This window comes from Coprococcus sp. RTP31081st1_H1_RTP31081_211007 (genome assembly GCF_040227275.1).
Lineage (GTDB): Bacteria > Bacillota > Clostridia > Lachnospirales > Lachnospiraceae > Coprococcus > Coprococcus aceti.
In genome coordinates this window covers 115,343-346,028 of record NZ_JBEHVP010000002.1, presented here as the reverse complement: position 1 = coordinate 346,028, position 230,686 = coordinate 115,343, and the positions used below count along the sequence as shown (strand labels likewise).

Here is a 230,686-nt window from a genome sequence, read left to right as displayed (position 1 = left end):
GGTTGAAAAAGTACGTAATTATAGTGAAAAAGATGAGTGCTATGCTTTATCAGGAAATGGTGCGATGCATTTACAGAGAGAATTAACTGTTCCGGATAGTGACGGTTTTATTGCATTTAATTCAGAACGGCAGTTTGTATACAAAATACCTGATAAAGATGGAGTTTTAAAAACGAAATTTTACATGCCAGGAGTTGCATATAATATGATTTTTTATTTTGAGGAGGTTAATGATGGTGAATATAGAGATTAGAATAGACGTGCCTGATAATGTGAGTATTGTTGCAGGTCCTGGTCCAGGGAGAGACGCATACAAAAGGAATAAACATGTAATAGACATTGACTGTATGAATATTATAAGCTTCCCTGCACATGTAAACAGGATAATAGGTTCTTTTTTTACTGGATTCTTTGAAGAATTGAGAAAAAATATGACGCCAGGAGAAATAAAAGAACATTTTGCGTTTGAGGAATCAATGCAGTGTTACGAAAGTGCAATGCAAGCCTTTAATAAATATATAGCTGATAACGAGTAAGGAGACTTGAATGGGCGATTTCCTTAAGGGTTTTTTAGAACTACTTGAATATGCGGATGAACATGATGGCATTTTGGCAATGTTAGGAATTGCGGTAACAATTATTATTTTTCGTAGAGAAGTTGCTAACAATTTTTACACTTTAGAAAAGGAAAATTTTAATAAAGTGTTTGAGCCGGCTTATAAGATTATACCTCAAAAAATAAAGCAACTTGAGAATGCGGGAATTGAGCAGTGGAATCAATGCTTTGAAGAATTGTTAGGTGAATTTTCAAAAATGTTAGATGGAGCAAATTATTTTCGATATACGATGCCATATTTGTATAAACTTATAGAGATGTATGTTGATGAAATTGAGGATCTTTCAAGGCATGATAATTGGAGATTATATAGATGTTCTGAAAGACAACTACAATTAGTTACAAAAAAATCGCGTAGGATAATAAGATCGATTGACAATGCATCTAAAGGTAAAGTATTTATAATAAAATTAAGTGGATTAAAGTGGATTCGAAAAATAAAAGATGTAGTCATGAGATTAATTGTGGATCAACCGTACGACAGAATTGCGAGTCAGGTAAAAAAGTTGTCTTGTTATGAAGCTGTTACATTCAATGACACAAGAGGAGAAATATATTCAGAAGAGGAACTTGATAGACTTAAGTGGGGGCATATACAGATTTGTTCTAAAACAGGTTACAATGTGGTTAAGGTAGTTCCAATTCAAAAAACAGGAATAGTTCGTTTTGGATATTCATTTAATTTTCGAATTGGGAGAAGAATCGGAAGAATTACAATAAAAACCCCAAAAGATAGGAGTGTGAAAATTCGCCGATTACATCATATTGTAAAATTAGATCTAGTAGATACATGGGCTCATAAATTGGTGATAATATGGAAAAAGGAAGATGATAATTGTTTGTATTATGATGTGGTAAAAATTAGACGTTACATAGCTTAATATCAAAAATAGTGATTGCCAGCCGAAATGGCTGGCAATTGGTGTATACATGCAAATTTGGTTAGTGGTCAGGGGCTTATTCTGTAAAAAACGCCATGGCCTCTGTGCATATAATCATTCATATCAAAAATTTTTTACATCTAAGACAAGTGTTATGAGTAGTTAAAATAAAACAAATATTGTATGTTGTCAAAATGTGTAATGGATTTTATTGGAGATAAAAGATGTTTAATTACAAAAACCTGTGTGACTACGAATTTGAAATTTTATGCAAAGATATAATGCAGAAGAAGCTGGGTGTTCCCCTTCAGATATTTGCGAGGGGACGAGATGGCGGCATAGATATAACTGATGATACTGTGAGCAAAAATGTTGTTATACAGGTCAAGCATTATATCAATAGCAAATACAGTGATCTTATATCAAGCCTGAAGAAGGAGGTTTCGAAGGTTGCTGAGCTGAAACCGGAGAAATATTATGTGTGCAGCGCATTGGAGCTTACCCCTGCAAATAAGACGGAGATTTTCAATTTGTTTGCGGGATACATGGAAGGTTCATGTAATATATTGTCGTTGAATGATATAGATGAGTATCTGCAGGATCCGGCAAATATGGATATAGTGCGCAAGCATTACAAATTGTGGCTTGAATCCGCAAATATATTGGAAGAGATTGATAGCAGAGATATTTTTATAGATTGCGAAACGCTTCTCTACAACATAAAAGAGGAACAGAGAGAATTTGTTGAAACATTGAGCTACAGACAGTGTATAGATGTCCTTGAGCGTAATCGTTTGTTGATGATTCTTGGAATGCCGGGAACTGGAAAGACCATGACGACCAAGATGCTTGCTTTGTATTACGCAGCACTGGGTTACCGGATTATTTATACGACAAATGGGGATCTGCAGAGCATAAAGAAAGCTTTGTCAGTTGATAAGGAATCTAAAGAGATTATTCTGTTGGATGACTGCCTTGGACAGTATTACTTCAGAATGAAGGACACCCAGGAAAATGAACTGATGTCTTTGATCAAATATGTGTTGATGCATAAGAACAAGAAACTCATCATGAACTCCAGGGTGACGATATTTCAGCATGCGAAGGAAGCTTACATAGAGCTGAACAGTTTTATAGATACGGAGAAGGTGCGGCTCCAGTATATTGATATGGATTCTATGACCATTGAAGACAAGGGAAGGATATTCAAGAATCATTTGTATTTCAGAAATATACCATCGGATCATTATGTTCAGATCCTGAAAAATAATAATTATCGTTGGATAGTCAAACACAGGAATTATACACCGCGTATCATAGAGTATGTTACGCGGCAAAATGTATCCAACAAGATTGCTGCTGGCGAATATTGTGAATTTATAAGGAGATGCCTGGATAATCCTACTGAAATCTGGAGAGATGAGTTTAACAACAGGCTCAAGGCAGAAGACAGGATTTTCCTTACCTCACTGTTTTCGTTGACGGAAGTTGGTGTGGAGGACAAGGTACTGCGCAGAGTATTCAATGCTCGTATTACGAAAAGAACTGATATAGACACAACCCGAAATGTGTGGGAAACAGTATTGAAGCGGATGGAGGGAACATTTGTCAAGATCATAGAGAACAAAGGCGTGCGGCAAATTGGAGCTATCAACCCATCTGTAAATGATTTTTTGAAGAATTATCTGGACGAGAATGAACCTGAGGTTGAAGAAATCGGGAGAAACGCCACGGAATATATTCAGATTGTCAGAGGATTCGGCCCGGACATAGTGGATATTGTTAGATCTGGAGATGCAAGTAAATACAATTTCAAAAGCGATGTTGAAAGGCAGCTTGTCATATTGTCGAATATATGTGAGCTGGGTATATGCATGGAGCAATACAGAGATATTGTCAGGACATTTGTGGAGTCTTTGCCATATGCGTTTTATAACAAAGCAAGTACATTTACTGTAGTGCCTTCTTTGCTTTCAGAGCCGCTGGCATCATATTATGGTACACGTGAACATTTGTCGTCAGAGGCGTTGGATGACCTGCTGGATTCGATGGATTTTGACGATTTTTGTGTATTTGAAGAAAATCTGAAGAATAATGGACTGGAACTGTGCGGATTAGTGTCAAGGGATGTTATCGTGGAAAAGTTGGACAAGGCTGTGCAGGATTACATAGATGGATATGACAGATCGGAAAGTTATACAAATCAGGATATGTATGAACTTTTCAATGAGAACATGGTATACAACGGAATGTATCATGAAGTTGATGTAGATAAGGTTGTCAATATTTTGGCGGATTGTGTGCGGAATGATATATATGACGATGTGACAGATAAATTGGCGGTATTCCCTCGTGCGATAACAGATGACATTGATTTATCCAGATATGATATCTGGGCAGATACTGGTGAGATCGAGAGTTATGTGTGCGATGTGCTTGCTGATCCTGGTGACAGAGATTATAGCGACATTTATGATGGTGATAGTTCTTATTCGGGGCATTTGGATGGGATGGATGAGCTGGATTTTATATTTGCGGAGTGATACAGCAGCTGCATAAAAACTCATTTCAACAAATTGGTAATGGTGTAGAAAAATAAAATATTAAATAAGAAAGTTAAAAAGGAACTCAAATTTTGAGTTCCTTTTTTTAGTTGGTGAATGATTTTTAGTTGATTTCAATAAACTAAAAATAAAGGATAAAATAATTAACTATTTAAGGAAAACAATAACTAAAAATATTCACTTGATAATATATATAATATATAATAAAACTATTGACAATGACAAATAGTATGCTGATATGTTAAATATATAATAACTAACAAATTGGGATAAGGTGTTACAGTTTGAATTAGGATTATATATTCCAATATGTTTGATATAATAATTTTTAGAAAATAATTTCTGCTAAAAACGCATGTAGTGTAAACCTTATTACATATGAACGGAGAGAAAATGATAAAATTTGATGATGTATGGGGAGATGGTATTGTATCTTTTGATACATGTAGCTTAGGAAGAATGTATGAGTGGGAATCGAAATATGCTGTAAATATTAAGGATGCGCTATCTTACCTTTTGAGAGTCGGGAAACTATGGGAATCAGAAATAAATATACAGGAATTTTCTAAACAAAGAACTGCAATAAAAGAAAGCATATATGAACAGAAGTACAAAAAAGGAATTTTTAATAATTTGAAAAAAAGACCTATTCCGTGGGACAAAATTAAAGGCACATTGAATAGATGGGAGAAAAAAGGATTTTCAGAAGAATTCAGGCAACTGATAGATGAAATCTATGGTAACAAAGGGATTACGGAAGCACAGTATAATAATATTGTGGAAAAATCTAAATCAAACACATATGATTTAGATTTTGAAGATTTGTTTGATGAGATTCTTGTTCCAGATGAAGTAGTTTTGACTACGGATGAAAAGAGTGAGTTAATACATAGATACGATTCAGGAGTAATGTGCCCTGGGGCAGAAGATTCTAAAAAAAGAATGGTAATAAATATAATGACTTATATATATGGAAATTGTTACAGAAGAAATCTGAACAAGAACAGAAGGATATGATTTTTGTTACTGCAGATACAGCTAAGGGCGATTGGTTTTTGGAAGGAAAGCCTCATTTAAAATATTTGCAGGAATTTAAAGAGAATACAGAACATGAGATAATAATTTTATCGCTTACTGATTTTTGGAAAGAATGTAAGAGGTATTTAGACATGTCAGTTGAACAATTTATTGAGATATCGTCAATAAAAGATCAGCTTGAAGAAAAATATGATGTATTCAATCAGGAAGAACTATTTAAAGCAGTAGGAACATTTTTATATGAGTCTGACGAAATAAAAACAAAGTTGGAGGATATAGTAGATTGTTGTGTAGATGAGCCTGAGTTGAATGAATTGATAGGCGCTACTATTACTGATATAGACATGGAGTACTATGATGAAGAAAACGTATACTTGACAGTATATTTACAAATAGAGACGAGCTTTGAAGCGTGTAATCATACTGCTGGAGAAGAGTGGTCAGCTGGTAGTGCGACTATGATATTACTAGTTAGTGTATTAGCGGATGTACCAGTAATATGGGAATCGGATGATACTGAAAGATTGGTACTTAAAGATGAAATTTATGTTAATGAGATTGCAGATATCAAAGTACTTAGAATTGATGAGGGTGTATATGAATACGACGATGAATGTGACGAAGAGTGTGAATTTGAGGAAGATGAAGGAGATTATGAGTCTGACGATGAGTATTTTTGAAAGAATTTGATAGTAGGTGTATTTTACAGTTGATGTAATATGAAAGAGTTAAGCCACAACGAATTTTGTGTATGCAAGTCCATTACTAAAAACTATGTACCAAATCACAATAAACATATAGAGCATGTTTATCATTTTTGTAAACGGGTCAGGGGGATAAAATGGAGATACTTTATGTATGGTTTAATAAGGCAGCATCTGGAGTGTTGGATAAAACAGGCGTGAACCTATCACCAAAATATAGTTTTGATGTCAAATATGATGGTTTGTATTCTGTATTGTACCTGAGAGACTGGAAAGGTGTAGAGAATATATTCAGAAATGATGTAATAGAGAATGTAACAGCCATAGTTGGGAAAAATGGAACGGGAAAGACTTCGATATTAAAAGCGCTACAGTTGCTAACTTGTGGGACTGTAGGGGAAATTACATCGGCTAAATATAAACATTATTATGAGGAAAGATTGCAACAATCATATCGTATTATTGTGTTACGGGATGATACAGGAATTATAAAAATATATCATAACCTTAGGTTGTTCAGAAATGATACTGGGTTTGAGGTTGTTGATATGACAAATGATGGTTTATATGGGAGTATCCTGAGAAATTGTACGGATTTTCAGATATTACAAAAGTATATATTACAAATAGTTCATTTGGTTCTGCTGGAGGGATGGGATATGCATTTTCAAAGGCTGAAGATATTACACTAACTCCATCCACAATTGATAACATTGCAGCTATTTATTACGATCAGTTGTATTCGCAGGGTACTTATATTTATAGAATAAATAAGGAATATATAGATTCTGTGATGGAGAGAAATGCAAATGGAAAAAAAGATTTTTATAGTTTATGCGATATACTTTATATTAAGCGTTTATTTGATATAGGAAAAGCTTCAGAGTATATTGGAAACTTCAGAAATGATATATTGATAGCATCTTGTTTTAAAAATCCTTATCCGGAAATTTATTCTGATGATTTCAATAATGATACAGATCACTTAGAATTAGATATAGTCATATATAAAATAGAGAAATCGTTGCCTGAGTGGCCTGGCGGCACGTTGATAAAATATATGTATGCACATTTATTGTTAGAAATAACGATGTACTATGGTTTGGATTATATAGATGATATGGATTTCATTCCATACAGTTATGCAATACAACTGATAAATTATTTTTGTGAGGGTGATTCTTATATAGAACAGGCACTGAAAGAGATTAAGGGCTTAGAAACGATAGTAAAACAGTATACAACAATAACGGATGATGGATATAAAACGTTATTTTGCTATAGGGATAATCCGGTTGGATATAGGCGATTTGTAGACTATATATTTGAGTGTTTTTATCAGGGGACAGGCTTTGTTCTTACATATCTAAATATTGAGATAGGTGGAATGTCTTCAGGTGAACGGGCGTTTCAAAATATATTTACATGGTTAAATCTGATACCGCTGTTTTCAAAAATATATAAAAATTTTAATGTCAGTTTGAGAGGAACGGTACTTTTATTAATTGATGAACTGGATTTATATCTGCATCCGGATTGGCAGACTATATTTATGAAGAAGTTGTTGGAAGAAATTCGGAGTCAATTCTCAAAGTATAAGGTTCAGATCGTATTTGCTACACATTCTCCTCTCTGTATTTCGGATATTCCCCGGGAGAATATAGTATATTTGCAGGATGTGAAAGATGGTAGGATATCGATAGATAAAAGAGAGGATCACCAGCAATCCTTTGGACGAGATGTATTTACAATTTTAAATGATACGTTTTATTTGAACAAGCACACTATGGGAGTGTTTGCTGAGCAGTACATAAACGATATTATAAAAGAAATTGATAATTGTCATGGGGATATGTATTTAGATAGAAGAAATCGCATATATGAATCTATAAATATGATTGGAGATCCATTATTGAAGGCGGCGGTTCTTAATAAATATTTTGATTGTTTTGGCGGCAGTGAATTAAATAATCTTAGAATTAGAAAGAGACAGATAGAGGAACGGATAGCGGTGCTAGAGAGAAGACATAATGATTAATTTGGAATTCTGTAATAAATATGGCGAGGAGGAACGTCGGGAAATTGTCCATGAGTTTGCTGATTTGAATCTAAGAAATAGAAAAAAGGTAGATGATTTGGATGCATGGTGTGAGGATTATCTCGGCAAGATTGATAGCAAATTTAAAAGCTATAGGGCTGTCGTAGAGGCAACGCCGGATGAATTGGAACGTATAAAGGATAGTCTGGATAAAAAAACATATATTCAGCTTATAACAGATAAATTATATGATGATGTGATAGATGATGATGGAAACAGGATAATGGAATCGCCCGGTTCTCTATACAAAAAGAGAGGGAATTCGTATGTAATTGATACTCTATATAAGAATATGAGGCCGGAGGCAAAGAAGCTGCTGTTAAAAATGTTGGACACAAGAGTATGTCCATATTGCAATCGAAATTATGTTTTTTCGAGAGAAAATGTTACTACGTGTCAGTTGGATCATTTCTATTCCAAGAGTAGATACACCATACTTGCAGCGTCGTTTTACAATTTGATTCCATGTTGTTCAACTTGCAATATGAAAAAGAAAGATGCGATATTTAAGATAAATCCTCATGATACATCAAATAAAACTGACGATATACTAAGGTTTTCATATGATATATCAAATGCGGACTATTTGGTAAATTCAGACTCAATAGACGTGAAGGCGGAGAGTTTGGATTCCCGATATGCGGATCAGTTAAGTGTATTGGAATTGAATGATATTTATAAGATGCATAATATTGATGTTCACGATGTCCTTGTAAAAAGAAAGATTTTTTCAGAACAGTATATAGATATGTTGAGACATGCATTTCCTGGAGTTTTTCAAACAACAACATCCGTTGAAGAGTTATTATATGGTATAACATTAATTGATAACGAGATGGGCAAGCGCCCCTTAACAAAACTGATAAGGGACGTTATGAAGCAGATATAATTAGAAGAGAAAACTCTATGTACAAAGGAATAAGATTCAAAGGCTACAAAGCCTTCACCGCCGACACATACACAGAACTTGACAACCTCCCAAGGGTGTCAGTGATAATCGGCAAGAACAACAGCGGAAAATCAAGTGTCATCGACGTGGTGGGGATGATGTATGACAGGATGTATGCATTCAGAGAGCAGATCGCATCCTGTGCGGACGAGATCATCGCGGAGATACCGGTCACCCGGGAGATGTGTGACAGCTTGCTTCGTGGGTATTCATCAATTCAAGGTTATACAAGCGGAACCATGTGGAACCTGTCAAATGGACGTTCGATAGGATACAGGGTGGAGCCTGAGGACAGTGGTGGTTACATAGTGGAGTGGAATGACAGACTGCCTCTATGGAATACTTCATATGCAAATGGAGTGGGAGTTGATATAGGTAATGAGAGGGACAGATATGTATTCAGACACGTTGCTGCGGAGCGCAATATTGTTCCCGAGGAGGAAGAGAAGCTTGGTGAGACTCTGGAGGATCTGTCCAGCACTGGCAGTGGTGCAAGCAACATTATTAGGGCATTTCTGAACAATAGCAGTTACGATGAGACGATAATTGAGGACACTCTTCTAAAAGCGGTAAATGAGATCATGAGTCCGGAGGCTGTATTTGAGAGCATAAGGGTGCAGCAGGTACAGGATGGATATGGGAATATCCGGTGGGAGGTGTTTCTCAAGGAAAAGGGCATGAGCAGGTGCCCTTTGTCACGCATGGGAAGCGGTCTTAAGACGATCATTCTGGTGCTGCTAAATCTGCTGGTTATACCGGAGCTGGAGGGGTATAAGGATAAGAAGATGATCTATGGTTTTGAGGAGCTTGAGAATAATCTTCACCCTGCCATGCAGAGGAAACTGTTTGAGTATATATATGAATTTGCTGAAAAGAATGATGTTCAGGTGTTCATCACGACCCATTCCCATGTGGCGATAAATGCATTCTACGACAAGGACGATGCTGTGATATTCCATGTGTACAAGCAGGACGGCAGAGCATTTGTCAAAAGGATAGAATCGTATCTGGACAAGACCCGGATACTGGATGATCTGGACGTGAAGGCAAGCGATCTTCTTCAGTCAAATGGGATTATATGGGTGGAAGGACCATCAGACAGAGTGTATATAAAACACTGGCTAGACATGTATTTCCCGGATCGGTTCGTGGAGGGAGTGCATTATCAGTTCCTGTATTATGGCGGAAGGTTATTGTCACAGTATTCGGTTGAGGAAGTGACGGAACTCATAAGTGTGATCAAGACAAATAGAAATGCAGTCATTGTAATGGACAGTGATAAGAGAGGCAGAAATGCACGGCTGAATGATACCAAGAAGAGAATAATTCAGGAATTTGATGATCTTGGGATGATGTCATGGGTTACTAAGGGCAAGGAGATAGAAAATTACATCCCAAAGGAAGTCATAGAGGAAGTTCTGGGAATCAGTTTGAAGAAGCCGTGTGGACAGTATGAGCTGTTTCCTGGTTACATAGAGCCGTATTACAGAGGCTTTGCAGGCAAAAAGGTCAAGTTTGCAAGGAGTGTTGCGGAGCATATGACCTTGGAGAACATGGCTGGTATGCTGGATGTGAAGAAACAAGTTACGGAACTCGGCAAGCGGATCTCTGATTGGAATGGCGGGCCCTCTCACTGATAAAAATGCTCCTTGAAATACCCCACCCGCTTCTATATAATTAAGATATATTTGTTACGGAAAATGAACTATTCAGCCCAGTTTTACAGGGCTGAAGTTCAATACCAGGGAGGATTTACTATGAGGTTGGTTACAAGATCGGATTTTGATGGACTTGCGTGTGGCGCACTGCTGAAGGAAGCGGGAATTATTGATCATTGGAAGTTTGCGCATCCGAAGGATCTTCAGGACGGATTGATTGAGGTTACGGAGGATGACTGCCTTGCAAATGTGCCATTTGTTGAGGGCTGCGGACTTTGGTTCGATCATCATTCAAGTGAGCATGAGAGATTGGCGCTTGAGGGTAAATACAAGGGGGAGAGTCGTATAACTCCATCGTGCGCTAGAATAATCTATGAGTATTATGGAGGCAGAGAGAGATTTCCGCAGTTTGACGATATGATGGAGGCTGTTGATAAGGTTGATTCAGGTAATCTTACCATTGATGAGGTACAGAATCCAAAGGGATGGATACTTATTGGATTCCTGATGGATCCTAGAACCGGACTTGGAAGATTCAGAAATTTCACCATATCAAACTATCAGCTCATGGAGAAGCTTATAGATGCATGTCGTACCATGACCACTGATGAGATACTTGCCCTGCCGGACATACAGGAGAGAATAGTTCTGTATAATGAGCAGACAGAGAAGTTCAAGGAGATGGTCAAGGCACATACCATAGTGGACGGTAATCTTATCATAAGCGATCTTCGCGGAGTGGATCCGATATACACCGGCAATCGTTTCATGATATACAGTATGTATCCTGAACAGAATGTGTCAGCGTGGATAGTAAGCGGACGTGGTGGACAGGGATGTTCGGCAGCAGTTGGATACAGTATCCTGAACCGCACAGCGACCATGGATGTTGGAAGCCTTATGCTCAAGTATGGTGGCGGTGGACACAGGAAGGTTGGTACATGTCAGTTCAAGGATGACGAGATGGATACAAGACTTCCTCAGATGCTTGAGGAGCTCAAGGCTCAGGCTAATTCATAAGAAATATTGACAAAAAATAACCGGATGATACAAGTTTTAATTCGTATCATTCGGTTATTTTTTATGTTATAAAAATGTTCTTAAAGGTCTTCTTGAAGATTAGTCTCTCTGGAACAGATCTCTTGTGTATACCTTGTCTTTGATGTCGTCGAGGCATGAATTGTACCTGTTGGCGATGACAGCGTCGGACATGGATTTGAATTTGTCTAGGTCATTTACAACTTTGCTTCCGAAGAATGTGGTTCCGTCTTCAAGGGTTGGCTCATATACAACGACGGTTGCGCCCTTGGCTTTGATACGCTTCATGACACCCTGTATACTGCTCTGGCGGAAGTTGTCGGAGTTGCTCTTCATCGTCAGTCTGTATACACCTATGACACATTCCTTCTCCTGGGCTGCTGAGTAATCACCGTTATTGTTGTAGTCGTAGTAGCCTGCGATGGAGAGAACGCGGTCTGCGATGAAGTCCTTTCTCGTTCTGTTGCTCTCAACGATGGCGCTCATCATATTCTGAGGCACGTCGTTGTAGTTGGCAAGGAGCTGCTTTGTATCCTTTGGCAGACAGTATCCGCCGTATCCAAATGATGGGTTGTTGTAGTGTGTTCCGATTCTTGGGTCGAGACATACGCCGTTTATGATGTCCTGTGTGTTAAGTCCCTTCATCTCTGCGTATGTGTCAAGCTCGTTGAAGTAGGACACGCGGAGTGCAAGATAGGTATTTGCAAATAACTTTACAGCCTCAGCTTCGGTGAAGCCCATGAACAGAGTGTCTATATCTTCCTTGAGGGCACCCTCCTGAAGCAGTGCGGCAAATGTATGGGATGCCTTAACTATCTTCTCGTCATTCTTGTCTGTGCTGACAATTATCCTTGATGGATAGAGGTTGTCGTACAGTGCCTTTGATTCACGAAGAAACTCTGGGCTGAAAATGATATTTGACGTGTTGTATTTCTTCCTTACGGACTCGGTATATCCAACTGGTATAGTTGATTTGATGACCATGATGGCATCAGGGTTGACCTTGAGGACGAGCTCGATAACGGCCTCAACGGCTGATGTGTCGAAATAGTTCTTGTTGCTGTCGTAGTTTGTCGGAGCAGCTATGATTACGAAATCTGCATCCTTGTATGCTGATTTGCCATCGAGAGTTGCTGTGAGATCAAGCTCCTTCTCGGCGAGATATTTCTCAATATAGTCGTCCTGTATAGGGGATTTCTTGTTGTTGATGAGATCAACCTTTTCAGGGATGATGTCAACTGCCGTTACATGGTTGTGCTGTGCCAGCAGGGTCGCAATGGACAGACCAACGTAACCGGTTCCTGCCACTGCAATGTTCAGTGGGGATGGAGACTCGAGCTTGTGTGCGCCAGTATTGATGAACATTTCTGTGAGGTCGAAGTTCAAAACCTCTGACAAACTTTCGAGCTGCTCTATAGAAGGAACAAAATCCTTCTGCTCTATTCTGGAAATGAGTGCTCTGTTGATACCGGTTGCATCGGCGAGCTGAGCCTGGGTCATACCTTTTTCTTTTCTTCCGTTCATGACAGTGTCGGCGAGACGTGACTGTGATAATTTCTTCATGATCAAAATTCCTTTCTCTGATGAGTATTCTCTATTATTCTTAGAAGTATTATTCAAAACTAGCAATAAATGTTAATATTTATAACATTTACAATGCCATAATACATGTAAAAACGGCATAAATCAAGAGAAAAATGTATTTTAAACATAAAATTATGCATAATTAATGTTAATTAAAATAACATGCATAAAACAACTGAAAATATAGTTTATTTCAACGCAACATCGAGTTTTATCGGATTGTGATCGCTGTTTTTAAAATCCAGATCTATGGTCTCTGTGGAGTTGATCTGCAAATTGCTCGATACTATGAATCCGTCGATGACATAATATTGGAAACTCTCGTGGTCATGTCCTTCGTATGGTTTGTCCAGGGATCGGCATGTCGGAGCTGAGGAATCGGTGGTGCAGGTGAAGGAATCTCCAAATTCAGATACATCTATGCTTCCTGGTGCCCACAGGTCAGCGGACTGCTGAGGGTATACGGACAGATCCACATTTGAAAAAGTCTGGTTGAAGTCGCCTCCTGCGATAACGTAGTTCCCTGCTGCAGCCTCATTTTGGAGAATGTCGGCGAGCATCCTGGTCTGGGCGGCTTTGCCCTCGCCTGAGTCATAAGCCTCCAGGTGGAGATTTATTATGACGAGTTCGTGTTCACTTCCGGCAATCGGTATTCTGGACACGATCAGGCATCTTTTCAGGTTGCACAGTCTGATCGGGTAGGGAAATGGACATGGAAGCTGTATTCTTTCTGCATCCGATACTTCAAATGAGCTGAGAGTCATTATTCCTGATGTCACTCTGCCGATCGGTGGAAGTGGATATGGAACCATGAGTGTTTTGTAGTTGTAGGCGTATGAGCTTGTGTATGACGGCAGCTTTTCCTTCAAAATATCGGCTTCGTTTATCTTGTGGCTTCTGGATGATCGTTCATCAACCTCCTGGAGAAGAAAGATGTCAGCGGCAAGTGAATTCAGCTCTGATGTGATGGCCTCCATATTGTCGTTTACCTGCTTGGCTGTGGAAGTGTACACACTGTCTCCTCCGTCCATGAAAAAGTCAGCATTTGCACCGAGGGATCCGTAGCCGAGATTCCATGTCACGATGGATATGGAGTCGCCGACAGATGGTGAAAGCTTGGCTGAGCCGGTTGCATTTTTGCCAAATGTGCTTCCGGATGTGACCTCAAGGGATTCGGAATCGTCTGGCTTGTATTCTGTTATAGTGAGAACTCCCACAAATATTATGGTGGCCACAAGGATCACGCCGAGGACAATACAAGTTATTTTTAGAATTTTTTTTGCTATTATCATGTTGGATATTTCCTGTTCTATATTTGTTCAGCCCGTCCAAATGGTTAGTTGGACTGACATGTAAAGTATATCAGACGCGGTGTATGTAAACAATGTGTAAAATGACACATGTTGGGAATCGTGGTATAATGTAGCACGCTGATGCGTGCGCAGGTCATCGCGCTTGCGCACGATGATATATGATATAATGAGCAGCAAGACATAGTATAGTAGAAATTATTGAGGGGAATGTATGTTTGAACTTATTATAAAAGATATAATGGAGGTCGCGGGCTACCTTCCGATAGGCATTTTGTGCGGATGCATAGCAGTCGTGGCCTATCTCGTGTATACAGTGAGCCATGCGGGGAAAAAGGTTAGTGCCGGAGGACGTGTGAAGAAGTCAATAGTGTGGTTCCTGCTGGTGGTGTATCTGGCGGTGATGGCAGTTACTGTGTTCCTGTCCAGAGAGCCGGGCTCAAGGCAAGGCATTGACATGACGCTGTTTCAGACGTGGGGAGTGACGCCCCAGGAGCACGCATTTGTCATAGAAAATATATTGCTCTTTGTGCCGTTCGGCGTGCTTTTCCCGCTGGCGGTGGCTGGAAGTAAGAATGGCGATGGCAGGGCGGTAGACAGGTTGTCCAAATGTACTGTACTGTTTGGATTTCTGTGCAGTGTCTGCATAGAGACGGTTCAGCTTATAACGGAGCGCGGTTACTGCCAGCTCGATGATGTAGTTATGAATATCCTCGGAAGCCTTGCGGGATATATTATATTTTTAATTATAAAAAAGATGAAAAATATTAAAAAAATGGAGGAATAGATCATGCCATGTACAACAATATTGGTAGGAAAAAATGCGTCTTATGACGGTTCAACAATAATAGCGAGAAATGACGATTCGGGTGCCGGTTCGTACACGCCGAAGAAATATGTGGTTGTGAAGCCGGAGGAGCAGCCAAGAATATACAAGTCGGAGATATCCCATGTGGAGATTGAACTTCCGGATGATCCGATGCGTTACACCTGTGTTCCAAATGCGCTGGCGGGCGAAGGAATCTGGGCGGCAAGCGGAGTGAATTCTGCAAATGTGGCTATGACGGCGACGGAGACCATAACCTCAAATCCAAGAGTGCTCGGCGCGGATCCACTGGTGTGCTATGAGCCTGCGGAGGGAGATAAGTCTGAGAAGACTGGAGGTATCGGCGAGGAGGATATAGTCAGCATTACACTTCCATATATAAAGAGCGCAAGAGAGGGCGTGAAGAGACTTGGCAGCCTGCTTGAACGATATGGAACCTATGAGATGAACGGAATTGCATTTCAGGATGTAGACGAGATCTGGTGGCTTGAGACCATCGGAGGACATCATTGGATCGCGAGAAAAGTTCCTGATGATGTGTATGTTGTCATGCCAAACCAGTTTGGTATGGACGAATTTGATATGGCAGACGCAATGGGAGCGCAGAGCGAGTTCATGTGCTCGGCAGATCTTCCAGCATTTATAGAGAAGTATCATCTGAACGTGGAGAATATGGAGGACACGATCTGTCCACGGGATATATTCGGCAGCCACGACGATGCGGATCACGTGTACAACACCCCGAGGGCATGGTTCATGGAGCGGACGCTCAACCCGAATTCGGCAGTCTGGGACGGACCGGATGCGGACTTTACGCCGGTTTCGGATGACATTCCATGGTGCATGATACCAGAGAAGAAGATAACCATGGAGGATGTGAAGTATGTGCTTTCTTCGCATTATCAGGGAACTCCGTATGATCCGTACGGCAATTACGGCGACAATAAGATGCGCGGGGCATATAGATCGATAGGTGTGAACAGGACGGATTTCATGTCGGCGATCCAGATGAGACCATATGTTGGAGAGGATATCTGCGCTGTACAGTGGATAGCATTTGCATCGAATGCATTCAATGTCATGGTTCCTTTCTATGCAAATGTAGACACGACTCCTGAGTATCTGGCAAATACAGGGGCGGATGTTTCCACGGACAACTTCTACTGGACCAGCCGTATGATCGCGGCGATGGCGGATGCATCTTATGCGAAGTCGGTGTTCCATATCGAAAGGTACGAGGAGAAAGTCATGTCCAAGGCACATGAGATAATATACAGATATGATGATATTATGAATGAACAGCCATTGGGCGAGAAACTCCGCCAGCAGGCCAACCAGGAGACCACAGACATGGTGAGACGTGAGGCAAATGCAACCCTTGGCAGGGTTCTCTATGAACTCAGCAATCAGATGAAGAACTCGTATTCAAGATCTGATGCGTAGTAGGCAATGAGAGGCCGCTTACAGGTTATGATTATCCCTGTATTTACCCGGAGTCATGCCGTATTTCTTCTTAAACATCCTGTTGAAGTAGGACAGGTTGAAGAAGCCGCAGTTCTCCGCGACGGAGAGTATGCTCTCGTCATTGGAGGAGAGAAGTCTTGCGGCAACATTCAGCCTGAAGTCGTTCAGATATGATACAAATGACACCCCCATGGTGTTCTTGAAAAATCGCATAAAATGGGATTCAGAGAATCCACAGTAGGAGGCTATATCCGTTATGGATATGGCCTCTTTGTAATTTTCGTCTATGTAGGAGAGGATGAGTTTTGTTCTCTCCAGATCCCTGGCTCGGTTCTTCCTGTCTGCCTCATCCCTTGCGGTGGAGTTGGCATAGAGAATGTAGAAGAATTCAAAATAGCATCCCTTAAGTGCAAGGTGGTATCCCTTTGGCGTCTCTGAGCAGAGCTTGTCTACCCTGTTAAGACACGCGGAAAGAGACGGATATAATGGATCGTCCCTGTCATAAATACTCTTGATATCCACGTCGCCCGCCAGCAGAGGCAGGAAAAACTCGCTGTCCAGTGAGTCGTGATTTCTGGATCTGAACATGTCGACGGAGAAAAGAATATTCTCATATTCCATTGAATAGCCTTCGTGCTGGGAGATTCCGTGAATGTGTCCTGGCAGGATAATGACTATGTCACCCTCCTCAACATAGTGAGTTGTGAAGTCCACAGTCACATTTCCCTTGCCTTTTTTGATATAGATAATCTCCATAAATTCATGCCAGTGCAGAGACACAGAATTGAAGTCAAGTGGTATGGAGCACAGGTAAGTATTGTACGGAAACATCGGGTCCGCATGGGTCTTATTCTCCAGAAGATTTTCGTATTCAAGACTGTTCATATAACCATGTGCCTCCTTTTTGTTAATTCGACGATTTTTTACAGCTTTTACATATTGTACATCATCAATATGATAGAATTGTACAATTAATTGCTTATATAATGCAAGCATAAAAGGGGAAATGCTAATAAAATACAAGCCATAACAGGAACTGTTCAGGAGGTATCATATATGAGTAAAGCGTTGGAGCGTGGCGCAGGAATACTCCTGCCGATAAGCAGCCTCCCATCACCATATGGAATTGGAACCATGGGAAGAGATGCTTATGATTTTGTTGATATGTTGAAAAGAGCAGGGCAGAAGTACTGGCAGGTGCTTCCGATAGGACCAACAAGCTTCGGTGACAGTCCTTATCAGTCGTTTTCAGCATTTGCGGGCAATCCGTATTTTATCGATCTGGATACATTGATAGCTGAAGGGCTTATCAAGAAAGAGGAGGTAGAATCCTACAAATGGGCTGACAGTGATGACGAGATCGACTACGCCAGAATATACAGACAGAGATTTGAAGTTCTCAGAAAAGCATTTGGCAGATCAGAGCACAAAGACAGCAGGGATTACGTAGATTTCATAGAGGAAAATGAACAGTGGATAGATGACTATGCGCTGTATATGGCGATCAAGGCTGATCATAACAATAGAGAATGGCTTGCGTGGGAACCGGCGATCAAGAAGAGAAAGCCGGAGGCTATGGCAGCTTACAGAGAAAAGCTTGGTGAAGACGTGGAATTCTACAAATTCCTTCAGTTCAAGTTCTACGAGCAGTGGATGCCATTAAAAGAGTACGCCAACAGAAATGGAATAAGCATCATCGGTGACATTCCGATCTATGTTGCACTGGACAGTGCGGATGTGTGGGCGAACACGGATCAGTTCCAGCTTTCTGGAAGTCTGGCACCGTCAGTTGTGGCAGGGTGCCCGCCGGACATGTTCTCAAGCTACGGACAGAAGTGGGGTAACCCGATTTATGACTGGGATGTCATGGAGAAGGATGATTTCGCGTGGTGGAAGAAGAGAATTGCTGCATCTGCAAAGCTCTACGACGTGATCCGGATAGATCACTTTATCGGGATAGTCAGATACTACAGCATTCCGGCAAATGGAGAGCCGAAGGACGGCTACTACAGACAGGGACCGGGAAAGAAGCTCATCGATGCTATAGACAGCGCCATAGGTTCATCCAAGGTTATAGCTGAGGATCTCGGCGTGGTCGTGCCAGAGGTTCAGAAGCTGGTGAAGGAATCCGGTTATCCGGGCATGAAGGTGTTGGAATTTGCATTTGACGGTAATACGGCAAATGAATATCTGCCGCACAATCACGCAAAGAATTACGTAGCGTATATCGGAACCCACGATAATGATATGCTGAAAAGCTATATCAGCGGACAGAGTGAGGAGCTTCAGGAATATATGATGAAGTACCTCATGGCGAACAGCCTGGATGATGTGGCAGAGAAGATGATACATGCACTTTACATGAGCTCAGCGGACACTGTCATACTTCAGATGCAGGATATTCTGGGCAAGGACAACAGCGCCAGAATGAACTATCCATCAACGCTTGGCGGCAACTGGAAGTGGCGGCTTACCAAGGGAGCAACATGGGAATTTACACAGGAACATATAGATAAATTAAGGGATCTCACCAGACTGTATGGAAGAAACAGGGTGAAGACGTATATTTGTAAGGAGGATATTATGTTAAAGGATATTTGCATGAAGAAATACAACAAGGAGATCAAGGATTGTACAAATGAGGAGATATACTTCGCACTCCTTGATATGACAAAGAAGCTCGCAGACGGAAAGGTTTCAGAGGAGGGACAGAAGAAGGTTTATTACATCTCAGCAGAGTTCCTCATTGGAAAGCTTCTCTCGAACAATCTCATCAACCTTGGTGTATTTGACGAGGTTAAACAGGTGCTTGCTGAGAATGGCAAGAGCATCTATGACATAGAGGAGGTTGAGCCGGAACCATCACTTGGAAATGGCGGTCTTGGAAGACTTGCAGCATGTTTCCTCGACTCCATGGCAACCCTCGGACTTCACGGAGATGGAATTGGACTTAATTACCACATGGGTCTGTTCAAGCAGGTATTTGAGAACAATTACCAGAAGGAGACTGCAAATCCTTGGATTGAGGCAGACAGCTGGCTCGAGAAGACAGACGTTACCAACACGATCACATTTGGCAATCTGAAAGTCCAGTCAAGAATGTACGATATAGATGTAACCGGATACGAGAACAGAACAAATAAGCTCCACCTCTTCGATATCGAGAGCGTTGACGAGTCCATCATGGAGCCGGGCGGAATTAACTTCGACAAGACAGACATTGCAAAGAACCTGACACTCTGCCTGTACCCGGACGACAGCGATGAGGCTGGAAATCTTCTCCGTATCTACCAGCAGTATTTCATGGTGGCAAATGGTGCAAAGCTCATTCTTGATGAGGCTAAGGCAAAGGGTTCAAATCTTCACGACCTGGCTGATTATGCAGCAGTTCAGATCAATGATACACACCCTTCAATGGTGATCCCTGAGTTCATCAGACTTCTTACCGCTGAGGGAATATCATTTGACGAGGCTACAGAGATCGTGACAGAGGTGTGCGCATACACCAACCACACTATCCTTGCAGAGGCTCTTGAGAAGTGGCCGCTTGCTTACCTTGAGAAGGTTGTTCCACAGCTTGTTCCTATCATCAAGAAACTGGATGAGAAGGTTCGTAACAGATATAAGGATGAGAGCGTATATATCATCGACAAGGATCAGAGAGTGCACATGGCACACATTGATATACACTATAGCCACAGCGTAAACGGTGTTGCATACCTTCACACAGAGATCCTCAAGGATTCTGAGCTGAACAACTTCTACAAGATCTATCCTGAGAAGTTCAACAATAAGACAAATGGTATCACATTCAGAAGATGGCTTCTCCACTGCAACGAGCAGCTTGCAGCATATATCACAGAGCTCATCGGTGACGGCTACAAGAAGGATGCAGAGAAACTGAATGACCTCGCTAAGTTCTATGATGATGATGCAGTCCTTGGCAAGATCATGGATATCAAGAAGCAGAACAAGGTCGTTCTCAAGGATTACCTTAAGGAGACACAGAACATTGACATAGATGAGAATTCTATCTTTGATATACAGGTTAAGAGACTTCATGAGTACAAGCGTCAGCAGATGAACGCACTCTGGGTTATCCACAAGTACTTCGATATCAAGGCAGGAAATCTTCCAAAGACTCCTGTGACTGTAATATTTGGCGCAAAGGCAGCTCCTGCATACACCATCGCAAAGGATATCATTCATCTCATCCTCTGCCTGCAGCAGCTCATCGATAATGACCCAGAGGTAAGTCCATACCTCAAGGTTGTCATGATCGAGAACTACAATGTATCAAAGGCAGCAAAGATCATACCTGCATGTGACATTTCAGAGCAGATCTCACTTGCATCAAAGGAGGCATCAGGTACTGGAAACATGAAGTTCATGCTGAACGGCGCGCTTACACTCGGAACAAGAGATGGTGCAAATGTTGAGATTGGAGAGCTTGTCGGCGAGGATAACATTTACTTCTTCGGCGAGTCAAGCGAGGCAGTCATCGACCACTATGCAAAGGCTGATTATGTGTCAAAGGATTACTACGAGCAGCCTGAGATCAAGAAGCTTGTTGATTTCATCGTGAGCGATGAGCTCCTTGAGATCGGACAGAAGGAAAGCCTTGAGAGACTTCACAACGAACTTATCGTAAAGGATTGGTTCATGACACTCCTCGATGTTGAAGATTATATCAAGACCAAGGAAGGCGTACTTGTAGACTACGAGGATCGTAAGACTTGGGCAAAGAAGGCACTTGTCAACATCAGCAAGGCTGGATTCTTCTCATCAGACAGAACCATCGCTGAGTACAACAAGGACATTTGGAGATTATAATATAAAACTTAGTTTATTTCACAGCAGGGGACGGAGGGGTCAGGCACCTCCGTCCCCTTTTGATGACCCCATTTGATTTAAATAAAGAATTCTTGCGATGGTTTTAGGTGGCATATGAGAAGTAAGTTGGTTATAATTAAATATACTAAAGTTGGAATGTGATACGAAATCAGTTCACATCAAGAAAAAGGAAGGCAGTGGAGAGATGTATAGAATACTGATCGTTGATGACGAGAGAATAGAGAGAAACGGGATAAGATTCCTCCTGAAAAAGCTGAATATGGAATTTGATATCGACGAGGCGGTAAACGGTCTTGATGCATTGGAGAAGATGCGTCAGGAGAATTATGATATCCTCCTCACCGATGTGAAGATGCCTTTCATGGACGGCATAGAACTCATTGACAATGTGGTAAATGAGAAGAAGAAAATGAGATGTGTGATATTCAGCGGCTGCAATGAATTTGACTATGCAAAGAGAGCAATAAGGCTGGGAGTTGTGGATTATATATTGAAACCGGTCGACCCGAAGGAGTTTAAGGAGACGTTGGAGAAGGTTGTGGATGAGCTAGAGGCGGCTAAAGCCTCGGATGAGCTCAAGAGCAAGAGCATGGAATTCCTTTATGAGCATGCGCTATATATGCTTGTAAATGGCGAAGATATAGAGAGTATACGCAGAGAGTACAACGGTCTGAACCTGAATTTCGCCAGATTTAAGAGAATTCTGCTGGTTGAATTTAATCACGATTTCTTTGGAAGACGAGATGTAGATTTCAAGAAAAATGAGAAGATAATGGCACTTGGAATACAGAGATACCTCAATCTGAATCAACAGCAGGAACTTATTTTTCTGGGCGATGAAACAGATGCGGTTTACACGGCCCAGGAGCTTGCCAGGATAATTAAAAGTGATTACGATGAGGAATGTTTTATAGCAGTTTCATCGGATATAGAGAACCCTGAGGACATGAAACAGAAGGTCGATGAGCTTGATGAGCTTATGGACAATAAGTTTTATCATCCGGAGATAAAGGTGTTCTACCCAAATATGGAGAGCGATTCGTCAGGAATGATCCAGTTTGATGATGACACTCTCATGAAACAGATGAAACAGGACATCAAGATGAAGGATGTGGAGGCACTCAGGGAACATTTTGACAAATTCTGTGAAAAGTACAGGCACAAGAATGAGTGCTCACAGATATATATAAAGTTTCTCTACTCAAATCTTTTGAAGGACATATACGGCAGTATAGATGGGACCGGTGAGGCGGATCTTAACAAGGATGTTGAAAAGATGTATATGACGACAGATTTTCAGAGCCTTACAGGTCTTGTCGAGGTTGCGATAGACAGACTCGCGGCCTGCTTTGAGGACAAGAGTCAGACCGGACATAAGGAAGTGGAGATAGTAAAGCAGTATATTTACAGGAATTACGGGAGCGAGCTAGGCATAGATATGCTTGCGGATATGGTATATCTTGCCCCAAGTTATCTCAGCACAGTGTTTAAGAAAGAGACGGGACAGAACCTGAGCAAATTTATCAAGTCATACAGAATGGAGCGGGCAAGGGATATGCTTGAGAATAGTATGGCGAAGATTGTAGATATAGGTGCGATGTGTGGTTATCAGAATGTATCCTATTTTTGCTCGAGTTTCAGGGAGTTTTATGGAGTGAGCCCTCAGAAATTCAGGGAGAGCGGTGTTGCAGGCGGTGAGTAGACATACAGCAGACTTGGAAAAGGACGATTGCAGAACTCGTTAAGCAGGGGGATCGTAGATGAACAAAGGTGGAGTCAAGAAGAGATTTCGTGATATGAAGCTGACTGGCAAAATGGTTGTTATTTATCTGCTGGCCGGACTTGTGCCTGTTATGATAATACTGGGTATAACATATATGGAGATGAAAAAGATCCTGTGGGCCCGGGAGACAACAATCTTGGAATCTTATGTCAGCCAGACCACGGATTCCATGGACAATGAATTGGAGATATATAACAACCTCTCTAAATATATATCGTATAACCAGTCGATTGCAAAGATACTGAGTGCGGATCAATCGGCATATCAGAATTATGAGCAGTTCAGTACGGTGATCGATCCCCTGCTGGCATCGATCATGTATTTCCATGAGGATGTAAATCAGGTCACGATATATACTGACGCCAGTGATGTGAAACATGGGTCAACAGTTGCACCGTTAAAAGATCTGGCGGATGGAACGCATGCATATGATGATCTGGATAACAATATACACTGGCATATTGATCTGGAAAGCCGAACTGCATTTTCAGTCAGTCGGATGGCTATGCTGGAGCAGAAAGGTGCCAAGGGTGTTTTGTATGTAGGCGTGGATTATGACAGTGTATTTCAACCGTTTTATACAGAGACAATGTTTGATAATTATGGGCTTATCATAGAGGATGAGTATGGACATATGATATTCAACAAGAATACATTTGCCGATGAGCAGTCAGCATATGAATTGGATGTGGATAAATTCGATGCCCTGAGAGAGATGGAAAATTCAGGGTATCAGTTCATAGATAAGACGTCCAAGGCGACCGGTTGGAACATATGTGTATACAAACCGAACAAACTTATAATCTCATCGGTTCGTCCGATACTTATAATAGCGGTGGCGGCACTTCTGGTAAGTATGCTCGCAGGTATATTATGTATAAATATGGTATCAGAATTTATAACGAAGCGAATCAAAAATCTTCAGAAGACTATGAAGGCCACCGAGACAGGAAATCTGGGCATGGTTATAGAAAATGACAGTACAGATGAGATTGGTGATCTTATAAATGGCTACAACAGCATGAGTAAGCGCCTTGATGAGACTGTCAATGAGGTATATCAGAGCAAGATCAAGGAAAAAGAATACGAGATGAGGGCACTTCAGGCCCAGATCAACCCGCATTTCCTGTACAATTCTCTGTCTATGATCAATTGGAAAGCCCTTGAGGCGGAGCAGGAAGACATAAGCCGGATCACCTTGTCTCTGTCCACATTCTACAGGACAGCCCTGAACAAAGGAAAAAACATCCTGCTTGTCAAAGATGAGATAGCAAATATCAAGTCGTATCTTGATATCCAGCTTGCCATGCATGACAACAGCTTTGATGTGGTGTACGACATAGATGACAGTATCTTAAAATACGAAACATTGAATCTGATACTCCAGCCGCTGCTTGAAAACGCGATAGGGCATGGAATTGACGTCAAGACTGACGGCAGAGGAGAGATACGCATAGAGGGAAAGGAGAATGGAGATTTCATTGACTTTACCGTATCTGACAACGGTGTCGGTATGACAAAGACCCAGGCCGCCCTGATCCTGTCCAAGTCGTCCAATGGCTACGGTGTGTCAAATGTAAACGAGAGGCTTAAACTCTACTACGGTGAACAGTATGCAATAAAAATAGACAGCACCCCGGGAGCCGGCACGAAAGTAATGCTCCACTTCCCAAAGAGAGTAGAAAACTAGAAAAATTATAAAAAATACGAAGAGTGGATGTACCTTTTGAAGCTTATTAAAGCTCAAAAGGTACATTTTTTTATACTTTTGTGGACATAATAACAATGCATAACGGCGGATATCCGCGGCACACTCCGGAGTGGCGCCCGCCCATCAAAAAAACAACATATCTAAAAAATCCAACATGATTCTAAAATCATTGATATATACGGATTGGAAACGTTTTCTTATAATAATGACATAAGGTAAAGGTACTGCAAAGGTGTTAAAAACATTCAATCAAAACTATATTTTTAAGGAGGAACGGTTATGAGAGTTAAGAGATTTGCAGCAGTTGCACTTGCGGGTGTAATGGGAATGTCAATGCTGGCAGGATGTGGAGATTCAGGAAAGGACGAGTCAACAACAGCAGCAGCAAAGAGTGATGCATCAGAGGCTACAGATGCAACAGAGGCAGCTTCAGAGGAAGAGGCGATCAAGACAACACTTACAGTTTGGGGACCAGCTGAGGATCAGTCACCTGATTACGGCGAGTGGTTACAGACAACATGTGAGGCATTCAAGAAAGAGCATCCAAACTGGGATATCACATTTGAGTATGGTACATGTAGTGAGGGTGATGCTGGAAAGACTGTAACACAGGATGTTTCAGCGTCAGCAGATGTATACATGTTCGCAAATGACCAGTTACAGACTCTGATCGATGCAGGTGCTATCTCAGAGCTCGGCGGAAGCACAGCAGATTATGTTAAGTCAACAAATTCACAGGCGATTGTAGATTCTATCACAGTTGATGGAGGTATCTATGGTGTGCCATTTACAACAAATACATGGTTTATGTACTACAACAAGAAGACATTTACAGAGGATGATGTAAAGAGCCTTGACACAATGCTTGAGAAGGGTAAGGTTTCATTCCCACTCTCAAACTCATGGTACATCGCAGCATTCTACCTTGCAAATGGCGGAACATTATTCGGTGATGGTACAGACAATGATGCAGGAATCAACTTCGGTGGTGACAACGGCAAGGCTGTTACAGACTACCTGGTAGATCTTGTAAACAACAAGAATTTTGTAAACGATGAGTCAGGTGTTGGTATCTCAGGTATGACAGATGGTTCAATATCAGCAATGTTCTCAGGCTCATGGGACTACGCAGCATTACACGATGCACTTGGAGATGATCTCGGAATCGCAGTTATGCCAACAGCCAAGATCGGCGGTGCGGACAAGCAGCTCCTCTCATTTGCAGGATCAAAGGCAATCGCTGTAAATCCTAACTGTGAGTATCCACAGGTTGCAGTTGCACTTGCACTCTACCTTGGAAATGAGGCATCACAGGAGTCACACTACACAGCAAGAAACATCGTTCCATGTAACACAAGCCTTCTTGAGAGCGATGCAGTTAAGGGCGATGCACTTGTAACAGCTCAGAATGCAACATTCGATACAACAGCATTCATCCAGCCATTTGTTCCTAAGATGAGCAACTACTGGACACCAGCAGAAAACTTTGGTAAGTCTCTCGTAAATGGTGAGGTTACACACGACAACGCAGCAGATATGACAGAGTCATTCAACACATCACTTAACACTGATGTAGCACAGTAAAAATACTAGTTATATATTTCAAAAACAGGTGCTCCATTCATCTACAGGTGATGGGGCACTTGTAATAAGAAGAGATAATAATTTACTTTGAGACGGAGGTGTTAGGATGGCTCAGGCTATAACAAATAAAAAAAGCAAAATAAAGAAAATACGAAGATCTGATTACCCATATACCGTTGCACAGGCAGCGGCAAATGGAGACATAGCAACCAGAATTTCATTTCTGATCTTGGGGTTTGGAAGCATAGTCAGAAAACAGTTTGTAAAGGGATTTTCGTACCTGGTACTTGAGGTACTGTTTATATGGTTTATGATAAAGCATGGAGCATCACTACTGGTGGATATCTTCCATCTGGGTGGTCAGGAACAGCAGAAGGTCTGGAATGATGCAAAGGGTGTATTTGAATATACCCAGGGTGACAACTCTCTGCTCATGCTCCTGTACGGTGTGGCAACACTGTTTATAATTTTCGCATTCATCTGCCTTTGGGTAGTAAGTATAGAGAGCGCATACAAAGCGTATTGCCTGTGGGATAAAGGCAAAAAGGTTCCAAAGTTCAAGGACGATGTGAAGAGTCTGTTTGACAGCAATCTTCATGCATTCCTTCTTCCACTTCCTGTACTTGGAGTCGTTGTATTTACGATATTGCCATTGGTTTTCATGATATTTATGGCATTTACAAATTACAGCAAGCTTGATTCACATACAGTTATATTCAACTGGGTTGGACTGAAGAATTTTGCAAAGATATTGAACTTTAGTGATGCAATAGGAAGTACATTCTGGTCAGTGCTTGGCTGGACACTTGTTTGGGCTGTGGCAGCCACATTCAGTAACTACTTCCTTGGAATGATACTCGCAATGGTGATCAACAGAAAGGGAACCAGGGCAAAAGGTATGTGGAGAGCAATCTTCATGCTCTCAGCAGCGGTTCCACAGTTCGTATCACTTCTTCTGATGAGAACGATCTTCAGTCAGAATGGTATCGTCAATACATTACTTATAAATAACGGAATAATCGACAATGCTATTCCATTCTGGAGCAATGCAACACTTGCCAGAGTCATGGTAATTGTCATCAATATCTGGATAGGAATTCCATTTACCGTCATGCAGGTCACAGGAATTCTCCAGAGCATACCGGAGGAGATATACGAGGCTGCGAGAGTTGACGGAGCAGGCCCGGTAAAGATCTTCTTCAAGATCACTCTTCCTTATATGTTGTTTGTCACAGCACCATATCTGATAACAACATTTGCAGGAAATATAAACAACTTTAACGTTATCTACCTTCTGTCAAATGGAGCGCCTACCCCGGTTGGAAAGACTGCCGGAAAGACAGATCTTCTTGTCACATGGCTCTATAAGCTGACGGTTGATAATCAGTACTACAACTTAGGTGCTGTTATAGGTATAATGACATTCATAGTTCTCGCTGTTGTGTCACTGGTAACTTACCACAACACCGCATCATATAAAGATGAGGAGGGATTTCAGTAATGGCTAAATCAAATAATAATGAGATTAAAGCAAGAAGCAAATGGACACTGGGAGACATCGTGGTTCATATCATACTGGTAATCCTTTCGGTTATCTGGGTATTGCCGATCGCATGGATAATCATGATAAGCTTCAGAGGAGAGAAAGGACAGTATGTTTCAACTCTGCTGCCAAAGTCTCTGACTCTGGCAAACTATACAAAGCTTTTTACAGACACAGGTATTCTGAATTTCATGCAGATGTTCAAGAATACTTTGATAATAGCAATTTTCTCATGTATAATATCAACAGCGTTCGTGCTTGCAGTTTCATACTGTATGTCAAGAATGCGTTTCAGACTGAGAAAGCCATTTATGAATGTGGCACTTATCCTTGGAATGTTCCCGGGATTCATGGCTATGATAGCTGTGTATTACATCCTTAAGGTTCTGGGACTTTCAGAAGGCTCACTCATCAGGGTTGCTCTGGTACTCGTATATTCAGGCGGTTCAGGACTTGGATTCTATATCGCCAAAGGATTCTTTGATACTATACCAAAGTCGCTGGAAGAAGCAGCATACCTTGATGGTGCTACAAGATGGCAGTCATTTACAAGGATCATCATACCACTCAGCCGACCGATCATAGTTTATACGGTTCTGAATTCGTTCCTTGCACCATGGATTGATTTCGTGTTTGCCAAGGTTATATGCAGAGCCAACAAGGACTATTACACAGTATCCATCGGACTTTGGAACATGCTCGAGAAAGAGTATGTGTACAACTGGTTCAACTCATTTGCGGCTGGCGCAGTGCTGATATCCGTACCGATTATCATTCTCTTTATGATAATGCAGAAGTGCTACAAGGATAGCATGTCTGGAGGCGTAAAGGGTTAAGGATAATATATGAAATTATTTGCAAAACCTAAGTGGAATGAGGAAAGCATATGCCAGCAATGAAGTATCTGAAAAAAATAATAACATGTGTGCTAACAATTACCCTTATAATAATATGTGGCTGCCAGGACAATAACACCCCCTCCAACCCGTCTAAGGCGACCACAGATGCAGAATATGAGTCTGCCATGCATATTGCGGAGACAACGCCGCTTGGAAGGTATCCGGAACAGCTCACCTATACCCTGGGAAAGCTGTCCGGTGCAAATAATTCAAATCTCCCACAGGGAGAAACGTATGAAAATAACGCATACACACAGATATTAAATGAAATCTTAAATGTGCAGAACCAGGATATATTTGAGGCTGCTGATAATCAGTATGATGATAATGTATCCATGGTGATAGCACAGAAGGATCTTCCGGATGTGATGATCGTCCAGGACATGGATGAGCTGCAGTATCTGGTGGAAAATGACATGATCGAGGATCTCACAGACAGTTATAACAACTGTATGAGTGAAACGATAAAGAACATATATAAGAGTTATGGCAGCAGTATTATGGATGTGGTCACATTTGATGACCGTATCATGGCCATACCTGAGACAAATATATCAGATGGACCAAATCTGATATGGCTTAGAAAAGACTGGATGGATAAGCTGGGACTTGAGGCTCCGAGAACACTTTCGGATGCGGAGGAGATCATCAGGCAGTTTATTGAGAAAGATCCGGGAAATAATGGTGTAGGAAGTACCGTAGGGCTGGTGGCAGACACAAGTCTCTGCGGCGGTTGTGGTTATAGCAGCGAGTACACACTCGACATTGTATTTGCCGCATATGGGGCATTTCCGAAACAGTGGATAAAGGATGAGGACGGAAAGGTTGTGTATGGTTCTGTACAGCCGGAGGCAAAGAAGGCTCTGGAGCATATACATGAGATGTACGAGGAAAGGATTCTGGATCGGAATTTCCTCATGCGGACAAGCAGCAACATAATAGAACTCATAGTGAATGGACAGTGTGGTTCATTCTTTGGACCATGGTGGGCGCCAAATAATCCTCTTATGGACGCTGTAGCGGCCGATCCAACAGCAAAGTGGGAACCATATCTGCTTGCCACAGAGGAAAACGGCTCAACGAGTTATCACACTCAGGTTCCATATGGCAACTTCGTGGTAGTCAGAAAGGGATATGAGCACCCGGAGATAGTGTGCAAGATAATAAGTGTGCTGTTCGACTATGTAAGATATGAGGACAAAGACAATCAGGCTATAAAGGATTACTACAAACTCAATGTGGATCCTACCGCAAGACCACTTGCAATGAACGTGGACTACAACAATGCACTTCAGATATGCTATGGCGAGCTGAACCACGTGTTCTCTGGCATAAGGCAGCCGGATGATCTGAATCTGCTGGAACAATCTTATTATGAGGCGTGTGAGTCATATCTCAAGAATGAAGATAATGCGTCATCGGAGGACTGGGCGGCATATACATCCCGTATAACTGCATGCAAGATCCTCAATGATGCGCGTACAAATAAAGTCGAATCTCTGTACTTCGGTGAGACTGAGACCATGGTGTCAGACTGGTGGCACCTTGAGAATCTGGAGAGCAATACTTACCTGAAGATAGTTACAGGTGAAGCAGATCTGGATGAATTTGACAGTTTTGTGGACAACTGGTATAAGTCCGGTGGAACAACGATCACCGATGAAGTTCGAAGGGAGTGCCGGTAGATATGATAAGAGCAATAGTATTTGATTTAGATGATACATTATACGACTGCCTTCACGAGAATGATAAGGCAGTGGAAGACACTGTGAGATATGTGGCAAATGAACTTCTTCATATAGATGAAGTGACAGTGATGAAAGCCTTTGAAGAAGGCAGAGACATGGTAAAGGATCAGCTCTCTGCCTGGGATATGGCGGCGCAGCACAATAGGGTGCTGTACTTCCAGAAGATGCTGGAGATTCTGGGGGTATCACCATTTAAGTATGACCTGCAGGTGTACAACTATTTCTGGAACAATTTCCTGAACAAGATATCCATATTCCCCGGGGCATTGGAGTTTATAGATGATATGAAAGCCAGAGGAATAAAGATTGGTATCTGTACAGATATGACTGCGCATATCCAGTTCAGGAAGATAGACAGACTTGGACTTACGGGCAGACTTGACGCAATGATAACAAGCGAGGAGGCTGGTATAGAAAAGCCGAACCGCAGGATGTTCGATATGATAGCTACAAAGCTGGGCGTAAAGAACGATGAGGTCATCTATGTGGGCGATAGCTACAAGAAGGATGTCATGGGAGCGAAAAATGCTGGAATGACACCGGTGTGGTATTTGTCGCTGCAGAACAAGACGGACGAGGATGTACTGGCTGTGTCCAGCTATCCGGAACTTAAGAACATAGTGAATAGGGCGATGTAAAAATGCCGGAGTGCGTGATAATTAAAAATCACATACTCCGGCTTATTTTGTTTAATATCCGTATTTCTTTTTATTTTTTATAAGGAAGGTGATAGTTATGACAAGGGTCACAGCCTCCGCTACGGCCACAGCACACCAGATTCCATTGATGCCAAACACCATAGGCAGCATCAACACCGCTGCAAGCTGTATCACCAGTGTTCTGAGGAAAGATATGGTTGCGGATACAAGCCCGTTGCCTAGACCTGTGAAGAAACCTGAGCCAAATACGTTGAATCCGCAGAACAGGAATGATATGGAAAAAAGCATCATACCGGTCTGGGTCATACGGCATAGTGTATCATCATAGCCAACAAATATTCTTGCGATAGGGAGTGCCAGAACCTCGGACAAAACCGTCATTGTTATGGCTGTGACGGCGGTGATCACAAGGCTTTTTTTAAGCAGGCTGTGCAGCTGTTTTTTGTTACCGGCACCATAGTTATAACCGATGATAGGCGTGACTCCGATGGCATAACCGAAGAATATTGCCATGAATATGAATGACACATACATTATCACACCATATGCTGCTATACCATTTTCATTCGCAAGTTTCATAAGCTGCAGGTTATAGACCACAGACACAAGGGATGTGGACAGGTTGGTAAGCATCTCAGAAGAGCCGTTTCCACAGGCTTTCCAGATACACTTCCAGTCAAACTTTGCTTTCGTCAGTTTTAACGATCCTGTTGTGTTGGTCGCAAAATATATGAGCGGTACTACACTTCCTATAATCTGTCCGCACACTGTGGCAGCCGCAGCTCCGGCTATGCCGAGGCGGAACACAAACATGAGAAGAAAATCAAGTACCATGTTGGTGATACCCGCAAGTACTGAAACCAGCAGACCAAGGTTTTGTTTCTCTGCCGTTGTAAGAAAACTCTGAAAACTGTTCTGAAGCATAAAAAACGGCTCTGACAGAATGAGTATTCTTCCGTATAATATGGCGTCTGAGCGTATAGTATCGCTGGCTCCGAGGAGCTCGACTATCTGGGGCATGAAGACAAATCCTATGACTGCCACAATGCAGGACGAGATGATGATAAGCCACACCAGCATCGAGAATACTTCATTTGCCTTTTTCTTTTCCCCGAGCCCCATATAATATGAAGTCAGTGCGCTGCCTCCCGTACCGATCATGAATCCTATGGCGGATATCGCCATCAGCACAGGCATGACCAGATTGACCGCTGCAAATGGATTCTTGCCTATGATGTTGGAGACAAAGTAGCCGTCCACAATGCTGTAGATGGATGTCATGATCATCATGGCAATGCACGGCAGCACATATCTTATAAGCTTTTTATATGTAAATGAATCAGAAAGTCTTATTTCCATAATCCTTCAGTTCCTTTCTTAAGGTAATCGAGCTGACGCTGCATGAGTGAGAGCAGAAGTTCTCTTTCCTCATCCGTAAAACTCGAAAATGATGAAATATCAGCATTTGTCAGTGGCGTAATATATTTGTTGGCGAATGAGACTCCATTTTCCGTGATTGATAAATATTTGATGTTCCCTGCACCTTTGTGTGTTGTCAGAGAAATGAGTCCCTTGCCTTCCAGTTTTTTGACAGCAGAGTTGCATGTCTGTCTGGGTATGAACCATGTGTCGCATAGCTCTGCCTGAGTAAGTTCAGCTTTATTCTCAATGGTCAATATATAAATTATCCAGAAAGCAGTTTCAGGCAGCCCGGAGTTTCTTGCCGCCTCCTGCCAGATATCGTCCTGAGCTTTCCAGAGGGTGTTAAATATGCGTAGCTGTTCTTGTAAATGACTGTCTTTATATGCGATCATAAAATATGAAAAAACTCCTTTAGTTATTATTGGGGTGCAAATTTAAACCCATAGCAATGAGAAAGTATTTTCTTAAAATATATGATATTTGATCGGGAAAGCACCACTATCCAATATAAATCCGAAATCGGATTTAGTCAAGCAAGTTTATATAAATTTTAATAAGAGGACAGGATAGTGGGTTAAGTAAAGATATGCATAAATATTTTCATTTAAAGGTATGTGAAGGTGTTGTTTTGGGTAGGTAGTGTGGCTATAATAATAGACATGGGCTATGAAATTATAGATATATGTTATGGTTGACAGAAATCTATGCGGTGTGAAGAAAGTAGTCATGGCTAGGGAAGGAGTGTACACATATGGGTTTTTTAACAGGTAAGACAGCGATAATAACAGGAGGCGGACGTGCAGTTCTCAGCGATGGAAGCTGTGGATCCATCGGATACGGAATAGCGACAGCATATGCCAAGGAAGGTGCCAATCTGGTGCTTACAGGACGTAATGTCAAGAAACTTGAGGATGCAAAGGCAGAGCTTGAGAGCAAATATGGGATCAAGGTTCTTGCAGTCCAGGCTGATGTAAACGCAGGTGCGGACAACGAGAGCGTCGTCAAGAACGTTGTGGAGCAGACAGTTAAGGAATTTGGAAGAATAGATGTGCTCATCAACAATGCGCAGGCATCTGCATCAGGCGTTACCATCGCAGATCACACAACAGCACAGTTTGACCTTGCCATATATTCAGGTCTTTACGCTGCATTTTACTATATGCAGGCATGCTATCCATATCTGAAGGAGACAAAGGGTTCAGTCATCAACTTTGCATCAGGTGCAGGCCTCTTTGGAAATTACGGACAGTGCGCATATGCGGCAGCGAAGGAAGGCATCAGGGGCCTTACAAGAGTTGCAGCTACAGAGTGGGCAGCTGACGGAATAAATGTCAATATAGTATGTCCTCTCGCATGGACATCACAGCTTGAGAATTTTGAGAAGGCATATCCGGATGCGTTCAAGGCAAATGTTAAGATGCCGCCAATGGGACACTTCGGAGACGTAGAGAAGGAGATTGGACGTGCGTGCGTGGCACTCGCATCACCGGATTTCAAGTACATGAGTGGTGAGACGATCACACTTGAGGGCGCAATGGGACAGAGACCATAGTGCAGTCAATATATCAAATATGGCTTATGCTATGATAATAGAATATGATGTAGATGCGGATCCTGGTTCGCGGCTTGCATAAAAAATGAGCGTAACACAATAATACCCAGATGGGAAATGTGTTATGCTCATTTTGTTTAGCCGACTCAGTCATCAACTATATCTCAAACCAGATGGTTGTCCGCTTGTCGTTAATAAGACACAAGGTTTCTTAAAAAAATATGAAATATCTGCCATCATCCTTGAATAACCTTACTTGGAGTACTTATAATAGAACTTTGTTAAAGAAATCATGAGATGTCATGGACAGTCGATGCAAAATGCTGCTCGATGCATAACATTTGCCGACCATATACACAGGAAGAGGTGTTTTATTTGGATACAAACTCAGAAAACAATCTGGATACACGGGGAGTCCCGATCATGGGTCTTACCTCGGAGGAAGTAAGGGAACGGATCGACAATGGACTTACCAATCACACGGATATAAGTACGCAGAAGACAGTGGGGCAGATCGTCAAGTCCAATCTGCTTACATACTTCAATCTTATATTCCTCATACTTACGGTGCTGCTATGTATCGTTGGTTCATTCAGGAATCTGACGTTCCTGCCGGTCATCATAGGCAATACGGTTATAGGAATATTTCAGGAGTTGCGTGCAAAAAAGACTCTTGACAAGATGAGCATGTTAAATGCGCCGCATTCGATAGTTGTGAGAGACGGAGAACAACAGCAGATACAATCAGAGGAACTGGTTAAGGACGATATCATCATTCTGTCGGCTGGCAATCAGATATGTGCTGACGCTACGGTGCTCAGCGGCAGTATATCGGTAAATGAAGCCCTGCTCACCGGTGAGTCGGATGAGATCAAGAAGAAATCAGGTGATCGACTCATGTCCGGAAGCTTTGTGGTGTCCGGGCAGTGCTATGCCAAGCTTGACAAGGTGGGCAATGAGTCATACATATCACAGCTCACAGCCCAGGCGAAGGCCATGGGTGATGGCGAACAGTCAGAGATGATCAGGTACATCAACAAGCTTGTAAAATGGGTTGGAATCATCATCATACCAGTGGGAATCATATTGTTCTGCCAGGCGTATATCATGAATGGAGAGACATTCAAGAAGAGTGTTGTATCGATGGTTGCGGCGGTTCTCGGAATGATCCCTGAAGGACTTTATCTGCTCACAACTGTTGCGCTTGCGCTCAGCACAATAAGACTTGCGAAGAAACAAGTGTTACTGCATGACATGAAGAGTATAGAGACACTCGCGAGAGTCGATGTACTCTGTGTTGATAAGACCGGAACCATCACTGAGCCGGGTATGCAGGTTACAGAGCTGGTGATAAGCGGCAGATGCGGCGATGCCGAGATGGACAAGAGAGCATTTGCACATCTGCTGGCGGATTACTCGGCGGTCATTGAGGACAACAATGCCACAATGGAGGCGATCAGAGCCTATGTGGCTAAGAATGAGATAGAGAAGGGCAGCAGGACACTGCTCAAGACACAGCCTTTCACATCAGCGAACAAATACAGCAAGGTGTCATTTGTCGAGGGAGACTATATGCTTGGTGCTCCGGAGTTTATAATGAAGGATAGGTATGAGGATATATCCGAAGAGATAGAGGAGTACCAGAGCAAGGGATACAGAGTCCTTCTTATGGCGGAGTCAGGAGAGGATTCTATTGGTTCGGTAAGACCATTAGGAGGCATATCTCCTATTGGTTATATAGTGCTTTCAAATCCAATAAGGGAAAATGCGGAGAGCACATTTACATATTTCAAAGAGCAGGGCGTTGCCATAAAAGTCATATCCGGAGATAACCCTGCCACAGTATCAGAGGTGGCAAAGCGGGCAGGCATAGATGGAGCGGAGAACTATGTGGATGCGTCCACTTTGGCGTCTGAGAAGGATATAACTGAGGCTGTGGATAAATATACAGTATTTGGAAGAGTTACGCCTAAACAGAAGCAGCTCATAGTCAGGGCGCTCCAGAAACAGAAACACACGGTTGCCATGACTGGTGATGGTGTAAATGATATACTCGCAATGAAGGATGCCGATTGCAGTATTGCAATGGCATCCGGAAGTGAAGCGGCTGCGCAGGCGGCACAGACGGTGCTTCTGGATTCGGATTTCGGACGTATGCCATATGTGGTGTTTGAGGGAAGACAGGTGGTCAACAATATACAGAGATCAGCAAGCCTCTTCCTTGTTAAGAATATATTCTCACTGCTGATGGCCATATTCTCAGCGATATTTGCGATCACATATCCGCTGGAGCCTTCACAGATATCGCTCATAAGCATGTTCACCATAGGATTGCCGGGATTCCTGCTGGCACTTGAGCCGAACAGGGATCGTATAGAGGGAAACTTTATGGTAAATGTCATGTTAAAAGCATTGCCTGCAGGACTCACGGATGTGTTGTCGGTCGGAGCACTTGTAATCTGCGGACAGGTCTTCAATCTCCCGAGTGAGGACATAGCCACAGCCGGCACAATGCTTCTTGCGGTTGTCGGATTCATGATAATAATCAAGATCAGCCATCCGTTCAACAAGATGAAGTATGGTGTACTTCTTATCAACATAATCGGACTGCTGTTCTGTGGCCTTTTCCTCGGCAGGCTGTTTGCCATAGAGTCGATATCCAACATATGTTTCCTGCTCATGGTTGTATTTGCATTTGCTGCGGAATCTATGTTCAGATATTTGACACTGTTTGTTGAAAAGCTCAGCAGCTTCTTTGGAGACGAGAAGAACAGACGTAAGATCAGAAGAAAGATAAGGAAATATAACATTTTTAAGTAGAGAATTGTCGAAAAAAGAATATAATAAACATAAAGATATACTCATAAGAAGCAACATTGTTTTTTATGAGTATGTTTGTTTATAAGGATGATATGAACAGCTTAGATAACAGGAGGTATGCATGGCAAATTCAACTAAAAAAGCACTTGAGGCATCTCTGAAAAAGCTTCTCAAGGAGAAGCCATTTGACAAGATAACGATAGCGGATCTCACTGGAGACTGCGGGATAAGTAGAATGACATTCTATTATCATTTTCAGGACATATATGAGCTTGCCGAGTGGGTGTGTATAGAGGATGGGAAGCAGGCACTGAAGGATAAGAAGACCTACGATACCTGGCAGGAGGGCATGATACAGGTGTTTGAGGCTGTGCTGGAGAACAAGCCATTTATCGCAAATATATACAGGTCGGTGGATAAGGCTAAGATAGAAAACTATCTGTATAAGCTGTCGTATCAGCTCATAGCGGATGTAGTCGATGAGAAATGTGCAGGGGATAATCTTTCGGAGGCTGATAAGCAGTTCATCGCAGACTTTTACAAGTATGGATTTGTTGGGATTATGCTTGACTGGGTAGACAAGGGGATGAAAGACGATTATCATAAAATAGTGGAGCAGCTTAGCACCACGCTTCGTGGAAATATAGCAAATTCTATTCATAATTTTGAAATCGAGATGTAAAAGCAGAAGGCTGATCAGGATAAAGAGACCTGTTACTACGGGGATATACGGGAGAGCACTTATGAGTCGAACATCAGATATGAAAAAGAGATTGCCGGGGATAATACTGATAACAGGGGGGATCGTGCTGGTTGCTATGGTCATCCAGGCGGTCATACTGAGCTTTATCAATAACAGGAGTTTTGACAGAACCTCGCAGGTGCTGCTGGATCAGGTCAGCAATGTAATTGAGAAGAATAAGGCAAGCGAGGAAGATCTGATAGACTCCCTCAAGGAAGATTATATGGTCAGGGCTAAGGCTGTGGCGTATATAGTTGATGCAAAGCCTGAGGTGGCAAATGATGTGGATGAGCTCCGCAAGATTGCTGCACTTATATCTGTTGATGAGGTGCATTTGTTTAATACGGATGGCGTGATATATGCTGGTACCAATCCCGAATATTTTGGATATAGCTTTGATTCCGGGGAGCAGATGGCGTATTTCAAGCCGATGCTTGATGACAAGAATCTCACCATGTGTCAGGATGTCACTCCGAACACATCAAATGGTAAGAAGATGATGTATGCAATAACATGGAACGACGATGGAACCAAGATGATACAGGTTGGAATCGAGCCGAGAAGACTTCTGAATGAAGTAAAACAGAATGAGATATCCACGGTGGTTGCCAATATGCCTATGTATGATGGACTGAGTGTTGTAGTGGCAGATGGCGAATCGGGAGAAATATATGGATGTTCATATGAACCGGTAGTAGGGCTTACTCTTGATGAGATCGGCATTTCGGTGACTGATGATATGCTGCCGGACGATGAAGACAGTTTTACAGGCATAAGAAGGATTAATGGATTTAGAAACAGATGTGTATTCCGAAGATCCGGAGAGTATGTGATCGGGGTCATATATAGAATGGATGTGAATAGCCGGAGTAATATGGCAATCATGGTTATCATGGCACTGTATCTGTGTTTTGCCGCCGGCCTGGTGGTAAACATGGTGATGAAGGTGATCCGTGCGAACCGGGAGAGAAATGAACAGCTGTCAATATTGACATCCATGTCGGGGATGTATTACAGCATGCATATGCTTGATCTTCAACATGATACATTTGCACTCTATACCGCAGGAGACCTGATATTGAGGGCAGGTGAGCGGGCAGCAGGGGCGAAGGAACTTATGAGGAAGATCGTTCATAAGGTGGTTGTGGATGAACATCAGGCAAGTGCCCAGAAATTCATGGATCTTGATAGTCTTGGGGACAGGCTGATCAAGAAAAAGATTGTATCAGGTGAGTTCATGGTGAAGGATCTTGGATGGTTCAGACTGTCATTTATATCGATAGATGTTGACGAGGACGGACGTCCTTTAAAAGTCATATTTACCACCAGAAACATAGATGAAGATAAGAAACGGGAGCAGAAGCTGATAAGACGGTCTTATACAGATGAGCTTACAAAATGTTATAACAGGAGCGCATATATAGATGATGTCAGGGAACTGCCGGGAGATTCTGTATATGTGTATGTGTCCATGGATGTAAATGGGCTTAAGCCAGTGAATGATACCCTGGGACATGCGGCTGGAGATGAACTGCTTCAGGGGGCTGCCGAGTGTATGGAGCAGTGTTTTGGAAACTATGGTAAGGTGTACAGGATGGGCGGTGATGAATTTGCAGCCATCATCTTTGTAAATACCAGAAGGCTGAAGAGAGTGCAGCAGGAGTTTGATGACGTTGTGCGTGGATGGTCTGGACAGCTGGTGAAATCCGTATCGATATCATGTGGCTATGTGTCAAGTGATGAGAAGGACTGGGAGTCATTTGACGAGATAGTAAAGGCTGCAGATGAGAGAATGTACGAGAACAAGGCGGCATATTACAGGCAGAAGGGCGGCGATAGAAGGTATCGCTAGAGTACATATGCAATATAGAGTTATACAAAACGGGTGGAATGATAAAAATTTTATCATTCCACTTTTTTTGTAAATATGAAATAAAAATTGGGCAAGCTATTATAGGGGCATGAGATGGATATAGACGGCAAACTGAAAGGAGAATTGCTTATGTCAAAGAAGAAATTGGGAATCGGGATAGCAGCGGTGGCAGCAGCCGGCGCAGGAGCAGCAGCTCTCACAGTTAAAAATCATAATAAGGCAAAAGTTCAGAAGGATAAGGCTGCGGCTGAACATGCTGAGTACCGCAATACGGAGCGCGGAAAGCATGAGAAGAACAGTAAGGGAATCTATTATACAAATGGTAACTACGAGGCATTTGCCAGACCGAGAAAGCCAGAGGGTGTGGATGACAAGAACGCATATATAGTGGGAAGTGGTCTTGCATCACTGGCAGCAGCTTGCTTCCTTGTACGTGACGGACAGATGCCGGGCTCACATATCCATATTCTTGAGGCCATGGATATAGCGGGCGGTGCGTGCGATGGAATATTTGATCCTGCCAGAGGCTACGTCATGAGAGGTGGACGTGAGATGGAGAACCATTTCGAGTGCCTGTGGGATCTGTTCAGAAGTATACCTTCCATAGAGACACCAGGGGCATCGGTTCTTGACGAGTATTACTGGCTGAACAAGGAGGATCCAAATTACTCACTGTGCAGAGCAACAGTGAACAGAGGCAAGGATGCCCACACAGATGGCAAATTCAATCTGAGCCAGAAGGGCTGTATGGAAATCATGAAGCTCTTCATGACAAAGGATGAGGATCTGTATGACAAGACGATAGAGGATGTATTTGACGATGAGGTATTTGATTCAACATTCTGGCTGTACTGGAGGACGATGTTCGCATTTGAGAACTGGCACAGTGCGCTGGAGATGAAACTTTACTTCCAGAGATTCATACATCACATCTCAGGACTTCCGGATTTCTCGGCCCTCAAGTTCACGAAGTACAACCAGTATGAGTCGCTGATCCTTCCGATGGTGAAGTATCTTGAGGCGGCGGGCGTGACATTCCAGTACAACACGGAGGTCACAAATGTCATATTTGACATGAGAGACGGCAAGAAGATAGCAAAGACCATCGAGTGCAGGGTAAACGGAACTGAGAAGGGGATCCCGCTCACTGAGAACGATCTTGTATTTGTCACAAATGGAAGCTGCACGGAGGGAACTATCTACGGTGATCAGAATCATGCGCCAAATGGTGACGCAGAGGTGAGAACAAGCGGCTGCTGGAGCCTGTGGAAGAACATAGCTGCACAGGATCCTTCATTTGGCCATCCTGAGAAGTTCTGTTCTGATATATCTAAGACAAACTGGGAGTCGGCCACAGTAACAACGCTTGACGACAAGATCATCCCATACATCGTGGATATCTGCAAGCGTGATCCGAGAACAGGAAAGGTTGTCACGGGTGGTATCGTGAGCTGTCAGGATTCAAGCTGGCTGATGAGTTGGACCATCAACAGACAGGGACAGTTCAAGACCCAGGACAAGGATAAGGTGTGTGTATGGGTATATGGCCTGTTCACAGATGTTCCGGGCGATTATATCAAGAAGCCTATGAAGGATTGTACCGGTAAGGAGATCACGGAGGAGTGGCTCTATCATCTGGGAGTGCCAGAAGATGAGATCGAGGAACTGGCCACAAACAGCGCAGTCTGTGTGCCAACTATGATGCCATATATCACCGCATTCTTCATGCCAAGGGCAAAGGGCGACAGACCAGACGTAATTCCGGACGGATGCACCAACTTTGCATTCCTCGGACAGTTCGCCGACACTCCTCGTGACACAGTGTTCACCACAGAGTATTCGGTGAGAACTGCCATGGAGGCTGTGTATGGACTCCTCGGTGTGGACAGAGGTGTTCCAGAGGTGTGGGGAAGTGTGTACGATATCCGTGAACTGCTGGACAGCAGCGTGAAGCTCATGGATGGCAAATCTCCGCTTGAGATAAATCTTGGACCTCTGAACAAGCTCAAGAGACCTATACTTAAGAAGATCCAGGGCACGGTGATTGAAAAGGTACTGAGAGACCACGATATTATAAAAGAGGGTATGCTGTAGGTTGAAGTTAATATAGAGTAATAAGAAAGTTCCATGTGTCTGCACGGTGCAGATGCATGGAACTTTTTATATGTTTGAATTAGTTTGGAGACGGTTGTTAATTGCTGTTTCTTTTAGAATATACAAAGCTGGCAACTAGCCAGATGAGGCAGGCGGTGTTTCCTGATGCCTGACTGAATACATAATCCAGTGTGGATATGTCGGCGCCCATGGCCTGTCTGATGTCAGGAATGAGCACAAATATAAGCTGCCATGTGATGATGTGAAATACGATCATGCTCCTCTTCATGACAGTTCTGCCTGCCAGCAGCGATATAAGACTTGTGAGCATGAGCAGTGCCGTAGGTATGTACACTATGCTGACGGCTGGAAAGAGCAGATTGTAGTAGTCGTCAACATATGCGATGGCCTGTTCTCTTCCAATGTGTTCAGACAGATAGGTTACCCAGTAAGCGAGTGTTCCCACGAGAAAATGCAGTGTCGCGGCGGACGCGACATACATGAGCCCTGCGTATTTGACGAGTGCCCTCGTCTTGCGGTACTTGGGAAGTATCTGCTCCGATATGGCGTCTATGCCAAATGCATAGAAGAACATACCGACAAGACCTGTCACAAGCAGCAGAGCCACTCTCCACAGCTGGAAATCCCCGTTCAGATATGCCCCCCTCACATAAAGTCCTTTGTCCGCGGGTGATGCGGGTACTATGCTGATACACAGATCCCCCACGATCAGGAGCGCTGCGCCGAGCGCGCCCAGCAGGCAGTTCCTTTGGTATTTAATTTTTTCTTTCTGTTCCATGTAATCCCCCTTGTAAATAATCTATATGGTTAGCATAAACTAACTAGAGCATATCATATACGAGGAGATAATTGAAGAAATATTTGCCAAAAACAAGTCGCGCCAATGGGGAAAGAAAATTGACTTTTTTCGTGTATAAAAATATACTTTCCATATATATACAATAAAAGATGCTTAAGAATGGAGGTACATTATGAGGGGAAGATGGAAAAAGGAGATTTTGTTATTTGTGATAGGTGCAGTATGGGGATTCATATATTGGGGCAATACGGTGTGGAATCCTGATGTGCAGTACCTCTTGCAAGATATAAAACATATAAAATTGCCGCTTAACTGGCATTGGATATTTGACTCAGGTGTGCATCTTGGCATAGCGGCTCTTGTGTTGGCGGTTGGCACACTGTTGATTCTATGGATACTGCGCTTTTTATCAGATTCACGTAACACACATGGGCTGATCATAGCCGGCCAGTGGTTCACAGATCTGATCTTATGTTCATTTCTGACTGGCGTGATCCTGTTCTATTTTAATAAATGGTTCCTATACAAGATTATTGGCGATAAAGGTGATGTCGTATTTTCCATAGCATATTTGTTTGTATACATATTGATATATATGATACTGTGTTCATGGTTTGATATATCCATTGAGAGGGTACAGAGAAAACCAAAGAAGAATTGCAGTCTGCTTATATGTCAGGTTCAGAATCGTGAGACATTTATGGATGTCAAGGAACTAGTAAAGAATTGCAAGTACACAGAGTGCTATACGTTGATGAAAAATAATCAGGAGAGATTGTCTCCAAAACAGTTCTGGGTCATAAGGGAGACGAACTTTACAGGGAAAAAGATGACAGCCGAGTGGAGATATTATGCAAATGGTGACTATGTAGAACTGGATGATGAAGAGCTTGCGACCAGGTTGCTGCTTGCTGAGAATGCAAAGAATATAGACTGGCAGTTATAATCGTATATAATGTTGTTAGTCTATGATATAAAAGACACGAGAGAGAAGTAAATATGAAAAAGATAGAGATAAACGACAAATGGATGCAGAAGACCAGTGTTGTGTGGTTCGGTGCCGTGCTGTGCTGCCTGTTGTGGGGAAGTGCGTTTCCTTGTATAAAGATAGGTTATGGACTGTGGAATATAGAGCGTGCGGATACGTCGGCACAGATACTGTTCGCTGGTATGCGATTCGTGCTGGCGGGAATCCTTGCCGTGATATTTGGAAGTCTGCTGGAAGGAAAGTTCATAAAGCCGGAGAAGGGCTGCGCCGGCAAAATAGTGTGGCTTGCTATGCTGCAGACAGTCATACAATACCTGTTCTTTTATATAGGTCTCGCACATACAAGCGGAGTCAAGGCGTCCATCATAGAGGCAGTAAATGTATTCGTTGCCATCATAGTGTCAGGATTCATATTCCATCAGGAAAATGTCACTGCAAAGAAGATGCTTGGCTGTCTGGTTGGATTTGCGGGAGTTGTACTTATAAACATGAATGGAATGAATTTCCATATGAGCTTGTCAGGTGAGGGTGCGATATTTCTGTCGACAGTGGCTTATGCATTTTCATCGGTGTTCCTGAAGCGATATTCGGTAAAACACAATCCGGTTATGCTCAGTGGCTACCAGTTTATAGTTGGCGGAATTATTCTGTCGGCTGCCGGTTTTGCCATGGGAGGCAGACTCAGCACCGTATCAACAGGTGGAGTTTTGATGCTCATATATCTGGCTCTTGTATCGGCGGTGGCATATTCTCTGTGGGGAATGCTGCTCAAGTATAATCCTATATCAAGGGTTGCAGTATTTGGATTTATGAATCCGGTATTCGGCGTGATACTGTCGGCATGGCTGCTCCGCGAGGGTGCGCAGGCACTTGGCCCGGTAAGCCTGGTGTCGCTGGTGCTGGTGTGCACAGGAATATACATAGTGAACAGCAGAGAACGGAGCGAGAAAGATTAATTGTATTTGCGACATGAAACGTGCAAAAGAGGGTAAGGAGACAGTAGTAATTATGAAGATGACAACACTTTGTTACATAGAGAAAGATGGAAGATACCTGATGCTCCACAGGACAAAGAAGGAGAAGGACATTAATAAAGGCAAATGGATCGGTGTAGGTGGACATGCCGAGGAGGGTGAGAGTCCTGAAGACTGCCTTCTCAGGGAGATAAAGGAGGAGACGGGACTTACGCTTACATCATATCGATTCAGAGGTCTGGTGACATTTATAAGCAATGAGTGCGAGAATGAGCTTATGTGCCTGTTCACCGCAGATGGATTTGAGGGGGATGTCCAGATATGCGATGAGGGTGATCTTCAATGGATAGATAAAGAGATTGTGCCAACACTTCCGACGTGGAGCGGGGATGCGATATTCCTGAAAATGCTACTTGAAGGGGAGAAGAGATTTTTCTCACTCAAGCTCGTATATGAGGGAAGTGAGCTGGTGGAGCACAGGCTGGAATTCTATTGAGAAGGAACGTCCCCACATGAGGAGGAGTGACAATATATGAAGTATTTGTATTTGCATGGACTAGGACAAAAACCAGACAGTTGGAATAGAGTAATAAAAGAAACGAAGGTATCGGAAAGTAGTGTCAAATTAAGTTTGGCAGAGATGTTAGAAGGAAAATCTGCTACATATAAGGAATTATATTCGGCATTCTCATCAGAATGTGACAAGGTGAACGATGAAATTGTCTTATGTGGGCTTTCTCTAGGCGCTGTTTTGGCACTTAATTATGCTATAGACCACCCAGATAAAGTAAAAGCGCTCGTATTAATTGCAGCACAGTATAAAATGCCTCAAAAATTATTGAAAGTTCAGAATATGTTGTTTCATCTTATGCCGAATTCGGCATTCAGTAAAATGGGTTTCAAAAAAGCGGATGTTATCAGCCTGTGCGGGACGATGGCTGAATTGGATTTCAGTGACTCCCTGCATAAGGTGTCTTGTCCGGTATTGCTCATTTGTGGGGAAAATGACACTGCAAACAAAAAAACTTCAAAAGAACTTTGCCAATATTTGAACAACGCCTGTTTCCATGAACTTGCGGAAACAGGTCATGAAGCAAACATAGAAGCTCCGGAAGAGTTGGCGATCGTGTTGCAGAGATTTTATGATAATATCAGATAAAATTCAGTGGTGCGTCCAGACAAGGGCATGTGGTGATGTGAATTTATGGAGAAAGTTATGGACTGGTTAAATATATTCGGACTGATAATGATTGCAGTTATTATGATACCCAATATTATTTTTGCAGTTAGATGCAAAGAGGGATTTCAAAACAAATGGAGCAATAAATATGTTGAGGTTGTAGAACAGATAGGAAGGTTTGGCTGCTTTGGTTTTATGATAATTAACATTCCTGGAACATGGTTCGGGTGGTGGTCTGACGAAGCATTTGCCATATACCTTATTGTGGACGCGATATTAGTAGTGTTGTATTGTGCAATTTGGATAATTTGCTTTAAGAAGAGCAGCATATTCAGAGCACTGGCGCTATCTGTTATTCCCTCAGTTTTGTTCTTGTTTAGTGGAATTATGAGCAGATCAATTCTGTTGCTTATCGCAGCAATATTGTTTGCGCCAAGCCATATTTTGCTTTCGTATAAGAACGCAAAATGATATTGGTCAACAGTCCTTTATCTTCGTTGACGCCTAATGAGCGAAAAGAAAATGCTGCATGGAAGAAAAATACGAAATATAGAAGCCGAGTAGCTTTTTGGAAAAATAATCATTATGTTCGTGTTAAAATCACTGAAGATAATCAGTATATAATACATTCGATGAAAAAATCACATAAAAGACAATATGCATATGATGAAATCATCAAAGAATTTATACTATTTGCTGATGCAGATGCTGAGGAAATAGGCAAGGCGGTTATTTAGTCTTTTATGGAATCAGAACGATATTACAACATGGGTTAGAGTTTGGTTGTAATAATATATCACACATGATATTGGGAGCTTATGCTGAGCCTATAAGTACAAATTACAGGAGGGTTCAAATGGGATTATTTGATAGATTTAAGAAGATATCAAAGGAAAGTTTATTAGGATATTTGCAAAATAGCATTTCAGATAATTCTAGCCTGGAACACATAGTAAGCGTGTTCGAAGAGATGTGTAATATGCCACTTAAAGAAGATATGATTTTATTTGAAACAGGAACCTATTCTTTTACAGGAAAACCTATGTTTAACTTTTCTTTGGTTAGACAATTTTCTAATGATGAGGAAGAGTATTATCAAATTCATGTGGATGTGTTATATATTCCAACGGAAGAAAATAAAGATTTTCAACGAACTATATGGAATGAGGATATTGAAGAAGATATATTCAGCTATATCAAAAAGACTCCTGAGTTTGATTTCTGTAAAGATAAGGTATTCAGCAAAATAGAAATATATTTGGATGAAACCTAACGTGAAAATCGGAATTTATAGGAGGATATAAGTGTTTGTGGTTAGAAAAGCTAAGGCAAGTGATAGTGCTGCAATATGCAAGATTTGTGGCGAGGATTTAGGCTATACCTGCGGAATAGAATTAGTGCAGTCAAAAATGAAGAAATTGGATGATTCAAGAGAAATTGTATTCATTGCGGAAATAAATAATATGGTAGTTGGCTTTGTTCATGCAGAAAAGTATGATGTATTGTATTATGATACAATGGTAAATATTCTGGGCTTGGCAGTGGCTGAGGAATATCGTCATAAAGGGATTGGTAGTCTGTTATTGAAAGCTGTTGAACAATGGAGCGAAGAAAAAAATATTCACTTTGTTCGTTTGAATTCTGGAACCACTCGAGTTGAAGCGCATAAGTTCTATAGGACTAATGGATATAGAGATGACAAAGAACAAAAGAGATTTATTAAGAGGATATAAATAACAAATTCCAGTTTTGATTTGACTTAATTCATAACATTTATTAACTGTTATATCTTATCCTCATGAAGTCCGCAACCCCTTGAAAATGCTAAATTTGTAGCGAGTGAGTTTGCCCTTACGCTTTCCCTTGTGTTATATCCTTTTCCCTCATGTTACGAATGCTCACAAGGGCAAAATTAAGGGAAAGAAAATCCAGTAACAAATTATAACATGAAATGAAAATGGCAGGAAGAACGGATTGAAATGCTTTCAAAACTTTTAGAAAATTAAGGAAAGGACAGATAAGATATGAGATTGATTTATGCAAGATATAATCCGCAATGTAATAGCATAGATGTAACCACGTTTGAAAATGTAGTGCTTAGAATTGATTGCAATAAGGCAGAGGAAGGATTGAGAACTACTCCCGGCTCCCAGTGTTCGTTGAATGCTTTGGCTATTGATAATCCATTAGAATATGCAAGATTATACTTGGATGGAGAAATGCAAGTATGGGTTGATGCAGAGGATCGTTTAGATACGTGGTGATTTTGCTAATATAATATCATGATAGAGGTCTAGTACTAAAAATTCCAGAAAAATATATAGAACGTACGGTTATTCCATAATAAGAGGCAGGAATCTTAAGTTTCTAGATGTTTGAATTTTGCCTTAAGGTAAATAGAGAGGACACATTGATTTTTCAGTGTGTCCTCTCTATTTAAAAATATTTTTAAATAGTCCTTGTAAAAAGACAAAACGTATGCTAAAATCTATTTAAAGAGATTTTTAAATAGGTAAAAGATATGAGAGAAACTAACATTTTTAAAGTGTTGGCAGATAGCCAGAGAAGAGCCATTCTTATGATGTTGAGAAATGAGCGATTAAATGCTGGAGAGATTGCTGAAAAATTACAGATCACACCGGCTGCTCTTTCTTATCATTTAAAATTATTAAAAAACGCAGATTTGATATCTGAATATAAAGAGAAAAACTTTGTTTATTATGAAATCAACACTACGGTTTTCGATGAATTAATTATATGGGTTAACCAGTTTGGAGGGAAAAAAGAATGAAAAAAGTAATGTGGATAGTAGCAATGATACCAGTTGTAGTTACAAGTGTTGTACTACAGTTTATGCCTGATATTATACCTATGCATCATGACTTGGAGGGAAACACTGACAGATGGGGAAGTAAAACAGAAAGCTTTATTTTTCCGGTAATTATTTTGTTTATTACACTGTTTTGGCACTTGCTAATCTATGTGTTTGAGAAAAAATCAAAAAATGCAAATACAGAAAAGGAACAGATGGAGGCAAAATCTTCTGCAAAGGTATTATGTGTTGTAGGAATTTCGCAAGCAATCATGTTCGGGATTATGCATTATTTTATTCTTTATTCTTCTTGGATACAGGCAAATGCAGGTGGTGAACATGCGGTTATTGACATTGCAAAAGTTTCATGTATTTTGTGTGGTATTATATTTATTGTATTAGGAAATTTTATGACAAAGGCAAAACGAAATGCAGTAGTGGGAGTTCGAACCGTTTGGAGTATGCACAATGATAATACATGGAGAAAGAGTAACCGCTTTGGTGCAATATGTATTATTATTACGGGGTTATTGACTATCATTACAACCGTATTTACAAGTGGGATGACTGGCACAATCTTTATGTTGATTTATTTATTATTAGCAACAATTGTAACTGTGGTATACTCAAAAAAGATATATGATAAGGAAATAGAAAAATAATTTGTATCTTTATGCGAGAGGGTGAAATTCCAGTCTTTACGGAGAGATAACAAACGAAGGGGAGGCAATTGCCTCCTTTCGTTTGTTATCTACTCCTTCCACGGTTTGGTGGAGAATATGGTCTTGTTAACTCTCGCTCCCTAATGTCCTGTTTCTTAGATTTAAGCCTATCGTGTAGAGACTGCGGCTTTTCTCCATACCGTTGTTTCCAATTCTTAAGGCTGTCCTGATAATCCCCATAAGCTGTCTCTGCCTTATGAAATGCCTTGTAGAAGGCTTCCACATTCGGATACCCGTATTCCTTTACGATATGAGATAAGCGGACTTTCATTCTTGCAATCCGTTCCTCCAATCCGGCTATCTCCGTTGAAAGCTCGGAACGCCTTTTTGCTTTGAAGATACCTTTGCTGTCGGACAGTTCAATTTCAAGGTCACTTCGCTGTTTCTCGAGTGCAAAAATTGCTTTATTCTGTTCCTGCAGCTTTTGATAAATCTCGCATAAGTGCTTGTAAGAAACTGCTTCCGTTGATGGCTGCGGTCTTGGCGGTATGGCAGGCTTTGGTGTATCTGTCTGCTTTCTGCTTTCTTCTGGTACAGCTTTCTGCTCTTTGAAATCTGTGTTCTCCGGTCTTGCTTCAAGCTCTTTGGAAATTACTTTATCTGCAAGCTCCAGAGTTTTGAGAAATACTTTGGAGATTAACAGTTCTAATACTGCAATGGCAGTACCGATAATGGAAGATAACAGATTCGGTCTGTTTCCGTAAAGCCATACGGATTCCACAATCTTGTCCGTTATCCGTTCCTTTTTTATCTGCATGATTTCTGACTTGGAAACACCCGTTACAATCGCTCTGTCAACAGTCTGATTCCACAAGGTGCGTTTACTGTTGTCTGCCTCAATCTCGGTGGCTTTCGGATTGTTCTTACCAATCTTTTTGGTGGCAAGATACATACCGCCACGCTCAAAAACTTCTAACCGCTGGCTTTTATCCCACACATACTGATTGATAAGATTGGTATAATCCTGCTTGACGGTATCAAGGAAATTTTCAGCCTTGAAGTGTTTATCCTTAATGGAGAAAATCTGTCTTTCGTATACCTCACCTTTGTGAATCACCTTACACCTTTTACGGATATTTCCTTCTTCATCAAGTATCTCTTTCTTGGTGCGTACATGATTTCCCTTTTCGTCATAGAACATATTGCGGGTGGCAACCTTTTCTATGGGCTGTTCCAAGAGTGTACGCTCCGAAAAAATGAGATGGATGTGATAGTTGGTTTTCCGCTTATTGTGATGCAGGGCTGCGATACAGTCCGTTCCGTAAGTCTGTCTGAAATGGTCTGTAAATATCTGCAACAGTCTGTCTGGAGGATACTCCGTAAAAGATTCCGGCAGGGCTATGATCAATTCCCTTGCCTCAATACATTTCCCCTCCGTACCGTTTTTTTTAAATTCTGCCTGATTATATTTTGCAAGGTCAGTCCAAAAATTACGGTCTGTGGTTTCATATACCGCATACAGATTTTCCTGCTTCTTTGGGCTTGAAATATAATAAATTCTTCCCCGGACATTGTGGAGCTTCGTCATCTGAATAAATGAATTTCTTGGCATGTGCTTCCTCCTTTCCGTATCTGCCAAGTACGAAGCTGCAAGAAATGAGGATGGGAAACTTTCTAATGTGAAAGTGAGTAGGCTACATAGGTAGCCTGTCTACGAACATATCCGCCTGTCGGCGAAAAGCTCCCAGCAGGGCGAAATACACAGAGTACAAATCGTAAGATTTGTGCGAGGGGTGTATTTCGCTCTCAAACGCCGAGGGCTTGTATAAAAAAGTTTCTTCCCCACTTCTTAAATTTCCGGTTGTATCTTAGAGGAAGCACATGGTATAATCTATTTGCGTGTAGGTATATCATGGCTTCGGTCAGATACATACCTTAGGGATGGTCTTAGGACTGTCCCTATTTAATTTGTCACATTTCTTGTGACAGCTCTGACATTTCCTTTGTCCCTTAAGTCCCTGCCTTCATTGGCGGTCATGAACTTTTCAAGCATATCCGTTTTGATAAGGACTTTCCGTCCTACCTTCAATACCGGAAGCTTTTTCCATTCTACCAGTTTCCGCAGGGTATTTCTGCCGATACCCGTATAGTCGGCAGCTTCCTCAATGGACAGTGCAATCTTCACTTCTGTCATTAAAACACCTCCTCTTGAATTGCATAATGCAATTTTGTAACTATGCCTACTATATAACTTTTATATCTTCTTGTCAAGCGTTACGAAATTTTAAAAGTAATTATTGACTTGCATATTGCAATGCTACTTTTACTGTGTTATACTTTAGCCATACCGAAAAAGGAGGCGTATCAGAATGAAAGATAAAGAATTACGCAAGTTAATCGGTAGCAGGGCAAAACAACGCAGACTGGAATTAGGTGTCAACCAGCCTTATATAGCAGAAAAGATGGGAGTTACCGCTTCCACCATACAGCGGTATGAGGCAGGAACGATTGACAACACCAAGAAGCTTGTTCTGGATGGTCTGTCGGAAGCACTTCATGTATCAGTGGAGTGGCTGAAGGGCGAGACGGAAGAAATGACAAGTGATGTTACGGATAAAAGGGAATTACAGATTCGTGATACCATGACTTCCATTCTCTCCAAACTGCCTTATGATATGAAGGCAGACGAAGCGGATTTTTCCAAAGATTTACTGCTGCTGATGTTGAAGGAATACGAATTATTCGTTGATTCCTTTCAATATGCCTGTAAGAATTTTAAAGGGAATACGGAAGATGCCACAATTGCAAAAGTAATGGGGTTTGAATCCAATCAGGAATATAATGAGATTATGTTCCTTAGGGAAATCACCCATACGGTAAACGCACTGAACGACATGGGCGACATTGTAAGGCTCTATTCCAAGAATCCCGAAACGGCAGCCGTAAGGCTTGCAAATCTTCTTTCAGAGAAAGACTCCGAACCGGTATAGATTAGACAACCGGAGTTATGATATACTTACACGCAGAAAGCATTTCATCAGTTCCGATTGTCGATATCGAAAGGAGTAACGATTATGGCAAAAGGTTCTGTAAGAAAGAAAGGCAAGAAATGGTACTACCGCTTCTATGTGGAAGATGCAAGCGGTAATCTGGTGCAGAAGGAATTTGCAGGTACGGAAAACAAAAGCGAAACGGAAAAGCTGTTGAGGCAGGCAATGGAGGATTATGAAGCCAAGCGGTTTGTTGCAAAGGCTGAAAACATCACACTCGGAGAGTTGCTTGACCTGTGGGCTGAGGAAGAATTAAAGACAGGCACATTGAGTAATGGAACGGTTGGCAATTATCTTCAGACAATTGGGAGAATCAAACAACACCCTATCAGCAAAAGGAAACTGAAAACGGTGACTTCGGTACACCTGCAGGAGTTTATGGATTTGCTCTCATTTGGAGGCACTGTGGGAGATTTTATATCAAAAGGATATTCCATTGATTATGTAAGGTCATTTTCAGTAGTATTGCAACAGTCATTCCGGTTTGCGGTATTTCCGAAACAGTTTATTACCTTCAATCCAATGCAGTATGTGGTGATGAGGCATAAAAAGGAAGAAACAGATTTGTTTGCGGATGAAACAGCCACAGACAGAGACAAGGTTAAACCGCTTTCCTTTGAAATGTACCGGAAACTGATTGAACAGCTTGGAAAACGAAGTGGGGATGCGATTTTTCCGGTTCAGATAGCATACTTTACAGGTCTCAGACTTGGAGAGGTAGCAGGTCTGACATGGCAGGATATCAACCTTGAAGAACAGTATCTCACTGTACGCAGGAGCATCCGCTACAATGGTGCTACCCATAAGCACGAAATCGGTCCGACAAAGTGGAAAAAGATCAGGGTTGTTGACTTTGGCGATACCCTCGCAGACATTCTGAGAAAGGCAAAAAAGGAACAACACAAAAACCGTTTTCAGTATGGAGAACTTTATCAGCGGAATTTTTACAGAGAGGTAATGGAAAAGAATCGAGTGCATTACGAGTATTACAATTTGGGAATGACAGAAAATGTGCCAGAGGATTACACCGAAATCTTCTTTGTATGCTTAAGGGAGGATGGCTGTCTGGAACTTCCGGCAACCATAGAAACAGCCTGCCGGACAGCAGGAAGAAAAGTACCGGAGCTTGAAGGTTTCCATTTCCACACATTAAGGCATACCTACACGACAAACCTCTTATCCAACGGGGCTCAGCCTAAGGATGTGCAGGAACTGTTAGGACACTCAGACGTGAGTACCACCATGAATGTCTATGCCCATGCTACAAGGGAAGCAAAGCGGACTTCCGCAAGAATTCTTGATAAAGTAGCAGGCAATGATTAAACAACTGAATAATGAATTTTCCCTTGTAATTATCCCATAAGGGCAAAAACAAGGGAAAAGGATACATATATAGAATTTTCAATGGCGGGAAGCCTTGAAAATAGGGGAAAGTTAAGAGAGTTAATAGATAAATTCCAGTTTGCTGGACTGGTGATACACGGAAAATAGTATTATAGCAGGTAACAGGCAGATGGTCATATAACCGACGGTCTGCCGTTTTTTGTGTTTATATTATATATGAATGTGGAAAGATTCTAGAAGATATTTTGGTATATATTAACCGAAATATCTTTTGGGAGAAAATGTCATGGTACGCACCTTTTTGTAACTGTGCACTCAAAAATGAATGTGTTACAATAGACTCGGAGGTGAGAATTATGCGAGCAAAAGAAGAATTACCGGAATGCCCAGTTGCAACAGCAGTATCTCTCATCGGAGGAAAATGGAAATTGCTGATTTTGCGTAACTTGAAAGAGCGTCCATGGAGATTCAATGAGCTACTACGAAGTATAGATGGTATTTCACAAAAGGTTTTGACAGATAGTTTAAGACAAATGATGAGTGATGGACTGGCATATCGCCACGATTACCATGAGCAGCCACCGAGAGTTGAATACGGCTTAACGGAACTTGGAACAAAAATGCTTCCAATTGTTAATTCACTTGCTGACTTTGGTAACTACTATAAATCAATTATTGAACAAAATTAAGGACGTTAGTATTTGAAAAACTCGAACAATTCCAGTTTTTGAAACTGAGAAATCGGAATTTAGGGAGGTACAAGAATGATAAATTTAGTGGCACTTCCGTGCCTCTGTGTAGATGTTTTTGATGGAACAGATGAATTGCGTGCAGGTGGTGAAGCCCTTAATTTTGCAGTTCATGCATCAAAATTTGAGGAGTTTAATGTTTCAATATTGGGTGCGGTTGGACAGGATTCCTACGCAAAATTTATTATGGATTCTGTTTCTGATAAGAGAATAGATGTAAGCCATGTAAGAGTTGAAGAGGATAAAGTAACTGCAAATAATCGTACATATCTTACGGCTGACGGTGACAGATATTACAAAGATGATTCATGGACGGGTGATATTGTTGATAAAATGATATTGAATCAAGACGAATTGGACTTTATAAAAAAATCAGAGGTTGTATTTATACATTTCTGGGCAGGCTGTTTTGAACAAATTATAGATTTAAAAAAGAATAATAACTTCAGATTGGCTGTGGATTTTGTAGAATATCGTAATTTTAAGGAGATGGAAAAATATGCACCATATATAGATTATTTCCTGATTAGTGGAGAGGAATCAATTCTTCCGATATTTGAAGCATTTTCCAAGAAGTATAAAGGACTATTTAATGCATCTTTAGCTGATAAAGGAAGTGTTACATATTATAATGGTGAAAAGTATTTTGTCCCGGCTGATGAAGCTTTAGAAATAGTTGATACTACTGGTTGCGGAGATAGCTACCATGCAGGCTTTGTGTGTTCTCATATGTTAATTGGTGATATTTACGAGGCTATGAGAGTTGGTACAGAATTTGCAACAGAGACATTGTCTCATTATGGTGGCTTTTAATTCGATTTGTAAGGAGAAACAATATGACAGGGTTTATTATATGGTCACTTTTCGGAGTGTTTATAATTGGATTATGAATAAAAGATATGTTTTCTAAGAATCCGGTTGTGAAGAAAAGTAAATAAACTTCAGTTTTTGAAACTGAGAAATCGGGATTTATAAAGGAGAATATTGATGAAACTATTTTTATGTTCGCACTTTTCAAGTGTAGGAAGTCTGATAAAGGAAGAAATTGAAAATAAGAAAGTCGCATTTATTCCAACAGCTTCGTTGCGTGAAGGCTACACCGGTTATGTCGGCTCGGCTCGAAAATTATTCAAAAAGTTGGGAGCAATCGTAACTGAAATTGATATTTCAACGGAGGCTTATTCAACGATACAGTCTGTTTTTGAAGATGCAGATGTAATATATTTTACCGGCGGAAATTCTTTCTTTCTTATGGACCAACTCCGTAAAACAAGAACTGATGGGTTGCTAAAAAAGGAATTGGCAAATGGAAAATTGATGATCGGCGAGTCGGCAGGCGCAATTATATGCGCTCCAAGCATCCAATATATCGAGCAAATGGATGAAAAGCCGGAGGACTACTCACAAGAAGATGATGCAGGGCTTGATTTGATTGATTTCTATGTTCTTCCGCATTATCTTACAGCACCATTTAAGAAAGTTACCGAGAAAATAATGACTGAGTTTTCGGATTTGAATCTATGCCCTATTAACAACCATCAGGGAATTGTAATTGATGGTGAAGGTTCAAAGGTTATTTGCAAAGACTAATTTGAAAAATCCTTTTTGGAAACTGGAAAATCGGAATTTTCTTGATGGTGGAGGATGCGTATGGAACATAAGGGCACAATTAGAATAGAAACAGATAGATTAGTTCTTAAACGACATGTATTAGATGATGCAGAAATCATGTTTAAAAACTGGGTAACAGAAAAAGATGTAACAAAGTTTTTAAGTTGGCAACCGCATAAAAATGTCGACGAGACAAAGCAATTACTAATTGATTGGATAGAATCGTATGATAAGCAGGATTTCTATTTTTGGACAATTGAGTTAAAAGATTCGCATGAACTGGTTGGAGATATATCAGTAGTAAGTCTCGATGAGGCAACAGAAAGTGTGGAGCTCGGGTATGGTATTGGAAGCAGATGGTGGGGAAAAGGTATAACTGCAGAAGCAGGAAGGGCATTGGTAAAATTCTTTTTTGAAGAAGTAAAAGTCAAACGTGTATATGCAAAGCATGCTGCAGGTAATCCAAACTCAGGAAGTGTAATGCAGAAAATGGGAATGAAAAAAGAAGGAATAATTAGGCAGTCGGGAACCTGTAATCAAGGTATTGTGGATGAAGTTTATTATTCCATACTTAGAAATGAGTATTTTAGTAATGATAATTGATGAAAAAATCTAATTTAGCGACACACTCGAAAATTTCAGTTTGTAGGGAACAAATCAGACAATTTTATAATAAAACAGCGTTAGAGCATTTATGTGTGAGAGAAAAATCAAGTGTAGGAGAATACATGACATGAAATATACGAATAAGCATATAAAAGAAGAATACAAATTCAATCAAATGTGGCGGACGATCGGAATGATTCTCTTATTGATAGGAATATTTTTGGTGGCATTTGGATTGATTCAGACAAAGAGAAAGATGGATTGTGTTCGACCATTTGAACAGGTATTACAGGAAGAAGCCAATCCTGCGAATCAGACAGCATATATTGATATTATCCAGGTACCGGAGAAACTGGCAGAAAATAAATATGAAGGATATTACCTTGTAACAACGGCAGAGGAAAGCTATATTGTAGGGATGCAACCGGAACAGTTTGCAGATTTGAAGCAGAGAGTTGAAGAGAATGGTACGGCAAGAGTGGAAGGCATGACGAAAGTTGTGACTGACGAGAACGTAAAAAAAATAATAAGTGAGTATATCAATTACAAATTTATTTATATATGTATGACGAAGCTTACCTATGGAAAAATACTCAAGGAAGGATATTTTGTGAATCTGGATATCGGAGGCATCTTAATATTGATTGGAATTTCGATGGTATTAACCCAGGTGCGTGCGATTAAAAAATACAGACATCCATTGGCAGAGCAGATTGACGAAGAATGTAATCAGCCGGAAGCTCTCTGGTTTAATGATTTTAGGATATATTTGACAAAGAACTTTCTTGTATCTGTATATGGTGGAAAGCTGACTGCACTGGATCTGGCAAAGGTACGATTGACAAGACTGTTTGAAACAGTGAAGGGAAGCATGAACGTTATCACTTTGGAGGTAACGACAACAGAACAGGAGAAAATAACTGTCAGCGAGAATGAATGGTCATTTTTTACAATGAATGAAGAAGAGATTACTTATCTGACAGATGTATTCGGTAAAAGAAATATTGAATTTGTTTGTGAGATTCAACCAGATGAAGAAATCGATGAAGACGAAGAGTTTTGAAACGGAAATATTCAAAGGATGGAATTGGGATATTGCATACAATATAATAAAAAAGGTACAGATTTGAGTGAAGAAGATGTGGCTTTACATTTAAATGGGATGATTATAAAGAATTTAAGAAACTTTTAGATAAAGAATATAAAGATTATTTAAGTGTATAACCAGTATTATGAGCAAATTATATGAAGGGACAGATTTGATATATGGGTTTATTTAATAAAATGAAAAATTTTTTTTCGGGCTTTAAGTATAAGCTGGACAGAGAGATTTTAAGGGAATATCTCCAGCATACAATTGATTTTGCTGTCGAGAATAAGTTGCCATTTTGTGATGAATTTTATATTGCCGACAGTCTTGATGCAAAGGATAGATTACATGTCACTATCCTAAATTATGATGTACCGGGAGATGCTGTTTATGAGATTGAGAAGAGTTTTGAGGGAATAGTTATTTTTGCAAATCATGAGAAATGTTATGATCCGGAAAATGATCATAAGTATATTGATGCGGAAGATTTTATAAGCCAAGAGCTTTGCACGTTGCCAGAAGAGTTTTTTGTAGCCATGGATATCGCACCGACTATGCTTGAACAGTATATGATAAAATGAGCATTAGAAGACCGATGGTGTGGAGATTGTTTTGTTCACATAAAATGGAAAAGGTAGGATGGATTGTCGTGATTGTTATCGTGACTATCTTATATTAATTGGAGTAAAAAAGAAATTGAGGGGATATAAGTATCATACGGAAAAATAACTATATTATTTTGAAGAAAAGTACATAGTTTATCCCATTTCTAATATGATTTAATTATGTTACACGTTGATAAATCGGAATTTTAAGAATTGTCTAGGAGATATGATTTATGAAAAAAACACATTTAATAATTGTAAATATAATTCTTTTACTGTGGTATTTTCTTTCAATGATAGGATTGAAGATTGGAGACAAATACTTGGTAACAGGTGCATTTGAGGAAGAATGGCTATTTATGCTTATTCCGACAATTACATTCGTTTTAATGTTAGTTACAAAAAATGTTGGAAGGAATATACATTTGATATGGTTGGCAGGGTGGTTTGTCACTCAGTTCTTAAGTCATGAATGGTATACTTTATTTGGAAGAGGATTTATGGGAGAAATGGACAAGAAGATTGCCTATTTTTCAGAATGCATTCAATTAATAAATGTGGATGGAAGATATGTTCCTGATGTATATCATATTGTATTACATATTTTGATAATTATTGCATTTGTTGTGACCTTGCTTTATAGAGAAGAAAAAACATTAGTTGACGAAGTGTGAAAATTCCAGTTTTTGAAACTGAGAAATCGGAATTTGTGAGGGAAAGAAATGAAGAAAAATACTCCAAGCGATGATGAAATAAAGAATTATAGCCATAAGAAGATGACATTACCATTGATGGAACATGCTTCTGAAGAAATGAAGGAACCTGTATGGAAGCTTGTTAAAAAGTTAGCGTCTTATGCTCGTGTACCGGGCGCTATGTCAGATTTTAAGAAAATGGCGGTGTTCGCTGAGGATGATGCAATTGTCGATGTAGTTCTGGATACATTACAGGATATGAAATATCCTTTTAAAAACACAGATTTTATACCGGATATCATGGGCTATTATTACTCGATTGCATTGATTTCGCAAAGCATGCATAGAAGGGAAGAAACGATTAAGCTGTTCAATGAGCTTGTTGATTATGCAATCAGTATTAAATCTAACAGCGCATTGCCACTTGCGAGAAATATGGATGTTTTGTCAAAGGAATATCCCGATCTGTCAGATTTATTTGAAAAAGCAAAGACTATCTATAGATTTGATGCAATAGATAGTATAAAAGAAAGGGTGCCTATACAGGTCAATAAGCTTTATCACGATTATACAAATGCAGATAAAATAGAAGCAGAATACATTAATGTTGAAAATCCTGAGGATGGTAAGGTTTTTGTCGAAGTGGATGAAAATGGATATGTCGTAAGAATAGTAGAAAAGGGGAAAAACATTTATACAAAGATATTTAAACATTATAGCTATGACATGATTAATTATGCGATAGTCAGAGATGTTTTGCTGAGAAAACACATGGAAGAAATGCGAATCAATGATATTGCGGATGCAAGAGTTGTCGAAGCTACGAGAACGGATCTTAAGAAACTGTATAGTGATATTGAGATATCTGTAAATAATAAGGAGTTTGCATATATATTAGATGGGCATGAAAAATTTAATAATACCTGAATCCGTGAACCTTGTTTCAAAATGAAAAGGCACACAGGAAATGTTTGCCATATTTGTTATTGTATACTAAATTTTGAAAATGCTGCATAATTTTGCGTTCAAAAAAAGACTGCACCATTTGTGTGCAGCTGCCATTGCCATATTCAGCTACCTGTTGTCAGGTGATGAATGCAAAGCTGTCATAAAGACGCTTGAAAGTAAATCTCCAGCGATTACTCCTTCCAATGGACAGCACCAGACGGCCGGCATGTTCTGTCAGATGTCCCGCAAACTGCATAAGATTACTGATCACCGTACGTATTCTTCGGCGATGTATTTTCTTCCGGCCGGGAGCATCCTTCTTTTTCAGCGATTTCTGCCCTATGATTCGAAGGATATTATATGCGATCATTGTCAGCTCCAGCACCAGTTTGTTGCTCTCAAACTTTCCCGACGGGAGTCTTCCAACATCCATGTCCGTCTTGATTTCACTGTGATACTGCTCACTTTCTCCGTGGGCATGGTAAAGATCAATGACTGTATCGTCTGGCAGGGAAGAGTTTGTCCAGTATGTGCCCAGTTCTATATCGGGTACGATAAAATACTGCCCATATCGGTCAATGGTTCTTTCCGTGATCTCATAAATTGTGCGTATTCCGACAGTTTTCTCCTCGTTATCAGAAAGGGAATATGTCACATTCCGGAAGGTCTGTCCGATATAAACAGTTTTCCCATCACGTGGATGCTGGATATTCTGGCAGCATTCCCTGACGGATTCCAGCCGGATGAGCAGTGGTTTTTCCGTCAGCTGTCTGCACAGTTCAATGGTCTCTCTCAGGAAATCAGGAGTTTCTTTCTGGCAGTGCTGTTTCCCAATCCGCAGTTCAAGATTGACGAGGTATCCTTCTGTGCCGATATATGCCATAATTGGTGCATATCCGTCAAAACCCTTGTAGGTACGGGATACGCCTTCCTTATTGGATTTCGAATTGTCAAAGGGGGTTACATCAATATCGACAGGAACAAAGCCGTTATCCAGGGCTGTCGGCTCTATGTGCATTTCACGCAGCATGTCGACATTTGCCTGCTGGATGTCTTTGCGCAGGGAATCCCCGATCATGTCAAAACGCTGACGGAGTGTTTCGGCGGAAGGAATCGCATAGGAGATGCCTAATGCGTATTTGTAGTAGTCAGGGTCATCCATCATTTCACGGACAGCCTCATACTGGGGTTTTCCCTGACAGAGCATACCAATATAGGTGAGGAGCACGTCTCCATTTTTTATCTGTTTCTGCAGATAATCTTTTGAAATTGGAGCACGGTTGATTTTTTTAACAAAACTGCTTTTTCCAAGTATTTGCCCTACGAATACCAGACCACTGGGAGTAATGAGCCGCTCATCGCTGAATTCAATGTGTATTTTCTTCATTGCACTGCCTCCGCCTATCTTTTGATACTTTCATTATACAGGATAATGCATGATGATACAGTAAAAAAACAAAATTTTGTTTAACCTAGTGGGTGAAATAAAATGTATTGCGAAAATCAGTTTCCAGCAGGTATTATTGCTGAAAAAAAGGAATGTAACACTATGGTAAGTTTCACGGAATAAGGTGGATTTTCATTGACACATATAACACCTTACAATACAATAAAAGCAAATATATAGCTTATAAAGGAGGTTCCTTAATGACGAAAAAAATAACCGCAATATTCTTGGCATTGTGCATGGCAATCTCCGTTTGGCCGATGACCATTCAGGCGGCATCAAAGCCCGATATTAAAGTTGGCGACTATGTTAAAATGGGCGCGTATAACAATGCCTCAATTCTTTGGCGATGTGTAAGCATTGACAATAACGGACCGCTTATGCTTGCAGACAAAATTGTTGACACCCTTGCATATGATGCCAAAACAAATGACAACAGCAATTCAAAATCACACAGCAGAAGCTATAAGCGTGATGATTACGGTTCTAACTATTGGAAAGACAGCAATATGCGTTCTTGGTTAAATTCGACCGCAGCTGAAGGCAAAGTCGATTGGCTTTGCGGCAACCCTCCGAAAGACGGATATGTAAGCGGTGTGGGAGCGTACAACGAAAAAGCGGGTTTTCTCAACGCTTTTTCAAAATCTGAAATTGCGGCAATGAAAACCGTTACCCAGCGTTCTCTCGTTTCTCATCCCGAATACAACAAGGGCATAGTTGATGGAGACGCAAATTCGGATTTGTTATACTACACCGATATTTCGGAAGCGGTGGCAAACTACGACAGTTCATATTTTGAAACTACAACCGAAAAGGTTTTTCTTCTTGATGTAAAGCAGGCTAATGCCGTGTGGAAAAATCTCAAAGGTTATTATGTTGCGTATAATAATGACGGTATGGCTTGGCCTTATTGGCTTCGCACTCCTGTTACCGATTGCAATCACGATATGCGTTATATCAGTTCATCGGGTCAGGTCGGTCGTTATGCTCCGTGGTATTCCGATTTGGGCGTAAGACCTGCATTTTATCTCGATTCCGAATATTTTGTTACAACTTCCGGCAGCGGCTCACAAAGCAGTCCTTATATCGGCTCTGCTCCAAATAAGCAAGAGGATGATTATACAATTTCGGAACCTGCCGAGGACGCAAATCCCGATTGGAATGTCAGTACCGAGCAAAGCATTCAGCTCACCCTCGGCCCGTGGTATTCAAATGACGGAAAATATTCTAATCCTACCATCCCTGTTTATACCATCCAAAAAACACGCAGCGACACGGAAAATATGGTTGTTGTCGTTTGCGGCGAGGGATACACAAAAAGTCAGCAGGGCAAATTCATCAATGATGTCAAACGACTTTGGCAGGACGCTATGAAATATGAACCGTATCGCAGTTATGCCGACAGATTCAATGTTTACGCTCTTTGCACAGCTTCCGAATCGACTTTTGACAATGGTGGAAGCACCTTCTTTGATGTTATAGTCGACAAATATAATTCGCCTGTTATTTCTAATAATCTCCACGGAAGTCAGTGGAAAAATCATATTTTTGAGAGATGTATCGGTCCTGAATTTATCGAGAAAATTCACGATGCTCATATCAAAAAAAAGTGTGATCCAAACACAATTCCGTCCGGTTCGGAATATGAGCCTTATTATTATGTTCACGATTATATTGCTCAGTTCGCTATGGTTGTAAACACAAAATCAGATTTCGGCGGTGCTTATAATAACCGTGAATACGGCTTCCATTATTTCATTTCGCCATCAGACAGTTATCGTGCGTCAAAAACTTTTGCACACGAGTTTGGACACGGTTTGCTCGGTCTCGGTGATGAATACAGTAACGGATATTTGCTTGACGATAAGGAACTTAAATCACTCAATCTTTCCTCGGTTGAAGACCCGGAAAAGATAAAATGGCGACAGCTTTTAGGTTTTAGAAACACATATACCTGCCGCAATGCTTACGGCTCAAAAATGCTTGTTTCAAGTTATGAGTGCATAATGAGAGACACAAACTATCAATTCTGTGAGGTTTGCCGTTTGCAGGGCTTCAAGCGAATGTCTCAGCTTGTTAAGGATGTAGACCTTTATGTTGCAACTCCCGAGGTTAAGGAATATACGGGCGCTTATTCAAAGCCGTCTGATTTTACCGACCTTGAAACAAGTTCATATTATAATTACACATATAATCGCAATGACCGACTTTTGAGCGGCAACAGCAAAAGCAGATTTAATACTAATATGAACGGTAAAAAAATCGAGCTTAGAACTGTTATTCAAAACATTTCAGATAAAAATGCACGACAATTAAAATTCAAAATGTGGATTAAGCACTCCGACGGAAGCGTTGCGACCGATTCATCGGGGAATCCGCTTCAAACAGTACAAACCTTTGACATTCCTGTTTGGAATGATAAGGCAAATTTCTGGCCGCTCGGTGCTTTGGATCACATCAAAAGCGACTTTAATTCAGGCTTAAAGAGTTGCTCGCTTATTTATCAAATTCCGTCTGATGCACAGCTTAAGAGCGGCGATACCGTGGCATTTCAGGTGCTCGATGAAAACGGAAATGTGCTTGCAGACGACAATACGGAAACACAGCGCTACACAACCGTTTCAATTCAGTATAAATTTGAGGACGGCTCTGAAATTCCAAACACTGCCGGCGGAACATTTACCGTGCCATACGGCACAAAGCTTGATTTAACACCGGCAAAAACACTTTATGATTATGAATTTATAAAGGTTGACGGCTTGAATAAGCCTATTGTTTCGGACGGAACGGTTGTTACATATTATTACAAAAATAAAAACGAAGAACACACTCACAATCTGACTTTGGTTGCTGCGAAAGCTGCCACCTGCACAGATGGCGGTAAGGAAGCATACTACAAGTGCGAAGGTTGTGGCAAGTTCTATGAAGATGTACTCGGTACAAAGGAAATAACCGACCTTGCATCTTGGGGCAATATTGCTAAGATTGCCCACACCACAAAGCAAACCGTAACAAAGGCAACCCCAACAGCAAACGGCAAGATAGTAAATTACTGTTCGGTATGTAAGAAAACTCTTTCAACGACAGTAATTCCAAAGGCATCAAGCATAAAGCTTAAAGCAACATCATTAACATATAACGGAAAGGTTATAACACCTAAGGTTATTGTTAAGGACAGAACAGGAAAGACACTTGTTAAGAATACTGACTATACTGTGTCTTATGCAAAAGGCAGAAAGTATGTTGGCAAGTACGCAGTAAAGATTACCTTTAAGGGTAAATACAGCGGAACAAAGACGCTTTATTTCACAATCAAGCCAAAGGCAACAAGTATTTCCTCACTTAAAGCAGGTTCAAAGAAGTTTACAGTAAAGTGGAAGAAGCAGGCTACACAGACAACAGGCTATCAGGTACAGTACAGTGCCTCAAGTAAATTCAGCAAGGCTAAGACCGTAACAGTAGGCAAGAATACAACAGTATCAAAGAAAATTTCAAAGCTTTCGGGCAAGAAAAAGTATTATGTAAGAGTTCGCACCTATAAGACAGTTAAGATTAACGGCAAATCCATAAGGATTTATTCAGGCTGGTCAAAAGCTAAGACTGTTACAACAAAGAAATAAAAACTATACCGTAACCTTTGATTCTGCCGGTGGCTCTGCAGTAACGACTCAGACTATCGAAGAAGGTCAGAAGGCAACCAAACCTGCCGCTCCTACCAAGTCTGACGATACCACCAAGCCTTCGGATGATGTTCAGAATCCGCAGACCGGCGACAACAGTATGAGTGGCTGTGGATCGCTCTGCTGTTCGTCAGCGGCTTCGGAGTTGTGACAACTACTGTTTATACTAAATTAGACGAAGCAATTTCTGATGCTGTTAAAACTGGGAAAATCACTCAAGAAGAAGCGAACGCAGCTTACAAATAAATATACGAGGCTTGTCTTAAAAAAGACGAGCTCAAAATGACAATGAAACTGTCACTCTCTGGAGACACTAGGAGTGACAGTATAATCATCATAAATAAAATGAATCTTCGGCATCAACCCACATCTGCATAGTTCCATCAAGGTATAGTCTTGCATATTCAAGTGGTTCATCAATAGCAAGTGCATTTAATGCACAATCTAATCTGGGTGTTGTTTTTAAATTCTTTTCTGCTTCCCAGCAGTCAATGCGGAGCATATAGCCAGCAGAAGTATAAACATCAATGCTGTTGCGTTGTGGATTGTATTCTGCAAATATTGTTCTCATCGTATCAAATCTCCTTATCATTCAATCAATCATTTGTTACAAAAATCAGAAGCATTTCAATCAGTTCACCATGTCGTTTTTATTTTGTGTTATACTGTTTTAGAGGATTTTCTTTTCCTTGTATTTTCCCTTATCAGGGTTCATAAATCCATATGGGAAGATATAACATAAGGGAAAGTCTAAGGGAAAGATCACCTGCGACAAACTTAGTGTTTTCAAGGGATTCAGAGATATTTGATAATAAAATATAACAATTATTAAATCCCTTGGAATACATGAAATCTCAATTTAAGTTTGATGGACTATACTCGGCGTAGATATCAGAATGAGAGCGAGGGAAAATGCATGGATATGTTACAGTTGATGAAGGAGAGGCACAGTGTGCGGCAATATAAGGATAAGCCAATCGAGCAGGAGAAACGTGCGGAGATAGACAGGCTTATCTCTGAGATAAATTCTGAGAGCGGACTGAGTATGCAGGCGGTCTACGATGAGCCGAACTGTTTTGATTCGTTTATGGCGCATTACGGCAAATTCACAAATGTTTCTAATTATATAGCGATAGTTGGCGCGAAGAACGACCAGGAAAAGGCCGGCTACTACGGTGAAAAGCTGGTGCTTGGATGTCAGGAACTTGGACTTAACACATGCTGGGTTGCAATGTCACATGGTAAGACCAGGGCAGTCATAGGCAAAGGACAGAAACTGCTGATAGTGATTGCCCTTGGGTATGGTGAGAATCAGGGTGTTGCACACAAGAGCAAAGATATATCAGAAATCAGCAGTGCAGATGTGGAGACAGACTGGTTCACGAAGGGGATGGAGGCGGTGTGTCTGGCACCGACAGCGGTGAACCAGCAGAAGTTCATGTTTGAGCTGAAAGATGAGATGGTGACAGCGAAAGCTCCGAGAGGAATCTGCACGAAGATAGATCTTGGAATTGCCAAATACCACTTTGAGGCTGGGAGTGGACACAAAATCTTCACAAAATAATTAGCACTCACCTCTTGTAAGAACTATTCAGATTTTGTCTGGTTTTGTCTGATGTGTAAAAGTGCTAAAAAGCTAGTAAAATCAAGGGTGACGGCAGAAATATTATGGATAGTATATTTTGTCTGATGTTGTCTAATGCATAAAAAAATATGTAAAAAATATGTATTCAAAAGAGATAGTAAAAGGATGTTGTAAAAAAGTTATATGTGTTGTTGACAATTTAATAATAATATGTATAATACTAATAAATTATAAAGTTTGTACAATGAAAAGCACGCAGGCAACCTAGAAAGTGAAGTTGAGGCACTTAAAACAACGGGTATGCATAGAAGATTTAATGCATATCATCTGACATAAACCTCTAGGGAAAAAATTTGAGACACAATATAAAGTGAGCTGAGCGAGTATAACATAATGGATTTTGATGGAAAATTTTTGGATGTAACCAAAGTTATTCTATCAGTCTATTATGTTATACTCGCTTTTTTTGTACAAATTTTAGAAAGGAGGGAGCCTTATGGATGAATATATAACTGTTAAACAAGCTCAAGAATTGTTAGGGTGTTGTTCAGCAACAATTTATAACTATTTGCACAGTGATGATTTTCCAACCTTAAAAAAGAAAGGGTTGAAAAGTTATGTAATGTCAAAGGCAGATTTTCTAAAATGGTGTGAAAGAAAAGGATATTCAATACAGGGGTGATGTGATGAGGTCAACAAAACAAGATCAGTTTATAGAATGTAAGGATAGACTTGCAATAACGACTGAACGCTTACAAGGTGTTTTGGATTGTGGTCGACCTACAGCAATAGAAATTGGCGTGAGTGCAAAAGCACGAATAGAAGTAGGACGGCGTGTTTTGTGGAATGTTTCAAAGATTCAAAGGTACCTTGATGGCATTTCAACGGAGTAGAAAGGAAGTGTAAAAATTGAAAAAGATCTTCATAGCAACTGTTGATTGTAGCATTAGCCAGGCAATCAAGTATGCGCTTGCCGGGCATGCAATTATAGTTCCAGAGGAAAAAGATGGAAAGCCAAGCTTTGAACTAATCAATTTTACAAGAAAAGAGGCTAGAGAGTTTTTTAATGAAATATCGGATGCGACTAATGGGAAAGCAGAACTTGTAATAAGGTGAGTAAATGAAAATCAATTGGAAAGATGTGGACAAATATGAAAACACTTATAAATTGGTTGAGAATTACAATGTATATGGCTTTGTATTTGATTGCATGGACGATATGGAACAGGCAAGTAAGCAATTTAGAAATTTATATGCTCGTATGATTTATAGTGTTCAGAAAAATGAGAAATACAAAGGGGTTGCATTTGTGCTGGGATTAAGTTGTCACGATGGAAAGAATTGTTGCAAGGTTCAGCAAAAAAACGGCTCAAGGGGTCGACCAAGACAACGAGTAATTGGAAAAAGTACAAAAAAACATATTCATGGATATATTTCATTGAATGTGGAAGCGCAAGGACTATATAGTCTTGTAAAAAAAATAGTTGATAAGGAAAATATACGTCAGCAAAAAAAGGGACTAAAGCAAGGGAGATATTGGAGAAATAGTAATAAGGAAAATCATAATTTTTGTTGTATGCCTGTTGCGTATGTCAGAAGCCAAAGCGAACCAAATTTTTATTATGAATATGGTGATATAAGTCCCTTTGAAAATGATTGAATTTTACTTAGAAAAGTTATAACAAAAAAATACAAAAAGTCTAGTAAATTCAATGGTTTGATGATGATAAAAAGTGTTCAGAGACTATATGTAATAATTATATAACTAATATCTAGTGATTATATAGCACAGATAAGGAGTTGATTAAATTGAAGAATTACCATAACCGATTAAGGTATCTTCAAAATGAGGTGTCAAAAAGAGTTCCACAACTTCAAATTTTAGATTTTAGAAATGGGAAGTATTACAAATCAAACACAGATATTGAGGTTGATATTGAAAATATTCAGAGTGGAATTTTAATAATTGATGATATTCCTTGTGATGAAGATTTAGCAGTTTCATCTGCCCCGCCTGAATCATTGAAAGGAAGTGATATAGATTGAGAGTAACGGATAATCAACTAATTTCAGCGCTTTTATTTTCTGCAACAATCAAGCAGGCAAGTGCTGAAGTTGGATTGAGTGAACAATCGGTTTATAGCAGACTGCGAAAGCCAGATTTTAGAGAAAAGTTACAAGTTGCAAGAGATAACCAGTTTCAAGTTATTTCAAATAAACTAGAGGACGCTAATTTTAAGGCACTTGATACACTTATCAATATTCTTGATGATAAAGAAGTTAGTGCAGGAATTAGGGTTCGAGCAAGTCAAACCCTGCTTGATTTATCACTGAAAAATCGAGAGCAGGCGGACATTATAAGCCGAATACAGAACCTTGAAGAAATGCTGAAAAGTCAAGAATAGTAAAGTAAACTTTATGCTTTTATTTTAATTTTGAAGAAAGGAGTATGCACATGGAAAGATCAGCCGTAGACGTTTTGCGCCAAGCAAAAAGAAGTTGTAGAGTTTGGCGAGTTGCAACGATCATTACTTTAACAATTTCAGTTTTAGAACTTGTAGTTATTTTATTTTAATCAAAGAAAGGATGAAAATTATGGAAAATCAGAAGAACATATCAAACAGTATCAATGGAATTATAAAGAGACACAAAGATATTCAGAAACTACACCAACAGATAGAGGACAAGAAAAAGGAAGTCAATTCCGATTATAGCGTGAGAACCTATACTCGTGAAGCACGACAGGAAGAACTTGATAATCTAGTTGCAGAGTGTGAAGCAAAAGAAGCAACTCTCCGCAGAGAGATGGCAGATTCTATCCGAGATATAGCTGGTACTGTATGCAGTGCTTTTGAACCAAGTTCAGAGCTTGCACAGCAGATTGATTTTTTATCAACTATGGCAAGAGGTGGAATGCTGAGCAATAACATGATTTCCAACGTTGCTGAAAAATACAGGGGTTCAGAAACCAGCCTGTTATATCTTAGACAGAAGTTAAACGAAGCTGGAGTAAAGTCCACACCGATTGATTCAATGCTTTTTAGTGGAAGCGAAGTTGACATAAACGGAAACGCTCACTTTGTGCCACCTGTAGGATATTTTGAGACGCTGGCAAATGAGGTTGAAAGCGGTTCAGTTAGCGACACAATGTTATTCTATAACCTTGATAATATATCAAGCAAGAGTGGCGCAGAAAGTGATCTGCTTGCTGAGTATCATTCAGAGAGAGCGAAAAGGCTTGAAGAAATGAGCACAGCTACGCCATCACTTATATAGTTGATTTTCTCACAACTAACAATGAAATTTAACGCTGTTTTGCATTTTATAGGTGTTGTGCATATATTTGTATGTCTTGCTTATAATTTGCAAAATAGCGTTAAAAAATCAAAGATAGTAAATATAGGATAGGACAAAAAGTACATAGGGGATATTATCAAAGCAAATTTGAGTAGAAACATGTAAAAAATATGTAATTGTGATATAAGTCGGCATGTAATGTGCTGAAAATCGTTGATTTATAAGGAAAATCTGAAAATATTAGCACTTACTATCAATTATAATAAACATTTTTATTGTATTTATGTCACACATATATTATAATTAAAGTGTGACATAAATAGAAAGGAAGTGAAGTTGAGGTGTCACAAAATAGAAAAGTTGGTAGACCTAAAGCAGACCGACCAAAAGATATACGCTTTAGTATTCGTCTTGATGATGAATTATCAAAACAATTGGAACGGTATTGTGAAGATAATGGAATCAGTAAAGGTGAGGCGATTAGAAAAGCGTTGAATTTGCTTTTAGGTAAATAAAAAGGTTAGCCACCCCCGACCAAAGCGATGACTAACCCAAATACATATAGTACGAATGTCCGTACTGTGAAATATTCTATCATAGTATCGGCATTCTAGCAATTAGAAAGGATGGCAATATTATGGCAGAAAAGAGAAAAGACAGCAAGGGCAGGAATCTGTTAAAAGGTGAGGGACAGAGATCAAATGGACGTTATTATTTTCAGTACAAGGACACTTTAGGACATGCAAAAGTTGTATATGACTGGGATTTATCAGAACTGAGAAAAAAGGAAAAGCAGATAATAAGAGATTTGGAAGATGGTATAAATGGAACAGCCTCAAAGATGACATTAAACCAGTTATTTGATCTGTATATAAGCCTAAAGGATAGCGGAAGTTTAAAGAAAACATCAAAGAACAATTATATAGGTATGTGGAATTGTAACTTGCGTGATTCTGAGCTGGGAAATGCTGAGATAAAAAATATAAAGACCTCACACATTATGAAATTTTACAAAGAGTTGAAAGACAAGGGGTTATCAAACAGTACAATAAAGTTTTTTCATACGATCCTTGTTTCTTGCTTTAATTTAGCATTAGATGACGATATGATTCGTAAAAATCCAGTGAAAAAAGAGTGTATAAAGCCATATAAAGGCGGTGCAAAGGTTAAGGAAGCATTGACACGTGAGGAACAGAGAATATTGTTAGACTTTATGGAGAATAGCAATATTTATAATTCGTATGTGCCTATGATAAAGTATATGATAGGCACAGCATGCCGAATTGGTGAGGTTATAGGTATTACATGGGATGATGTTGATATGAAGAATAAAAAGATATTTATAGATCATCAGCTTATTTACAAAAAAGCTCCAGATGGTAAAACTAAATTTATGATAACAGATACTAAATCAGAATCAGGACATAGAGAAATTCCGATGACAAATGATATATATAATGCTTTGGCAGATCAGAGACAATATAAAATGTTCATGGGAACACCAAGGGATTATACAGTTGATGGTTATAGCAAATTTATATTTACAACAAAAAGCGGAAAGCCTATTGCTCCGAACGGTTTTAACAATGCAATGAAAAACGTTGTTGAAGCATATAATAAGCGTGAGACAATGATGGCTGAATCGGACAATAGACAGCCAGTATTATTACCACATATATCAGCGCATACATTCAGACATACAGGCTGTACAAGAATGGCAGAAGCTGGAATTGATATAAAGGTATTACAAAGAATTATGGGGCATAGTGATATATCAATTACAATGGACGTATATAACCATGTTAATGATGACAGAATACAGAATGAGCTTGAAAAGCTGGAGAGCATGATGGCAGTATAATAGTTATATGAAGTTGCTACAAAGTAAAATGAGGGGGAATGGGTAAATACATTCTCCCTTGAATTATGTAATAGTGTTTAAAAATATGTAAATCGTATGTAAATAAGCCAAAAACAATATTCTATGTGCTTGAAAAGTCAAGTATTCACACATTTTTCACAAAAAGTTAGCACTCACCTCTTGACAGTGCTAACAACTGGGTGTATAACATAGTCAAAGATAAGGAAAGGGATTAGAAAGAAGAGAAAGAATCCCGAAAGTTTATCTTGATAATTATTTTGAAAGTAACAGTAAACAAAAAGTCTAAGTGCCTTGGGGTTTCATAAGAAACCACAATTTCCGACACTTGTTTGAGATTGAAAGGAGAAATGACTTATGTTACCTAGTATTTTTGGAGAAGATTTATTTGATGATTGGATGAATGACTATTTCCCATTTGGAAGGGATTTTGACAAGGAGTTTAGTAAAGCGTTAGCACCTACCGAGCGTGCGCTGTATGGTAAGCATGCAAAGAACATGATGAAGACCGATGTCCGTGAGACAGATGATTCATATGAAGTAGATATGGATCTCCCAGGATTCAAGAAAGATGAAGTAAAGGTTCAGCTTGCTGATGGTTACCTGACAATTGAGGCTGCAAAGGGTCTGGATAAGGATGAGAAGGACAAGAAGAGCGGCAAATATATCAGACGTGAGCGTTATGCCGGCAGCATGAGCAGAAGTTTCTATGTCGGTGAAGGAGTTACTCAGGAAGACATTCATGCAAAGTATGAACATGGCGTACTGAAACTGTCGATTCCTAAGAAGGAAGAGCAGAAGAAAGTAGAGAAGAGTAATTACATCGCAATCGAATAATGTAAGAAATGCGAGATTACTTAATAACAGATGACTAATATTCGTAGAGCCCTCCGTGTATCTGCAAGGTGCAGGTATGCGGGGGGCTCTTTTGCTTGTCTGTTCCAGGGACAATCCTCATGACAAAAGAAACGTCCCCATTAAAGTATCAGCCATGAAAATAATATGACAGCCAAAGGCATGGTTATGATACAGAACAAAGTAGTAAATACATTTAAAAGACTGGAGTATGTTGCATCTTTGTTATATACCTGAACCATCTGGGTGATTGTTGAAGCTGATGGCGTGATGGAGGCAAGGTATACTATGAGTAGTAAGGTTCTTCCGTCTGGAATAAATTCGTATACATGACTTACACACATTATAAGCAGCAAAATAGTAGGCCAGATAACGAGTCTGATGGCAGAGAAAAGGTATAGTTTTGCATTCTTCAGGCTGGCCAGAATCGGCGAATCAGCCATCAGCATACCAGTTACTATCATGCTTAGAGGTGCAAGCATATTCCCGATGTCATTTATCGGTGCAAGGATGACGGCTGGCAGTTTTATCTTGCAGAAAAATAGCAGGAGACCTGCTATTATGGCTAATACATTTATATTGGATATTATCTTTTTCCATTCCAGGTGTGGCTTTTCGGAGAGCATTGTGCTGCAGTGTGTCCAGAGAAATATCAGTTGTACAGACATAAATGCGCATGAATACAGTACATAGTCGGAACCCAGAATAGCACTTACAAGTGGGATAATCATATTTCCCGAGTTGGAATACATGACGGTTGCACATTCAACTGGGGTCCAGTGCCAAAATTTCCTTCCGATATTTATAAAAATCAACAGCAGAACATGTATAATGACCGCAATGACAGCGGAAAATAACAGTCCCTGCAGTTTTTCTTTTGTAAAATCGATCTCAAATGAACCGATTATGGCGCAGGGCATCACCAGGTATACCACGATGATAGATAATATCCGGCTGTCAGATGATTTTAAGATATTTTTGTTGACAAGAATAAAACCAAGCAGGATCATAATAAAAAAGTTAATAAGCTTTCCGAGCAAAATTATACTTATCTGCATAGCGATTACCTCTTTTCGTTTCTGTATTATAATACTATTCCTCTAAAAAAACATCCCTGAATGCTGACTTGTCAAAAATGAATGAATGCGATAAAATATGTGCAATTTGTAGAGAACTTGTAAATAGCATCCAAAATAAGGAGAGATGACATACTATGAATTCGCGTAAAAACCATAACAAAAAGCTTATGTTGCCGGTTCTCATTTTTCTGGTTGGCTGTCTGGTTTTGACAGTAGTTTTATATCATTCATATAGATCAAATTATAAACAGGTACGGAATGTCACAGCGCTTAATGCCACAACATATGCAGAACGACTACAGAATGACATGAACCGTGGAGTTGCAATTACAGATACACTTGAAGAGATAGCAATCAGCGAAAATGGGAAAATTGACAATTTTCAAAAAGTTGCTCGGGATCTGATGGCAGATTTTATTCAGAGCATACAGATTGCGCCTGACGGTGTTGTCACAGATATATATCCGGAGGCAGGGAATGAAGCTGGAAAGATAGATTTGATGCATGATGAAAGTCGTGGAGAGATATGCCGCTATGGAAGAGATAAAAATATAGTCACGATGCAGGGTCCTTTTGATTTAAAACAGGGGGGGCAGGGCATTGCGATTAGAAATCCTGTATATCTGGAGGGGGCAGATGGCTCTCCAGTATTTTGGGGATTTACCATAGTAATTATACGTGTTCCGGAGATATTTACAGAATCAATTCAGGCACTCACAAAATTCGGTTATGATTACTCCCTGACAAAGACAGTTTCCCCTTTGTCTGATGATACAGAGATAGTATCATCATCCGGCAATATTATGAAGAATCCGATTACATTTGAGTTTGAATTTTGCGGCAGTCTATTTGATTTTGAGATAATGCCTGCTGATGGCTGGAGTCATGGGTGGAATGTATTTCCGCAGCTGTTTTTGGGAATATGTGTTATTTTGCTCTTAACTGGATTAACGGTGGTCATCCTTGTGATTGAGAGACATCGAGATACATTAAAAAAAATGGCGATAACAGATCCGCTGACCGGACTCTTGAATCGTAAGGGGTTTGACGAACAGCTCAAAAAGGTTATGCAGGGCGATCTTCATATTCATTGCGTGGGTATACAGATGGATATTGATGATTTTAAATTTATAAATGATATGTATGGTCATGTAGTTGGAGATGCCGCACTGAAAAGTCTTGCACAGGACATGCAGAGCTATTTCAATGATAATTCTATTATTTGCAGAAATGGCGGTGATGAGTTCTCCGCCATTCTGGTTGACACAACAGAGGAAGAGGCAAGAAAGAAAATAGAACAATTTACTCTTCAGCCACGGCATATAACATATAATGGTGGGGAGCATCCATTTTACATTTCTCTTGGGTATGCAGAATATCCAAAAGATTGTGAAGATGTTTCGGAGCTTATCAGATGCGCGGATATGGCACTTTACGCGGTAAAACTTCATGGAAAGAATAATTGCAGTCCTTATCGAGGAGCTTATAAGATGCAGCACAGAAGCCAGCTTGGATTTGCACTTCAGGATGTATCAAAGAATCTTCCGGGAGCTTTCCTTATATATATAGCTGATCCTGAAAATGATAATATTTTATTTGCAAATCGTGAACTGATAGAATTTGCTGGCTGCAGGGATTTTGATGATTTTCTTGATTACACAGATCATAGATTCAGAAACCTGGTCCATCCAGACGAACGGGATTCTGTTGAGACCAGCATCTGGAAACAGATTGATGCAAAGACCAGTGGAAATAATGACTATGTAAGGTTCCATTTTGCAAAAAAAGATGGAACATATCTTCCTGTTCTTGATCACGGAAGAATAGTGGAAAACCGTTATTATGGAAATGTATTCTACGTTTTGATCATGGACTGCGCTCTGGTTGAATCTTATTATGATAACAAAACAGGTCTGGAAACTGTGCCAGAATAGCGGATTGGCTATTACAGGAATAGGACACAAAATCTTCACAAAAGAATTAGCACTCACCTATTGACAATGCTAACAACTAGGTGTATAACATAGTCAAAGATAAGGAAAGGGATAAGAAAGAAGAGAAAGAATCCCGAAAGTTTATCTTGACAATTATTTTGAAAGTAACAGTAAACAAAAAGTCTAAGTGCCTTGGGGTTTCATAAGAAACCACAATTTCCGACACTTGTTTGAGATTGAAAGGAGAAATGACTTATGTTACCTAGTATTTTTGGAGAAGATTTATTTGATGATTGGATGAATGACTATTTCCCATTTGGAAGGGATTTTGACAAGGAGTTCAGTAAAGCGTTAGCACCTACCGAGCGTGCTCTGTATGGCAAGCATGCAAAGAACATGATGAAGACCGATGTCCGTGAGACAGACGATTCATACGAAGTAGATATGGATCTCCCAGGATTCAAGAAAGATGAAGTAAAGGTTCAGCTTGCTGATGGTTACCTGACAATTGAGGCTGCAAAGGGTCTGGATAAGGACGAAAAGGACAAGAAGAGCGGCAAGTATATCAGGCGTGAGCGTTATGCCGGCAGCATGAGCAGAAGCTTCTATGTCGGTGAGGGAGTTACCCAGGAAGACATTCATGCAAAGTATGAACATGGCGTACTGAAACTGTCGATTCCTAAGAAGGAAGAGCAGAAGAAAGTAGAGAAGAGTAATTATATCGCAATCGAATAATGTAAGAAATGTGTAATTACTTAATAACAGATGACTAATATTCGTAGAGCCCTCCGTGTATCTGCAAGGTGCAGGTATGCGGGGGGCTTTTTTGCGTTTTGCAATTAGATGTAAATGAGCATTGTTCCAGTGAAAGTGGAAAAATATTATGACTATTTTGGCTGGAATATTGTAAATGTTGGTAAACTTTTTCATTGATATTTACACAGAATATCTCTAAAAATGTTGAAATGGCATTTGATTTATTTGATAATAGTGATTGAGGCTGTTGAGGGAGGACAAGCGGTGAAACGTTATTTAATAAAGGGGGATTTATATGTTCGATTTTCAGCAAATGTATAGAGAAAAGCTGCGTACACCGGAGGCTGCGGTGGAGTGTGTCAAGGATGGAGACTGGGTCGATTACACATCGTCCCTTGGAAAACCTGTGCTACTTGACAGAGCACTGGCAAAGCGGAGAGATGAGCTGCACGATGTGAAGATCAGGGGCAATCTGATGGCTGGGCCTATAGAGGTTGCAGAGTGCGATGACAGTCAGGAGCATTTTGTGTATCATAGCTGGCACTGTTCGCAGTACGAGAGAAAGCTGTGCGATGAGGGCAAATGCTATTATATACCGATGGTGTTCCACAACAATGCGGCTTATTATGAGTATTTCCTCCATGTGAATGTGGTCATGGTGTCGGTGGGACCTATGGACAAGCATGGCTATTTTAACTTCTCGGTGAATACCGGTGTAGCTGCCCCTATTGCCAGGAAGGCGGACATCGTGATAGTTGAGGTGAATGAGCACATGCCTAAGATACGCGGTGGATATGACGAGTGTATTCACATATCGGATGTGGATATGATCGTAGAGGGGGAGCACGAGCCATTTGCTGATGTGAAAACACAGGCACCGCGGGAGGTTGACCGGAAGATAGCGGAGCTGCTCATTCCATACATAGTAGATGGTTCAACACTGCAGCTCGGTATCGGGGGAATGCCAAATGCGGTGGGTGAGATGCTGGCTCAGTCGGATCTCAAGGATCTTGCCATGCACACGGAGCTCTGCTCGGATGCATATCTAGCCCTGTACAAGGCGGGCAAGCTGACAAATAAATACAAGAACATAGACCGAGGAAAAGGCGTATTTGGCTGTGCCATCGGTTCAAATGAGCTGTATGAGTGGCTGGACGACAATCCGGGAATCGCCGCATATCCACTTGAGTATGTGAACAGGCCATATGTCATATCGCAGATAGACAACATGGTGTCCATAAACAGCTGTGTGGCTGTGGATCTGTACGGACAGGTTGCGGCAGAGAGCAGTGGTTCACGCCAGATCAGCGGAACCGGCGGACAGCTCGATTTCCTGATCGGAGCCTCGGGCTCCCGTGGCGGCAAGGCGTTTATTTGCATGAGTTCCACACACACCGACAGGAATGGGGTGAAGCATTCCAGGGTAAAACCGCAGTTCAACGGAGATATCATCACCTCGCCGAGAAGTCAGGTGTACTTTCTTGCGACAGAGTACGGTGTGATAAACCTTGAAGGACGATCCACATGGGAGAGAGCGGAGGCTCTGATATCCATAGCCCATCCTGATTTCCGGGACATGCTGATAAAGGAGGCACAGGAGAGAAAGATCTGGCGGAGGTCGAATAAGAGATGAGAAGATCATGGCATTATAAAAGTGGGGCTGCGAATGAAAGGAAAATCTAAAAAACAAAAAAGTAGAAATACGAAAAAGCAGAAATATATAAAATTGGCAATTACTCTGAGCATAGTTATTGTCATAATATTGTTCTGCAATTTTCAGAACAAACACCTTGAAACCACACATTATACATATGCGGCAGAGCAGCTTGACGCAGATCTTGAGGGATATCGCATAGTCCAGATATCGGATCTGCACAATGCAAAGTTTGGCAAGAATAACCAGAAACTGGTGGGCAGGATAAGAGAATGTGAACCTGATATGATCGTCCTGACCGGAGATCTTGTGGACTCAAATCACACAAATGTAGACCGCGCAGTCCAATTTGTGGATGAGATCGTGAAAATATGTCCGGTATACTATGTCACAGGCAATCATGAATATTGGCTTGAGAAATCTGAATATGACGAGCTTATGGATGGGCTTATAGGTGCCGGGGTGGTTATTCTGGATGATCAGGTTGTGGAGATATCCATGGGTGATGCAAAGTTTAGGCTGGTTGGGCTGGACGATAAAAGTCTTGCGGATGGAACACTGGAGGCGTTGCTTAGTGACGAAAGTATTAGGAATGATCAAGCTGAACAGAAGGAAGAGACCGCTGATAATGAAGACTCTGGGGAAAAAGAGCTCACGGTCGTTCTTGCACATGAGCCACAATACCTTGTCAGGTATGCCGACACCGGTGTTGATCTCGTGCTTTCCGGACATGCCCATGGCGGACAGTTCAGACTGCCGTTTGTCGGAGGGATAGTGGCTCCGGATCAGGGATTTCTTCCAGAATATACAGCAGGTGAATACTATATGGACGGCACAGAGATGATAGTCAGCCGAGGCCTTGGCAACAGCGTGATACCTGCGAGGTTGTTTAACTATCCGGAGATCGTGTGCGTGGAGCTGGTGGGGAAGCATTAGTTATTGTGAGAAAGTTAATGTAGATAAGAAAATGATGTACATAAAAGATCGTGGGAAGATTTTGAGTAGGGATCTTCTCACGATCTTTTAATATATTAGGATTTACTTTTCTCAGCCTTCTAGCTATCGCAGCCTTTCATCCACCTCAACCTTGAAAGGAAGCTTGTTCAGAATGTCATGTTCAAGATCAATTCCCGGGTACACTTCTATGAGTTTGAGTCCCTTTTCAGTAAGCTCAAATACGCATCGTTCTGTGACGTATATAACCCTCTGCCTGTTTGCCAGCGCACGTTTTCCTGAGAAACTGATGCTTCTGACATCGTTTACGAACTTAGGAATGCTTCCCTCGTTTTTGATGGTCACGATGCCGTCATTGTCCTCCACGGCAAGCCCCTTCGTATCAAATGTGAGACAGAACACAACGGTTGCTGTCTTGGCGGTGATATTTGCAAATCCGCCTACACCGGCAAATGCGCCAGGACCCTTGTGGGCATTTACATTCCCGAACCTGTCAACCTCGATCCCGCCCATGAAACAGATATCAAGACCGCCATTGTTGTAGAGATCAAACTGGTTTGCCATGTCATAGATGGAGTCCGCGCCAATGACAGCGCCGAACACCTTGCCCGATGCAGGAAATCCGCCTACACCTCCGGATTCTACGGTCAGGGTTATCTTGTCCAGAATACCGTTCTCTCTGGCATACTTGGATACAGTCTCCGGAATTCCAACACCTATGTTGACTATATCGTCCGGTTTTAATTCCAGAGCGGCCCTTCTTCCAATGATCTCTGCGCTTGTATTGACGACATTCTTTGTCTTGGTACGACCGGAAAGCATCTCAGCCCAGTCCTGCCACTGTGAATATGGAATCTCAAAACTTCCTGTCAGGGATTCGTATGATGCGTGTCTTGGCTCCGGCGGTATCTCAACGATAGCGTCAACCAGACATCCCGGAATAATGGTATTGTGAGGTCTTGATGGCCTTGCCACAAGTCTGTCAACCTGCACGATGACCTTTCCGCCATTTGCCTTTACAGCCTGACAGATGGACAGCGCATCTCCTGCGGTAAACAGATCCTCAAATGAGATGTTGCCCTTGCGGTCGGCAGCAGTTCCCTTGATGATAGCCACGTTGATAAGCGGCAGCTTGTAGTAGAGGAATTCCTCACCGTCCAGCTCGACGTATTTAACAAGTGAGTCATCCTTTGATATGTTGTTGATTCCCGGTCCCTCAAGTCTAGGATCGACAAATATATCGAGACCGACCTTGGAGAGTGCTCCCGGAAGTCCGCCGGCCTGTGCACGAATTGCGTGTGAGATACAGCCGAGTGGGAGATTGTATGCCTCAAATCTGTCCTCAAGGACAAGCTTCTTGGTGCTGTACATGGCTCCGAAATGTCCACAGATGATCTTGTCAACTGCGCCGTCTCTTATGTATCCCTCTGCCGCCTTGTTCTCATCCCACGCGCCAAAGCCCGCGCTTGATATAGCGGTGAGGTGCTTCGGCGAACCTGTCCTCTGGTATCTTTTATATAATGCCTCGTGAAGCTCGATTGGAATATCTATGCCGAGAAATGAGTTGAGTGCGATCACATCTCCGTCATTTATAAGATCCATTGCCTCGTCGGCTGTCATTATCTGGTACATTTGTTCTATCCTTTCGTTTATATAAAAATCAATCAAAATCTGCTATGAATTTATTAGCAGGTTACAATATGATAACATTCTTTGTAAGAGTTCTGTATCCTTGTTCTGACATAAATCAACAAGGGCAAAGAGCTCAGGATTCTTGTTTTTGTCAATTACGATTTGTGTCGCGGCCGGAGAATCCGAAAGACCGGTCAAATATTCAACAGATGTGTTAAAACATTGAGCAATAATTTCCAGCGTTTGCTGAGATGGGACTCTCTCTCCGTACTCATATCTGCAATATCCTATTTTGGAAAGATTGAGTCTCCTGGATGCTTCAGCCATAGTAATTCCCATATTTTCTCTCACAAATTTTAATCGTTCTGGAATTAATTTAGCAGACATTATTATTCCTCCTAGACTAAATATTGACAGTAACCATTGGATAATATAAAATAGATATATCCAATGGTTACTATACAACAAATAATAGCCTTATTCAACATTTAATATAGAATAGAGGGAGATATATAATATGCGAAATGAGGACAAGTTAATAAAAGTAGCACATTATAACACTAAACTCAATTCAGTATTAGGTTTTGATTATAGTGCTTTTACAATTTATAGATCTAAGGGATTGTTGACACATCTTATTAAAAGAAAGCATTTTGTTGCTGCAAAATACATTGATCGTTTAGATGATATAATTAGTCATCCAGACTATGCAGGATGTTATAATGGAAATATAGAGTTGGTTAAATGTTATAATGACAATATTTTTGTTTCAATCAAATTAGATGAAAAGGAATCAAAATATTATATTGCTACAGTATTTGATGTAAAAAAAGGAAAAATAGATTCATATGTAAAGTCAGGCAGATTGGTGCCGATATGTAGTAATATATTTGGTTAGATAAGATATCTTGACTTTATCGGTAAGCAATGGTATCATCATTGTATACATTTGACAAGCAGGAAAGGCACCCTGCGCTCCCTCGGGAACCTGATATGATGGATACGCCGCCCATCCAAATGTAAACATTAAATACTTAAAAATGTCAGATAAATATGAGCAATGATTTGGAGCTTATATCTATCTGACATTTTTAATTTGCGTCAGCAACGAGCTAAAGCGTGCTGCTCCTTGTTCCCTAATTAGGATATTTGATCAGATCGTACATCTTACCATAAGCGCCCATATAGCGCACGCCCTCAAGCTCCATGCCGAGATGCATGTATTTGTCGCACTTCGACTTGGCATCAGTCTCAAGGATGACTGGAACGTGCAACCTGTTTCCCTCAGAGAAGGCCATGTCAAGAACTTTCCTCATGTATCCCTGTCCCTGGTATTGTTCGCGGACGCAGACCATGCCGACGAATATAAAATCTTTCTTCTCTTTCTTCATTCGATCTTGAAGAGATCTGCCTCCCTTGGACAGAGCTTTTCCCATGCGGATCATTTCTTTAAGGCTCATATTGCGAAACAGAGCTTTGAGGATAGCCATGCCAGCTTTGAGATTCATTTTTTGTCCCGGCAGGGTATAGGCGATATACCCCTCGCCGCGTTCGCTAGTCGCGTAGAGCATTTGTCCCTCAAATGCCATACGAACGTAGCCGGCTATGTAATTTGCCACTGCCTCTTTGCTGCTGTAGAACACGCCCATACCTGTTTCTTGCCCGTAGTCGTAATATCCAAACGCATGGCCGATATCCTCGGCTGCCTGTTCATCCCATTTTGTTATCTTCATAGCATTTTCTCCGTTCAATAATTGTGTTGTAATTTCTAATTCCACCCATACGGTTAGATACATCTAACCGTAATCATATTATCATATATAGAGTGAAAATGAAACTATGATCTCATTCAGGATGACATGATAGAAATATATGAAGATGTGAAGGATGCCGATGTCATAGTGTTTGCATATGAAACATCACTACTAAAACAATACATTTGTATTGAATTGGCATAAATTAAGTATTATAATTTATAAAGAAGCGGTGGAGTTGCATATTATTAATACTAGGAGGTGCATGAGAATGGCAAGCACAATACAGGTAAGGGTAGACAATGATCTTAAGTCAAAATCAGATAAATTATTTCATGATCTTGGAACAGATACTACGACAGCTATAAGAATTTTTCTTACCCAGGCAGTTGCAAATAATGGATTTCCATTTGAGATAAAAAGGGTTGTTACAGATCCATATGTGGCAATGACAGAGGAACAGATGATAGACAAACTGGCGAAGTCAAGACAACATGCTGAAAAAGGTGAATGTCGTGATGCTGATGTTGTGATAGATGATATGAGGAAGAAGTATGACTTATGAGGTGGTTTTGACAAAAGATGCAGAGAATGATTTGGATAATTTTATTCAATATCTCTTATTTGAAAAACATAGTAAACAGGCTGCAGCAAATGTTCTTCAGGACTTTGAGAATACGAAAAGAAGTTTGGAAAAAATTGCTTCAAGTTTGAAACTATGTGATAATCTGCGCTTGAGAAAGCTGGGATATAGAAGAATTAATTTTGAAAGACATAGATATTTTATGTTATATCGAATAGAAGGAGAACGTATTATAGTAGATAATATATTTCACGAATTACAGGATTTTGAGGGAAAAATGACATAGAACAATCTGTAGAGAGATGAACATTAAAGATTGGGAAGCGATACAATACGCTTCCCATTTTTTACATACAATGGGTTATGTTATCTATGATTTTGAAATGCGATATCTAAGAATTGAGATGTGATTTGAGATATATCAGATTGTTCAAAACGCATTTCTATGATATGATGAAAAATACAGTGTGAACAAATAATTTAAACAAATAAGGCTGAGGTGAAAAAATGGCAGTTAGTTACAAGAAATTGTGGAAATTGTTAATTGATAAAGAAATGATGAAGAAAGATCTGCGTGCAATGACAGGAGTTAGTACAACAACGATGTCTCGATTATCAAAAGATGAAAATGTAAGTACAGAGATTCTGTCAAAGATATGTTCTGCTTTGAATTGTGATGTGGGAGATATCATGGAATTTGTTCCGGATAAAAAAGAGGAGCAGTAAGGAGGTACGGGAACATGGATCATTCTTATCCTTATATTGCGTCTTTGACCAGAGAGCCGTTCCTTTTCTACGAAATGCGTTCTACCGCAAAGCTAATGGTAGAAGGAAATTCAGATGATGCGATTATAAAAGAAATTGTAGAGCAGAATCTTTTTCAGTACCCAACGGAAAAATCTATCACACGCATGGCAAAAGCCTGTATAAAACGGCTTCATGCACTGGAAGATGATTCGCTGGTTGCTGCGATTGCGTCACAGCCAACGGATGTAGCAAAACAGATTTGTCTTTATGCCTTGATGAAGCAAAGCCGACTGGTCTGGGAATTTATGCTGACCGTCATTGGCGAGAAGTACAGATTAAGGGACACGTCTTTTGGTAAGATAGATTTGAATACATTTTTTATGCGCTTGCAGGAGCAGAATGATACCATGGCTTCCTGGAGCGATACTACAATAACAAAGTTAAAACAGATTATTGCCAGAGTGCTTGTTGAAACAGAATATCTCGACAACCTAAAGGCAGATCATTTGAACCCAGTATGGCTGCATCCTGTTTTGGAGAATGCCATCAGAAGCAATGGTGATATGGCGATACTGCCGGCGTTTAATTGCTTTTCTTAGGAGGTAGCCAATGAGTGACATAAAAGAACGCCTGGACAAAGTTCGGGCATTGATTCAGGAACCGGAGTTCCTGGAAGGCAAAGGACTCAGCAATGAGGTGAATATCAGAATCTTCTGCTATGAACCGGAGAATGAAATGGCTGTCCGCCATTTTGTGAATCAGTTGGAAACCGATCAGTCCTTAGATTGCCATTTGATCGTTTGTAATTTATATAAAACATTTCTCTCTATCTGCGATGATATGGACATCACAGATGCGATTCCCGATATGGAAGAAGCTGACGGAAGTGCTTATCTTCTGGAGCAGCTTAACTCCGCAATCGGTAATGGAGAGTTCATTGATAAAATCCAGTATGAGCCACACGAACCGGGGGATGTGCTGATGCTGACAGGTGTGGGCGAGGTGTTCCCGTTTATGAGAATCCATACGTTACTGGAAGCCTTGCAACCGTATTTTTCGGATGTTCCGATTTTGGTTATGTATCCGGGTGAGTTTGATGGGCGCCATGTAAAACTGTTCAATCGTTTGACACCAAATGATTATTACCGGGCATTCAATGTCATAGATTAAGGGGGATAAAGCCATGATGATTCGAGATATGTTTGCGGATGATATTAATCGCAAAATCAATGGTGTAATTAAAGTAGATCAGGCTGCTGATGATGTAATCGAGCAGGAGTTAAATGAATATGTCATTACCAGAGAACTGAAGAAACACTTCATCACTTTCTTCAACTATTATGGAGATGCCTTTGACCAGCCTACGGCTGATATGGGTGTTTGGATTTCCGGTTTCTTTGGAAGTGGTAAATCTCACTTTCTGAAAATGCTTTCCTACCTTCTGGAAAATAAAGAGGTAAAAGGTATTCGGAGTGTAGAACGTTTTCGTAAAAAGTTTGAGGACGATCCGGCAACTTTTATGCTGATCGACCGTGCCACGAAGGGACAGACGGAAACCATTCTTTTCAATATTGATATTGAAGGCTTCAGCAATAAAGACAAGACGGCTGTACTTCGTGTCTTTGCAAAGATGTTCTACAACCATCTGGGATTTTACGGTGAAAATCTGAAAGTTGCTATGATGGAGCGTTATATTGACCAACAGGGAAAAACCGAGGAGTTCCGCAGAGTTTTTGAAGAAAAGAAAGGCAAACCTTGGCTTGAAATGCGCCGTGCTTTTGCTTTCAATGGCAAGTTCATCATCCCGACATTGATGGAAGTTCTGGATATGAGTGAGGACGATGCCAAGGCATGGTTCAATGATAAAACCGCAACAGAAATTTCTATCGCACAGCTTGTGGAAGATATGAAAGTCTATGTAGATACTAAACCGGCAAACTTCCGTCTGCTGTTTATGATTGACGAGGTTGGTCAGTATGTTGGCACAGATACTGATATGCTGTTGAATCTCCAGTCTCTGACTGAAAAAATCGGAAGTGAGTGCGAAGGCAAGATTTGGGTGATCTGCACTGGACAGGAAGCGATTGATGAAATCATCAAAGTTCGTGCTGATGAGTTCTCCCGTATCCAGGCACGTTTCAAGACAAGATTGAGCTTATCTTCTTCCTCCGTGGATGAAGTTATCCAGAAGCGTATCTTGAAAAAGAAGCCGGAAGCAACGAAAGACCTGGAAGGTGTTTATGAGCAGAATGATTCTGTTCTTCGTAACCTGTTCAGCTTTAGCGGTTCTATTCTGGATATTAAAGGTTATTCCGGTCCGAGAGAATTTACAGAGAACTTTCCATTCGTACCGTATCAGTTCATCATCATGCAGAAAGTATTTGCTGAAATCCGCAAGCACGGAAATTCCGGCAAACACCTGTCTGGTGGTGAGCGTTCCATGCTGTCCGGTTTCCAGGAAGCTGCACAGAAAATTCAGGAGAAGGACGAGTATGCACTTGTGCCGTTCTTCCGCTTTTATGATACCGTACATACTTTTCTGGATGGTTCAATTCGTCGTGTAATTGAGCGTTGCCAAAAAGCTGCCGACAACGGTGATGGCATCGAACAGCAGGATGTAGATGTACTGAAACTTCTGTATCTGATTCGGTATATTGATGATATTCCTTCCAATCTGGACAATATCGTTATCCTTATGGCAGACGATATTCGTGTAGATAAGATTATCATGCGTGAAGCTGTCCGTGGATGCCTTGACCGTCTGATGAGCCAGAACTATATCGGCAGAACCGGAGACACTTATAACTTCCTGACGGATGAAGAACAGGATATTCAGCGTGAAATCCGAGACACCAATGTGGATACTGCTTCTATCGTGGAGCGTATTGCTCAGATGATTTACGGTGATATTTTCACAACCAAGAAGTTCCGTTATGGAAAATATGACTTTGCTTTCGATCAGATGGTGGACGGCATTACAGTTGGAGTGGCAACAGGTGGTATGCGTCTGCGTTTCCTGACCGTTGCTACTGATGCCATTGAAAAAACAGATTACCGTCTGATGGCAGAGTCCAAAGGTAATGAAGCAATCGTAGTTCTGGCTGATACGCCTTACTATGAATCTCTGGAATCTGCCATGAAGATTCGTAAATATGTAAAACAGCGAAATGTAAGCCAGTTGCCTAAGAGTGTGCAGAAAATCATCAGCGACCAGCAAGACGAAGCCACAAAATATGAAGAGAGTGCTATGGTCGAATTACAAAATGCCATTGAAGGAGCGCAGTTCTATGTAGATGGGGAACATCTGGAAATCAAAGCCGGAAATGCCAAGAGTAAGATTGATCAGTCTTTGGAATATCTGGTTTCTCATGTCTATAGCAAGCTCGACTTGATTACAGATAATGCAGGCAGTGATGCAGATATTATTGCGATTCTGACAGGTGCGGTAACAGCACTTCCGGGCATGGAACCAAACCGTGATGCTGTTTCTGCTATGGAAGAATATCTGGAAATGCAGGATGCGAAAAAATTGCCGACTTCTATGGCAGATGTACAAAGCAAATATAGCGCAATTCCGTATGGATGGAAAGAAATCGATATTGCTGCGGTTGCGGCACAGCTGATTTATTCCCAGAAAGTGACCATTAAGTATGCAGGCAATACCATTCAGCCGGACGATCCGAAACTACCGGATATGCTCCGTAAAAAGAGTGAAATCGGTAAGACGTCTATCAGCAAACGTAAAAATATTTCTGCTACGATGATACGTGATGTTAAAGAAATACTACGGGAGTATTTTGATGTCATGGATGTACCGGATGATGAAGATGGGCTGATTCGCTTTGTGACTGAGAAATTTGGTGAACAGCGTGATTACTATACTTCTCTGGATGCCCGTTATGACGGACATAAATACCCGGATCGTGCATTGGTGCAGGAAGCCATTCATCTGATGGATGATGTACTTTCCCAGAAGAAAGACAATATTGCCCTGATTGAGCGTGTGTTGAACAAAGAGGATGCTCTCTTTGATAACAAGGAAGCCATGAGCAACGGCATTGAAAACTTCTTCAAGACCCAGGTAACAGTATTTGATCAGGCAGTGCAGTTTGAAAAATCTCTGCATGACGATCTCGACCGTATTGCAGAAAATGAGGAAGCACATAAGGCACTGAATACCATTCGTCTGATTACGATGGTTCAGACTGGAAGCAAGTTCAACTATACTCGGATTCGTGAATTGAATCCGTTAATAGATACGGTTCGTACCGCTCATGATAAGATGCTGGAAGAAAAACGTGCCGAGGTTCTGGAAACGGTTCGTCAGTGTATGGAAGCAACCCACACTGTCGCAAACGGCGATTCCAAAGCATCCCATCTGATTGAAAAATCAGACCGATATTTCAGTCAGTGTAAGGAAAAAATTGCAGAATTAAAGAGCCTTGCTCTTTTGGATGCTATGTTCCTGCCAATGTGCCAGTACAAGGATGATACGGTCAGCAATATCGAGTCTATTCTGGCTCCGCCTGCACCGAAGCCGCCAGTGCAGCCGACACAGCAAGAAAAAGAAACTGCTCCTGTAAAGAAAAAAGTGGTTCGTGCCTATAACCGTCAGGTTGTATTCCAGGCAAAGACCTTGCAGACGGATGCAGACATTGATGATTATGTAGAGAAGATTCGTTCTCAGCTGAAGCAACTCTTGAAAAATTGCGATGAGATCAAGCTGAATTAAGGGGGCGTGCCTATGGAAGAATTACTTGAAAGACTGGTTGTTGCGGTTGAACAGCAAAATTCAGCTTTTCCTTGGGATAGTGTAATTTCAGTATTAGCACTCATTGCTTCATGGGTTACAATTTTCTTTTTGCTCAAGGAACGAAGTGAGAAAAATCGCCCTTATATGCAAATATCGTTTGAACTTGTTCGTTCAACTTTGGCGTGTATTGTTTTAAGAAATGTTGGAACTGTTCCACTGGAAGTAAAAAGTTTGACTTTTAATGAAACTTTCACCAAACAGTTGCAAACGAAAACGCAGGAACGATTAAAAAAGAAAGAATCAACGAGTATTGTGATTTTTCCAGGGCAGAAATGGATTATTTCATTTGATACAAATGTTTTTAATATCATAAACGAATTTAATGAAAAAACGGTAAGGATTGGTTATAAATACTCTAAGTATAGAAAGAACAAGTCCTATAATGAAACTATTGAAATTGATTTTTCAGAGTATGGAGGATTTTTAGACTACATTTCAGAAGTGGACGAGTTTAAGAATAGTGTTGATAATCTGAAAAAATCAATGGAGAGCATTGATAAGGATATTAAAAAAATGGCTGTTCTAATAGAAGATGGAGAAAATTATGGATAAGAATGCGATTAAAAAATTTGCTGTCTGGGCAAGAACAGAGTTGATCGCTCGTGTTTCCCTGAAAGGTGTGGAATACGGTATCACAGAGGACAAGATTGAGGATGCTAATGCGGACAGCGTTGGCGGTAAAGTTCTCACTGCCGATGAAAAGAAGCAGCGTCAGGCACTGATTGCCGAGATTAACGATAAAGGATATAAGCAGGTCATGGAGGAGGTTGCCTACACTTGGTTCAACCGCTTCTCTGCTCTGCGATTCATGGAAGTAAACGGTTATCTTCCTTCCCATGTGCGTGTATTCACGGATGAGGAAAACAACTTCAAGCCGCAGATTATAGCCGAAGCCATTCATCTGGATTTGGATGGATTAGATATGGAAAAGGTCTATGAGCTGAAAGATGTAGAAAAGACCGAAGAACTGTATAAATATCTGCTGATCGTGCAGTGTAACGCGCTGAATAAGATTCTGCCGGGAATGTTCCAGAAGATTGCGGATTACACGGAGCTTCTTCTGCCAGACAACCTGCTTCGTGAAGGCAGCGTCATTCAGCAGATGATCGAGCTGATACCGGAGGATGACTGGAAGGATGCTGTCCAGATTATCGGCTGGCTGTATGAAGCATATAACATCGAAAAGAATGAATTGGTTTACAATGGCAATATGTCAAAATCAAGAATCTCCAAGGAACTATTGCCAGCAGCAACAACGATTTTTACACCAGATTGGCCTGCTCGTTATATGGTAGAGAACAGCCTTGGTCGTTTATGGCTGGAGGGACACCCGGATGTGAAAGAGCAGCTTCTGCCGACAGAGGAAGAACAGTCTGCTTATGCTGCCGGAAATTGTGACCCAGAAGATAGCAAATGGCACTACTATCTGGAAGAAGCCGAGCAGGAGCCGGAAGTGCAGGCACAGCTTGCAGAGATTCGAAAAGAATACGCCGCACTGACACCAGATCAGCTGAAAGTCATTGACCCATGCTCCGGTTCCGGTCATATTCTTGCATATATGTTTGATGTGCTGATAAAGATTTATGAATCCTACGGCTATACCACCCGTGAAGCAGTGGCAAGCATTGTGGAAAATAATCTTTATGGTTTGGATATAGATGACCGTGCGGCACAGCTGGCTTACTTTGCGGTAATGATGAAAGCCCGTCAGTATGACCGACGCTTTTTCAGCCGCGGCATTCAGCCCCATGTATATGCTATTGTGGAGAGTAATCATGTAGATAAATTCGCTATGTACTATTTCTGCAATGGCGATATGAAGCTCACAGCTGCTATGGATACCATCATCAAAGAGATGCATGATGCAAAGGAATATGGTTCTATTTTGAACATAACACCGCAGGATTGGTCTGCATTGTATGATCGTTTTACTGAGATTACGGAAGATATCAATATGTCCCGTGAGACGGCACTCAGAGAATTACTGCCGTTGGTGCAGGTGGCGGAAGCATTGGCACAGAAGTATGATGTGGTTGTGACGAATCCGCCGTATTTAGGTAGTTCGAGATTTAGTCCTAAATTAGATTCATTTGTAAAAGAGCATTATCCAGATGTAAAAACAGATATTTCAATGGTAATGTTTAAACATTCTTTGAGAGATTTATGCAAAGATAAAGGATATGTTTCCTTTATTACAACAACTTCATGGATGTTTTTATCGAGTTTTGAAAAATTACGAGAGTATGTGATTGATGGATATACTTTTGGTTCGTTGGTTGATTTTGGAACAGAATTATTTGAAGGTAAGGTAGGGCATAATTCAATCGTGGCATGGGTGAATTGCAAGTCAAACATTAAAGCAAATATGACAGCAATACGATTAGTGGACTATTGTTATTCAAAGCGTGATGAAAAAGAAGCAGAGTTCTTTAATTCTCAAAATCTCTATGTTTCAAATCAGAATAAATTTAAAATGATACCAGGAAGTCCTATTGCATATTGGTGGGAGAATTTCAAAATTTTTTCATTGCCGCAAGTTCAAGATTTCTATGAATCTGCAGGGAGAAATAAAACACATAACAATGAATTATATACAAGAAATTGGTGGGAAATATGTGATATGGACAGATGGCAGCCGTATGCAAATGGAGGTCCTTTCAGAAGATGGGAAGGAAATTCTCTTGATGTTGTTGATTGGTCTATTGCCGCTAAAGAGTTTTATGCAAGTCATGGAGGTTTATATAATCAGAAGTATTGTGGAAAGAGAGGTATTTGTTGGAATTTAATTACATCTTACAAAAATGGCTTTAGAATAAAATATAAGAATTATCATTATAGCTCTGCCGCACCCACTATTATTGCAAAAAAAGAAAATTTTGATTTTTGGATGCTTGCATTTTTGAATGGGATTGTAGCTTCTACAATTTTAAACATGTATAATCCTACACTTAATACAACTGTTGGAGATATTCTTAGTTTACCAGTCCAGTTCAAGAAAAGAGAACAAATTGAACCTATTGCAGATAAAAACGTAGAACTTTCACAAACTGACTGGGATTCTTTTGAAACCTCATGGGACTTTCAGCACCATCCACTGCTTCGTAAAGTTTCTACCATTGCGGAAGCCTTTGAACAATGGAAAACGGAATGTGATGATCGTTTTAATCAGCTGAAAACTAATGAGGAAGAACTGAACCGTATTTTCATTGACATTTATGGCTTGCAGGACGAGCTGACACCGGAAGTTGAGGACAAGGATGTCACTGTCCGCAAGGCTGACCTTGGCAGAGATATTCGTTCTTTCATTTCCTATGCGGTTGGCTGTATGTTTGGTCGCTACTCTCTGGATGTGGATGGTCTTGCTTATGCAGGTGGGGAATGGGATGCCAGTAAGTATGCTTCTTTTGCTGCTGACAAGGATAACATTATCCCGATTTGCGACGATGAATACTTCGATGATGATATTGTTGGTCTGTTCGTGGAGTTCGTGAAAACCGTTTATGGTGCAGATACTCTGGACGAAAACCTGAAATTCATTGCGGATGCTCTGGGCGGCAAAGGTCAGCCGAAAGATGTGATTCGGAACTATTTCCTGAATGATTTTTATAAAGATCATTGCAAGATTTATCAGAAACGCCCGATTTATTGGTTATTTGACAGTGGTAAGAAAAACGGCTTTAAGGCCCTGATTTATATGCACCGCTATCAGCCGGACACCATTGCCCGTATTCGTACCGATTATGTGCATGAACAGCAGGCTCGTTATCGTACTGCTATTGCTGATCTGGAACAGCGTATTGCAAATGCTTCCACTGGTGAGCGTGTGAAGCTGAATAAAAAGCTGACCACCTTACAAGCACAGGATACTGAGATCAGAACCTATGAGGAAAAAATTCATCACCTTGCCGACCAGATGATTTCTATTGATCTGGACGATGGCGTGAAGAAGAATTATGCAATTTTTCAAGATGTGTTGGCTAAAATAAAGTAAGTAAGGGGGGAGCAATATGAGTGATGAAATCAATATGACGATTCCTATTCCTACAGATGATGATGGTTATGTTCTTTTGCAATGCGAACAATGTGGCACATATTTTAAGGCAACTCCTTCTGATTTGGAGGATGACGGGGTGCTTCATATATTTTGTCCAAGTTGTGGCTTAATAAGCGAAAACTATGTTACTGAGGATGTACTTGAACTTGCCATGAAAATGGTGACGAATGCTGTCAATGATATGATTTATAATGAATTCAAAAAAATGGAACGGCATAGCAAAAAAGGAATCATTACATTCAAGGCTGGAAAACGTCCGAAGCATAAAAATGAAGATCCTATTCGTTCAGGAATAGAAGCAATGGAAATTTGTGATTTTCCATGTTGCAAACGTACTGCAAAAATTAAACCATTATTAAAAATGACGGGTGCATATTGCCCATTTTGTGGGGTGAAAAATTATGAAATTGAATAGAAAAGAATTGCGAAAAATTCAATATGATTTTAATAGTTGCTCTAATCGACTACTTCAGGCAAATTATGAAGATTATGCTGATGTGCTTGGGAAATTTGTGAACTACATAGATAGCACTCCGATTATAAGTGATTATATTCATGATTGTGGCAGCTGTGATTGGAATTTAGAGAATGAAGTTAAAGAAGTACAAGGATCCTACGGAAGATTGATTTTTTCATTAGGTGAAACTGATAGCGAAGAAATACGAAATGTGTACGCTGTTTTAAGATATTTGGTAGAAAATAACAGTTCTGTATATCGTGGTGTTGCCATGGGATATTCTTCTTCATCCAAATGGCAAGATAAAATCAAAGGTTTTAATGAACGATTTGTTATGGTGTTGATTCGCCATGTAGAAAGCTATTTAACGAAAATAGGTATTGATATGGGAATAGATGAAAAGAATATTTATAATGTGACAGTGCAAAATGGTCAAGCTATTATTGCAAATGATAATTCATCCGTTACGGCAACTACAAATATTGGGGTCACGGCAAACGATATAGAACAGCTGATTGACGCAGTTAGGACAAAGATGGATACTCTTACATCAGATGAAGATAAAGAAGCAGCATCTGAAAGCTTGGAAGTTATAGAAGCAGAAGTTGTATCTGAAAAGCCAAAGAAATCTATGATAAAGACGGCAATAGCTTCGTTACAAGCTATAAAAGGAACTGTCGAATTTGGATCTGCAGTTGCGGCTTTGATTCAATTTGTTGGACCAATGCTATCGTAACAACAGTTAAAACTGTAAAAGAGAGCGAGGTGTTATGATGACCATAGAAGAAATTCTTGCAGGAGAATCGAAGAATGTGGAGTTCAAAGAGACCCTGCCAGAGAAAAGCATCAAATATATGAAATCTGTGGTTGCCTTTGCAAATGGAACCGGAGGGAAAATCATTTTCGGAATTGCCGATAAAACCAGAGAGGTTGTCGGCTTTGACAAGGAAGATGTGTTCAAGAAAATGGATGCCATTGCAAATGCTGTATCAGACAGCTGTGAACCGGCAATCATCCCGGACATTACATTACAGACGGTTGATGGTAAAACTGTTATTGTGGTAGAGGTTTCTGAGGGTAGACAGCGCCCCTATTATATCAAAGCTCTTGGCAGAGATGGCGGTGTATATGTCCGTGTTGCCGGAACTACCCGCCTTGCCGACGAGTATATGATAAAAGAATTGTTGTTTGAGGGCAGTAACCGCTACTATGATCAGGCTTTGTGTACAGGATTGAATATCACGGATGAAGATATTGATGCTCTCTGCAAAGCTATGAAGGAGCAGGCAATCAAAAACGCACATACTGAGCAACAGAAAGCATCCATTAAAGAGGTTGGCAGACAGCAGCTGCGTTCCTGGGGAATTTTAATTGAACGTGATGGAAAAGATTATCCGTCCAATGCCTTTGCGATTTTGACAGGCAATGGTGGACTTCATGTTGCAACGCAATGTGGTGTGTTCAAAGGTACAACGAAAGCGGTATTTGTTGACCGTAGAGAATATACCGGCCCGCTTTGGGAGCAGATAGATGAAGCATTTCAGTTTGTTCTGAGAAATATTCATCTGGGTGCTACCATTGTGGGAATTTATCGCCAGGATATTTATGAGATTCCACCGGATGCCATTCGTGAGTTGATCATCAATGCTATGGTGCATCGTAGTTATCTGGATCATGGTACAATACAGGTTGCGGTATATGACAACCGATTGGAAATCACTTCTCCAGGAAAGCTGCCAATGGGACAAACGATGGAGCGTATGAAAGAAGGCTATTCTAAAATCAGAAATGAAGCTCTTGCACATGCGTTTGCTTATATGAACCTGATCGAGCATTGGGGAAGCGGTATTCCGAGAATTATAGACAAAGTAAAAGCTGCCGGACTGCAGGAGCCGGAGTTTATTGGTGGCGAAGTTGATTTGCGTATTAATATTTATCGAGGTCAGGTTGACGGCACTGTTGACCTCAATGACCTCAATAAAGCCATTAAAGTGCCGGATACTATTGATAAAATGCCAGATAGTGGCAATGAAGTGCCGGATAAAACAGAAAAAGTGCCAGATACTATGAAAAAAATGCCGGATAGTGACAATGAAGTGCCAGATACGACAGAGAAAATGCCGGATAGTGAACAGGAACAACAAATCTATAAATATGTATTGGAAAATGGCTCTATTACTACTGCTGAAACAGTAGAGATTTTAGATGTAAAACATCGTAGAGCCAGAGCTGTCTTGCTGAATATGGTTAAGGACGGTTATTTGAGAAAAGAGGGTGCGGCACGAAGCACTATTTATGTAAAAAATATGGAAGGGAGATAATGCAGCATGGATACAGACAAAGTAATACAGGACTTGAACCGCAGGTTTGCTGCACCTCTGCCTGAGTTTTACCAGCGTCGTATCATTTTCTGGTACGATGAAGATAAGGAATTTGAGGATAAACTGGATGAAGTGGTTCTGGAAAATGCAAAGGTCATTGCTCTGACTGGCAATAATGCGTTTTCTGTGAAGAAACTACTTTCGATAGATGATCTGACCACAAATTATTTGGTTTACAGTCCGTGTGTCTATAACCGCCCTGATGATAACTGGCTTATGGATGTGGAGCTTTACAGCGAAGAGTTTCGGGCAGATCTGATTTCTATCTGGATGGATGAGATGGGACTTATATCAAATCCGGCAATGAGGAAACAGGTTAAAAATTATCGTGCTTACTTCAATGCGAAAGACCGTCGTTTGAAAGTTAGTACACAGAATAAAGTTCCGGAAACACCGGCACAGTTACACATGGCTGTCATGGCGGCAATCTGTGGATTGAAAGATGCACAGCCTAATATGATTCTCCGTAGTGTGTTCCGTGCCGGACTGGATTTGAAGAACAATACTGTTTATCAGGATTTCATAAAATATCATGCTGACGGTGCATTTTGGGCAATGGTTCGCCAGGGCTGTGGATTTGTGGAGGAAGAACCAGACCTCGGACTGCTGGCAATTCATTTGCTGTTGACCGCCGCTACCCGTACCATGCGGCAGGAATATCTTGCCGGACTGGATGGCTTCATTTCCATGCCGCATCAGGCATATTGCTATGATTTTATTTCGGAATGGCTTCACAGCGAGGATATTCAGCAGTTATACGATGTGGCACGGTATGTTGAAGATGAAGCCCGACTGCACCAGCGGTTTGAAAAGCTGACGGTAGAGGACTTGGTAGGAACAGAGTGCTTTCCGTGTATTAATGAAGTGATTCTGACAAAGATAATGACAGAAATCAGTGACCATATCATTGATGTGGATACCATTACGAATACCGTTGAAAAACGGAGAACTTGCGTATGGTATGAGCCATTTGAGAATTTTTATGACGGTATCTTACAAGTGGCGAATATGCAAAGTTTCTTTAAGGAACATTCTGCCGGATTCCATACCGCAGAAGCGAAAAGTATCTGGAAAGAATATACAGAGAGTTACTATCAGATGGACACTTATTACCGTTTGTTCCATCTTAGTTTTCAAAAGAGTTTGGAGACTTCCAATATTCTGCTAGATGATCTATTCAAGCACGTTGTTGATAAAGTGGAAGGACTCTATAATCATTGGTTCTTAGGTGAGTTGGGCAACAACTGGTCAGATGTATGTGCGGATGAACTGGCAACTTACGGTAAAGTTCTGGGAGTACCGCAACAGGAGGATTTTTACCGTTCCCGTATTCAAACCTCGGATACGAAAGTATTTGTAATTATCTCAGATGCCATGCGTTATGAAGTGGCAGCTACGATGGCAGATCAGCTTCAGCGAGAAACGCAAAGTAAGGTTTCGATCAGCAGTATGCAGAGTATCTTCCCTTCTACTACAAAGTTTGGTATGGCAGCTTTGTTGCCGCACAAAGAACTGACAGTAGAGGTTCGGAACGATATTTTGACGGTTTTGGCAGATGGACAGTCTACGGCAAGTACTTATAGGGATAAGGTTCTGAAAACAGAAGATTCGGCAAGCGTGGCTTTAAAGTATAATGACATCATTGCTATGAAACGAGCGGAAAGAAGTGCTTTGGTAAAAGGTATGGATGTGGTCTATATTTACCACGATACCATAGATGAAGCCAGCCACACTTCGGATACTGCTGTTTTTGCTGCGTGTGACAAGGCGATTTCAGAATTGAAGAACCTTGTGCGTATTATTGTAAATGAATTTGGTGGAACGAATATTCTAATTACGGCAGATCATGGATTCCTTTATACATATAGTCCGCTGACAGAGGATGACAAGGTAGATAAGACCAGCTTTAACGGCATGGATGTGGAATATGGCAGACGCTATGCGATCATGCAGAAAGGCGTACAGCCGAACTACCTGTTGCCTGTGAAGTTCCTGGGCGGAAAAACGAAATTTGATGGATTTGCACCGAGAGAAAGTATCCGTATCAAGATGAATGGCGGTGGTATGAATTTTGTGCATGGTGGTATCAGTTTACAGGAAATGGTTGTTCCGGTGATTGAGTATCATTATCTCCGCAATGATTCTATGGAATATAGGCGAAATAAGCAGAAATATGATACCAAGCCGGTAACGGTCAATTTACTGTCCGCAAACCGTAAAATCAGCAATATGATTTTTTCATTGAACTTCTATCAAAAAGATGCGGTCAGTACAAACCGTGAAGCTGCAACCTATCAGGTTTACTTTACAGATGAGGACGGCAAGCAGATTAGTGATATTCAGAAGATTATTGCAGATAAGACCAGCGATAACGGTGCAGAAAGAACTTTCCGTTGTCAGTTTAATCTAAAATCTTTAAAATACAGCAATACCGCTACTTATTATCTGGTAATTGCAGATGAACAGGGATTACAGCTGCCACAGCGGGAGCCATTCCAGATTGACATCGCCTTTGCGGTGGACGAGTTTGATTTTTTTAGTTAATACCGCAGGAGGAGAGAAAGATGGAGCAATTTGCAGAGGGTGAAAGTACCCGCGAAGAAATAAAGAACAAGCTCCGTCAGAACTTTGACGGTAAGATTGTTCGGAAAGACCTGACAAAGAAAATTAAAGAAGGGGCGAATGTCCCAGTGTATGTTCTTGAGTTCTTGTTGGGACAGTATTGCAGTTCAGATGATGAGACTGTTATAGAGAAAGGCGTACAGAATGTGAAGCGTATTCTTGCTGACAACTTTGTACGCCCGGATGAATCACAGAAGATTCTGTCTCAGTTGCGTAAAAAAGGTAGCCACACGATCATTGATATGGTGACTGTTCGACTGGATATGAAAAAGGATTGCTTTTTTGCAGAGTTTTCTAATTTGGGCGTTGGTAATGTACCAATTGCCGACGAATATCCGGAAAAATTTGATCGCCTGCTCTGTGGCGGTATCTGGTGTATTGTTCAGCTGGATTATGAGGTTGAAGGCGACAATAATTTTGGTATTGAGGACATTGATGGAAATCTACTTCGTTCCAAACAGAAAAAGCAGAAAGATATTTCACCAATCAGTATCCGTAAGTTGACACCGATCCAGATGCCGCACATTGATATTGATGAGCTGAAGCAGGGACGAAAAGTATTTACTAAAGATGAATGGCTGGATATTCTTCTCCGTTCTATCGGTATGGAGCCGGATGAATTTACATACCGTGAGAAATGGTTGCTCTTGACCCGTATGATTCCATTAGTTGAGAATAACTTTAATCTTTGTGAGCTTGGACCGAGAAGCACTGGTAAATCTCATCTTTACAAAGAGATTTCACCAAACAGTATTTTGATTTCCGGTGGACAGACGACGGTTGCAAACCTGTTTTACAATATGGGACGCAAAACGGTCGGACTGGTCGGCTTATGGGACTGTGTAGCCTTTGATGAAGTGGCAGGTATCAAGTTTAAAGATAAAGATGGCATTCAGATTATGAAGGATTACATGGCATCCGGCTCTTTTGCCCGTGGCAAAGAAGAAAAAGCTGCTACTGCGTCCATGGTATTTGTGGGAAATATCAATCAGAGTGTGGACGTGCTGTTGAAAACATCCAGTCTGTTTGCACCTTTCCCGCAGGAAATGGGAACAGATACAGCATTTCTTGATCGTATGCACTGTTATCTTCCAGGATGGGAGATACCGAAGTTCAGACCGGAACATTTTACTAATGATTATGGTTTTATCAGTGACTATTTAGCAGAGTTCATCCGAGAACTTCGCAAGGAGCAATATGGAGATGCACTTGACCACTACTTCCGCTTGGGGAGAAATCTGAATCAGCGTGATACAATTGCGGTTCGTCGTATGATAGACGGTTATCTGAAGTTGATGTATCCAAATGGTGAGTTTACCAAAGAAGAACTGGAAGAAATTATTCAGATTGCATTGGAAATGCGTCGCCGTGTCAAGGAGCAATTGAAGAAGCTGGGCGGTATGGAATTTTATGATGTAAACTTTTCTTATATAGATCTAGAAGATATGTCAGAACATTATGTTTCCGTACCAGAACAGGGTGGAGGTAAGCTGATACCGGATGGAATGTGTAATCCGGGACAGGTTTATACCGTATCCAGAGGAAAAAGTGGCATGATTGGTGTATTTCGTTTGGAAAGCCAGATGCTTCCAGGCAATGGCAAAATTGAACGGACTGGCTTAGGTAGCGATTCTAAATGCAAGGAAGCTGTGAACACGGCATTTAATTATCTGAAAGCCAACGGCAATCGGATCAGTGGCTCTATCAGCACCTCAACCAAGGATTACATCATCAATTATCAGGATTTGCAGGGTATCGGTATGACAGACAAATTGGCACTTCCAACATTGATTGCACTTTGTTCGATTGCCCTTGGAAAGCCTGTTGTCAGCAACTTGGCAGTGTTGGGAGATATAACAATTAGTGGCACAATGATAAAGGTGGATGAACTTGCAAACACGCTTCAAGTGTGCCTGGATAGCGGTGCAAAGAAGGTGCTGATTCCGAGTACCTCATTTGTTGATTTCGCAAGTGTTCCAGCTGATCTGATGAGTGCATTTCAGCTGATTCCGTATCAGAGTGCGGAAGATGCAGTGTTTAAGGCATTAGGGGTAGAGTAATATAAGGAGGGATAAAATGTTTGAATCAGGACTTGAATTTTTAAGGGCAGATTTTCATCTGCATACACAAAAAGATAAAGAATTTTCATATAGTGGTGAACCAAATGATTTTGTGAAATCATATATTTCGGCATTGAAACAAGCTAATATTTCTGTTGGAGTTATTACCAATCATAATAAATTTGACAAAGATGAATATAAAGCCTTAAAAAGGGCAGCAAGCAAAGAAAAAATATTTATATTACCTGGTGTGGAATTGACTGTTAAAGAGGGAGCTAATGGTATACATACTCTTATAGTTTTTAATCCTGATGAATGGTTAGAAAATGGTAATAATCACATTCAAACATTTTTAACAGCCGCATTTGCAACAATATCTAATCCTGAAAATAGAAATACAAAATGTTGTTACGATTTAAAAAGCACATTGGAAAAACTGGAGGAGTATGGAAAAGATTATTTTGTAATATTTGCCCATGTTGATCAAGGCAGTGGTTTGTTTAACGAATGTGGAGGCGGTCTTTTAGAATCGCTCTCAGGGCTTGCTCCGTTTAGAAAGCGAGTTTTAGGAATACAAAAATCGAGGACAAGGGATAATATAAATAAATTTAATCGTTGTTTTGGATATATTCCAGCTCTTATAGAGGGATCGGATCCTAAATCATTGAAAGATATTGGAAAAGGCGATAAACAAACATATTTAAAAATCGGAGAATATTCATATGCGGCGATTAAATTTGCATTACAGGACTATAAAAGTAGAGTTGCTGAATCATTACCGGAAAGAAGACATGGGTATATTGAATCTATAAGTTTTCAAGGCGGAAAATTTGATGGACAGACTATTAGATTTTCATCAGAGCTTAATTCGTTAATTGGAATTCGCGGAAGTGGAAAGTCGTCTGTGCTTGAAGCAATTCGTTATATATTTGATTTACCGTTGCAAACAGATAAAGAATATAAAGAATCACTGATAAAAAATATTTTTGGCTCAGGAGGAAAAGCAACATTATCTGTTGTTGATAAACATGGCAAACATTATATTGTTAGTCGTATATACGGAGAACAGAGTAATGTTATAGATGAAAATGGACTTGACTTAAATATACAACCGTCAAGCTTGTTTGATGGAATTCAATATTTTGGGCAAAAAGATCTATCAAATAGTGCTGATCATGAAAATGGTCTTCTTGAGAAATTGGTTGGTGGAAAAATAGGGAAAAGTGCAGAAATAACATCTTGTGTGAAGGAGTTGACAACATCGGTTTCTCAATTATTAGATGCGAATAAAATTCCAGAGCAGATTGAGGAATGCAAAATTAAAAAATCTGAAGTCGAGCATAAAATGTCTATTTACAAGGAAAAAGGCGTTGCAGAAAAATTAAAAAAACAAACTGGATACACAACAGATAAAGCAAAGTTAGATTCTGTAAAAGGACGAATTGATTCGGCAGTACGAGAATTAAAAAAGTGTTATGATAATAATAAAGATGTGACTTTAAGCCTGCAGGGCGTGGAAAGTATTTATAATTCTGATATTATAAAGAAGGCAAGTGATATTTTAAGTGCAATTGGAAATGAAATTTTAAAAATTGGAGAGGCCGTCACGCAGATAGAAAGTACATCGTTAGAATTTGCAGATGTAGTGGAAATGTTATCGAAAAAAATAGATGGATTATCTGATGAATTTGCTGAAATAAAAAGAGAAATCAAAGATGATACGTTAGATATTGATGGATTTGTCAAAATGACAGAAGAACTGGAAAAATGTAAAGAGAATTTAAAGCAACTAGATGAACGGGCTAAATCCAAAAAACAAATAGAAAGTGCATTCAAGAAAGCAATGCGTGAAAGAAATGATATATTGTTAGAACAATTCAATGCATATAAACTTGAAATTCAGAAAATTAATGAATCACAAAATGAATTAAAAATCACTATTGATTTTAAAGGTGACAGAGATAATTTTAAATCACAGATGAAGACTGATTTTAGGGGCTCAGGTATTTCTGAAATAAAATATCAATCCTTATGTGACACGTTTAGAGATTATGTGGAGCTTATAGAAGACTGGATATTATGTGATGGTATGAAAATCAAGGAAATTATTTCATCCTCAGAATATACAAAGCTTGATAAAAAATTGCAAGATCAGTATGCGGATCTTCTGAAGAATCAGGTTTCCAATAATGTTGAAATATATTATCATGACAAATTATTACGACACCATTCAATAGGGCAGCGTGCGTCAGCTCTTATATTGTTTATACTCATGCAGTCTGATAATGATATTATTCTTATAGATCAGCCAGAAGATGATTTGGATAATAAAATTATTTACGATGAAGTAATTACAGCAATTGCGAAAAAGAAACAAGATATACAATTTATTTTTGCTACGCATAATGCTAACATTCCTGTGCTGGGTGATGCTGAAAGAATTTTTGTCGTTGAATATCAAGATACAACGATTGACATATCACAAGGGAATATTGACCTGAAATCTACACATAAGCAAATTGTAGATATTATGGAAGGTGGAGAGGAAGCATTTGATAAAAGGCAATTAATTTATACTTCATGGAAATAGGTTGCATAGATGATCAGATTAAAAAATCAAGTACAAACAAATAAGTATATTCCATCTTGGGCGTAATTTAAGTTTCGCTAAGTTTCACTCATATAGGTGTCTGAGGAAAATTTAATAGGAAAAACATGAAAAAAGCACTGAAAACCGTTGGATTATTGGTTTCACAGTGCTTTTTCTTTTACTAAAGAGAAAAAAAGCAGTGAATTTAAGTTTTGCTAAGTTTCACTGAGTTCTGATTTTGCAGAGCGCCATTGTTTCTTAGGTTCAAACTCTCCGCATCCATCACAGGTATAAGGCCAGTTGAGTTTCCATTCAAAATATTCATCTCTGGTAATCTTACCGGATTTCAGCTCATCCATCCGAACTACCCATTCTTTCAGAAAATCATTCAGAACCCCATAATCAAACCACATACAGACAGGTGCATGAGCCGGCCAGTTATCATTGTCATGGTAGTAAACGGAAGTGTCTGCTGCTTCATTGCATTTTTCACCGGGAAATTTCCGAGAAAGAAACAGATGCAGGGCAGATGGATTAAATTCATCCAGCCAGAAAAGATAATAGAGGCAGAAATTTAAAAACAGTTGAATACCAGCGTCCGGATGGACGTTATGAGTATCGCTACAAGGATGAAATTACCGGAAAGCGTAATTCGGTTTATGCAGCTGATCTGGCGAGTCTGCGAGAAATGGAAAAGAAGATCAATAAGGATATGGATGATCTGCTTATTACAGACGCATAAGTCAAGAAGCTGACTGTAAATACGTTGTTTGAGCGATACATGGCAACAAAGAATATCAAGGAAAGAACGAAAAAGAATTATATCCGTATGTGGGACTATCGGATACGAAATACTTCGGGAAACATTCGTGTTGTGGATTTTAAGACATCTCACGTAAGGACGTTCTTTTCCGCATTGTTAGATGAAGGACTGGCACACAGCGCGATCAAAGGTCTTTATGGTTTATTGAATCCAAGTTTTGAACTGGCAGTGGAAGATGGGATTATCCGTAAGAATCCGGTAACAGGAACTCTTGGAGATTATGGGGCTCCGGCAAAAGAGAAAGAAGCGCTGACACTGGAACAGCAGGAAAAACTTCTGAAGTTTGTGGAACAGAGTAATGTAGAGATTGGTGGACGCAGTGGATTCATCTTCAATACAAAGCATGGACGTCCGATCATGCCGGCGGGAGTGAACAGCTTTCTGAAAAATATTGTCAATGCCTATAATAAGAAAGAAAGCAAACTGGCAGAATAAGAGAAGCGAGAGCCGGAGCTGATGCCTCCTATTTCATCGCATACCCTTCGTCATACGGGATGTACCAGACTGGGTGAGAATAATGTCAATCCCAAAGTTATGCAGTATGTGATGGGCCATTCAGATGCACAGATCACAATGAATGTCTACAATCATATTGCAGAGAAGTCTCACATGGAGAATGAGATGTCTAAAATGAACCTGCCAGAAACTGTACCTGCTGTGGTATAAACCATAAGTCGTTGTCGTAAAAATGTGGTCAAACCAAGAAAATTGAGTGCGAAAGCAAGTGAAAAATCCCTGTGAAGCCCATAAAATAAGGGCTTCACAAATTAATTAGCACTCAATACTTGACATTGCTAATAAAGAGAACTATAACATAGTCAAAGATAAGAAAAGGATAGCACAACCGGTGGTGCACATGACCGTTTGACATATGCACTGCAGATTTCTGTTATATAACATTTTAGGAAAACAGAAAGGAAGTGTTCAAAATGGATAAAAACCCAAAGCATCCATTGAAGAAAAAGAAAGTAGTTCAGAAGGTATATGCGACAGCAAATCATAACGCTGCAGCAGCTGAAGAACCAGCTACACCAAAGTCAAAAAAGCATAAGTAGTGATATGAGATGAAAGTCCCCCGTATCTGCGAAAGGCAGGTATGGGGGATTTTTTTATAAATTGCGGATTTGTACGGCTACATATCCGCAATTTATAAAAACATCCGCAATATATCAATTGCACTTTGATATATTGCGGATAATATTGTATAATATGCGTAATAAGGAGATATAGAATATAGAGGTGATGTTTGCCAGGATGTTGTCATATGATTGGAGATGTGAAAATGAAAAGTTGTAAGCAGATAGCGCGGGAGTGGAATTTGTCAGAACGGACCATAAATGATCTGTGTAAAAAAGGCAAGATAAGTGGCGCGATAAAAAGTGGAAGAAGATGGCAGATCCCAGATAATGCGGTAAGACCAGAGGATGGCAGAGTTTCCAATAGAAGGTACATAAAGAAAAAAGATACTTGTGAAAAGAAATCATTACCAATTGGTATTTCAGATTATGTAAGGGCACAGTCGGAGTATTATTATGTTGATAAAACTATGCTGATAAAGGAGTTTCTAGACAGAAAACCGCTGGTATCATTATTTACTAGACCCAGGAGATTTGGAAAAACTTTAAACATGGATATGTTAAGAGTGTTTTTTGAGATATCAGATGATGACACCTCCAGATATTTTAAGGATAAAGCAATCTGGAAGTGCGGTGAAGAATACCAATCTCATCAGGGAAAATATCCTGTTATATTTCTTACTTTTAAAGATGTGAAATTCGATACATGGGAGGCTACAATTGGAAAGATAAGAGGGCTTGTCCAGGAGGAGTATGGAAGGCATCAGGAGATTATAGACAGTGATAAGATATCGGCCTATGAAAAAAAATACTTTGAGAAAATGCTCGATGGAACGGCAAATGAGGTAGAACTTACGTCTGCGCTTGATAAATTGTCCAAAATGCTGGATGCTTATTATGGTAAAGCACCTGTAATCATTATTGATGAATACGATACACCGATACAGGAGGGGTACGCAAAGGACTTCTATGAAGAGATTATAGGATTTATGAGAAATTTCTTTTCGGGAGCATTTAAGGATAATAAGAATCTTTCATTTGGCTTTCTGATAGGTATTCTTAGGATTGCGCAGGAAAGCATATTTAGTGGACTTAACAATCTTACTGTCAATTCTGTTATGGATGATGAGTATGACAGGTATTTTGGATTTACCAGTGAAGAAGTAGAAACTATGCTTGGGTATTATGGTGTGCCTGAAAAGAAAGCAGAACTCGCGGAATGGTATGATGGATATTTGTTTGGAAACGAAGAAATATATAATCCTTGGTCGGTTATTAATTATATTTCCAGAGACTGTAAACCTCAGGCGTATTGGGTAAATACTGGAAAAAATGAAATACTTGACGATGTTTTGAAAAACGCCACAGATGATATTTCTGAAAGTTTATATTCATTATTACAGGGGAAAAGGGTCATTGCGAAAATTGATCAGAATGTTGTATACAGATCACTGGCAGAGGATCCGGCAAATATCTACAGTTTGTTGCTGGTGGCAGGATACTTGAAAACTCCTCAAAAAGAACTCCAGGCAGACGGCTCATATCTATGTGAGGTTTCTATTCCGAATAAAGAGATAGCGGCGGTCTATAAAAGCGAAATTTTGTCACATTTGCTGCAGGTCGGTGCAATCACCCGGACAACTGCTAATAAAATAGCTGAAAGTCTGTATGCCAATGATTTCGTAAAATTGGAGCATGCAATAGGCGAGTATATGGATGAGGCAATAAGCTTTTATGATGCTGGGGCGGAAGGATTCTATCACGGATTAGTTCTTGGGCTTATAGCTATGATGGATAATCAGTATAAGATCAAATCCAACCGGGAGTCAGGTGATGGAAGATATGACATATGCATGTTCCCAAGGGGTGAAAGATATCCAGGTATAATAATGGAACTTAAGTGGAAGAAGAATCTGGGAAAAGATGCGCTTGACAAATTGGCCGATGAAGCTCTGTATCAGATTAGTGACAGAAGATATGATGTTCAGATGGCAAGGGATGGAATCAAAAAGATATTGAAGATAGGCATAGCTTTTTCGGGGAAAAGCGTATGTGTGGAAAGCGAAAACAGTAATATATCTATATAGAAAGGATGGTGCAGGATGAGTTACGTAGAATTTCGAGATGTAAAGAAAGTATACAAGACAGGTGAGGTGGAGATCAATGCTCTCCGCGATGTGAATTTTGAGATAGAAAAGGGAGAGTTCTGCGTCATAGTCGGAGCCTCCGGTGCGGGCAAGACTACTATCTTGAATATACTTGGCGGTATGGACACTCTGACAAGCGGCAGCGTGAAGCTGGATGGCAGAGAGATATCAACTCTGAATAAGAGACAGCTCACGGCATACAGAAGGTATGATGTGGGATTCGTGTTCCAGTTCTACAATCTGGTACAGAACCTCACAGCACTTGAGAACGTGGAGCTGGCGGCACAGATCTGTAAGGAACCGCTGGATGCTGCAACGGTTCTGAAGCAGGTGGGACTTGAGGATCGTATGGCGAACTTCCCGGCACAGCTCTCAGGTGGTGAGCAGCAGAGAGTTGCCATAGCAAGGGCGCTTGCAAAGAATCCAAAGCTTCTGCTCTGTGATGAGCCGACCGGAGCTCTGGATTACAACACAGGCAAGGCTGTGTTGAAGCTCCTTCAGGATACATGCAGAAATACGGGAACGACAGTTATAGTCATAACGCACAACCAGGCACTCACAGCCATGGCGGACAGAGTCATCACGGTTAAGAGCGGAACTGTGGAGAAAGTGGTTATGAATGATAACATCAGGAACGTTGAAGATCTGGAATGGTAGGTGGCCTATGAAATCAATGATGAGACGCACGACATTTCGTGAGATAAAAAATACATTTGGAAGATTTGCAGCCATCATGGCGATCATAGCCCTGGGCGTGGGATTCTTCTCGGGTCTCAAGATGACGAAGCCGGACATGATGAATACCATATCGAATTTCCTTGACAAGGGAAATTTCTATGATCTGCATCTTCTGTCAACTCTTGGATATACGGATGATGACGTGGATTCATTTGCCGGGGAGAAGGATGTGCTGTACGCTGAGGGCGGTTATAGTCTGGACGTCCTATACAAGAACCAGGGTGAAAATGACAGGGTGTTGAAGACTATGTCAGTTCCGGAAAACATCAATAAACTGAGTCTTGTGGACGGACGCATGCCGGAAAAGGAAGATGAATGTGTTGTAGATGCCAAGATGGACAGTATAAAGATAGGTGATGTCATAGAGGTGGCAGATGACGATGCAGCAGAAGGTGAGGACAGCAGTACACAGGATATCCTTAAGGTGAAGAAATTCACCGTTGTCGGAACTGTCAACTCCCCTCTTTATATTAATTTTGAAAGAGGCACCACAACCCTTGGAAATGGTAAGATTGCGGGCTTTGTATATGTCAGCCCTGAAGCATTTGACAGCGAATGCTACACCGATGTATATGTGAAATTTGACAGAAAGTTTGATATGTATGCCGATGAGTATGAAGACTATATAGACGACAGGAAGGACGAATGGGAGTCAATATGTAAGACCAGTGTACTGGACAGATATAAGGATATCCTCATGGCAAAGGGTATGACGGAGGATATGGTGAAGGACATAACGCTGGATGATGCAGATGGTGTGAATTATTACATACTCGGCAGGGAGACGAATATCGGATATGTCTGCTTTGAGAGCGATTCAGACATAGTGAATGGAGTTGCAAAGGTATTTCCGGTATTCTTCATATTGGTTGCCGTGCTCGTGTGTATGACTACCATGAACAGGATGGTTGAGGAGCAGCGATCTATGATAGGTATGCTGAAGGCTCTAGGCTATGGCAAGGCGGCGATCATGGGAAAATATATGATCTATTCGGGAACTGCGGCTGTAGTAGGATGTGCAGGTGGATATCTTATAGGTACATATGTATTTCCGGAGGTTATCTGGTATGCATATCATATGATGTATATACATATGCCGCTTGAGAGAACCACAGACTGGACGCTGGTTATTGGCGTGCTGGCAGCATCCCTTTTGTGCACTGTAGGTACAACTTGGTTTTCCTGTAGATACGAGCTTTCTGAGACTGCGGCAAGTCTTATGAGGCCTAAGGCTCCGAAGCCGGGCAAGAGGGTGTTCCTTGAGCATATACCATTTATATGGAAGAGACTGAAATTTCTGAGAAAGGTAAGTGTCAGAAATGTATTCAGATATAAAAAGCGTTTTTTTATGATGATAATAGGAATAAGCGGCTGTACTGCGCTGCTGCTCACAGGCTTTGGAATAAATGATTCCATAAGCGGATTTGCGGACAATCAATATGGGGAGATACAGGTCGGAGATGGAGTGATAACGCTGAATACATCGATTGCGGGTGATAGAGAAGATGAGCGCTTCAGTAGTCTGAAAGACCGGCTGGAGGAGGATACCTCCTGCTATGATCTCGTCAGTGAATCTACCTGGGATCTGGTTCATGATGGCGGCGTAAAGTCCGTGAACATGGTCATCATGGAAGAACCTGAGCACGTTGACAGGTATATGAAGTTTGCGGATAAAGATGGTGCGGAGATAGAATATCCGGGCAAAGGGGAAGCTGTGATCAATACTGCGCTGGCAGAACAGTACGACATCAAAACGGGCGATATAATAATGGTCAGAGACAGCGAGATGAAAGAGATAAGAGTCTCCGTATCAGGCATATTCAGGAATCATGTATACAACTATGTGTATATATCACCTGAAACATATGAGGATCAGATGGGGGAAGCACCTCAGTACAAATCGGTGTACTTCAATCTTGAGGAAGGCGCAGATTCGCACGAGATATCTGCTGATCTTATGGGTGATGCAGCAACAGCATCAGTGACTATCAACAAGGATATGAAGAACAGGATATCTAAGATGATGGAGAGTCTGAATTATATAGTAATTGTAGTTATACTCTCGGCGGGTGCGCTTGCATTTATCGTTCTCTACAACCTGACAAATATCAATATCACAGAGCGAATCAGGGAGATAGCAACCATAAAGGTTCTGGGATTTTTCAAAAACGAGACTTCAGATTATGTGTTCAGGGAGAACAGAGTCCTGACGACATTCGGGATCGCTGTGGGACTTGTGCTTGGAGTGTTTTTGCATGCATTTGTCATAGGACAGATCAAGGTGGATATGGTCGCATTTGATACATATATAGCGCCGATGAGCTATGTGTACAGTATCGTTCTGACATTTGTGTTCAATTTCCTTGTCAACAGAGTCATGTCAGTCAAGCTTGATAAGATAAATATGGCGGAATCGCTTAAGTCGGTGGAATGATCCTTTCATATATGGCATGTAACAGAATAGTTTAGATGTTTATTACGATCCACAGGGCGTACAGTATAGACGGTACGTTCTGTGGATTTTTTTGCAAAAAAGTTGTTTTTACCTCCTGTTACTAGCCTTTTGGTTAGTGTACATGGAAAAACACAGCAATTATAATTGTAAATATATTATTGATACCAGAATGTGGCAGCTTAAAACGGCTGGTGTTCATGGCTGGTTTTTTTAGTGAAAGGGAGGAAGAAATTATGAGAAAGAGGGCGATAAGCTGGGCGCTGACGGCCAGTATGGTGCTATCTATGCTGTCCGGATTTATTCCCGGACAAAAAGCATACGCGGCGGACAGCTCGAAGAAAACAGGCAAGACGGTGGTCGAGACGGAGATTGACGAAAGTACATACAAAGCTCTGGGCCTCAGCACCGATATAGACAAAAGCAAAGCTGCGGTGCCGTATGACAAGGATAATATATCTACATTTGCAGAGGTGAATGAGGTATACGTTGCGGCAAACGGCAATTACAGAAACAAGTACACTGTGCGAGACGGATTTGACAGGATTGGAGATTTCAAGGACAGGACTACAAAGGTAAACAGCAGCCTTGGCAATCTGTACGGAGCGTATGGTTTCTATGATCTTGGCAAAGATAATGTGAAAGTGGAACACGGCGGATCGGGAGACAGTAACATAAGTAGCAACATGGGAAATGTTCTAAAAAAGGACAGTAATGGTTTTAACGGCCTGTATGCGACAAGCGTTGCATTTGATGGAGGCGACGGAAAAACCAACTACGTTGCGGAGCTAAGAGTACATGGAGATAAAGTATTCAGTCCAGCTGGATGGAAAAGTATTAAAACTGTCATAGACGGCAAGGAGTACCGCGGAAAGATAGATGTGAGTATTTTCAAGATAGCAGCTGATGGTACAAGATCTTCAATTGCTACGCTTACCCCTACTTTAAACAAGAATTCTACATATGGCGATGGACTTTTGTATTTTATCAGAAGATACCAGCAGGAGCTGGATGCGATGTTTGAGATCGAAAAGGCCGATCTGAATGGAGATGGCTTTGAAGATCTTCTCGTATACTGTGGAACTTACGAGGATAGAAATATAAACGATCAGAACATACGCTATGCCATAGTCGATGTATATTATGGCAAGGGAAACGGCAGGTTCACAAAGGGAAATAATATAAGCATACCGGGCGGGCTTGCATCTAATTATGAAAGTGGAACGGATGGATCGTGGTGTGATTATGGAATAGGAAGAGCTCCTGTGGTAACTCTGGCCGGCGGTGATCTGGAGCAGGATGGCCGGGATGAGGCCGCGGTTGCCGTATCTGGATCAGTTCTGAATTACAACATGGCAAAGGCAGGTCATATGACCGTCTATACATATAAAGACGGCGGACTTGTCCCTATAGAAGGTCTGAATGAAGTGTCACTTGGAGACACAGATGGCAGAAAACAGAACTATGGAATGTATGCTGCAAATTGTGCATTTGGCCGGTTTAAGTATCCTGGATCAGGAGCCATGGTCACAGGACTTATAGTTGGTGGATATTATTCGAGCAATTCTCAATATGTGCAGAGGGAATATGAAGCCACGCAGGCTGCATACAGATACGTATACTACGATAGTCTGACGGATAATTATGTGTTGTCAGATTATCATACGAGAAGCCTGGGGACTAAGAGTAAAGAAATCGTGAAATATCACGAGGTTAAAAGTAACGAATATTACAGACCTGTGAATGCACCTATGGCGCTTGCGTGTGCAGACCTTAAGGGCATGAACGGCAATAATGAAAATGACAGTGTGCTTTTTGGCGCAGAGGTATATGCTTTCTCACTGGAAGATGGCGGAATAACAGGTTCGGAGATAGGAAGCATGAGTATATGTACCGACCAGCGCAATCAGGGCAACGACAAGAAGAAAAAAGATCAGGTGTGGATCGGCGATGTCAGGGTTGGCTGTGTCGATAAGGATGCCAAGGGGAACAATTACAGACAGAGTTTTGTGTGCGTTGTGGGAGTGCACAGAGAGAAGAAACTCAATGATAAAGATGATTATTACTGGCTGGACATAGCGACATTTTCTATGGATGGCGGCAGCCCATACAGCAGTCAGGAGGGTGTAGTATGCCAGTCGAACAGCAGACAGGATATGTATGGAACATTTGTTTCACTGTGTCTTCCGGATATTGATAATGACAGTGTGCGGTTAAAGTACGAGGGAGAGTATCCGGTATACACAAATCCAGAGGTCTATGCAATCCTTCAGGCAAGTCCGTATTTTGATGATGTTCAGGAAGTATATGAATATGTAAATAACGGTGGAACATCATATTCAACAAGCAAAGGTTCATCGAACACGGTATCAGCTAACTTGTCAATATCAGTTGGCGCGTATGTGTCGTCGGAGATCCAGCTCATCGGAGCAGGTGAGGTAGAGGTTGAACTTTCGTATGGAGCAAGCTTTGAATATGCAAATACAAAGACAACGGAATATGAGATAACATATAATGCCGCAGGTGGAGGTTCTGATCAGGTCGTTCTGTACTGTTTGAAATATATGTATTACGAATACTCCATATATGATCCGATTGCGAGAAAATGGGAGCCGGTGGTTATGCCGGTATGTCTCGGACCTTCAACTTCAATCATAGATGTGGCAGATTACGACAAGGTTGCAAGAAGGAGCAAGGGGCTCAACGAGATATATAATAATATTCTGAATAACACAGCGGGAGACCCTGCTACATACCAGACTCTTGGAGGTAAATTAAAGTACGCCTATCAGTCAGGTGGAAATAACAATTATTCTTCTGTAAATGCCAGCTCTGGTGCAGATCAGACTCAGACGATATCTGTGACTGATGAGAACGAGTATTCAACTGAAGTGTTCATTGAGGCGAACGAAAAGCTTGGTGCCGGAGGCGGAGGACTCGGTAATAAGGTCATCGTCGGTGTGACATCAAGCCAGCATGCGGGTCTTGGTCACACCTATGTAAGCTCGAATGGTGTTACATACAGTGGAACGGTGGACAATGTTCCGGCAGACTGCACAGGCTTCTCATTTGACTGGCAGCTGCGAGTGAACACTGCAAAGCTGAACAGCGACAGTGATTCAGTGTTCGTCATTGGCTATGATGTTAAGAATGTTGTTCGTCCGGCGCGTATGCCGATGGGACTTTCTGTTGTCGACACAACGAGAAACAGTGTCAGTCTTGAGTGGTCACCGTCCAATGATGCAGATTACTATGAGGTCTGTATCGTTGATGCAGGAGGTAATTACAACAGCAAGGCAGTTGTGCCATATACAGTTACTGACTATGAAGTGAAGGGACTATATTCCAACAGGACTTACACATTTGCAGTGAGGGCTCTTCAGGCAAATGGTTCAAAGAGTCTGTTCAGCCGTCCGGCAACCGCGACGACACTTCAGGACAGTTCTAATTTCCATATAACAAAGAACCCTGATGATACAAATACGTTTGCGGGTGGAAATGCAGAATTTGCGGCAAATGCGGTTTATTATGATGGGGATGGAGTAAACCAGAGCGTTGGATACAACTGGCAGGTTAATACAGATAATGGATGGAGAAGCGTATCGACAGGAGGCAGCAATCCTACGCTCAGACTTACTGATGTAAGTGATGAAATGGATGGAAACGAATATCGATGCAGAGTTTATTACAACGACATCACACTCTACACCAAGACTGCGACACTCACTGTAAATAAGGCGGACAGCAAGGTCATGCTTCTGGCGCACAACGATACCGAGAATAAAGATTTGTCGGATGGCAGCGTAGTCAGGGCATCGGGCTCAGAGACTACAAAGGTGGAGAACGTGACTAAGGAGAGAAATCTTATAACAGTCACATCCGGAGTCGGGGAATATATTCTTGTCAGCGACGGAACAAACTATATGTGGAAAGATAGTGACGAGAATTACTATCCATGCAGCGTAAGCGTCAAAAAGGACAGCGATGGTTACGTGGATGAATCACAGACATTTAAAGCATCTGATGTGGGCGGCACGGCATATGGTGTGAGTGAATCAGATTTCATCGCAGATATTGATGGCAATACTTACAAGCTGATCAGCGTAAATGCAGCTGACTATGCAGGTGAAAAGGTGTCATATGCATCTGATGATGTTACATATGACAGGATACTCGCAAAATGGGTATCAGAGGATGGCAGCAAGAACTTCTATCTTCTCGGAAACACATCGGGAAGTGAAGACAGTACGGTGTACTATTATGTGGCAGGTAGTGAAAGCGGAAGTTTTACTATGACTTCAAAGAAGACTCTTAATGTGTCAGATACTGTCAAGGTGGTCCAAACTGATCTCAAATCGGTATATCAGACCAAGACGGTGAGATCTGAGACCACAGGGGCAGAGGTCACATATACAGGAGACAAGATCACACTCAGCTGTCAGCCGAAATCACTGTCAGGTGAGGATGTACAGGGAGATGTGGAATTTGTCATCACAGGACCTGAGAGCAAGCGCATAGCTGGTAAGTATGACAGAGCAAATGGCTGCTATACTGCACAGTGGGAGCCATCCGGACAGGGAATATACAACGTATATGTATACTTTGCAGGAAACAAACAGTACAACGACAGTATATCTGACTCGATGGCTATATATACCTCATTTGAGGGAAAGACGAACATGAATCTGACCATGCAGGATAATGTAAGATATGGAGATTCAGTGAAGATGTCTCTGGAGAGAGTGTCATACGACAATACAGGAAAGCTTCAGGATATCACGGACGATTCAGAATACACTGTCAAAATAAAGAATAATAAGACAGGAGAATTTGAGGACACAGACAAATACGAACTTGCAAACGGCGTGTTTATACCGAAGTCTATTGGAATGTTCCAGATAACGGCATCAAATGGCGGAGACAAGACCCAGAAGAATATAAATGTTGGAATGGCACAGCTTGAGATAGCTGCCCAGGATACAGAGAAAAGTGTAAATGATTCTGTAAGAGAGTGCGAGGATGCGGTGATAACAGGTCTCAAGGCATGGGATACTGACATAATGCCTCAGAGAGACAGGGATTACGAGCTCGGATCAGTTGGAGTAAGTGGGCTGCTGCCGGGTATATATGATATAGATGTTGCATACGTCAAGGTGGGCGATCAGCATTCACAGGTTATGAATGAACTTGAGAAAAACTATATAATAAACCTGGTTAAAGCATCATACACACTGACAGGAAACGTGTACACCGTTACTGCCAGACCGGCAAATACACATGGTACAGTTTCAATCAAGTACCAGCAGCCTGGAAATGAAAACAGTGACGGACTCACAGTTGACAGTGGAACAAGACTCCCTGAGAACTCAACGATCACTTTAGCTGCTACTCCTCATAAGGGATATAAGGTTAAGAGCTGGTCACTAAATGGAAAGACAGTTACGGATCCACAGTGTGGAACATCCGGTGGCAAGGCGTGCAGCGATGACCAGATCCAGATGGCTAAGCTGAAAGCAAACATGAATGTAGCAGTAAACTTTGAGCCTGTATATCACAAGCTGACATACAAGCCGGACAATGAGGCTCACGGAACACTCAAAGCAAACTATGTGACGGATGGAACAATTGGAAAATCGTTTGGTTCAGGTGCAAACATTCATATAGAACAGAAGGTAAGACTCACTGCGGTTCCGGCAGCAGGATATGTTCTGGATCATTGGACTGTTACGGGAGAAGATGGAGTTCCAGAGACCGTTCTCGCGGAAGATGGAGTGACAAATAACACATCTCTCACATATGATGCAGAGGAGATCAGCGAGGATACACTTATCACGGCATATTTTGCAGAGGCACAGAATTTCAAAATATCAGTCTCGCCTGTAACTGTTGGAAGCGATGGAAAGACTACAGTGACAACAGGTGTGGATGTCACAGTCAAGGCTCAGCGAGTTGACGGCACAGTGACTATAGAGAGCGGTGAAGATGGTATATATGAAGTCAGCCGAGGCGACAATGTGACCATCCAGGTTACCGTTCCGTCAGGACTACTTCTCGACGGATGGTCAGCAGCAGATGGACAGGAACTTGGAACTATATCAGCGGATCTCAGGACGATGACAGTGTATGATATAGCTTCAGACCTCGATTATACAGTTAAGTACACTGCGCCGAACAGATACAAGGTGACATATGGTGCGGATGATGATGCAGCTGGTGTGGTAGATGCTGTGGCTGCAGGAAGTACAGACGCACTTGTATCCGGTGACAAGCAGCTTCAGGGAAGTGACATAGTATTTACAGCAACTCCAAATGAAGGCTACGAGGTAGCATACTGGGAGGTAAATGGCGAGAAGGTTGATGCTGAGGCAGAAGGTACTGGCGCCCAGAGGTATGAACTAGAATATCTCGGCAAGGATACAAAGGTTGTCGTATACTTCTACAAACAGCCGGTTGTGTCGTGGACATCAGGAAATGACACAGAGATGACTGCAAAGTCAGGAGATTCTGATCTGGCAAATGGCGGATATATCGCATATGCAAGTAAGGATGATCTGAAATTCTCATTTGCGGTGAAGAGAAGTTATGAGATAGCTGACATAAAGGTAAATTATGCAGGAGAGGATGTATTCAGTCTTGCGGAGGACAGCGGAGAAGGAAAGCTGACTGAGACTGCGGATGCTGAGTCCGGAACAGAGAGATACACATTTACGTGGAGTGCTCCGGCAGATGGGTTTACAGGGGATGTGACAGTAAATGCCACATACAGAAAGATCACACCATCCGTGAAGGCTGAGTATTCTCTGAAAGTGATAGAGAAGGCTTCTGCCGGAGAGTCGTCAGGAAAGACACACGGCTCTATAAGTGCAGATGTGTCAAGAAAAAATCTCCCTTCATACATACAGATAGGAGATACCATAAGTGATGCGACGGAGAGCAAATCTGCGCAGATCACAGACATATACAGAGATTCTGTCATCACATTCAAGGTTGTGCCTGATGATGGATACAATGTAAAAGAATGGATCATAAATGGACATAAGCTGACAAGCGAGACAGAGAATATAAAGTTATATTCAGACAAGAAAGTAAATGATACCCTTAAGATCACGGTTGACGGAGATTCATCTGATGTGACAGTTATGGCTGGTCTTGAGCTGGTTGGTGATGTACTCACATTTGGTCCTGAGACAGAGGGAACAGGTGAGGTGAGCGCCATGATCACATCTACAAAGCTGGTGCTCGAATCAGGAGATATGATAGGTGCTGCTTCATATGTGGAATTCACAGCGGCAGCTGCAGAAGGATACGAAGTTGCAGACTGGCTTGTAAATGGAATCAGTCAGGGCGTGGCAGAGAAGATATTTGCATACAAAGTGCCAAAGGATACGAGAGTTGATGTGAGGGCTGTGTTTGACAGACCTGTGTATAAGATAACATGGTCATCAGATGAGGGTGGACAGATAAAGGCAGAGAACATGACAGCAGATGAAGTGCTTGAAGGTAATTCTGCACAGATCAGAGGAGACAGAGAGCTTAAGTTCACAGCTGATGCCGACCAGTACATGGAATGTACAGGATTTACAGTAAAGACAGCAGAGGGAACAAAGGATTACACAGCAGAGGAGCTTGGCAGCAACGTATTTGTGGTTGACAAGGTGGCATCTGACATAGATGTTGTTGCTCACTTTGCTAAGCAGGAACTCAAGTCAGTTATAACCTTTGAGGCAAATGATGCTGCTCTTGGAGCTGTGACAGCGGTATATGGACTGGACGAGAAGGCTGAGATCACAAGTGGCGATAGCCAGGTATCCGGCGGAGATGCAGTATTTACGGCAGCTCCTGCAGATGGCCAGATGATCGAGGGCTGGTATCTTGATCCTGAGTGTACACAGGCTATAGAAGGCACTGAACTGGAGCAGACTACCTATGAGGTGAAGACTATCTACACAGATGTGGCAGTATATGTTAAGTTTGTGGAGATTCCAGAGTATACAGTTAAGGTAGGTACAACAGGAACCGGATCGGCGAAGATCACTGCATCTTCTGACGGTGAGGAACTTGAGATCGTATCAGGAGAGGTTAAGCTCAAGAGACATAAGGATCTTACAATAACAGTTGCACCGAAGGATGAATACAACACAGTTGAGCACTGGACAGTTGACGGAGCAGATGTTGATTCAAATGAACTCACATACAAGCTGACAGACATAACAAAGGATGCAGAGATATATGCATATATCGCACCATCACTTCTTGTAAATGTAATATTCAAGAATGAGGATGAAGTTAAGAAATATGACAATATAGACATCAGTACAGGTTATGTCGGCGAGGATGGAGATATAAGCGGACTTAAGCCAATAAATGCTGAGAATAACTTAGTGAGAATAGGTTCTGGCAAGGATGTAAGATTTGCCATAACACCTTCTGATGATTATATGATCCAGGCATGGACAGTTAAGTACATCAGAGGCGGAAAGGTTGTCAAGGAAGAGTCTGGCACTGACTTTGGATTTACCAACGAGATACTTTTAAATGATGTTACAAACAGCATAGAGGTAAGTGCAGAGCTTGTTGACAGAGTTGGATATGCCATTCCTGTAGAGGGAAATTATGACAGAGATAATAATCTGATAGAGACTGCAGGTGGTGAAAGCACACCGGAGACAGCTTACACTATAACAGACCTTACAAAGATACCAGACAATGTGGTATTCAAGAATGACAATGGCGTAGTTCTTGATAATATGGTAAGAGAGAACGGAGATGCGAGTGTTGTTATTACACCTGCTGAGGGCTGGAGAATCAGAGATATAATCATTGATGAACCAGAGAACGCTGAAAATTCAGAGGAGTCAGAGAATATCATGTCAGTCCAGCCAGTGCTTGCAGAGGATGGAACTGAGACAGGAGCATATCTTGTAAGTGATGTAAACGTCACAAAGAATATGGAGTTTAAAGTTGATGCAGTTAAGCTTTACTCTGTAACAATAGCAGATACAGAGCATGGAAACATAAAGGTGACAAAGCCAGATGGCACAGAGGTGGAGAATGGTGAAATGATTGACGAGAAAACTGTTCTTACATACACAGCAACACCGGATATGTACTATGACTTTGACGCATGGACAGAGGATGCGGCAGATCAGGCTGAGAGCACATTTGAAAAAGCCCTTGACGGAAGTATCACAGTGGGAGCAGCCTTCAAGGCAAGATATGCGAAGGTAAGTATTGCCACAGTGAAGAATGGTACGGTAACTGTCACAACAGCTGACGGTAAGAAGATATCTAACGGACAGCTGGTTCAGGAAGGCACAGATATCATCTGCAAGGCAATTCCTGCAAAGCATTGTGATCTGTCAGCCTGGGGCGGAGATGCCAAAGGCAAGACTGGTACTACAGTGAAACTTACGGTGACAAAGAACATGAATATAAGAGCGGCATTCAAGTTCAGGTATGTGAAGGTAGCTATTGGAAAGACTGAAAACGGATCGATCACAATCAAGACTGCAGAAGGCAAAACAGTTAAGAATGGTGCATCAGTGATCGAGGGAACGGTTCTTATCTGCACGGCAAAGGCGGCAAACAACTGTAAACTTGGAAGCTGGACAGGAAGCTTCAAGAGTACAAAAACTTCGGTAAAGGTTGCTGCAAATAAGAATATGAAAATCAATGCCAGGTTTGTAGCAAAAATACCGGCACAAAATACAGCTGGTATCAATAAGAATATCCATGCAGTAGTATCCGGAAACAAAGTGACAGTTGTGTGGGGTAAGGTTAACAAGGCTGACGGATATGATATATATGCACAGGAGTGCTATGTAAACTTTAACTCGAAAAGTCTTATTAAATCGGTAAAGGGCGCATCGGCAACCCGAGTTACAATATCCAGCATTAATGGCAAATCACTTGCTAAGTTAGATACGATCAAGCTGAGAGTAAAGGCATATAAGCTGGTAAATGGTAAGAAGAAGTATATAGACAATAGTGTCATGCTTCATATAGTTACCAATAGCAGCAAATATACCAACATCAAGAAGGTTCTGCTTCCACAGAAGAGCTACGTGTTGGGAGTTAAGCAGACGATTAAGCTTAAACCTGGATATACCAAGGCAGATGCCAGCAAGAAGGTGCTTGATGGCACACATGGTGCAAGGTATTTGTATGCATGTACAAATAAAAATGTTGCTACAGTTGATGCCAAAGGAAGAATAAAGGCAAAGGCCGCAGGAAAGTGTACGGTCTATGTAATTGCTGTAAATGGCACTACACAGGCTGTGCAGATTATAGTAAAATAAAAATAGTAGCTGCATGAGGTGCTTGATATCCGGCCCGTTGGGGCTGGATGCAGGCACCTTTGCTGATATATACAGGGTGTTGATTATCTATACCGGGATTAAAAAGTGAGAAAAGGAGATTTGTACATATGGGGAATACGGCTTCGGGTAATAAAGGCTGTTTTATAAAACCGAAAAAAGCCTGGAGGCTTCTGAAGACAGCGGATGAAGGGAATGTAACTGCATATATATTCGGGGTCAGTGGTTCGGGAAAGACGACTCTTGTCAGCAGATATCTTGGAACACGTAAGTACATGGTGGTGGATGCCGGCGGTATCAGACCGGATGACCTTGTGGTAGAAAGCAGCAACGCAAGAAAAATAATTGTCATAGATAATCTGCACGAGCTCTCATGGGGGGATGTGGACACAGTGAGGGAGCAGATCATAGAACTCATTAGAAGAGAAGACGTATGGGTTATACTCGTTGGCCGGTGTCCGGTTCCCCCATGGCTTTCTGCTGTAAGATTTCAAGAAGGATTTTATGTGGTGGACAGCAAGCTGCTTATGTTCAGTCTGGAGGATATAAAGAAGTATGCTGAATACGCTGGATTTAGCATCAATGAGGCACAAGTGCAGAGAATGTACTATGAGACTACAGGACTTCCGCTGGCTGTGGAGATGTGCCACATCAAATACATGGAAATGGCATATACAAGCGAGATAACAGATGATATGTATAATGATTTTTCGAGACGCGTTGAGGATGAGATGTGTAATTACCTTGAGTATCATGTGTATGATAACTGGGATGTGGAAATGCAGGAATTTCTCATGGAAATATCCGTGGTGGATGAGTTTACAACAAAACAGGCTGAGATGATAACCGGAAGAAGTGACAGTGAGCTTTTGATCGAGAGGGCAAAGTGGCTTGGAAACTTTATGACCAGCCGGATGGATAAGGATGGCAATACACAATATCAACTGCAGTTTCACATGAGGGTCTCTATGCGCAGACGTCTTAAGCGGAAGTACGAGAAAGAGCGTATAAGAGGCCTGTATGAGAATGCCGGACTGTTTTACAGACTTAACGGAGATATAAGGAAAGCTTTGGAGATGTATGAAAATGCAGGAGTTACAGAGCGAATAGTTTCAATACTTGTCGATAATGCCAGACATGCGGCGAACAGTGGTTATTACTATGATCTGAAAAAATATTACCTGGAACTTCCGGATCATGTCATCGAGAAAAGTCCTGAGCTTATGTGTGGTATGAGCATGCTGCAGTCACTCCTTCTAAATCCTGATGAGAGTGAAAGATGGTACGACAGACTAAAATTATATGCAGATGAAAACCAAGGAAGTGCCAGGAAAAATGCAAAGGGACTTTTGCTGTATCTGGATATTGGTCTGCCGCACAGGGGGAGTGTTGATGTATTAAAGCTTTTGAAGTCAGCATACACCATGGTTTTTAATAAAGAAGTAAGAATACAGGAATGGTCGGTTACATCCAATCTGCCATCAATGATGAATGGCGGAAAAGATTTCTGTGAGTGGAGCAAGAGAGACAGAGAGCTGGCGTCGAAGGTTGGCAGGATTGTTGAGTTTGTACTTGGAAAATACGGAAAAGGTCTTGTAAATCTTGCTTTGGCGGAGAGTTTTCTTGAAAAGAGCGGAGATAATTACGAGGTGGCAACGCTTGCGGCAAAGGGCAGAATGCAGGCGGAAGCAGGAGGAAAAATCGAGCAGTGCTTTGTTGCTGATGGTATATTGGCGTGGCTGCATTTGCAGAACGGAAAGCCACAGGAGGCTCTTGAGGTTTTGAATGGAATAGAGGGAAAGGCTGAAAAAGAGGAAGGACAAAATCTCCTTCCAAATATATATGCATTTGAGACCAGATGCAGCCTGTACAGAGGAGATAGAGCCTGTGTTACAGGTTGGATGGAAAATGCTCCGGATGAAAATGTTGAATTCAGGATATATGACAGGTTTATCTATCTAACCAAAGTGAGAGTATACCTTCAAAGCGGACGGAATGAACAGGCATATTCGCTGCTGACAAAGCTGAGATATTATGCTGAGATGATGTCCCGTACGTATATAGGGATAGAATGTAGTGTGCTGATGGCTGTAGCTTTGCAGCGATTAAAAAATGATGACTGGAAAAAGGCGATGTGCCATGCTATTGATACTGCGATGGAATATAGCTTCACAAGGATTATATCCAGAGAAGGTGCGGCGGTGAATACTCTTATAAATACCTGTGGATGGAAAGTCGAGAAAGATGGTGCTGACGACAAGGAGATAGCCGAAAGAAGGGCATATTTCAGACAACTGCAGAAGGAGACTGAGAGTATGACGAGATACTACCCCGGATATATGAAAGCGGGAGTGGACGATGTTCAACTCAGTGAGACGGCTACAGCCATACTTAAATTGCAGGCAGAGGGCTTGTCCAGACAGAAGATAGCGGACAGACTCAACATGTCGGAGGCGAATGTAAAGTATCATCTGAACCAGGTGTACAGGAAACTCGGGGTGACTGATAAGGCCGGGGCGGTCAGGGAGGCATCTAACAGGGGACTTATCTAGTGATTGTGAGATTTGTGTTCGGTGGTGATTTACTTGAATACACCGCATGTAAAAGTTGTATATGAATGTATATAATTAGGGTGGAAAAACTTAGATTGTTGTTGTATTATGTCTATAATTATGATTACATACGAATCAGTAACGTCAGATTGAGATGAGGATAATTTCCGTATGGCATAAAAGTGTTGGTGAAGATGGCGTTTGGAACTTAGAGAATGAGCGAGTACGGACGGATTCGTATTTGACAGGTATTCAAGGAGGAATTACGACGTGAATTTTTTGGAAGAGAGAATAACTAAGGATGGAATAGTAAAGGAGGGCAATGTTCTCAAGGTGGATAGTTTCCTGAACCACCAGATGGATATACGTCTGTTTGATCAGATCGGTGAGGAGTTCAAGAAGAGATTTGAGGGAACAGAGATCAACAAGATCCTTACTATAGAGGCATCCGGAATAGGCATTGCCTGTGTTGCTGCCAGACATTTTGACGTGCCTGTTGTATTTGCGAAGAAGTCAAAGAGCATTAATATAGAGGGCGATGTGTATGTGGCAGAGGTTGAGTCATTTACACACAAGTGTAAGAATCAGGTTATCGTATCCAAAAAATTTATAAATCCGGAGGACAAGATTCTTATCATAGATGATTTTCTTGCAAATGGATGTGCGCTTCAGGGACTCATCTCCATAGTCAAGTCAGCAGGCGCTAGCGTAGAGGGAATCGGAATCGCGGTTGAGAAGGGCTTCCAGACAGGTGGTCAGGTCATCAGGAATCTCGGATATCATCTTGAGTCGCTTGCGATAGTGGACAGCATGGACGCTGCTACGGGCGAGATAAAGTTCAGGGAGCAGTAGGATCGCTGCGGGATATTTGCTGAGAGGTGGGGTATATGGGAAATAACAATTTAGAAGAAAAAAATGTTTCTATGCCTGAGAAAATTGGAGGCGTAATATTTGGCATATGGTTTGTTGCCAGTATTATAGCCGGATTTGTTGCAAGTGAGATCGGAACGGATGCTGTTATGCTTGTTGTGGGGCAGTTTTTTGCCGGGATAGTTCTTGTCATAATTCTAAAGACTCTTATTCCGATGATTAAGAAGCGAAAGCGGGGGAGCATCATCGGTATAGTGTTCATATCTGTGTTTGCCGGTGCTGCATCGGCGCTGATATGGGCGGCGTGTGCTGTGAAAGATGGCTCTTTTGCGGATAAGATAGTATTGCTCCCGGAACGGATATTGGGGAGAGAAAATTGCAATGTTGGAGCATTTTATGCAGAGATATTTGCCTGTGCATTCTTTGTGGTCAGTGCAATAACACTGCTCTCTGTGATATGTAAGAGAAAAGCGCTTGAGCGAAGATGTTCATTTACTGTGAAAGCTGTATGCCATGATGTACGTGCAGATATGAGACAGGATATGAGAGCCGGCAGAAGATATCCGGAGGCGGGAGTATTTGAATTTACATACAGGGATAAGCAGTATAAAGTGTATGAGCAGACATATGTATATGGACTGAATATAAGTAAAGGCGATGTGGTATATCTTTATATCAACCCAGAAAATCCGTACGAATTTTATCTGGAAAACAGTGGTATATTCAGCAGTCAGGCGATATGGTCAGCAGTTTTTTTGATGGTTATATCAGGTTTGATGGCCGCAGGCTGCAATTTGTTGATTTTTAGGTGAAAAAATAGCCAGGTGTATGTTCTCCAATTTGGAGAATATGCACCTGGCTGTTTCTACGTAATTTTATCTAAAACTCTTCAGCCAGTTCACGAGAGAGTCATGCCAGATGTTGTCTGTGACAGTCTTCTTCATCTGCGCATCAACAGGTCCGTTTCCGGCAAGCTTTGCCAGGATAGCAGCCTGAAGTTCAGAAACTGTCATGGATTCCGGAGACTTGCTCCAGTCAACTGTGATGGTTTCTAGATCAACCGGGGTGTTGGCAGCAGTATTCTTCTCAGTATTGGTTGTGTTTTTCTTAGCATCTGCAGATTCTGTAGCAGTCACAATGTCTTTGGATTCTTTGGATTCTATCTTTGGTTCAGCTTCCTTATTGCCTTTTGCATCGGTAGCTGTTTCAGATGCTGCTTTATCTTCTGTGTTGGTCTTAGCTTCGCTCTCAGTCTTGTTCTTAGTCTTGTTCTCAGCCTTCGTCTCCATCTTAACTGGCTTAATGTTCAGGTCAGTTCCCTCAGGCACCCAGATCTCACCACTGTTTGTAGGCTGGGTTATGTTGATATGACCATCCTGTACAGAGACCTTCTCGCCTGACAGGGCGCCGATGTATGCTGTGCAGTTCCCTGCTGCAAGGTGCATTCCGGCTGGGGCATCGTCGTTGTTCACTGACACGATGACACGGGTTCCGTCAAGATCTCTTGCATATGCGAACTGTCTGTTGGTGAGCATCAGTTCATCGTAGCTGCCATATGACAGTGCGGGAACAGCCTGACGTACCTTGCCTAGTGCGGCAATGAGTGCTGTGCAAGGGTTAGTTTTTACTGAATCCTTGTAATCTTCTATATTGAGAGCTGGTCTTAAGCTGTCGTCTGAGCCATATTCCTTGCGTCCCTCAATGCCAAATTCTGAACCGTAGTATATGCTAGGCACACCCGGAAGAGTGTAGAGCAATACATGTACAGGTGCAAAATGAGCCTTATTGGTAAGCTTTGTATAGATACGCTCCACATCATGGTTGTCTACGAAGTTGTAGAGCTTTAATGTTCCCATGTTCTGGAGACGTCTTACAGTGTGCGCGATTTCAAAATAGTTGTGGTCATTGTGGCCGCTGTACAGAGCCTTGTGAAGTGTGTAGTTGGTGACACTGTGAAGAGTCTCGCCGTTTACCCAGCGGCTGTAGTCGCCGTGGATGACCTCACCCATGAGCCAGAAATCCGGCTTCACTTCATTTGCTGTGCGGCGCAGTGCCTTCATGAAATCAAAATCAAGGACGTCCGCAGCGTCAAGTCTGATTCCGTCCACATCGAACTCACTCACCCAGAAACGAATCACATCGCATATATAGTCAACGACAGCAGGATTCTTCTGATTCAGCTTGACGAGAAGGTTATAGCCTCCCCAGTTGTCGTAAGAGAAACCGTCGTTGTACTCGTTGTTGCCCCAGAAATTCACGTTGCAGTACCAGTCTTTGTAATGTGAATTCTCTCTGTTTGCCTGGATGTCCTTGAATGCGAAGAAGTCACGGCCTGTGTGGTTGAACACTCCGTCGAAGATGACCTTTATTCCCTGTTCATGGCAGTAAGCCACAAATGCTGTCAGGTCCTCATTTGTTCCGAGACGGGAGTCGAGCTTCTTATAATCTGTAGTCTCGTAGCCGTGTCCGACTGACTCAAAGAGTGGTCCGATGTACAGTGCTGAACCGCCAATCTCCTTTATATGATCCACCCATGGAAGCAGGGTGTTTAAGCGGTGAACAGGCTCACCGTAGTCGTTCTGTTTAGGGGCTCCCGCAAGTCCCAATGGATAAATGTGATAAAATACTGCCTCATCATACCATGCCATAGTTATCCCTCCATATTTTAGGTGCTGTCAAATACAAAGCACCCGATATTATTTGATATACGCTGTGAGCTGCAAGTGTTATCAGAAGCTGCCCACAACGTTTATATTATACTAAAAAAATTAGAAAAATGCGACAAAAAGTCATGTATGTATTGCACGACAGAGCCACAGATGCAGGAAAAAGGCTCCATTGGAGTAGTGACGCTGGCGTGCTGTCTGCTCTTCCATATATTTGCAAAGTCATACTGGAAGCAGCTCTCAGTTCTGTTCGGACTTGTGGTTGGATATATAGTAGCAGTGTGCATGGGTATGGTGGATTTCTCAGCACTCAGCGGAACATCAGTCATAGCACTCCCTCACATCATGCCATTTAAGCCGGAGTTCAACTGGAACGCGATCATATCAGTAACTCTTCCCTAAGATCGTGCAGACGGTATTTGCTGAGAACTGTGTGGCTGTTGTATTCATAGTTGCAATCATTCTGAATCTTGTGCTTCCTAAGAACATGGATGCCCACGAGGCCCCAAAGACTGAGGATGTAGAATAAAAACCTTTCATAAGGTGTAAGTGTTAATCACAGCGTCGTTCTGATATTATGATATCAGAGCGGCGCTGTTTTTGCTTTTTCAAAATAGGTCAAAAGGGGTTAGGTACCTCCGTCCCCAAATAAAAATAAAGAAAGGTGAACAATATGGATAGTTTATTAAAGATAGAATCACTGAAGAAAAACTATGGCAAAAAGCCAAACCAGACTAAGGCTCTGGACGGCATATCATTTCAGGTCATGCCGGGGGAGTTCCTTGGCATCATGGGTAGCAGTGGATCGGGAAAGTCCACACTGCTGAACTGTATCGCAACGGTCATAAAGCCTGACAGCGGAACCATAGAGCTTCAGGGCAAAGAGATACAGGCGCTTAAAGGTGCGAAGCTTGCGCAGTACAGAGGCAGGGAGATAGGTTATCTGTTCCAGAATTTTGAACTTCTGGACAATCTAACAGGCAGAGAGAACATTATGGTTCCGTTGTCAATACACGGTGTATCCGAGGATGAGAGCAGAAACAGACTGGAAAAGCTTTCATCATATCTGGAGATAGATAACGTGCTTGACAAATTCCCATCGCAGATGTCTGGTGGTCAGAGACAGAGGGTTGCGGCCGCCAGAGCACTCATACTTAATCCGGGGATCATTCTTGCGGACGAGCCGACCGGAGCACTCGACTCAAGAAATGCAAAGGCACTCATGGAGAAACTGTTGGGACTGAACAGGGATGACAACACTACCATACTTATGGTGACCCACGACTCAAATGCGGCCAGCTTCTGCAAGAGGATACTCTTCATACAGGATGGCAGGATATTCCATGAGCTCAGAAGAGATATGGAGAGAGAGTCACAGCAGGAGTTTTATGAGAGGATACTCAAGCTGATGGCGCAGATGGGAGGAGGCAGCGCAAATGTTCTTTAAACTCGCAATGAGGAACAGCCGGAGAAGCAGGAAAGAGAATGGTCTGTTCTTCGCTTCGCTGGTCGTGTCCATAGTGGCATTTTATATCATATTGGCGCTGTCCCATCAGGATGTGATGATATTCCTGAGAAGTCTTGAAAGCGATGCGGTGAACAGTCTTCTTCAGATAGCGGCGGTGTTCTATGTATTTTCACTGGTCATGTTGTTCTTTCTTATATACTATGCAAGCAAATACCAGCTCGAACGACGGAGGCACGAACTTGGAATGTATATAATGATGGGGATGAGGAGATCAAAGCTTTTTGCCCTGCTGATTGCGGAGGATCTGGGCAGCAGCGTAGTGGCTCTGCTCATCGGACTTCCTATAGCGATCCTGATGTCTGAGGTGGTCAGCCTTCTCACAGCCAGACTGGTAGGTCTTGGCGTTATAGGTCATCACGTATCATTTTCACTGCAGGCAGTCATACTGACAACTGTTGGATTTGTAGCGATAAAGCTTGCAGCATTTCTCATACTGAGCGGTAAGCTTGCAAGAAAGCAGATAGGCGATCTCCTTGTAGATACACCGGAGACAGAGAAGAAACAGCTTCCGGCTCCTGTGTATGGTGTGAGTGCAGTCCTCGGTCTTGTTGCGCTGGTCATTGCATACTGTCAGGGAATAGGCGGCTATTCGTGGATCAGCGTAAAATATATGGCGGTCACCATAACACTGGGATTTGTTGGCATGTTCCTGCTGTTTTTCGGTCTCAGGCTCTTTGTTGATGCACTGGCCAGACGTGCAAATGGCTCAAAACCACTTGCTGTGTTCGGTTTCAGGCAGATACACGAAAATGTAGTAACAAAATCTGGAACGCTTGCAATAAGCTCGATACTCATACTCGGCGCTCTGTGCTGCTGCGGTGCGGGCGTTGGCATATGTATATCCAGACAGAATATGGATCATGTGCTCGATTATACATTTGCCTCATATGGGGGTGACGCTGAGACGGACAGCAGGAATATCCGCGCGAAACTGGAGGAAACCGGCGTGTTGGAGGATTTCTCGGACGTATTCGATATGAAGCTTGGTTATATAAAGATGGGTGAAAATGAGTCCCATGATGATGCTGTGAACGTGGGGAATGTCATATCCGCACTTGAAAAACTCAAGGTTTCAGAGGATAGGGATGTGCTTATAAATAACATGTCATACATGACATACCCTTACCTGATCCAGGAGAGTGCGTACAACAAGGTGCTTGAGACTGCGGGAAAGGAGCCTTTGGAGCTCGGAGAGAATGAACTGGCACTCTATACGGATTTCTTTACTGATTACCGCGGAGGTTTACTGAATGAGGTATTGGCAGAGCGTCCGGAGGTGGATGTAAGAGGAGATGAGTATCATCTGACCGGAGAGGTCCAGACCACGAAGATTGTGACAGATTCATCGATAACCCTGTCGTTCGGACTTATCGTGGACGATGATACATTTGCCAGACTGACAAATGACAATTACGAGTTATATGTAAATGCCGTTCTCAAAAAGGATATCGTGGACGATAAGGGCCTCATGAAAGCCATAATGGACGAAAATGAGAAACTTGACGGCATAGATTTTGAGAGTATAAACGCTGATTGCGAGAGTTATCTGCAGAACATAGGAAGAAATATGTTCTACACGGTGGCTGCAGGATATATAACGCTTTATTTGGCGGTGGTGTTCCTCATAATCGCAAATACCATAATCGGTGTTCAGTTCCTGATGGGACAGAGAAAGTCCGGCAGAAGGTACAGAACCCTTGTGAAGCTTGGCGCGACATACGAAATGCTCTGCAGCTCAGCAAACAGACAGGTGGGCTGGTATTTCGGAATCCCGGTTGCCGTGGCGGCGGTCAGCAGTATATTCGGTGTGCGTGCTCTGCTCACGGGAATCCTGTCAGAATCCATGCGAGGCAGTGTGAAACAGATACTTATCATAGCTGCGGTTATGATAATCCTGTTGTGTGTGGTAGAATATATCTATATGACAGCGGTGAAACGCTCAAGCAACAGATATCTCATGGCGATGATGACACCGGAAAGGGTTGAGTAAACGGTGAAGTGTGTGATGGTGGTTGAGGACGATGTCCTCATGTGCGATGAACTTCTGGATATGCTGACAAAGGCAGGATACAGGGCAGTTAAGCCAGATGGATTTGACAACATAATAGAACAGATACTGGACATGGCTCCGGATATTCTTCTGCTGGATATCAATCTTCCTGGCAGGAGCGGCTTTGACATATGCCGGGAGATCAAGAGGCGGAGCTCTGTCCCGGTGCTGGTTCTCACATCGAGGGACCAGCTAAAGGACGAGCTCCATGCGCTGGAGCTGGGCGCTGATGAATTCCTCACGAAGCCATGCCGCCGTGAGCGGCTTCTGGCCCGGGTGGCAAATGTGCTCAAGAGGTACGAGGGCAGACAGAACCTGATCGAAGGAGAAGGGTTTCTTCTGGACACTCAGACATACACTCTGTATATAGATGGGAGATCTGCGGTGCTTCCACAGAATCAGGGACGTATATTTGAGACACTTATGACAAGCGGAGGAGATGTCGTGTCTAAGGAGAAACTTTGTGAGGCAGTGTGGGGCACATCGGAGTATATAGATGAAAATGCCCTGCAGGTGAATCTTACAAGACTCAAAAAGAAAATGGCGGGACTGGATATGAAGGCAAAGATCATAGCTGTAAGAGGCGTTGGATACAAAATATTCCCTGGGGACGGAGGTGCCTGACCCACTTGTCAGAGTGGAGAAAATATGAAAAGATTTGGACTTGTTATAAAACAGAATATTGTCTGGCTTGGTCTGCTGCTTCTGATGGACGTGGCGTTCTGCTTCTTCATGTGGCTTGTGGCACCAGAGGCATTTGTCAGAATAAGGGTGCTGGTTGGCATGTTCACTGTGATACTGTTCGCGGCGGTGTGCTCGGTGCTGTGTATAAAGGACAGGAAGAAGATTGAGGCGTTCAGGAGATTTGTCACTGCCCCGGATGAACAGAGCGAGATAGAAATGAGGAGCCTGTGCGGGGCTTCTGAACAGGAATATGTGAGCGTGCTGTCGGAGGAGCTTCACGATCTGAGAGATTCAGTGATGCAGAGTGGCAGACAGCTCAGGGATTATCAGGAGTATGTGGAGAACTGGGCACATGAGATCAAGACCCCCATCTCTCTGCTGACATTTGTGGTGGACAACAGGAGAGATGAGCTGCCTCATAATGTTGTGATGAAGATGGACAATGTGACCAGCCAGATGCAGAACTATGTGGACCAGATGCTCTACTACGCCAGACTGAAAAGCGATTCCAAGGATTATCTCATGGAGAGCATAGATGTGGAAGAATGCGTGGATGAGGTGATAGCTGACTACAGATCCCTGCTTGAGGAGAAGGGCATACGGGTCAGAAAGTGTCTTGAGAATGGAGAGGTGTACAGTGACCGCAGGGGATTGCAGTTTATACTCGGTCAGCTTGTGAGCAATTCCATGAAATACACAAATGAGCAGCCGGAGATATCATTTGACTTCTGGACGGCGGGTGACAAAAAGCTGCTGTCCGTGAGTGACAATGGCATAGGTGTAAAGAGCTGTGACATGCCATACATATTCGAGAAGGGTGTCACGGGTGATTCGGGTGAGAACAGGAAGCATGCAACGGGCATGGGACTGTATCTTGTCAGTGAGATGGCGCATGATCTGGGTATCACAGTGACGGCAAATTCAAAGTGGCAGAATGGATTCGAGATAGTACTTGAATTCCCGGATGTGGAGACAAAGATATAAAAGTGAGGAGGCAGATACAGTGTTGTGCGTATCTGCCTCCTCACTTTTTACCGGGATATTTTATAATAAATTTATGAGTGGCGGTCTGTTAATAATCACTTTGATATTTTATAATGTAAGCATTGGTTGTAATTTAGTTGATGGTGCAAAGTCAGTTTACGTGGACTGAAACTCAGTGGGAAAGGAGAATATAATTATGGAGATCAGAAAAGCGACAGCAGAGGATTTTGATATTGTATTTGATTTTATAGAAAAATTATGGACATATAATACATATGACAGGGAAGAAATACGCAAAGTATATATGGACGTCATAAATGACGAATGCAGCTTTGCGTTTTTATTATGGGATGAAGGCATTTGCAGAGGTATGTGCCATGGAGACTATTTCAATACATTCTGGATGTCGGGGCTCACATGCTATGTGTCAAGTCTCATAACAAGAGAGGAGGACCGTGGCAAGGGATATGGTGTGGCACTTCTGGATCATGCAAAGGAGCTTGCAAAGCAGAGGGGATGCAAGGCCATCACCCTTGATTCCGGACTTCCAAGGACAGGGGCACATGGCTTCTACGAACACTATGGATTTGAAAAGAGCTGTTATGGCTTCGAGATGATGATATAAATTATCTGCAGAGATTTGTAAGGAGGCAAAATATGTGTACAGCAGCGACATATAAGACAAAGGATTTCTATTTTGGAAGAACGCTGGATTATGAATTCTCGTACGGCGATGAGATTACCGTGACTCCGAGAAATTATCCGTTTGAATTCAGATATATGGGCAGGATGGACAGCCATTATGCCATGATAGGAATGGCACATGTGGCGGGTGACTATCCTCTCTACTATGATGCTATAAATGAGAAGGGACTTGGAATGGCAGGCCTGAATTTCGTTGGAAATGCCGCGTATCAGGAAGCTGATGAGAGTGAAGACAGGGACAATGTAGCTCAGTATGAGTTTATTCCATGGATACTCGGAAGCTGTGCCAGTGTAGGCGAGGCAAGGGTGGCACTGGATAGGATGACTCTGACAGGAACACCATTTTCTGAGCAGCTTCCTACGGCGCAGCTCCACTGGATCATTGCGGACAGAAATGGTGCCATAACAGTGGAGTGCATGGCTGATGGGCTGCATGTGTACGAGAATCCGGTTGGAGTCCTCACGAACAACCCGCCATTTCCTCAGCAGATGTTCCTGCTCAACCAGTATATGGGACTGTCACCGAAGCAGCCAGTGAACACATTTGCACCAGAAGCTGGATTGAGCGCTTACAGCCGCGGCATGGGGGCCATAGGACTTCCTGGGGATCTGTCGTCCACGTCAAGATTTGCCAGGGTGGCATTTGTGAAGCAGAACAGTCTGCCTGCGGATTCTGAGGCTGAGAGTGTAAGCCAGTTCTTTCACATACTTGGCTCTGTGGATCAGCAGAGGGGCTGCTGTGAGGTCGCACCTGACAAATACGAGATCACGATATACACCTCATGCTGCAATGCAGACAAGGGTATATATTACTACAATACCTATGAGGGACATCAGATAAATGCTGTTGATATGAACAGGGAGGATCTGGACGGCGCAGAGCTTGCCAGATACCCTCTTATCCAGGGGGAGAATATCAATTGGCAGAACTGATGTATGTGGCTTACAAGGGAGAAAGGATGCTGTATGAGTAAAAGCAAGGTTACAATAAAAGAAATAGCGGAGATGGCTGGGGTGTCAATAGCCACGGTATCACATGTTATAAATAGGACGAGGTATGTAAGACCTGAGCTTGTGGATAAGATAGAGAAGATCATTGTAGAGACAGGATACCAGAATAAGATAGCTGATAAGGAGAGAAAACTGCTGGTTGGACGGGAGTCCACGATAGTTGCAGTCATTCCAAACATTGAAAGTACTATATACAGAGATATGGTAGCTTATGTGAAGCAGCTTGTCAGTGTGCAGGGATATCAGTTCCTTGTGGCGATAACAGACAATGATCTCAAGGAGGAGGCGCAGGTGCTTGCCGGACTTCTGGTGAATAAGAAGGTTGCAGGGATCATACATGCGCCGGTGAGTGATGTGGCATCTAACTACACAAAACTCATACAGTCGGGTGTTCCATTTGTCTGCGTGGAGAGAAATATACTTGGATCAGGGATAGACTCGGTTGAGTTTCGCGACCGAGAGGCTATATTTAAGGGCGCAGATTATTTGCTTGCGAGTGGACACAAAAATGTTTTGTTTTTCAGAGAGAGTACGGACAGTACCACCAGGGATGAGAGAACAAAAGGTTTCCTGAATGCTCTGGAGAAATACAATATAAATACAAATGATGCAAACATTGTTGATGTGACGTTGGAAAAAGGAGAGGATGACTGCATGCTGGCTATTCAGAAAGCCCTGCGCAGATACAGGCCGACCGCTGTACTTGCGGGGGGCAACAGAATAACTCTTTATCTTATGAAGACACTGAGAGATATGGGAATCGACTGTCCGGGAGAGATATCTGTGGTTGGATTTGGTGATGAGAGCTGGTCTGAACTTACTTATCCACCTCTTACAATACTGAGAAGAGATGTGAAGGGACTAAGTGCCAAGGCTGTTGGGATGTTGTTTGAGAAGATCAATACGGGAGTTGCCATATCGCATGACTGTTATGCAGATGTAGAGCTTGTAGTCAGAAAATCCACAAAGATGCTTGACAATGGACCATTTGGAGATAAAGCGGCAGCACCGGATTCGGTTGTACTGACAAAAGAAGAGAAACACAGACTAAAGGCAGGACATTACAGGGTTGCGATCTCTTTCCACTATACCGGAACGTCTTGGGCAGAATTGCATGAGAAGGGCATTCGGGAGGAACTTGAGCAGTTTGGAATAGATGTGGTGTCGGTTATGGATGCGCACTTTGACTCGGAACTGCAGAATGCACAGCTTGATGGCATAAGACTTCAGAAACCGGATGCAGTTATAGCTATTCCAGCGGATGACAGCCGTACCAGAGAAAAGTTTCAGGAGCTTTCAAAAGTGTCAAAGCTGGTGTTCATAAGCAATGTTCCAGATGGTATGTCCAAGAACAGCTATGTGTCCTGTGTATCAGTAAATGAGTCGGAGAATGGAACGAACACGGGAAGAATGTTGGGAGAATATTGTAAGGAAAATAAGAAAAAAAAGGCAGGTTTTATTATTCATGGCGCGGCATTCTATGGAACAAGAGTCAGGGATAATGCTGCTGAGAGAATAATCAAGGACAGTTACCCGGATATTGACATAGTGACGATCAGGAGCTTTGGAGAAATATCCAATGCATATCAGGTAGCCAAGGATGTGATAACTGCCAATCCTGAAATTGAGGCAATGTATGTGAGCTGGGATCGCCCAGCGCTTCTGGCTATAAAGGCGCTCAAGGAGCTTGGCAGGGAGGATGTGGCGGTGTTCACAACTGATCTTGACCATGGTATAGCCCGGTGCATGGAAGAAGGAATAGTCAAGGGACTCAGCACGCAGAGACCATACGAGCAGGGAAGAGCGGCTGCGGCAGTTGTTGCCAAGTCCCTGGTAAGTGAAGAACAGCTTCCAAAGTATGTGGGAGTTCAGCCGTATCAGGTCGAGCCAAAACAGCTCAGGCTTGCATGGAAGGAAATCTTCCATGAGTCCATGCCGGACAGACTTGGGTGATATGACATCCGTCAGAGAGAAAATTGTATCTTTCTGGCGGATTTTTTGCGTTTACACACAAGACCTTGGAAGATTGTATCTTTTTCGCCTGAGAAGTTCCCAAGGATACAATTTTGTGTCCAAGTTGCTGTAACCACACCCAAAAGAGAAAATTCCCGGGGAAGTGGTACCGGAGACAAAGGACAAGATTACAAGATACAAGGTGACAAGTAACGGGTGTCAATCATACACTACAAATCCCATAAGTATGACATATCGTAAAATATTTACGTAAAAAATAATAAAAGACCTGCGAACCCTATAATGCAATCGAGTGTTATTTGTACATAATGACGAATAAGCAATAAATAAAACACTTGATATTGACAATAACCGACAAAGGTTATATCATCAAAACATGCAAAGGACGAAAAACAGTTTAAAATTTACGTAAATTAAACCGGTTGTAAACAGTTTTTCGACAACGAGTTAGCAAAAACGAAATACATGATATTGGAGGTAAAAATTATGAGAAAGATTAAGAAGTTATTAGCAGTTGGAGCATGCCTGTGCATGTCACTCAGTTTACTGGCAGGTTGTGGATCAGGAGCAGGAGGCGCATCGGACGGCGGTTCATCTGAATCAGGTACAAAGCAGGAGAGCACGAAGTCATCCGACCTGTCATTTGCATTCTGTACAAACACACTTAACAACACATTCCAGAGTTCAATAGATGCAAAGCTCAAGGAACTCTGTGATGCGAACGGAATATCATATACATGTCTTGATCCTGACTACGATCTGAACACACAGCTCAGCCAGTTATCAGACGTGGCAAACAGTGGATACGACGCAGTGTTCATCATCCCAGTTGATTCAGCAGGTATCACATCTGGTCTTGCAGAGATCAAAGATGCAGGAATCCCAATCTTCAATGTAGATACAGCAGTTATCGAGGATGACATAGAGAACTTTGTAACACAGTTCGTTGGAACAAATGCATACATGGCAGGACAGCTTGTAGGTGAGCAGATGGTTAAGGATTATCCGGATGGAGCAGACATTGCGATCCTTGACTTCCCATCAAATGAGAGCTGTGTAGACCGTGTAAATGGTTTCCTCGATGGTCTCGGTGACAACAAGGACAAGTTCAATATTGTGGCACAGCAGGATGGCGAGGCTGCACTTGATGCATCAATGAGTCTTGCAGAGGATATCATCACAGCAAACACAGATCTTCAGGCATTCTTCTGCATCAATGATCCATCAGCACTCGGTGCTGCAGCAGCAGTTAAGGCAGCAAATAAGACTGGCAAGATCGGCGTGTACAGTATCGATGCTTCACCAGATGGCAAGCAGGCACTCATTGACGGTGAGTTCACAGCAGTTGCATGTCAGGTTCCTGTACAGATTGCAGAGTATGCATTCAACGCAGCACAGAAGTATGTAGGCGGAGATACGACCATTGACGAGAAGAAGGTATATCTTGATTCACACCTTGTACTCAAGGATGAGGCAGAGAAGACAGTTAACGACTGGCAGTAAAGCCGGACCGGCTCCGAAAATAATAGTGAGGAGCTGAACCCGGACTTGGCAGATATGACACAATGTAGATGCATATAACACGGGATAGACCGGGGATCTGAGATCTCCGGCCGTGATCCCGAAAAAGCAGGATAACAAAAGATCTATTTTAGAAACTTGGAGGTTTAATATGGGACAGACAGTTCTGGAAATGATAGGGATAAAGAAAAGCTTCTCTGGAATATATGCTTTAAGCGGCATCGACTTTTCCCTTGAGCTGGGAGAGGTACACGCACTGCTCGGTGAGAATGGTGCAGGAAAGTCCACACTGATCAAGGTCCTCGGCGGAATTTACCAGCCCGACAGCGGAATCATCAAGGTAAATGGCAAGGAGGTCAAGATCAACGGAGTTCCGGCTGCCAGAGAGAATGGTATAGGAATAATACATCAGGAAATCGTACTTGTTCCATATCTTTCGGTGGCACAGAACCTGTTTCTCGGCAGAGAGATAAGGACAAAGCTTGGAACATTGGACTTTGCAGAGATGAACAGAAGAGCAGAGGAGATGATATCATCCCTCGGTGTGAATATAAAGGCAGACACGATAGTAGAAAATTTGACCATCGCACAGCAGCAGATGGTGGAGATCGTTAAAGCGGTCTCATTCAACGGCAAGATAATAGTTATGGATGAGCCAACCTCATCACTTTCAAATGAGGAGGTTGAGCAGTTATTTGAGATCATTGAAAATCTCAGAAAGAAAAAGGTAAGTATAATCTACATCTCCCACAGAATGGAGGAGCTCTTCAGAATATCTGACAGAGTTACCGTCATCAGGGATGGTGCATACGTAGGAACAAAAAAGACATCAGAGACAAGCCCGAATGAGCTGGTTGCGATGATGGTAGGAAGAGATCTGGAGAGCTTCTATGCAAGAGATTACTGCGACATGGACAAGGCAGAGGTTGCTCTGGAGGTAAAGAATCTTTCCCAGACAGGTGTCTTTGAAGATATAAGTTTTTCGGTACACAAGGGCGAGATCCTGGGATTCTCAGGTCTGGTAGGTGCCGGACGAAGTGAGATCATGGAGGCGATATTTGGCGCAACACGGCTCACATCGGGAGAGGTGATACTCGGAGGAAAGCCGGTTCACTTCAAGAATCCAATGCAGGCTATCAAGGCAGGCATAGCACTGGTTCCGGAGGACAGAAAGAAACAGGGCCTTGTACTTGGCAACAGCGTGGCATTTAACCTCACACTTTCATCCCTCAGATTCTATATGAATGGAATCGCTATAAGTGAGAGAAAACGAGGCGAGGTAATTGACCATTATTCACAGAGACTGAGGATAAAGGCGGCATCGCCTGAGATTGAGGCGGGCAGCCTGTCAGGCGGAAACCAGCAGAAGGTGGTTCTGGGCAAATGGCTTGCAACCAAGCCGGATGTACTTATTCTGGATGAGCCGACCAGAGGCGTGGATGTAAATGCAAAATTTGAGATATACACAGTAATCAATGAACTGGCAAAGGAAGGCATAGCGATAATCATGGTATCCAGTGAGCTTCCTGAGATCATCAACATGTGCGACAACGTATGTGTGGTCAGAGCCGGAAGACTCGTGAAGAAGCTGTCAAAGGACGAGCTCTCACAGGAAGAGATAATGAAATACGCTGCAGGAGGTATCGAATAATATGGGCGAGACAAAGAAGAATTCAAAAGCAACTTCTATATTAAAGAACAATCCCCTGACATCCATAGTCAAGGGCAACATAGGAATCATAGTGGTTCTGATAATCATGTGTGTGGCGGTAGCACTTGCCACGGACAAGTTCCTCACGACCAACAACATCATATCAGTGCTTAGACAGATATCGATCAACACATACATAGCACTTGGAATGACACTGATAATTATACTTGGACACATCGACTTGTCAGTTGGATCGATAGTAGCCATGTCGGGAACCCTGACCGTAGGATTTATAGTTAACCAGGGACTCCCTCTCGGCGTTGCCATAGTAGCAGGACTTCTGGTTGGTACAGCAGCGGGCTTTATAAGTGGTTTTATAGTTGCTAACTTCAAGGTGCCTGCATTCATCATCACAATGGCCATGATGAACATAGCAAGTGGTATAGCTTATGTCTACACAGGTGGACAGTCAACACGTATCACCAACAAGATCTTCATCGAGATCGGAACAGGATACCTGTTCAATGTGATCCCACTCCCTGTAGTGTACATGGTAGTGCTCATCATACTGTTCAGCTTCATCCTCAGCAAGACAAAGTTTGGAACATATGTATATGCGATAGGTGGTAACCGTGAGGCTGCAAGACTCTCAGGTGTACCTATCAAGAAGATAGAGATCGTAGTATTTACAATATCTGGACTTCTCTCAGCATTTGCAGGACTTGTACTTTGTTCAAGAATGTACTCAGGCCAGCCTTCAGTAGGAAGCGGATACGAACTTGATGCCATCGCAGCCTGCGTACTTGGCGGAACATCCATGACAGGAGGTAAAGGAAGGATCAGTGGAACCGTATTTGGTGCCATGGTCATCGGAATCATCTCAAATGGTCTTAACCTTATCGGAGTGTCATCATACTGGCAGCTCATCATCAAGGGTCTTATCATCGCATGTGCGGTACTCCTTGATGGACAGAAGGGCAAGCTTGAGCTTCTCAAGAAGAAGAAACTGGCAGCAAACTAGTAGAAAGAGAGGACTGATAATATGGAGATTTTTAGAAAGATGTCCTTCGCGGATTCCACGGGAGATGCAATACCTTTCTACCACGAGGGCAAATATCATATATTCTCACTGACTTCCCCTCCGGGAACAACAGTGTACCCGGCAAGACTCAGAACAACATGGAGCCACAGTGTATCAGATGATCTGGTGCACTGGGAGGAGCTTCCTACAGCGCTCTATCCGGGCGAGGGCGACGAGCCGGATGCATCAGGAGTATGGACTGGATCAGTCATATACGGCGAGGGCAAATACCATGCATTCTATACAGGCTACTGCCTCACCGCAGAGTATCAGCAGACCATATGCCACGCTACAAGCGACGATGGAATCACGTGGGTGAAGGATGCAGCCAATCCGGTCATCACACCTATGATAGAGCTTTACGAGAAGCTTGACTGGAGAGATCCATATGTATTCTACAATGAGGAGGACAAATGTTACTGGATCCTCATATCAGCGAGAAGGTTGGATATGCCGATAACCAGAAGAGGATGTATAGTTCTCTACAGATCAAAGGATCTGGTCAACTGGGAATATTACGGACCGATATATTCACCGGGACACACCAACTGTCCTGAGTGCCCTGAGATGTACAAGATGGGAGACAATTGGTATCTCTCATACTCAAGATTCTCAGAATATGTAAATACAATATACAGAGTTGCAAAGTCACCATTTGGCCCATGGAGAAAGCCAAAGAAGGATGGCATAGGCGGAAGAAGATTCTACGCAGCCAAGTCCATGCAGGATGATGACGGCAGACGCTTCTACTTCGGTTGGGCTCACGACAGAGCAGACAGAAGCGACAGAGGTGAATGGTACTGGGGCGGAACCTTCTGCGTGCCGCATGAGGTAGTTGCCACAGCGGATGGAGGACTTGACGTAAAGCTTCCAAAGGAATATGAGCATGTATTTGAGAAGCCTGTGGCATGGGATTACATCCCTGTACTTGGAAATGCAGAGCTTCACGGAGACAGACTGGTTGAGATGGATTCAGTAAGCACATGTACATACGGATTCCTTGGACACAACGAGGAGAGCTACATGCTGAAGTGCAAGATCATGCCTAGAGAGGTGTATGACCATTTCGGTATACTGCTCAAGTCAGACAAGGAAGCAAGCGGATGCCTTCTCCTTGAGTTCGATGTGGCCATGCAGAGAGTGTCACTGGTAAATCTTCCTATGGGAGTTGACCCGTTCTGGGTTCAGTCCTGTCAGGCTGTGCCTCCTGCAACGGAGCCGGGCCCTGATGGAGTCAGAGTGTGCGAGAAGACATTTGACATAACAGAGGGCAGCGAGATAGATGTGAAGATCATCGTTGACCATGATATGGTGGAGGTATTTGTCGGAGAACAGGTAGCGTTTACATACAGGATATATGCAAAGCCTGAGTTTGAGACGGGACTTCTGGCACAGGATGCAAGAGTAGAATTCTATGACATAGAGATCACAGGAAAGTAAAATTCACAAGGAGGATCCAACATGGAAAAGAAATATGATGTTGTGGCTCTTGGTGAGTTCCTGATAGACTTTACCCCTGCCGGAAGCACTGATTCCGGGATGAAGCTCTTCGAGCAGAATCCCGGAGGAGCTCCGGTGAACATGCTCACGGCAGTCAGCAAGGCCGGACTTAAGACCGCGTTTATAGGAAAGGTCGGGGATGACATGCATGGCAATTTCCTTGTTGAGACGGCAAAGCAGGCAGGGATAGATACCAGAGGTATAGTGGTTGACAATACGGTATTTACCACTTTGGCATTTGTCACTCTGGATGAGAACGGAGAGCGTGAATTCTCATTTGCCAGAAAGCCGGGAGCGGACACAATGCTCTGTTACAAGGAAGTGGATACCGACCTGCTAAGAGACACAAAGGTGTTCCATATAGGTTCGCTGTCTCTCACGGATGAACCGGCCAGAACCACCACGTTTCAGGCGGTGAAGGAGGCAAAGAAATACGGCGCGGTGATATCGTATGATCCGAACTACAGAGCACCGCTGTGGGACAGCAGAGAAAATGCGATGGAGAGGATGAAGAGTATTCTTCCATTTGTAGATATAATGAAGCTTTCGGACGAGGAAACAGCGCTACTCACACCATTTTCCAATCCGGAAGAGGCAGCAGAGTATCTTCTGGGAAGCGGCGTAAGACTTGTTGCGGTCACCCTGGGAAGTGAGGGTGTGCTGATATGCAGCAGAGATGGAAGCCGGAAGGTTCCCGGATTCGTCAGCCATGTGGTAGATACGACGGGGGCTGGAGATTCATTCTGGGGAGCATTTGTATCACAGCTTGTCAGAGCGGATAAGAGACTGGAGGAGTTCAGTATAGATGAGCTTGCAGAGTGTGCAAGATACGGAAATGCGGTTGCGAGCCTGTGTGTCGAGAAGCGCGGAGGACTCAGATCGATTCCTGAAGAGAGCGAGACATTTGAGAGACTCGCAGTAAAGTAAGTGTACTACAATTTTTCACATAAAATTTTCCCTTAACCCTGAAGGCCGGAGAGTTTCCGGCCTTCTTTTTTGTACAATCTAACATTTGGACAGTATAACCATTCAAAAGTGCATTGACTCATAATTCCATTTCCTATAATATGTGGCTGGTGAACAAAAAAATAATCATATATACCACATATTATTAGGAAGAGGAATAAATATGAAGAGTAGATTGACGAGAAAAGAAATGCTTCCGCTTGTGGGAATGACCGTCTCGGCGTTCATATTCAACACATCGGAATTTATGCCAATTGGCTTGCTGACAGACATTGCAAAGTCGTTCAGCATATCGGAGTCGAAGGCGGGAATGCTTATCACAGTGTATTCGTGGATAGTCATGCTGTTGTCCCTGCCGCTCATACTTCTTGTGTCGAAGATAGATTTCAGGAAGCTGTTCATGGGAACGATCGCACTGTTTGGAATATGCCAGATCATGTCCGTGATCGCGCCGACATACGGAGTGCTCATGGCATCGCGTATAGGCGTTGCGTGTACCCATGCGATATTCTGGTCGATAGCTTCACCGGTTGCCATAAGACTTGTAAATGAAGAACACAGATCATTTGCACTGAGCATGGTCGTGACTGGAACATCCATAGCTACTATAGCCGGACTTCCGCTTGGAAGACTTGTTGGACAGTATATGGGATGGAGAGTTACATTCCTCATCGTTGGAATCATAGCATTTGCGGTTCTGGTGTACATGGCATTTGTATTCCCTAAGATCGCAAGCGGAGAGCAGTTCCATGTGAAGGATCTCCCTGCTCTTCTGAAGAATCCGGTGCTCATCTGCCTGTATATTCAGACGATACTGTTCGTGCTTGGATACTACACGGTGTACAGTTATATAGAGCCGTTCATGCAGCAGGTTGCAAAGCTCCAGAACAATGTCATCACTGTAGTGCTCCTGATATTTGGAGCGATGGGACTTCTCGGAAGCTATCTGTTCTCAAAGCTTTATGACAAGCACAGATTTGCATTCATCGGTACAGTCATGGCAACTCTTCTTGTGTGGCTGCTGCTTCTGCTTCCGGCGTCAAAGACGTTGGCGACCATGGTACTCCTATGTGCATTCTGGGGAATAACAGCCATGGCGTTCAATGTGACCACGCAGTCGGAGGTCATCAGAAGTGTTGATGAGAAGAGCTCCGCAGTGGCGACTGCCATATATTCAGGACTTTTCAACCTCGGTATCGGAGGTGGAAGCTGGATTGGCGGAATTGTGTGCGACAAGGGTGCGATATCATATATCGGTTTTATAGGTGCGGTGTTCGCGGTTATATCGGTGCTGTTCTTTGCATTTGTACTGCTCAGGAAATTGAAGCAGAGCGTGAACTGATAGTGTGTTGTATATAAAAAATATGATAGAAATATAAAGGTACGGCATAGCTGACATGCGGGTTTCGTTTGGAACGTGGAATATCAGCTATGCCACTTTTTCTATTAAGTTTCAAATAATGGGTTGACATATTATCAAAATGATAATAATATACAAACAACTTAGAGATATTATCAAAATAATAATAACTGGAGGCGCGTGTGGATTTCTTTATGAAAGAAGGAGGAGAAGAATTATGGGTAATAACACGAAAAAGACACTTATAGTAGTTGACATGCAGAATGATTTCATCGATGGGGCACTAGGCACAAAGGAGGCAGCAGCCATCGTGGAAAATGTGAAAGCAAAGATAAGAGAGTATGCTGACCGCGGGGATGAGATTATCTTCACAAGGGATACGCATTATGAGGATTACATGGAGACAAACGAAGGTCGTCATCTCCCGGTTCCACATTGTATAGAGGAAACTGAGGGCTGGGAGATCGCAGCTGGTCTTGAAGTCCCGGGAGCTATATACATCAACAAGACCAGCTTTGGATATACAGGATGGGGAGACTTCGACCTTCAGGATGTTGAGATGGTAGGTCTCTGTACGGATATATGTGTTGTATCAAATGCCCTGATCATCAAGGCTCTGTACCCGGAGATAAATGTCAAGGTCGATGCGAAGTGCTGTGCCGGGGTGACGCCGGAGAGCCATGAGGCTGCGCTGACGACCATGGCGATGTGTCAGGTGGACATAATCAGATAACGGCGGAAATATAAAGGAGGATGAAGCATACGTATGAAGACATATGAGATGAGTGACGAAGAGAAGGAATTCCTTGCCGGATATGACCTGACAAAATATGACAGGCCATCTGTTGCCGCGGATGTGGTTGTATTTTCAGTTATGAAGGATGACGAGTGCGAGGATGTAAGAAGACTTCAGGAGAAGAAGCTCAAGATACTACTGATAAGAAGAGGTGGATTCCCATATAAAGGAAGCTGGGCTATGCCCGGTGGGTTCTGCAGAAAAGGTGAGGATGTCATAGATTCGGCCAGAAGAGAGCTTTGCGAAGAGACCGGTATAGGAGATGCATATGTAAAGCTTGTCGGAGTGTATGGCGAGCCGGGCAGAGACCCGAGAGGCTGGGTCATATCATCAACTTATATGGCACTTATGAACGCCGGAGCCTGTAGCCTTAAGGCAGGAGATGATGCACAGGATGCAAGATGGTTTACGGTTGAACTGACAGAGGTGTCAGGCACAGGCGAAGAAATTGCGAAAAATGAAGTTGAAGCTTCATATAAAGTCCAAAACGGGAAAAGATACAGGCTGGTTCTCAAGAATGCAGACTCTGATATAAAACTTACGGCAGTGCTGCGAAAAACAGATATGAGCTCATGCGGACGAAGCTCGGACAGCTACGACATAGAGGAATGTGAAGGACTGGCATTTGACCACGCAAGAATCATAACAGAGGCGGTGCTAGGACTGCGGGAGGATGTCAGGAGAGATATGAAGCTGGCATTTGACCTGCTGCCGGATAGATTTACACTCACTGAGCTTCAGAATGTATATGAACAGATATGGGACATGGAACTTACCACACCTAACTTCAGAAGAAAGATTGTGGAATATGTTGAGGAGACTGATGCATATCAGTCTGGTGAGAGATACAGACCTGCCAAACTGTTCACACGCAGGAATGATGCAAGGAAGTAGAGACTAAGTGTAGTGGATTGATGTTTAAAAGGGAGGAATGAATAGATGACATTTAAGAAATTTATAAAAAATGAGATAGAGGGCTGGAAGAAGCTGGAGGTCACCTGGCTGCTTATCGCATGTGCAGTCATCGTGGGGCTGTCCATATATTGGGATGATACGGTTATGGGGATCATATCGTCCACCACAGGCGTGGTCTGTGTAGTGTGCACGGGAAAAGGAAAGTTGTCAGCGTACATATTCGGTCTTGTGAAAACTGTGCTTTACGCGGTTATATCGTATAAGGCTGCACTGTACGGAGAGACGATGCTCAATGCGCTATATTATGTGCCTATGCAGTTTGTTGGATTCTATGTGTGGTCAAGGCATATGAATGATGAGACGCATGAGGTCAGAAAGAAACACATGAAGGCGGTGGGAAGGATATTCATGGTGCTGGCGGTGGCACTTGGCACATTTCTGTATGGGCTGCTGTTAAAGAGACTCGGGGATGCCATGCCATTTGTGGATGCGTTTACAACGGTTTCATCGGTTGTGGCGATGGTTGTATCTGTAAGAATGTTCGCGGAGCAGTGGTGGATATGGATTGCGGTAGATGTGTTTACAATATATATGTGGGCACAAAACTTTGTGAGTGGCAATGACAACATAGCAACGCTGCTCATGTGGATAGTGTACCTTGGAAATGCCGTTATTATGTGTGTCAGATGGGAACGTGAGGTCAGAAGAAATCGCCTGGACGAAGTACACGTTTTCGAAGACGGCACGGCAACAGAGTAAGGGAGGCTGACAAGTTATGTATAGATATAAGGTAGGAATGTATGGGGGTTCGTTTGATCCGCTTCACATAGGACACATCCACGACATCATACGTGCTGCGGCGATGTGTGAGGAACTGTATGTGATGATAAGCTGGTGTGAGGGCAGAGAGTCTGCCTCAAAGGAACTGAGATATCGCTGGATACTTAACAGTACAAGACATCTGCCAAATGTGAAGATAATCATGATAGAGGATAAGGCGGTCTCAAAAGAAGAATATAATACGGATTATTATTGGGAAAAGGGAGCACAGGATATCAAGGACACGATAGGAAAGCCTATAGATGCAGTGTTCTGTGGTTCGGATTATCTTGGAACCGGCAGGTTTGAGAGCCTGTACTGTCCGGAGAGTGAGGTCGTGTATTTTGACAGGGCGGAGGTTCCGGTATCCTCGACAGAGATCCGTGAGTGGGCGACGGCGCATTGGGAGTATATTCCAGAGGTGTGCAGGGATCACTACGTGAGAAAGATTCTGGTTGTCGGCGGTGAATCCACAGGAAAATCCACACTGGTTGAGAATCTTGCGCTGGCATATAACACGAATTTTGTACGGGAGATAGGACGTGACACCTGTGAGTACGCGGGTGGCGAGAATTTCATGGTTGAAGATGATCTGGTGGAGAACTTCATCAGACAGAAGGACGAGGTACGCAGGGCAGCCAGGCATAGCAACAGACTGTTGTTTGTGGATACCGATGCACTGACTACGGGATTTTATTGTGATCTGCTCATGGATGATGATGAACAAAAACGCAGGCTTACAGATATGGCGGGCGCGATAAATGCAACAAATAAGTGGGATCTTGTGTTGTTCCTTGATCCTGATGAAACGGATTTTGTCCAGGATGGGACCCGGAATGAGAAAATAATGCGGGAGAGAAGGCATTACAGCGATTTGCTCAAGGCGTGGTTTGACAAGTATGGGGTACACTGTGAGACGATATTGGGAGATTATCTTGACCGATTCAACACTGCGAAAAAACTGATTGAGGAACGACTTGCGATAACCACTGTATTTTAAATGACAATTGATCGTATATATTAACATCCACGACATGGTTTTTAAAACAACGTGTTGTGGATGTTTTTGTCTGTTTTTTATCGTATTTATGACTATGAATAAAAAGCCAATGATGATACAATAGTAGATAATATAACAATCATATAGTAGGAAAAGGCTGAAAAAGTAAATGAAATGCAAAATTAAAACGTACAGGTGAAGACAGAACCGTACAAATATATTGGAGAGGTGGACAAACATGGCAAAGTATATCTTGAGCTGCTGCTCAACAGCAGATCTTTCAAAGGAGCATTTTGACAAAATAGACGTAAAATATATATGCTTTCACTACGAGCTTGATGGTGTGGAGCATCCTGATGACCTGGGACAGACCATGCCATTTGAGGAATTTTACAGAAAGATGACAGAGGGTGCGGCTACGAAGACCTCGCAGGTGAATTCAGATGAATATTATGATTTCTGGAAACCTTATCTTGAACAGGGGTATGACATACTTCACCTGACATTGTCATCGGGAATAAGTGGGTCTATAAACTCTGCAAATATTGCCAGGGAGGATCTGGAGGAAGAATTCCCTGACAGGAAACTCTATGTGGTAGATTCCCTGGGGGCTTCCTCGGGCTATGGGTTGATCATGGACACGCTGGCAGGCATGAGAGATGAAGGCAGGTCCATAGACGAGCTGCATGACTGGATAGAACAGCATAAGCTGGACCTGAACCACTGGTTCTTCTCAACAGATCTCACGTTTTATATCAGAGGCGGAAGAATATCCAAGACTGCTGGAACGGTTGGCACAATACTTGGAATATGTCCACTTCTCAACATGGATAACGAGGGCAGGCTGATACCGAGATCAAAGATAAGAGGTAAAAAGAAGGTTATTCAGGAGATAGTAAAGCGCATGGAGGAGAATGCACAGGATGGGCTTGATTATTCCGGCAAGTGCTATATATCGCAGTCTGCATGTATGGAGGATGCCGAGGCTGTGGCAAGGCTTGTTGAGGAGAGATTTCCAAAACTTGACGGCAAGGTGGAGATCAATTATATAGGAACTACCATAGGAAGCCATACAGGACCTGGCACAGTTGCCTTGTTTTTCTGGGGCAAAAGACGTCAGGGGTAGGATAATACATTGTGCATTCATTTTTCCACTGCTATAATATAGGAAGAGTTTATATTTATTAATTTTTGATGCGCTTGGGCCGATTTTGATATTTAAGACCGGACGATACGGGCTATGTGGCGAAGGCTGGAGGAGAGAGAATGGATAATACAATTGATAAAAGCATACAAATGGACAGTCAGATGAAAGAATTCTTCGAGTGCATAAGCGGGGACGCGGATACACAGCAACAGAGAATCCAGTGTATAAGGAATGGTCTTGCTGCTATTGCTGACAGGCTCAGGCTGGGAAAGGCGGAGATTACTGTTGATATTCCGAAAAACAGGTTTATGCCGCTTGGAGAAAGAAGCAGCGCGGTATTATACGAGAGAGAAGTGACTGAATTGGGTACTCCCGTTGATATAGAGATGAAGATCAGAACCGGTGGTACTGTGTTTATCAAGGATTATCCATATGGTCCGGGTTATTCAGAAGAGGAGATACAGACACACAGGTTTATATTTAGGGAGATATTTATTCAGTACAACCGGACATTGGCTCAGTGCATGCTTGAAAAGATCATGAATACAGATATAAACACGGGTGTTGCCAATCAGAATTCCCTGATGTATTATGCGGTGAATCTGATAAATAACGGACGGATTGGTGATTATACAGGCATATTTTTTAATATCCACAATTTCAAGTATGTGAATAAGGTTTTTGATTATTCACAGGGAGATGTGATACTTAGAAATTATGCGCATATGGTGAAGTCATATCTTGACAGCGATGAGGAGATAGCAAGGCTTGGAGGAGATAATTTTGTTGTAATCTGTCGTAATGAGAATGCGTCTGATTTTATAAGCAAGATTAAAGATGTTCATATGAGTCATGAGTTCAGATCTGTCAAAAGAGAATTACAGCTGGGAGTTACAGCGGGTATAGCCTGCCTGGAAGGCGTTGATAAGCCGAGGGAAGTTATGGCCAGAACCAGCATTGCGTATCAGGCAGCAAGAAAAACCGGAGCGGGCTCTATAGTGGTATATACAAAAGAGATTCAGAAGCAACTTATGGATGATCAGGAGATTCTGGCTGCTTTTCCCCAGGCACTTGCTGCGGGCGAATTTGTAGTATATTATCAGCCAAAGGTGAGGATTGCGGACAAAAGTATATATGGTGCGGAGGCACTTGTCCGCTGGGTGAGAGATGGACAGGTGGTTACACCTGCGAGATTTATACCGCAGTTTGAGAGAGAGGGAAGTGTGTGCAGGCTTGACTACTATATGCTTGAGCAGGTATGCGGTTTTTTGAAGAGCAGACTGGATAAAGGTCTGAAGATTGTGCCTGTATCAGTCAATTTTTCCAGAAGACATCTGGAAGAAGGCGATCTGGTGGAACGAATAACCGGTACCATAGACAGATTTGGGATAGACAGAAGCTATATTGAGATAGAGCTCACAGAAAGTGAGGATTATCAGAATTATGAGATCATGTCCAGCGTGATAGGAAGACTCAAGGAACGAGGCATAAGTACATCCATAGATGATTTTGGTACAGGATTTTCTTCGCTCAACATGATCAAAAAGGTTGACCTTGATACCATCAAGATAGACAAATCGCTGATACCTTTTGACGATGTAAACAATAATAAGCATCAGGATATAGTAATGTTTTCAAGCATAATAGACCTCATAGGCCGGCTCGGGAAAAAGTCAGTTGCGGAGGGCGTTGAGACAACTCAGCAGCTTGACTATCTGGAAAAGCTTGGCTGTGATATAGTACAGGGATATGTGTTTGACAAGCCCCTGCCAAAGGATGAATTTGAGCAAAGGCTGGAGTCGGGATATTAAAAAGCGGCAATGGAGCCATATGAACTCCATTGCCGCTTTTTGTGTATGTAGTAAAACGGTAAAATATATATACATGGGGACTTGTTTCTTCACCGGGAAAATGATAAAACTGTTGGGAGGATTGATAAAGAAACACAGCAAAAACTGCTGCTTGAGATGGGGTTTGCCAGGGAAGTGGCTGACCGTGTTATATTTATGGCCGATGGGATCATAGTTGAGGATGGAACTCCGGAGCAGCTGTTCGGGGATCCGCAGAATGACAGGACAAAGGCTTTTCTCAGTTCAATTCTCAACACATAATAGAGTGCCTGTATGTTGTATGCTGTGGCACGGATTAAAAAGAACGAGAGGTTTCACAGATGAAGAGTAGACAGGTAAGGAATTCACTGCTGCTAGTTTTGACAGCTTTTATATGGGGCGTAGCCTTTGTTGCGCAGAGACAGGGAGGAGATGCGGTTGGACCATTCTCTTTCAACGGAATAAGGTCACTGATTGGCGGTGCTGTTCTTATACCGGTCATATTTATAATTGACAGGATAAAACCATCTGATAGGAAACCGAGTAATAGATCAGATAGAAAGAGACTTGTGATTGGCGGTATATGCTGTGGAACTGTTCTGTTCCTGGCAAGCTCTGCACAGCAGCTTGGACTTTATATGGGAACACCGGCGGGAAAAGCGGGATTCCTCACAGCGTGTTACATATTGCTGGTTCCAATTCTGAGTCTGTTTTTGAAGAAGAAATGTGGCTGGAATATATGGCTTGGAATAGTTATAGCTGTGGTGGGGCTTTATCTGCTTTGTATGAGCAGCTCACTGTCATTTCAGAGCAGTGATCTTATGGTGCTTGTATGTGCATTGCTTTTTGCAGTACATATACTTGTGATAGACCATTTCTCACCGCTTGTGGACGGAGTCAGAATGTCATGTATACAGTTTTGGGTATGCGGGATTCTCAGCATATTCTTGGCGTTTTTCTCGGAGATGCATCATAGTGTGGCTGGAATTGCGGCATGGGTGCAGCCTCTCGGTACATTGAGTGCGTGGATTCCGATACTCTATGCAGGAGTGTTGTCATGTGGCGTGGCATATACACTTCAGATAGTTGGACAGAACGGACTAAATCCCACTGTCGCTTCAATGATCATGAGCCTTGAGTCGGTATTCTCTGTCATTGCCGGTTGGATCATCCTTGGAGAACGTATGGGGGTAAGACAGCTTGCAGGATGCGGGCTGATATTTGCCGCAATACTTCTGGCACAGATCCCGGTCGGACGAGGGAAGAAAGAGATGGCATGAACGTCTTGAGAGCCGATGATAAAAATACTTTGTTTTCACAAGAAAAAATATGCCGCAGGCGTACATATATCGTTGAAACACTTGAAAAAAATGCGAGTTTTTATTTACTTGCAAAAATGGGTTGACATTAAAATACTTCAGTGCTAGTTTAGGTACCGAACAAAGAGCAAATGCAAAGAACAGAATACGGTCGTCAAAGATCGCATACTTCAGAGAGCCGCCGGTTGGTGTGAGACGGTGTATGTCCTTGATGATTATCCTCTGCGAGCAGTGCACTGAATTCCCTGGTCATGAGATGCCAGAGACATTAGGTGTCACCGGTTTTCTACCGTTACATAGAAACTTATTTCAGTAGACAGTGAGTAGTGGTCAGGCGAGATAAGGTCGGAGAGGTCATCCTTTTATGATGGCAAATAAAGTGGTAACGCGGAAGTATACAGGCTTTCGTCTTTATGAGATTGCATAAAGACGAAAGCCTTTTTTAATTTACTCTTTGCAAAAATGAGATATCGCCATAAGGCGTGAGAAAGGAGAAAGATATGAATAGTTTGGTAATTGTTCTTATCGCAGTAGTAGTTTTAGGTGCTGGCTATCTTGGCTATGGAAGATGGCTTGCAAAGAAATGGGGTGTAGATCCAAATGCAAAGACACCAGCAGTTGCAAATGAGGATGGCAAGGATTATGTACCATCATCAAAGCTTACAGTATTTGCACATCAGTTTTCATCGATAGCAGGTGCCGGCCCTGTCCAGGGACCTATCATCGCAGCCATGTTCGGATGGGTACCAGTTTTACTCTGGCTGCTTGTCGGAGGCGTATTTTTTGGTGCAGTTCAGGATTTTGGTTCACTTTACGCATCAGTTAAAAATGGTGGTAAGTCAATAGGACTTGTCATCGAGAAGTACATAGGCAAGGCAGGAAGAAGATTCTTCTCACTGTTCTGCTGGCTCTTTACACTTCTTGTTATAGCAGCATTTACATCGATGGTTTCATCGACATTTAACGGTTTCACAGCAGGCGCTGACGGAGCTGTGACAAAGAACTTCAATGGTGCTGCAGCTGCTACAGTTTCAATGCTGTTCATAGTAGTAGCCATGGTATTCGGTGTGGTTATGAAGACATGCAAGAATATGAAGGAGTGGCTCAAAGCTATAGTAGCCATCGTCCTCATCGTTGCAATGTTTGCAGTAGGTATGAAATGTCCTTGGTACTTAAATGGTGACCAGTGGAATTACGTAATCATGGCTTACCTCTTCCTCGCATCAGTTCTTCCAATGTGGTTACTCATGCAGCCAAGAGATTACATGACAACATTCATGCTCATCGGTATGTTAGTTGGTGCATTTGTCGGAGTTCTGGTAGGACATCCTGATATGAACCTGAATGCATTCAATGGTTTCACAGTTGTATCATCAACAGGAGCTAAGAGTTATCTGTTTCCAACATTGTTTGTAACGATCGCCTGTGGTGCGGTTTCCGGTTTCCACAGCCTTGTTTCATCAGGAACATCATCTAAGACAGTAAGAAATGAAAAAGATATGCTTTTCGTAGGTTATGGCGCAATGATCCTTGAGACGCTCCTCGGAGTTATCTCACTTATAGTAGTTGGTGCTGTCGCAGTTGGCGGCAAGGCTCCAGAGGGTCTTACACCTTTCCAGATCTTCTCACAGGGTATCGCAGGATTCCTCGAGAAGTTCGGACTTCCAAACTCAGTTGCAAATGTATTCATGACAATGTGTGTATCAGCACTTGCTCTTACATCACTTGACTCAGTTGCACGTATCGGACGTATGTCATTCCAGGAGCTCTTCATGGGAGACACAACAGATACATCCAAGATGCCTGTATGGCAGAAGATACTTACAAACAAGTATTTTGCAACAGTTATAACACTGTTCTTTGGTTATCTTCTCTGCAAGGGTGGATATTCAAATGTATGGCCACTCTTCGGATCAGCAAACCAGATGCTTGCAGCCCTTGTACTTATAGGCGTAGCAGTATTCCTCAAGGCAACAAACAGAAAGCATGCAATGCTCTACCCACCTATGCTGATAATGCTTGCTGTTACATTTACAGCTATCGTGCTCAATGTAATAGGCAATATTCAGAAGTTCCAGGCTGGAACAGCAACATTCCTTGTAGAGGGACTTCAGCTTATAGTAGCAGTATTCCTTATCGTGCTTGGTATCATCGTGGCCATCACATGTATCAAGAAGCTCGTTCTTATGAAGAAGGAGAATGCTGAGAAGGCAGAGGCTTAATAGATGAGCGGGGGTTCCCCGTAAAGATTTTAAATACAATATATACATAAAAAAGATCAGGCGATTGGTGAAATACCGATTGTCTGATTTTTTATGTTTACATGGCATGGCTGTAACCAACATTAAGGATTGACAGGCTGAAGTCTTTGAAGGAAAATAATAGGGAAAATGAGGGATGTCATTCTCTTTGAGATCTTTGGACATCTGTAATAGTGGAGGAAATATAGGTATGATACAGGATATAGAACCACAGAGGTTTAATAATCAATATAGTAACAGGAGAGAACCAGAGGATCACGATATGGTTCTCTCTTTTTCTGAGAAAATGATATTTGCGAAAGTTATGGATGATGAGAACCTGCTTGGGTTTATGACGTATGGAGAACTGCAGAAAATAACCGGATGCGATAGGAAAATAGGGGATCTGGTTTATCTCTTTTCAATAGATGATACCGCATATTTTATGTGGAATGGAGATAACAGACTTGCTGCCCCGGGCTATGAATACCGAAGCATGTATAAGACAAGGGCTTGCTATCCGAAGACTGCGGTTCTTGCGGCGGCGACAGGCTGGCATCTGTCGCTTTGGTACAGGACCAACAGGTTCTGTGGTGCCTGTGGAGAGAGAACTGTTCATGATGAGAAAGAGAGGATGCTCAGATGTCCGTCATGCGGCAGGCTGATATTTCCAGTCATAGCTCCTGCTGTCATAGTGGGCGTGATCGACGGCGACAGGATCATACTTACCACATATGCGGGCAGGGAGTACAAGAGATATGCCCTGATAGCGGGATTTACCGAGATAGGGGAGAGCGCTGAGCAGACCGTCAGACGGGAGGTCATGGAGGAGGTCGGCATCAGCGTTAAGAATATCACTTATTACAAGTCACAGCCATGGGGCTATGACAGCAATCTTCTCATGGGTTATTTCTGTCAGGCAGACATACCGGAGGGCGGTGACGGACATCTGACTATAGACAGACAGGAGCTTGCAACCGGAGAGTGGGTGAACCGTGATGATATTCCAGACTATCCGGAGCACCTGAGTCTCACACATGAGATGATGGTATACTTTAAAGAGCACGGACAGGAAGTGTTTAAGTGACAAATAGAGCTAAGATGTAATATCCATTGAATATCCGGACGGGCAGCATAAGATTATTTAAGTTTTAAACGGTTGTGTAAATGTATGGAGTTATTGTATTATAGACAAATCAAGTATATGGATACTTGAGAAAAATATGGGAGAATGTTTCTTTATATAATAAGACATTAAAAATGGGATTATATCGAGAAAAAATGGGTAAATGGAATATGAAAAAGACAGGAATTGTGATATGTGTGCTTGCGGCACTGGTGGGACTTGCAGGATGTTCATCAGTGGTAAGCAGTGATAAAACAGATAGAACCAAATCGGGTATAGAGAGTCAAGGAAAGTTCAAGGTCAATACGCCGGATGAGGAGTGGTTCAAGGAGACTGCCCTAGATGTGGCGGCTTCGGTGAACGAACTTGCAAATGATGAAGCTTATATAAAGATAATGGGCGGAAGTGACGAGGTTGCTGAAGTCGCAAGTGACTGGGGGGGTAATATAGCCGACACAAGTGGCAAGATTGCAGTTGTGATAATCTCGGATAAAGCAGCAAAATTCATTATGGGGCAGACTGATGGTGAAACGTCCCTATCCGATACGGCCAGAGACCGTGTTGAAAAAAATGCGTGCTTGGCATTTGGAAATTATGTGACCGCCAGCGCTGGGGGAGCGAGTGCATTGGCGGCCTCATCAATACTTAGGTATGATCAGGCGTATGTAGTAAGTGAACCGGTGCTGGATCAGGTGTGGGTGATCCCAGCTGGGGAGGAATGTGCACTGTGGATAGCCTATAGTAACTGTGGTGACGGAATAGTGAGCGTGAGTGGAAGTTACATGGCACTCCCTGATGGTCAGACTGTGGAGGAGGCTGCGGATTCACTGTTCAGCACGTGGGGGTTAGAAGTAGAGGTGCACGAGTGGTAAAGTCACTTTGATATATGTGTTTTAAATAAACGGCGGAGACAATGACTCCGCCGTTTATTTTGTTTATATTCCGGAGTGCTCCGGCATTTGCAAGAAAATAAAATATGATAAAAATAATAAGCAGCAATACGGAGTTGACTTTTAAGTTTACTTATATACAATAGAAATGCAGGTTATATGTGAAGTATTATTTTGACACCAACAGCGATGGCTATTTATCAAAGAAAGAGCGGAATAATGCAACATTAATAAGTGCGAAATATTGGAAGATCAGCAGTTTTAAGGGAATTAAGTATTTCCCGAATCTTAAGTATCTTGATTGTGGACACAATAATCTCACATCACTAGATCTTTCGGGAAACAAGAAACTGGAAAAACTCAACTGTGATTATAATAAGCTTACAGCTCTGTCGACCGGAAACACACCGAAACTCAGAACATTGTATTGTGGTAATAATAGCTTAAAGACCTTGAATGTAAGCAAGAGCAGAAGTCTTCAAAAACTGTTCTGCAAGCCTAACAAACTGACTAAGCTGGATGTCAGAAAGAATAAAAAGCTTACAGCGAAGGGCGGCATTATTGATGCAGATAAGGGCGTAAAAATTATAAAGAAGTAAATAATATAGCTCTCATAGACGGATTCAGGATGATTTTATAGATATAAAATACAATTATCCATATCATTTTGTTAAATATAGTTGTAAAATAACAATAATGATGTACATGGTATATGGACGGCGATAATAAAGGGCGATAAGCCCTTTATTTCGTGTTATACGGGATTGTTGTATGGTGGTGGTAATAGCGAAGAGAAAGATCTTTCGCCAAGTCACGTAAGGAGGAAAATGAAATGAAACTGAAAAAGATAAAGAGGATGGTTGCAGTGGGAACAGCCATTCTGATGACACTTTCCCTTGCCGGGTGTGGCATCGGCAGTGATTCCGTGAAGCTGGGAGCCGCGGGAGTTGGCGGCGGATACTATGCGTTCTCCAACGCATTTGCGCAGATAGCATCCTCGGAGGATGAGGATCTTGATTTTGAGGTAAAGGCTACTGCAGGCTCCACGGCGAATATCAGGCTTCTGTCCGACGGATATGTGGACATGGCGATAGCCCAGGCGGATCTGGTGGATGCGGCCTACAACGGAACAGGCGCCACGGACAAGAAGAGGTACAGAGGGTACTCGGCAGTTGCCAGCCTGTACACTGAGGCGTGTCAGATCGTGGTGAGATCTGACTCGGGAATAGACAGCTTGGATGATCTTCAGGGCAAGAAGATTTCTGTGGGTGAGGAGGAGTCCGGTACCCAGAGAAATGCAGAGCAGATACTTAAGATGACCGGCCTTGTGGAATCCCTTGTGGACACGGTTAATCTCGATTATGTGGATGCGGCAAATGAACTCAAATCAGGACAGATAGATGCATTCTTTTGTACAGCAGGTATACAGACCTCGGTGATCGAGGAGCTGTCTAAGGAATGTGACGTAAAGCTCATCGGAATAGATGACAAATGCAGGGACAGACTAAAATCCGTGTACGGCTTCTATACGGATTACACCATACCAGCGGGAACCTACGAGGGACAGACTCAGGATGTTGTGACACTCGGTGTCAGAGCAGTGCTCCTCGCCAGGGATGATATGGATGAGAAGATAGTGGAGGAGCTCACAGGACTTCTCTTTGAACATGCGCAGGATATCCAGTATTCAATAGCACTCACCTTCCAGATAGATGAGAGTGAGGCTGTGAAGAACGTGACCATTCCATTTCATGATGGTGCGAAAGCTTATTATCAGAAAAAAGGAATAGAGATCCCGGCTGAACAGTAGTTGTCAGCTGCTGATAATAAATATACTGAATGCGGAAAAGAATATATGCAGATGATATTGGATTAAGAAGGTATCTGATCACGGATGTCTGCATGTGTATATAATATAGATAAGAGAGGTCTTACATGGAGATACAGATAGATATGTATCAGACACTGGCGGTGTCAGTTCTGGTACTTATATTGGGACAGTTTTTGAAGAAAAGAATTAATTTCCTGGAGAAATTCTGCATACCGGCGCCGGTCATAGGAGGTCTGCTTTTCGCAGTCCTGACCTGTGTGTGTTACAGTCTTGGCATAGCAGAATTTACATTTGACGATACGCTGAGAGAGGTGTGCATGGTATTCTTCTTCACATCCGTTGGATTCCAGGCGAATCTCAAGGTTTTAAAGAGCGGAGGAAAGTCGTTGTTCATATTCCTTGGACTGGTTGTGGTGCTTATAGTGTCCCAGAATTTTCTGGCACTCGGGGTGAGTAAGCTGCTGCATCTTGATCCGCTTGTTGGACTCTGCACGGGATCTATACCTATGGTAGGTGGTCATGGAACTGCAGGAGCGTTTGGCCCGGTGCTGGAGGATTTTGATGTCAAGGGGGCAACAACTATATGCACGGCTGCGGCAACATTTGGACTTATCGCAGGAAGTCTTATAGGTGGCCCTATTGGCAAGAGACTCATAGACAGGAAGAAACTTCTGGACACTGCAGTTGCCGAGGACGACAGTATACTGGTTGAGGATGAGAAGAAACATGAGCGTCATACCAATATGTATGCGGCAGCAGTGTTTCAGCTCATCATAGCAGTAGGAATAGGAACCATCATATCGGAACTTCTCACAAAGACAGGACTTACATTTCCTATATATATAGGTGCGATGATCGCGGCTGCGGTCATCAGAAATATCGGAGAGTATTCCGGTAAGTTTGATATTTATATGGGTGAGATCAACAATCTCGGTGGTATCTGCCTGTCACTGTTCCTTGGAATGGCGATGATAACCCTTAAGCTGTGGCAGCTTGCAGAGCTTGCACTTCCGCTTATCATACTGCTCTCGGCACAGCTCATACTCATGATATTGTTCACATATTTTGTTGTGTTCAACGTGATGGGCAGGGATTACGATGCGGCGGTTCTGTCCGCCGGAACATGCGGATTCGGTATGGGAGCAACGCCAAATGCCATGGCGAACATGCAGGCTATATGCGACCGTTACGTTCCTTCGGTCAAGGCGTATCTGATAATCCCACTTATAGGAAGTTTATTTGCTGACTTCCTGAATAGCCTGGTAATTACATTTTTCATAAACATACTTTAGGGGGTATAACCAACTATGAGAGAAAAAAATAAAGAACAGCATAAAAAGCATCACAGATTCAACATGTCATTTGACAATCTGGCTATTCCTGAGGTGAACACAAAGAGCCATGATGACAATGAGGATAATGTGGGTGAGGATGACTCGTCTGTGACATATGACACGGTGGCAATCCCGGAGATCCACATAAGGAAAAAGAAAGACAAATAGTGATTAAAATCGTCCGGTTGTGTTAGAATACAGTCGGGCGATTTTTATATTAAGATTATTTTATTATTGACAGGTTAATCGATATTGCTGCGAAATTGACTTGTTACTGGATATATGGGGGTTGTATATGGGTGACAGCAAGGTGAAAAATGAGAATATGATTTTGGATTTTACTCACGTATATCGTGATGAGGATATAAAAGATATAGATAGATTCAGATACATAGATTGCTCTGATATACAAGAGACAGATATGTATTGTTCAAAAAATGCGTATGAAAAAATATGGGGCAGGATAGAGCCGTACGGAATCCAGGGTATACATTATATAGATTCGGGAAATTATCATTATATAACGAAGATTATAACAGATCATATAACCGAACCGTTTGGGCTGGTTATGTATGATCATCATACAGACATGCAGATACCTATGGTTCCAGAAATGATGAGCTGCGGAGACTGGGCGGGACAGACTCTTATACAGAATGAAAATCTAAGACAGCTGGTGGTTGTAGGTCCACCGGAGTCAGATATAGAGCAGACTTTGGAAAGTTATAGTGGGAGTCAGAGCGGAAGATTGTTGACATTTTCCGCCGAAGACCTGCATGGTGATCTGCTTGAGAATAAGCTGAAACTTATTAGAACAGATCTGCCTCTGTATATATCTATAGACAAAGATGTCCTCGGAACAGAGTACACGGAGACGAACTGGAGTCAGGGGGATATGTCAATCGATGGACTTGAACGCCTGCTTAGTGTCTTTCTTGGCGGTCAGGTTGAAGAAAAAAATTCTGACGCTTGTCGTAATGATGAAAGAAATGCCGGTGATATAAGACATTCAAGAATATTGGGCGTTGATATATGCGGAGAGATTCAGACGGATATTCCGGTGCCTGAGTATCTTGAGGCGGAGGAGAAGAATGAGAAGGTCAATATCGAGCTGTTTCGGTTTATATCGGAGCATGTGAAGAAATTCAGATAGTATTAGATATAATAGTTGTATACAATTATGAGTTAGAATAGAAAAATGTAGAAAATGGAAAACTAACAACGAGAAAATTAGAAAGCGTAAGGTGAAAATATGGAGGAGATTCAAAAGCATCTGTTTGAACTACAGGATATGGCATACAGAGATTTTCACAGCAGGCTTATGCCAGACATCGACAAGGAGACGATTATAGGCATAAGAGTTCCCGTGCTCAGAAAATATGCAAAGAGTATAGCTGGAACAGAACTGTCAGAAAAGTTTATAAAAGAACTTCCACACCATTATTACGAGGAAAACAATCTTCACATGATGCTCATAACCAGGATAAAGGACTATGATAAATGTCTATCAGAGGTAGAGAGATTTCTTCCGTATATAGACAACTGGGCAACCTGTGATTTCCCGGCACCGAAGTGTTTTGAAAATCACAAGGAAGAATTGCTGCCGGTCATCAAGCGCTGGATCGCCTCAGGCGAGACATATACTATACGGTATGGAATAGGAATGCTCATGAGGCTTTATCTGGATGCTGATTTTGATCCTGAATATGTGAAGCTGGTGGCAGAAGTTAAGTCTGATGAGTATTATGTCAACATGATGATAGCATGGTACATGGCGACAGCACTGGCAAAGCAGTGGGATGCGGTCATTCCGTACATAGAAGAGCACCGCATGTCTGACTGGGTTCACCGAAAGACGATACAGAAGGCTGTGGAGAGTTACCGTATAACGGATGAGCAGAAGAGATATCTCAAGGGATACAGGTAGTTTATCGCTTTTTAGCTGAAAAATGAAAAAAGATAAAAACAACAAGTTATGTAGCTGAGGTGAAAACTGGCAGCTAATTACATAATCGCAACACAAGAAAGGAAAAATACACATGACAACAAGGGAGGAAGTTCTGGCATATGGTCTCTCATTTCCGGACACTTACCAGGAGGCTCCATTTCACGACCAGAATTGGCAGCTTGTCAGGGTAAAGGGAAGCAAGAAGGCATTCCTTTGGACTTATGAGAGGGATGGATATATCAATCTGAATGTGAAGGCTGATCCGGAAAGCCGGGATTTCTGGAGGCAGGCATTTGAGTCTGTCATACCGGGGTGGCATCAGAACAAAGAACACTGGAACACTATCATACTGGATGGAAGTGTGCCAGAGGATGCGGTGAAGCAGATGATAGCGGATAGCTATGACATAGTAACCTACAGTCCGACAAAGAGGATCTACGATGCGGTGAAGAAGATTCCGAAGGGATGTGTTGCAACATACGGCCAGGTTGCGGAGATGGCAGGTGACAGGAAGATGGCGAGAGCCGTGGGGAATGCACTTCATAAGAATCCTGATCCTGAGAATATACCGTGTTACCGAGTGGTGAATTCCAAGGGTGAGCTTGCGGGAGCATTTGCGTTCGGTGGAGCAAATGTCCAGGCGGACCGCCTGAGGGCAGACGGCATAGAGGTTGAAAATGACCGGGTAGACCTGAAGAAATATGGAATGAAAAACTGAGTCGCAATACAGACAGAAAGGCAATACAGAATCATGACATCTGATAACACAAAGACAAATGAAAATCAGAACAATCCCCTTGGATATGAGAATGAGGCACATCTGCTCACAACCTTTGCCATACCGTGTATCATATCCATGCTGGTGACAGCACTTTATAATATAGTTGACCAGATATTTATAGGACACGGAGTGGGAATGCTTGGAAATGCTGCGACAAATATAGCATTTCCTCTTTCAACGGCATGTACCGCGATATCGCTTCTTCTTGGCATAGGAAGTGCGACCAGCTTTTCATTGAAGCTTGGTGCCGGAGATGAGAAGAAGTCGGCTGAGGCAGCAGGAAATGGAATCTGTCTCATGGCGATATTTGGCGTGGCACTTTTCCTTGTGACGACAATATTCCTGACACCTATGCTAAAGGCATTCGGCGCAACTGACAAGGTTCTGCCATTTGCACAGGAGTACACAAGGATAACAGCGATAGGTTTCCCATTCCTGATAGCGAATACCGGAATGAGCAAGCTGATCATGGCTGATGGAAGTCCGAGGTATTCAATGATATCCATGCTGACAGGTGCCATCATCAACACTATACTTGATCCGATACTTATATTCGGGCTCGATATGGGTATGCGCGGTGCGGCGCTGGCAACTATCACAGGACAGATCATATCATTTGCCATAAGCCTCAGATATATGTTCCATTTCAAGACAATACATCTTACCAGGGAAAGTTTTGTTATGCGAGGAGAGCCCTGCGGCAATATATTCAGATTCGGTGCGTCGGCGTGTTTCAATCAGATAGCCATGGCGATAGTCCAGGTTGTCATGAACAATACTTTGTCAAGATACGGAGCACAGTCGGTGTATGGAGGCGACATACCACTTGCGTGTTCAGGAATAATAAGCAAGGTAAACATGATATTCATGGCGATCGTTATAGGAATATCACAGGGAACCCAGCCGATCATAGGCTTCAACTATGGCGCAGGAAAGTACAGGAGGGTGAGAAAGACTTATCTTCTGGCGCTGGCAGCAGCATCAGCTCTGTCGGTGGTGGCATTTGCAGCATTCCAGATATTCCCCAGACAGATCATAAGCGCATTTGGAGAGGGAAGCGAGCTGTACTTACAGTTTTCAGAGAGATACTTCAGGATATATATGTTTCTTACCATCGTAAATGGAATCCAGCCGGTGACATCAAACTTCTTCAACTCTATAGGAAAGGCGAGACTTGGTGTGTTCATGTCACTCACAAGACAGATACTATTTCTGCTTCCTCTCATCATCATATTCCCTATATTCATGGGGATCGATGGTGTCATGTATGCGGGACCGATAGCGGACGGAATAACTGCGATTGTCTGCGGTGTGTTTACGGTGAGGGAACTTAAGGAACTGACTTCTATAGACAGAGATGCACATGAAAAAGCCGTGAAAATATAGACGATAATCAGGATCTATATATTGCGCATACAACGCATCGTGCTATAATTGAGAAAAAATATCAATAAACATAAATAGACGGCATTCGACAGACGATTTTGTGGTACTGAAAGACTGCGTGGATGAATCTGGATGAATGATGAAAGAAGGATAATCAATTATGACACTGAGAGATTTGAAGGTAGGACAGAGTGCCAGAATAAAGGCAGTTGGCGGTGAAGGAGAGCTAAGACAGCATTTCCTTGACATGGGTGTTATACCCGGTGCGGAGCTCACCCTTGTGAAGCTTGCTCCGATGGGCGATCCTATGGAGTTTCAGATCCATGGATATGAACTTACACTCAGACTGGCTGATGCAGAGCAGATAGATGCAGAGCAGATAGAGACAAGATCCAGAGCCCACACCAGAGTTGAGATCATAGAGGAGAAGGAACATCCAGGACTTGGCGAGGAAGGAAAATATCACGTCAAAGGGGACGGTGATCCGCTTCCAGAAGGAACAAGACTTACATTTGCCCTGGTTGGCAACCAGAACTGTGGAAAGACGACTCTGTTCAATCAGCTCACCGGATCAAATCAGCATATAGGCAATTTCCCTGGAGTAACTGTCGACAGAAAAGATGGTCCGATAAGGGGCAGGGAGAATACTTCCGTGACGGATCTGCCTGGAATATATTCGATGTCTCCTTATAGCAGCGAGGAGATCGTGTCCAGAAACTTTGTGCTTGATGATCACCCAAAGGCTATCATCAATATAGTAGACGCTACTAATATAGAGCGAAATATGTATCTCACAATGCAGCTTCTTGAGATGGAGATACCGGTTGTCGTCGCACTCAACATGATGGATGAAGTCACAGGCAATTCGGGCTCCATAGATGTAAATGGGATGGAGGCAATGCTTGGAACCCCGGTTGTGCCTATATCTGCGGCAAAAAACGAGGGTGTGGATGAGCTTGTAAGACACGCCATACATATAGCCAAGTATCAGGAAAAGCCTGGAAGACAGGACTTCTGTGATGAGAATGAGTTTGGCGGAGCTGTTCACAGATGTATACATGCGGTGGCGCATCTTATAGAGGATCATGTAAAGGCGGCAGATCTGCCGCTTAGATTCGCTGCTACCAAGATCATAGAGGGAGATCATCTCATACTTGACAGGCTTGGACTTGATGAGAACGAGAAAGAGACGATAGAACATCTGATAATCCAGATGGAAAAAGAGCGAGGACTTGACCGGAGTGCAGCCATAGCTGATATGAGGTTTAATTTCATAGAAAAGGTATGTGAAAACTGTGTAGTCAAGCCAAAGGAGAGCAAGGAGAGGATCAGAAGCGAAAAGATAGATCGCATTCTTACGGGTAAGTATACCGCAATCCCATGCTTTATAGGTATCATGCTGGCGGTGTTTTATCTGACATTTAACGTGATCGGAGCAGGTCTGCAGAAACTATTAGAGATGGGGATAGATGCGCTCACGGTTCAGGTGGGAAAGCTTCTCACCGCAGCAAATGTAAATGTGGTCGTCAAGAGCCTTGTTATGGATGGAATATTTGCGGGTGTCGGAAGTGTGCTCAGTTTTCTTCCGATCATAGTGACTCTGTTCTTTTTCCTGTCGCTCATGGAAGACAGCGGATATATCGCCAGAGTTGCATTTGTCATGGATAAGCTGCTAAGGAAGATCGGACTTTCCGGCAAGAGTATAGTTCCGATGCTGATAGGCTTTGGCTGTACGGTTCCGGCCGTCATGGCAACCAGGACACTCCCGAGTGAGAGAGACCGAAAGATGACTATTCTGCTCACTCCATACATGAGCTGTTCAGCTAAGCTTCCTATATATGCGTTCTTTGTAAGCGCATTCTTCCCTGGAAAGGGCGGCCTTATTATGGCAGGGCTTTATTTCCTTGGAATTGCGATAGGAATAATTGTGGCTATGGTTTATCGGAGCACATTGTTTAAGGGCAATGCGGTTCCTTTTGTCATGGAGCTTCCAAATTACAGACTTCCGGGTGCGAAGAACGTAGGCCAGCTCCTGTGGGAGAAGGCAAAGGACTTTCTTCAGAAGGCGTTCACAGTTATATTTCTTGCAACTATATGTATCTGGTTCCTTCAGAGCTTTGATATGCACCTCAATATGGTGAAAGACTCGCAGGACAGCATACTTGCTGCGATAGCCGGACTTTTGGTGCCGATATTTAAGCCGCTTGGACTTGGCGACTGGAGAATATGTACGTCGCTCATAAGCGGTATCATGGCGAAGGAGAGTGTGGTATCCACACTTGAGATATTGTTTAACGGATCAGTGACCGCAGCTATCACAACCAGGGCTGCAGCATCGCTGCTCGTATTCAGCCTGCTTTACTCGCCTTGTATAGCAGCCATCGCCTCCATCAAGAGAGAGATGGGACATCGCTGGGCTGTCATGGTAGTGATCTGGCAGTGCGTTGTGGCGTGGCTTGCGGCATTTGTGGTGTATATGATAGGGGGAATACTGTGATAAATGCTTGGCGTATGTCTGGTCTGATACATTCTGGAATATATCTGGTACTAGGGTATTATCACACCAGTTTCTTCTCCGTCCACTTTCCGCTTCGCCAGCGCAGGACCATACCAACTGCGCGTACACATTCGTCACAGGTAAGGCCTATGTAGGCGCCGGTTGCAAGGAGCCCAAGGTGCAGGCCGAACATCCATGTACCGCCGACAGCACACACGTACATAAAGACAGCTGCTATGACGGCCGGGAATACCGCATCTCCGCTGGTCTTTAAGGCCTGGCCGTAGACAAGGTTTGTAACTCTGCCAACCTCGAGGATGATGTCAATAGCAAGGAGCCTTGTGACAATATGTACCATGTCCGGGTTGTCGGTGAATAGTTTCATGGCCCATGGGGCTGTGACTGCAAATAAAGTTTCAAGACAGGTCGCCACGATCACACCGATGATGGCGGCCTTTTTGGTATCTCTTTTACATGCATCTATATCGCCGGAACCGATATGCCATCCTGTCATGATGGCATTTGCCTGGGCGAGCGCTGAGCCGACGCAGTAGGAGAAGTTGCTTATCTGGACTGCGTAGGATCGTGCCGTGACATTTATTCCGTCAGTATCCATCTGGTTCAGGAACTTGACCACCAGCATCATGGCGACATTGTACAGAACGGATTCGAATGCAGATGGCAGTCCGACTCTGATGATCTGTGAAAGGACAGTTCTGTTAGAAAGCCTTTCGGGATTTTTTCCTGCTTTTACAAGGGTGCAGGAGAAAAAGATAACAATTGCAAGGTTGATAACCTTGGATATGACTGTCGCTGTAGCGACACCCTGCACCCCTTTATGCAGCGCAAAGAGAAATACTGCATTTAAGGCGAAGTTTACAAGGTTGCCGATTATGGTAGCGATGAGAGGCTGCTTTGTATGTCCAAATGCCCTGAGGTAGCTTGCAAATATTGGAATCAGCGCGTTCAGGAAGCACCCTCCGCCAACGATTTCAAGATAGCTCATGGCAGGTTCCCTGAGGTTCCCGGCTATTCCAATCAGATCAAGAATATTTCCGGAGAAAATGAACAGGAATATAGACATTCCCATACCTATGACTGAGTTGAATATAAGACCAAGCTGGCGTGCCTGATAAGCAATCCCAGGTCTGCCTGCGCCGATATTCTGAGTCATGACCGTCATCATGCCGGATGATATGATGGAGAACATGATGATGAACATTCCGATATAACTGTTGGCGGTTCCGACAGCACCCACGGCATAGTCGCCCACTGATGAGAGCATAAGTGTGTCAACCATGCCAGACAGCATATAGAATAGTGTTTCAAAACATATAGGTATAAAAAGTGCGGATAATTTCTTCATATAATCAGTACTCCTTTGGTGATGGGTATAAAATCATGAGTTATAACTAAATTGTATAATATCGCATTGATACCGCATGAATCTTGTACTATTTCAATTAAAAGTTGCACATATTCTACATATGAGTTAATATGACGAAGTTGCATGATATAAAAGGCAACACAATATATAATAAATCAATATCAGGGGATAACAATGTACGCAGAATTAAAGGAAAATCATCCACACGGGACAAGAGAATATCCATTTTGTGAGTATCATATGAGATACTGGCCACATGCATTCCAGATCCCGGTTCATTGGCATGATGAGGTGGAGATAATATATGTAAGGAAAGGTCCACTTATGGTTGAGATTGATGGACAGAAATTTATAGGGGATGACGGAGCTGTATATATAGTAAGTCCGGGAGTGCTGCATATGATGGCCGCCCCGGAAACACCGGTGGATTATTTTACATTTCTGTTTCCGATGGAATTCATATCATTTCAGACCAAGGATGAATTGGAGGATGAGATATTTTTTCCTCTTAGGAATCACACACGGGAATTCAGACCTGAAGTGACGAATCGGAATCTGCTTGAAAAACTTATACCTATTCTTGATGAGTTGTCAGAGGAAAATGGGAAATTTGGAACACACAGACAGATACAGGTGAGAATCAGACTGTTGCAGGTTGTAGATCTTTTAGTGGAATACGATCAGCTTGAAGCGAAGACAGGGAGAGCGTCAGGTGGACTGGAAAAGGAGATACTTATATATATACAGGATAATTATCATGAGCACATAAGTCTTGCTGAGCTTTCTGAACATTTTCATCTGTCGGAAAAGTACATGTCAAGATTCTTCAGTGAGAGATTTCACATGACGCTCACACAGTATGTGAACTATGTTAGACTTAAGTATGCAAGGCATCTTCTCGAGTCCACAGATCTGTCGGTTACCGAGATTGCCATGAAATCAGGTTACCCAAATGTAAGTTATTTTATCAGGAAATTTTCTGCGGCGGTGGGAGAACCACCGTTAAGATATAGAAATGGTAAAGCTGTGAAAGATCAAAAAAACAGAATATAAAATTCGAAAAACTTGATGGCTGTTGACGGAAATTGGAGATAACAATATAATGGTAATACAGTTTTATGACGTTATATTAAGAGCATCTGAGGAGACCGTGAATGAGAATCAGACAATTTAGAGAAGACCACTGGGATAGGCTTCCCACGATAAGACTGCAGAAAGCGGTGCTTGACAACTTCAAGAGTGTGGAGCATGGAGAGATAGTATTTGCCTGTGGAAAGAAGTTTGTTCCGTATGGAACAGAATCAGATATATTGGGACTTTATGGACAGAACGGCTCGGGTAAGACGAGTTTTATAGAGGCGCTTGCCATACTGAAGCTTCTGATGATTGGAGCTGAGGTTCCGGCGGTGTATGCAGAATGTGTGGCAAAGGGTCAGGAGATGGCCAGACTGGAGTTTACATTTGACCTTCAGTACGAGGACGGACGCATCCGAAAGGTTGTGTACGAATTCCTCATGTCCGCCGTGGAGAATGAGACAAATAACGGATTCAGACAGTACGGAGGAGAGGATCAGAACAGTGGCCAGCCGAGCTACAGAGTCCGCATATCGGGAGAGAAACTGAGTATGTCAGGTGATTTTGAGGGCAGGAAGATGATACTTCAGCCTGTGATTGACACATGCACTGACGACATGCCGTTCGGGCCTGTATCGAAGCAGAAATATTTCATAACAAATGACAGAAAGTTCGTGGATGAGCTGAATGTGGTGAGAAGACTGGCGCAGGAAAAGTCGGCGTCGTTTATCTTCTCGCTCGGAACTGCAAAGGTGTGCGATGAGTGCGGGTTATACTCTGAGTTTTATCAGGTTATACTGGAGCTGGCGTACTACAGTCAGCTCTATCTTCATGTGGTAGACACGAAATCAACAGGATATATAAGACTCAACTACGGACTTCCGCTATACACACAGAGCGGTAAATTTCTTCTGAAGACGGATGTGCCGAACATCATGCCGGAGATAGTCTTCAGCGAGATAAAGAGCCAGTTTGAGAATATAAACATAGTCCTCAGCCAGATAGTTCCGGGACTTAATGTTGATCTTCACGAGCTGTCGCCTGCCCTCATGAAGGATGGCAGTATGGGACATGTGGTGGAGATAGTGTCCAGCAGAAATGAGACGGACATGAGTGTGTTCCACAATCAGGAGGCTGCGCCTGACGGAAGAGTGCACATGCCATTCAGGTACGAGTCCGACGGTATCCGCAAGATCGTGTCGGTGCTCAGTCTGATAATAGATGCGTACAATGAGCAGTCGTGCACGATAGCCATAGACGAGCTGGATGCCGGTGTGTTTGAGTATCTTCTGGGAGAGGTGCTGCAGACGTTCCAGGAGTCTGGCAAGGGGCAGTTTATATTTACATCGCATAACCTCAGACCGCTGGAGGTCATAAGCAAGGATTATATATATTTCACCACGACAAATCCGAGAAATAGGTATATCCGTATGAAGGGAATCGGAAGCAGCAACAATCTCAGAAATACTTATTTCAGGGAGATCGTGGTTGGAGAACAGGACGAGGAGCTGTATAGGAATACGAAGAGGTTCAAGATTGTATCGGCATTCAGAAAGGCAGGTATGGATCATGGGGAAACGACCTAAGAAGAAGATCTTCCTGTTCCTTGTCGAGGGAGTGTCGGACCGGAATGCTCTTGAGGTGCCATTTGGACAGCTTCTGGAGGATATAGATCCTGATATTGTTCTGGAATTTGCCATGCTCATGCAGGATGACGGAAGCTTTGGCGGTGATATAACCTCAAAGAATGGCATACATCCTGACAACATAGAGCGGTTTATAGATGAGATAATGGTCAGTCCTCTGCTAAAGAGGACGGGCCTGTATCCGAAGGACATTGTGGAGATAATTCATTTTGTGGATATGGATGGGGCGTACATAGATGACAATCTGGTCGTGACTGATGGGGGAAATGAAGACAAGCCGGTATACTACCCGGATATCATTGTGACGGCAAATCCGGATCACGTGAAGGAGCGCAATCTCTGCAAGAGTGCGAATCTGGATGTGCTCACTTCGCTGTCATCAATAAAGATAGGAAGTAAAAAGATAAAATACTCCGTATACTATTTTTCGAGCAACCTGGATCATTTCCTGTATCGGGATGCAAATTCAGATGAGCACGGCAAGGTGCGGAGGGCGGCGGAGTTCTCGATGAAGCATGAGACGTCGGGATCGCTGGAGCGTTTTTTTGAGGAGAATGAGACTGTGACTACAGATATGACTTATGGGGAGTCATGGGATTTCATAAAGAGTGGGGAAAATTCTTTGAAGAGGCACACAAATGTGAATCTGCTCATAAAGAGGCTTAAGGCTATTGCGGAAAATCACATATAAAATAAACTCATAACAATAAAACAGGAGACAGAAAAGGCTATGAAGAAGAACAAAGAAGATGACGGAATCTACAGAAAACCCACCAAAGGTTTCAGCAAGAGAACAAATATGATAGTCGGCATAGCATTTGTCATATTTGTGCTGGTGTGCTGCATAATAAGACTGTTCGTGTAAGGTTTCAGTAAAGAAAAGTGGCAGGTGTTGATTTTTATATTTAGCATGCTATACTTGGCTTAGCTAATTGAAGGTAATCAAGGAGGATAAATCCGTGTTTGGTAGCAGATCAGGCAAGAAGACGGGATTGAAGATCATAATAGTGGGCTGTGGAAAGGTTGGCGTGGCCATACTCAAGCAGCTTGCAAATGAGGGGCATGATATAACTATCATAGACAAGGATCCCCAGAAGGTCGCAACATACGCAAATCAGTATGATGTTATGGGAATAGTTGGAAACGGAGCAAATCACAGTGTGCAGCTTGAAGCGGGAATACAGAACGCAGATTTGATAGCTGCAGTCACGTCGTCGGATGAGCTCAACATCCTGTGCTGTACCATAGCCAAGCAGGTCGGAGACTGCGCGACCATAGCGAGACTCAGAGACCCGGATTACAGCAAGGAGGCAAGCTATCTCAGGGAGAAGCTTGGACTTACCATGATCATAAACCCTGAGCTTGAGACTGCAATCGAGGTGTCGAGGGTACTGTATCTGCCAACGGCTCTTGAGATAAATTCATTTGCACACGGACAGGCGGAGATGACCAGGATAAAGATCCCTGAGAAGAATGTGCTGGACAACAAGAGCATAGCTGATCTCGGTAAGGATCTTGCAAATAAACAGAAGCCGATAAATATACTTATAGCGGCAGTTGAGAGAGCCGGGGAGTTCTATATCCCTTCCGGTGATTTTGTCCTCAAGGCCGGTGACATCATGTCATGTGTGGGAACACGGCCTATGTCCAGAAAATTCATGGAGCATATAGGCTTCAAGACTGCGAGAGTCAAAAACACCATGATAATCGGTGGAGGAAATGTCGCATATTATTTGGCTGGACAGCTCGTGAACATGGGAATATCCGTCAAGATCATAGAGGAGAACAAGAAGCGCTGTGAGGAGCTTTCAGTCCTTCTGCCGAGGGCGATAATCATAAATGGTGATGGAACGGATCAGGAGACTTTGAACGAGGAGGGTCTTGCGGAGACTGAATCATTTGTGTCCCTGACAGGAATCGACGAGGAGAATATACTTTTGACTCTCCACGCCCGCAAACATTCAAATGCCAAGACGATAACCAAGATAAACAGGAGCAATTTCAGAGAGGTCATAAACAGCCTTGATCTGGGAAGTGTTGTATATCCATGCAGTATAACTGCGGAGTCCATAGTCGCATATGTCCGTGCGAAGAAGAATTCCAACAGTAACAGCATAGAGACACTCTACCACATGTTTGACTCAAGAGCTGAGGCGATAGAGTTCCGTGTGGATGAGAAGTCGGAGGTGACGGATATACCGCTGAAGGATCTCAATCTCAAGAAGAACCTCCTCATAGCATTTATAAATCGAAACGGTTCGATCCTGCTTCCAACAGGTCAGGATTCTATACAGGTTGGAGATACGGCCATGATAGTCACCACTGAGACAGGATTTACGGATATAAGAGATATACTTGCTTAAGGCAGTTTGATTAGGAGAAGATTATGAATAATTCCATGATAGTATTTATACTTGGCCAGATCATAAGACTTGAGGGTCTGCTCATGATCATTCCATGCCTGACATCTCTCATATATCAGGAACATGAAATATTTGCGTTCCTTATAGTCATAATATCATGTCTTGTGATAGGAACGCTTATGACACTTAGAAAACCGGCAAATCAGACCATATATCTCAAAGAGGGATGTGTAGCCACGGCATTCAGTTGGATACTGCTCAGTATATTTGGCTGCATGCCATTTGTCATTTCAGGGGAGATCCCTTCATTCACAAATGCACTGTTTGAGACCATATCGGGATTCACCACAACGGGAGCCAGCATACTGAGCGATGTGGAGAGTATGTCACACGGCATGATGCTGTGGAGATGCTTTACCCACTGGATAGGCGGTATGGGAGTTCTGGTGTTCCTGCTTGCCATCATTCCGATGAACAGTGCGTCCGGTTCAAATATGAACCTGATGAAGGCGGAGAGCCCGGGGCCATCCGTTGGAAAGCTTGTTCCAAGACTCAAGCACACTGCCAGGATATTGTATGTTATCTACTTCGGAATGACGGTTCTGGAGGTCATTTTCCTTATGTTTGGACATATGTCATTGTTCGATGCTCTGTGTACGGCATTTGGAACAGCCGGAACAGGCGGTTTTGGAATAAAGAACGACAGCTTTGGAAGCTTCTCACCATATATACAGTGGGTTGTAACTGTGTTCATGATATTGTTTGGTGTGAATTTCAACTTTTATTATTTTGTGCTGTTCAGGAACATCCGAAAGGCACTTTCCATGGAGGAGGTCAGGACATATCTGCTGATAATACTCGGTGCAATAACGATAATAACTCTGAGCCTGATGCAGACTATGGCAAATATCGGAGATGCTATAAGACATGCGGCCTTCCAGGTGGCATCGATCATCACCACGACGGGTTACGCATCGGCGGATTTTGACCAGTGGTCACAGACCTGTAAGACGGTGCTGGTCATACTGATGTTTGTCGGAGCTTGTGCGGGAAGCACCGGTGGCGGTATGAAGGTGTCGAGACTCGTGATAATGTTCAAGACCGTTGTCAAGGAGCTGAGTTCGTATTTCCATCCGAAGAATATCAAGAAGATAAACATGGATGGCAAACCGGTGGAGCACGAGGTAGTCAGGGCGGTAAATGTATACTTCATCACGCTGATGGGAATATTTACCCTGTCTGTATTTCTTGTGTCCCTTGAGGGCAGGGATCTGGTGACCAACTTCACTGCGGTGGCATCGTGTCTCAACAATATAGGACCGGGTCTTTCCGAGGTAGGACCTACCAGAAACTTTGGCGGGCTGACGGGATTTACCAAGTATGTTCTGATGTTTGACATGCTTGCGGGACGACTGGAGCTCTTCCCATTGCTGCTCATATTCAATCCTGGCGTGTACAGGGACATGATCATGGGGGCATGGAGAGGCATAAAGCGAAGAAGACAGGAGAGAAGAGCGAACTGATAAATGTTATCATTACAAATGGCGGGCAGGTTATTGACATATGTTGGCAATTTGGATATACTCAGAAACAGTTAGACACACCTAACTATAGCTCTTCCAATCATTTTATAAAGAAAAGGCGGGGACTTCTCACATAGTGAGGGTTCCCGTTTTTTTTATGACTTAAATTTCCTTACAAAGAAGTTTAGAATGGAATAAAGATATGAGTATTTGTTATAATGTACATACATTTGGTGTGGATAAGGAGTAATGCGATATGGAGAACGAAAAAGAATCTGTAAAAGTACTTATAGTGGACGACGAGCAGGACATCAGAACGTTGCTCAATATATATCTCAAGAGACTTGGATACGATGTTGTGGAGGCTGCCGATGGAGTTGAGGCTGTCGAGACCGTGCGTGCGGACAAGGACATCGATCTCATAGTTATGGACATAATGATGCCAAAGCTTTCAGGTACTGAGGCATGCCAGCAGATCAGAGAGTTTTCATCTATCCCAGTCCTCTTCTTGACGGCGAAGACGAAGGAGCCGGATCAGAACGAGGCATACGATGTGGGTGGCGATGATTTCCTGGCAAAGCCATTCACCCAGAGCGAGTTTAACCGCAAGGTGAATGCTCTTATCAGAAGATACAAGGTGTACCGCGGAAAATCAGAGACCGATCCAAAGAATATCTCAGTCGGCAATATAAATATTGACTCATTTAAGAGGATTGTGATCAAGAACGGTGAGGTCATCAAGCTCACCGACAAGGAGTATGCACTTCTGTTCTTCCTGGTGGAGCACAGAGGAAAGCCATGGTCACTCGAGGCACTCTACGAGAATATATGGCAGGAGAAGTATCTTCCTTCATCTTCCAATACGGTCATGGTACACATACTCAGACTCAGACAGAAGATAGAGGACAACTCAGCGCAGCCTGAGATCATTAGGACCATATATGGAAAGGGATATCAGGTAGACTGATATGAAGATGCCATTTAAGCGGACACTCAGGGTAAAGCTGTTTGTGATCATACTGCTTGGGCTAATATTGTCCATATCGGCTTTTTTTGCAGGAACATTTGCACTGAACAGCTACATGAAAAATGTATACATGAGTGACACGAATACACAGAAGAGATCCGCCAGACAGATCCAGAGCTTTGCTTCATATGTGACCAGCCATTCCATAAAGGCTACGGATACGCAGGCACTCAGGGCATGGCAGGAGCAGCACGACAATGTGTACATACTGATTTATAACAACAATGATATAGTATTCGACTCTGACTGGATGATAGAGAAGAAAGGCGCATACAAATATGTCATAACGAATTCGGAGACTGGTGAGATAATCATTCTGTTACAGGACAACTATGGAAATATCAGAAAGATCAAGAGGAAGGCATCCTCGAGCAGCGAATCCCAGAAGAAATCCGATGCGGTGACCGCGGATGAGGGAGCTTACTACGGCAATTCCAGCATGCTGCGAGGAGACCTCAATGAATTTGACTACGATTTCTATCCTGTGCTATTCAAGGATGGAGTGTTTGATGTCTGCATAGTTGACTATTCGGATGATACGATCAAGGATGTCGGAGAGATAGCGATATTTGTCATATGCTGTATCCTGTTCATCGGTGTGATAATAGTCTATTTCGGAAGAGAGATAGGCAGAATGAGACGCCTCACAAATGAGGTCATGGATATCAAGGATGTGGATATCAATGGGCCGATAACAATACACGGTCAGGATGAGATCTGTATGCTGGCGGAGAATGTAGACACCATGAGGCAGACCATTATTGAGCAGCTCAGCAGGGAGCGTGAGGCATGGCAGGCGAACAGTGATCTGGTCACAGCCATGGCCCATGATATAAGAACTCCGCTCACAGTCATGGCGGGATATCTGGAGCTCATGCAGAACAAGGAGTATTCATCCCAGGAGGAGCTTGACGAATACATAAGGATAAGTGCTGAGAAGGCGGAGCAGCTCAGGACGATGTCGGACAAGATGTTCAGATACTTCTATGTATATTCAAAGGGCGGTGAGGATCTCAACATGGAGATGTTCCCGGCGGGGCCGTTCCTTGACCAGATGCTTGGAGAGTATGTTGTGCTCCTGGGCGAGAATGGATATCAGTTCGACATTGATATCTCGGACAAGGAAGCCGAAATTTACGTTGATCTTCAGGGTATGAAGAGGATAACCGACAATGTATTTACCAACATCAGAAAGTATTCGGACAAATCAAAAAGCATAGATATAAGGGTATATATAGATCGGAGAAAGGTAAGAATTTATTTCAGAAATTATATAAATCCGGAAAGCAGCAAGGCTGAGAGCACACATATAGGTACTTTGACATGTCAGAAGATGGCGGAGGAGATGAATGGATCATTTACGACCTGCAAAAAGGGCAAGGTGTATGAGGCGACACTCATACTGCCTAACATGTTGGATAACGATGACTCACATGTTCCGACTCAGGGACTTACAGCTATACTGTCACGCAAATAATAAACGGAGATCCTCTGTACACAGTTCAGAGAATCTCCGTTTTTGTACATAGAAAAAAGCAATGCTACACATTATACCGATAGAGGAAAAAACAGGAGGAACAGATATGAATATATTATTTTATGATACAAAGCGTTATGACATGGAGTCGTTCGATTCGATAAAAGATCAGTACGACAAGCTGACCATAGATTATGTGGACACAGATCTGTCGGTGAAGACCGCAAGACTTGCAAAGGGGTATGACGCCATATGTGCATTTGTCAGCTCGGATGTGAGTGCACCCGTTGTGAATGCGCTGAGTGATGCGGGCGTGAAGCTTATACTGATGAGATGCGCGGGCTTCAACAACGTGGATATGGATGCGGCAAAAAAATGCGGTATAACTGTGATGAGGGTTCCGGGCTATTCGCCTGAGGCTGTGGCGGAGCATGCGATGGCACTTGCCATGGCGGTGAACAGGAGACTGCACAAGAGCTATATAAAGGTGAGGGAGAACAACTTCAGTCTGGTCGGACTTACAGGCATGAACTTCTACGGCAAGACAGCCGGTATCATCGGAACCGGTAAGATCGGGGCTGCCATGGCGAGGATATGTCATGGATTTGGAATGGATGTGATCGCCTACGATATGTATAAGAATCCGGACCTTGATTTTGTCAGATATGTGGAGCTCCCTGAGCTTCTGGCGGGATCTGATCTTATATCGCTTCACTGTCCGCTGACCGACGAGACCTACCATATGATAAATGAAGAGACCATTGGCATGATGAAGGATCACGTGATCCTGGTGAATACCTCCAGAGGTGCACTCATCAAGACCGACGATCTCATAGCAGGGATCAGAAGTAGAAAATTCTTCGGAATCGGGCTGGATGTATACGAGGAGGAGACTCCAAATGTATTTGAGAACAGGGAGGATGACATACTGGAGTCCTCGATCACTGCGAGACTGTTGTCATTTCCAAATGTGATAGTGACGTCTCATCAGGGATTCCTTACAGAGGAGGCACTGGAGGCGATAAGCAGGACCACTCTGGACAATGCCATGGATTTCCTTAATGGGTCTGTAAATGAATCGAATATTGTGTTATGATGTGATGACAGGATATTGTGAGAGAAATTGAGGTTGACTATATGAATATAAATGAGGTTTTTAGCGGGCTTGATAAGCTGTTCGCAGAGAACAGACTGCCGGAGGTGGAGAGATACCTTACCCAGGCACTCAGCGATGCTGAATATGAAAAGGATACTGATTCCATGCTTGCGATATACAATGAGCTTATCGGTTTTCACCGCACCACGGGAGAACACGACAAGGCACTGTATTTTTGCAGGCAGGTCATGAGGCTCGCTCATAAGATGGGGATTGAAGATACAGTTCCATATGGAACCGCTCTCATGAATATTGCAAATGAGAACAGGGCTGCAGGTAACCTGTTGGAAGCCCTGTCCTATTGCAGGAAGGTGTATGACATATATTCGGAGCAGCTCGGTCCATATGATATATTGCTGGCGGGTTATTATAACAACGTGGCGCTCATTTATCAGGAGCTTGGCGATTACGACAAGGCTGTTGATGCACTGGAGCACGCGCTCAGCATCATAGAAAGACATGAGAATGCCGGTACGGAGATTGTTGCCACATATGCCAATCTCGGAGAGAGCCTTCTCAGGGCAGGTCGGCTCAAGGAAGCTCAGGACAAGCTGACGGAGGCGGTGCGCAGATATCAGCTCAAGGGTGTCAGAGGATATCACTACAGTGCTGCGCTGTCTGCTGTTGCAGAGGTGTGGTACAGACAGGAGGACTACCAGCAGGCACTCAAATTTTATCAGCTTGCGGCAGAAGAACTCTACAGTGTCTATGGGGACAATGATACATACAGAGTTATAATGAATAATATAGAGACGGTAAAGGCGAAGCTTCAGCAGCAATGATAACAGGGAGGAAGTGGAAGAGCTTCCTCCCTGTTGCGTATGTAGACAGATAATCTGAAGGATGGGAGAACGAGATGAATTATAATGACAAGGTAATGGACGTTATAGATGAGGTGAAGAAGGTCGTCATAGGCAAGGATGTGTGTATTGCCAAGATAATGGCGGCGATAATCGCAGGTGGTAACATTCTCATGGACGATGTACCGGGAGTCGGCAAGACGACGATGGCTCTTGCATTTGCAAATGCAATGGGGCTCCAGAACAAGAGAGTCCAGTTTACACCGGATGTCCTTCCGGGAGATATAACGGGATTTACGATGTACGACAAGGCGACAAATCAGTTTGTGTACAGACCGGGTGCTGTTATGTGCAATCTGTTCCTCGCAGATGAGATAAACAGAACATCTCCAAAGACACAGTCGGCACTTCTCGAGGTTATGGAGGAGGGACATGTGACTGTGGATGGAGTGACATATCAGGTTCCGGATCCATTTATAGTAATTGCCACGGAGAACCCTATCGGCAGTGCCGGAACACAGCTTCTTCCTGATTCCCAGCTCGACAGATTTATGGTGTGCCTTAAGCTGGGATATCCATCCATAGAGAGCGAGCTGGATATAGTTAAGGGAAGAACCTCCGCTGATGGCTTTCAGGATGTACAGCCTGTAATAGGTGCGTCTGAGCTGCGGCTTATCAGGGAGGAAGTAAAGCATGTCAAGGTCAGCGATGACGTGTATTCTTATATAGGCCAGCTTGTTGTTGGAACCAGAGAGAATCCAAGCCTTGAGCTAGGAGTGAGTCCAAGAGGAACGATAGCCCTCACCAAGATGGCGAAGAGCTGGGCATATATAAGCGGGAGAGATTTTGTCATACCTGAGGATGTGCAGATGGTGTGGACGGACGTCATAAGACACAGGATAGTCTTAAGTGCCAAGGCAAGGGTGAACCACATAACACAGGAGGCTGTGCTCAAGGACATAATGGAGAGGGTGTACAAACCGTCGGTTAGACGAAGAAGTTCGGCGAAAAAGTAGCATGAGATTTGGAAGCGTGTAGTGGTAGGATGTCGTATGAGACGAGGAATATTGTATATTGTCCTGATAGGGGCATGTGTATATATAGGAATAATCAATAAAGAAAAATCATACTTTTTCGCAGCGGTGATCATGACTGCTGTCATGCTGAGTCTTATAGCCGGGCTGATCGTGCGATACATAAGAACCAGTGTTAAGATGCAGATGAATATACCTGTGGTTGAGAAGAACAGTACATTTTGTCCGGAACTTGCGGTATCTGCCACCGGTGGTCAGGTACCCCATGTGGCAGCGGTGTTCAGTGTTCTTGCTCCGGGTATGAAGAAAAAGAAGAAGAGTACATTTGAACAGATAGATGACAGGTATGGAAAGTGCGTGGGAAAGATGAAGCTGGATGTCAGCGGAAGATACGAGATAAAGGCATCGGGCGTCAGGATATATGATGCTTTCCATATTTTCTCGATCAGGAAAAAGGTTGGTGGAACGGCGTACATTTACGTATTGCCTCAGTGCTATCTCGTTCCGGTGGAGGTCACGAAGAACACAAGAGATTTTGTGACGGACAGTGATGTATATTATTCGGATGTGAGAAGCGATGACTCGACCGAGGTGTATCAGGTGAGAGAGTACAGACCTGGAGACAGGATGACCCGTATCCACTGGAAGTTGTCGGCCAGACAGGATGAGATAATGGTCAGGGATACATCAAAGGCATTGTCGTGTCCGGTCATCATCTGTATGGATCTCGATGGAAGAAACTGCCGTCACTATGGACAGGCAATGTCTGTTGCGCTGGAATCCATGGTATCGGTGAGCTTTTCACTGATAGATGTTAAAGTCCCTCACTTTATAGCGTGGTATGATCCGGAGGAGATGTCCATAACGAGATACCGCATAGTCCGTGAGGAGGATGTGTACGATGCCGCTGCAAGGTTGTCGTATGTGGATGCCAGGACAAATGACAGCTACGATGTGATAGGAATGTACAGAGAGAGATACAGAGGTGAGGATTTCACAAGCTTCATCGACATAGACATGAATGGCAATATAGAGTGTGGAGATGAAAGTTTTCAGGTGGGATTTGAAACCATAAAGGAGGATCTTGCAAAATCCTATATCACGGTGTAGATTCTCCAGGCATCATCATAGAATTACAGAGGTGTGGAATTGAGAGTTGTTTTGGGACTGGCTGTATGGGCGTTGTCGCTTGGTATGACATACCTTGTGGGCGATATCGCATACAGCTCGGATATAAATAAATATATGGACTCCACCAATCTTGTGGGTGCGTATATCATAGGAAGTCTGGTGATAGCACTGGTTTATTCTCTGTGGTACATTTTGAGAAAAGAACAGAGGATACTGGATATTGTGGTTCCGGTTACTGTGTTGCTGGGATGGGGGCTTGCCAGAAGAAAGCTGCTCTATGCCGGAGGAAAGGGCATGGTATACAGCATAGCATATGATCTGAAAAAGGTTTATGGGATAAAGACAGGACTCATAGATCTTGACTATGTCAGCGTGAGTGCTGTGACGGAATTTGTGCTTTTTATAGTGGCGGTGTCAATGTTCTTTGCCACTTATATGATATACAGGTGTAACAGTCTGATGATAGCTATCGGACTTGCATTTTTGTTTATGCTTGCTGGCGCAACACTCAGTGTACCTGTGAGTGCACCCGGAGTAGTGCTTACTGTATTGTCACTTATCGTGGCGAGATATGTTCTCATGAGAATGGGACAGCCGCTGTCGGTGGTGTGGAACATTGCAGTTCCTGTGACGGTATTTGCCGCGTGTCTTGTTGTCACCCTTCTTGTATATGACAGCGTATACGACAGAGGTGTGAAGGAACAAGGGAAACTGCTCGACATGGTGGACAACATGGAATATTTTCTGTCGGGGGAAAGTAACAAAGGATATTCAGGTTACTATAAGGTGGATGATTCTGAGGTCAATCCCGGTGATGAAGTTGTGGATGAGATAATCAGGGAGGATAAGCCTCAGGGAAATCTCTACGTCAAGTCGAGAAGCTATGTTACATATGAGAATGGGTCGTGGCACGGAAGGGCGGATGGACACAGCCCTGATGATGAGGTCATGGTGTATTATGATAAGGATACATTTGCAAGATACGAATCAGAGATACAGGGATATGCGCCAGATAAGAAGTTTTCCAATGCGGTCATGGACAAATTGGTGACATATATAAGACAGCATATGTCATATACCACAGCACCAAAGAAATTTACCGAGGGTGAGGATCCAGTCAACAGTGCGATGTATGACGTTCATGAGGGATATTGTGTTCACTTTGCTTCTGCGGCGGCGGTGGGCTTCAGGATACTGGGAATCTCCACCGTGTATAATACAGGTTATGTGGTGCCGTCGTCTGCGTGGATAAAGCAGTCGGATGGAACATACCGTGCGGTGGTTCTGGATAAATACAGTCATGCGTGGATTGAAGCGTACAGTGAGGATGACGGTGACTGGGTGATCGTGGATGCCACACCGCTTGGAGACAGGGCGGATACTTTGGGGATACCGAAGGAACCGGATTACAGCGGTGATAATACTGCGGACAATTCATCGGATGATACAGAGGAGCCGGAGACTTCTGAGGAGACTTCAAGTCCGGATGTAACAACGGAGGCGACAACTGATTCGACAACCCAGATGTCAGAGAATACAGAAGTCACTACGGAGACGGATGGTGATTCTTCAAATGGCACAGGAGAAAATGGCAATCAGGTCGATGTCCCGAATGATGGCAGTGGAGATGCGCAGTCGGGATCACCAGGGGATGCCGGGGATGGTCTGTCGGAGCTTGTACAGAACAGAGTGTTCAGAACAGTCGTTGTTGTGCTTGCCGTGATACTGATATTGTGGGGCGCAGTCATCTTCAGAAGAAGGACGATAGTTGCGCGCAGGAGACGCAGGCTTGTGGGAAGAAACAGGATATCAGCTATATACGAGATGTCCACGGCGATGTATGATATGATGGTGTTTTCTGGTGCCATAGAGAACGTCAGTGAGAACGACACGGAGTATGCCGACACTGTAACGGAGTCGTGCAGCTTTATAAAGGGCGATGAGTTCACAGAGTTTATAAAATGGGTTCAGGCTGCTGTATACGGACGCGTTGAGCCGGATGACAGGCAGATCGCGGCTGCCAGAAAGCTGTATACAAAGGTAAGGGCATACACATATCTTGGCCTTGGGTTCAAGGACAGGTTTGTGTGGAAGTATGTAAAGTGTTACGACTGCGGAGGACGCAGAAGGAAGAGATAACATAATTTGTCACGAAAGAAGTAGTATTTAAGATGGAATTTAGAAAAGGGTTAAAGGATGGAATACCGATAGCACTGGGGTATTTCGCAGTAAGTTTTAGTTTTGGTCTGCTGGCGGTAAAGGGCGGACTCACAAGTTTTCAGGCGGTCATCATAAGCCTGACAAATGTAACCAGTGCGGGACAGTTTGCAGGACTCAAGATTATCCTTGCAGGGGGAACGCTGGTTGAGATGATACTCACCCAGTTCATAATCAATCTGAGATATTCTCTCATGAGCCTGTCACTTTCACAGAAGCTTGGGGAGGCAGTTGGAATCAAGGAGAGACTCGTAATAGCATTTGCAAATACTGACGAGATATTTGCGGTGGCGATGGGCCATGTGAAGGAATTGACATTTGGGTATATGATAGGACTTCAGCTCCTTCCGATAGTCGGCTGGACGGGCGGAACGCTGTTCGGTGCGGTGGCATCCGGGATCCTTCCGAAGTCCATCAGCAGCGCATTAAGCTTGGCACTCTATGGAATGTTCGTTGCCATAGTCATGCCGGTCGCTAAGAAATCGAGACCGGTTGCCATAGTTGCGCTTGTGGCGGCAGCCATATCATGCGTGTTGTATTACGTTCCGATATTCAAATTCATATCGACGGGAATCGCCATAATCATAAGCACTGTGGCAGCGTCTGTGATCGGAGCTATATTCTTCCCTGTGGGAGCTGAGAAAGAGGAGGTGCAGTGATGAATATATACATATATATAATAACCATGGCGGTTGTCACCTACCTCATAAGAATGGTGCCGCTGGTGGCGTTCCGCAAGAAGATAGAGAACAGATTCGTCAATTCATTCCTCTACTATGTGCCGTATTCATGTCTCACGGCGTTGACACTTCCGTCTATACTATACAGTACGGAGAGTGTCATAAGCGCTGTGTGTGGATTTGCGGTTGCACTCATACTTGGAATAAAGCAGAAGGGACTTATAGTTGTGGCTGCTGCGGCGTGTGTGACGGTGTTCGTGGTTGAGTGGATATTAAAACTGATGTAGAAATTTATGATGTCTGGAGATTTGGACCGGATGGCTGAATATGATAAAACGATAAGAAGGAGGTAAGCAGGAAATACCTGTGTATGATATATGAGATTTCCGAAATTTATAAAAAGGGGCGATACGATAGGTTTCGTTGCACCATCATTTGGCTGTGATACAGAGCCGTATAAGACTGCATTTGGCAGAGCGCAGGAGAACTTCAGGAATATGGGGTTTGGTATACAGATCGGGCCAAACTGTTATGTCGGAGAAGGCATAGGAATCAGCAACAAGCCGGAGCTGTGCGGTCAGGAGATAAATGACTATTACACATCGGAGAAGAACGATGCACTCATATCCTGCGGCGGCGGAGAGCTCATGTGCGAGATACTTAACTATGTTGATTTTGACAGACTGAGGGCAGCAGATCCGAAGTGGTTTATGGGATATTCGGACAACACAAATCTCACATTCCTGCTCACGACATTGTGCGATACGGCGTCCATATATGGTCCGTGTGCGGCGGCATTTGGACAAGAGCCGTGGCACCGATCAGTTGCGGATGCTATGGCGGTCCTTCAGGGACAGAAACTGTCATTTGCCGGATATGACGGATGGGAGAAGGAATCCCTCAGGGATGAGGAACATCCATTCCTGCCATACAACATCACAGAGCCAAGAGTGATAAAGGGCTATCCTGAGAAGTTCCAGGTGAGCGGGCGAATGATAGGCGGCTGCATGGACTGTCTGGTGAACCTTATAGGAACAAAGTTTGACCATGTTGGCGAATTCCTTGAGAGATATAAGGATGATGGATTTATCTGGTTCCTCGAGTCCTGTGATCTGAACGTCATGTCCATAAGACGAGCCATGTGGCAGATGGACAACGGCGGATGGTTCAGATACTGTAAGGGCTTTATGATCGGCAGACCGATGCAGTTCGGACAGGAGATGATGGGCCTTGACCAGTATCAGGCTGTGCTGGGGATCATAGGAAAATACAATGTGCCTGTCGTGATGGATGTGGATCTCGGACATCTGTCACCGATGATGCCTGTGGTATGCGGCAGCATGGGAACTCTTATGGTGGACGGCCAGGATATGAGTCTTTCCATGGAAATGAGGTAGAGAGAAGTCTGTTGGCTGTTTGATTGGCTGAAAAAGGCTGAAAATGGTTGAAAAAATAAAGGCAAAAAAAATAAAAAATACTATTGTGAAAAAAAATATATCGTGCTACACTAAGTGGCAGATAAGACAAAGGCATAGACGGAAAGAGTAGTGTGGTGGATGCATCCAGAGAGAGCTGCATATGTGAATCGGACTCAGATATGAATCAGACGTGAGCCAGAACATATGGTGGGAGCAGCTTATGATATATCACATGAAGACCACTCCCGAGCCGTGCGCGATATAAGCGTCACCGCGTAGCTGCGTTAAAGGCATAATTGAGTTAAAAGTTAAGGTGGAAACGTGCATACGCACCCTTAGATAGATTATATCTAGGGGTGCTTTTTTGTTGTTACATGCAATTTATTTTCACTTTATAAGAAGTAAGAAGGAGAACTGACATGGTTAATTTCAAAGAAGACGAACAGCTTAAGACACTGAATCATTCCTGTGCACATCTTATGGCACAGGCTATCAAGCATTTGTACCCACAGGCAAAGTTCTGGGTAGGACCGGTAGTTGCAGAAGGATTCTACTACGATGTAGATCTCGGCGATGACGTTATCAGAGGCGAGGAAGATCTCGCAGCCATCGAGAAAGAGATGAAGAAGATTGCCAAGAGTGGCAAGAAGATCATCCGCAAGGAGATATCCAAGGAAGAAGCTCTTGAGATGTTCAAGGATGACGAGTACAAGCTCGATCTTATAAATGGACTTGAGGATGGAACGATCACATGCTATGAGCAGGGTGATTTCACAGACCTCTGCCGTGGACCTCACGTAGACAATGTAAAGCTTTGCCGTAACTTTAAGCTCATCAGACATTCAGGAGCTTACTGGAAGGGCGACAGCAAGAACAAGGTTCTTCAGAGAATATATGGTGTGTGCTTCCCTACAAAGGAGGAGCTTGAGGAGCATCTTCAGTTACTTGAAGAGGCTAAGGAGAGAGACCACAGAAAGATCGGCAAGGACATGCAGCTCTTCATGGTTGATGACCTCGTAGGACGTGGACTTCCAATGTTCCTTCCAAAGGGATATACAGTATGGCAGGAGCTTGAGAACTACATCAAGCGCAAGGAGAGAAAGCTTGGCTATCTCCACGTTATGACACCTTGTGTAGGTACAGTAAACCTCTACAAGACATCAGGACACTGGGATCACTACAAGGACAACATGTTCCCGGCAATGGAGATGGAGGGAGAGTCATTTGTACTTCGTCCAATGAACTGCCCGCACCACATGATGATATATGCAAACAAGATGCACTCATATAAGGATCTTCCTATCAGGATCGCTGAGATCGCACACGACTTCAGATTTGAGGCAAGTGGTACACTCAAGGGTATTGAGAGAGGAAGACACTTCTGTCAGAACGATTCACATATATTTGTGACACCAGACCAGATCGAGGAAGAGTTTGCAGGAGTTGTTAAGCTCATATTTGACACATACAAGGATTTCGGAATCACAGATTACAGATGCGTACTGTCACTCCGTGACCCAGAGGACAAGGTAAAGTATCACGATGACGATGAGATGTGGAACAAAGCAGAGAATGCACTTAGAAAAGTTCTTGATGATATAGGAATCGATTACACAGAGGAGATCGGTGAGGCTGCATTCTACGGACCAAAGCTTGATGTAAATGTTAAGCCGGCCGTAGGAAATGAGTATACACTCTCGACATGTCAGCTCGACTTCTGTCTGCCAGCTAAGTTCGATCTGAAGTATATCGACAAGGACGGCGAGAAGAAGACACCTGTAGTTCTCCACAGAGCTATCCTTGGATCTCTCGACAGATTCATGGCTTACATCCTTGAGGAGACAAAGGGCAATCTTCCAACATGGCTTGCACCTGTACAGGTAAGAGTTATGCCTGTAAAGACAGACAACGAGGATCTTATGGCTTATGCTCACAAGGTTGTTGATGCCCTTGATGCCATCGATGTTCGTGTAGAGCTTGATGACAGAGCAGAGAAGCTTGGTTATCGTATGCGTGAGGGGCAGGTTCAGAAGGTTCCATACCTTCTCGTAATCGGATTCAACGAGGCTGAGAACGGAACAGTATCATACAGACTCCACGGTGAGGCTGACACAACAGTTCTTCCACTTGACGAGTTCGTACAGAAGATCGACACAGAGATCAAGACAATGGCTCACAAGTAAGAGTGAAAATTTTACACCACAGGTTCACTTACCCTGTCCGAAAGGACAGGGTATTATTTTTTGTAAATAAATGCGAGTGTGAGGGGGCACAGGATATGAGACAGGGATATAAGTTTATACGCGAGAGTGGCTGCGAGCATGACGATGATTATCTCAGTCATCTTTTTAACGATATTTTCTGCTGGACGAATGGCACATATAAGCTCTGTTATACACGCCCGGATATGGAGGCCGTGAACGGAGATAATATACTCGACATTGAGAATGGGGAGAATAAAATACTGTCATTTGATTATCATATGCAGCTCCTTGTATGCAAGAGAAATTACCGGGAAAATACAGAAAATGATAAGAAGGCAGATAACGAAGAAAGCGATAGAGATGAGTGGGAGACTTTGATAAATGCATCGGCATACGACTTTCCGAATGTCAGGCAGCTCAAGGCGGATATACGGACCATCCTGGACTCCAATATGGAAGATGCCCAGATCGTGAGGGATAATAGCGGAGAGCCATATGAAAAAGTGTTGTGTCTTGGGACGGAGGGGACATATGTGGAGGATGGATATGTTCTTCGAAGGATAAAAAGATATACGGAGCGCGACACGCCGGATATGTATGAGCTGGAGGTAGGAACAAATTGTGGTGTGGATTCTGGGATTGCTCAATTTTACCGTTTGACCGGCCTGAACAGGGAGGATATCCGCAGTCTGTATACATGCGTTACGAGATTCATAGAAAACGCTGAGGACTTGTATAATCACCGGCTGAAATTTCACCAGGATAGAGAAAAGCATAACAAGAGAATTGATGGCGAAGTTCTGATGTGCCTGGAGAACAGCTTTGAGCTTGTCACCGAAGGCGAAGAGCTGGCCAGTATCAAATATTGGGATTTTAGAGGCGAAAAGCTGACAGAGGAATATAATGCGAGGGTATGGTCTATAGATGGCGATGCTGGCAGTATTGACCTGGGAAGTGGTGAAATGCTGTATATGGATCAGATATATTCCATAGATAAAAAAAGCCCCACCGAGGAAATGTTGTGCATGGGTGTGGAGGAGATAGCCGAGGATTTCTGTGACAGCATACTTGTGAAGACGGTGACGATGCTGGATGATTTCGGAACCATGGAGGTATATGATCTCTGTGAAAAATATGGTGAATACATAGATAACAGGTATTATATGTACCGTGAGGAACACGGATTTGAGATGCCGGAAGATGTGTTCCCTGGGGATGGTGTAAAGCCGTATGTTGAGAAGGTCATACGGCTGTTGAAGTCAAAAGTATAAAAAATATAACAAAAGCATGTATATATGAATCTCAGCTGCCCTGCTGGAAATCATATATACATGCTTTTATGCTTTGATAGGGTAAATATGATTTAAATGCAATAGTTATCTGCCGCCTCAGGTCTTTCTGCCACAAGGTCAGCGATGGTGGTGGTGTCTACCACGTCCCGGATCGCTTTGTCCAGTCTGCGCCAGAGACCTATGGTGGAGCATCTTGCCTCGCGTTCGCACTGGAATTCATCTGCATCAAGGCACGCAACAGGAGATATGCCGCCCTCAGTGAGCCTTAAAACCATTCCAACTGTTATGTCTTCAGGGGCTTTTCGGAGAAGATAGCCTCCCTGCGGTCCTCTGGTGCTCTTCACCAGCCCACCGGAGTTCAGCACAGAAGTGATCTGCTCAAGGTATTTCTCGGAAATTTCCTCCTGTGCGGCAACATCCTTGATGCTCACTGGCTTGCCGTCTGTCCTCGATGCTATATTTATAAGAAAACGCAGAGCGTAACGCCCTTTTGTGGATACTTTCATAATATAAACCTCCCAAATGCCTGTATTTACTGATGATTTCACATCATTTACATGTCTATTATAACATCTGAAAAAAAACAATCAAGATAATTCATAAAAAACCTATTGACAAAGTGGGAATTAGGCTGTAATATACAGCTATGCTTAATTCATAGTTTCCGAGTAGGAATTATGTGAAAAGTAAAATAATCACAGAAATGATACGATCAAGTCAAATTTCAAAGACGAAAATCGAGAAAGAGGTGTTGATATGCTGGGAAGGACATTTAAACCACAGTATCTTAACGAAGACAGACGAATGTGTTTCATAGAAGTTATGTGTTTCATAGAAGTCATGTGTTGCTACTGTTAAAGCGAACACAGAACAAATAATCATGACACAGATATAAATAACAGATCATACATAATAGACAGAGAATAATAAAGAAGAGTATAATGCCACATGAGCTCATATACATGACAAGATGAATGGGCAGGTGCGCATGACAGATAAAATATTTGAATTTAAGGAGAATAAGATCATGGCAAAGAAGACAAGAGCAGAGAGAAATTTAAAGTTTGAGACATTACAGTTACACGTAGGACAGGAGACAGCAGACCCGGTTACGGATGCAAGAGCGGTACCAATCTACCAGACATCATCATTCGTATTCCACAACTCACAGCATGCAGCTGACAGATTTGCACTCAAGGATGCCGGCAACATCTACGGAAGACTTACAAACCCAACAGAGGATGTTTTTGAGAGAAGAATCGCAGCCCTCGAGGGTGGCGTTGCAGCACTGGCAGTTGGTTCAGGTGCAGCGGCAGTTACATATACAATTCAGAACCTTGCACTTGCAGGAGACCACATCGTAGCAGCAAAGAATATCTACGGCGGAACATACAATCTCCTTGCACATACACTCAAGGATTACAATGTAGATACAACATTCGTTGATCCACTTGATCCACAGGCATTTGAGGATGCTATCCAGGAGAACACAAAGGCCCTCTACATCGAGGTTCTTGGAAATCCTAACTCAGAGGTTTCAGATATCGAGACAATTGCAAAGATCGCTCACGCACACAAGATTCCGCTTGTGATCGACAGCACATTTGCAACACCATACCTTGTAAGACCTATCGAGTACGGTGCGGACATTGTAGTTCACTCAGCGACAAAGTTCATTGGTGGACACGGAACAACTATCGGTGGCGTTATCATCGACAGCGGTAACTTCGACTGGAAGGCATCAGGTAAGTTCCCACAGCTCACTGAGCCAAATGAGAGCTACCACGGTGTAAGCTTTGTAGACGCAGCAGGTCCTGCAGCATTTGTCACAAGGATCAGAGCTATCCTCCTCCGTGACACAGGTGCTACGATCTCACCAATACACTCATGGATATTCCTTCAGGGACTTGAGACACTGTCACTCCGTGTTGAGAGACATGTATCAAATGCACTCAAGGTAGTTGAGTACCTGAACAATCATCCACTTGTTGAGAAGGTAAACCATCCTTCAGTTTCAACAGATCCTGAGCAGCAGAGACTGTACAAGAAGTACTTCCCTAACGGTGGTGGTTCAATCTTCACATTTGAGATCAAGGGTGACGCAGAGACAGCCAAGAAGTTCATTGACAATCTGGAGATATTCTCACTTCTTGCAAATGTCGCTGATGTTAAGTCACTGGCTATCCACCCGGCATCAACAACTCACTCAGAGCTGAATGAGGCTGAGCTTATCGATCAGGGAATCAAGCAGAACACGATCAGACTTTCAATCGGTACTGAGAACATAGACGATATCATCGAGGATCTTGACGAGGCATTCAAGGCAATTCAGGAGTAATCGATATAAATAATGAATATAAGAGAAGACTACAAATAGTGAACATAATAAATATCAGGAAAGGTAATGGTACGATAATATGAGTAATATATATAAGAGCGCAGCAGAGCTTATAGGCAAGACTCCACTTCTGGAGCTTTCAAACATAGAGAAGAAGAATAATCTCAAGGCAAATATCCTTGCGAAGCTGGAGTACTTTAACCCAGCAGGAAGTGTTAAGGACAGGATCGCATTCCAGATGATCGAGGATGCTGAGAAGGATGGAACACTCAAGCCGGGGGCAACTATCATCGAGCCTACATCAGGTAACACAGGTATCGGTCTTGCATCCATAGCAACAGCCAAGGGTTACAAGGCTATCATCGTTATGCCTGAGACCATGAGCGTTGAGAGACGTAACATCATCAAGGCATACGGTGCTGAGATAGTTCTCACAGACGGAACAAAGGGAATGAAGGGAGCCATCGCAAAGGCTGATGAGCTTTCAAAGGAGATCCCTGGCAGCTTTGTAGCTGGACAGTTCGTAAATCCATCCAATCCAAAGGCACACAGACTCACAACTGGTCCTGAAATCTGGGAGGATACAGACGGCAAGGTAGATGTATTTGTAGCCGGTATCGGAACAGGTGGAACTATCACAGGCGTTGGCGAGTATCTGAAGGAGAAGAATCCAGATGTAAAGGTCATCGCCGTTGAGCCTGCCACATCACCAGTCCTCTCAAAGGGCGTTTCAGGAGCACACAAGATACAGGGAATCGGTGCAGGATTTGTTCCTGACACACTTAACACAAAGGTATATGACGAGATCATCGCCGTTGAGAATGATGACGCATTTGTAGCAGCAAAGGAGATCGCATCAGCAGAGGGAATCCTCGTAGGAATCTCATCAGGTGCAGCTTACTTTGCAGCAAAGCAGATCGCAGAGCGCCCTGAGTATGCAGGCAAGAATATCGTAGTACTTCTTCCAGACAGTGGAGACAGATATTACTCAACTCCGTTATTCGGCTAAATGGATATATAGTAATTGCTGTGATATAGAATTTATATGAAAAAGCCACCACATCGTGTTTTGATGTGGTGGCTTTTTTTGAAAGTACCCTTAATTAGCTGCATAAATAGTATACAATTGGATAACCTTAAAACTGATAGAACTTTGAGGGGAAATGCCCTTAATTGGGTTGACTTTCCCTTGAAATGTGCTAATATTTAAGGGAAAAGGAGTGGATTAAGGGAATGAGAACTTTTAATTACAGTAAAATAAAAGAAGAAAAATGGGATTCTGAAGTGCTTGGACTCATAGCTGCAATATATAGATATGCAGGTAAACAGGAACTGTATTTAAGACAGCGTCCGGATGAACTGGATAAGCTTGTTGAGATAGCAAAGATCCAGAGCACGGAGGCGTCCAATGCCATAGAGGGTATAGTCACAACAAATACAAGAATAAAGCAGTTGGTTGAGGAGAAGACCACACCGAAGAACAGAGCCGAGGAAGAGATAGCAGGTTACAGGGATGTGCTGGGGGTTATACATGAAAGCTTTGATGCAATACCTATAACTCAGAATTATATACTTCAGCTGCATAAGATGTTGTACAGTCATATGAATAACCCATTTGCCGGAAGAACAAAGACGGTGCAGAATTATATCAGCGCAACTTATCCTGATGGGCAAACGGAAGTCCTGTTCACGCCGATGGCTCCATTTGAGACACCGGAAGCGCTGGACAGGATATGTGGGGAATACAACAGGGTGATCGGTAATTTCGAGGTGGAGCCGCTGATCGTCATTCCTGTTTTCATACATGATTTTCTGTGCATACACCCGTTTAATGATGGCAATGGCAGAATGAGCAGACTGCTCACAACGCTTCTGCTATATAGAAGTGGATTCTATGTTGGAAAGTATATTTCCCTTGAGGCTAAGATCGCAGGGAATAAGGAGTTATATTATGAGTCGCTTGGGAAAGCCCAGGCAGGCTGGCACGAGGGCACAGAGGACGTGATCCCGTTTATAAAATATCTCCTTGGGACAATACTGGCTGCTTATAAGGATTTTGAGGAGCGCTTTGAAATCGTAGAGGAAAAGTTGCCGGCGATTGAGATGGTGCGAAAAGCAATACTGCTGAAAATAGGAAAGTTTACAAAGCAGGATATAATGGAACTTTGTCCGACCCTCAGCATCAGTTCGGTAGAGGGTGCACTCAGAAAACTCGTAAAAGAGGGCGATATAGGCAGAGGCGGTACAGGCAAGTCTACCTATTATGTCAGAATGAAATAACATATGCTTGTATTTTTTCCGTTAGCTTGTTAATCTATTGTACGAAACAGGAGATCAGTATGCATGGCAGAGTCTAATTGCCGGTACATTTGAGATGGTGGGCAGATTGGGATAAGACTGATCTGAATGAATTGATATTAGGGGAAAAGGGATATAAGACTATGAAAAAACTATCAGATAGACAGAAAACACTTATAAAATGGTTGTGCGTTCTGGCACTTGTAGGTCTTATCATTTACGTATTCCGTGACATGGCAGGCCCTATAATGTCGCAGCTTGTAAAGACAAGTCCTGTGGTTGTGGCAGCTATTCTCGGAGCGACGCTTTTATATGGAGTGATAGAGAGCTGCATAACGTTTATCCTCATGCGACAGGTGGAGAACAATATGACATTTTTCGATGCAAATATTATGACGTATTTTGTGTCATTTTACAGGGTGTCAACCCTTGGGAGCGGTACCATAGTGGCATCCACATTGTTCATGAAACACTGCGGAATACAGCCGTCGAAAGCGCTTGGTCTGTACTCTATTGATTATGCGATACACAAGATGACCATATGTGTTATGGCGGTGGCATTGTTTCTTGCGAACAGAGAATATATGCTTGGAGTGTTTGGCAAATACAGTTCATATGTTGTCCTCGGTGTTATAGCGACCATACTCATAACGATGGCGATAGTGCTCTTTGCGTGCTGGCCGCCGTTTCACAGATTCCTCAGATGGCTTCTTGAAAAAGCTGATGCTTTGTTTAAAGGACGATTTGCAAAGCAGATTGACAGTTTAAGTGGGCAGACAGCTATGATGGAGGATGCCACCAGGGTTGTACTTAAGAAACCGTGGCTTATAGTGGTAGTCATGCTGCTTGATATATGCAAGTTCGCGTGCTGGTTTGCCATACCTTATATAGTGTGTCACAACTTGTGTGATATGAATATTGTCACGTCAATAGGTATAACAGCCATGAGTGTCATGCTGGCGGCAGTCATTCCTATGCCGGGAGGAATCGGATCAAGTGAGCTTGTTATGACAGCGATCTATTCGGGACTTGTTGGTTCTGCTGCAGCCGGAGCCATGGCACTTCTCTATAGATTTGCCACATTCATGTTCCCTTTTATCATAGGTGCATTTACAGCCATATTCTTCAAGAGGTTCAAGAGATATAAGGCGGCGCAGAATGAAAAACAGGGAATCCCGGATGGCGATAGCATGGCGGATACAGACTCATAGCTGAACCGATAAATGAGTTTATAAAGAACCGATATATATCAATGGTCAGCAAGATGCATGGCAGGTGATATATATCGGCTGGTGAAGGGAAAAAGATACATATGAAGAACATAGTCGCGGGCATACTGGCCCACGTTGATTCGGGTAAGACCACCCTGTCGGAGGCGATGCTATATCAGGCAGGACAGATAAGAAAGCTTGGGCGGGTGGATCATCAGGATACATATCTAGATACGGACAGTCAGGAAAAGGACAGGGGGATCACGATATTTTCCAAGCAGGCAGAGCTTGCATATGCTGATATGCATATAGCTTTGCTTGACACTCCGGGACATGTGGATTTCGGAACAGAGATGGAAAGAACATTGCAGGTTCTTGATTATGTGGTTCTGGTCATCAACGGTATGGACGGAGTGCAGAGCCACACGGAGACCCTGTGGAAGCTGCTTGAGAGATATGGGATTCCTGTATTTATATTTGTCAATAAGATGGACATGACTGGCTATGACAGAGATTACCTCATGGACAATATCAGACACAGACTGAGTGATGGCTGTGTCGATTTTTTATGTGAAGATTCAGGAGAGCAGATCGCCATGTGCGATGAGGCCATGCTTGAACATTTTCTTGAGACTGGGGCAAATGATGAACAGGACGTGGTAAATGCCATTGCGGGCAGAAAGCTGTTCCCATGTTACTTTGGCTCTGCACTCAAGAATGAGGGCGTGTCAGAGCTTCTTGACGGCATGAACAGATATGTAGTGGAACCTGTGCGCGGGGAAGAATTTGGCGCCAGAGTGTTCAAGATAGGACGTGACGATAAGGGCGAGAGACTTACCTACATGAAGGTCACTGGAGGAGTGTTGAAGCTCAAGGATGTGCTGACGCTCAGAAACAGTCAGGGGGAGGAGAGCCATGAGAAGGTCAACCAGATAAGGGTGTACTCCGGTGCAAAGTACGACATGGTAACCCAGGTTCCCGCCGGATGTGTCTGTGCTGTTCCGGGACTGGTGAATACCTACGGCAGACAGGGAATCGGTGCCTGCCTGGATGGAGAGCTCCCAAGTCTGGAGCCGGTTCTCAGCTATAAGGTCATGTACCCGACTGATGTGGATGCGGTCACGATGGTGTCAAAGCTCAGACTGCTTGAGGAAGAGGATCCCCAGCTCCAGGTGCAGTGGAATGAGACCGCAGGAGAGATATACATCAAGGTCATGGGGCAGGTACAGCTTGAGGTAGTGGCTCAGATGGTAAGAGACAGGTTTGGAATTGCCATCACATACGGACAGGGCAGGATATCATACAAGGAGACGATCGCGGCTCCAGTCATGGGTGTAGGACATTTTGAACCGCTCAGGCACTACGCAGAGGTACATTTGTTGCTTGAACCTATGGAAAATGGCAGTGGAATGTGCTTTGACAGCATTTGCAGCGAGGATGTACTGGATAAGAACTGGCAGAGACTGATACTCACCCATCTTCAGGAGCGTGAGTTCAGGGGAGTGCTTACGGGATCGCCAATCACGGATATGAAGATAAGCATCACTGCGGGGCGCGCACATCAGAAGCACACTGAGGGTGGAGATTTCAGACAGGCGACATACAGGGCGGTGAGACAGGGCCTTATGATGGCGGAAAGTGTCTTGCTGGAACCTGTGTATGCATTTAAAATAGAGGTACCACAGGAGTATGCTGGAAGGGTTCTTGCAGACATAGTGAAGATGAGCGGAACTATGGACGGTCAGGAGATATCCGGTGAGACGACAGTCATCACGGGACATGCCCCGGTATATACCATGAGAGAGTATTACAGTGAACTCACAGCATTTTCCAGAGGTACAGGCAGGCTTCAGGTGGATATAGACGGCTATCAGCCGTGCCACAACACCGAAGAGGTTCTGGCTGAGAGACATTATGATCCTGAGCTTGACAGGTTTAATCCATCTTCATCGGTATTCTGTGCCCACGGTGCAGGTTATCTGGTGGACTGGTATGATGTGTATGAGAACATGCATGTGAAGGAGGATCCGGGATTTGAGATCTCGGGCCAGCTTGGCTACACGGAAGATGGCTATGCTATGGATATTCCGGTGAACAGGCCGGGAAAGAGTGTATCGGAGATGTCCATAACAGATGAGGAGCTCAGCGAGATATTTGCAAGGACATTTGGCGGAGATTACAAGGACAAGGATGTGGCGTTGAATGGAAGATTCAGGAGAACTACATCTGAGTATAAAGTAAATGGACAGTATAATAAGAGTCAGTCCAGAGACAGACAGCCTGGGAATGGGCCGCTTGTGGGCAGCAGGCCAGCCGATAGAGGGATAGCAACACCTGGAGCATTCAAGCGCAGAAAGAGTGGCGAGGACTATGTCATAGTGGATGGCTACAACGTCATATTTGCGTGGGATACACTTCGGGAACTGTCGGAGCACAACATAGACTCCGCGAGAGGAAAACTCATGGATATCCTGTCGAACTATCAGGGATATATGAACTGTCATCTGATAGTGGTATTTGACGGCTACAAGGTGAAGGACAACAAGGGGGAGAGATTTCCTTATGACGATATAGAGGTTGTGTACACCAAGGAGGGTGAGACCGCGGATGCGCATATAGAAAAGCTCACACATGAGATTGCGAGAAAGCACAAGGTCACTGTGGTCACATCGGACGGACTGGAGCAGATAGTCACCATGGGCCAGGGTGCGATCCGCATGTCCTCACGGGACTTCAAGGCAGAGGTTGAGAGGGTGAACGAACATCTGAGAGAGAATTATCTGAAAAACGATTGAGAAAATTTGATCAAAACAATTAAGCTGAACTATTTGATTCTGGCTTATTTGATAGATACTTAAAAGGAAGAAGGAAAAAAGGTTTGTCAGGGCAAAATTGCCCGACGGACCATACATAATTACGGAGAACAGCGAGGCTTAACAGTGTATATAAACCAAGCTGGTGGGTATGCCTTCGCAGGGGCATTTGAGCCCGCCGGTTCTTAGATGGTGCGCTAAGCAGCATCTTAGTACCGCTGCAGGGCGAAACGAGCGGGAGCGTCCCCTGAGAAGGCATACCCATCAGTTTGGTTGCAAAACACTAGAACCGAGCGTCCGTGTTAATAGGAGGGCAATTTGGCAGATTATATAATGGCGCTGGATCAGGGAACGACCAGCTCAAGGGCGATAATATTTGATAAGGAAGGCAGGATATGCTCAGTGAAACAGAAGGAGTTCACCCAGCATTTCCCGAATAACGGATGGGTGGAGCATGACCCTATGGAGATATGGGCAACCCAGATGTCGGTGATGATGGAGGCGAGGGAGACCATGGGAATCCGCACCGAGGACATAGCCGCAATAGGAATTACCAATCAGAGAGAGACAACCATAGTGTGGGATCGAAAGACCGGCAATCCGGTGTACCATGCCATAGTGTGGCAGTGCAGGAGAACTGCGGACAGGATAGAGCAGCTTAAGGCTGAAGAATATGACAAGGTGATAAGAGAGAAAACGGGACTGATAGTAGATCCGTATTTCTCTGCAACGAAGATAGAGTGGATACTTGATAATGTGCCTGGAGCCAGGGAACGCGCAGAGGCGGGGGAGCTGATGTTCGGAACCGTTGACACATGGCTTATATACAAGCTCACAGGCGGAAGAGTTCACGCAACGGACTACACAAACGCGTCGCGTACCATGCTTTTCAACATTCATACACTGGAGTGGGACAAGGAATTGCTTGCAAAGTTCAACATCCCGGAGAGCATGCTTCCGGCAGTGAGAAATTCCAGTGAGATATACGGATACACGGACAGGGAGATATTTGGCGGTGAGGTGCCTATAGCGGGAGTTGCCGGAGATCAGCAGGCTGCGCTGTTCGGACAGTGCTGCTTTGAGGCCGGTGATGTGAAGAACACCTACGGAACAGGTTGTTTCCTCCTCATGAATACGGGGGATAAGGCAGTTGACTCGCAGCAGGGACTTCTCACCACTATAGCCATAGGACTTGACGGAAAAGTCAGCTATGCGCTTGAGGGAAGTGTGTTTGTGGCTGGAGCAGCCATCAAGTGGCTCAGGGATGAGATGAAGCTCATAGACAATGCAGCGGACACTGAGCGCATTGCTCTGTCTGTGCCGGACAGTAATGGTGTATATGTGGTACCTGCATTTACGGGACTTGGCGCTCCTTACTGGGATGCGTACGCCAGAGGGGCAGTGTTCGGCCTTACAAGGGGAACAAATAAGGCGCACTTTGTCAGGGCGACAGTCGAATCGCTGGCATATGAGACATCGGATGTTCTTGCGGCTATGGAGATGGATGCAGGACTTCCTATCACAAGCCTTCGAGTGGACGGCGGCGCCAGCGCCAACAACTTCCTGATGCAGTTCCAGGCAGATATAGAGAATGCCGAGATAGTGCGGCCTGTGATCACGGAGACAACGGCTCTGGGTGTTGCATATCTGGCTGGACTTGCTGTTGGCTACTATGACAGTCTGGATGAGATCAAGGGCTACTGGAAGGCCGACAGAAGATTTGAGCCGGGGATAACCGAAGATAAGAGGGAGACGCTCCTTGCAGGCTGGAAGGACGCAGTGGAGAGAACGAGAGTGACAAGGTGAATATAAAAATATATATAGAAAGAAAAAGCAATGGGTAATGAGAAAACAGGAGGGACTTATGTATTTAGTATTTGATGTAGGGGCAACATTTATAAAGTATGCGTTAATGGACGATGAGGGCAATATATCGGGAAAGGGTAAGACTCCAACCGACAGATATGCCGAGGCTGGAACTCCGGCATTTGTGGCGCAGATCAAGAAGGTGTATGACGAGAAGGTACTGGACTGTGACATAACAGGAATTGCCATGGGGCTTCCTGGACAGATAGATGTCGAGCGCGGCATAGTGTACGGCGGTGGCGGGATCAAGTATCTTGATGGTGCACATCTTGGTGATCTCATATCAGAGGCATGCGGCGGTGTGTCTGTAGCCCTTGAGAACGATGGCAAATGTGCGGCTCTCGCAGAGTTGTGGCTGGGCAATGCCAGTACGGCTACAAATGCAGTAGTCGTTGTCGTGGGTACAGGAATCGGCGGTGGAATAATCATTGACAGAAAGATCCACAGAGGCAAGAGACTTCTGGCAGGTGAATTGTCATATGCCCTCATGAACATGACAAGGGAAGAAGCTGATAATGTCAGATGCTGTGAAGAGCTGACTGTTGAGGAGACATTTGAATATAACCCGTTCATGGTAACCTCAACATGTACTGCAAGCTCCATTACATACAAGGCATCCAAGATAATGCATATGAAGCCAGAAGAGGTGACCGGTGAGATGGTATATCAATGGATAGATGAGGGTAATCAGGAGATCATAGATATGGTTGAGGACTCATACTTCTCCATAGCAAAGCTCTGCTGTAACCTGTACATGACGATAGATCCGGATGTCATACTTATCGGAGGTGGAATGAGTGCCAATCCGAACTTTGTTCCGGGGGTTAAGAAGTATGTGGACAAGATAAGAAAGATTACAAAGACCTACGATGGCATGGTTATCGACACATGCAAGTTCCGCAATGATTCGAATCTTCTTGGCGCGTTGTACAACTATAAGCAGAAGTATGAGGGCGTGAAATAAAATTGCAATAAAACAAACGTAAGATGGAGATGAACTGGAACAGATGGTTCATCTCTTTTATAAATACTATTGAAAATGTAAATCCATGGAGGGAAAATTATGATAATCACAAAGAAACATGGACTCCCGGAGAATTTTCTCTGGGGAGCATCGACAAGCGCATATCAGGTTGAGGGTGCCAATCTGTCACACGGCAAGGGTCCAAGTGTGCAGGACATCAAGACAGTTCCAGCGGGAACAAGTGAGCTGGATGTGTGTGCTGATTTTTATCACAGATATGCAGAGGACATAGCCCTCATGGCTGAGATGGGATTCAAGACATTCAGATTCTCCATCGCGTGGAGCAGAGTCCTCCCAGAGGGAACCGGCAGAGTCAACCAGGAGGGAATTGACTTCTACAACAATGTGATAAATGAGTGCCTCAAGTACGGAATCGAGCCGCTTGTCACAATGTTCCATTTTGATCTTCCTGCGGCTCTTGAGAAAAAAGGTGGCTGGTCGAGAAGAGAGAGTGTTGACGAGTTTGTTGAATTTGCAAAGCTTCTCTACACAAATTATGGCGACAGAGTAAAGTACTGGCTGACTATCAATGAGCAGAACATGCTCACACTTGTGGGTGACGTGATTGGAACCTGCAACATGGAGGGCGTGACAAATAAATACAAGAAGCTTTATCAGGAGAATCACCACATGCTCCTTGCTCAGGCAAAGGCCATGAAGCTTCTCCATGAGATGTGTCCTGGTGCAAAGATTGGTCCTGCACCAAATATTTCACTGGTATATCCTGCCACATGCAAGCCGAAGGATGTCCTGGCAGCACAGAACTTCAACGCGATAAGAAATTGGCTTTACCTTGATATGGCAGTGTATGGAAGATACAACGACCTGGTGTGGAAGTTCCTTGAGGAACATGATGCCATTCCAGTCATCGAGGACGGAGATATGGATATCATGGAGCAGGCAAAGCCTGATTTTATAGGTTTCAATTATTATAATACTGCAACGGTTGAGTGGGATGACAGTCCGGTTGCTGTGACGGACTCAGAAAAAAAGGATCAGCAATCAGCCGGTATTGAGCCGGGGGTATACAAGGCGTATCCAAATCCAAATCTTCTCCGCACAGAGTTTGGCTGGGAGATAGACCCTGACGGCTTTAGGGCAACTATAAGAGAGATGTACAGCAGATATCACCTTCCTATGATTGTGACAGAGAATGGTCTTGGCGCATATGACAAGCTTACAGAGGATGGCAGGGTACACGACGACTATCGTATAGAGTACTTAAGAAAGCATATAGAGCAGATTAAGCTGGCAGCAGACGAGGGTGCAGAGATGATGGGTTACTGCCCATGGTCAGCAATCGACCTCGTGTCCACCCACGAAGGAATCACCAAGAGATACGGCTTTATATATGTCAACAGAGATGAGTTTGACATGAAGGATCTTGCGAGATACAGAAAGGATTCCTTCTACTGGTACAAGAAGGTCATCGAGACTAACGGCGAGGATCTGAGCTAAAAATTATCCAGAAATCAACAATTTAGGCCTAAAAGATACAAAGTTCCAGAAAGTTGTATCTTTTGGGCTATATTTCGCTTGTTTAGGATAAAATTATCCTAAGACTTTGATTTCCCTGCGAAAAAGGATAAAAACAGAATCACCAAAGATTGCATTTTTGAATAAAGTCCTTGCATTAATTTATTTATGTGCTATACTAAATAAAGCCACTAACATACACCAACGCGTTAAAGTGACGTAAGTTTAAATTGAGAAAACTGAGGAAAAATATCTATAGGATACAAACTGGAAGACAGAGGTGTAGTAAATAGAATCAAACTGGAAAACAGCTTTGCAGTAAATAGACTCAGAAATATCAGAGAGAAAAACCAAAAGAGAAAAAGAGAAAATCAAAACAAAAAAACAAGAAGGAGGACACTATTATGATAGGCGGAGATCTGATCACCTACAGACCTGACATTCAGGTACTTGACGCAACAATAAGAGATGGAGGACTTGTCAACGATTTCTATTTTACTGACGAGTTTATAAGAGCCCTCTATGAAGCGAACATCAAGGCGGGGGTTGATTATATGGAATTCGGCTATAAGGCCTCCAAGGAAATGTTTGATGTGAACAAATTCGGCAAATGGAAGTTCTGCAACGAGGAGGATATAAGAGCCATCGTTGGAGAGAACAATACAGATCTGAAAATTTCAGTTATGGCTGATGTCGGAAGATGCGACTACAAGAAGGATATCATCGACAGAGCCGACAGTGTTATCGATCTGGTGAGGGTGGCGACATACATCAACACCATGCCTGCAGCCATCGAGATGATTGAGGATGCACATGCAAAGGGATACGAGACTACATGCAATATCATGGCAGTTTCAAAGGATCAGGAGTCGGATATCGATCTTGCCCTTGAGCTGCTTGGTAAGAGCAATGTAGATGGAATATACATTGTTGACAGCTACGGCTCACTGTACCCTGAGCAGATCAAGAAACTCGCGGAGAAATATGTCGCAGTTGGAGAGAAGTATGGCAAGAAGATAGGAATACATGCACACGACAACTTAAAGCTTGCCTATGCCAACACTGTTGAGGCAATGAGGAGTGGTGCGAGCATGCTCGATGGAACTGTAAGCTGTATGGGCAGGGGCGCAGGAAATTGTGCGCTTGAGCTTCTTCTTGGATTCCTCAGAAATCCAAAGTACAACCTGTACCACATCTTGAAGTTCATAGAGCAGTACATGGTTCCGCTCAAGGCAAAGGGAGATGCAGTATGGGGCTATGATGTGCCATACATGCTGACCGGAATGCTGAATCAGCATCCAAGGGAAGCCATCGATTTCATCAAGAATGAGAGACATGATTATGCAGATATGTACAGCTACCTTATGTACAGAGAGTAACATGCGGATTGTGGAACAACATATTTTACACTGTAGAATATGTGTAGCCGATAGAGATGCATAGTACAACATATATAGTGGGTTGGGTGCTTATTATGGTGCTCAAGATAAAGGGGAGGACTCCTGGTGTCAGTTATCGCTGGCATCAGGAGTTTTTCTTCTATTTTCCCGTCTGTGTGTTATAATCTGATATGTAGTGTCAAAATATGTCGAAAACAAAAAGAGATGTACTTTTGAAGATATATATGCAGTGTCAGCGCTGGAAAACAGATAGAAAAAACAGGAGGATGACAGCATATGAACATAGGAATATTAGGCGCAGGCAAGATTGCCGGCGTTATGGCGGACACGATAAACAGGATGACTGATGTGAAGCTGTATGCTGTAGGTTCGAGAAGCTGGGAAAAGGCAAATGCATTTGCCAACGAGTTTGCAATAGATAAAGCTTACGGAAGTTATGAGGAACTGGTCAGTGACGATGCGATAGATTTGGTATACATTGCAACGCCGCATTCACATCACTATGAGCAAATGAAGCTCTGCATAGAACATGGAAGAAATGTGCTATGCGAGAAGGCATTCACCTACAATGCTGCACAGGCTGAGGAGATCGCAGATCTGGCAGCAAAGAAGAATGTGTACGTGGCAGAGGCAATATGGACGAGATATATGCCGTCCAGACAGATAATAAATGAAATTCTTGGATCAGGTGTGATAGGGGATATCAGGACAATGACCTGCAACCTGTCCTATCCGATATCAAAGATAGACCGCCTGATCAGACCTGAGCTGGCAGGAGGTGCCCTTTTAGACGTGGGAGTTTATGGGCTGAACTTCATTGTCATGAATATGGGTAAAGAGATCTCAGCTATCGAATCGTCTGTCATGATGCATGAGACAGGGGTAGACGGACAGGAGAGTATAACCGTCAAATACAGAGACGGCAGGATGGCAGTGACAACCCACAGCATGTACGGAAGATCAGACAGAAAAGGCATCTTTTACGGTGAGAAGGGATACATGATAGTCCAGAATATAAATAATCCACAGTGGATAGATGTATTTGACTGCGAGGACAGACTGATAAGACATGTGGATGTGCCAAAGCAGATAAGCGGCTACGAGTACGAGGTCATGGAAAGCCTTGATATGATCAGACAGGGACAGTTCCAGAGTAAATCGATGCCTTTGTCAGAGTCTATATATATGATGAAGCTTATGGATGATATTAGAAAAGGGTGGAATAAAAAGTGATAATTATATATATACTTGGCGGAATCATAGCCATATTTCTGATGTACATACTTTTTCTCTTTGTGTGCAGTCTGTTCGTGAGAACTGACAGGCAGTATATGGAGGACAGCAGGTTCTACAGGCATCTGCTGTATGGTGTCACCGGATTTGCCATGTGGTTTCTAAGAGTGAAAATGCATGTGACTGGCATGGAGAAGATTCCAGTGGATGTCAAACCACTCTTTGTGGGAAATCATCTGTCAAATTATGATCCGCTGATAGAATGGCAGGTATTTAAGAAGTGGGATGTGGCATTTATATCCAAGCCGGAGAATTTTAAGATACCGATATTCGGCAGGATCATCAGAAGATGCTGCTTTATGCCGATAGACAGATCAGATCCGGGTAAGGCATTGTCTACGATCAAGACGGCTACCGAGATTCTCCAGAAGGGAGATATGGCAGTTGGAGTATACCCGGAGGGAACGAGAAACAGACAGGGCGGACTTCTGCCATTTCACACGGGTGTTTTCAGAATAGCCCAGAAAGCGCATGCGCCGATAGTCGTCATGGCGATACACGGAACGGAGAATATCTACAGGAATGTGCTGAGGCGCAGATCTGACGTCTATATAGATGCGGTGGATGTGATACCTGCCGATGAGGTAAAAGCAATGAAGAAGAATGAGATCAGCGACAGGGTGAGACTTGTTCTTGAGAAAGATGAAAAGGGTAAAAACTATGGGAAGGAAGTACATTTTATATAATTCACTGGCGGGCAACGGCAAATGTATGTATGACGTGCAGGCACTTGCAGATACATATCCTGATGCGATACTCAAGAAGATGACAGAGATCGCTTCATATGCGGAGTTCATGGGATCGCTTGCAGAGGATGACGAGGTTATCCTGTGCGGCGGTGACGGAACGCTGAACATATTTGTGAATGATATAAAGGACATGGATGTGAAGAATACCATCTACTATTATGCCTCCGGAAGCGGCAATGACTTTGCAAAGGACATAGGACATAATAGTCATGACACTCCGGATTACCAGATAAATCAGTACATACAGCATCTCCCGGAGGTGACAATCAACGGCAAAAAGTGGCTATTCATCAACAATGTTGGATTCGGAATAGACGGTTACTGCTGTGAGGAGGGCGACCGCCAGAGGACAAAGAATGAGAAAACTCATAAGAACAAGCCTGTGAACTATACGGCTATAGCTATCAAAGGCCTGCTCTACGCATTCAAACCGAGAAATGCTGTGGTGAAAGTGGATGGAGTCCGTCATGAATATAAAAATGCCTGGCTCGTGCCAACCATGAATGGCAGATATTATGGCGGCGGAATGATGGCTACCCCCGGGCAGGACAGACTGAATCCGGAGCATACAGTTTCGGTTATGGTGTTCCGCGGCAAGGGCAAGCTTGGAACCCTTATGATCTTTCCTTCTATATTCAAGGGAGAGCATGTCAAGTACGAAAAGTATGTTGATATATTCAACGCAAAAGAGGTTGAGGTTGAATTTGATCGTCCGACACCACTTCAGATAGACGGCGAGACGATACTTGGAGTTACATCATATAAAGTTAAAGCGTGGAGCCTGGATCAGAAATAAAAAAGTTTTGAAAATCCGAATAATATAAAGTTCAAAAAACTTGCAAATATGCTGACGTCATTTATACTATTTTAATAGATTGTACGCTGAAAAAGGAGGTATTGTATGCGGGAGATGCGGAGAAGTGACAGGATGATAACAGATCGTGAAGAGATAGTGGATGTACTTGATTCGTGTAAGGTGTTCCGGATGGCGGTTCACGATGAAGAGGGAATGTACATAGTTCCGCTGAATTTCGGTTATACCTACGAGGAGGATGTTCTGAAGCTTTATTTCCACTCTGCCGGTGAGGGCAGGAAGGTGGATGCTCTGGCAGCGGATCCGAAGGTGGCCATAGAGATGGACACAGATCACTATCTGGTTGAGGGACCAAATGCCTGCAGCTTCGGTTACCTCTACAGCAGTATCATGGGAAATGGCACAGCCAGAAAGTTGACAGATCCTGAGGAAAAGTGCGAGGCACTCAACTGCCTTATGAATCATCAGCTTGCGAGAAATACCGAGAATATGAGATCGTTTGACAAGGTAGAAAAGAAGAAGTATAACTACTCAGACCAGATGCTTGCAGCGGTAAATGTGTATGAGATAGTTGTGGAAAATTTTATGTGTAAGTCAAGGCGATAAGTATATGGAATCTATGCAATTGCCATTGTGGTTTAAGGAATTGACGTAAAACATAATACAAATTATAATCAGACAGGATATAATGAAGCGATCATCAAGCAGACTCTTGATGATAAGTGATATAGCAGAAAGGTGAAAACAGGAGATGGATTACAACAAATTAGCGGATTTGATATTTGCAGATATAACAGATACAGTGGATGACCTTGAGAAGAGATTTCCGGAGAGAGATCTTCCGGAGGGAGCAAGGGTAACAAGATTTGCGCCAAGCCCTACAGGATACATGCACATCGGTGGACTGTATGCAGCCATGATCTCAAGAAAGCTTGCAAAGCAGAGTGGCGGCGTGTTCTACCTCAGAATAGAGGACACTGACAGAAAGAGAGAGCTTGAGGACGGTGTAAATGAGATCATCAATTCGCTGAAGAAGTTTGACCTTGGATTTGACGAGGGACCATTTGAGGGCGGTGAGACTATATATGGTCCATATAAGCAGAGTGAGAGAAAAGAGATATATCAGACATGTGTCAAGAAGCTTATGCAGGAGGGATATGCATATCCTGACTTCACAACAGCCGAGGAGCTTGATGAGATCAGGGCAAAGCAGGAGGCTGCAAAGGTTGACATAGGATATTACGGCGAGTATGCAGTAGGAAGAAATCTGACATACGAGCAGATAGAGGAGAAGCTTGCAGCGGGCGAGCCATATGTCGTGAGACTCAAGAGTCCGGGCGAGGCAGGAAAGACTGTTATCTACAGCGATCCTATCAGGGGCAAAATCGAGATGCCTGAGAATATCATGGATGTGGTACTTCTGAAGTCAGACGGAATACCTACATACCATTTTGCACATGCAGTTGACGATCATTTCATGAGGACAAATCTTGTCATCAGAGGTGACGAGTGGCTTGCATCATATCCACTTCACAAGCAGCTCTTTGATCTGTGTGGATTTGCGCTTCCAAAGTATGCGCACATCGCACCTATCATGAAGCTTGAGGTTACAGTGGACGAGGAGGGCGAGCACCAGAGAAAGAGAAAGCTCAGCAAGAGAAAGGACCCGGAGGCTGCGGTTGGCTTCTATGCAGAGCAGGGATTCCCATCAGTCAGCGTGCTTGAGTACCTTATGACAATAGCAAACTCCAACTACGAAGAGTGGCATGCAGCACATGCAGACAAGACAATAGACGACTTTACATTATCACTCAAGAAGATGCCTGTCAGCGGCGCACTTTTTGACATGGTGAAGCTCAATGATGTCAGCAAGGAGATGATCTCAAAGCTCACAGCCGAGGAATGTTACGACCTCATCATGGAGTGGGCAAAGGAGCATGACGAGAACATATACACATTTGGCACACAGGACAAGGACGGCTTCATGAAGACCATCAACCTGTGGAAGATGTCAGGCAAGAAGGTCCGCAAGGACGTCGGCAAATGGTCAGATCTGCGCGCTATGTTCGGTTATCTGTACACTCCCGAGGACGAGCTGGATCTCCAGTATGAGATAGACGAGAAGTACACACCGGAGATGATCACAGAGGTTATCGAGGAGTACAAGAAGGATCTCTTCCTTGACTCAGAGGACTGGTTCTCAAGCATGAAGGTCATGGGCGAGAAGATCGGCTACTGTCCAAATGTCAAGGAGTACAAGCAGAATCCTGACGGATACAAGGGAAGCATCACAGATGTATGTACCATAGTCAGAGTTGCCATCACAGGCAAGCAGAACTCACCTGATCTGTTCACTATCATGAACGTGATCGGAAAAGACAAGACCATGGGCAGACTGGACAAGTTCCTTGCGTGGGTGAATAGATAGGATGTATCAATTGGATGTGCACATTAAGTTGACATAGTCTGTATCGTGTTTGACATAACCATGCAGGAGCGCTCCCGCTCAACTCAGGCTGCAGCGGCACTAGCGCTCGCAGGCTCACTGAGAGCCGGCGCCTTCGTATGTCCTGCATCAGTTAATGTCAAAACGATTACAGATTGTACTATATACTTGTGCACATCCAATTGATGAAGATTGGTTAAAATACATTTTAGAAGGGATTGGATTACTATGAACAAGAAGATATATGACGGTTATACATATGTAGACGGTGGCGTGTGCGCGGCCAAGGGTTTCACGGCCAATGGACTTAACTGTGGACTGAACCCTGACAAGAACAAGAATGATCTTGGAATGGTATTTTCAGAGGTGCCATGTGTGGCAGCAGGCGTGTATACACAGAACAAGGTGAAGGGCGCACCGGTCACAGTTACCAAGGAACACCTGAAGAAATCCGGCAACAAGGCACAGGCAGTCATTGTGAACTCCAAGAATGCCAACACATGCAACGCAGATGGAATAGAGAAGGCTGAGAAGATATCCCAGCTTGCAGCGGATGCCCTGGGTATAGATGTGAACCTTGTCATCAATGCTTCAACAGGCGTCATCGGACAGATCATCCCTATCGAGCCATTTGAGGAGCATATGAAAGAGCTTGCAGACGGTCTCTCAGCAGACGGCAACGACAAGGCGGCAAATGCTATCATGACCACAGACACAGTTGACAAGCAGGTTGCTGTCCAGTTTGACATAGACGGAGTGACATGCACCCTCGGAGGTATGGCAAAGGGAAGCGGAATGATCCATCCAAACATGGCTACAACGCTTAACTTCATCACATCAGACATAGCCATTACATCAGAGCTGATCCAGAAGGCGCTCTCAGAGATCGTAAAGGTTACTTACAACTGTCTCTCCGTAGACGGAGATCAGTCCACAAATGATACCCTGACAGTCATGGCAAATGGCCTTGCTGGCAACAAGCTCATCGACACGGAGAACGAAGCTTATGAGAAGTTCAAGAAGGCACTCTACATAGTTATGGAGTGTATGACCATGATGCTCGCCTCGGACGGCGAGGGCGCAACCAAGATGATCGAGTGCACAGTTGCAGGAGCACCTGACCTTGACACAGCCATCATAGTTGCAAAGAGCGTTATCCGCTCCCCACTTACAAAGTGCGCTATGTTCGGCGAGGATGCCAACTGGGGACGTATCCTCTGTGCTATCGGATATGCGGAGGCAGACTTTGATATAGATAAGGTTGCAGTAGATCTTGAGTCAGAATTTGGCGTGGTTCCAGTATGCCGCAACGGCGCAGGCGTACCATTCTCAGAGGAGAAGGCAGCCAAGGTATTGAGCTCAGATGAAATCCACATCAACATAGATCTCGGAATCGGCGATGTTACAGCCAAGGCATGGGGCTGTGACCTGACATATGATTACGTGAAGATCAATGGGGATTATCGTTCGTAGGTTTTACTCGTAAATAAAAATAAGACACTGATCAAAATGATGTTGGTCAGTGTCTTATTTTTTTATGGGAAATGGCTGTTTGCAGCTAGAAACACCAGTTATGTAATTCATATCAACGTTGTAATACCTGGCAAGTTCGATAAGACATTCAATCGGCATGCGAACTTTGCCTTTTTCGTAGTCAGAATATGTTGTCTGCGCAACATGTATTATATTTGCAACCTGAGTCTGGTTAAGGTCATTATCTTCACGAAGTGATTTAATTATTTCATAATAATGCATTAGGTACTCCTAAGTTACTAAAAAAATATACTTCTATAAAATATATTACAAATGTTCATTGAAATTGACTTTTAACGGGCATTCCGTTAAAATGAAAAGCAATAGGATATTAGCAAAAGAAAAATGGGGGGATGCACTTGGCAAATAATGAAGATTGTGTTTTTCTTGAGTAGTTTGTAGGAAGAGGAGGAAAATTTATGAGTATGAATGAAAAGTGGAATAAAGGTATTTCGCTACGGAAAAAAAGATGGATTAGCATGATAATGGCAGCCGTGATGATTGTTACGTTAGTACCATTTATGCCAGGAAAGAAAGCTGATAAAGTAGAGGCTGCTGGATATAACGCTGAAGCAGCGTTACAATATGCAGCAAGTCATTGGAATGATGGTGTAGGATTATGCGCTGAATTTGTTTCTCGGTGTGTACAGGCTGGTGGTATATCAATAAATACTGAGACAATAACGACAAATTGTTATAATGCAGTATCAAATGCAACTGGAGTACAAGGACAGATTTTAAAGCTTGATTCATCTGGACAGGCGACAAAAAGTCTGGATGGAGATATTCTTGCGGCTGGAGATGTTGTAATAGAGTGGTGTAATACGCATACATACAGACCACATATAATGATTTGTGGAGGATATAATAGTAGTGGTTATGCAACCTATTACGCACATAACGGAGCTAGAAATAATACTCCTAGAGCGTTTGGAAAATGGTGTGATCCACACACATGGAGTAATGGGTGTGATGTTGGTGCAAGAGTATTACACATAAGTGCTTTGAGTGGGGCTTCAGGAGAAATGACAACTCCAACGATTACAACAAACAGAGAGTGTTACATAGTTGGAGATAAAATAAATATTACGTGGAATAAAACGAGCAGTCAGAGTGATTTCTTACATTATTGGTTAATCATCACCAATACTGATACTGGGGAAGAGTGCATCGGTGGAGCAACAGGTTCAAACGGAGATGTAAATGCAAATAGTTATCAATTTACAATTCCGAAAGAAGGACATTATAGAATTGATATATATGCAATACCTTATAATGATAAAGAGCATCGTCAGAAGGAAGCAGTGAAGACAGTAAGTACATATGGATATGATAGTTCGATAGTTAACTTAGGAGATGACTTTTACGCAAATATAATCAATACAGGAAATGGTAAGTATTTGACAGCCGATAGCGATGACAATGTGACAATAAGAACCGCCTCGGGACAGAAAAATCAGCTTTGGCATTTTAGAAAGAGAGAAAGCGGATCATATGAAATAATAAACAATGCTTCTGATAAAGCTCTTGATGATACTAATTGGGGACAGGAAAATGAAACGAATGTAGGAGTATATACAAGAAATAATACGACTGCGCAAAAGTGGTTTGTGAGAGGAGCAGAAGGTGCTTATTTTATAAACGCATCATGTGGAGATGCGGTACTTGATATAGATAGCAATGGCTCGGCAGATGGTACAAATGTGTGGTTGTATGAAAAAAATGAGAGTTCAGCTCAGAAATTCACAATAAAGAAGGTGGCAACAAGCCTTGATACTTGTAATGCTCTCGGTCTGACAACAATACAGGGCGGTTTCCGGTTATCATGGGATACCGTGTCAGGTGCAACAAAATACGAAGTGTATCGTAAGAAGGCAACGGACAGTGACTATTCTAGAATAGCAGTTGTTTCAGGAGAAGACATAGATACATACGAAGATAAAAATTGTATATCAGGAATAACATATGAGTACAGGGTTAATGCAGCAAATGATTATTGTTTAGGTGCATCAGGTGCCGAATGTCATGGCTTGTATCTTGATTCTACAAATGCATCACTTGTAAAGTATTCTGCTGATAGTGTAAACATATCATGGGATTCAGTAAGAGGAGCAGATGGATATAATATTTATTTGTATAATCAGAATGATGATACATATTCAAAGGTGAAGGATATAGCAAATGGTTCAACAACCTCTTGTGTTATATCTGGTTTAAAACAGAATACTACATATACTTATTTGGTAGAAGCATATGGTATATGTACATATGAAAATAAGAACGAAATTTATACTGGATGTAGAAGTAATATCTTGACCATTGCGACAAAAAGAATATTAAGTAATCTTGCAGTTAAAATGTCTGATTGGGATTTGAGCGGAACGGCATCACAGCCAGTATTACTTGGAAATGATGGTAATGGTGCGGTAACATATACATATGCACCAGAGGGAAGCGATGTTTTCACAGCAGAATTTCCGACAAAAGCAGGAACATATACTGTAAAGGCAGAGGTAGCAGGGACTGATAGATATTGCGCTGGAGTGGCAACATGTACGTTCACAATAACGGATAACAATAGTAAGCCAGCTCCGGTAGTCAAAAAATTATTGGATAACTTAGTATTAATACTTGACGATTGGGATATAAGCGAAAATGCATCAACACCAATTTTGACAGGCAATTTGGGCAATGGCGCAGTAATATATAGCTATGCATCAGTTGGAAGTACAGAGTACACAAGTGCTATACCAACAAAGGCGGGAACATATATAATAAAAGCTGTTGTTGCAGAGACTGATGAATATTATGGTGGAGTTGCAACCTGTAAGTTTACAATTACAGATAAATATAGTAGTTTACAGCCTGTAACGAAAAAGTCACTCAATAATCTTGTTTTGATGATGGCGGGCTGGCATGTTGGTGATCGCCCATCTTCTCCAGTTCTTACAGGAAATGATGGAAAGGGTAAAGTTACATATACATATTCTAAAGTAGGAAGTAACAAGTATTCAAATACTGTACCATCTAATGAAGGAAAGTATATAATTAAGGCATATGTTGCAGAGACAGAGGATTATTATGCAGGTACAGCAACATGTGTTTTTGAGATAACCAAAAAGCCTGTAGTTAAAAAGACACAGACAATAACAACGAATGCTGCAAATTATACTTTGGTATATGGCGGAAAGTCTGTTACCATAAAGGCAAAGACAAATGGAAATGGAAAAATATCATACAAGTCTTCTAATAACAATGTAGTTTCGATTGATAAGACTGGAAAAATGATTGTTAAAAATACAGGTAAGGTGACTGTTTCCATTTATGTAGCAGCGACGACCGCATATAAGGCCGCAACAAAGAAGGTAACAGTGGTTGTAAAGCCTAAGATACAGGCAATAAAGGGAATCAAATCACAGAAAAAGTCAAGCATATATGTTAAGTATGTTAAAGATACAAAGGTAAGTGGCTATGAGATTCAAACAGCTCTTGATAGCAAATTTAAAAAGTCTGTAAATACATATACAATAAAGCCGTACTCGAAGTATAGAGTGACATTAACTAAGAAGCGGACTGGTAAAATCTATTATGTAAGGGTGAGAAGTTATAAGATCGTAGGATCACAGAAAATATATGGAAGTTATAGTGGTATAAAGAAGATAAAAGTTAAATAATTTTTATGCCATATAAAAAATAGGGGAAAGTCTAGAAAATTTAGTCTCAGACTGTAGACAAACTACTCTGCAAAGCAATGCTTTGTAGAGTAGTTTTTTATTAATGCTTATCGTTGTTTGCGTTGATTCTTCAAATTCCTACATTGGGATCTTGCGATATGTATATAAACATCATTGAAAATCCCACAATAAATTGGTAAGATAATAAGCAAGATTGAGGTGAGCTGATGAGCGGTTATATACCACTATATACGATCTCAAATAAAATGCTTGAACTTGTTTCAGAGATATCTGAAAAAGTTGGAAGGATTACCAGTCATAAAGAGCTGGAGTCAAAACCACATTTGCGCAGAAACAACAGAATAAGATCAATTCATTCTTCGCTAAAGATAGAGGCAAATTCGTTATCATTGAATGATGTCAGAGATGTAATAAATGGACATCTGGTTCTTGACGATCAAAAGGAAATACAGGAAGTGCAAAATGCATACGTAGCCTATGAGAAGATCCCCGAAATAGATCCGACAAGTATATCAGACCTGAAAAGGATTCATGGAATATTGACGTACAGAACCGCCCGCGAGTCCGGTATATTCCGAAAAGGCGATGAGGGAGTTATTCACCCGCTTATTTTATCTGCAATATTTCATTATAAGTTTGTGTTCATTCATCCATTTGCAGATGGAAATGGATGAATGGCAAGATTGTGGCATACAGTTCTCTTATATAGGTGGAGAAGCGTATTTGAATATATACCGCTGGAGAGCCAGATTGAGCGGTTTCAGAATGAATATTATGATGCGATAGCGGTATGTCATACAAAAGGCAACTCGGACATATTTATAGAATTCATGCTCAATATGATAAATCAGATTTTGGATGAAGTCATCTTGCAGGTGAACAGGTCGAATTCAGAAGTTTCAGAATATGTGAAGCGGATGCTGGCGGTCATGGAATATGAAGTGCCGTATACGTCAAATTCCATAATGGAAGCGCTGGGGCTTAAGTCCAAAGAGACCCTTAGAAAAAATTATATAAATCCGGCGATGGAGCTTGGACTGATAAAGATGACATTGCCTGATAAACCTAACAGCAGAAATCAGAGATATGTAAAGCAGTAGAAAAGTTATGTCATCAGGTAATGCAATAAAACAACTTTTCCATATCAAATAAACGAAACTGACTGTAAAATATAAATTGTAAACAAAACACTAAAAGTTTGAAATACCCAACGGAGGTTAAACACATGGAAGATAGAGTACTTGACTGGGCAGTATATGAGAAGACAGCCCGTGAGATGGCTGCAGAGGGACTGGTTCTGTTAAAGAACGACAACAAAGCTCTGCCACTTAAGCAGGGAGAGACGGTTTCTGTATTTGGACGTATGCAGAATCATTATTATAAGAGTGGAACCGGTTCAGGCGGCATGGTGAATGTTGCCAGAGTGGTAGGAATCCTTGATGCACTTAATGAGTGCAAGGATGTAAATGTCAATCAGAAACTGGCAGAGACTTATGCCGCATGGGATAAGGAACATCCTGTGGAGCTGGGACTTGGCTGGGGACAGGAGCCGTGGTCACAGGCAGAGATGCCGGTTACAGAGGAGCTCGTGCAGGAGGCTGCCGGCGAGTCGGATTCGGCCATAGTGATAATCGCTAGGACGGCAGGCGAGGACAAGGACAATACACTTGAAAAAGGAGCATTTATGCTCACTGATATAGAGACTGATATGCTTAGACTTGTCAGAGAGAATTTCCAGAAGATGGTCGTTCTCTTGAATGTCGGCGGTCTTATAGATATGTCATTTCTTGACACGATTTCCCCGGATGCCTGCATGTATGTATGGCAGGGTGGAATGGTCGGAGGATATGGAGTGGCTGATGTCCTCGTAGGAGATGTCAGCCCTTCAGGAAAACTCACAGACACGATAGCCTACGATATCAAGGATTATCCTGCGTATGACAATTTCGGCGGCGAAGAGAGAAACTTCTACGCTGAGGATATCTATGTGGGATACCGTTACTTTGAGACATTTGCAAAGGATAAGGTCAGATATCCGTTTGGCTACGGATTGTCATACACAGACTTCAAGATCGGCGTAAAACATGCAAGCCTGGATTTTGAAAAAGGTGTGGCGAATATCTGTGTCAAAGTCACAAATACAGGAAAGAGACTTGGCAAGGAGGTTGTCCAGGTGTACGGTGAGATGCCACAGGGCAGGCTTGGCAAGCCATCCAGAGTGCTCATTGATTTTGCGAAGACAAAGGAACTTGTTCCGGGACTCAGCGAAGAGCTGAAGTTTGAGATTCCGCTTGACCGTATGGCATCATTTGACGATTCGGGAGTCACGGGCCATAGAAACTGTTATGTGCTTGAAGCTGGAGACTACACTATCCATGTAGGAAACAGCATAAGAAATACAACAGAGTGTCTGTTCTTTGAGCTTGCCGAGATTGTGGAGCTTCAGAAGCTTCAGGAGGCACTTGCACCTTATGAGAAGTTTGACCGCATGAAACCATTCTGTGATGAGAACGGCAGGATGCTTATAGAGTATGAGGAGACACCTCTAGTCACTGTTGATATGTATGACAGGAGAGAGCAGGAACTGCCGGAGGAGATACCGGTTACCGGTGACAAGGGAATTATGCTTCTTGATGTAAGGGAAGGCAGGGCCACCATGGATGAGTTCATAGCGCAGTTTGATGATGAGGATCTGGCATGCTTTGTCCGCGGCGAGGGAATGGGAAGTTCTCTTGTGACGGCGGGAACGGCGTCAGCATTTGCCGGGGTATCGCCAAATTTGATCGCACATAAGATTCCGTCGGTGTGCTGTGATGACGGACCATCGGGAATGAGACTCGACTCAGGTATGAAGGCATTCTCACTTCCAAATGGCACTCTGTGCGGATGTTCATTTAACAAAGAATTGAACACCAGACTGTATGCACTTCTCGGACTTGAGATGACAGCAAATAAGGTTGAGGTTCTTCTTGGACCGGGAATGAATATCCACCGTCACCCGCTTAATGGACGAAACTTTGAGTATTTCTCCGAGGATCCATACCTTACGGGTTCCATTGCAACTGCACAGTTAGAGGGACTTAAGTCCAGCGGCGTGTCCGGAACGATCAAGCATTTCTGCGGAAATAATCAGGAGTATCACCGCCATACGACGGACTCGGTCATCTCCCAGAGGGCACTTAGGGAGATATACCTGAAGGGATTTGAGATAGCTGTCAAGTCGGGATATGCCGACTCTGTTATGACAACATATGGTCTGGTAAATGGTCTCTACACCGCAGGAAGTTATGATCTGAATACCACGATACTCAGAAATGAGTGGGGATTTACAGGCGTGGTCATGACAGATTGGTGGGCATCCATCAACCGCAGGGGTATGGAGCCGGATGCAAATGACTTTGCGACTATGATACAGGCACAGAATGACATGTATATGTGCTGCCCGGACGGCTCGAAGAACATGGGCGGAGATAATGTCATAGAGGCACTTCAGGACGGACGTATATTGAGAGCTGAGCTTCAGAGAATTGCAAAGAATGTGTGTAACTTTGCCATGAATACGAATGCATTTAAGCGTCTTGTGGGAGAGCCTGTAGAGGTAGAGATAATAAACCGTCCAAAGCAGGCGGACGATTTTTCAATTGATGATGTGGAATACATCAATGTCGACAGAGACATACTTATAGATCTGACAGAGAAGGCCAGCACCGCCGACACGAATTATGTCATAGCACTTGATGTTGAACATCCGGGAGAGTATGAGGTGAGCCTGAGGGGAAGCTCGACACTCGAAAAGCTTGCCCAGCTGCCGTGTACCCTGTTTTTCAACGGATTCCCTGTGAGCAATTTCACATTTAACGGAACTGACGGCAAGGATGTTGTGATCAGGAAAGAGGTCAAATTTTACGGCAGATTCAATGTGCTCCGACTGTATGTGAAATCGAATGGACTTGATCTCAAGGATATTAAGTTTAGTTTTGAAAAAGAATTTTGATCTGAAAATAAATATTGACATAGACTGCCATAGATGGTAACCTAAATTAACTCTTTGCACTGCATATAAATCTACAGTACAAACTGAGCAGACCATTGGCGAAAGCCAAGGAGTCGGGCCATCATGGCAGTGGAATCTTTACATCCACGGGACAGTAGTTACTAATACTGAGTCGTGGGTGTTTTTTTATACTTTTTTAGACATTCTATAAAATCTCCCACATATATTTAGTGATAAGAGCTTTCTGAAATATATTGATCGCACAGCATCGGTCTTTTGATTAAGGTGATTATCAATAGACTGGTGTTCATTTAAGAAAGGATGGCTGATTATATGGAAAGCGCAAACAAAATAAACACGATGGCGGCATCTGCCGTATCAGAGGATGAGTTTAAAAAGGTTGCAAATAAAGTATCGTTTATAACTATAGTACAGAACGTACTGTTGTCAGTATTCAAATTATTTGCGGGAATATTTGCACATTCAAATGCAATGATAAGTGATGCGGTACATTCAGCATCAGACGTGTTCAGCACCATAATAGTGATAATTGGAGTAAAACTAGCGTCGAAGGAATCCGACAAGGAGCATCCTTACGGCCATGAGAGGCTTGAGTGTGTGGCAGCGATCGTGTTGTCTATAGTGCTGCTGTATACCGGTATCAAGATCGGCTCGCAGGCGGTTAAGGACATAATCGGTGGCAATTACCAAAGCCTGCAGAAACCGGGGATGCTGGCACTGGTGGCGGCTGTTGTATCCATTGTCACAAAGGAGATAATGTACTGGTACACAAGACACTATGCGAAGAAGATAGATTCAAGCGCACTTATGGCAGATGCATGGCATCACCGATCAGATGCGCTGTCATCGGTCGGCGCGCTTGTCGGTATCGGTGGTGCGATGATGGGATTCCCGGTTATGGATTCCATTGCAAGTATTGTTATCTTTGTATTCATAGCTAAGGCGGCATACGATATCTTCAAGGATGCCATGGATAAGATGGTGGATCACTCCTGCGATGAAGAGACAGAGAAAGAGATGAGGGATTTTGTGCTCGCCCAGAAAGAAGTTCTCAGTGTTGATCTTCTTCACACAAGGATATTTGGCAACAAAATATATGTAGATGTGGAGATAGGTGTAAACGGTTCATATACATTAAGACATGCGCATGAGATAGCGGAAGAGGTCCATGAGGGAATAGAGAAGAATTTTCCAAAGGTAAAGCATGTGATGGTGCATGTCAATCCTGCGGATGTGGCAGAATAATCATAGATTGATAACGCAGAGTAAGGCACGGATCAGATTTGGTCTGTGTCTTATTTTTGTGTGCTGGAAGCTGCAAAACGAGTACCAAACCTGCAAATAGTCAAAAACAATCAAAATAATTCAAAAATCTTCAAAAATATGCAGAATAATGATTGACAATCTTCATTTGCGATGATATTATGCATATAGATTGATTGAAAGTGACTGAAATCAAGTGAAAACCACCTTGAAACAATCACAAATAATTGAAAACAGTCAAAAAATATGTTATCCTAAAGAAAAGTTAAAAGCACCGGATGCAGATATATGCATTCTGAAAAGCCACGAAAAAAGAAAATACACAAACACGAAAAACACATATACAGGAGACATACTTAAAAGACAGGAGGCAATTATTATGATGACCGAGGATAGATACACAGCGATTTTAGATGCACTGAAAGAGAGAAAGTCTATGACAGTTGCAGAGTTCACGGAGATCACGGGAGCGTCAGAATCTACTATAAGAAGAGATTTGATAGCTCTGGACGATATGGGTAAGATCAAGAGATTCCATGGTGGTGCCAAGGCGATCGAGCATGAATATATCACCAATGAGGCACCGGTTTCAGCCAAGGCACAGCTCAACGTCGAAGAGAAAAGTGCCATTGCAAAATATGCGGCAACGATGATCAATGATGAAGATTTCATATTTATAGATGCAGGAACCAGCACGGAGCTCATGATCGACTATATCGGCGAAACAAATGCCACATTTGTCACCAATGGAATAGCACATGCCAAGCGGCTTCTCAAGAAGAACCTCAGAACGTATATGATAGGCGGACTTGTAAAGCCGATCACAGAGGCGATCATCGGAGCCGAGGCAGTCAATTCCATGAAAAAGTTCAATTTCACAAAGTGCTTTCTTGGAACGAATGGAATCCATATGGATTACGGATTCACAACGGTTGATGTGGAAGAAGCTATGGTGAAGATGGAAGCGGTGAACAGATCTTATGCGAGCATAGTCCTTGCTGACAGCAGCAAGTTCGACAAGGTGACGGCAGTGACATTTGCAGCAATCGAAAAAGCCTGTATTATCACGGACAGACTTGTAAATGATAAGTACATAGACGCCACAGTTGTAAAGGAGGTACTCAGATAATGATTTATACGGTGACATTCAATCCGGCGCTCGATTATGTTGTCAAGATGGACAGCCTTGAGCTTGGAATGGTGAACAGAAGTAAGTCAGAAGCTATATTCTATGGCGGCAAAGGTATCAATGTCTCCACCGTACTTAAGAACATAGGAGTTGATTCCGTAGCTCTCGGTTTTGTTGCCGGATTTACCGGTAAGGAGATTGAGGACGGAGTCAAGGCCATGGGAGTTAAGACAGATTTTATCCAGCTGAAGAATGGTCTCAGCAGGATAAATGTCAAGATCAAGGCAGAACAGGAGACGGAGATCAACGGACAGGGGCCCGACATTAAGAAAGATGAGCTTCAGCAGATGTTTGACAAGCTGGACAAGCTCCAGTCGGGAGATTGCCTGATACTTGCGGGAACCATCCCTGCTTCACTTCCATCTGACATATACGAGCAGATCATGGAGAAGCTTATGAACAGGAACATCGACATCGTGGTGGATGCGACAAAGGATCTTCTGCTCAATGTATTGAAGTTCCATCCATTCCTCATCAAGCCGAATAACCATGAGCTTGGCGAGATGTTCGGAGTAGTCTTAAAGAGCGACGACGAGATCGTTGAGTATGCGAAGAAGCTTCAGGTCATGGGTGCACGAAATGTACTCATATCCATGGCAGGGGATGGAGCAATACTTATCACAGAGACAGGAGAGGTTCACAAGATCGGAGTTCCAAAGGGAACAGTTGTGAACTCAGTAGGGGCAGGTGATTCTATGGTGGCAGGTTTTACAGCAAGCTACCTGAAGGATCACGATTACATGGAAGCGCTGAAGAGAGGAACAGCAACCGGAAGTGCCACAGCATTTTCAGAAGGCCTTGCCACAGCGGACAAAGTAGAAGAACTCTACAAGCAGTTATAGTAAAACGTACGTGTTCCGTCGTGAGAGGGAATACTTAGGAGATTCAGATATCGCACAGCAGCATATGTGGATGCGGCTGATTATTTAAGAGGAGGTTACGCTTATGAGAATCACAGAGCTTTTATCAAAGGAAAGCATTGCTCTGGGTGTAAAGGTAGATTCAAAGGATGCAGCGATCGACTACCTTGTAAACCTGCACGATGCAGCAGGCAACATCTCAGACAAGAAAACATACAAAGAAGGAATACTTAAGAGAGAGGAAGAGGGCTCAACAGCTATAGGAGAAGGAATAGCGATCCCTCACTCCAAGAACAAGGCAGTCAAGAGACCTGGACTTGCAGCTATGACAGTTCCAGATGGAGTTGATTACGACTCACTTGACGGACAGCCATCAAACCTGTTCTTCATGATCGCAGCACCAGAGAGCGGATCAGATGTACATCTTGAGGTACTTTCAAGACTGTCTATGCTCCTCATGGATGAGGACTTCAGAGCAGAGCTTCTGAAGGCAGCAGACAAGGATGAATTCCTTGCAGTCGTTGACAAATATGAGAACGCAAAGTTCCCAGAGGAGACAGCAGAGAAGCCTGAGGAAAAGGCAGTTGAGAAGGCTCCTGAGAAGAAAGGCTTTAGAGTGCTTGCCGTTACAGCGTGTCCTACAGGGATAGCTCACACATATATGGCAGCCGAGGCACTTGAGAAGGCCGGCGCCAAGATGGGATATGCATTAAAGGCTGAGACAAATGGCTCAGGCGGAGCAAAAAATATACTTACTGATGAAGAGATCGCAAACTGTGATGGTATCATAGTTGCAGCTGACAAGAGTGTTGAAACAGCAAGATTTGATGGAAAGCCGGTTCTTTTCACAAGAGTGGCAGACGGAATACACAAGCCTGAGGAGCTCATACAGAAGATCGTGGATGGTCAGGTTCCTGTTCACCACGAGGAGGGCGGCAGAAAAGAGTCAAGCAGTGCAAATGGCAGTGTGGGAAGCAGAATATACAAGCATCTTATGAACGGAGTATCACACATGCTCCCATTCGTAATCGGCGGTGGTATCCTCACAGCTCTTGCATTCCTTATAGATACACTTTGCGGATTTGGTGCAACAGGTGGATCCAACTTCGGTTCCATGACCCCGCTCTCAGCATTCTTCAAGTATGCCGGTGGCCTGGCGATGGGCGTGATGGTTCCGGTGCTTGCAGGATTTATAGCAGAGTCCATAGCAGACAGACCTGGACTTGCGGTTGGTTTCCTCGGCGGTATCCTGGCATCTTCCGGAAATGCAGCCTTGTCCGGTTATGTATGGGCAGGAGATAACCTTGGCGGCTTCCAGTCATTTATATCAAAGTTTGGATTCGTCGCAGAAGGCGGCGGAAATACAGTATCAGGTTTCCTCGGCGGTATCGCAGCAGGTTTCCTTGCAGGATATGTAGTTCTTCTTCTTAGAAAGATCTGCTCAAAATTCCCTAAGTCACTGGAGGGAATTAAGCCAACACTTATATATCCACTTGTTGGTATGTTTATAGTTGCAGTACTTATGATATTTATACTCAATCCAATTATTGGATTGATCAATACAGGACTTTCAGATATGCTGACAGCCCTTGCAAATAAAAATCTTCTCATCCCACTTGGAATTATCCTCGGCGGTATGATGGCGATAGACATGGGCGGCCCTATAAACAAGGCAGCTTATGTATACGGAACAATGGTTCTCGCAACAGCGTCAGAGCTTGTCGCAGGCGGCGCACAGCTCTCAGATCCAGCAGTTCAGGCATGCTATATCTCAATGGCATCAGTTATGGTAGGTGGTATGGTACCTCCACTTGGAATTGCCCTTGCATGTATCTTCTTCCCTAAGAAGTTCACAAAGGCAGAGAGAAACTCAACAGTATCAAACATCGTAATGGCTTGTGGATTCATCACAGAGGGCGCAATACCATTTGCAGCTGCAGATCCACTCCACGTAATACCATGTACACTCGTAGGCGCAGCAGTTGCAGGTGGAATGTCAGCAGCGTTCAAATGTACACTGATGGCACCTCACGGTGGAATATTCGTATTCGCAACAGTAGGCAACTGGTTACCATACATCATTTCATGGCTTGTTGGATCAGCGATCACATGTATCATGCTCGGTCTTATCAAGAGAAAAGTGCAGGAGTAAAAAATGCACAAAAGTAATGCACAAAAAACGACAGAATGTTATAATTTATACAATTGGGGTTTGTGAAAATCTGTCGGATATATGGAATAACGAAAAAGGTGTGGGGAACATCTGGCTGTGATACCATATAACAGAAAAATGCAGATCAAATGTTTTTACAAAATTCTGCTAAATCCGAGGGTTGATAAGAAACAGAACCATAAAGCAGATAATTACAAGTCACAATATATTATTAAACAAAACAAGGGCCGCTTATGTAACACAAATTCTGCAAGTGATATATACAATCACTTGCAGTCGTATAATGATCATTGCGGCCCGTATTAGAAAAGGAGAAGATTATTATGGTAGCACAGACAGTAAAAGTAGTAAATGAACAGGGACTTCATATGAGACCAGCAGGAGTGTTTGCAAAGGAGATGACAAAGTTCTCATGCGCAGTAACTCTCGACGTAGCAGGCAAGAAGATCAATGCCAAGAGCGTGATGCTGATCATCGCAGCATGCATCAAGTGTGGTGCTGAGGTTACAGTAGAGTGTGATGGTGCAGACGAGAAGGAGGCTCTTGCAAAGGCAGTTGAGCTCATCGAGTCAGGATTCGGCGAGTAGAGCGAGTAGATGTTCTAACGTCGCAGCAGGAAAATGATAAGTGAAATCTGATATCAGACTTCAGTAAATGTTACGGACAAATGGTACTCAGATTGAGTACCATTTGTTGTATATAAAATAATTGGAGGTTTTCTTATGAAAAAAGGAATCGCGGGTTCAGCCGGCTACGGCGTTGGAAAGGTTGTGATCATATCTGACGCAAAGCCGGAATATGAGAACAGAACGATCACAGATACAGATGCAGAGATCAAGAGATATGACGATGCAGTTGCAGCATTTACAGAGAAGACTCATGCCATGGCAGAGGCTATGAAGGAGAGTGTCGGAGAGCACAATGCCGAGATACTTGAAGGACACATACTTCTCCTCACAGATCCGGGGATGGATGAGATAACAAAAGGTGCCATCATGAGCGGAACCTGTGCAGAGGCGGCATTTGAGAGTACATGTGACATGTTTGCAGGAATGTTCCAGATGGCGGATGATGAGCTCACAAGACAGAGAGCAACGGATATCGGCGACATCAAGGTGAGAATGCTCAAGATACTTACTGGCACGCCGGACGTGAACATATCAGAGGTTCCAGCCGGAACGATTCTTGTGGCTGAGGATCTCACCCCATCCATGACAGCGGGAATCGTCAAGGAGAATGTGGCAGGAATCATCACTGCGGTTGGTGGCAAGACATCCCACTCAGCTATTCTTGCGAGGGCACTTGAGATACCGGCGGTACTCAGTGTGGACGGAATAGTTGACAAGGTTTCGGATGGCATGACAGCAGTAGTTGACGGATGCGATGGAATCTGCATACTTGATCCGTCCCAGGAAGAGATAGAGAAATATCAGGCAAAGAGAGAGAAGTATCTTAGCGACAAGGCACTTCTCGAGGTATACAGAGGCAAAGACACAGTCACAGCTGACGGTGTAAAGGTACATCTGTATGGCAATATCGGTAATCCGGAGGATGCAAAGCAGGTTGCTGCATGTGATGGAGAGGGCGTTGGCCTTTTCAGAACAGAGTTCCTGTTCATGGGCGCATCGGAGCTCCCATCTGAGGAAGAGCAGTTCCGGGCGTACAAGGCGGCTGCCGAGACCATGGAGGGCAGAGAAGTCATCATCAGAACCCTTGATGTGGGTGGTGACAAGGATATCCCATACCTTGGACTTGAGAAAGAGGACAATCCGTTCTTAGGTTTCAGAGCAGTGAGATATTGTCTGCAGAATAAAGATTCATACAGAGTACAGCTGAGGGCACTTCTCCGCGCAAGTGCATTTGGCGATATCAAGATTATGGTACCGCTTGTCACATGTGTTGATGAGATCAGAAGCGTGAAGGCTCTTGTTAAGGAGCTCATGGCTGAGCTTGATGCAGAGAATATAGCATACAATAAGGATATCCAGGTCGGTGCAATGATAGAAACGCCTGCGGCAAGTCTCATAGCAGACCTGCTCGCAAAGGAGGCAGACTTCTTCAGTATAGGCACAAATGACCTGACACAGTACACCATGGCGGTCGACAGAGGCAATGCAAAGGTTGCGTATCTGTACTCGTCCTACAATCCTGCAGTTCTCCGCTCCATGAAGAATATCATCGAGGCGGCAAATGCAGCGGGCATCATGGTAGGCATGTGCGGTGAGGCGGCAGCAGATCCGTTGCTCATACCTCTCCTCATATCATTTGGACTGGGAGAGTTTTCAGTCAGTGCCACTTCAGTCCTTGCGACAAGAGGAACGATAGCCAAGTGGTCGAAGGCTGAAGCAGATGAGTTGGCAGCAAAGGCACTCTCACTTGCAACAGAGACGGAGGTTGCGGAACTTCTCAAAGCAAATGCAAGATAGATAAAAGTGCACAATATGGCTTGGTAAAAATATGAGTACATTTTTGTATGGTTCATGTGTTTGAGAAATCAATAATGAACAAAAACCATGACTCGTAGTGACTATTTTCACGAAAATAAAAAAAGTCGGCATTTTTAACTGGAAAAAGTGCCGATTTTTTTGTTACAGTATAATTAGTAGCAGGAAGAACACATAGTGAACAGAGTCAGCCTTGCAGATCGAAACAGACAGGTGCATCATATCGTAATTTTAGTGAGTTTGTTTTAACAGTATTATAGATGGAAATAATATGGATAGGAGGATGTAATAATGTTTGAGAATGAAAAAGTAAACCATGTGAAGTTTGGTGAAGGCAGTGTGATGGAATGTGATGGAAGCCATATAAGAATTGTATTTTCTTATAATAATGTAGAAAAGACATTTGCCTATCCGGGAGCATTTGACAAGTTTGTCACCTTCCAGAGCAAAGAGGCACAGCAGGCAGCGGAGAGCGAGCTTGAGCAGATAAGGCTGAACCAGAAAAAGCTGGAGGGAATGAAGAAGCTTATAATTCAGGAGAACGAGAGACGGAAAGAGGAAGCACTCAAGGCCAAGGCGAAGAGAAAGAGACAGTAATATAAAGTAAGATATAATAGTCCCTGCCAGAGAGAAAAATTCTCTTTTGGCGGGATTTTTTGCACCTGAGGATCATTTTTAGAACAGTGCTATTTTTACATATACCTTGATTTTGTTGATATTTTTTGCTAAATTAAGTACGTACGTGTATAAATAGGGGCGTTTGCACCCATTTACAGAATAAAATGATCATAACAGTCAGAATTTGGCTGTCGGAAAGGACGGAGCACAGAGTGTATAAGATTACTAAGGTTGAACAGTTGACAGAGACCATATACCTCATGGACGTGGTTGCACCACGAGTTGCAAATAAATGTCTTCCGGGACAGTTTGTAATTGTCAGAGGTTCTGAGGATGGAGAGAGAATTCCTCTCACTATCTGCGATTACTCAAGAGAGGACGGAACCATCACTATAGTATTCCAGGTAGTTGGAGCTGCTACAGAGATGATGAAGAATAAGAAGGCAGGAGATTCATTTGCGGATTTCGTTGGACCACTTGGATGTCCGTCAGAGTTCTGCAAGGAGGATATAGAAGAACTCAAGAAAAAGAAGATTCTCTTCGTTGCAGGTGGTGTTGGAACAGCGCCTGTATACCCACAGGTAAAGTGGCTCCACGAGCAGGGCATCGAAGCTGACGTCATCGTCGGAGGAAGAAACAAGTCACTCATCATTCTTGAGGATAAGATGAAGAAGGTAGCCGGCAACCTGTATATCACAACAGATGACGGTTCATATGGAAGCAAGGGTGTCGTTACAAATGAGATCCAGAAGCTTGTAGATGCTGGCAACAAGTATGATGTGTGTGTTGCCATCGGACCTATGATCATGATGAAGTTTGTATGTAAGCTCACAAAGGAGCTTGAGATTCCTACAGTTGTCAGCCTTAACCCTATCATGGTAGACGGAACAGGTATGTGTGGTGCCTGCCGTGTGACAGTAGGAGGAGAGGTTAAGTTCGCGTGTGTAGATGGACCAGAGTTCGACGGTCACAAGGTGAACTTTGAGGAGGCTATGCAGCGTCAGCAGCTCTACAAGACTGTAGAGGGCAGAGCATTCCTTGCAGCAAAAGAGGGCGATACACATCATGGCGGATGTGGAAACTGTGGAGGTGACAAGTAATGGCTATAGAAGTAGATGTTTGGAAGAGAGTGCCGGTTCGCGAGCAGGAGCCACAGGTACGTGCAAAGAATTTTGAAGAGGTTTGTTACGGATATAATGAAGAGGAGGCTATGGCTGAGGCTTCAAGATGTATAGGATGTAAGAATGCCCCATGTATGAATGGCTGTCCTGTATCTATCAATATCCCTGGATTTATAGCTCAGGTCAAGGAAGGCAACTTCGCTGAGGCATTCAAGATCATCAGCGAGTCATCAGCACTTCCTGCTGTATGTGGCCGTGTATGTCCACAGGAGACACAGTGTGAGCAGAAGTGTATCAGAGGAATCAAGGGCGAGGCGATATCCATCGGTAAGCTTGAGAGATTTGTTGCTGACTGGGCCCGTGAGAACGGAATCAAGCCAGAGCCTGCAAAGGAGATGAATGGTCACAAGGTGGCAGTCATCGGATCAGGCCCTTCAGGTGTGACAGCAGCCGGAGATCTTGCAAAGATGGGTTACGATGTAACTATATTCGAGGCACTTCACCAGCCGGGCGGAGTTCTCGTATACGGAATTCCAGAGTTCCGTCTTCCAAAGGAGAAGGTAGTTGCCAAGGAGATCGAGAACATCAAGTCACTTGGTGTTAAGATAGAGACAAATGTAGTAGTAGGAAAGTCAGTCACAATCGACTCACTCCTTGAGGATGAGGGATTTGACGCAGTGTTCATCGGATCAGGTGCAGGACTTCCTAAGTTCATGGGTATCCCAGGCGAGAATGCCAACGGCGTATTCTCAGCAAATGAGTACCTCACAAGAAGCAACCTCATGAAGGCATTTGACGAGAATTCAAATACACCTATCATGAGAGGTAAGAAGGTTGCCGTTGTCGGTGGTGGAAATGTTGCTATGGATGCAGCAAGAACAGCACTCAGACTTGGCGCTGAGACGCATATCGTATACAGACGTTCAGAGGAGGAGCTCCCAGCCAGAGTTGAGGAGGTTCATCATGCTAAGGAAGAGGGAATCATATTTGATCTCCTCACAAACCCAACAGAGATCCTTGAGGATGAGAACGGCTGGGTATGCGGTATGAAGTGTGTGAAGATGGAGCTCGGTGAGCCAGACGCATCAGGCAGAAGAAGACCTGTTGTGATTCCAGATTCAGAGTTCACAATGGACGTTGACACAGTAATCATGTCACTTGGAACTTCACCAAACCCACTTATCTCATCTACAACAGAGGGACTTGAGACAAACAAGTGGAAGTGTATCGTTGCAGAAGAGGCAAACGGACAGACAACCAAGGAAGGCGTATATGCCGGTGGCGATGCCGTAACAGGTGCTGCAACAGTTATACTTGCAATGGAAGCTGGTAGAGCTGGTGCAAAGGGAATTGATGAGTACATCAAGAACAACAAGTAATAATTATATAGAGTCATAAAACGAGGCTGATGTGTATAGAGAATACTTCACATCAGCTTTGTTTTATATACGGGGGATTAGTTATGTATGATGAATTTGCAAAATGGTTAGACAGAATTTTAGATGAGAATATGCCGCTGCCGGGGGTGGCGATCAACTTCAATATATATGAAGAGGTGGACTTGCATTGGTCGATCCAGTTGATAAGTTCAACTTATTTTGACGAGGAGGACGAGGACTGGAATTGTTACGAGGAGTTCACGACAGGGGAAGATCTGTACGAATGGCAGCAGGGTGTAGGCTGGGAGAAGATACTTGATATTTCCTGTGAGATGATCAGAAAGTATCTCACAGAAGGAAAATATGCTGAGAAACTTAAGAAGTACGAGGCTGTTGCCGCTGGATTCGTGGACGGCGATGTGGAAATCCTGTACAGAAGATAGAGTGTTATGGAAACTAGTATGTAGTAGAAAATTGAAAATCTAGTGGGTAGTAGGAAATCGAGTGAATTGTGGGAAAACGAAAGCATTATAAGAAATAATGCACGTTGTATGAAAATGTGTGAGTTGTAGAAATATAGTATGTATTGCAGAAAAATTGTGATAGGTGGGTGACAACATGAAAACTTTATATGTATCAGATCTGGACGGTACGCTTCTTCGCAGCAATGAGACCACATCCGAGTATACAAACAGTGTAATCAATAATCTGACAGATAGAGGAATGATATTCTCTTATGCCACGGCGCGCTCCCTTATCACAGCTAAGAAGGTGACAAGCGGACTGCGGGCAGAAATTCCACTGATCGTATACAATGGGGCGTTTATCGTAGACAATGTTACCGGTGAAGTCCTTGCTGCAAATTACTTTGATGAATCGGTAGGATCAGTGCTTGACGATCTGTTCGGTAATCAGATATTTCCGATAGTGTATGCGCGGATAGATGGCAAGGAGAAATTTTCGTATGTTCCGGAGCTGTGCACAGATGGTATGAAGAAATTTCTGCTCAGCAGGCAGGGGGATGTCAGGACAAATATCGTAAAGTCAGCAGAGAACTTGAAAGTGGGAGATATTTTCTACATAACCTGCATTGACAGTCCGGAAAAATTAAAACCGTTGTACGATAAGTATAAGGATAAATTTCACTGTGTATATCAGAAAGACATTTATACAGATGAACAATGGCTGGAGATCATGCCGTTTGCAGCATCTAAGGCAAATGCAATAAAACAGTTGCAGGAACTTCTGGAATGCGACAGGGTGGTTGCCTTTGGAGATGGCAGGAATGATATAGATATGTTTGAACTTGCTGACGAAAGCTACGCAGTGCAAAATGCTGATGAACAGCTAAAAAGGTATGCCACATCGGTTATATCATCAAATGATGAGGATGGGGTGGCGCACTGGCTTGAGGATAATTATATCGTAAAATGACGAAAACTTATGGGTAAAAATCCAGGTTGGGTATAACGGTAAATATACATAAAAATCAGGTTGTAATTTGCGCAGAGCAGGGTATATAATGACACTACACATTTATAATCTTAAGTAAATATGCTAATATGATTGTGAAACACAAGTTGCACCACGAGATAAGGTGCTTGAATAGGGAAAAGGACAATTGCGGTTATGTAGGATAATATTGTAATTGCCTTAGAAAGTGAGAAGGAGAAGACATCTTATGGAAAAGAAAGAACTGATATACTACAGACTGGATGAGGTGGATGAGAAGATACTTGCCATGCTTCAGGACAATGCACGTGTATCACTCAAGGATATAGGTGCTGAGGTGTCCATGTCACCTACAGCAGTTGGAACAAGAATAGACAGGATGCTTGCCGAGGGCGTGCTTGAGGGATTTACGACCAAGCTCAACCCGGAGGCTATGGGTCATTATATCAAGGCATTTATCAATCTGGAGGTTTCACCTGAGCAGAAGGCTGAGTTCTATCCATATATAGACAGCGTGTTAAATGTTGTGGAGTGCAACTGTGTGACAGGAGATTACTCAATGCTCATTGAGGTACGTTTCAAGACAACAGCAGATCTCGATCATTTTGTTGGTGAACTTCAGAGATTTGGCAAGACCAAGACTCAGATCGTATTCTCCACAAATGTAAAGCACAGATGCAGATACTGGAAGAATGATCTTCACCACGATGAGGAGAAGAAGTAAAAAGTGAAAACTGTGTCGAAAAGACTTTAGACGTTTAACTCAGCGGGAAATACCCCAAAACAAGAAGAATGTTTATAAATAATAAGCTTAATTGATAAAAACAGGGGAAAATTAAGCAAAAACAAAAAAATACTTAGATTTCACAAGTTTTTTCTTTACAATCTTAATTTCCTATACTATAATAGGGAGCGTGGTCAGAAAATAATTAACAGGTCACGATATATAATCAGTTTAGGAGGATTTTTACTATGTCATATGTTGATGAAGTACTCGAGATAGTACAGAAGAAGAATGCAGATCAGCCTGAGTTCTTACAGGCAGTAACAGAGGTTCTTGATTCACTCAGACCTTGTATCGAGGCAAATGAGGAGCTTTACAGAAAGAATGCTATCCTCGAGAGAATCACAGAGCCAGATAGACAGCTCATGTTCAGAGTACCATGGGTAGATGACAACGGACAGGTACAGGTCAACAGAGGTTTCCGTGTACAGTTCAACAATGCCATTGGACCATACAAGGGAGGTCTCAGACTTCACCCATCAGTAAACCTTGGTATCATTAAGTTCCTTGGTTTCGAGCAGGTTTTCAA

At 42.9% G+C, this 230,686-nt stretch carries 190 protein-coding genes, 3 pseudogenes, 1 riboswitch and 1 other annotated feature (2 of these 195 cut by a window edge); of the genes and pseudogenes, 174 read left to right on the top strand and 19 right to left on the bottom strand.

Translation table 11 applies throughout. From position 1 onward, the window contains the following. The 11 genes from ABUA31_RS05695 to ABUA31_RS05645 all read left to right on the top strand — a co-directional run. Window positions 1-253, top strand: partial view of a hypothetical protein gene (locus ABUA31_RS05695; protein ID WP_118016823.1) — the end only. Its footprint begins 1,028 nt before the window's first position; 253 of the gene's 1,281 nt are visible here — the last part of the coding sequence; the start codon falls outside the window, past its left edge; its stop codon occupies window positions 251-253. Next, a complete protein-coding gene (locus ABUA31_RS05690) occupies window positions 234-536 on the top strand; it encodes a hypothetical protein (protein ID WP_118016822.1) in 303 nt (100 codons plus the stop codon). Before ABUA31_RS05695 ends, ABUA31_RS05690 begins: the two co-directional genes overlap by 20 nt. Before the next feature lie 10 nt (window positions 537-546). Then, the gene (locus ABUA31_RS05685; protein ID WP_349818869.1) at window positions 547-1,497 is read left to right on the top strand and encodes a hypothetical protein; all 951 of its coding nucleotides are present in this window, start codon (window positions 547-549) and stop codon (window positions 1,495-1,497) included. A 224-nt stretch (window positions 1,498-1,721) separates the two neighbouring features. After that, window positions 1,722-4,040: an nSTAND3 domain-containing NTPase gene (locus tag ABUA31_RS05680; protein ID WP_349818868.1), complete on the top strand. Its 2,319-nt coding sequence runs from the start codon at window positions 1,722-1,724 to the stop codon at window positions 4,038-4,040. 414 nt (window positions 4,041-4,454) lie between these two features. Then, window positions 4,455-5,078: a hypothetical protein gene (locus ABUA31_RS05675; protein ID WP_349818867.1), complete on the top strand. Its 624-nt coding sequence runs from the start codon at window positions 4,455-4,457 to the stop codon at window positions 5,076-5,078. Continuing rightward, window positions 5,039-5,779 carry a hypothetical protein gene (locus ABUA31_RS05670; protein ID WP_349093271.1) on the top strand — a complete coding sequence of 247 codons (741 nt, stop codon included), beginning with the start codon at window positions 5,039-5,041 and terminating at the stop codon, window positions 5,777-5,779. Before ABUA31_RS05675 ends, ABUA31_RS05670 begins: the two co-directional genes overlap by 40 nt. Before the next feature lie 161 nt (window positions 5,780-5,940). After that, window positions 5,941-6,495 carry an ATP-binding protein gene (locus ABUA31_RS05665; RefSeq protein WP_349818866.1) on the top strand — a complete coding sequence of 185 codons (555 nt, stop codon included), beginning with the start codon at window positions 5,941-5,943 and terminating at the stop codon, window positions 6,493-6,495. Then, a complete protein-coding gene (locus ABUA31_RS05660; protein ID WP_349818865.1) occupies window positions 6,456-7,841 on the top strand; it encodes an AAA family ATPase in 1,386 nt (461 codons plus the stop codon). Before ABUA31_RS05665 ends, ABUA31_RS05660 begins: the two co-directional genes overlap by 40 nt. Then, entirely contained in the window at window positions 7,834-8,790 is a 957-nt protein-coding gene (locus ABUA31_RS05655) for an HNH endonuclease (protein ID WP_349093273.1), read from the top strand. Before ABUA31_RS05660 ends, ABUA31_RS05655 begins: the two co-directional genes overlap by 8 nt. 17 nt (window positions 8,791-8,807) lie before the next feature. Beyond that, window positions 8,808-10,487, top strand: coding sequence for an ATP-dependent nuclease (locus tag ABUA31_RS05650; protein ID WP_349818864.1), 1,680 nt, complete (start codon window positions 8,808-8,810; stop codon window positions 10,485-10,487). Window positions 10,488-10,607: 120 nt separating this feature from the next. Beyond that, entirely contained in the window at window positions 10,608-11,528 is a 921-nt protein-coding gene (locus ABUA31_RS05645) for a DHH family phosphoesterase (RefSeq protein ID WP_055145597.1), read from the top strand. 99 nt (window positions 11,529-11,627) lie between these two features. Here ABUA31_RS05645 and ABUA31_RS05640 read toward each other — a convergent pair whose 3' ends face one another. Both ABUA31_RS05640 and ABUA31_RS05635 read right to left on the bottom strand, forming a co-directional pair. After that, window positions 11,628-13,109 (bottom strand): nucleotide sugar dehydrogenase, encoded by a 1,482-nt coding sequence (locus ABUA31_RS05640; RefSeq protein ID WP_349818863.1) that lies wholly within the window; start codon window positions 13,107-13,109, stop codon window positions 11,628-11,630. A gap of 209 nt (window positions 13,110-13,318) precedes the next feature. Further along, on the bottom strand, window positions 13,319-14,422 hold the full coding sequence (locus tag ABUA31_RS05635) for an endonuclease/exonuclease/phosphatase family protein (protein ID WP_349818862.1): 1,104 nt from the start codon (window positions 14,420-14,422) through the stop codon (window positions 13,319-13,321). Between the two features lie 232 nt (window positions 14,423-14,654). Between ABUA31_RS05635 and ABUA31_RS05630 the strand changes: the two genes are divergently transcribed. Both ABUA31_RS05630 and ABUA31_RS05625 read left to right on the top strand, forming a co-directional pair. Continuing rightward, a complete protein-coding gene (locus ABUA31_RS05630; protein ID WP_349818861.1) occupies window positions 14,655-15,227 on the top strand; it encodes a VanZ family protein in 573 nt (190 codons plus the stop codon). Between the two features lie 3 nt (window positions 15,228-15,230). Continuing rightward, window positions 15,231-16,709, top strand: a complete 1,479-nt coding sequence (locus tag ABUA31_RS05625) for a C69 family dipeptidase (protein ID WP_349818860.1) — start codon at window positions 15,231-15,233, stop codon at window positions 16,707-16,709. A gap of 18 nt (window positions 16,710-16,727) precedes the next feature. Here ABUA31_RS05625 and ABUA31_RS05620 read toward each other — a convergent pair whose 3' ends face one another. Next, a complete protein-coding gene (locus tag ABUA31_RS05620) occupies window positions 16,728-17,615 on the bottom strand; it encodes an AraC family transcriptional regulator (protein ID WP_055223552.1) in 888 nt (295 codons plus the stop codon). A 171-nt stretch (window positions 17,616-17,786) separates the two neighbouring features. Here ABUA31_RS05620 and malQ point away from each other — a divergent pair. The 9 genes and pseudogenes from malQ to ABUA31_RS05575 form a co-directional block, all read left to right on the top strand. Then, window positions 17,787-19,265, top strand: a pseudogene (gene malQ / locus ABUA31_RS05615) (4-alpha-glucanotransferase); the annotation flags it as partial. A gap of 48 nt (window positions 19,266-19,313) precedes the next feature. Next, window positions 19,314-21,563 (top strand): glycogen/starch/alpha-glucan phosphorylase, encoded by a 2,250-nt coding sequence (locus ABUA31_RS05610; RefSeq protein WP_243104892.1) that lies wholly within the window; start codon window positions 19,314-19,316, stop codon window positions 21,561-21,563. Window positions 21,564-21,768: 205 nt separating this feature from the next. Next, window positions 21,769-23,286 (top strand): response regulator transcription factor, encoded by a 1,518-nt coding sequence (locus ABUA31_RS05605; protein ID WP_015534111.1) that lies wholly within the window; start codon window positions 21,769-21,771, stop codon window positions 23,284-23,286. A gap of 58 nt (window positions 23,287-23,344) precedes the next feature. Next, window positions 23,345-25,057 carry a sensor histidine kinase gene (locus ABUA31_RS05600; RefSeq protein ID WP_055280579.1) on the top strand — a complete coding sequence of 571 codons (1,713 nt, stop codon included), beginning with the start codon at window positions 23,345-23,347 and terminating at the stop codon, window positions 25,055-25,057. A 300-nt stretch (window positions 25,058-25,357) separates the two neighbouring features. Next, window positions 25,358-26,662, top strand: a complete 1,305-nt coding sequence (locus ABUA31_RS05595; RefSeq protein WP_022215948.1) for an extracellular solute-binding protein — start codon at window positions 25,358-25,360, stop codon at window positions 26,660-26,662. A gap of 106 nt (window positions 26,663-26,768) precedes the next feature. Continuing rightward, window positions 26,769-28,163, top strand: coding sequence for a carbohydrate ABC transporter permease (locus ABUA31_RS05590; protein ID WP_055223556.1), 1,395 nt, complete (start codon window positions 26,769-26,771; stop codon window positions 28,161-28,163). After that, the gene (locus ABUA31_RS05585; RefSeq protein ID WP_022215950.1) at window positions 28,163-29,041 is read left to right on the top strand and encodes a sugar ABC transporter permease; all 879 of its coding nucleotides are present in this window, start codon (window positions 28,163-28,165) and stop codon (window positions 29,039-29,041) included. The genes ABUA31_RS05590 and ABUA31_RS05585 overlap by 1 nt, the downstream gene beginning before the upstream one ends. Window positions 29,042-29,091: 50 nt before the next feature. Beyond that, complete coding sequence (locus ABUA31_RS05580) at window positions 29,092-30,789, top strand: extracellular solute-binding protein (protein ID WP_349818859.1); 1,698 nt, start codon at window positions 29,092-29,094, stop codon at window positions 30,787-30,789. Between the two features lie 2 nt (window positions 30,790-30,791). After that, complete coding sequence (locus ABUA31_RS05575; RefSeq protein WP_015534106.1) at window positions 30,792-31,490, top strand: HAD family hydrolase; 699 nt, start codon at window positions 30,792-30,794, stop codon at window positions 31,488-31,490. 51 nt (window positions 31,491-31,541) lie between these two features. Here the strand turns inward: ABUA31_RS05575 and ABUA31_RS05570 are convergent, their stop codons facing one another. Both ABUA31_RS05570 and ABUA31_RS05565 read right to left on the bottom strand, forming a co-directional pair. After that, window positions 31,542-32,870, bottom strand: coding sequence for an MATE family efflux transporter (locus ABUA31_RS05570; RefSeq protein WP_004851560.1), 1,329 nt, complete (start codon window positions 32,868-32,870; stop codon window positions 31,542-31,544). Continuing rightward, window positions 32,861-33,325, bottom strand: a complete 465-nt coding sequence (locus ABUA31_RS05565; protein WP_015534104.1) for a MarR family winged helix-turn-helix transcriptional regulator — start codon at window positions 33,323-33,325, stop codon at window positions 32,861-32,863. The genes ABUA31_RS05570 and ABUA31_RS05565 overlap by 10 nt, the downstream gene beginning before the upstream one ends. A 359-nt stretch (window positions 33,326-33,684) precedes the next feature. On the opposite strand from ABUA31_RS05565, the gene ABUA31_RS05560 reads away from it, so the two are divergent. The 5 genes from ABUA31_RS05560 (at window position 33,685) to ABUA31_RS05540 (ending at window position 42,014) form a co-directional block, all read left to right on the top strand. After that, the gene (locus ABUA31_RS05560) at window positions 33,685-34,485 is read left to right on the top strand and encodes an SDR family NAD(P)-dependent oxidoreductase (RefSeq protein ID WP_022215951.1); all 801 of its coding nucleotides are present in this window, start codon (window positions 33,685-33,687) and stop codon (window positions 34,483-34,485) included. A 330-nt stretch (window positions 34,486-34,815) separates the two neighbouring features. Continuing rightward, complete coding sequence (locus ABUA31_RS05555; protein ID WP_431833916.1) at window positions 34,816-37,305, top strand: cation-translocating P-type ATPase; 2,490 nt, start codon at window positions 34,816-34,818, stop codon at window positions 37,303-37,305. A 121-nt stretch (window positions 37,306-37,426) separates the two neighbouring features. After that, window positions 37,427-37,987: a TetR/AcrR family transcriptional regulator gene (locus ABUA31_RS05550; RefSeq protein ID WP_349818858.1), complete on the top strand. Its 561-nt coding sequence runs from the start codon at window positions 37,427-37,429 to the stop codon at window positions 37,985-37,987. Window positions 37,988-38,048: 61 nt separating this feature from the next. After that, window positions 38,049-39,899, top strand: a complete 1,851-nt coding sequence (locus ABUA31_RS05545; RefSeq protein ID WP_349818857.1) for a sensor domain-containing diguanylate cyclase — start codon at window positions 38,049-38,051, stop codon at window positions 39,897-39,899. A 150-nt stretch (window positions 39,900-40,049) separates the two neighbouring features. Next, a complete protein-coding gene (locus ABUA31_RS05540; protein ID WP_055223562.1) occupies window positions 40,050-42,014 on the top strand; it encodes an oleate hydratase in 1,965 nt (654 codons plus the stop codon). A 97-nt stretch (window positions 42,015-42,111) separates the two neighbouring features. On the opposite strand, the gene ABUA31_RS05535 is transcribed toward ABUA31_RS05540, so the two are convergent. Then, window positions 42,112-42,813: a DUF6796 family protein gene (locus tag ABUA31_RS05535; protein WP_004851544.1), complete on the bottom strand. Its 702-nt coding sequence runs from the start codon at window positions 42,811-42,813 to the stop codon at window positions 42,112-42,114. A 193-nt stretch (window positions 42,814-43,006) separates the two neighbouring features. Between ABUA31_RS05535 and ABUA31_RS05530 the strand changes: the two genes are divergently transcribed. The 11 genes from ABUA31_RS05530 (at window position 43,007) to ABUA31_RS05480 (ending at window position 49,450) form a co-directional block, all read left to right on the top strand. Beyond that, the gene (locus ABUA31_RS05530) at window positions 43,007-43,780 is read left to right on the top strand and encodes a hypothetical protein (RefSeq protein ID WP_004851542.1); all 774 of its coding nucleotides are present in this window, start codon (window positions 43,007-43,009) and stop codon (window positions 43,778-43,780) included. Between the two features lie 53 nt (window positions 43,781-43,833). After that, window positions 43,834-44,778, top strand: coding sequence for a DMT family transporter (locus ABUA31_RS05525; protein WP_349818856.1), 945 nt, complete (start codon window positions 43,834-43,836; stop codon window positions 44,776-44,778). Window positions 44,779-44,830: 52 nt separating this feature from the next. Then, window positions 44,831-45,292, top strand: coding sequence for an NUDIX hydrolase (locus ABUA31_RS05520; protein ID WP_349818855.1), 462 nt, complete (start codon window positions 44,831-44,833; stop codon window positions 45,290-45,292). A gap of 36 nt (window positions 45,293-45,328) precedes the next feature. Next, complete coding sequence (locus ABUA31_RS05515) at window positions 45,329-45,955, top strand: alpha/beta hydrolase (RefSeq protein ID WP_349819973.1); 627 nt, start codon at window positions 45,329-45,331, stop codon at window positions 45,953-45,955. Between the two features lie 45 nt (window positions 45,956-46,000). Beyond that, on the top strand, window positions 46,001-46,447 hold the full coding sequence (locus tag ABUA31_RS05510; RefSeq protein WP_349818925.1) for a hypothetical protein: 447 nt from the start codon (window positions 46,001-46,003) through the stop codon (window positions 46,445-46,447). Next, entirely contained in the window at window positions 46,444-46,713 is a 270-nt protein-coding gene (locus tag ABUA31_RS05505; protein WP_349818924.1) for a contact-dependent growth inhibition system immunity protein, read from the top strand. The genes ABUA31_RS05510 and ABUA31_RS05505 overlap by 4 nt, the downstream gene beginning before the upstream one ends. A gap of 119 nt (window positions 46,714-46,832) precedes the next feature. Next, a complete protein-coding gene (locus ABUA31_RS05500) occupies window positions 46,833-47,249 on the top strand; it encodes a hypothetical protein (RefSeq protein ID WP_349818923.1) in 417 nt (138 codons plus the stop codon). Window positions 47,250-47,286: 37 nt separating this feature from the next. After that, entirely contained in the window at window positions 47,287-47,709 is a 423-nt protein-coding gene (locus ABUA31_RS05495) for a GNAT family N-acetyltransferase (RefSeq protein ID WP_055272531.1), read from the top strand. Between the two features lie 291 nt (window positions 47,710-48,000). Further along, window positions 48,001-48,240 (top strand): DUF6061 family protein, encoded by a 240-nt coding sequence (locus ABUA31_RS05490; RefSeq protein WP_005604353.1) that lies wholly within the window; start codon window positions 48,001-48,003, stop codon window positions 48,238-48,240. Between the two features lie 257 nt (window positions 48,241-48,497). Then, a complete protein-coding gene (locus tag ABUA31_RS05485; protein ID WP_015534091.1) occupies window positions 48,498-48,767 on the top strand; it encodes an autorepressor SdpR family transcription factor in 270 nt (89 codons plus the stop codon). Then, window positions 48,764-49,450, top strand: a complete 687-nt coding sequence (locus tag ABUA31_RS05480) for an SdpI family protein (protein WP_015534090.1) — start codon at window positions 48,764-48,766, stop codon at window positions 49,448-49,450. Before ABUA31_RS05485 ends, ABUA31_RS05480 begins: the two co-directional genes overlap by 4 nt. An 85-nt stretch (window positions 49,451-49,535) precedes the next feature. Here ABUA31_RS05480 and ABUA31_RS05475 read toward each other — a convergent pair whose 3' ends face one another. Beyond that, the gene (locus ABUA31_RS05475) at window positions 49,536-51,062 is read right to left on the bottom strand and encodes a MobA/MobL family protein (protein ID WP_349818922.1); all 1,527 of its coding nucleotides are present in this window, start codon (window positions 51,060-51,062) and stop codon (window positions 49,536-49,538) included. Window positions 51,063-51,413: 351 nt separating this feature from the next. Further along, on the bottom strand, window positions 51,414-51,644 hold the full coding sequence (locus tag ABUA31_RS05470) for a helix-turn-helix domain-containing protein (RefSeq protein WP_005604346.1): 231 nt from the start codon (window positions 51,642-51,644) through the stop codon (window positions 51,414-51,416). A gap of 175 nt (window positions 51,645-51,819) precedes the next feature. Here ABUA31_RS05470 and ABUA31_RS05465 point away from each other — a divergent pair, with 175 nt between their 5' ends. From ABUA31_RS05465 to ABUA31_RS05420, 10 genes are all read left to right on the top strand, one after another. Continuing rightward, window positions 51,820-52,440 (top strand): helix-turn-helix domain-containing protein, encoded by a 621-nt coding sequence (locus ABUA31_RS05465; protein ID WP_005604344.1) that lies wholly within the window; start codon window positions 51,820-51,822, stop codon window positions 52,438-52,440. A gap of 84 nt (window positions 52,441-52,524) precedes the next feature. Next, window positions 52,525-53,823 (top strand): tyrosine-type recombinase/integrase, encoded by a 1,299-nt coding sequence (locus tag ABUA31_RS05460; RefSeq protein WP_349818921.1) that lies wholly within the window; start codon window positions 52,525-52,527, stop codon window positions 53,821-53,823. 377 nt (window positions 53,824-54,200) lie between these two features. Continuing rightward, a complete protein-coding gene (locus ABUA31_RS05455; protein WP_015534088.1) occupies window positions 54,201-54,533 on the top strand; it encodes a winged helix-turn-helix transcriptional regulator in 333 nt (110 codons plus the stop codon). Window positions 54,534-54,608: 75 nt separating this feature from the next. Continuing rightward, window positions 54,609-55,406 (top strand): PfkB family carbohydrate kinase, encoded by a 798-nt coding sequence (locus tag ABUA31_RS05450; RefSeq protein WP_022215831.1) that lies wholly within the window; start codon window positions 54,609-54,611, stop codon window positions 55,404-55,406. Between the two features lie 174 nt (window positions 55,407-55,580). Next, a complete protein-coding gene (locus tag ABUA31_RS05445) occupies window positions 55,581-56,183 on the top strand; it encodes a Type 1 glutamine amidotransferase-like domain-containing protein (RefSeq protein WP_015534087.1) in 603 nt (200 codons plus the stop codon). 60 nt (window positions 56,184-56,243) lie between these two features. After that, window positions 56,244-56,807, top strand: a complete 564-nt coding sequence (locus tag ABUA31_RS05440; RefSeq protein WP_015534086.1) for a GNAT family N-acetyltransferase — start codon at window positions 56,244-56,246, stop codon at window positions 56,805-56,807. A gap of 130 nt (window positions 56,808-56,937) precedes the next feature. Next, window positions 56,938-57,873, top strand: coding sequence for a hypothetical protein (locus ABUA31_RS05435; RefSeq protein WP_055145659.1), 936 nt, complete (start codon window positions 56,938-56,940; stop codon window positions 57,871-57,873). Between the two features lie 203 nt (window positions 57,874-58,076). After that, window positions 58,077-58,481, top strand: coding sequence for a hypothetical protein (locus ABUA31_RS05430; protein ID WP_015534085.1), 405 nt, complete (start codon window positions 58,077-58,079; stop codon window positions 58,479-58,481). A 257-nt stretch (window positions 58,482-58,738) separates the two neighbouring features. Beyond that, window positions 58,739-59,179 carry a hypothetical protein gene (locus ABUA31_RS05425; RefSeq protein WP_015534084.1) on the top strand — a complete coding sequence of 147 codons (441 nt, stop codon included), beginning with the start codon at window positions 58,739-58,741 and terminating at the stop codon, window positions 59,177-59,179. A 48-nt stretch (window positions 59,180-59,227) separates the two neighbouring features. Next, entirely contained in the window at window positions 59,228-60,127 is a 900-nt protein-coding gene (locus ABUA31_RS05420) for a hypothetical protein (RefSeq protein ID WP_055145662.1), read from the top strand. Between the two features lie 157 nt (window positions 60,128-60,284). Here ABUA31_RS05420 and ABUA31_RS05415 read toward each other — a convergent pair whose 3' ends face one another. Then, on the bottom strand, window positions 60,285-61,535 hold the full coding sequence (locus tag ABUA31_RS05415) for a transposase (protein WP_349818920.1): 1,251 nt from the start codon (window positions 61,533-61,535) through the stop codon (window positions 60,285-60,287). Between the two features lie 260 nt (window positions 61,536-61,795). Here ABUA31_RS05415 and ABUA31_RS05410 point away from each other — a divergent pair, with 260 nt between their 5' ends. Both ABUA31_RS05410 and ABUA31_RS05405 read left to right on the top strand, forming a co-directional pair. Continuing rightward, the gene (locus ABUA31_RS05410) at window positions 61,796-65,215 is read left to right on the top strand and encodes a M64 family metallopeptidase (protein WP_349818919.1); all 3,420 of its coding nucleotides are present in this window, start codon (window positions 61,796-61,798) and stop codon (window positions 65,213-65,215) included. After that, window positions 65,172-65,426 (top strand): InlB B-repeat-containing protein, encoded by a 255-nt coding sequence (locus ABUA31_RS05405; RefSeq protein WP_082241386.1) that lies wholly within the window; start codon window positions 65,172-65,174, stop codon window positions 65,424-65,426. The genes ABUA31_RS05410 and ABUA31_RS05405 overlap by 44 nt, the downstream gene beginning before the upstream one ends. A gap of 183 nt (window positions 65,427-65,609) precedes the next feature. Here the strand turns inward: ABUA31_RS05405 and ABUA31_RS05400 are convergent, their stop codons facing one another. Next, window positions 65,610-65,846 carry a DUF6061 family protein gene (locus ABUA31_RS05400; protein ID WP_044945660.1) on the bottom strand — a complete coding sequence of 79 codons (237 nt, stop codon included), beginning with the start codon at window positions 65,844-65,846 and terminating at the stop codon, window positions 65,610-65,612. 297 nt (window positions 65,847-66,143) lie between these two features. On the opposite strand from ABUA31_RS05400, the gene ABUA31_RS05395 reads away from it, so the two are divergent. The 10 genes from ABUA31_RS05395 to ABUA31_RS05350 all read left to right on the top strand — a co-directional run bounded on the left by ABUA31_RS05395 (window position 66,144) and on the right by ABUA31_RS05350 (window position 72,873). Beyond that, entirely contained in the window at window positions 66,144-66,839 is a 696-nt protein-coding gene (locus ABUA31_RS05395; protein ID WP_330423968.1) for a nitroreductase family protein, read from the top strand. Between the two features lie 517 nt (window positions 66,840-67,356). After that, a complete protein-coding gene (locus ABUA31_RS05390) occupies window positions 67,357-67,542 on the top strand; it encodes a helix-turn-helix transcriptional regulator (RefSeq protein ID WP_349818918.1) in 186 nt (61 codons plus the stop codon). Between the two features lie 227 nt (window positions 67,543-67,769). After that, window positions 67,770-67,976 carry a hypothetical protein gene (locus ABUA31_RS05385; RefSeq protein ID WP_349818917.1) on the top strand — a complete coding sequence of 69 codons (207 nt, stop codon included), beginning with the start codon at window positions 67,770-67,772 and terminating at the stop codon, window positions 67,974-67,976. Window positions 67,977-67,980: 4 nt separating this feature from the next. Continuing rightward, window positions 67,981-68,520, top strand: coding sequence for a hypothetical protein (locus ABUA31_RS05380; RefSeq protein ID WP_349818916.1), 540 nt, complete (start codon window positions 67,981-67,983; stop codon window positions 68,518-68,520). 149 nt (window positions 68,521-68,669) lie between these two features. Then, entirely contained in the window at window positions 68,670-68,906 is a 237-nt protein-coding gene (locus tag ABUA31_RS05375) for a hypothetical protein (RefSeq protein ID WP_349818915.1), read from the top strand. Next, window positions 68,903-69,265, top strand: coding sequence for a hypothetical protein (locus ABUA31_RS05370; protein WP_349818914.1), 363 nt, complete (start codon window positions 68,903-68,905; stop codon window positions 69,263-69,265). Before ABUA31_RS05375 ends, ABUA31_RS05370 begins: the two co-directional genes overlap by 4 nt. Window positions 69,266-69,455: 190 nt before the next feature. Continuing rightward, window positions 69,456-70,136, top strand: a complete 681-nt coding sequence (locus ABUA31_RS05365) for a hypothetical protein (protein WP_349818913.1) — start codon at window positions 69,456-69,458, stop codon at window positions 70,134-70,136. A 362-nt stretch (window positions 70,137-70,498) separates the two neighbouring features. After that, window positions 70,499-70,672: a ribbon-helix-helix domain-containing protein gene (locus tag ABUA31_RS05360; RefSeq protein WP_349818912.1), complete on the top strand. Its 174-nt coding sequence runs from the start codon at window positions 70,499-70,501 to the stop codon at window positions 70,670-70,672. A 122-nt stretch (window positions 70,673-70,794) separates the two neighbouring features. Next, entirely contained in the window at window positions 70,795-72,018 is a 1,224-nt protein-coding gene (locus tag ABUA31_RS05355) for a site-specific integrase (protein ID WP_349818911.1), read from the top strand. A gap of 375 nt (window positions 72,019-72,393) precedes the next feature. Continuing rightward, a complete protein-coding gene (locus tag ABUA31_RS05350) occupies window positions 72,394-72,873 on the top strand; it encodes an Hsp20/alpha crystallin family protein (protein ID WP_022216070.1) in 480 nt (159 codons plus the stop codon). 140 nt (window positions 72,874-73,013) lie between these two features. On the opposite strand, the gene ABUA31_RS05345 is transcribed toward ABUA31_RS05350, so the two are convergent. Continuing rightward, window positions 73,014-73,949, bottom strand: a complete 936-nt coding sequence (locus ABUA31_RS05345; RefSeq protein ID WP_004849828.1) for an AEC family transporter — start codon at window positions 73,947-73,949, stop codon at window positions 73,014-73,016. Between the two features lie 155 nt (window positions 73,950-74,104). Between ABUA31_RS05345 and ABUA31_RS05340 the strand changes: the two genes are divergently transcribed. From ABUA31_RS05340 to ABUA31_RS05325, 4 genes are all read left to right on the top strand, one after another. After that, entirely contained in the window at window positions 74,105-75,904 is a 1,800-nt protein-coding gene (locus ABUA31_RS05340) for a diguanylate cyclase domain-containing protein (protein ID WP_055223577.1), read from the top strand. A gap of 255 nt (window positions 75,905-76,159) precedes the next feature. Next, on the top strand, window positions 76,160-76,639 hold the full coding sequence (locus tag ABUA31_RS05335) for an Hsp20/alpha crystallin family protein (protein WP_022216070.1): 480 nt from the start codon (window positions 76,160-76,162) through the stop codon (window positions 76,637-76,639). A gap of 316 nt (window positions 76,640-76,955) precedes the next feature. Then, window positions 76,956-78,293, top strand: coding sequence for an acetyl-CoA hydrolase/transferase family protein (locus tag ABUA31_RS05330; protein ID WP_117874900.1), 1,338 nt, complete (start codon window positions 76,956-76,958; stop codon window positions 78,291-78,293). Window positions 78,294-78,386: 93 nt separating this feature from the next. Beyond that, the gene (locus ABUA31_RS05325) at window positions 78,387-79,250 is read left to right on the top strand and encodes a metallophosphoesterase (protein WP_349818910.1); all 864 of its coding nucleotides are present in this window, start codon (window positions 78,387-78,389) and stop codon (window positions 79,248-79,250) included. 123 nt (window positions 79,251-79,373) lie between these two features. On the opposite strand, the gene ABUA31_RS05320 is transcribed toward ABUA31_RS05325, so the two are convergent. Both ABUA31_RS05320 and ABUA31_RS05315 read right to left on the bottom strand, forming a co-directional pair. Beyond that, the gene (locus ABUA31_RS05320) at window positions 79,374-80,900 is read right to left on the bottom strand and encodes a CoA-transferase (RefSeq protein ID WP_015534080.1); all 1,527 of its coding nucleotides are present in this window, start codon (window positions 80,898-80,900) and stop codon (window positions 79,374-79,376) included. A 42-nt stretch (window positions 80,901-80,942) separates the two neighbouring features. Continuing rightward, window positions 80,943-81,287 carry a helix-turn-helix domain-containing protein gene (locus tag ABUA31_RS05315; RefSeq protein WP_022216066.1) on the bottom strand — a complete coding sequence of 115 codons (345 nt, stop codon included), beginning with the start codon at window positions 81,285-81,287 and terminating at the stop codon, window positions 80,943-80,945. 130 nt (window positions 81,288-81,417) lie between these two features. Here ABUA31_RS05315 and ABUA31_RS05310 point away from each other — a divergent pair, with 130 nt between their 5' ends. Further along, entirely contained in the window at window positions 81,418-81,798 is a 381-nt protein-coding gene (locus ABUA31_RS05310) for a PBECR3 domain-containing polyvalent protein (RefSeq protein ID WP_022216065.1), read from the top strand. A gap of 238 nt (window positions 81,799-82,036) precedes the next feature. Here ABUA31_RS05310 and ABUA31_RS05305 read toward each other — a convergent pair whose 3' ends face one another. Continuing rightward, entirely contained in the window at window positions 82,037-82,633 is a 597-nt protein-coding gene (locus ABUA31_RS05305; RefSeq protein WP_349093078.1) for a GNAT family N-acetyltransferase, read from the bottom strand. 292 nt (window positions 82,634-82,925) lie between these two features. Here ABUA31_RS05305 and ABUA31_RS05300 point away from each other — a divergent pair, with 292 nt between their 5' ends. The 14 genes from ABUA31_RS05300 to ABUA31_RS05235 all read left to right on the top strand — a co-directional run bounded on the left by ABUA31_RS05300 (window position 82,926) and on the right by ABUA31_RS05235 (window position 102,961). After that, the gene (locus tag ABUA31_RS05300; RefSeq protein ID WP_015534078.1) at window positions 82,926-83,219 is read left to right on the top strand and encodes a type II toxin-antitoxin system RelB/DinJ family antitoxin; all 294 of its coding nucleotides are present in this window, start codon (window positions 82,926-82,928) and stop codon (window positions 83,217-83,219) included. Further along, the gene (locus ABUA31_RS05295) at window positions 83,209-83,523 is read left to right on the top strand and encodes a type II toxin-antitoxin system RelE/ParE family toxin (protein ID WP_349093077.1); all 315 of its coding nucleotides are present in this window, start codon (window positions 83,209-83,211) and stop codon (window positions 83,521-83,523) included. Before ABUA31_RS05300 ends, ABUA31_RS05295 begins: the two co-directional genes overlap by 11 nt. Window positions 83,524-83,744: 221 nt before the next feature. After that, on the top strand, window positions 83,745-83,963 hold the full coding sequence (locus tag ABUA31_RS05290; protein ID WP_002578407.1) for a helix-turn-helix domain-containing protein: 219 nt from the start codon (window positions 83,745-83,747) through the stop codon (window positions 83,961-83,963). 14 nt (window positions 83,964-83,977) lie between these two features. Further along, the gene (locus ABUA31_RS05285) at window positions 83,978-84,583 is read left to right on the top strand and encodes a DUF1819 family protein (RefSeq protein WP_349093076.1); all 606 of its coding nucleotides are present in this window, start codon (window positions 83,978-83,980) and stop codon (window positions 84,581-84,583) included. Window positions 84,584-84,593: 10 nt separating this feature from the next. Next, the gene (locus tag ABUA31_RS05280) at window positions 84,594-85,154 is read left to right on the top strand and encodes a DUF1788 domain-containing protein (RefSeq protein WP_349093075.1); all 561 of its coding nucleotides are present in this window, start codon (window positions 84,594-84,596) and stop codon (window positions 85,152-85,154) included. Window positions 85,155-85,167: 13 nt separating this feature from the next. Next, window positions 85,168-88,716 carry a BREX system P-loop protein BrxC gene (gene brxC / locus ABUA31_RS05275; RefSeq protein WP_349093074.1) on the top strand — a complete coding sequence of 1,183 codons (3,549 nt, stop codon included), beginning with the start codon at window positions 85,168-85,170 and terminating at the stop codon, window positions 88,714-88,716. A 12-nt stretch (window positions 88,717-88,728) separates the two neighbouring features. Further along, window positions 88,729-89,349: a DUF8453 domain-containing protein gene (locus ABUA31_RS05270; protein ID WP_349093073.1), complete on the top strand. Its 621-nt coding sequence runs from the start codon at window positions 88,729-88,731 to the stop codon at window positions 89,347-89,349. Beyond that, complete coding sequence (gene pglX / locus ABUA31_RS05265) at window positions 89,342-92,788, top strand: BREX-1 system adenine-specific DNA-methyltransferase PglX (protein ID WP_349093072.1); 3,447 nt, start codon at window positions 89,342-89,344, stop codon at window positions 92,786-92,788. Before ABUA31_RS05270 ends, pglX begins: the two co-directional genes overlap by 8 nt. Before the next feature lie 16 nt (window positions 92,789-92,804). Beyond that, window positions 92,805-93,266, top strand: a complete 462-nt coding sequence (locus tag ABUA31_RS05260) for a TFIIB-type zinc ribbon-containing protein (protein ID WP_349093071.1) — start codon at window positions 92,805-92,807, stop codon at window positions 93,264-93,266. Then, the gene (locus ABUA31_RS05255) at window positions 93,253-94,044 is read left to right on the top strand and encodes a hypothetical protein (RefSeq protein WP_349093070.1); all 792 of its coding nucleotides are present in this window, start codon (window positions 93,253-93,255) and stop codon (window positions 94,042-94,044) included. Before ABUA31_RS05260 ends, ABUA31_RS05255 begins: the two co-directional genes overlap by 14 nt. Before the next feature lie 37 nt (window positions 94,045-94,081). After that, complete coding sequence (locus ABUA31_RS05250; RefSeq protein ID WP_349093109.1) at window positions 94,082-95,629, top strand: RNA-binding domain-containing protein; 1,548 nt, start codon at window positions 94,082-94,084, stop codon at window positions 95,627-95,629. Window positions 95,630-95,635: 6 nt separating this feature from the next. Beyond that, window positions 95,636-98,233 (top strand): BREX-1 system phosphatase PglZ type A, encoded by a 2,598-nt coding sequence (gene pglZ / locus ABUA31_RS05245; RefSeq protein WP_349093069.1) that lies wholly within the window; start codon window positions 95,636-95,638, stop codon window positions 98,231-98,233. Window positions 98,234-98,253: 20 nt separating this feature from the next. Beyond that, window positions 98,254-100,371: a protease Lon-related BREX system protein BrxL gene (gene brxL, locus ABUA31_RS05240; RefSeq protein ID WP_349093068.1), complete on the top strand. Its 2,118-nt coding sequence runs from the start codon at window positions 98,254-98,256 to the stop codon at window positions 100,369-100,371. A 16-nt stretch (window positions 100,372-100,387) separates the two neighbouring features. After that, entirely contained in the window at window positions 100,388-102,961 is a 2,574-nt protein-coding gene (locus tag ABUA31_RS05235) for a TrlF family AAA-like ATPase (protein ID WP_349093067.1), read from the top strand. A gap of 215 nt (window positions 102,962-103,176) precedes the next feature. Here the strand turns inward: ABUA31_RS05235 and ABUA31_RS05230 are convergent. Further along, window positions 103,177-103,518 (bottom strand): annotated as a pseudogene (locus ABUA31_RS05230) (helix-turn-helix domain-containing protein); the annotation flags it as partial. Here ABUA31_RS05230 and ABUA31_RS14380 point away from each other — a divergent pair. From ABUA31_RS14380 to ABUA31_RS05185, 11 genes are all read left to right on the top strand, one after another. Next, window positions 103,500-103,703: an integrase DNA-binding domain-containing protein gene (locus tag ABUA31_RS14380; protein ID WP_502879338.1), complete on the top strand. Its 204-nt coding sequence runs from the start codon at window positions 103,500-103,502 to the stop codon at window positions 103,701-103,703. The pseudogene ABUA31_RS05230 and the gene ABUA31_RS14380 overlap by 19 nt on opposite strands. Before the next feature lie 39 nt (window positions 103,704-103,742). Continuing rightward, window positions 103,743-104,219 (top strand): hypothetical protein, encoded by a 477-nt coding sequence (locus tag ABUA31_RS14375; protein ID WP_502879337.1) that lies wholly within the window; start codon window positions 103,743-103,745, stop codon window positions 104,217-104,219. A 21-nt stretch (window positions 104,220-104,240) separates the two neighbouring features. Beyond that, entirely contained in the window at window positions 104,241-104,450 is a 210-nt protein-coding gene (locus tag ABUA31_RS14370; protein WP_502879336.1) for a tyrosine-type recombinase/integrase, read from the top strand. 263 nt (window positions 104,451-104,713) lie between these two features. Then, window positions 104,714-104,839, top strand: coding sequence for a hypothetical protein (locus tag ABUA31_RS05220; protein ID WP_015534073.1), 126 nt, complete (start codon window positions 104,714-104,716; stop codon window positions 104,837-104,839). Between the two features lie 209 nt (window positions 104,840-105,048). Then, window positions 105,049-106,947 (top strand): AAA family ATPase, encoded by a 1,899-nt coding sequence (locus tag ABUA31_RS05215; RefSeq protein ID WP_349093065.1) that lies wholly within the window; start codon window positions 105,049-105,051, stop codon window positions 106,945-106,947. Between the two features lie 15 nt (window positions 106,948-106,962). Then, a complete protein-coding gene (locus ABUA31_RS05210) occupies window positions 106,963-107,664 on the top strand; it encodes an ABC transporter ATP-binding protein (RefSeq protein ID WP_349093064.1) in 702 nt (233 codons plus the stop codon). Further along, window positions 107,627-110,179, top strand: a complete 2,553-nt coding sequence (locus ABUA31_RS05205) for an ABC transporter permease (protein ID WP_349093063.1) — start codon at window positions 107,627-107,629, stop codon at window positions 110,177-110,179. The genes ABUA31_RS05210 and ABUA31_RS05205 overlap by 38 nt, the downstream gene beginning before the upstream one ends. A gap of 254 nt (window positions 110,180-110,433) precedes the next feature. Beyond that, a complete protein-coding gene (locus ABUA31_RS05200; protein ID WP_349818909.1) occupies window positions 110,434-120,495 on the top strand; it encodes an InlB B-repeat-containing protein in 10,062 nt (3,353 codons plus the stop codon). Window positions 120,496-120,623: 128 nt separating this feature from the next. After that, window positions 120,624-123,065 (top strand): LuxR C-terminal-related transcriptional regulator, encoded by a 2,442-nt coding sequence (locus ABUA31_RS05195; protein WP_349818908.1) that lies wholly within the window; start codon window positions 120,624-120,626, stop codon window positions 123,063-123,065. Window positions 123,066-123,335: 270 nt separating this feature from the next. Further along, window positions 123,336-123,917 carry a xanthine phosphoribosyltransferase gene (locus ABUA31_RS05190; RefSeq protein WP_117551093.1) on the top strand — a complete coding sequence of 194 codons (582 nt, stop codon included), beginning with the start codon at window positions 123,336-123,338 and terminating at the stop codon, window positions 123,915-123,917. 35 nt (window positions 123,918-123,952) lie between these two features. Further along, window positions 123,953-124,747 (top strand): hypothetical protein, encoded by a 795-nt coding sequence (locus ABUA31_RS05185; RefSeq protein WP_004849874.1) that lies wholly within the window; start codon window positions 123,953-123,955, stop codon window positions 124,745-124,747. A 63-nt stretch (window positions 124,748-124,810) separates the two neighbouring features. On the opposite strand, the gene ABUA31_RS05180 is transcribed toward ABUA31_RS05185, so the two are convergent. After that, window positions 124,811-126,583: an alpha-amylase family glycosyl hydrolase gene (locus tag ABUA31_RS05180; RefSeq protein WP_349818907.1), complete on the bottom strand. Its 1,773-nt coding sequence runs from the start codon at window positions 126,581-126,583 to the stop codon at window positions 124,811-124,813. 147 nt (window positions 126,584-126,730) lie between these two features. On the opposite strand from ABUA31_RS05180, the gene ABUA31_RS05175 reads away from it, so the two are divergent. From ABUA31_RS05175 to feoB, 34 genes and pseudogenes are all read left to right on the top strand, one after another. Further along, a complete protein-coding gene (locus ABUA31_RS05175; RefSeq protein WP_349818906.1) occupies window positions 126,731-127,003 on the top strand; it encodes a solute carrier family 23 protein in 273 nt (90 codons plus the stop codon). Window positions 127,004-127,274: 271 nt separating this feature from the next. Beyond that, complete coding sequence (locus ABUA31_RS05170) at window positions 127,275-128,048, top strand: ABC transporter ATP-binding protein (protein WP_349818905.1); 774 nt, start codon at window positions 127,275-127,277, stop codon at window positions 128,046-128,048. After that, window positions 128,038-130,119 (top strand): FtsX-like permease family protein, encoded by a 2,082-nt coding sequence (locus ABUA31_RS05165; protein ID WP_349818904.1) that lies wholly within the window; start codon window positions 128,038-128,040, stop codon window positions 130,117-130,119. The genes ABUA31_RS05170 and ABUA31_RS05165 overlap by 11 nt, the downstream gene beginning before the upstream one ends. Before the next feature lie 15 nt (window positions 130,120-130,134). Further along, window positions 130,135-130,803, top strand: a complete 669-nt coding sequence (locus tag ABUA31_RS05160; protein WP_004849887.1) for a response regulator transcription factor — start codon at window positions 130,135-130,137, stop codon at window positions 130,801-130,803. Between the two features lie 24 nt (window positions 130,804-130,827). Then, complete coding sequence (locus ABUA31_RS05155; RefSeq protein WP_015534065.1) at window positions 130,828-131,847, top strand: sensor histidine kinase; 1,020 nt, start codon at window positions 130,828-130,830, stop codon at window positions 131,845-131,847. Window positions 131,848-132,043: 196 nt separating this feature from the next. Continuing rightward, window positions 132,044-132,472 (top strand): GNAT family N-acetyltransferase, encoded by a 429-nt coding sequence (locus tag ABUA31_RS05150; protein WP_022215848.1) that lies wholly within the window; start codon window positions 132,044-132,046, stop codon window positions 132,470-132,472. 32 nt (window positions 132,473-132,504) lie between these two features. Then, entirely contained in the window at window positions 132,505-133,485 is a 981-nt protein-coding gene (gene bsh, locus ABUA31_RS05145) for a choloylglycine hydrolase (RefSeq protein ID WP_349818903.1), read from the top strand. Window positions 133,486-133,518: 33 nt separating this feature from the next. Next, window positions 133,519-135,516: a LacI family DNA-binding transcriptional regulator gene (locus ABUA31_RS05140; protein WP_022215846.1), complete on the top strand. Its 1,998-nt coding sequence runs from the start codon at window positions 133,519-133,521 to the stop codon at window positions 135,514-135,516. A gap of 516 nt (window positions 135,517-136,032) precedes the next feature. Further along, the gene (locus tag ABUA31_RS05135) at window positions 136,033-137,040 is read left to right on the top strand and encodes a sugar ABC transporter substrate-binding protein (RefSeq protein WP_416810465.1); all 1,008 of its coding nucleotides are present in this window, start codon (window positions 136,033-136,035) and stop codon (window positions 137,038-137,040) included. A 169-nt stretch (window positions 137,041-137,209) separates the two neighbouring features. Next, the gene (locus ABUA31_RS05130; RefSeq protein ID WP_004849900.1) at window positions 137,210-138,709 is read left to right on the top strand and encodes a sugar ABC transporter ATP-binding protein; all 1,500 of its coding nucleotides are present in this window, start codon (window positions 137,210-137,212) and stop codon (window positions 138,707-138,709) included. A gap of 1 nt (window position 138,710) precedes the next feature. Then, window positions 138,711-139,730, top strand: coding sequence for an ABC transporter permease (locus ABUA31_RS05125; RefSeq protein WP_022215843.1), 1,020 nt, complete (start codon window positions 138,711-138,713; stop codon window positions 139,728-139,730). A 21-nt stretch (window positions 139,731-139,751) separates the two neighbouring features. Next, window positions 139,752-141,230, top strand: a complete 1,479-nt coding sequence (locus tag ABUA31_RS05120) for a glycoside hydrolase family 32 protein (RefSeq protein WP_008402272.1) — start codon at window positions 139,752-139,754, stop codon at window positions 141,228-141,230. Between the two features lie 21 nt (window positions 141,231-141,251). Further along, the gene (locus ABUA31_RS05115; RefSeq protein WP_055145714.1) at window positions 141,252-142,217 is read left to right on the top strand and encodes a carbohydrate kinase family protein; all 966 of its coding nucleotides are present in this window, start codon (window positions 141,252-141,254) and stop codon (window positions 142,215-142,217) included. 202 nt (window positions 142,218-142,419) lie between these two features. Next, window positions 142,420-143,598 carry a sugar transporter gene (locus ABUA31_RS05110; RefSeq protein ID WP_173796260.1) on the top strand — a complete coding sequence of 393 codons (1,179 nt, stop codon included), beginning with the start codon at window positions 142,420-142,422 and terminating at the stop codon, window positions 143,596-143,598. A 235-nt stretch (window positions 143,599-143,833) separates the two neighbouring features. After that, complete coding sequence (locus ABUA31_RS05105; RefSeq protein WP_055145720.1) at window positions 143,834-144,349, top strand: cysteine hydrolase family protein; 516 nt, start codon at window positions 143,834-143,836, stop codon at window positions 144,347-144,349. 33 nt (window positions 144,350-144,382) lie between these two features. Next, window positions 144,383-145,306 carry an NUDIX hydrolase gene (locus tag ABUA31_RS05100; protein ID WP_055145723.1) on the top strand — a complete coding sequence of 308 codons (924 nt, stop codon included), beginning with the start codon at window positions 144,383-144,385 and terminating at the stop codon, window positions 145,304-145,306. 45 nt (window positions 145,307-145,351) lie between these two features. Beyond that, a complete protein-coding gene (gene pnuC, locus ABUA31_RS05095) occupies window positions 145,352-146,086 on the top strand; it encodes a nicotinamide riboside transporter PnuC (RefSeq protein WP_349818902.1) in 735 nt (244 codons plus the stop codon). A 16-nt stretch (window positions 146,087-146,102) separates the two neighbouring features. Next, the gene (locus ABUA31_RS05090) at window positions 146,103-147,146 is read left to right on the top strand and encodes an AAA family ATPase (protein WP_349818901.1); all 1,044 of its coding nucleotides are present in this window, start codon (window positions 146,103-146,105) and stop codon (window positions 147,144-147,146) included. A gap of 238 nt (window positions 147,147-147,384) precedes the next feature. Beyond that, window positions 147,385-148,272 (top strand): DegV family protein, encoded by an 888-nt coding sequence (locus tag ABUA31_RS05085; protein ID WP_349818900.1) that lies wholly within the window; start codon window positions 147,385-147,387, stop codon window positions 148,270-148,272. Window positions 148,273-148,412: 140 nt separating this feature from the next. Continuing rightward, a complete protein-coding gene (locus ABUA31_RS05080; protein ID WP_055223638.1) occupies window positions 148,413-150,104 on the top strand; it encodes a putative bifunctional diguanylate cyclase/phosphodiesterase in 1,692 nt (563 codons plus the stop codon). A gap of 153 nt (window positions 150,105-150,257) precedes the next feature. Continuing rightward, window positions 150,258-150,404 (top strand): annotated as a pseudogene (locus ABUA31_RS05075) (polar amino acid ABC transporter ATP-binding protein); the annotation flags it as partial. A 59-nt stretch (window positions 150,405-150,463) separates the two neighbouring features. After that, window positions 150,464-151,402, top strand: a complete 939-nt coding sequence (locus tag ABUA31_RS05070; RefSeq protein ID WP_349818899.1) for a DMT family transporter — start codon at window positions 150,464-150,466, stop codon at window positions 151,400-151,402. 166 nt (window positions 151,403-151,568) lie between these two features. Then, window positions 151,569-151,857, top strand: a binding site (T-box leader). A gap of 84 nt (window positions 151,858-151,941) precedes the next feature. Then, window positions 151,942-153,663, top strand: coding sequence for a carbon starvation CstA family protein (locus ABUA31_RS05065; protein WP_349818898.1), 1,722 nt, complete (start codon window positions 151,942-151,944; stop codon window positions 153,661-153,663). Window positions 153,664-153,892: 229 nt separating this feature from the next. Next, on the top strand, window positions 153,893-154,768 hold the full coding sequence (nudC, locus tag ABUA31_RS05060; RefSeq protein WP_055274084.1) for an NAD(+) diphosphatase: 876 nt from the start codon (window positions 153,893-153,895) through the stop codon (window positions 154,766-154,768). Window positions 154,769-154,962: 194 nt separating this feature from the next. Then, window positions 154,963-155,679, top strand: a complete 717-nt coding sequence (locus tag ABUA31_RS05055; protein ID WP_349818897.1) for a YgdI/YgdR family lipoprotein — start codon at window positions 154,963-154,965, stop codon at window positions 155,677-155,679. 179 nt (window positions 155,680-155,858) lie between these two features. Then, the gene (locus ABUA31_RS05050) at window positions 155,859-156,296 is read left to right on the top strand and encodes a leucine-rich repeat domain-containing protein (protein WP_117874924.1); all 438 of its coding nucleotides are present in this window, start codon (window positions 155,859-155,861) and stop codon (window positions 156,294-156,296) included. A 233-nt stretch (window positions 156,297-156,529) separates the two neighbouring features. Further along, on the top strand, window positions 156,530-157,507 hold the full coding sequence (locus tag ABUA31_RS05045) for a TAXI family TRAP transporter solute-binding subunit (RefSeq protein WP_118649900.1): 978 nt from the start codon (window positions 156,530-156,532) through the stop codon (window positions 157,505-157,507). A gap of 125 nt (window positions 157,508-157,632) precedes the next feature. Beyond that, window positions 157,633-158,820, top strand: coding sequence for a sodium/glutamate symporter (gltS, locus tag ABUA31_RS05040; protein ID WP_349818896.1), 1,188 nt, complete (start codon window positions 157,633-157,635; stop codon window positions 158,818-158,820). 15 nt (window positions 158,821-158,835) lie between these two features. Continuing rightward, entirely contained in the window at window positions 158,836-159,030 is a 195-nt protein-coding gene (locus tag ABUA31_RS05035) for a hypothetical protein (RefSeq protein WP_004851427.1), read from the top strand. A gap of 127 nt (window positions 159,031-159,157) precedes the next feature. Further along, entirely contained in the window at window positions 159,158-160,015 is an 858-nt protein-coding gene (locus tag ABUA31_RS05030) for an arginase (protein ID WP_349818895.1), read from the top strand. 99 nt (window positions 160,016-160,114) lie between these two features. Next, window positions 160,115-160,789 (top strand): DNA alkylation repair protein, encoded by a 675-nt coding sequence (locus ABUA31_RS05025; protein WP_022216940.1) that lies wholly within the window; start codon window positions 160,115-160,117, stop codon window positions 160,787-160,789. Between the two features lie 112 nt (window positions 160,790-160,901). Beyond that, window positions 160,902-161,528 (top strand): methylated-DNA--[protein]-cysteine S-methyltransferase, encoded by a 627-nt coding sequence (locus tag ABUA31_RS05020; RefSeq protein ID WP_161172214.1) that lies wholly within the window; start codon window positions 160,902-160,904, stop codon window positions 161,526-161,528. Between the two features lie 33 nt (window positions 161,529-161,561). After that, window positions 161,562-162,977 (top strand): MATE family efflux transporter, encoded by a 1,416-nt coding sequence (locus ABUA31_RS05015; RefSeq protein ID WP_349819972.1) that lies wholly within the window; start codon window positions 161,562-161,564, stop codon window positions 162,975-162,977. 160 nt (window positions 162,978-163,137) lie between these two features. Continuing rightward, window positions 163,138-165,474, top strand: coding sequence for a ferrous iron transport protein B (feoB, locus tag ABUA31_RS05010; protein ID WP_117874846.1), 2,337 nt, complete (start codon window positions 163,138-163,140; stop codon window positions 165,472-165,474). A gap of 61 nt (window positions 165,475-165,535) precedes the next feature. Here feoB and ABUA31_RS05005 read toward each other — a convergent pair whose 3' ends face one another. Next, window positions 165,536-166,840 carry an MATE family efflux transporter gene (locus ABUA31_RS05005; protein ID WP_055224544.1) on the bottom strand — a complete coding sequence of 435 codons (1,305 nt, stop codon included), beginning with the start codon at window positions 166,838-166,840 and terminating at the stop codon, window positions 165,536-165,538. 195 nt (window positions 166,841-167,035) lie between these two features. Here ABUA31_RS05005 and ABUA31_RS05000 point away from each other — a divergent pair, with 195 nt between their 5' ends. From ABUA31_RS05000 to ABUA31_RS04915, 18 genes are all read left to right on the top strand, one after another. Continuing rightward, the gene (locus ABUA31_RS05000; protein WP_015534040.1) at window positions 167,036-167,914 is read left to right on the top strand and encodes an AraC family transcriptional regulator; all 879 of its coding nucleotides are present in this window, start codon (window positions 167,036-167,038) and stop codon (window positions 167,912-167,914) included. A gap of 101 nt (window positions 167,915-168,015) precedes the next feature. Then, window positions 168,016-169,521, top strand: a complete 1,506-nt coding sequence (locus tag ABUA31_RS04995; protein WP_015534039.1) for an AAA family ATPase — start codon at window positions 168,016-168,018, stop codon at window positions 169,519-169,521. Then, window positions 169,505-170,272 (top strand): hypothetical protein, encoded by a 768-nt coding sequence (locus ABUA31_RS04990; RefSeq protein ID WP_015534038.1) that lies wholly within the window; start codon window positions 169,505-169,507, stop codon window positions 170,270-170,272. Before ABUA31_RS04995 ends, ABUA31_RS04990 begins: the two co-directional genes overlap by 17 nt. A 39-nt stretch (window positions 170,273-170,311) precedes the next feature. Beyond that, window positions 170,312-170,446 carry a hypothetical protein gene (locus ABUA31_RS04985; protein ID WP_015534037.1) on the top strand — a complete coding sequence of 45 codons (135 nt, stop codon included), beginning with the start codon at window positions 170,312-170,314 and terminating at the stop codon, window positions 170,444-170,446. Between the two features lie 94 nt (window positions 170,447-170,540). Further along, window positions 170,541-171,944, top strand: coding sequence for a Trk system potassium transporter TrkA (trkA, locus tag ABUA31_RS04980; protein ID WP_055224550.1), 1,404 nt, complete (start codon window positions 170,541-170,543; stop codon window positions 171,942-171,944). Between the two features lie 23 nt (window positions 171,945-171,967). After that, window positions 171,968-173,467 (top strand): TrkH family potassium uptake protein, encoded by a 1,500-nt coding sequence (locus ABUA31_RS04975; protein ID WP_117874842.1) that lies wholly within the window; start codon window positions 171,968-171,970, stop codon window positions 173,465-173,467. A gap of 256 nt (window positions 173,468-173,723) precedes the next feature. Further along, a complete protein-coding gene (locus tag ABUA31_RS04970) occupies window positions 173,724-174,434 on the top strand; it encodes a response regulator transcription factor (protein ID WP_015534035.1) in 711 nt (236 codons plus the stop codon). 1 nt (window position 174,435) lies between these two features. Continuing rightward, window positions 174,436-175,971 (top strand): HAMP domain-containing sensor histidine kinase, encoded by a 1,536-nt coding sequence (locus ABUA31_RS04965; RefSeq protein WP_349819971.1) that lies wholly within the window; start codon window positions 174,436-174,438, stop codon window positions 175,969-175,971. Between the two features lie 106 nt (window positions 175,972-176,077). Continuing rightward, window positions 176,078-177,067, top strand: coding sequence for a 2-hydroxyacid dehydrogenase (locus ABUA31_RS04960; protein ID WP_349819068.1), 990 nt, complete (start codon window positions 176,078-176,080; stop codon window positions 177,065-177,067). A 41-nt stretch (window positions 177,068-177,108) separates the two neighbouring features. Continuing rightward, a complete protein-coding gene (locus ABUA31_RS04955) occupies window positions 177,109-177,909 on the top strand; it encodes a tetratricopeptide repeat protein (protein WP_015534032.1) in 801 nt (266 codons plus the stop codon). 74 nt (window positions 177,910-177,983) lie between these two features. Next, a complete protein-coding gene (locus tag ABUA31_RS04950; RefSeq protein ID WP_015534031.1) occupies window positions 177,984-178,943 on the top strand; it encodes an AAA family ATPase in 960 nt (319 codons plus the stop codon). Window positions 178,944-178,979: 36 nt separating this feature from the next. After that, window positions 178,980-180,071, top strand: coding sequence for a DUF58 domain-containing protein (locus tag ABUA31_RS04945; RefSeq protein WP_015534030.1), 1,092 nt, complete (start codon window positions 178,980-178,982; stop codon window positions 180,069-180,071). Window positions 180,072-180,110: 39 nt separating this feature from the next. Next, on the top strand, window positions 180,111-182,231 hold the full coding sequence (locus ABUA31_RS04940) for a transglutaminase-like domain-containing protein (protein ID WP_147360149.1): 2,121 nt from the start codon (window positions 180,111-180,113) through the stop codon (window positions 182,229-182,231). Between the two features lie 32 nt (window positions 182,232-182,263). Continuing rightward, entirely contained in the window at window positions 182,264-182,968 is a 705-nt protein-coding gene (locus tag ABUA31_RS04935; protein ID WP_349818851.1) for an AzlC family ABC transporter permease, read from the top strand. Further along, a complete protein-coding gene (locus tag ABUA31_RS04930; RefSeq protein ID WP_117874832.1) occupies window positions 182,968-183,276 on the top strand; it encodes an AzlD domain-containing protein in 309 nt (102 codons plus the stop codon). The genes ABUA31_RS04935 and ABUA31_RS04930 overlap by 1 nt, the downstream gene beginning before the upstream one ends. Before the next feature lie 90 nt (window positions 183,277-183,366). Next, window positions 183,367-184,386, top strand: coding sequence for a S66 family peptidase (locus ABUA31_RS04925; RefSeq protein WP_349818850.1), 1,020 nt, complete (start codon window positions 183,367-183,369; stop codon window positions 184,384-184,386). A 440-nt stretch (window positions 184,387-184,826) separates the two neighbouring features. Next, a complete protein-coding gene (gene thrS, locus ABUA31_RS04920) occupies window positions 184,827-186,590 on the top strand; it encodes a threonine--tRNA ligase (RefSeq protein ID WP_055147116.1) in 1,764 nt (587 codons plus the stop codon). A gap of 95 nt (window positions 186,591-186,685) precedes the next feature. Beyond that, window positions 186,686-187,882, top strand: coding sequence for a hypothetical protein (locus ABUA31_RS04915; RefSeq protein WP_349818849.1), 1,197 nt, complete (start codon window positions 186,686-186,688; stop codon window positions 187,880-187,882). Window positions 187,883-187,974: 92 nt separating this feature from the next. On the opposite strand, the gene ABUA31_RS04910 is transcribed toward ABUA31_RS04915, so the two are convergent. Next, window positions 187,975-188,409, bottom strand: coding sequence for an RrF2 family transcriptional regulator (locus ABUA31_RS04910; RefSeq protein WP_015534027.1), 435 nt, complete (start codon window positions 188,407-188,409; stop codon window positions 187,975-187,977). A gap of 521 nt (window positions 188,410-188,930) precedes the next feature. Between ABUA31_RS04910 and ABUA31_RS04905 the strand changes: the two genes are divergently transcribed. The 15 genes from ABUA31_RS04905 (at window position 188,931) to argJ (ending at window position 209,104) form a co-directional block, all read left to right on the top strand. Continuing rightward, window positions 188,931-190,241: an O-acetylhomoserine aminocarboxypropyltransferase/cysteine synthase family protein gene (locus tag ABUA31_RS04905; protein WP_022058096.1), complete on the top strand. Its 1,311-nt coding sequence runs from the start codon at window positions 188,931-188,933 to the stop codon at window positions 190,239-190,241. A gap of 79 nt (window positions 190,242-190,320) precedes the next feature. Beyond that, window positions 190,321-191,250: a cysteine synthase A gene (cysK, locus tag ABUA31_RS04900; protein ID WP_119998723.1), complete on the top strand. Its 930-nt coding sequence runs from the start codon at window positions 190,321-190,323 to the stop codon at window positions 191,248-191,250. Window positions 191,251-191,474: 224 nt separating this feature from the next. After that, window positions 191,475-192,521, top strand: coding sequence for a Fic family protein (locus ABUA31_RS04895; RefSeq protein ID WP_173796004.1), 1,047 nt, complete (start codon window positions 191,475-191,477; stop codon window positions 192,519-192,521). A 161-nt stretch (window positions 192,522-192,682) separates the two neighbouring features. Next, entirely contained in the window at window positions 192,683-193,750 is a 1,068-nt protein-coding gene (locus ABUA31_RS04890) for a lysylphosphatidylglycerol synthase transmembrane domain-containing protein (RefSeq protein WP_156327938.1), read from the top strand. Between the two features lie 101 nt (window positions 193,751-193,851). After that, window positions 193,852-196,545: a translation factor GTPase family protein gene (locus tag ABUA31_RS04885; RefSeq protein WP_055147128.1), complete on the top strand. Its 2,694-nt coding sequence runs from the start codon at window positions 193,852-193,854 to the stop codon at window positions 196,543-196,545. Between the two features lie 336 nt (window positions 196,546-196,881). Further along, window positions 196,882-198,369: a glycerol kinase GlpK gene (glpK, locus tag ABUA31_RS04880; RefSeq protein ID WP_161172246.1), complete on the top strand. Its 1,488-nt coding sequence runs from the start codon at window positions 196,882-196,884 to the stop codon at window positions 198,367-198,369. 58 nt (window positions 198,370-198,427) lie between these two features. After that, window positions 198,428-199,393 (top strand): ROK family protein, encoded by a 966-nt coding sequence (locus ABUA31_RS04875; protein WP_055273877.1) that lies wholly within the window; start codon window positions 198,428-198,430, stop codon window positions 199,391-199,393. Between the two features lie 99 nt (window positions 199,394-199,492). Further along, the gene (locus tag ABUA31_RS04870; RefSeq protein ID WP_349818848.1) at window positions 199,493-200,911 is read left to right on the top strand and encodes a glycoside hydrolase family 1 protein; all 1,419 of its coding nucleotides are present in this window, start codon (window positions 199,493-199,495) and stop codon (window positions 200,909-200,911) included. A gap of 422 nt (window positions 200,912-201,333) precedes the next feature. Continuing rightward, complete coding sequence (locus ABUA31_RS04865; protein ID WP_015534020.1) at window positions 201,334-202,308, top strand: aldolase catalytic domain-containing protein; 975 nt, start codon at window positions 201,334-201,336, stop codon at window positions 202,306-202,308. A 297-nt stretch (window positions 202,309-202,605) separates the two neighbouring features. After that, a complete protein-coding gene (locus tag ABUA31_RS04860; protein ID WP_349818847.1) occupies window positions 202,606-203,562 on the top strand; it encodes a Gfo/Idh/MocA family protein in 957 nt (318 codons plus the stop codon). Further along, on the top strand, window positions 203,559-204,308 hold the full coding sequence (locus tag ABUA31_RS04855; RefSeq protein WP_349818846.1) for a lysophospholipid acyltransferase family protein: 750 nt from the start codon (window positions 203,559-203,561) through the stop codon (window positions 204,306-204,308). The genes ABUA31_RS04860 and ABUA31_RS04855 overlap by 4 nt, the downstream gene beginning before the upstream one ends. Then, window positions 204,283-205,167 (top strand): diacylglycerol/lipid kinase family protein, encoded by an 885-nt coding sequence (locus ABUA31_RS04850; protein WP_117551179.1) that lies wholly within the window; start codon window positions 204,283-204,285, stop codon window positions 205,165-205,167. Before ABUA31_RS04855 ends, ABUA31_RS04850 begins: the two co-directional genes overlap by 26 nt. 105 nt (window positions 205,168-205,272) lie before the next feature. Then, a complete protein-coding gene (locus ABUA31_RS04845; RefSeq protein WP_349818845.1) occupies window positions 205,273-205,791 on the top strand; it encodes a pyridoxamine 5'-phosphate oxidase family protein in 519 nt (172 codons plus the stop codon). A 145-nt stretch (window positions 205,792-205,936) separates the two neighbouring features. After that, window positions 205,937-207,613, top strand: a complete 1,677-nt coding sequence (gene gltX / locus ABUA31_RS04840; RefSeq protein WP_055224575.1) for a glutamate--tRNA ligase — start codon at window positions 205,937-205,939, stop codon at window positions 207,611-207,613. Window positions 207,614-207,859: 246 nt separating this feature from the next. After that, the gene (argJ, locus tag ABUA31_RS04835; RefSeq protein WP_117551187.1) at window positions 207,860-209,104 is read left to right on the top strand and encodes a bifunctional glutamate N-acetyltransferase/amino-acid acetyltransferase ArgJ; all 1,245 of its coding nucleotides are present in this window, start codon (window positions 207,860-207,862) and stop codon (window positions 209,102-209,104) included. Between the two features lie 54 nt (window positions 209,105-209,158). Here the strand turns inward: argJ and ABUA31_RS04830 are convergent, their stop codons facing one another. After that, window positions 209,159-209,386 carry a helix-turn-helix domain-containing protein gene (locus ABUA31_RS04830; RefSeq protein WP_055224577.1) on the bottom strand — a complete coding sequence of 76 codons (228 nt, stop codon included), beginning with the start codon at window positions 209,384-209,386 and terminating at the stop codon, window positions 209,159-209,161. Between the two features lie 197 nt (window positions 209,387-209,583). On the opposite strand from ABUA31_RS04830, the gene ABUA31_RS04825 reads away from it, so the two are divergent. The 17 genes from ABUA31_RS04825 to gdhA form a co-directional block, all read left to right on the top strand. Continuing rightward, window positions 209,584-212,838, top strand: a complete 3,255-nt coding sequence (locus tag ABUA31_RS04825) for an RICIN domain-containing protein (RefSeq protein ID WP_349818844.1) — start codon at window positions 209,584-209,586, stop codon at window positions 212,836-212,838. Window positions 212,839-213,065: 227 nt separating this feature from the next. Beyond that, window positions 213,066-213,533 carry a Fic family protein gene (locus ABUA31_RS04820; RefSeq protein WP_349818843.1) on the top strand — a complete coding sequence of 156 codons (468 nt, stop codon included), beginning with the start codon at window positions 213,066-213,068 and terminating at the stop codon, window positions 213,531-213,533. Continuing rightward, window positions 213,534-213,959, top strand: a complete 426-nt coding sequence (locus ABUA31_RS04815; RefSeq protein WP_349818842.1) for a Fic family protein — start codon at window positions 213,534-213,536, stop codon at window positions 213,957-213,959. Between the two features lie 125 nt (window positions 213,960-214,084). Continuing rightward, the gene (locus tag ABUA31_RS04810) at window positions 214,085-216,853 is read left to right on the top strand and encodes a glycoside hydrolase family 3 protein (protein WP_349818841.1); all 2,769 of its coding nucleotides are present in this window, start codon (window positions 214,085-214,087) and stop codon (window positions 216,851-216,853) included. Between the two features lie 73 nt (window positions 216,854-216,926). Continuing rightward, a riboswitch (NiCo riboswitch) is annotated at window positions 216,927-217,010 on the top strand. Window positions 217,011-217,186: 176 nt separating this feature from the next. Then, on the top strand, window positions 217,187-218,119 hold the full coding sequence (locus tag ABUA31_RS04805; RefSeq protein WP_015534011.1) for a cation diffusion facilitator family transporter: 933 nt from the start codon (window positions 217,187-217,189) through the stop codon (window positions 218,117-218,119). A gap of 397 nt (window positions 218,120-218,516) precedes the next feature. Continuing rightward, window positions 218,517-219,266, top strand: coding sequence for a DeoR/GlpR family DNA-binding transcription regulator (locus tag ABUA31_RS04800; RefSeq protein WP_015534010.1), 750 nt, complete (start codon window positions 218,517-218,519; stop codon window positions 219,264-219,266). Then, a complete protein-coding gene (pfkB, locus tag ABUA31_RS04795) occupies window positions 219,266-220,168 on the top strand; it encodes a 1-phosphofructokinase (RefSeq protein WP_015534009.1) in 903 nt (300 codons plus the stop codon). The genes ABUA31_RS04800 and pfkB overlap by 1 nt, the downstream gene beginning before the upstream one ends. 103 nt (window positions 220,169-220,271) lie before the next feature. Continuing rightward, window positions 220,272-222,338 (top strand): PTS fructose transporter subunit IIABC, encoded by a 2,067-nt coding sequence (locus ABUA31_RS04790; RefSeq protein ID WP_349818840.1) that lies wholly within the window; start codon window positions 220,272-220,274, stop codon window positions 222,336-222,338. A 344-nt stretch (window positions 222,339-222,682) separates the two neighbouring features. Then, entirely contained in the window at window positions 222,683-222,946 is a 264-nt protein-coding gene (locus ABUA31_RS04785; protein ID WP_022216909.1) for an HPr family phosphocarrier protein, read from the top strand. Between the two features lie 135 nt (window positions 222,947-223,081). After that, window positions 223,082-224,785, top strand: coding sequence for a phosphoenolpyruvate--protein phosphotransferase (gene ptsP / locus ABUA31_RS04780; RefSeq protein WP_349093020.1), 1,704 nt, complete (start codon window positions 223,082-223,084; stop codon window positions 224,783-224,785). A gap of 309 nt (window positions 224,786-225,094) precedes the next feature. After that, window positions 225,095-225,400, top strand: coding sequence for a hypothetical protein (locus ABUA31_RS04775; protein WP_022216907.1), 306 nt, complete (start codon window positions 225,095-225,097; stop codon window positions 225,398-225,400). Between the two features lie 233 nt (window positions 225,401-225,633). Then, window positions 225,634-226,521: a sulfide/dihydroorotate dehydrogenase-like FAD/NAD-binding protein gene (locus tag ABUA31_RS04770; protein ID WP_055273918.1), complete on the top strand. Its 888-nt coding sequence runs from the start codon at window positions 225,634-225,636 to the stop codon at window positions 226,519-226,521. Beyond that, window positions 226,521-227,921: an NADPH-dependent glutamate synthase gene (gltA, locus tag ABUA31_RS04765; protein ID WP_022216905.1), complete on the top strand. Its 1,401-nt coding sequence runs from the start codon at window positions 226,521-226,523 to the stop codon at window positions 227,919-227,921. Before ABUA31_RS04770 ends, gltA begins: the two co-directional genes overlap by 1 nt. Before the next feature lie 83 nt (window positions 227,922-228,004). Further along, complete coding sequence (locus ABUA31_RS04760; protein WP_004851321.1) at window positions 228,005-228,364, top strand: hypothetical protein; 360 nt, start codon at window positions 228,005-228,007, stop codon at window positions 228,362-228,364. Between the two features lie 175 nt (window positions 228,365-228,539). Beyond that, window positions 228,540-229,355, top strand: a complete 816-nt coding sequence (locus tag ABUA31_RS04755; protein ID WP_349818839.1) for an HAD family hydrolase — start codon at window positions 228,540-228,542, stop codon at window positions 229,353-229,355. 247 nt (window positions 229,356-229,602) lie between these two features. Beyond that, on the top strand, window positions 229,603-230,097 hold the full coding sequence (locus ABUA31_RS04750; protein WP_015534003.1) for an Lrp/AsnC family transcriptional regulator: 495 nt from the start codon (window positions 229,603-229,605) through the stop codon (window positions 230,095-230,097). 248 nt (window positions 230,098-230,345) lie between these two features. After that, on the top strand, window positions 230,346-230,686 hold the 5' end (the start) of the coding sequence (gdhA, locus tag ABUA31_RS04745; protein ID WP_022216903.1) for an NADP-specific glutamate dehydrogenase. It continues 1,021 nt past the right edge of the window; 341 of the gene's 1,362 nt are visible here — the first part of the coding sequence; the start codon lies at window positions 230,346-230,348; its stop codon lies beyond the right edge, outside the window.

Coding starts and splice junctions, on each gene's coding strand:
- ABUA31_RS05690 (WP_118016822.1), top strand. CDS start 234: ATGGTGAATATAGAGATTAGAATAGACGTGCCTGATAATGTGAGTATT.
- ABUA31_RS05685 (WP_349818869.1), top strand. CDS start 547: ATGGGCGATTTCCTTAAGGGTTTTTTAGAACTACTTGAATATGCGGAT.
- ABUA31_RS05680 (WP_349818868.1), top strand. CDS start 1,722: ATGTTTAATTACAAAAACCTGTGTGACTACGAATTTGAAATTTTATGC.
- ABUA31_RS05675 (WP_349818867.1), top strand. CDS start 4,455: ATGATAAAATTTGATGATGTATGGGGAGATGGTATTGTATCTTTTGAT.
- ABUA31_RS05665 (WP_349818866.1), top strand. CDS start 5,941: ATGGAGATACTTTATGTATGGTTTAATAAGGCAGCATCTGGAGTGTTG.
- ABUA31_RS05660 (WP_349818865.1), top strand. CDS start 6,456: ATGGGATATGCATTTTCAAAGGCTGAAGATATTACACTAACTCCATCC.
- ABUA31_RS05655 (WP_349093273.1), top strand. CDS start 7,834: ATGATTAATTTGGAATTCTGTAATAAATATGGCGAGGAGGAACGTCGG.
- ABUA31_RS05650 (WP_349818864.1), top strand. CDS start 8,808: ATGTACAAAGGAATAAGATTCAAAGGCTACAAAGCCTTCACCGCCGAC.
- ABUA31_RS05645 (WP_055145597.1), top strand. CDS start 10,608: ATGAGGTTGGTTACAAGATCGGATTTTGATGGACTTGCGTGTGGCGCA.
- ABUA31_RS05640 (WP_349818863.1), bottom strand. CDS start 13,109: ATGAAGAAATTATCACAGTCACGTCTCGCCGACACTGTCATGAACGGA.
- ABUA31_RS05635 (WP_349818862.1), bottom strand. CDS start 14,422: ATGATAATAGCAAAAAAAATTCTAAAAATAACTTGTATTGTCCTCGGC.
- ABUA31_RS05630 (WP_349818861.1), top strand. CDS start 14,655: ATGTTTGAACTTATTATAAAAGATATAATGGAGGTCGCGGGCTACCTT.
- ABUA31_RS05625 (WP_349818860.1), top strand. CDS start 15,231: ATGCCATGTACAACAATATTGGTAGGAAAAAATGCGTCTTATGACGGT.
- ABUA31_RS05620 (WP_055223552.1), bottom strand. CDS start 17,615: ATGAACAGTCTTGAATACGAAAATCTTCTGGAGAATAAGACCCATGCG.
- ABUA31_RS05610 (WP_243104892.1), top strand. CDS start 19,314: ATGTTAAAGGATATTTGCATGAAGAAATACAACAAGGAGATCAAGGAT.
- ABUA31_RS05605 (WP_015534111.1), top strand. CDS start 21,769: ATGTATAGAATACTGATCGTTGATGACGAGAGAATAGAGAGAAACGGG.
- ABUA31_RS05600 (WP_055280579.1), top strand. CDS start 23,345: ATGAACAAAGGTGGAGTCAAGAAGAGATTTCGTGATATGAAGCTGACT.
- ABUA31_RS05595 (WP_022215948.1), top strand. CDS start 25,358: ATGAGAGTTAAGAGATTTGCAGCAGTTGCACTTGCGGGTGTAATGGGA.
- ABUA31_RS05590 (WP_055223556.1), top strand. CDS start 26,769: ATGGCTCAGGCTATAACAAATAAAAAAAGCAAAATAAAGAAAATACGA.
- ABUA31_RS05585 (WP_022215950.1), top strand. CDS start 28,163: ATGGCTAAATCAAATAATAATGAGATTAAAGCAAGAAGCAAATGGACA.
- ABUA31_RS05580 (WP_349818859.1), top strand. CDS start 29,092: ATGCCAGCAATGAAGTATCTGAAAAAAATAATAACATGTGTGCTAACA.
- ABUA31_RS05575 (WP_015534106.1), top strand. CDS start 30,792: ATGATAAGAGCAATAGTATTTGATTTAGATGATACATTATACGACTGC.
- ABUA31_RS05570 (WP_004851560.1), bottom strand. CDS start 32,870: ATGGAAATAAGACTTTCTGATTCATTTACATATAAAAAGCTTATAAGA.
- ABUA31_RS05565 (WP_015534104.1), bottom strand. CDS start 33,325: ATGATCGCATATAAAGACAGTCATTTACAAGAACAGCTACGCATATTT.
- ABUA31_RS05560 (WP_022215951.1), top strand. CDS start 33,685: ATGGGTTTTTTAACAGGTAAGACAGCGATAATAACAGGAGGCGGACGT.
- ABUA31_RS05555 (WP_431833916.1), top strand. CDS start 34,816: ATGCATAACATTTGCCGACCATATACACAGGAAGAGGTGTTTTATTTG.
- ABUA31_RS05550 (WP_349818858.1), top strand. CDS start 37,427: ATGGCAAATTCAACTAAAAAAGCACTTGAGGCATCTCTGAAAAAGCTT.
- ABUA31_RS05545 (WP_349818857.1), top strand. CDS start 38,049: ATGAGTCGAACATCAGATATGAAAAAGAGATTGCCGGGGATAATACTG.
- ABUA31_RS05540 (WP_055223562.1), top strand. CDS start 40,050: ATGTCAAAGAAGAAATTGGGAATCGGGATAGCAGCGGTGGCAGCAGCC.
- ABUA31_RS05535 (WP_004851544.1), bottom strand. CDS start 42,813: ATGGAACAGAAAGAAAAAATTAAATACCAAAGGAACTGCCTGCTGGGC.
- ABUA31_RS05530 (WP_004851542.1), top strand. CDS start 43,007: ATGAGGGGAAGATGGAAAAAGGAGATTTTGTTATTTGTGATAGGTGCA.
- ABUA31_RS05525 (WP_349818856.1), top strand. CDS start 43,834: ATGAAAAAGATAGAGATAAACGACAAATGGATGCAGAAGACCAGTGTT.
- ABUA31_RS05520 (WP_349818855.1), top strand. CDS start 44,831: ATGAAGATGACAACACTTTGTTACATAGAGAAAGATGGAAGATACCTG.
- ABUA31_RS05515 (WP_349819973.1), top strand. CDS start 45,329: ATGAAGTATTTGTATTTGCATGGACTAGGACAAAAACCAGACAGTTGG.
- ABUA31_RS05510 (WP_349818925.1), top strand. CDS start 46,001: ATGGAGAAAGTTATGGACTGGTTAAATATATTCGGACTGATAATGATT.
- ABUA31_RS05505 (WP_349818924.1), top strand. CDS start 46,444: ATGATATTGGTCAACAGTCCTTTATCTTCGTTGACGCCTAATGAGCGA.
- ABUA31_RS05500 (WP_349818923.1), top strand. CDS start 46,833: ATGGGATTATTTGATAGATTTAAGAAGATATCAAAGGAAAGTTTATTA.
- ABUA31_RS05490 (WP_005604353.1), top strand. CDS start 48,001: ATGAGATTGATTTATGCAAGATATAATCCGCAATGTAATAGCATAGAT.
- ABUA31_RS05485 (WP_015534091.1), top strand. CDS start 48,498: ATGAGAGAAACTAACATTTTTAAAGTGTTGGCAGATAGCCAGAGAAGA.
- ABUA31_RS05480 (WP_015534090.1), top strand. CDS start 48,764: ATGAAAAAAGTAATGTGGATAGTAGCAATGATACCAGTTGTAGTTACA.
- ABUA31_RS05475 (WP_349818922.1), bottom strand. CDS start 51,062: ATGCCAAGAAATTCATTTATTCAGATGACGAAGCTCCACAATGTCCGG.
- ABUA31_RS05470 (WP_005604346.1), bottom strand. CDS start 51,644: ATGACAGAAGTGAAGATTGCACTGTCCATTGAGGAAGCTGCCGACTAT.
- ABUA31_RS05465 (WP_005604344.1), top strand. CDS start 51,820: ATGAAAGATAAAGAATTACGCAAGTTAATCGGTAGCAGGGCAAAACAA.
- ABUA31_RS05460 (WP_349818921.1), top strand. CDS start 52,525: ATGGCAAAAGGTTCTGTAAGAAAGAAAGGCAAGAAATGGTACTACCGC.
- ABUA31_RS05455 (WP_015534088.1), top strand. CDS start 54,201: ATGCGAGCAAAAGAAGAATTACCGGAATGCCCAGTTGCAACAGCAGTA.
- ABUA31_RS05450 (WP_022215831.1), top strand. CDS start 54,609: ATGATAAATTTAGTGGCACTTCCGTGCCTCTGTGTAGATGTTTTTGAT.
- ABUA31_RS05445 (WP_015534087.1), top strand. CDS start 55,581: ATGAAACTATTTTTATGTTCGCACTTTTCAAGTGTAGGAAGTCTGATA.
- ABUA31_RS05440 (WP_015534086.1), top strand. CDS start 56,244: ATGGAACATAAGGGCACAATTAGAATAGAAACAGATAGATTAGTTCTT.
- ABUA31_RS05435 (WP_055145659.1), top strand. CDS start 56,938: ATGAAATATACGAATAAGCATATAAAAGAAGAATACAAATTCAATCAA.
- ABUA31_RS05430 (WP_015534085.1), top strand. CDS start 58,077: ATGGGTTTATTTAATAAAATGAAAAATTTTTTTTCGGGCTTTAAGTAT.
- ABUA31_RS05425 (WP_015534084.1), top strand. CDS start 58,739: ATGAAAAAAACACATTTAATAATTGTAAATATAATTCTTTTACTGTGG.
- ABUA31_RS05420 (WP_055145662.1), top strand. CDS start 59,228: ATGAAGAAAAATACTCCAAGCGATGATGAAATAAAGAATTATAGCCAT.
- ABUA31_RS05415 (WP_349818920.1), bottom strand. CDS start 61,535: ATGAAGAAAATACACATTGAATTCAGCGATGAGCGGCTCATTACTCCC.
- ABUA31_RS05410 (WP_349818919.1), top strand. CDS start 61,796: ATGACGAAAAAAATAACCGCAATATTCTTGGCATTGTGCATGGCAATC.
- ABUA31_RS05400 (WP_044945660.1), bottom strand. CDS start 65,846: ATGAGAACAATATTTGCAGAATACAATCCACAACGCAACAGCATTGAT.
- ABUA31_RS05395 (WP_330423968.1), top strand. CDS start 66,144: ATGGACTATACTCGGCGTAGATATCAGAATGAGAGCGAGGGAAAATGC.
- ABUA31_RS05390 (WP_349818918.1), top strand. CDS start 67,357: ATGGATGAATATATAACTGTTAAACAAGCTCAAGAATTGTTAGGGTGT.
- ABUA31_RS05380 (WP_349818916.1), top strand. CDS start 67,981: ATGAAAATCAATTGGAAAGATGTGGACAAATATGAAAACACTTATAAA.
- ABUA31_RS05365 (WP_349818913.1), top strand. CDS start 69,456: ATGGAAAATCAGAAGAACATATCAAACAGTATCAATGGAATTATAAAG.
- ABUA31_RS05355 (WP_349818911.1), top strand. CDS start 70,795: ATGGCAGAAAAGAGAAAAGACAGCAAGGGCAGGAATCTGTTAAAAGGT.
- ABUA31_RS05350 (WP_022216070.1), top strand. CDS start 72,394: ATGTTACCTAGTATTTTTGGAGAAGATTTATTTGATGATTGGATGAAT.
- ABUA31_RS05345 (WP_004849828.1), bottom strand. CDS start 73,949: ATGCAGATAAGTATAATTTTGCTCGGAAAGCTTATTAACTTTTTTATT.
- ABUA31_RS05340 (WP_055223577.1), top strand. CDS start 74,105: ATGAATTCGCGTAAAAACCATAACAAAAAGCTTATGTTGCCGGTTCTC.
- ABUA31_RS05335 (WP_022216070.1), top strand. CDS start 76,160: ATGTTACCTAGTATTTTTGGAGAAGATTTATTTGATGATTGGATGAAT.
- ABUA31_RS05330 (WP_117874900.1), top strand. CDS start 76,956: ATGTTCGATTTTCAGCAAATGTATAGAGAAAAGCTGCGTACACCGGAG.
- ABUA31_RS05320 (WP_015534080.1), bottom strand. CDS start 80,900: ATGTACCAGATAATGACAGCCGACGAGGCAATGGATCTTATAAATGAC.
- ABUA31_RS05315 (WP_022216066.1), bottom strand. CDS start 81,287: ATGTCTGCTAAATTAATTCCAGAACGATTAAAATTTGTGAGAGAAAAT.
- ABUA31_RS05310 (WP_022216065.1), top strand. CDS start 81,418: ATGCGAAATGAGGACAAGTTAATAAAAGTAGCACATTATAACACTAAA.
- ABUA31_RS05305 (WP_349093078.1), bottom strand. CDS start 82,633: ATGAAGATAACAAAATGGGATGAACAGGCAGCCGAGGATATCGGCCAT.
- ABUA31_RS05300 (WP_015534078.1), top strand. CDS start 82,926: ATGGCAAGCACAATACAGGTAAGGGTAGACAATGATCTTAAGTCAAAA.
- ABUA31_RS05295 (WP_349093077.1), top strand. CDS start 83,209: ATGACTTATGAGGTGGTTTTGACAAAAGATGCAGAGAATGATTTGGAT.
- ABUA31_RS05290 (WP_002578407.1), top strand. CDS start 83,745: ATGGCAGTTAGTTACAAGAAATTGTGGAAATTGTTAATTGATAAAGAA.
- ABUA31_RS05285 (WP_349093076.1), top strand. CDS start 83,978: ATGGATCATTCTTATCCTTATATTGCGTCTTTGACCAGAGAGCCGTTC.
- ABUA31_RS05280 (WP_349093075.1), top strand. CDS start 84,594: ATGAGTGACATAAAAGAACGCCTGGACAAAGTTCGGGCATTGATTCAG.
- brxC (WP_349093074.1), top strand. CDS start 85,168: ATGATGATTCGAGATATGTTTGCGGATGATATTAATCGCAAAATCAAT.
- ABUA31_RS05270 (WP_349093073.1), top strand. CDS start 88,729: ATGGAAGAATTACTTGAAAGACTGGTTGTTGCGGTTGAACAGCAAAAT.
- pglX (WP_349093072.1), top strand. CDS start 89,342: ATGGATAAGAATGCGATTAAAAAATTTGCTGTCTGGGCAAGAACAGAG.
- ABUA31_RS05260 (WP_349093071.1), top strand. CDS start 92,805: ATGAGTGATGAAATCAATATGACGATTCCTATTCCTACAGATGATGAT.
- ABUA31_RS05255 (WP_349093070.1), top strand. CDS start 93,253: ATGAAATTGAATAGAAAAGAATTGCGAAAAATTCAATATGATTTTAAT.
- ABUA31_RS05250 (WP_349093109.1), top strand. CDS start 94,082: ATGACCATAGAAGAAATTCTTGCAGGAGAATCGAAGAATGTGGAGTTC.
- pglZ (WP_349093069.1), top strand. CDS start 95,636: ATGGATACAGACAAAGTAATACAGGACTTGAACCGCAGGTTTGCTGCA.
- brxL (WP_349093068.1), top strand. CDS start 98,254: ATGGAGCAATTTGCAGAGGGTGAAAGTACCCGCGAAGAAATAAAGAAC.
- ABUA31_RS05235 (WP_349093067.1), top strand. CDS start 100,388: ATGTTTGAATCAGGACTTGAATTTTTAAGGGCAGATTTTCATCTGCAT.
- ABUA31_RS14375 (WP_502879337.1), top strand. CDS start 103,743: ATGGCAACAAAGAATATCAAGGAAAGAACGAAAAAGAATTATATCCGT.
- ABUA31_RS14370 (WP_502879336.1), top strand. CDS start 104,241: ATGCCTCCTATTTCATCGCATACCCTTCGTCATACGGGATGTACCAGA.
- ABUA31_RS05220 (WP_015534073.1), top strand. CDS start 104,714: ATGGATAAAAACCCAAAGCATCCATTGAAGAAAAAGAAAGTAGTTCAG.
- ABUA31_RS05215 (WP_349093065.1), top strand. CDS start 105,049: ATGATTGGAGATGTGAAAATGAAAAGTTGTAAGCAGATAGCGCGGGAG.
- ABUA31_RS05210 (WP_349093064.1), top strand. CDS start 106,963: ATGAGTTACGTAGAATTTCGAGATGTAAAGAAAGTATACAAGACAGGT.
- ABUA31_RS05205 (WP_349093063.1), top strand. CDS start 107,627: ATGATAACATCAGGAACGTTGAAGATCTGGAATGGTAGGTGGCCTATG.
- ABUA31_RS05200 (WP_349818909.1), top strand. CDS start 110,434: ATGAGAAAGAGGGCGATAAGCTGGGCGCTGACGGCCAGTATGGTGCTA.
- ABUA31_RS05195 (WP_349818908.1), top strand. CDS start 120,624: ATGGGGAATACGGCTTCGGGTAATAAAGGCTGTTTTATAAAACCGAAA.
- ABUA31_RS05185 (WP_004849874.1), top strand. CDS start 123,953: ATGGGAAATAACAATTTAGAAGAAAAAAATGTTTCTATGCCTGAGAAA.
- ABUA31_RS05180 (WP_349818907.1), bottom strand. CDS start 126,583: ATGGCATGGTATGATGAGGCAGTATTTTATCACATTTATCCATTGGGA.
- ABUA31_RS05175 (WP_349818906.1), top strand. CDS start 126,731: ATGTATTGCACGACAGAGCCACAGATGCAGGAAAAAGGCTCCATTGGA.
- ABUA31_RS05170 (WP_349818905.1), top strand. CDS start 127,275: ATGGATAGTTTATTAAAGATAGAATCACTGAAGAAAAACTATGGCAAA.
- ABUA31_RS05165 (WP_349818904.1), top strand. CDS start 128,038: ATGTTCTTTAAACTCGCAATGAGGAACAGCCGGAGAAGCAGGAAAGAG.
- ABUA31_RS05160 (WP_004849887.1), top strand. CDS start 130,135: ATGGTGGTTGAGGACGATGTCCTCATGTGCGATGAACTTCTGGATATG.
- ABUA31_RS05155 (WP_015534065.1), top strand. CDS start 130,828: ATGAAAAGATTTGGACTTGTTATAAAACAGAATATTGTCTGGCTTGGT.
- ABUA31_RS05150 (WP_022215848.1), top strand. CDS start 132,044: ATGGAGATCAGAAAAGCGACAGCAGAGGATTTTGATATTGTATTTGAT.
- bsh (WP_349818903.1), top strand. CDS start 132,505: ATGTGTACAGCAGCGACATATAAGACAAAGGATTTCTATTTTGGAAGA.
- ABUA31_RS05140 (WP_022215846.1), top strand. CDS start 133,519: ATGAGTAAAAGCAAGGTTACAATAAAAGAAATAGCGGAGATGGCTGGG.
- ABUA31_RS05130 (WP_004849900.1), top strand. CDS start 137,210: ATGGGACAGACAGTTCTGGAAATGATAGGGATAAAGAAAAGCTTCTCT.
- ABUA31_RS05125 (WP_022215843.1), top strand. CDS start 138,711: ATGGGCGAGACAAAGAAGAATTCAAAAGCAACTTCTATATTAAAGAAC.
- ABUA31_RS05120 (WP_008402272.1), top strand. CDS start 139,752: ATGGAGATTTTTAGAAAGATGTCCTTCGCGGATTCCACGGGAGATGCA.
- ABUA31_RS05115 (WP_055145714.1), top strand. CDS start 141,252: ATGGAAAAGAAATATGATGTTGTGGCTCTTGGTGAGTTCCTGATAGAC.
- ABUA31_RS05110 (WP_173796260.1), top strand. CDS start 142,420: ATGAAGAGTAGATTGACGAGAAAAGAAATGCTTCCGCTTGTGGGAATG.
- ABUA31_RS05105 (WP_055145720.1), top strand. CDS start 143,834: ATGGGTAATAACACGAAAAAGACACTTATAGTAGTTGACATGCAGAAT.
- ABUA31_RS05100 (WP_055145723.1), top strand. CDS start 144,383: ATGAAGACATATGAGATGAGTGACGAAGAGAAGGAATTCCTTGCCGGA.
- pnuC (WP_349818902.1), top strand. CDS start 145,352: ATGACATTTAAGAAATTTATAAAAAATGAGATAGAGGGCTGGAAGAAG.
- ABUA31_RS05090 (WP_349818901.1), top strand. CDS start 146,103: ATGTATAGATATAAGGTAGGAATGTATGGGGGTTCGTTTGATCCGCTT.
- ABUA31_RS05085 (WP_349818900.1), top strand. CDS start 147,385: ATGGCAAAGTATATCTTGAGCTGCTGCTCAACAGCAGATCTTTCAAAG.
- ABUA31_RS05080 (WP_055223638.1), top strand. CDS start 148,413: ATGGATAATACAATTGATAAAAGCATACAAATGGACAGTCAGATGAAA.
- ABUA31_RS05070 (WP_349818899.1), top strand. CDS start 150,464: ATGAAGAGTAGACAGGTAAGGAATTCACTGCTGCTAGTTTTGACAGCT.
- ABUA31_RS05065 (WP_349818898.1), top strand. CDS start 151,942: ATGAATAGTTTGGTAATTGTTCTTATCGCAGTAGTAGTTTTAGGTGCT.
- nudC (WP_055274084.1), top strand. CDS start 153,893: ATGATACAGGATATAGAACCACAGAGGTTTAATAATCAATATAGTAAC.
- ABUA31_RS05055 (WP_349818897.1), top strand. CDS start 154,963: ATGGGTAAATGGAATATGAAAAAGACAGGAATTGTGATATGTGTGCTT.
- ABUA31_RS05045 (WP_118649900.1), top strand. CDS start 156,530: ATGAAACTGAAAAAGATAAAGAGGATGGTTGCAGTGGGAACAGCCATT.
- gltS (WP_349818896.1), top strand. CDS start 157,633: ATGGAGATACAGATAGATATGTATCAGACACTGGCGGTGTCAGTTCTG.
- ABUA31_RS05035 (WP_004851427.1), top strand. CDS start 158,836: ATGAGAGAAAAAAATAAAGAACAGCATAAAAAGCATCACAGATTCAAC.
- ABUA31_RS05030 (WP_349818895.1), top strand. CDS start 159,158: ATGGGTGACAGCAAGGTGAAAAATGAGAATATGATTTTGGATTTTACT.
- ABUA31_RS05025 (WP_022216940.1), top strand. CDS start 160,115: ATGGAGGAGATTCAAAAGCATCTGTTTGAACTACAGGATATGGCATAC.
- ABUA31_RS05020 (WP_161172214.1), top strand. CDS start 160,902: ATGACAACAAGGGAGGAAGTTCTGGCATATGGTCTCTCATTTCCGGAC.
- ABUA31_RS05015 (WP_349819972.1), top strand. CDS start 161,562: ATGACATCTGATAACACAAAGACAAATGAAAATCAGAACAATCCCCTT.
- feoB (WP_117874846.1), top strand. CDS start 163,138: ATGACACTGAGAGATTTGAAGGTAGGACAGAGTGCCAGAATAAAGGCA.
- ABUA31_RS05005 (WP_055224544.1), bottom strand. CDS start 166,840: ATGAAGAAATTATCCGCACTTTTTATACCTATATGTTTTGAAACACTA.
- ABUA31_RS05000 (WP_015534040.1), top strand. CDS start 167,036: ATGTACGCAGAATTAAAGGAAAATCATCCACACGGGACAAGAGAATAT.
- ABUA31_RS04995 (WP_015534039.1), top strand. CDS start 168,016: ATGAGAATCAGACAATTTAGAGAAGACCACTGGGATAGGCTTCCCACG.
- ABUA31_RS04990 (WP_015534038.1), top strand. CDS start 169,505: ATGGGGAAACGACCTAAGAAGAAGATCTTCCTGTTCCTTGTCGAGGGA.
- ABUA31_RS04985 (WP_015534037.1), top strand. CDS start 170,312: ATGAAGAAGAACAAAGAAGATGACGGAATCTACAGAAAACCCACCAAA.
- ABUA31_RS04975 (WP_117874842.1), top strand. CDS start 171,968: ATGAATAATTCCATGATAGTATTTATACTTGGCCAGATCATAAGACTT.
- ABUA31_RS04970 (WP_015534035.1), top strand. CDS start 173,724: ATGGAGAACGAAAAAGAATCTGTAAAAGTACTTATAGTGGACGACGAG.
- ABUA31_RS04965 (WP_349819971.1), top strand. CDS start 174,436: ATGAAGATGCCATTTAAGCGGACACTCAGGGTAAAGCTGTTTGTGATC.
- ABUA31_RS04960 (WP_349819068.1), top strand. CDS start 176,078: ATGAATATATTATTTTATGATACAAAGCGTTATGACATGGAGTCGTTC.
- ABUA31_RS04955 (WP_015534032.1), top strand. CDS start 177,109: ATGAATATAAATGAGGTTTTTAGCGGGCTTGATAAGCTGTTCGCAGAG.
- ABUA31_RS04950 (WP_015534031.1), top strand. CDS start 177,984: ATGAATTATAATGACAAGGTAATGGACGTTATAGATGAGGTGAAGAAG.
- ABUA31_RS04945 (WP_015534030.1), top strand. CDS start 178,980: ATGAGACGAGGAATATTGTATATTGTCCTGATAGGGGCATGTGTATAT.
- ABUA31_RS04935 (WP_349818851.1), top strand. CDS start 182,264: ATGGAATTTAGAAAAGGGTTAAAGGATGGAATACCGATAGCACTGGGG.
- ABUA31_RS04930 (WP_117874832.1), top strand. CDS start 182,968: ATGAATATATACATATATATAATAACCATGGCGGTTGTCACCTACCTC.
- ABUA31_RS04925 (WP_349818850.1), top strand. CDS start 183,367: ATGAGATTTCCGAAATTTATAAAAAGGGGCGATACGATAGGTTTCGTT.
- thrS (WP_055147116.1), top strand. CDS start 184,827: ATGGTTAATTTCAAAGAAGACGAACAGCTTAAGACACTGAATCATTCC.
- ABUA31_RS04915 (WP_349818849.1), top strand. CDS start 186,686: ATGAGACAGGGATATAAGTTTATACGCGAGAGTGGCTGCGAGCATGAC.
- ABUA31_RS04910 (WP_015534027.1), bottom strand. CDS start 188,409: ATGAAAGTATCCACAAAAGGGCGTTACGCTCTGCGTTTTCTTATAAAT.
- ABUA31_RS04905 (WP_022058096.1), top strand. CDS start 188,931: ATGGCAAAGAAGACAAGAGCAGAGAGAAATTTAAAGTTTGAGACATTA.
- cysK (WP_119998723.1), top strand. CDS start 190,321: ATGAGTAATATATATAAGAGCGCAGCAGAGCTTATAGGCAAGACTCCA.
- ABUA31_RS04895 (WP_173796004.1), top strand. CDS start 191,475: ATGAGAACTTTTAATTACAGTAAAATAAAAGAAGAAAAATGGGATTCT.
- ABUA31_RS04890 (WP_156327938.1), top strand. CDS start 192,683: ATGAAAAAACTATCAGATAGACAGAAAACACTTATAAAATGGTTGTGC.
- ABUA31_RS04885 (WP_055147128.1), top strand. CDS start 193,852: ATGAAGAACATAGTCGCGGGCATACTGGCCCACGTTGATTCGGGTAAG.
- ABUA31_RS04875 (WP_055273877.1), top strand. CDS start 198,428: ATGTATTTAGTATTTGATGTAGGGGCAACATTTATAAAGTATGCGTTA.
- ABUA31_RS04870 (WP_349818848.1), top strand. CDS start 199,493: ATGATAATCACAAAGAAACATGGACTCCCGGAGAATTTTCTCTGGGGA.
- ABUA31_RS04865 (WP_015534020.1), top strand. CDS start 201,334: ATGATAGGCGGAGATCTGATCACCTACAGACCTGACATTCAGGTACTT.
- ABUA31_RS04860 (WP_349818847.1), top strand. CDS start 202,606: ATGAACATAGGAATATTAGGCGCAGGCAAGATTGCCGGCGTTATGGCG.
- ABUA31_RS04850 (WP_117551179.1), top strand. CDS start 204,283: ATGGGAAGGAAGTACATTTTATATAATTCACTGGCGGGCAACGGCAAA.
- ABUA31_RS04845 (WP_349818845.1), top strand. CDS start 205,273: ATGCGGGAGATGCGGAGAAGTGACAGGATGATAACAGATCGTGAAGAG.
- gltX (WP_055224575.1), top strand. CDS start 205,937: ATGGATTACAACAAATTAGCGGATTTGATATTTGCAGATATAACAGAT.
- argJ (WP_117551187.1), top strand. CDS start 207,860: ATGAACAAGAAGATATATGACGGTTATACATATGTAGACGGTGGCGTG.
- ABUA31_RS04830 (WP_055224577.1), bottom strand. CDS start 209,386: ATGCATTATTATGAAATAATTAAATCACTTCGTGAAGATAATGACCTT.
- ABUA31_RS04825 (WP_349818844.1), top strand. CDS start 209,584: ATGAGTATGAATGAAAAGTGGAATAAAGGTATTTCGCTACGGAAAAAA.
- ABUA31_RS04820 (WP_349818843.1), top strand. CDS start 213,066: ATGAGCGGTTATATACCACTATATACGATCTCAAATAAAATGCTTGAA.
- ABUA31_RS04815 (WP_349818842.1), top strand. CDS start 213,534: ATGGCAAGATTGTGGCATACAGTTCTCTTATATAGGTGGAGAAGCGTA.
- ABUA31_RS04810 (WP_349818841.1), top strand. CDS start 214,085: ATGGAAGATAGAGTACTTGACTGGGCAGTATATGAGAAGACAGCCCGT.
- ABUA31_RS04805 (WP_015534011.1), top strand. CDS start 217,187: ATGGAAAGCGCAAACAAAATAAACACGATGGCGGCATCTGCCGTATCA.
- ABUA31_RS04800 (WP_015534010.1), top strand. CDS start 218,517: ATGATGACCGAGGATAGATACACAGCGATTTTAGATGCACTGAAAGAG.
- pfkB (WP_015534009.1), top strand. CDS start 219,266: ATGATTTATACGGTGACATTCAATCCGGCGCTCGATTATGTTGTCAAG.
- ABUA31_RS04790 (WP_349818840.1), top strand. CDS start 220,272: ATGAGAATCACAGAGCTTTTATCAAAGGAAAGCATTGCTCTGGGTGTA.
- ABUA31_RS04785 (WP_022216909.1), top strand. CDS start 222,683: ATGGTAGCACAGACAGTAAAAGTAGTAAATGAACAGGGACTTCATATG.
- ptsP (WP_349093020.1), top strand. CDS start 223,082: ATGAAAAAAGGAATCGCGGGTTCAGCCGGCTACGGCGTTGGAAAGGTT.
- ABUA31_RS04775 (WP_022216907.1), top strand. CDS start 225,095: ATGTTTGAGAATGAAAAAGTAAACCATGTGAAGTTTGGTGAAGGCAGT.
- gltA (WP_022216905.1), top strand. CDS start 226,521: ATGGCTATAGAAGTAGATGTTTGGAAGAGAGTGCCGGTTCGCGAGCAG.
- ABUA31_RS04760 (WP_004851321.1), top strand. CDS start 228,005: ATGTATGATGAATTTGCAAAATGGTTAGACAGAATTTTAGATGAGAAT.
- ABUA31_RS04755 (WP_349818839.1), top strand. CDS start 228,540: ATGAAAACTTTATATGTATCAGATCTGGACGGTACGCTTCTTCGCAGC.
- ABUA31_RS04750 (WP_015534003.1), top strand. CDS start 229,603: ATGGAAAAGAAAGAACTGATATACTACAGACTGGATGAGGTGGATGAG.